General features: G+C 57.3%; 221 protein-coding genes, 3 tRNA genes, 2 pseudogenes and 1 riboswitch (2 of these 227 running past the window's edge). Of the genes and pseudogenes, 121 read left to right on the forward strand and 105 right to left on the reverse strand.

The genetic code is table 11. The annotated features are described in order from the left end of the window. The 3 genes in view from der to GOV87_RS02840 are tightly spaced (at most 48 nt apart) and all read right to left on the reverse strand, a layout consistent with a single transcriptional unit that may run on beyond the window. Positions 1-647, reverse strand: partial view of a ribosome biogenesis GTPase Der gene (der, locus tag GOV87_RS02830; protein WP_171210761.1) — the start only. Its footprint begins 817 nt before the window's first position; 647 of the gene's 1,464 nt are visible here — the first part of the coding sequence; the start codon lies at positions 645-647; its stop codon lies off the left edge, out of view. 48 nt (positions 648-695) lie between these two features. Then, complete coding sequence (locus GOV87_RS02835; RefSeq protein ID WP_171210762.1) at positions 696-2,018, reverse strand: PQQ-like beta-propeller repeat protein; 1,323 nt, start codon at positions 2,016-2,018, stop codon at positions 696-698. Positions 2,019-2,059: 41 nt separating this feature from the next. Beyond that, complete coding sequence (locus GOV87_RS02840; protein WP_171210763.1) at positions 2,060-2,731, reverse strand: hypothetical protein; 672 nt, start codon at positions 2,729-2,731, stop codon at positions 2,060-2,062. A 225-nt stretch (positions 2,732-2,956) separates the two neighbouring features. On the opposite strand from GOV87_RS02840, the gene GOV87_RS02845 reads away from it, so the two are divergent. Then, positions 2,957-4,189, forward strand: a complete 1,233-nt coding sequence (locus tag GOV87_RS02845; RefSeq protein ID WP_171122126.1) for an efflux RND transporter periplasmic adaptor subunit — start codon at positions 2,957-2,959, stop codon at positions 4,187-4,189. Further along, positions 4,186-7,974, forward strand: a complete 3,789-nt coding sequence (locus GOV87_RS02850) for an efflux RND transporter permease subunit (protein WP_171210764.1) — start codon at positions 4,186-4,188, stop codon at positions 7,972-7,974. The genes GOV87_RS02845 and GOV87_RS02850 overlap by 4 nt, the downstream gene beginning before the upstream one ends. Before the next feature lie 57 nt (positions 7,975-8,031). Here GOV87_RS02850 and GOV87_RS02855 read toward each other — a convergent pair whose 3' ends face one another. Next, positions 8,032-9,837: an ABC transporter ATP-binding protein/permease gene (locus GOV87_RS02855; protein WP_171210765.1), complete on the reverse strand. Its 1,806-nt coding sequence runs from the start codon at positions 9,835-9,837 to the stop codon at positions 8,032-8,034. A 78-nt stretch (positions 9,838-9,915) separates the two neighbouring features. Then, on the reverse strand, positions 9,916-11,304 hold the full coding sequence (locus tag GOV87_RS02860; RefSeq protein ID WP_254447301.1) for a LysM peptidoglycan-binding domain-containing protein: 1,389 nt from the start codon (positions 11,302-11,304) through the stop codon (positions 9,916-9,918). 123 nt (positions 11,305-11,427) lie between these two features. Here GOV87_RS02860 and GOV87_RS02865 point away from each other — a divergent pair, with 123 nt between their 5' ends. Further along, positions 11,428-11,991, forward strand: coding sequence for a TIGR00730 family Rossman fold protein (locus GOV87_RS02865; protein WP_171210766.1), 564 nt, complete (start codon positions 11,428-11,430; stop codon positions 11,989-11,991). 35 nt (positions 11,992-12,026) lie between these two features. On the opposite strand, the gene GOV87_RS02870 is transcribed toward GOV87_RS02865, so the two are convergent. From GOV87_RS02870 to GOV87_RS02880, 3 genes are all read right to left on the reverse strand, one after another. Continuing rightward, positions 12,027-12,479: a host attachment family protein gene (locus tag GOV87_RS02870; RefSeq protein ID WP_171210767.1), complete on the reverse strand. Its 453-nt coding sequence runs from the start codon at positions 12,477-12,479 to the stop codon at positions 12,027-12,029. 212 nt (positions 12,480-12,691) lie between these two features. Then, positions 12,692-13,573, reverse strand: coding sequence for a metallophosphoesterase (locus GOV87_RS02875; RefSeq protein WP_171210768.1), 882 nt, complete (start codon positions 13,571-13,573; stop codon positions 12,692-12,694). Between the two features lie 3 nt (positions 13,574-13,576). Next, on the reverse strand, positions 13,577-14,176 hold the full coding sequence (locus GOV87_RS02880) for a superoxide dismutase (RefSeq protein WP_171122120.1): 600 nt from the start codon (positions 14,174-14,176) through the stop codon (positions 13,577-13,579). A 99-nt stretch (positions 14,177-14,275) separates the two neighbouring features. Between GOV87_RS02880 and GOV87_RS02885 the strand changes: the two genes are divergently transcribed. Next, on the forward strand, positions 14,276-15,043 hold the full coding sequence (locus tag GOV87_RS02885; RefSeq protein WP_171210769.1) for an FkbM family methyltransferase: 768 nt from the start codon (positions 14,276-14,278) through the stop codon (positions 15,041-15,043). Between the two features lie 102 nt (positions 15,044-15,145). Here GOV87_RS02885 and GOV87_RS02890 read toward each other — a convergent pair whose 3' ends face one another. From GOV87_RS02890 to GOV87_RS02905, 4 genes are all read right to left on the reverse strand, one after another. After that, positions 15,146-15,712 carry a sarcosine oxidase subunit gamma gene (locus GOV87_RS02890; protein WP_171210770.1) on the reverse strand — a complete coding sequence of 189 codons (567 nt, stop codon included), beginning with the start codon at positions 15,710-15,712 and terminating at the stop codon, positions 15,146-15,148. Continuing rightward, positions 15,705-18,719, reverse strand: coding sequence for a sarcosine oxidase subunit alpha family protein (locus GOV87_RS02895; RefSeq protein ID WP_171210771.1), 3,015 nt, complete (start codon positions 18,717-18,719; stop codon positions 15,705-15,707). The genes GOV87_RS02890 and GOV87_RS02895 overlap by 8 nt, the downstream gene beginning before the upstream one ends. Before the next feature lie 43 nt (positions 18,720-18,762). Further along, a complete protein-coding gene (locus tag GOV87_RS02900; protein ID WP_171122116.1) occupies positions 18,763-19,092 on the reverse strand; it encodes a sarcosine oxidase subunit delta in 330 nt (109 codons plus the stop codon). A 76-nt stretch (positions 19,093-19,168) separates the two neighbouring features. Further along, entirely contained in the window at positions 19,169-20,413 is a 1,245-nt protein-coding gene (locus GOV87_RS02905) for a sarcosine oxidase subunit beta family protein (protein WP_171126488.1), read from the reverse strand. Between the two features lie 196 nt (positions 20,414-20,609). Here GOV87_RS02905 and ccmI point away from each other — a divergent pair, with 196 nt between their 5' ends. From ccmI to GOV87_RS02920, 3 genes are read left to right on the forward strand one after another with little or no spacing between them, the layout of a single operon-like run. Next, positions 20,610-21,839, forward strand: a complete 1,230-nt coding sequence (ccmI, locus tag GOV87_RS02910) for a c-type cytochrome biogenesis protein CcmI (RefSeq protein WP_171210772.1) — start codon at positions 20,610-20,612, stop codon at positions 21,837-21,839. Beyond that, the gene (ruvX, locus tag GOV87_RS02915) at positions 21,836-22,300 is read left to right on the forward strand and encodes a Holliday junction resolvase RuvX (RefSeq protein ID WP_171122113.1); all 465 of its coding nucleotides are present in this window, start codon (positions 21,836-21,838) and stop codon (positions 22,298-22,300) included. Before ccmI ends, ruvX begins: the two co-directional genes overlap by 4 nt. Positions 22,301-22,315: 15 nt before the next feature. Continuing rightward, positions 22,316-22,549 (forward strand): DUF1289 domain-containing protein, encoded by a 234-nt coding sequence (locus GOV87_RS02920; protein WP_171126486.1) that lies wholly within the window; start codon positions 22,316-22,318, stop codon positions 22,547-22,549. 254 nt (positions 22,550-22,803) lie between these two features. Here GOV87_RS02920 and GOV87_RS02925 read toward each other — a convergent pair whose 3' ends face one another. The 5 genes from GOV87_RS02925 to GOV87_RS02945 all read right to left on the reverse strand — a co-directional run bounded on the left by GOV87_RS02925 (position 22,804) and on the right by GOV87_RS02945 (position 26,995). Beyond that, entirely contained in the window at positions 22,804-23,532 is a 729-nt protein-coding gene (locus tag GOV87_RS02925; protein ID WP_171210773.1) for an STAS/SEC14 domain-containing protein, read from the reverse strand. 34 nt (positions 23,533-23,566) lie between these two features. Next, complete coding sequence (locus GOV87_RS02930) at positions 23,567-24,349, reverse strand: hypothetical protein (protein WP_171126485.1); 783 nt, start codon at positions 24,347-24,349, stop codon at positions 23,567-23,569. Further along, positions 24,346-25,170, reverse strand: a complete 825-nt coding sequence (locus GOV87_RS02935) for a sulfite exporter TauE/SafE family protein (protein ID WP_171210774.1) — start codon at positions 25,168-25,170, stop codon at positions 24,346-24,348. The genes GOV87_RS02930 and GOV87_RS02935 overlap by 4 nt, the downstream gene beginning before the upstream one ends. Before the next feature lie 31 nt (positions 25,171-25,201). Beyond that, positions 25,202-26,236 carry a tRNA dihydrouridine(20/20a) synthase DusA gene (gene dusA, locus GOV87_RS02940; protein WP_171210775.1) on the reverse strand — a complete coding sequence of 345 codons (1,035 nt, stop codon included), beginning with the start codon at positions 26,234-26,236 and terminating at the stop codon, positions 25,202-25,204. Positions 26,237-26,392: 156 nt separating this feature from the next. Next, the gene (locus tag GOV87_RS02945) at positions 26,393-26,995 is read right to left on the reverse strand and encodes a TetR/AcrR family transcriptional regulator (protein WP_171210776.1); all 603 of its coding nucleotides are present in this window, start codon (positions 26,993-26,995) and stop codon (positions 26,393-26,395) included. A 141-nt stretch (positions 26,996-27,136) separates the two neighbouring features. On the opposite strand from GOV87_RS02945, the gene GOV87_RS02950 reads away from it, so the two are divergent. The 7 genes from GOV87_RS02950 to GOV87_RS02980 all read left to right on the forward strand — a co-directional run bounded on the left by GOV87_RS02950 (position 27,137) and on the right by GOV87_RS02980 (position 35,952). Further along, entirely contained in the window at positions 27,137-27,601 is a 465-nt protein-coding gene (locus GOV87_RS02950; protein ID WP_171122106.1) for a (2Fe-2S)-binding protein, read from the forward strand. A gap of 3 nt (positions 27,602-27,604) precedes the next feature. Then, positions 27,605-29,791, forward strand: a complete 2,187-nt coding sequence (locus tag GOV87_RS02955) for a xanthine dehydrogenase family protein molybdopterin-binding subunit (protein ID WP_171210777.1) — start codon at positions 27,605-27,607, stop codon at positions 29,789-29,791. Positions 29,792-29,901: 110 nt separating this feature from the next. Beyond that, a complete protein-coding gene (locus GOV87_RS02960) occupies positions 29,902-31,221 on the forward strand; it encodes a glutamine synthetase family protein (RefSeq protein ID WP_171211047.1) in 1,320 nt (439 codons plus the stop codon). Positions 31,222-31,280: 59 nt separating this feature from the next. Then, on the forward strand, positions 31,281-31,961 hold the full coding sequence (locus tag GOV87_RS02965; RefSeq protein ID WP_171210778.1) for a type 1 glutamine amidotransferase: 681 nt from the start codon (positions 31,281-31,283) through the stop codon (positions 31,959-31,961). After that, complete coding sequence (locus GOV87_RS02970) at positions 31,961-33,319, forward strand: glutamine synthetase family protein (protein ID WP_171126479.1); 1,359 nt, start codon at positions 31,961-31,963, stop codon at positions 33,317-33,319. Before GOV87_RS02965 ends, GOV87_RS02970 begins: the two co-directional genes overlap by 1 nt. A 9-nt stretch (positions 33,320-33,328) precedes the next feature. Further along, a complete protein-coding gene (locus GOV87_RS02975) occupies positions 33,329-34,633 on the forward strand; it encodes an FAD-binding oxidoreductase (protein ID WP_171210779.1) in 1,305 nt (434 codons plus the stop codon). 104 nt (positions 34,634-34,737) lie between these two features. After that, complete coding sequence (locus GOV87_RS02980) at positions 34,738-35,952, forward strand: DegT/DnrJ/EryC1/StrS aminotransferase family protein (protein WP_171210780.1); 1,215 nt, start codon at positions 34,738-34,740, stop codon at positions 35,950-35,952. Positions 35,953-36,014: 62 nt separating this feature from the next. Here GOV87_RS02980 and phaR read toward each other — a convergent pair whose 3' ends face one another. The 3 genes from phaR to GOV87_RS02995 all read right to left on the reverse strand — a co-directional run bounded on the left by phaR (position 36,015) and on the right by GOV87_RS02995 (position 39,085). After that, positions 36,015-36,569: a polyhydroxyalkanoate synthesis repressor PhaR gene (gene phaR, locus GOV87_RS02985; protein ID WP_171122100.1), complete on the reverse strand. Its 555-nt coding sequence runs from the start codon at positions 36,567-36,569 to the stop codon at positions 36,015-36,017. A 136-nt stretch (positions 36,570-36,705) separates the two neighbouring features. Beyond that, the gene (locus tag GOV87_RS02990; protein ID WP_171122099.1) at positions 36,706-37,152 is read right to left on the reverse strand and encodes a phasin family protein; all 447 of its coding nucleotides are present in this window, start codon (positions 37,150-37,152) and stop codon (positions 36,706-36,708) included. Between the two features lie 130 nt (positions 37,153-37,282). Further along, entirely contained in the window at positions 37,283-39,085 is a 1,803-nt protein-coding gene (locus tag GOV87_RS02995; RefSeq protein WP_171210781.1) for an alpha/beta hydrolase, read from the reverse strand. A 110-nt stretch (positions 39,086-39,195) separates the two neighbouring features. Here GOV87_RS02995 and phaZ point away from each other — a divergent pair, with 110 nt between their 5' ends. After that, positions 39,196-40,467 carry a polyhydroxyalkanoate depolymerase gene (phaZ, locus tag GOV87_RS03000; RefSeq protein ID WP_171122097.1) on the forward strand — a complete coding sequence of 424 codons (1,272 nt, stop codon included), beginning with the start codon at positions 39,196-39,198 and terminating at the stop codon, positions 40,465-40,467. Positions 40,468-40,472: 5 nt separating this feature from the next. Further along, a complete protein-coding gene (locus GOV87_RS03005) occupies positions 40,473-41,057 on the forward strand; it encodes a DUF6151 family protein (protein ID WP_171210782.1) in 585 nt (194 codons plus the stop codon). Here the strand turns inward: GOV87_RS03005 and GOV87_RS03010 are convergent. The 4 genes from GOV87_RS03010 to GOV87_RS03025 all read right to left on the reverse strand — a co-directional run bounded on the left by GOV87_RS03010 (position 41,048) and on the right by GOV87_RS03025 (position 44,224). Beyond that, positions 41,048-41,764, reverse strand: coding sequence for an alpha/beta fold hydrolase (locus GOV87_RS03010; RefSeq protein WP_171210783.1), 717 nt, complete (start codon positions 41,762-41,764; stop codon positions 41,048-41,050). The genes GOV87_RS03005 and GOV87_RS03010 overlap by 10 nt on opposite strands. A gap of 81 nt (positions 41,765-41,845) precedes the next feature. Beyond that, positions 41,846-42,460 (reverse strand): hypothetical protein, encoded by a 615-nt coding sequence (locus tag GOV87_RS03015; RefSeq protein ID WP_171211048.1) that lies wholly within the window; start codon positions 42,458-42,460, stop codon positions 41,846-41,848. A gap of 34 nt (positions 42,461-42,494) precedes the next feature. Then, positions 42,495-43,478 carry a carboxylesterase gene (locus tag GOV87_RS03020; RefSeq protein WP_171210784.1) on the reverse strand — a complete coding sequence of 328 codons (984 nt, stop codon included), beginning with the start codon at positions 43,476-43,478 and terminating at the stop codon, positions 42,495-42,497. Beyond that, a complete protein-coding gene (locus GOV87_RS03025) occupies positions 43,475-44,224 on the reverse strand; it encodes a carboxylesterase (protein ID WP_171210785.1) in 750 nt (249 codons plus the stop codon). Before GOV87_RS03025 ends, GOV87_RS03020 begins: the two co-directional genes overlap by 4 nt. Before the next feature lie 472 nt (positions 44,225-44,696). Here GOV87_RS03025 and GOV87_RS03030 point away from each other — a divergent pair, with 472 nt between their 5' ends. The 5 genes from GOV87_RS03030 (at position 44,697) to GOV87_RS20620 (ending at position 48,341) form a co-directional block, all read left to right on the forward strand. Continuing rightward, entirely contained in the window at positions 44,697-45,998 is a 1,302-nt protein-coding gene (locus GOV87_RS03030) for a tyrosine-type recombinase/integrase (protein WP_171210786.1), read from the forward strand. Then, on the forward strand, positions 45,995-46,489 hold the full coding sequence (locus GOV87_RS03035; protein WP_171210787.1) for a hypothetical protein: 495 nt from the start codon (positions 45,995-45,997) through the stop codon (positions 46,487-46,489). The genes GOV87_RS03030 and GOV87_RS03035 overlap by 4 nt, the downstream gene beginning before the upstream one ends. Before the next feature lie 84 nt (positions 46,490-46,573). Next, positions 46,574-46,792, forward strand: coding sequence for a helix-turn-helix domain-containing protein (locus GOV87_RS03040; protein WP_170602299.1), 219 nt, complete (start codon positions 46,574-46,576; stop codon positions 46,790-46,792). Next, on the forward strand, positions 46,789-47,010 hold the full coding sequence (locus tag GOV87_RS03045) for a helix-turn-helix domain-containing protein (RefSeq protein WP_171177354.1): 222 nt from the start codon (positions 46,789-46,791) through the stop codon (positions 47,008-47,010). Before GOV87_RS03040 ends, GOV87_RS03045 begins: the two co-directional genes overlap by 4 nt. Positions 47,011-47,075: 65 nt before the next feature. Then, on the forward strand, positions 47,076-48,341 hold the full coding sequence (locus tag GOV87_RS20620) for a hypothetical protein (protein WP_371813454.1): 1,266 nt from the start codon (positions 47,076-47,078) through the stop codon (positions 48,339-48,341). A 35-nt stretch (positions 48,342-48,376) separates the two neighbouring features. Here GOV87_RS20620 and GOV87_RS20625 read toward each other — a convergent pair. Further along, a pseudogene (locus GOV87_RS20625) lies at positions 48,377-48,949 on the reverse strand (SOS response-associated peptidase); the annotation flags it as partial. A 351-nt stretch (positions 48,950-49,300) separates the two neighbouring features. Between GOV87_RS20625 and GOV87_RS03055 the strand changes: the two are divergent. The 7 genes from GOV87_RS03055 to GOV87_RS03085 all read left to right on the forward strand — a co-directional run bounded on the left by GOV87_RS03055 (position 49,301) and on the right by GOV87_RS03085 (position 55,014). Continuing rightward, a complete protein-coding gene (locus GOV87_RS03055; RefSeq protein ID WP_171210788.1) occupies positions 49,301-49,618 on the forward strand; it encodes a hypothetical protein in 318 nt (105 codons plus the stop codon). A 154-nt stretch (positions 49,619-49,772) separates the two neighbouring features. Next, the gene (locus GOV87_RS03060; RefSeq protein ID WP_171210789.1) at positions 49,773-50,153 is read left to right on the forward strand and encodes a hypothetical protein; all 381 of its coding nucleotides are present in this window, start codon (positions 49,773-49,775) and stop codon (positions 50,151-50,153) included. A gap of 178 nt (positions 50,154-50,331) precedes the next feature. After that, the gene (thrS, locus tag GOV87_RS03065) at positions 50,332-52,290 is read left to right on the forward strand and encodes a threonine--tRNA ligase (RefSeq protein WP_171210790.1); all 1,959 of its coding nucleotides are present in this window, start codon (positions 50,332-50,334) and stop codon (positions 52,288-52,290) included. A gap of 220 nt (positions 52,291-52,510) precedes the next feature. Next, a complete protein-coding gene (locus tag GOV87_RS03070; RefSeq protein ID WP_171122091.1) occupies positions 52,511-52,813 on the forward strand; it encodes a DUF2282 domain-containing protein in 303 nt (100 codons plus the stop codon). A 70-nt stretch (positions 52,814-52,883) separates the two neighbouring features. Continuing rightward, the gene (locus GOV87_RS03075) at positions 52,884-53,741 is read left to right on the forward strand and encodes a DUF692 family multinuclear iron-containing protein (RefSeq protein ID WP_171210791.1); all 858 of its coding nucleotides are present in this window, start codon (positions 52,884-52,886) and stop codon (positions 53,739-53,741) included. After that, on the forward strand, positions 53,738-54,499 hold the full coding sequence (locus GOV87_RS03080; protein WP_171210792.1) for a DNA-binding domain-containing protein: 762 nt from the start codon (positions 53,738-53,740) through the stop codon (positions 54,497-54,499). Before GOV87_RS03075 ends, GOV87_RS03080 begins: the two co-directional genes overlap by 4 nt. After that, on the forward strand, positions 54,496-55,014 hold the full coding sequence (locus GOV87_RS03085; protein ID WP_171122088.1) for a DoxX family membrane protein: 519 nt from the start codon (positions 54,496-54,498) through the stop codon (positions 55,012-55,014). Before GOV87_RS03080 ends, GOV87_RS03085 begins: the two co-directional genes overlap by 4 nt. Before the next feature lies 1 nt (position 55,015). Here GOV87_RS03085 and GOV87_RS03090 read toward each other — a convergent pair whose 3' ends face one another. Together GOV87_RS03090 and GOV87_RS03095 are read right to left on the reverse strand one after the other, a co-directional pair. After that, positions 55,016-55,384, reverse strand: coding sequence for a hypothetical protein (locus GOV87_RS03090; RefSeq protein WP_171122087.1), 369 nt, complete (start codon positions 55,382-55,384; stop codon positions 55,016-55,018). A 41-nt stretch (positions 55,385-55,425) separates the two neighbouring features. Next, positions 55,426-55,743 (reverse strand): ArsC/Spx/MgsR family protein, encoded by a 318-nt coding sequence (locus tag GOV87_RS03095; protein WP_171126603.1) that lies wholly within the window; start codon positions 55,741-55,743, stop codon positions 55,426-55,428. 215 nt (positions 55,744-55,958) lie between these two features. On the opposite strand from GOV87_RS03095, the gene GOV87_RS03100 reads away from it, so the two are divergent. Then, positions 55,959-56,165 (forward strand): cold-shock protein, encoded by a 207-nt coding sequence (locus tag GOV87_RS03100; protein WP_170382500.1) that lies wholly within the window; start codon positions 55,959-55,961, stop codon positions 56,163-56,165. A gap of 78 nt (positions 56,166-56,243) precedes the next feature. On the opposite strand, the gene GOV87_RS03105 is transcribed toward GOV87_RS03100, so the two are convergent. Then, positions 56,244-56,552 carry a hypothetical protein gene (locus GOV87_RS03105; protein ID WP_171210793.1) on the reverse strand — a complete coding sequence of 103 codons (309 nt, stop codon included), beginning with the start codon at positions 56,550-56,552 and terminating at the stop codon, positions 56,244-56,246. A 61-nt stretch (positions 56,553-56,613) separates the two neighbouring features. Beyond that, a complete protein-coding gene (thyX, locus tag GOV87_RS03110; protein WP_171210794.1) occupies positions 56,614-57,525 on the reverse strand; it encodes an FAD-dependent thymidylate synthase in 912 nt (303 codons plus the stop codon). Positions 57,526-57,700: 175 nt separating this feature from the next. On the opposite strand from thyX, the gene GOV87_RS03115 reads away from it, so the two are divergent. The 3 genes from GOV87_RS03115 to GOV87_RS03125 are packed head-to-tail and all read left to right on the forward strand — an operon-like array spanning position 57,701 to position 59,552. Further along, on the forward strand, positions 57,701-58,129 hold the full coding sequence (locus GOV87_RS03115; RefSeq protein WP_171126467.1) for a VOC family protein: 429 nt from the start codon (positions 57,701-57,703) through the stop codon (positions 58,127-58,129). Further along, a complete protein-coding gene (locus GOV87_RS03120; protein ID WP_171210795.1) occupies positions 58,126-58,833 on the forward strand; it encodes a DUF1194 domain-containing protein in 708 nt (235 codons plus the stop codon). Before GOV87_RS03115 ends, GOV87_RS03120 begins: the two co-directional genes overlap by 4 nt. Next, positions 58,830-59,552: a DUF1194 domain-containing protein gene (locus tag GOV87_RS03125; protein ID WP_171210796.1), complete on the forward strand. Its 723-nt coding sequence runs from the start codon at positions 58,830-58,832 to the stop codon at positions 59,550-59,552. The genes GOV87_RS03120 and GOV87_RS03125 overlap by 4 nt, the downstream gene beginning before the upstream one ends. Here the strand turns inward: GOV87_RS03125 and GOV87_RS03130 are convergent, their stop codons facing one another. The 3 genes from GOV87_RS03130 to GOV87_RS03140 all read right to left on the reverse strand — a co-directional run bounded on the left by GOV87_RS03130 (position 59,553) and on the right by GOV87_RS03140 (position 60,775). Next, the gene (locus GOV87_RS03130) at positions 59,553-60,050 is read right to left on the reverse strand and encodes a MarR family winged helix-turn-helix transcriptional regulator (RefSeq protein WP_171210797.1); all 498 of its coding nucleotides are present in this window, start codon (positions 60,048-60,050) and stop codon (positions 59,553-59,555) included. 78 nt (positions 60,051-60,128) lie between these two features. Continuing rightward, on the reverse strand, positions 60,129-60,386 hold the full coding sequence (locus GOV87_RS03135; protein WP_171210798.1) for a succinate dehydrogenase assembly factor 2: 258 nt from the start codon (positions 60,384-60,386) through the stop codon (positions 60,129-60,131). After that, positions 60,383-60,775: a helix-turn-helix domain-containing protein gene (locus GOV87_RS03140; protein WP_171210799.1), complete on the reverse strand. Its 393-nt coding sequence runs from the start codon at positions 60,773-60,775 to the stop codon at positions 60,383-60,385. The genes GOV87_RS03135 and GOV87_RS03140 overlap by 4 nt, the downstream gene beginning before the upstream one ends. A 91-nt stretch (positions 60,776-60,866) precedes the next feature. Here GOV87_RS03140 and GOV87_RS03145 point away from each other — a divergent pair, with 91 nt between their 5' ends. Both GOV87_RS03145 and GOV87_RS03150 read left to right on the forward strand, forming a co-directional pair. Beyond that, the gene (locus GOV87_RS03145) at positions 60,867-62,069 is read left to right on the forward strand and encodes a pyridoxal phosphate-dependent aminotransferase (RefSeq protein WP_171210800.1); all 1,203 of its coding nucleotides are present in this window, start codon (positions 60,867-60,869) and stop codon (positions 62,067-62,069) included. Between the two features lie 11 nt (positions 62,070-62,080). After that, complete coding sequence (locus tag GOV87_RS03150; protein ID WP_171210801.1) at positions 62,081-62,482, forward strand: hypothetical protein; 402 nt, start codon at positions 62,081-62,083, stop codon at positions 62,480-62,482. On the opposite strand, the gene GOV87_RS03155 is transcribed toward GOV87_RS03150, so the two are convergent. Both GOV87_RS03155 and ppk2 read right to left on the reverse strand, forming a co-directional pair. Beyond that, complete coding sequence (locus GOV87_RS03155) at positions 62,483-63,856, reverse strand: MATE family efflux transporter (protein ID WP_171122076.1); 1,374 nt, start codon at positions 63,854-63,856, stop codon at positions 62,483-62,485. Between the two features lie 104 nt (positions 63,857-63,960). Continuing rightward, positions 63,961-64,884 (reverse strand): polyphosphate kinase 2, encoded by a 924-nt coding sequence (gene ppk2, locus GOV87_RS03160; RefSeq protein WP_171210802.1) that lies wholly within the window; start codon positions 64,882-64,884, stop codon positions 63,961-63,963. Between the two features lie 126 nt (positions 64,885-65,010). On the opposite strand from ppk2, the gene GOV87_RS03165 reads away from it, so the two are divergent. Beyond that, positions 65,011-65,886, forward strand: coding sequence for an alpha/beta fold hydrolase (locus GOV87_RS03165; RefSeq protein ID WP_171210803.1), 876 nt, complete (start codon positions 65,011-65,013; stop codon positions 65,884-65,886). Positions 65,887-65,890: 4 nt separating this feature from the next. On the opposite strand, the gene GOV87_RS03170 is transcribed toward GOV87_RS03165, so the two are convergent. Next, positions 65,891-66,499 (reverse strand): carboxymuconolactone decarboxylase family protein, encoded by a 609-nt coding sequence (locus GOV87_RS03170; RefSeq protein ID WP_171210804.1) that lies wholly within the window; start codon positions 66,497-66,499, stop codon positions 65,891-65,893. 120 nt (positions 66,500-66,619) lie between these two features. Next, the gene (locus GOV87_RS03175; RefSeq protein WP_171210805.1) at positions 66,620-67,432 is read right to left on the reverse strand and encodes a class I SAM-dependent methyltransferase; all 813 of its coding nucleotides are present in this window, start codon (positions 67,430-67,432) and stop codon (positions 66,620-66,622) included. A 174-nt stretch (positions 67,433-67,606) separates the two neighbouring features. Here GOV87_RS03175 and parE point away from each other — a divergent pair, with 174 nt between their 5' ends. The 3 genes from parE (at position 67,607) to GOV87_RS03190 (ending at position 70,906) form a co-directional block, all read left to right on the forward strand. Continuing rightward, positions 67,607-69,565 (forward strand): DNA topoisomerase IV subunit B, encoded by a 1,959-nt coding sequence (gene parE / locus GOV87_RS03180; protein WP_171210806.1) that lies wholly within the window; start codon positions 67,607-67,609, stop codon positions 69,563-69,565. A 23-nt stretch (positions 69,566-69,588) separates the two neighbouring features. Further along, on the forward strand, positions 69,589-70,365 hold the full coding sequence (locus tag GOV87_RS03185; RefSeq protein WP_171210807.1) for a hypothetical protein: 777 nt from the start codon (positions 69,589-69,591) through the stop codon (positions 70,363-70,365). A gap of 259 nt (positions 70,366-70,624) precedes the next feature. Continuing rightward, positions 70,625-70,906, forward strand: a complete 282-nt coding sequence (locus tag GOV87_RS03190; RefSeq protein WP_171210808.1) for a hypothetical protein — start codon at positions 70,625-70,627, stop codon at positions 70,904-70,906. Here GOV87_RS03190 and GOV87_RS03195 read toward each other — a convergent pair. The 9 genes from GOV87_RS03195 to GOV87_RS03235 form a co-directional block, all read right to left on the reverse strand. Next, a complete protein-coding gene (locus tag GOV87_RS03195) occupies positions 70,896-71,675 on the reverse strand; it encodes an alpha/beta hydrolase (RefSeq protein WP_171210809.1) in 780 nt (259 codons plus the stop codon). The two genes, GOV87_RS03190 and GOV87_RS03195, sit on opposite strands and share 11 nt — an antisense overlap. A 58-nt stretch (positions 71,676-71,733) precedes the next feature. Continuing rightward, positions 71,734-72,879: an iron-containing alcohol dehydrogenase gene (locus GOV87_RS03200; RefSeq protein ID WP_171210810.1), complete on the reverse strand. Its 1,146-nt coding sequence runs from the start codon at positions 72,877-72,879 to the stop codon at positions 71,734-71,736. Beyond that, on the reverse strand, positions 72,876-74,258 hold the full coding sequence (locus GOV87_RS03205) for an aldehyde dehydrogenase family protein (RefSeq protein ID WP_171210811.1): 1,383 nt from the start codon (positions 74,256-74,258) through the stop codon (positions 72,876-72,878). The genes GOV87_RS03200 and GOV87_RS03205 overlap by 4 nt, the downstream gene beginning before the upstream one ends. Before the next feature lie 94 nt (positions 74,259-74,352). Then, positions 74,353-75,714, reverse strand: coding sequence for a glutamine synthetase family protein (locus GOV87_RS03210; protein ID WP_171210812.1), 1,362 nt, complete (start codon positions 75,712-75,714; stop codon positions 74,353-74,355). Positions 75,715-75,802: 88 nt separating this feature from the next. Then, positions 75,803-76,771 (reverse strand): Na/Pi symporter, encoded by a 969-nt coding sequence (locus GOV87_RS03215; RefSeq protein ID WP_171210813.1) that lies wholly within the window; start codon positions 76,769-76,771, stop codon positions 75,803-75,805. Between the two features lie 148 nt (positions 76,772-76,919). Next, a complete protein-coding gene (locus GOV87_RS03220; protein ID WP_171122063.1) occupies positions 76,920-77,954 on the reverse strand; it encodes a TRAP transporter substrate-binding protein in 1,035 nt (344 codons plus the stop codon). A 51-nt stretch (positions 77,955-78,005) separates the two neighbouring features. After that, complete coding sequence (locus tag GOV87_RS03225) at positions 78,006-79,325, reverse strand: TRAP transporter large permease subunit (RefSeq protein ID WP_171210814.1); 1,320 nt, start codon at positions 79,323-79,325, stop codon at positions 78,006-78,008. Further along, a complete protein-coding gene (locus tag GOV87_RS03230; protein WP_171122061.1) occupies positions 79,322-79,894 on the reverse strand; it encodes a TRAP transporter small permease subunit in 573 nt (190 codons plus the stop codon). Before GOV87_RS03230 ends, GOV87_RS03225 begins: the two co-directional genes overlap by 4 nt. A gap of 8 nt (positions 79,895-79,902) precedes the next feature. Then, positions 79,903-80,658 (reverse strand): N-formylglutamate amidohydrolase, encoded by a 756-nt coding sequence (locus GOV87_RS03235; protein ID WP_254447302.1) that lies wholly within the window; start codon positions 80,656-80,658, stop codon positions 79,903-79,905. A 155-nt stretch (positions 80,659-80,813) separates the two neighbouring features. On the opposite strand from GOV87_RS03235, the gene GOV87_RS03240 reads away from it, so the two are divergent. Together GOV87_RS03240 and GOV87_RS20630 are read left to right on the forward strand one after the other, a co-directional pair. Then, a complete protein-coding gene (locus GOV87_RS03240; RefSeq protein WP_171122060.1) occupies positions 80,814-81,683 on the forward strand; it encodes a MurR/RpiR family transcriptional regulator in 870 nt (289 codons plus the stop codon). A gap of 75 nt (positions 81,684-81,758) precedes the next feature. Further along, a pseudogene (locus GOV87_RS20630) lies at positions 81,759-82,514 on the forward strand (hypothetical protein); the annotation flags it as partial. A gap of 7 nt (positions 82,515-82,521) precedes the next feature. Here the strand turns inward: GOV87_RS20630 and GOV87_RS03250 are convergent. Continuing rightward, positions 82,522-83,196 carry a TIGR04283 family arsenosugar biosynthesis glycosyltransferase gene (locus GOV87_RS03250; RefSeq protein ID WP_171210815.1) on the reverse strand — a complete coding sequence of 225 codons (675 nt, stop codon included), beginning with the start codon at positions 83,194-83,196 and terminating at the stop codon, positions 82,522-82,524. Positions 83,197-83,268: 72 nt separating this feature from the next. Here GOV87_RS03250 and GOV87_RS03255 point away from each other — a divergent pair, with 72 nt between their 5' ends. Then, entirely contained in the window at positions 83,269-84,006 is a 738-nt protein-coding gene (locus GOV87_RS03255; protein ID WP_171210816.1) for a folate-binding protein YgfZ, read from the forward strand. Positions 84,007-84,111: 105 nt separating this feature from the next. Next, entirely contained in the window at positions 84,112-85,056 is a 945-nt protein-coding gene (locus tag GOV87_RS03260; RefSeq protein ID WP_171210817.1) for an ABC transporter transmembrane domain-containing protein, read from the forward strand. A gap of 58 nt (positions 85,057-85,114) precedes the next feature. On the opposite strand, the gene efp is transcribed toward GOV87_RS03260, so the two are convergent. Beyond that, on the reverse strand, positions 85,115-85,678 hold the full coding sequence (gene efp, locus GOV87_RS03265; protein ID WP_170325421.1) for an elongation factor P: 564 nt from the start codon (positions 85,676-85,678) through the stop codon (positions 85,115-85,117). A 218-nt stretch (positions 85,679-85,896) separates the two neighbouring features. Here efp and GOV87_RS03270 point away from each other — a divergent pair, with 218 nt between their 5' ends. After that, entirely contained in the window at positions 85,897-86,217 is a 321-nt protein-coding gene (locus GOV87_RS03270; protein ID WP_037310273.1) for a DUF6280 family protein, read from the forward strand. 74 nt (positions 86,218-86,291) lie between these two features. Here GOV87_RS03270 and GOV87_RS03275 read toward each other — a convergent pair whose 3' ends face one another. Continuing rightward, complete coding sequence (locus GOV87_RS03275) at positions 86,292-86,882, reverse strand: cobalamin biosynthesis protein CobQ (RefSeq protein ID WP_254447303.1); 591 nt, start codon at positions 86,880-86,882, stop codon at positions 86,292-86,294. A gap of 41 nt (positions 86,883-86,923) precedes the next feature. On the opposite strand from GOV87_RS03275, the gene GOV87_RS03280 reads away from it, so the two are divergent. After that, positions 86,924-88,381 (forward strand): cobyric acid synthase, encoded by a 1,458-nt coding sequence (locus GOV87_RS03280; protein ID WP_171210818.1) that lies wholly within the window; start codon positions 86,924-86,926, stop codon positions 88,379-88,381. 3 nt (positions 88,382-88,384) lie between these two features. Here GOV87_RS03280 and GOV87_RS03285 read toward each other — a convergent pair whose 3' ends face one another. The 4 genes from GOV87_RS03285 to GOV87_RS03300 form a co-directional block, all read right to left on the reverse strand. Next, positions 88,385-89,125 (reverse strand): hypothetical protein, encoded by a 741-nt coding sequence (locus tag GOV87_RS03285; RefSeq protein WP_171210819.1) that lies wholly within the window; start codon positions 89,123-89,125, stop codon positions 88,385-88,387. 75 nt (positions 89,126-89,200) lie between these two features. Continuing rightward, positions 89,201-90,619 (reverse strand): TolC family outer membrane protein, encoded by a 1,419-nt coding sequence (locus GOV87_RS03290; RefSeq protein WP_171122054.1) that lies wholly within the window; start codon positions 90,617-90,619, stop codon positions 89,201-89,203. Positions 90,620-90,714: 95 nt separating this feature from the next. Beyond that, the gene (locus tag GOV87_RS03295) at positions 90,715-91,368 is read right to left on the reverse strand and encodes a protein-L-isoaspartate O-methyltransferase (RefSeq protein WP_171210820.1); all 654 of its coding nucleotides are present in this window, start codon (positions 91,366-91,368) and stop codon (positions 90,715-90,717) included. 669 nt (positions 91,369-92,037) lie between these two features. Further along, positions 92,038-93,411 (reverse strand): IS630 family transposase, encoded by a 1,374-nt coding sequence (locus GOV87_RS03300; protein WP_171210821.1) that lies wholly within the window; start codon positions 93,409-93,411, stop codon positions 92,038-92,040. Between the two features lie 240 nt (positions 93,412-93,651). Here GOV87_RS03300 and GOV87_RS03305 point away from each other — a divergent pair. Continuing rightward, positions 93,652-93,725 (forward strand) — tRNA-Cys (locus tag GOV87_RS03305). Between the two features lie 81 nt (positions 93,726-93,806). Here GOV87_RS03305 and GOV87_RS03310 read toward each other — a convergent pair. Then, on the reverse strand, positions 93,807-94,649 hold the full coding sequence (locus GOV87_RS03310) for an AbiJ-NTD4 domain-containing protein (protein ID WP_171210822.1): 843 nt from the start codon (positions 94,647-94,649) through the stop codon (positions 93,807-93,809). Positions 94,650-95,166: 517 nt separating this feature from the next. On the opposite strand from GOV87_RS03310, the gene GOV87_RS03315 reads away from it, so the two are divergent. Continuing rightward, entirely contained in the window at positions 95,167-96,492 is a 1,326-nt protein-coding gene (locus GOV87_RS03315) for a site-specific integrase (RefSeq protein ID WP_254447304.1), read from the forward strand. Positions 96,493-96,673: 181 nt separating this feature from the next. On the opposite strand, the gene GOV87_RS03320 is transcribed toward GOV87_RS03315, so the two are convergent. Both GOV87_RS03320 and GOV87_RS03325 read right to left on the reverse strand, forming a co-directional pair. Then, the gene (locus GOV87_RS03320) at positions 96,674-97,954 is read right to left on the reverse strand and encodes a hypothetical protein (RefSeq protein ID WP_171210824.1); all 1,281 of its coding nucleotides are present in this window, start codon (positions 97,952-97,954) and stop codon (positions 96,674-96,676) included. Between the two features lie 507 nt (positions 97,955-98,461). After that, positions 98,462-101,923, reverse strand: a complete 3,462-nt coding sequence (locus tag GOV87_RS03325) for a class I SAM-dependent DNA methyltransferase (protein WP_171210825.1) — start codon at positions 101,921-101,923, stop codon at positions 98,462-98,464. A 339-nt stretch (positions 101,924-102,262) separates the two neighbouring features. Here GOV87_RS03325 and GOV87_RS03330 point away from each other — a divergent pair, with 339 nt between their 5' ends. The 4 genes from GOV87_RS03330 (at position 102,263) to GOV87_RS03345 (ending at position 105,624) form a co-directional block, all read left to right on the forward strand. Then, positions 102,263-102,727 (forward strand): hypothetical protein, encoded by a 465-nt coding sequence (locus tag GOV87_RS03330; protein ID WP_171210826.1) that lies wholly within the window; start codon positions 102,263-102,265, stop codon positions 102,725-102,727. Positions 102,728-102,751: 24 nt separating this feature from the next. Beyond that, complete coding sequence (locus tag GOV87_RS03335; RefSeq protein WP_171210827.1) at positions 102,752-103,579, forward strand: GIY-YIG nuclease family protein; 828 nt, start codon at positions 102,752-102,754, stop codon at positions 103,577-103,579. A gap of 93 nt (positions 103,580-103,672) precedes the next feature. After that, entirely contained in the window at positions 103,673-104,119 is a 447-nt protein-coding gene (locus GOV87_RS03340) for a hypothetical protein (protein WP_171210828.1), read from the forward strand. A gap of 413 nt (positions 104,120-104,532) precedes the next feature. Further along, the gene (locus GOV87_RS03345) at positions 104,533-105,624 is read left to right on the forward strand and encodes a hypothetical protein (RefSeq protein ID WP_171210829.1); all 1,092 of its coding nucleotides are present in this window, start codon (positions 104,533-104,535) and stop codon (positions 105,622-105,624) included. A 369-nt stretch (positions 105,625-105,993) separates the two neighbouring features. Here GOV87_RS03345 and GOV87_RS03350 read toward each other — a convergent pair whose 3' ends face one another. Next, complete coding sequence (locus tag GOV87_RS03350; protein ID WP_171210830.1) at positions 105,994-106,950, reverse strand: NAD(P)-dependent oxidoreductase; 957 nt, start codon at positions 106,948-106,950, stop codon at positions 105,994-105,996. 138 nt (positions 106,951-107,088) lie between these two features. Continuing rightward, positions 107,089-107,298, forward strand: a riboswitch (cobalamin riboswitch). Positions 107,299-107,382: 84 nt separating this feature from the next. Here GOV87_RS03350 and GOV87_RS03355 point away from each other — a divergent pair. From GOV87_RS03355 to cobJ, 7 genes are read left to right on the forward strand one after another with little or no spacing between them, the layout of a single operon-like run. Next, positions 107,383-107,772 carry a DUF1636 domain-containing protein gene (locus GOV87_RS03355; RefSeq protein ID WP_171210831.1) on the forward strand — a complete coding sequence of 130 codons (390 nt, stop codon included), beginning with the start codon at positions 107,383-107,385 and terminating at the stop codon, positions 107,770-107,772. Then, positions 107,769-108,824, forward strand: coding sequence for a cobalamin biosynthesis protein CobW (cobW, locus tag GOV87_RS03360; RefSeq protein ID WP_171125375.1), 1,056 nt, complete (start codon positions 107,769-107,771; stop codon positions 108,822-108,824). The genes GOV87_RS03355 and cobW overlap by 4 nt, the downstream gene beginning before the upstream one ends. A gap of 3 nt (positions 108,825-108,827) precedes the next feature. Beyond that, positions 108,828-112,121, forward strand: a complete 3,294-nt coding sequence (gene cobN, locus GOV87_RS03365; RefSeq protein WP_171210832.1) for a cobaltochelatase subunit CobN — start codon at positions 108,828-108,830, stop codon at positions 112,119-112,121. After that, entirely contained in the window at positions 112,118-113,239 is a 1,122-nt protein-coding gene (locus GOV87_RS03370; protein ID WP_171210833.1) for a cobalamin biosynthesis protein CobG, read from the forward strand. Before cobN ends, GOV87_RS03370 begins: the two co-directional genes overlap by 4 nt. Continuing rightward, positions 113,239-113,868 carry a precorrin-8X methylmutase gene (locus GOV87_RS03375; protein WP_171210834.1) on the forward strand — a complete coding sequence of 210 codons (630 nt, stop codon included), beginning with the start codon at positions 113,239-113,241 and terminating at the stop codon, positions 113,866-113,868. The genes GOV87_RS03370 and GOV87_RS03375 overlap by 1 nt, the downstream gene beginning before the upstream one ends. Next, complete coding sequence (locus tag GOV87_RS03380) at positions 113,865-114,593, forward strand: precorrin-2 C(20)-methyltransferase (RefSeq protein WP_171122036.1); 729 nt, start codon at positions 113,865-113,867, stop codon at positions 114,591-114,593. The genes GOV87_RS03375 and GOV87_RS03380 overlap by 4 nt, the downstream gene beginning before the upstream one ends. Beyond that, positions 114,590-115,366: a precorrin-3B C(17)-methyltransferase gene (cobJ, locus tag GOV87_RS03385; protein WP_171210835.1), complete on the forward strand. Its 777-nt coding sequence runs from the start codon at positions 114,590-114,592 to the stop codon at positions 115,364-115,366. Before GOV87_RS03380 ends, cobJ begins: the two co-directional genes overlap by 4 nt. On the opposite strand, the gene GOV87_RS03390 is transcribed toward cobJ, so the two are convergent. Then, entirely contained in the window at positions 115,357-116,088 is a 732-nt protein-coding gene (locus GOV87_RS03390) for a cobalt-precorrin-6A reductase (protein WP_171210836.1), read from the reverse strand. The genes cobJ and GOV87_RS03390 overlap by 10 nt on opposite strands. Here GOV87_RS03390 and cbiE point away from each other — a divergent pair. From cbiE to mdoH, 13 genes are all read left to right on the forward strand, one after another. Beyond that, complete coding sequence (cbiE, locus tag GOV87_RS03395; protein ID WP_171210837.1) at positions 116,087-117,286, forward strand: precorrin-6y C5,15-methyltransferase (decarboxylating) subunit CbiE; 1,200 nt, start codon at positions 116,087-116,089, stop codon at positions 117,284-117,286. The two genes, GOV87_RS03390 and cbiE, sit on opposite strands and share 2 nt — an antisense overlap. Continuing rightward, positions 117,283-117,651 carry a cobalamin biosynthesis protein gene (locus GOV87_RS03400; protein ID WP_171210838.1) on the forward strand — a complete coding sequence of 123 codons (369 nt, stop codon included), beginning with the start codon at positions 117,283-117,285 and terminating at the stop codon, positions 117,649-117,651. The genes cbiE and GOV87_RS03400 overlap by 4 nt, the downstream gene beginning before the upstream one ends. Then, positions 117,648-118,442, forward strand: a complete 795-nt coding sequence (gene cobM, locus GOV87_RS03405; RefSeq protein ID WP_171210839.1) for a precorrin-4 C(11)-methyltransferase — start codon at positions 117,648-117,650, stop codon at positions 118,440-118,442. The genes GOV87_RS03400 and cobM overlap by 4 nt, the downstream gene beginning before the upstream one ends. Beyond that, entirely contained in the window at positions 118,429-119,751 is a 1,323-nt protein-coding gene (locus tag GOV87_RS03410; RefSeq protein WP_171210840.1) for a cobyrinate a,c-diamide synthase, read from the forward strand. Before cobM ends, GOV87_RS03410 begins: the two co-directional genes overlap by 14 nt. After that, on the forward strand, positions 119,748-120,476 hold the full coding sequence (gene cobA, locus GOV87_RS03415) for a uroporphyrinogen-III C-methyltransferase (RefSeq protein WP_171210841.1): 729 nt from the start codon (positions 119,748-119,750) through the stop codon (positions 120,474-120,476). The genes GOV87_RS03410 and cobA overlap by 4 nt, the downstream gene beginning before the upstream one ends. Next, positions 120,469-121,218 carry a precorrin-6A synthase (deacetylating) gene (gene cobF / locus GOV87_RS03420; RefSeq protein WP_171210842.1) on the forward strand — a complete coding sequence of 250 codons (750 nt, stop codon included), beginning with the start codon at positions 120,469-120,471 and terminating at the stop codon, positions 121,216-121,218. Before cobA ends, cobF begins: the two co-directional genes overlap by 8 nt. Positions 121,219-121,360: 142 nt before the next feature. Continuing rightward, positions 121,361-121,819 (forward strand): DUF302 domain-containing protein, encoded by a 459-nt coding sequence (locus GOV87_RS03425; protein ID WP_171210843.1) that lies wholly within the window; start codon positions 121,361-121,363, stop codon positions 121,817-121,819. A 78-nt stretch (positions 121,820-121,897) separates the two neighbouring features. Next, complete coding sequence (locus GOV87_RS03430; RefSeq protein ID WP_171210844.1) at positions 121,898-123,517, forward strand: thiamine pyrophosphate-binding protein; 1,620 nt, start codon at positions 121,898-121,900, stop codon at positions 123,515-123,517. Then, positions 123,504-124,688 carry a CaiB/BaiF CoA-transferase family protein gene (locus GOV87_RS03435; RefSeq protein WP_171210845.1) on the forward strand — a complete coding sequence of 395 codons (1,185 nt, stop codon included), beginning with the start codon at positions 123,504-123,506 and terminating at the stop codon, positions 124,686-124,688. Before GOV87_RS03430 ends, GOV87_RS03435 begins: the two co-directional genes overlap by 14 nt. 182 nt (positions 124,689-124,870) lie before the next feature. Next, positions 124,871-126,241, forward strand: a complete 1,371-nt coding sequence (locus GOV87_RS03440; RefSeq protein ID WP_171122024.1) for a tetratricopeptide repeat protein — start codon at positions 124,871-124,873, stop codon at positions 126,239-126,241. Positions 126,242-126,275: 34 nt separating this feature from the next. After that, complete coding sequence (locus GOV87_RS03445) at positions 126,276-127,493, forward strand: OpgC family protein (protein WP_171210846.1); 1,218 nt, start codon at positions 126,276-126,278, stop codon at positions 127,491-127,493. Continuing rightward, positions 127,490-128,989, forward strand: a complete 1,500-nt coding sequence (locus GOV87_RS03450; RefSeq protein WP_171210847.1) for a glucan biosynthesis protein — start codon at positions 127,490-127,492, stop codon at positions 128,987-128,989. Before GOV87_RS03445 ends, GOV87_RS03450 begins: the two co-directional genes overlap by 4 nt. After that, positions 128,986-130,854 carry a glucans biosynthesis glucosyltransferase MdoH gene (mdoH, locus tag GOV87_RS03455; RefSeq protein ID WP_171210848.1) on the forward strand — a complete coding sequence of 623 codons (1,869 nt, stop codon included), beginning with the start codon at positions 128,986-128,988 and terminating at the stop codon, positions 130,852-130,854. Before GOV87_RS03450 ends, mdoH begins: the two co-directional genes overlap by 4 nt. 10 nt (positions 130,855-130,864) lie before the next feature. On the opposite strand, the gene GOV87_RS03460 is transcribed toward mdoH, so the two are convergent. Beyond that, complete coding sequence (locus tag GOV87_RS03460; protein ID WP_171210849.1) at positions 130,865-131,680, reverse strand: PHB depolymerase family esterase; 816 nt, start codon at positions 131,678-131,680, stop codon at positions 130,865-130,867. Between the two features lie 2 nt (positions 131,681-131,682). After that, positions 131,683-132,150: a rhodanese-like domain-containing protein gene (locus GOV87_RS03465; protein ID WP_171210850.1), complete on the reverse strand. Its 468-nt coding sequence runs from the start codon at positions 132,148-132,150 to the stop codon at positions 131,683-131,685. A 222-nt stretch (positions 132,151-132,372) separates the two neighbouring features. Between GOV87_RS03465 and GOV87_RS03470 the strand changes: the two genes are divergently transcribed. From GOV87_RS03470 to selD, 7 genes are read left to right on the forward strand one after another with little or no spacing between them, the layout of a single operon-like run. Continuing rightward, entirely contained in the window at positions 132,373-135,243 is a 2,871-nt protein-coding gene (locus tag GOV87_RS03470) for a monovalent cation/H+ antiporter subunit A (protein WP_171210851.1), read from the forward strand. After that, positions 135,243-135,602 carry a Na+/H+ antiporter subunit C gene (locus GOV87_RS03475; RefSeq protein ID WP_171122017.1) on the forward strand — a complete coding sequence of 120 codons (360 nt, stop codon included), beginning with the start codon at positions 135,243-135,245 and terminating at the stop codon, positions 135,600-135,602. Before GOV87_RS03470 ends, GOV87_RS03475 begins: the two co-directional genes overlap by 1 nt. Continuing rightward, positions 135,599-137,143 (forward strand): monovalent cation/H+ antiporter subunit D, encoded by a 1,545-nt coding sequence (locus GOV87_RS03480; RefSeq protein WP_171210852.1) that lies wholly within the window; start codon positions 135,599-135,601, stop codon positions 137,141-137,143. Before GOV87_RS03475 ends, GOV87_RS03480 begins: the two co-directional genes overlap by 4 nt. Then, on the forward strand, positions 137,140-137,640 hold the full coding sequence (locus GOV87_RS03485; protein ID WP_174834509.1) for a Na+/H+ antiporter subunit E: 501 nt from the start codon (positions 137,140-137,142) through the stop codon (positions 137,638-137,640). Before GOV87_RS03480 ends, GOV87_RS03485 begins: the two co-directional genes overlap by 4 nt. Beyond that, the gene (locus GOV87_RS03490) at positions 137,637-137,906 is read left to right on the forward strand and encodes a K+/H+ antiporter subunit F (protein ID WP_171122015.1); all 270 of its coding nucleotides are present in this window, start codon (positions 137,637-137,639) and stop codon (positions 137,904-137,906) included. The genes GOV87_RS03485 and GOV87_RS03490 overlap by 4 nt, the downstream gene beginning before the upstream one ends. Before the next feature lie 7 nt (positions 137,907-137,913). Continuing rightward, positions 137,914-138,300 carry a Na+/H+ antiporter subunit G gene (locus GOV87_RS03495; RefSeq protein WP_171122014.1) on the forward strand — a complete coding sequence of 129 codons (387 nt, stop codon included), beginning with the start codon at positions 137,914-137,916 and terminating at the stop codon, positions 138,298-138,300. 4 nt (positions 138,301-138,304) lie between these two features. After that, positions 138,305-140,464 (forward strand): selenide, water dikinase SelD, encoded by a 2,160-nt coding sequence (gene selD / locus GOV87_RS03500; RefSeq protein ID WP_171210853.1) that lies wholly within the window; start codon positions 138,305-138,307, stop codon positions 140,462-140,464. On the opposite strand, the gene mnmH is transcribed toward selD, so the two are convergent. Further along, the gene (gene mnmH / locus GOV87_RS03505; RefSeq protein ID WP_171210854.1) at positions 140,455-141,507 is read right to left on the reverse strand and encodes a tRNA 2-selenouridine(34) synthase MnmH; all 1,053 of its coding nucleotides are present in this window, start codon (positions 141,505-141,507) and stop codon (positions 140,455-140,457) included. The two genes, selD and mnmH, sit on opposite strands and share 10 nt — an antisense overlap. A 44-nt stretch (positions 141,508-141,551) precedes the next feature. Beyond that, the gene (locus GOV87_RS03510; RefSeq protein WP_171210855.1) at positions 141,552-142,217 is read right to left on the reverse strand and encodes an SOS response-associated peptidase; all 666 of its coding nucleotides are present in this window, start codon (positions 142,215-142,217) and stop codon (positions 141,552-141,554) included. A gap of 54 nt (positions 142,218-142,271) precedes the next feature. On the opposite strand from GOV87_RS03510, the gene GOV87_RS03515 reads away from it, so the two are divergent. Continuing rightward, positions 142,272-143,924 (forward strand): sulfotransferase, encoded by a 1,653-nt coding sequence (locus GOV87_RS03515; RefSeq protein WP_171210856.1) that lies wholly within the window; start codon positions 142,272-142,274, stop codon positions 143,922-143,924. A gap of 62 nt (positions 143,925-143,986) precedes the next feature. On the opposite strand, the gene GOV87_RS03520 is transcribed toward GOV87_RS03515, so the two are convergent. Further along, positions 143,987-145,570, reverse strand: coding sequence for a bifunctional UDP-sugar hydrolase/5'-nucleotidase (locus tag GOV87_RS03520; protein ID WP_171210857.1), 1,584 nt, complete (start codon positions 145,568-145,570; stop codon positions 143,987-143,989). Between the two features lie 108 nt (positions 145,571-145,678). Between GOV87_RS03520 and GOV87_RS03525 the strand changes: the two genes are divergently transcribed. The 4 genes from GOV87_RS03525 to arsC are packed head-to-tail and all read left to right on the forward strand — an operon-like array spanning position 145,679 to position 147,838. Further along, positions 145,679-146,017: a DUF952 domain-containing protein gene (locus GOV87_RS03525; protein WP_171125434.1), complete on the forward strand. Its 339-nt coding sequence runs from the start codon at positions 145,679-145,681 to the stop codon at positions 146,015-146,017. Continuing rightward, the gene (locus tag GOV87_RS03530; RefSeq protein ID WP_171210858.1) at positions 146,014-146,445 is read left to right on the forward strand and encodes a DUF1330 domain-containing protein; all 432 of its coding nucleotides are present in this window, start codon (positions 146,014-146,016) and stop codon (positions 146,443-146,445) included. The genes GOV87_RS03525 and GOV87_RS03530 overlap by 4 nt, the downstream gene beginning before the upstream one ends. Continuing rightward, a complete protein-coding gene (locus tag GOV87_RS03535) occupies positions 146,442-147,500 on the forward strand; it encodes a quinone-dependent dihydroorotate dehydrogenase (protein WP_171210859.1) in 1,059 nt (352 codons plus the stop codon). Before GOV87_RS03530 ends, GOV87_RS03535 begins: the two co-directional genes overlap by 4 nt. Continuing rightward, positions 147,497-147,838, forward strand: a complete 342-nt coding sequence (gene arsC, locus GOV87_RS03540) for an arsenate reductase (glutaredoxin) (RefSeq protein ID WP_171210860.1) — start codon at positions 147,497-147,499, stop codon at positions 147,836-147,838. The genes GOV87_RS03535 and arsC overlap by 4 nt, the downstream gene beginning before the upstream one ends. On the opposite strand, the gene GOV87_RS03545 is transcribed toward arsC, so the two are convergent. Genes GOV87_RS03545 through GOV87_RS03555 form a run of 3 tightly spaced genes read right to left on the reverse strand, consistent with a single transcriptional unit; the run spans position 147,835 to position 150,094 of the window. Next, positions 147,835-149,151, reverse strand: coding sequence for an MATE family efflux transporter (locus tag GOV87_RS03545; protein ID WP_171210861.1), 1,317 nt, complete (start codon positions 149,149-149,151; stop codon positions 147,835-147,837). The two genes, arsC and GOV87_RS03545, sit on opposite strands and share 4 nt — an antisense overlap. A 5-nt stretch (positions 149,152-149,156) precedes the next feature. Continuing rightward, entirely contained in the window at positions 149,157-149,675 is a 519-nt protein-coding gene (locus GOV87_RS03550; protein WP_171210862.1) for a PaaI family thioesterase, read from the reverse strand. Further along, entirely contained in the window at positions 149,675-150,094 is a 420-nt protein-coding gene (locus GOV87_RS03555) for a PaaI family thioesterase (RefSeq protein WP_171122002.1), read from the reverse strand. The genes GOV87_RS03550 and GOV87_RS03555 overlap by 1 nt, the downstream gene beginning before the upstream one ends. 113 nt (positions 150,095-150,207) lie before the next feature. Here GOV87_RS03555 and GOV87_RS03560 point away from each other — a divergent pair, with 113 nt between their 5' ends. The 8 genes from GOV87_RS03560 (at position 150,208) to GOV87_RS03595 (ending at position 158,079) form a co-directional block, all read left to right on the forward strand. Then, complete coding sequence (locus tag GOV87_RS03560; protein ID WP_171210863.1) at positions 150,208-150,576, forward strand: MerR family DNA-binding transcriptional regulator; 369 nt, start codon at positions 150,208-150,210, stop codon at positions 150,574-150,576. Positions 150,577-150,881: 305 nt separating this feature from the next. After that, complete coding sequence (locus GOV87_RS03565) at positions 150,882-151,283, forward strand: MerR family DNA-binding transcriptional regulator (protein WP_171125445.1); 402 nt, start codon at positions 150,882-150,884, stop codon at positions 151,281-151,283. A 51-nt stretch (positions 151,284-151,334) separates the two neighbouring features. Next, on the forward strand, positions 151,335-153,116 hold the full coding sequence (locus GOV87_RS03570; protein ID WP_171210864.1) for an acyl-CoA dehydrogenase C-terminal domain-containing protein: 1,782 nt from the start codon (positions 151,335-151,337) through the stop codon (positions 153,114-153,116). Positions 153,117-153,170: 54 nt separating this feature from the next. Then, positions 153,171-153,383 (forward strand): hypothetical protein, encoded by a 213-nt coding sequence (locus GOV87_RS03575; RefSeq protein ID WP_171121998.1) that lies wholly within the window; start codon positions 153,171-153,173, stop codon positions 153,381-153,383. 150 nt (positions 153,384-153,533) lie between these two features. Then, positions 153,534-154,172 carry a glutathione S-transferase family protein gene (locus GOV87_RS03580; protein ID WP_171210865.1) on the forward strand — a complete coding sequence of 213 codons (639 nt, stop codon included), beginning with the start codon at positions 153,534-153,536 and terminating at the stop codon, positions 154,170-154,172. A gap of 12 nt (positions 154,173-154,184) precedes the next feature. Next, a complete protein-coding gene (locus GOV87_RS03585; RefSeq protein ID WP_171121996.1) occupies positions 154,185-155,396 on the forward strand; it encodes an acetyl-CoA C-acetyltransferase in 1,212 nt (403 codons plus the stop codon). Beyond that, the gene (locus GOV87_RS03590; protein WP_171210866.1) at positions 155,396-155,881 is read left to right on the forward strand and encodes a cupin domain-containing protein; all 486 of its coding nucleotides are present in this window, start codon (positions 155,396-155,398) and stop codon (positions 155,879-155,881) included. The genes GOV87_RS03585 and GOV87_RS03590 overlap by 1 nt, the downstream gene beginning before the upstream one ends. Continuing rightward, on the forward strand, positions 155,878-158,079 hold the full coding sequence (locus GOV87_RS03595) for a 3-hydroxyacyl-CoA dehydrogenase NAD-binding domain-containing protein (RefSeq protein ID WP_171210867.1): 2,202 nt from the start codon (positions 155,878-155,880) through the stop codon (positions 158,077-158,079). The genes GOV87_RS03590 and GOV87_RS03595 overlap by 4 nt, the downstream gene beginning before the upstream one ends. A 114-nt stretch (positions 158,080-158,193) precedes the next feature. Here the strand turns inward: GOV87_RS03595 and GOV87_RS03600 are convergent, their stop codons facing one another. Both GOV87_RS03600 and GOV87_RS03605 read right to left on the reverse strand, forming a co-directional pair. Further along, on the reverse strand, positions 158,194-158,850 hold the full coding sequence (locus GOV87_RS03600; protein ID WP_171210868.1) for a sulfotransferase family 2 domain-containing protein: 657 nt from the start codon (positions 158,848-158,850) through the stop codon (positions 158,194-158,196). Beyond that, a complete protein-coding gene (locus GOV87_RS03605; protein WP_171121992.1) occupies positions 158,847-159,782 on the reverse strand; it encodes a DMT family transporter in 936 nt (311 codons plus the stop codon). The genes GOV87_RS03600 and GOV87_RS03605 overlap by 4 nt, the downstream gene beginning before the upstream one ends. A 149-nt stretch (positions 159,783-159,931) precedes the next feature. Between GOV87_RS03605 and GOV87_RS03610 the strand changes: the two genes are divergently transcribed. After that, the gene (locus tag GOV87_RS03610; protein ID WP_171210869.1) at positions 159,932-160,945 is read left to right on the forward strand and encodes a hypothetical protein; all 1,014 of its coding nucleotides are present in this window, start codon (positions 159,932-159,934) and stop codon (positions 160,943-160,945) included. A 5-nt stretch (positions 160,946-160,950) separates the two neighbouring features. On the opposite strand, the gene upp is transcribed toward GOV87_RS03610, so the two are convergent. From upp to GOV87_RS03645, 7 genes are all read right to left on the reverse strand, one after another. Beyond that, positions 160,951-161,583 carry a uracil phosphoribosyltransferase gene (gene upp / locus GOV87_RS03615; RefSeq protein ID WP_171125460.1) on the reverse strand — a complete coding sequence of 211 codons (633 nt, stop codon included), beginning with the start codon at positions 161,581-161,583 and terminating at the stop codon, positions 160,951-160,953. Continuing rightward, on the reverse strand, positions 161,580-162,566 hold the full coding sequence (locus tag GOV87_RS03620) for an adenosine deaminase (RefSeq protein ID WP_171121989.1): 987 nt from the start codon (positions 162,564-162,566) through the stop codon (positions 161,580-161,582). Before GOV87_RS03620 ends, upp begins: the two co-directional genes overlap by 4 nt. Beyond that, positions 162,563-163,774 (reverse strand): phosphopentomutase, encoded by a 1,212-nt coding sequence (locus tag GOV87_RS03625; protein ID WP_171210870.1) that lies wholly within the window; start codon positions 163,772-163,774, stop codon positions 162,563-162,565. Before GOV87_RS03625 ends, GOV87_RS03620 begins: the two co-directional genes overlap by 4 nt. After that, entirely contained in the window at positions 163,771-165,078 is a 1,308-nt protein-coding gene (locus GOV87_RS03630; protein WP_171211053.1) for a thymidine phosphorylase, read from the reverse strand. The genes GOV87_RS03625 and GOV87_RS03630 overlap by 4 nt, the downstream gene beginning before the upstream one ends. A gap of 4 nt (positions 165,079-165,082) precedes the next feature. Next, on the reverse strand, positions 165,083-165,475 hold the full coding sequence (locus tag GOV87_RS03635; RefSeq protein ID WP_171125465.1) for a cytidine deaminase: 393 nt from the start codon (positions 165,473-165,475) through the stop codon (positions 165,083-165,085). 102 nt (positions 165,476-165,577) lie between these two features. Further along, positions 165,578-166,675, reverse strand: coding sequence for a cupin domain-containing protein (locus tag GOV87_RS03640; RefSeq protein ID WP_171210871.1), 1,098 nt, complete (start codon positions 166,673-166,675; stop codon positions 165,578-165,580). Continuing rightward, positions 166,644-167,342, reverse strand: coding sequence for a hypothetical protein (locus GOV87_RS03645; RefSeq protein ID WP_171121985.1), 699 nt, complete (start codon positions 167,340-167,342; stop codon positions 166,644-166,646). The genes GOV87_RS03640 and GOV87_RS03645 overlap by 32 nt, the downstream gene beginning before the upstream one ends. 187 nt (positions 167,343-167,529) lie before the next feature. Here GOV87_RS03645 and GOV87_RS03650 point away from each other — a divergent pair, with 187 nt between their 5' ends. The 3 genes from GOV87_RS03650 to GOV87_RS03660 all read left to right on the forward strand — a co-directional run bounded on the left by GOV87_RS03650 (position 167,530) and on the right by GOV87_RS03660 (position 173,483). Beyond that, positions 167,530-169,803, forward strand: a complete 2,274-nt coding sequence (locus GOV87_RS03650; protein ID WP_171210872.1) for an NADP-dependent malic enzyme — start codon at positions 167,530-167,532, stop codon at positions 169,801-169,803. 255 nt (positions 169,804-170,058) lie between these two features. Beyond that, the gene (gene prpE, locus GOV87_RS03655) at positions 170,059-171,948 is read left to right on the forward strand and encodes a propionate-CoA ligase PrpE (protein WP_171121983.1); all 1,890 of its coding nucleotides are present in this window, start codon (positions 170,059-170,061) and stop codon (positions 171,946-171,948) included. A gap of 95 nt (positions 171,949-172,043) precedes the next feature. Further along, a complete protein-coding gene (locus tag GOV87_RS03660) occupies positions 172,044-173,483 on the forward strand; it encodes an amidase family protein (protein WP_171210873.1) in 1,440 nt (479 codons plus the stop codon). 258 nt (positions 173,484-173,741) lie between these two features. On the opposite strand, the gene GOV87_RS03665 is transcribed toward GOV87_RS03660, so the two are convergent. After that, positions 173,742-174,503, reverse strand: coding sequence for an NAD kinase (locus GOV87_RS03665; RefSeq protein WP_171210874.1), 762 nt, complete (start codon positions 174,501-174,503; stop codon positions 173,742-173,744). Between the two features lie 167 nt (positions 174,504-174,670). Here GOV87_RS03665 and glyA point away from each other — a divergent pair, with 167 nt between their 5' ends. Continuing rightward, positions 174,671-175,966, forward strand: coding sequence for a serine hydroxymethyltransferase (gene glyA / locus GOV87_RS03670; RefSeq protein ID WP_171121980.1), 1,296 nt, complete (start codon positions 174,671-174,673; stop codon positions 175,964-175,966). Between the two features lie 48 nt (positions 175,967-176,014). Here the strand turns inward: glyA and GOV87_RS03675 are convergent, their stop codons facing one another. Further along, positions 176,015-176,389: a hypothetical protein gene (locus GOV87_RS03675; protein WP_171210875.1), complete on the reverse strand. Its 375-nt coding sequence runs from the start codon at positions 176,387-176,389 to the stop codon at positions 176,015-176,017. Positions 176,390-176,438: 49 nt separating this feature from the next. Here GOV87_RS03675 and GOV87_RS03680 point away from each other — a divergent pair, with 49 nt between their 5' ends. Further along, complete coding sequence (locus tag GOV87_RS03680; protein ID WP_371813461.1) at positions 176,439-177,239, forward strand: alpha/beta fold hydrolase; 801 nt, start codon at positions 176,439-176,441, stop codon at positions 177,237-177,239. A 27-nt stretch (positions 177,240-177,266) separates the two neighbouring features. On the opposite strand, the gene GOV87_RS03685 is transcribed toward GOV87_RS03680, so the two are convergent. The 5 genes from GOV87_RS03685 to GOV87_RS03705 form a co-directional block, all read right to left on the reverse strand. Then, positions 177,267-177,644, reverse strand: coding sequence for a rhodanese-like domain-containing protein (locus GOV87_RS03685; RefSeq protein WP_171210876.1), 378 nt, complete (start codon positions 177,642-177,644; stop codon positions 177,267-177,269). An 80-nt stretch (positions 177,645-177,724) separates the two neighbouring features. Then, entirely contained in the window at positions 177,725-179,077 is a 1,353-nt protein-coding gene (locus GOV87_RS03690) for an HlyD family type I secretion periplasmic adaptor subunit (RefSeq protein ID WP_171121976.1), read from the reverse strand. After that, entirely contained in the window at positions 179,074-181,194 is a 2,121-nt protein-coding gene (locus GOV87_RS03695) for a type I secretion system permease/ATPase (protein ID WP_371813455.1), read from the reverse strand. The genes GOV87_RS03690 and GOV87_RS03695 overlap by 4 nt, the downstream gene beginning before the upstream one ends. Positions 181,195-181,345: 151 nt before the next feature. Continuing rightward, positions 181,346-183,283 (reverse strand): type I secretion protein, encoded by a 1,938-nt coding sequence (locus GOV87_RS03700; protein ID WP_171210878.1) that lies wholly within the window; start codon positions 183,281-183,283, stop codon positions 181,346-181,348. A gap of 142 nt (positions 183,284-183,425) precedes the next feature. After that, positions 183,426-185,807, reverse strand: a complete 2,382-nt coding sequence (locus GOV87_RS03705; protein ID WP_171210879.1) for a hypothetical protein — start codon at positions 185,805-185,807, stop codon at positions 183,426-183,428. Between the two features lie 606 nt (positions 185,808-186,413). On the opposite strand from GOV87_RS03705, the gene GOV87_RS03710 reads away from it, so the two are divergent. Then, positions 186,414-187,157, forward strand: coding sequence for a response regulator transcription factor (locus tag GOV87_RS03710; protein WP_254447305.1), 744 nt, complete (start codon positions 186,414-186,416; stop codon positions 187,155-187,157). Beyond that, positions 187,150-187,647 (forward strand): hypothetical protein, encoded by a 498-nt coding sequence (locus GOV87_RS03715; RefSeq protein ID WP_254445529.1) that lies wholly within the window; start codon positions 187,150-187,152, stop codon positions 187,645-187,647. Before GOV87_RS03710 ends, GOV87_RS03715 begins: the two co-directional genes overlap by 8 nt. 9 nt (positions 187,648-187,656) lie before the next feature. Here the strand turns inward: GOV87_RS03715 and GOV87_RS03720 are convergent. Then, positions 187,657-187,741: transfer RNA gene (locus GOV87_RS03720), tRNA-Leu, on the reverse strand. A 238-nt stretch (positions 187,742-187,979) separates the two neighbouring features. Between GOV87_RS03720 and GOV87_RS03725 the strand changes: the two genes are divergently transcribed. After that, positions 187,980-188,318: a hypothetical protein gene (locus GOV87_RS03725; protein WP_171121971.1), complete on the forward strand. Its 339-nt coding sequence runs from the start codon at positions 187,980-187,982 to the stop codon at positions 188,316-188,318. Beyond that, entirely contained in the window at positions 188,311-189,537 is a 1,227-nt protein-coding gene (locus tag GOV87_RS03730) for an HlyD family secretion protein (protein ID WP_171210880.1), read from the forward strand. The genes GOV87_RS03725 and GOV87_RS03730 overlap by 8 nt, the downstream gene beginning before the upstream one ends. Positions 189,538-189,652: 115 nt before the next feature. On the opposite strand, the gene GOV87_RS03735 is transcribed toward GOV87_RS03730, so the two are convergent. From GOV87_RS03735 to GOV87_RS03745, 3 genes are all read right to left on the reverse strand, one after another. After that, a complete protein-coding gene (locus GOV87_RS03735; RefSeq protein WP_171210881.1) occupies positions 189,653-191,083 on the reverse strand; it encodes an NAD-dependent succinate-semialdehyde dehydrogenase in 1,431 nt (476 codons plus the stop codon). 83 nt (positions 191,084-191,166) lie between these two features. Further along, a complete protein-coding gene (locus GOV87_RS03740) occupies positions 191,167-192,132 on the reverse strand; it encodes a LysR substrate-binding domain-containing protein (RefSeq protein ID WP_171121968.1) in 966 nt (321 codons plus the stop codon). Continuing rightward, positions 192,129-192,905 carry an aspartate dehydrogenase gene (locus GOV87_RS03745; protein ID WP_171210882.1) on the reverse strand — a complete coding sequence of 259 codons (777 nt, stop codon included), beginning with the start codon at positions 192,903-192,905 and terminating at the stop codon, positions 192,129-192,131. The genes GOV87_RS03740 and GOV87_RS03745 overlap by 4 nt, the downstream gene beginning before the upstream one ends. Positions 192,906-193,053: 148 nt before the next feature. Between GOV87_RS03745 and GOV87_RS03750 the strand changes: the two genes are divergently transcribed. The 5 genes from GOV87_RS03750 to GOV87_RS03770 all read left to right on the forward strand — a co-directional run bounded on the left by GOV87_RS03750 (position 193,054) and on the right by GOV87_RS03770 (position 197,494). Next, positions 193,054-194,007 carry a dihydrodipicolinate synthase family protein gene (locus GOV87_RS03750; protein WP_171210883.1) on the forward strand — a complete coding sequence of 318 codons (954 nt, stop codon included), beginning with the start codon at positions 193,054-193,056 and terminating at the stop codon, positions 194,005-194,007. Between the two features lie 97 nt (positions 194,008-194,104). Beyond that, positions 194,105-194,647 (forward strand): 3-hydroxyanthranilate 3,4-dioxygenase, encoded by a 543-nt coding sequence (locus tag GOV87_RS03755; RefSeq protein ID WP_171210884.1) that lies wholly within the window; start codon positions 194,105-194,107, stop codon positions 194,645-194,647. Positions 194,648-194,672: 25 nt separating this feature from the next. Further along, the gene (locus tag GOV87_RS03760) at positions 194,673-195,647 is read left to right on the forward strand and encodes a TRAP transporter substrate-binding protein (RefSeq protein WP_171210885.1); all 975 of its coding nucleotides are present in this window, start codon (positions 194,673-194,675) and stop codon (positions 195,645-195,647) included. A gap of 63 nt (positions 195,648-195,710) precedes the next feature. Then, entirely contained in the window at positions 195,711-196,235 is a 525-nt protein-coding gene (locus GOV87_RS03765; RefSeq protein ID WP_171121963.1) for a TRAP transporter small permease, read from the forward strand. Further along, the gene (locus GOV87_RS03770) at positions 196,232-197,494 is read left to right on the forward strand and encodes a TRAP transporter large permease (RefSeq protein ID WP_171121962.1); all 1,263 of its coding nucleotides are present in this window, start codon (positions 196,232-196,234) and stop codon (positions 197,492-197,494) included. Before GOV87_RS03765 ends, GOV87_RS03770 begins: the two co-directional genes overlap by 4 nt. Before the next feature lie 122 nt (positions 197,495-197,616). Here the strand turns inward: GOV87_RS03770 and GOV87_RS03775 are convergent, their stop codons facing one another. Beyond that, entirely contained in the window at positions 197,617-200,406 is a 2,790-nt protein-coding gene (locus tag GOV87_RS03775; RefSeq protein ID WP_171210886.1) for a bifunctional aconitate hydratase 2/2-methylisocitrate dehydratase, read from the reverse strand. Between the two features lie 573 nt (positions 200,407-200,979). On the opposite strand from GOV87_RS03775, the gene GOV87_RS03780 reads away from it, so the two are divergent. Next, positions 200,980-201,195 (forward strand): hypothetical protein, encoded by a 216-nt coding sequence (locus GOV87_RS03780; RefSeq protein WP_171210887.1) that lies wholly within the window; start codon positions 200,980-200,982, stop codon positions 201,193-201,195. Between the two features lie 439 nt (positions 201,196-201,634). On the opposite strand, the gene GOV87_RS03785 is transcribed toward GOV87_RS03780, so the two are convergent. After that, positions 201,635-201,710 (reverse strand) — tRNA-Thr (locus GOV87_RS03785). Positions 201,711-201,893: 183 nt separating this feature from the next. Between GOV87_RS03785 and GOV87_RS03790 the strand changes: the two genes are divergently transcribed. Then, entirely contained in the window at positions 201,894-202,769 is an 876-nt protein-coding gene (locus tag GOV87_RS03790; protein WP_171210888.1) for a hypothetical protein, read from the forward strand. Positions 202,770-202,924: 155 nt separating this feature from the next. Here the strand turns inward: GOV87_RS03790 and GOV87_RS03795 are convergent, their stop codons facing one another. Next, entirely contained in the window at positions 202,925-203,194 is a 270-nt protein-coding gene (locus tag GOV87_RS03795) for a DUF2312 domain-containing protein (RefSeq protein ID WP_171121949.1), read from the reverse strand. Between the two features lie 160 nt (positions 203,195-203,354). Between GOV87_RS03795 and GOV87_RS03800 the strand changes: the two genes are divergently transcribed. After that, positions 203,355-203,573 (forward strand): hypothetical protein, encoded by a 219-nt coding sequence (locus tag GOV87_RS03800; protein WP_171122335.1) that lies wholly within the window; start codon positions 203,355-203,357, stop codon positions 203,571-203,573. A 9-nt stretch (positions 203,574-203,582) separates the two neighbouring features. Here the strand turns inward: GOV87_RS03800 and GOV87_RS03805 are convergent, their stop codons facing one another. Further along, positions 203,583-203,798, reverse strand: coding sequence for a hypothetical protein (locus GOV87_RS03805; RefSeq protein ID WP_171121948.1), 216 nt, complete (start codon positions 203,796-203,798; stop codon positions 203,583-203,585). Positions 203,799-204,044: 246 nt separating this feature from the next. Here GOV87_RS03805 and GOV87_RS03810 point away from each other — a divergent pair, with 246 nt between their 5' ends. Genes GOV87_RS03810 through GOV87_RS03825 form a run of 4 tightly spaced genes read left to right on the forward strand, consistent with a single transcriptional unit; the run spans position 204,045 to position 206,233 of the window. Next, positions 204,045-204,908 (forward strand): MBL fold metallo-hydrolase, encoded by an 864-nt coding sequence (locus GOV87_RS03810; protein WP_171125503.1) that lies wholly within the window; start codon positions 204,045-204,047, stop codon positions 204,906-204,908. A gap of 30 nt (positions 204,909-204,938) precedes the next feature. Then, on the forward strand, positions 204,939-205,361 hold the full coding sequence (locus GOV87_RS03815; RefSeq protein WP_171121946.1) for a YeeE/YedE family protein: 423 nt from the start codon (positions 204,939-204,941) through the stop codon (positions 205,359-205,361). Next, positions 205,361-205,792: a DUF6691 family protein gene (locus GOV87_RS03820; protein ID WP_171121945.1), complete on the forward strand. Its 432-nt coding sequence runs from the start codon at positions 205,361-205,363 to the stop codon at positions 205,790-205,792. The genes GOV87_RS03815 and GOV87_RS03820 overlap by 1 nt, the downstream gene beginning before the upstream one ends. Positions 205,793-205,801: 9 nt before the next feature. After that, positions 205,802-206,233, forward strand: coding sequence for a TIGR01244 family sulfur transferase (locus tag GOV87_RS03825; RefSeq protein ID WP_171210889.1), 432 nt, complete (start codon positions 205,802-205,804; stop codon positions 206,231-206,233). Positions 206,234-206,243: 10 nt separating this feature from the next. Here GOV87_RS03825 and GOV87_RS03830 read toward each other — a convergent pair whose 3' ends face one another. The 5 genes from GOV87_RS03830 to GOV87_RS03850 all read right to left on the reverse strand — a co-directional run bounded on the left by GOV87_RS03830 (position 206,244) and on the right by GOV87_RS03850 (position 212,123). Further along, positions 206,244-207,317 carry a FliM/FliN family flagellar motor C-terminal domain-containing protein gene (locus GOV87_RS03830; protein WP_171210890.1) on the reverse strand — a complete coding sequence of 358 codons (1,074 nt, stop codon included), beginning with the start codon at positions 207,315-207,317 and terminating at the stop codon, positions 206,244-206,246. 77 nt (positions 207,318-207,394) lie between these two features. Continuing rightward, positions 207,395-210,073: an ATP-binding protein gene (locus tag GOV87_RS03835; RefSeq protein ID WP_171121942.1), complete on the reverse strand. Its 2,679-nt coding sequence runs from the start codon at positions 210,071-210,073 to the stop codon at positions 207,395-207,397. Further along, positions 210,061-210,372 (reverse strand): hypothetical protein, encoded by a 312-nt coding sequence (locus GOV87_RS03840; RefSeq protein WP_171121941.1) that lies wholly within the window; start codon positions 210,370-210,372, stop codon positions 210,061-210,063. Before GOV87_RS03840 ends, GOV87_RS03835 begins: the two co-directional genes overlap by 13 nt. Next, the gene (locus GOV87_RS03845; protein ID WP_171121940.1) at positions 210,369-210,749 is read right to left on the reverse strand and encodes a response regulator transcription factor; all 381 of its coding nucleotides are present in this window, start codon (positions 210,747-210,749) and stop codon (positions 210,369-210,371) included. Before GOV87_RS03845 ends, GOV87_RS03840 begins: the two co-directional genes overlap by 4 nt. A 78-nt stretch (positions 210,750-210,827) precedes the next feature. Next, a complete protein-coding gene (locus GOV87_RS03850; protein WP_171210891.1) occupies positions 210,828-212,123 on the reverse strand; it encodes a helix-turn-helix transcriptional regulator in 1,296 nt (431 codons plus the stop codon). Between the two features lie 215 nt (positions 212,124-212,338). On the opposite strand from GOV87_RS03850, the gene GOV87_RS03855 reads away from it, so the two are divergent. The 4 genes from GOV87_RS03855 to aat all read left to right on the forward strand — a co-directional run bounded on the left by GOV87_RS03855 (position 212,339) and on the right by aat (position 215,570). Then, positions 212,339-212,875 (forward strand): helix-turn-helix transcriptional regulator, encoded by a 537-nt coding sequence (locus GOV87_RS03855; protein ID WP_171121938.1) that lies wholly within the window; start codon positions 212,339-212,341, stop codon positions 212,873-212,875. 151 nt (positions 212,876-213,026) lie between these two features. Further along, on the forward strand, positions 213,027-213,530 hold the full coding sequence (gene accB, locus GOV87_RS03860) for an acetyl-CoA carboxylase biotin carboxyl carrier protein (protein WP_171210892.1): 504 nt from the start codon (positions 213,027-213,029) through the stop codon (positions 213,528-213,530). Positions 213,531-213,539: 9 nt separating this feature from the next. Further along, positions 213,540-214,889, forward strand: a complete 1,350-nt coding sequence (accC, locus tag GOV87_RS03865) for an acetyl-CoA carboxylase biotin carboxylase subunit (protein WP_171121936.1) — start codon at positions 213,540-213,542, stop codon at positions 214,887-214,889. A 48-nt stretch (positions 214,890-214,937) separates the two neighbouring features. Beyond that, positions 214,938-215,570 carry a leucyl/phenylalanyl-tRNA--protein transferase gene (aat, locus tag GOV87_RS03870; RefSeq protein ID WP_171125514.1) on the forward strand — a complete coding sequence of 211 codons (633 nt, stop codon included), beginning with the start codon at positions 214,938-214,940 and terminating at the stop codon, positions 215,568-215,570. On the opposite strand, the gene GOV87_RS03875 is transcribed toward aat, so the two are convergent. The 6 genes from GOV87_RS03875 to GOV87_RS03900 form a co-directional block, all read right to left on the reverse strand. After that, on the reverse strand, positions 215,525-215,893 hold the full coding sequence (locus GOV87_RS03875) for a DUF2155 domain-containing protein (RefSeq protein WP_171121934.1): 369 nt from the start codon (positions 215,891-215,893) through the stop codon (positions 215,525-215,527). The genes aat and GOV87_RS03875 overlap by 46 nt on opposite strands. Beyond that, the gene (gene mlaD / locus GOV87_RS03880) at positions 215,890-216,342 is read right to left on the reverse strand and encodes an outer membrane lipid asymmetry maintenance protein MlaD (protein ID WP_171121933.1); all 453 of its coding nucleotides are present in this window, start codon (positions 216,340-216,342) and stop codon (positions 215,890-215,892) included. Before mlaD ends, GOV87_RS03875 begins: the two co-directional genes overlap by 4 nt. A 12-nt stretch (positions 216,343-216,354) precedes the next feature. Further along, a complete protein-coding gene (locus tag GOV87_RS03885) occupies positions 216,355-216,738 on the reverse strand; it encodes an NADH:ubiquinone oxidoreductase subunit NDUFA12 (protein ID WP_171210893.1) in 384 nt (127 codons plus the stop codon). 79 nt (positions 216,739-216,817) lie between these two features. Further along, positions 216,818-217,192 carry a Rid family hydrolase gene (locus GOV87_RS03890; protein WP_171125515.1) on the reverse strand — a complete coding sequence of 125 codons (375 nt, stop codon included), beginning with the start codon at positions 217,190-217,192 and terminating at the stop codon, positions 216,818-216,820. 61 nt (positions 217,193-217,253) lie between these two features. Beyond that, positions 217,254-218,519 (reverse strand): ATP-dependent Clp protease ATP-binding subunit ClpX, encoded by a 1,266-nt coding sequence (gene clpX, locus GOV87_RS03895; protein WP_171121930.1) that lies wholly within the window; start codon positions 218,517-218,519, stop codon positions 217,254-217,256. A 125-nt stretch (positions 218,520-218,644) separates the two neighbouring features. Further along, on the reverse strand, positions 218,645-219,277 hold the full coding sequence (locus GOV87_RS03900) for an ATP-dependent Clp protease proteolytic subunit (protein ID WP_039970058.1): 633 nt from the start codon (positions 219,275-219,277) through the stop codon (positions 218,645-218,647). A gap of 338 nt (positions 219,278-219,615) precedes the next feature. Here GOV87_RS03900 and GOV87_RS03905 point away from each other — a divergent pair, with 338 nt between their 5' ends. Both GOV87_RS03905 and GOV87_RS03910 read left to right on the forward strand, forming a co-directional pair. Then, positions 219,616-219,957: a metalloregulator ArsR/SmtB family transcription factor gene (locus GOV87_RS03905; protein ID WP_171121929.1), complete on the forward strand. Its 342-nt coding sequence runs from the start codon at positions 219,616-219,618 to the stop codon at positions 219,955-219,957. Between the two features lie 280 nt (positions 219,958-220,237). After that, the gene (locus GOV87_RS03910) at positions 220,238-220,375 is read left to right on the forward strand and encodes an entericidin A/B family lipoprotein (protein WP_171125517.1); all 138 of its coding nucleotides are present in this window, start codon (positions 220,238-220,240) and stop codon (positions 220,373-220,375) included. A 1,112-nt stretch (positions 220,376-221,487) separates the two neighbouring features. Here GOV87_RS03910 and GOV87_RS03915 read toward each other — a convergent pair. The 4 genes from GOV87_RS03915 to GOV87_RS03930 all read right to left on the reverse strand — a co-directional run bounded on the left by GOV87_RS03915 (position 221,488) and on the right by GOV87_RS03930 (position 223,312). After that, entirely contained in the window at positions 221,488-221,937 is a 450-nt protein-coding gene (locus GOV87_RS03915; protein WP_171210894.1) for a hypothetical protein, read from the reverse strand. A gap of 182 nt (positions 221,938-222,119) precedes the next feature. Beyond that, the gene (locus GOV87_RS03920; protein WP_171125520.1) at positions 222,120-222,605 is read right to left on the reverse strand and encodes a hypothetical protein; all 486 of its coding nucleotides are present in this window, start codon (positions 222,603-222,605) and stop codon (positions 222,120-222,122) included. 118 nt (positions 222,606-222,723) lie between these two features. Continuing rightward, positions 222,724-222,903, reverse strand: coding sequence for a CTP synthetase (locus GOV87_RS03925; RefSeq protein WP_171210895.1), 180 nt, complete (start codon positions 222,901-222,903; stop codon positions 222,724-222,726). Between the two features lie 88 nt (positions 222,904-222,991). Next, entirely contained in the window at positions 222,992-223,312 is a 321-nt protein-coding gene (locus GOV87_RS03930) for a hypothetical protein (protein ID WP_171121924.1), read from the reverse strand. A 189-nt stretch (positions 223,313-223,501) separates the two neighbouring features. Here GOV87_RS03930 and GOV87_RS03935 point away from each other — a divergent pair, with 189 nt between their 5' ends. Continuing rightward, on the forward strand, positions 223,502-224,449 hold the full coding sequence (locus GOV87_RS03935) for an aldo/keto reductase (RefSeq protein ID WP_171121923.1): 948 nt from the start codon (positions 223,502-223,504) through the stop codon (positions 224,447-224,449). Between the two features lie 35 nt (positions 224,450-224,484). Here the strand turns inward: GOV87_RS03935 and lepA are convergent, their stop codons facing one another. Next, entirely contained in the window at positions 224,485-226,284 is a 1,800-nt protein-coding gene (gene lepA, locus GOV87_RS03940) for a translation elongation factor 4 (RefSeq protein ID WP_171210896.1), read from the reverse strand. Positions 226,285-226,539: 255 nt separating this feature from the next. Here lepA and GOV87_RS03945 point away from each other — a divergent pair, with 255 nt between their 5' ends. Further along, a complete protein-coding gene (locus GOV87_RS03945; protein WP_171121922.1) occupies positions 226,540-226,848 on the forward strand; it encodes a hypothetical protein in 309 nt (102 codons plus the stop codon). A gap of 66 nt (positions 226,849-226,914) precedes the next feature. Then, on the forward strand, positions 226,915-227,726 hold the 5' portion of the coding sequence (locus tag GOV87_RS03950; RefSeq protein ID WP_171210897.1) for a LysR family transcriptional regulator. Its footprint extends 130 nt past the window's final position; 812 of the gene's 942 nt are visible here — the first part of the coding sequence; the start codon lies at positions 226,915-226,917; its stop codon lies beyond the right edge, outside the window.

The raw sequence follows: 227,726 nt of genomic DNA on the forward strand, positions 1-227,726 counted from the left end.
TTGTTGATCAGCGTGGATTTCCCGGCATTCGGACGGCCCACAACGGCGACCTGCAACGGCTTGTCAGCGGTGATGAGCGGCGTTTCGCCCTCGCCATCCTCATCTAGTTCGATATCGGTTTCCGGCGCATCATCCTGCGCCTTTTCAGCCGCAGCGTCGGCCAGAGGCATCAATTGCGCATAAAGGTCTGTCATCCCCTCGCCATGCTCGCCGGACAAACGCACCGGTTCGCCAAGACCAAGGTTATAGGCCTCAAGCACACCTGCATCCGCTGCGCTGCCCTCTGCCTTGTTGGCCGCAAGGATAACGTGCTTGGAGCGCTTGCGTAGGATTTCGGCGAACATCTCATCCGTCGGCGTCAGCCCCACCCGCGCGTCGATCATGAATAGGCACACGTCGGCCATATCCACGGCGCGTTCTGTAAGGCGACGCATCCGGCCCTGCAGGCTATCGTCAGTCGCATCCTCAAGCCCAGCGGTGTCGATCACGGTGAACCGCAGATCGCCCAAGCGCCCTTCGCCTTCGCGCAGGTCACGCGTCACGCCGGGTTGGTCGTCGACCAAAGCAAGACGTTTACCCACAAGGCGGTTGAACAGGGTGGATTTGCCCACATTGGGGCGCCCCACAATGGCGAGGGTCAGCGACATGATACTCAACTTTCAAGACTCAGACGCGCCCTTTAGCGCATCTTTCGGTCAACGGAAAGCGTGTAGATCACCTTTGGTGGACACGACATAAAGCGTCTGCCCGGCAACAACCGGTGCCGTGGTCGCACCGCCGGGTACTTCGACGCGGTGCACAAGGGTGCCGTCAACCGGGCTGAAGAACCGAAGGTATCCATCATTGGATGCAATCACCAGACGCCCCCCAGCCATGATCGGCCCGTAATGCGCCACAATGGGGCCCCGGCGATTGGGCTTGTCCTTCACAAAGCCAGGCAAGTCCTGCGCCCAGACAACTTCACCCGTCGCAGCATCCAGACGAATTAGCTGACTGCGATCACTAATTTGGAAAAGGCTGTTTCCGGCGGGCCAAACCGTATCGACCGCACCCTCATCCGCCGTCCATTTCCGCTCGCCCGAGCTTGCATCAAAGGCCACGGTCCGGCCCGAGTGGTTCCCGATAAAGATCGTGTCACTAGACACCATCGGACCACCGGTCACGTCAATGATCTGAGCTGCGGCCCGACCCCGCCGTCCTCCGGCGACCGAGGCGTTCCACCGACGGATACCGCCCTTGCGGAAGGTTGCGGAAACATCTCCAGACCCGAACGCGAAGACCGCGAATTCGGACGCGATCACAGGCGCAGGCGCGCCCAGCACATTGCCGACGCTTGGCGTGCCTTGAATCTGCCACGCGATGCGGCCGTCTTTGGTATCAATGGCCCAACCGGTTTCATCACCGGCCACAAGATACAACAGGCCACCATTCACCATCGGAGCGCCGCTGCCAGTCGCATTCAGACGTTTTTGCCACCGGATTGCCCCTGATCTGGCATCCAGCGCGGTCAGCCGCCCAAATCCCGACGAGACATATAATACACCATCGGCATAAGCGATGCCGCCGCCAGTCGCGTCCGAGTCACCGTCCGAAGCAGGAATAAGATCCGTGCTCCAGACACGCTGACCCTGGGGCGAAACGGCGGAAACCGTCGCCCCGGAATCGAGCGTGTAAATCAATCCACCGGCAACGACCGGTTCCGCCGTGATCCGCTGCTTGCGCGAGTCACCTTTGCCGATCGTTGCGGACCAGACCCGCTGTGGCGTGGCCCGAAGTTGAGCGTTCGTCGTGCGAAACGCTGCCGTTCCCGGGCTTTGCGGCCAACTTGCATTCGCCTTCTGAGCCGGCAGGCTGATTGGTTTAGACCCGCGCGTCTCGACGGTTTCCGTATCCGCCGCAGGACGGATGTCTTCGCGCGGACCGGGCAGGATGACTTCGGGTTCCTCACAAGCCGCGAGAACGGTCAGGGATACAGCCGCAACCGACAATCCAACTCGGGAAAGAAGATTTGTTACCATGGTTTTCCGAACTCGCCTGCCATTATTCGTTACGCTGCGGATCATCCCTGCCGGGCTACCAACGGTTCGGGTTCACCCCCCAGTGCCACGATCAACTGGGCTGCGCGCTGCTGAAGGTCAACGCCAATCTCGGCATCCTGCCGTAGCGCCTGCAATCTTTCGATAGCGGCGTCGACATTGCCTTCGGATATGTCGATTAGGGCCAGTTGCTCTTCGGCCAACAACCTAAGTGGAGCGCCGGGTGCGGCCAAAGCCTCGAATTGCTGACGCCGGTCCGCTACTGGCAGGGTATCGCTTTTCAGAAGCAACGCCTTAAACGTCGCAATCGCGCGGTAGATTTCCGGCAGATCACCCTGAACCGCAATCGCATTCAGGCTGTTCACAGCCTCTTCCACCGAACCGGCCTCGGATTGGGACGCAGACAACAGCATATCTACTACCGCATCGCCACCCGGTGAAGCCGCCGCGACGCTTTCCAGACTACCGGCCCGTTCAGCCGAGTCATTCTGAGCTAGCGCCGAAAGAATCGCATCGCCCAGTTCTTCGGCCTGCGACGTTGCGCGTGCTTTGCGGATTTCATTGAATGCGGCGCCGCCAACAATCAGGACAACCGCCAGCACACCAACCCATCCCCACCGGCGCAGCAGCAGAAACAGACGGTCACGGCGCACCTCTTCGGTCACCTCATCAATAAAACTGTCGACGTCGCTCATCCCTGCGCTCCGGGCTAATTCAATTACGTATGGCGCAATGTCATACCCCGGCGACCTTGCCAAGCCAAGGGTGCGATTTTGGGCATTTAAGGCGGGTTGAACACCGCTTGCGGAAAAAAACAAACCGAACTATTCAGTTCAGTGTGGAAAAGATACATAATGCGCCCCACATTTAAAATTAGGCGCCGTAGAAATCCGGGCGAAGAATTTGGGGAGAAATTCTGAATGCGTTTGATTTCAATCGTAAATGCTTTGCTGGTGGTCGTTGCACTATTCCTGCTTGTTTTTGAACGCGATACCCTATTTGCGATTGCTGGCCGGGCCGAAGCCGAGGCAAGCCCGTCATCTGCGGATGAATCCGAAGGCTCCGCATCCGAGAATCGGAATGCTATCGGCGTGGTGGCCGTTCGCTCGGTAGCGCGCGAGATTGACAGCGCCGTGTTGCTGCGCGGCCAAACAAAAGCCAACCGACAGGTCGAAGTTCTGGCCGAAACGACCTCGACGGTCATTTCGGAACCAAAGCGCAAAGGAACGTTCGTAGAATCGGGCGACCTGCTGTGTGAACTGGATCCCGGCACCCGCCCCGCCAGCCTTGCTGAGGCGATGGCAGGCAAGCTTGAGGCCGAGAGCCGCATCCCCGAAGCTGAAGCGCGTCTTGAAGAAGCACATGCCTTGGTCGCCGAAGCTCAGATCAACCTAACGGCTGCGCAGAAACTTTCGGAAACCGGGTTCGGCTCGGAAACGCGCAGGATATCCAGCCAAGCCGCAATGCGAAGCGCCGAAGCAGGCGTAAAGACAGCCGAAGCTGGTCTAGAGGCGACGCGCGCAGGGATTGAAGCGGCAACAGCCGAGGTCGCCGCCGCAGAACGGGAAATTGACCGCCAGACCATCGAGGCCCCGTTCAAGGGTCTGCTGGAAAGCGACACGGCTGAGTTGGGCAGCCTGATGCAGCCCGGATCGCTTTGCGCAACCGTCATTCAGCTTGATCCGATCAAACTGGTAGGTTTTGTCCCCGAGGCCGAAGTTAACCGCGTCATCGTAGGCTCCGAGGCCTCGGCGCAACTGGTCACAGGCCTGCAGGTTGCGGGTCGCGTGACATTCCTGAGCCGGTCCGCCGACGAAACAACCCGGACCTTCGAAGTTGAGATCACTGTTCCGAACCCCGAACTTGCCATTCGGGACGGGCAAACCGCAGACATCCGCATTTCTGCCGAAGGTGCCAAGGCGCATCTGCTGCCGCAATCTGCCCTGACGCTCAATAAAGAAGGTCAGGTTGGCGTTCGAAGCGTCGGGCAAGGCGACGTTGCCGATTTCTTCCCTGTCGAGCTATTGCGTGACACGTCGGAAGGCGTATGGGTCGGCGGCCTTCCTGAAACCGTGGACATAATCGTCATCGGGCAGGAATTCGTGACAAGTGGCGTAAGCGTTAAGCCCACCTATCGGGACGCTGCAAAATGACCGGAATCGTCAGTTGGGCTGCTGGCCGGGCGCGAATGGTTCTGGCCTTTATCGCAATCTCGCTTGTTGTGGGCGGGTTTGCCTATGTCAATTTGCCCAAAGAGGGTGAGCCCGACATTGAAATCCCTGCCCTGTTTGTCTCGGTTCAATTCCCCGGCATTTCGGCTGAAGATTCCGAGAACCTGCTGGTCAAGCCGATGGAGACCGAGCTGGCCGATCTGGACGGCCTAAAGGAAATGACGTCTACCGCCTCGGAAGGTTATGCAGGGGTCGCGCTGGAATTCGATTTTGGCTGGGACAAAACCGCGATCATGGCCGACGTGCGCGACGCGATGAACAGCGCACAGGCTGAATTCCCCGAAGGCGCTGAGCAGTATTCACTGTTCGAGATCAACTTTTCGGAATTCCCGATCGTCATCGTCAACCTGACCGGGGCTGTGCCGGAACGCACAATGGCCCGCGTCGCCAAAGATTTGCAGGACGAGCTTGAATCGCTGGATTCGGTGCTTGAGGCAGGGATTGCAGGCAATCGTGACGAACTGCTTGAGGTTATCATCGACCCGCTCCGGCTCGAGGCGTACAACGTCACCGCAGCCGAGCTGATCAACGTCGTCCAAAACAACAACCAGCTTATCGCAGCGGGCGAAGTCGAGACTGAGCAAGGAACATTCTCGGTCAAGATCCCTTCGTCCTTCAAAACAGCACAAGACGTTTATGACCTGCCGGTCAAGGTCAATGGCGACCGGGTCGTCACGATGGGCGAGCTTGCGCAGATCAACTATACATTCGAAGATCGCGAAGGCACGGCACGTTTTAACGGCGAGCCCACAATTGCCCTGCAAGTGGTCAAGCGCAAAGGTTACAACCTGATCGACACGGTCGAGGCCGTCAAAACAACCATTGCCGCAGCGCAGGCCAAGTGGCCGCCCGAGATGCAGGCCGCCATCGAACTGGGCACGTCGAACGACCAAAGCCGCATCGTCGGTTCGATGGTCAGCCAGCTTGAGGGTTCGGTCCTGACAGCCATTGCGCTGGTGATGATCGTGGTTTTGGCGTCGCTGGGTACGCGCGCGGCGCTGCTGGTGGGCTTTGCCATTCCGACATCGTTCCTGCTGTGCTTTGCCTTCCTCGCCGTGATGGGCGTCAGTATTTCCAACATCGTGATGTTCGGCCTGATCCTGGCGGTGGGTATGCTAGTCGACGGGGCGATTGTTGTGGTGGAATACGCCGACAAGCGCATCAAGGAAGGTGTTGGCCCGATGCACGCCTATGTCGAGGCAGCGCAGCGGATGTTCTGGCCTATCGTGTCATCCACGGCGACTACGCTCTGCGCCTTTCTTCCCATGCTGTTCTGGCCCGGTGTTCCGGGTGAGTTCATGGGAATGCTGCCCGTCACGCTGATCTTTGTTCTGTCTGCTTCGTTGATCGTGGCTTTGATTTATCTGCCCGTAATGGGCGGTGTATCCGGACGGCTGAGCCGTTTCTTCGACCATTCTTCCGAATGGCTGAAAGCGCGTACCCCGTGGTGGTTGCGCGTCGTGATGGTCCCCCCGTCGCTTTATATGATCTTCCTGGGGGCCATGCAGGTTCTGAACCCGGCCTATCTGCTGCCTGCGGGAGCGCCGGGTGGAATGCTCTTTGGTGCGCTTCTGTTTATCCTTGGCGCGTTTGCAGGGTCCGTGACCCTGAGCGCGGCCAAGATCGAGCGTACCCCGGATCAGCATGTGCACACGGTCCGCGAACACACACCTTTTGGCCACGTCATCAACTTCCTCGTTGGCAATCCGATCATGCCGATCGTGTCTATCGTCGCCGTCGGATTTGCCGTTGTCACGGTCATGTCCATCTATGGCAGCAACAACCGCGGCGTAGAGTTTTTCGTCGAGAATGAGCCTGAGCAAGCAACGGCATATGTCAGGGCGCGTGGCAACATCTCTCTGGCGGAAAAAGACGAGATGGTGCTGGCGGCCGAAGAAATCATCAGCGCACACCCTGCGGTCATCAATGTCTTTTCCTTCGCGGGCGAAGGTGGCCTAAGCCAGAATAATGGCGGCGCACAAGCGCCCGCTGACACGGTTGGTCGCGTTCAGTTTGAAATCATTCCATGGGAAGATCGGCCGAACGTGTCCGAACCCATCCTAGGTGGGCTGGTCGATCGGCAAACTGTTGCGCCAGACTATGACGGCGATTTCGTGCTGGATCAACTAAACGCGGAACTTGCCGAGATTCCGGGCATCATTGTTGAGATTCTGCCGCTGTCCCAAGGTCCGGCCTCGGCCAAACCGGTACATCTGCGCATCAAGGGCGATGGCTGGGAAGAGCTGACCGCGGCAACTCTGGCTGCGCGCGACGTGTTTGATAACACACCCGGCCTGATCAAGATTGAAGACACGCTGCCCCTGCCCGGCATTGATTGGCAAATAGACGTCGATGTGGCCAAGGCAGGTCGTTTTGGTGCAGATGTCGCCACGGTCGGTGCCATGGTTCAGTTGGTGACCCGTGGGCTTTTGCTGGGTGAAATGCGTCCGGAAAACGTGGATGAAGAAATTGAAATCCGCGTCCGCCTACCCGACGAAGATCGCGTTCTTTCGACCCTCGATACCCTCAAGGTTCGAACGCCGGATGGCCTTGTACCCTTGTCGAACTTTGTCACCCGCAAGCCCGTTGCGAAACTGGCCCAGATCGACCGCGTGAATCAGCAGCGGTACTACGATGTCAAAGCCGACGTAGAACCCGGCCTGAGCAAGGTGACCATAGAAGCCTCTGATGGATCGCAAGAGCGTGTGGCCGTCGTCAGAGAGTTGATCGACGACGCAAGTCCCGAAGGCACGACTGTCACCGGACCCAACGGATCCGAATACGAGGTCGTAAAGACAACTGGTGCCTTGGATGCCGAACAGATACGGTCGCAGATCACCTCGGGCGACGCGCGCATCGCGCCAATCAATCCCAATGAACGGATCGCCGTCCTGACAGAATGGCTTGAGACCGATCCGCTTGGCAGCGCAGTAAGCTGGGAATGGACCGGCGATCAGGAAGATCAGGAAGAATCCGGTGCGTTCCTCATGAACGCTTTTGCCGGTGCCTTGGGTCTGATGTTTGTCATCCTGTTGGCGCAGTTCAACTCGTTCTACAATTCCGTTCTTGTCCTGTTGGCGGTTGTTCTTTCGACCACCGGGGTCCTGATCGGGATGTTGGTCATGCAACAGCCGTTTTCGATCATCATGACGGGGACGGGGATTGTGGCCCTCGCGGGAATTGTGGTGAACAACAATATTGTCCTGATTGACACCTATCAGGAATACAGCCGCTATATGCCGCGGATTGAGGCCATTGTGCGCACCGCCGAAGCCCGCATTCGCCCGGTTCTGCTGACCACCCTGACCACGATGGCAGGCCTGACACCGATGATGTTCGGCCTTTCGCTCGATTTCATCAACGGCGGCTATTCCATCAACAGCCCCACCGCCTTGTGGTGGAAACAGCTTGCAACGGCGGTGGTGTTCGGGCTCGGCATTGCGACCGTTCTGACCCTGATCGTGACGCCTTCTTTCCTGGCGCTGCGTGTGTGGGTTTCGACCTATACGATCTGGTTGGGCAAACTTCTGGCACGCGCAACGGCGGGTCGATCCAGTCAGGTCGCGCAGGATATGGCCATAGGAAAAGCGGCGCGTCAGGCGCAAGCCACCGAGGTAATCTGGACCGACGAACCATGGACGGCGGAACTCGAAACGGACCGCACACCGGATGCACCGCCGGGCTCTCCTCTCAAAGCAGCCGAATGAATCAGAAGGGGCCGGTCAAAAACCGGCCCCCTTTTCTTTACGCCCCGCACAAGAATACTACGCGGCTTCCAAGTCGTTTTGCTGCCGGTTCCACAATTGGGCATAGCGCCCGTTTTGCTCTAGCAACTCATCATGTGTGCCTTGTTCGATGATCTCACCACGTTCCAGAACGACGATACGATCCGCCTCGGCAATAGTGCTGAGCCGGTGGGCAATCGTAATGACGGTTCGCCCTTCACCCGCGCGCGCCAAGGCGTCCTTGATGTCCTTTTCAGTGTCTGTGTCTAGCGCCGATGTCGCCTCATCCAGCAAGAGGATCGGCGGGTTCTTGAGCAACGTCCGCGCGATCCCGACGCGTTGCTTTTCACCGCCTGACAGCTTCAAACCACGCTCACCAACCTTTGTGTCATAGCCTTCGGGTAAAGTAATGATGAAGTCATGGATCTGTGCCGCCTTGGCCGCCGCTTCCACGTCGTCTTGCGTGGCATTGTCACGTCCATAAGCAATATTATAACCGATGGTGTCATTAAACAGCACGGTATCCTGCGGCACGACGCCTATGGCCGCGTGCAAACTGTTTTGGGACACATCGCGCACATCCTGCCCATCAATCCTGAGCGTTCCGCCGGTTACGTCGTAGAACCGGAACAGCAAGCGGCCAATGGTGGACTTGCCAGAACCCGTCGCTCCGACAATCGCAACCGTTTGACCAGCCGGAACGGTCAGAGATACGCCTTTCAGGATTTCCCGATCCGCGTCGTAGCCAAAGCGGACATCCTCTAACGTCACCTCTCCACCTGAAACCACCAAATCCGGCGCGTCGAGTTTGTCCGTGACTTCGGCAGGTTGTTCCAGCAAGTCAAACATCTGGCCCATATCAACAAGGGCCTGACGGATTTCCCGGTAGACCGTACCCAGAAAGTTCAAAGGTACGGTAATCTGGATCATATAGGCGTTGACCATAACGAAATCACCAACGGTCAGGGTGCCATTTTGCACGCCGATTGCCGCCAGAACCATGACACCGATCAGGCCACAGGTGATCAAGAAAGACTGACCGAAATTCAGGAACGCCAGCGAATAAGCCGTCTTTAGCGCAGCGCCCGCATACGCCTTCATCGACACATCATAGCGCTCCGCTTCGCGCGTTTCCGCATTGAAATACTTGACCGTTTCAAAGTTCAGAAGGCTGTCGATGGCGCGTTGATTGGCCTCGGTATCCTGATCGTTCATCTCGCGGCGCAGCTTCACGCGCCATTCGGTGACCGCAAAGGTAAACCAGATATACAGGGCGATCGTGACGGCCACGACCACAAGATACCAGACATCGAACAGCCACATCAGGATGATAGCCACCAGCAACAGCTCAAGAATCAGAGGACCAATCGAAAACAGCAGAAACCGCAGCAGGAACTCAACGCCCTTTACACCCCGTTCGATAATACGGCTAAGGCCCCCGGTCCGGCGCGTGACGTGATAGCGCATAGAAAGCTGGTGAATATGCCTGAACGTCTCAAGGGCCAAGGCGCGCAGCGCGCGCTGACCAACAGGTGCAAAGGCCGCGTCGCGAAGCTGTTGAAAGCCCACAGTCATCATCCGGGCCACGCCATAGGCAACGGTCAGACCAACGGCACCCAACGCCAGCGGTGGCACCCCCTCACCCGCCAGACCATCGACCGCGCCTTTATAGAGAATCGGCGTATAGACCGCGATGAGCTTTGCCAGCACCAGCATTCCCATTGCCAGTACAACACGCCGCTTTACCCAGGGTTCATCCTCGGGCCAAAGATAGGGCGCGACTTTGCGGATCGTGCGCAAACCGGATCGTTGCTCGTCGATCTCGGACATATCATCAGAATGCATAGGGGCTGCTCGTCTCATCACGTACCAATACTGCGGTCAGAGATAGACCCCCGACCCAAGAGGGCCAGAGGTACAGGTTTATTCCGGAATGGTGAAGACTTGCCCAGGATAGATCAGATCCGGATCGCGGATCGAGTCCCGGTTAGCGTCGAACAGGCGCACAAACAGTATGCCGTCACCGTACCGCTCGCGTGAAATGGCCCAAAGGGTGTCGCCTTCTTGAACGGTCACCGACCGGATGGTGGCCTGTGTCGATTGCTCTGCGGAACTGTCTGGCGCATCACTTGCGCGCAAAACTTCTAGCGGTTCGCGTTTGAACGGAGTCTCTAGGCGGCTGACGACGGTCCCGTCCGAGCCAACTTCATCCACCCGCAGGGTGTAGACACCGGGATCAACCCCCTCAAGCTCGCTGCGCCACTTTCCGTCATCCGCAGGCGGCAAATCCGCGACAAGGCGGTTGTTCAAATACAGTCGCACAACAGACCCGTCCGGTACGCGGCCTGTCAGTTCAACCTCGCCTTCGTCTGAATACCCGATCGTATCCAGCGCGACCTGTTCGGCCTCTCCTGCCTGAGACGCCGGAGGCTGCACCAGCTCCACGCCATCTTCACCTGAACGTAAAACCGTAACCTGCTGGTTCTGAACAGCTTCAGGCGCAGCTTCAGCGGTTTGCGCGGTCTGCTCCGCCTGCGGCCCAGCGGTTTGTTCAGTCTGTGGCTTAGCGGTTTGCGCGGTCTGCTCTGTCTGCGGTTCGATGGAGGCTTCGGCTGTGTCGGTCGGCGCGGCTTCGTCGATTTCTGTGTTCGACTCTTGCGCAACGTCGGTCTGTGCCTCCCCACTCTCAGAGTTTTCCAGCGCCGGTGATTCGACTTGTGGTTCTGGCAATGCCGCGATGAGGTAGTCATCGGAGCGCAGTTGTTCTTCGCCCGCATCTGTTTCCAACGTCAGGCCACGCGCGGTGTTGGAAAACGGGATACTGACGAACTCTGCGAACTGTCCGCTGCCGTCCACCGTGAAACTGTGGACAGCCTCACCGTCCAGCAGAACGCGAATTACGGCACCCGGCTCGGCGTTTCCGGACAAGACCGCATTGCCGTCCGGCTCTACAAAAATCTGGTCCAGGGTTGGTGGCGTAGCTTCCGCCGCGACCTGCGGCTGCGCTTCGCCATCCGTTGCTTCGGGTTCGGCTTGGTTCGCGGTCTGTTCAGTCGTTTGTGGCTGATCGACGGACGGCTCTGCCGGCTGCGACTCGGTCGACGTTACCTCGGCTTCTGTCGGGGTTTCCTCTTCGGCAGCTTCGTCCGGTGCTTGTGCCGCCACTTCAGTTTCTGTCGTGACTTCCTCTGGGGCAGCGTCAAAGACACCCGACCAATACGCACCACCTGCGCCGACAAGAACCAGAATACCGACAATCACAACCCAGGTGTTCGGGCCCGGGCTTTCGTTTTCCGACTTCGCGTCCATCATTTTCCTTTCACTCCGCCGCGCAAATGGTTTCAGAGCAACGCATTCTGCCAGACGGTTGAGCCAATCTATCAATCTCGCTATCAGGGGTCAAAACCCCAGATACAACCCCGGAGAAGCCCTCTTATGTCCCAGAAATCCGTCTGTGTGTATTGCGGGTCACGCAATGGTGTGAACTCAGCCTATTCCGACGCCGCCCGCACATTCGGCCAGCTTCTTGCGAATGAAGGCTGGAGGCTGGTGTACGGTGCCGGGGATGTAGGTTTGATGGGCGAGGTTGCGCGTGCCGCACAAGCCGCCGGAGGGGATACGTTCGGCGTCATCCCCGTTCACCTGCTACAGCGCGAAGTTGGCAAAACCGACCTGACGCGTTTCGTGGTCACCGAAACGATGCACGAACGCAAGAAAGTCATGATCATGAACGCGGACGCCGTCGTGGTTCTACCCGGTGGTCCGGGCTCGCTGGACGAACTGTTCGAGGCGTTGACATGGCGGCAGTTGGGCCTGCATGACAAGCCCATTCTGGTCATGAACGTGGATGGATACTGGAACGCCTTGCACGACTTGGTACAGCAGGTCATCGGTCAGGGTTTCGCAGACAGCTCTCTGGCCGATTTCATCACATGGGTCGATAGCCCACACGCGGCGATGTCTGCCTTGCGGCCACTCCTGTCCGAACCCGGTGAGTAAACGGGCGGCGTCACCGCCCGCTATGGGATTGGGTCTTAAACCGCCTGTTTCAGACGGTTGGTCAAGACCTGTTCGACTTTGTGAAGTGGATGATTGGTAAGGGTCTTGTCGACTTCGGCGACGACCTTGTTCAGAACTTCGCTGTGAAGACGTCGACGCAGCAGGCCCAGCACGTGCGGGCTCGCAACCAGAACCAAACGCTTATACGCGCCCTTCAGCCCCTTGCGGTTCAGCAGGTTGGCCACATCCTGCACAAACAGGGATTTTGCATGGGTTTTCCACTTTGCCTCCTCGACTGCCGATTTTTGGTTCGGTCCGGTGTCAGGGCGGCGCCCTGCCCGATCAGTGGGACGGGCCACAGGCGCATCGTTTTCCTCAACCGAAACAACGACCAGATTGGGGTCGTCGGCGTCGGTGATATTCTCCATGAACAGCGCCTTTTCCCCGTCGGCAATGACAACCCAAGTTCCCTGTGAAAGTGCGACCATTGTGATCTCCTGCTATGGTTTTATGTGACCATCCCTCATCCGTCAGACACAGTTATACAGTGACGCGCCCAAGGTTTTTTGCGCGTTTCCAGTCTGTTATCCATTTGATTGGCGGCTCTCTCCCTCCGCTCACCTTACGTAAGCACTGTTGCCGTCCATACAATCCCATTCGCAGTCAAAAGCGAACCGAGCGGCAGGATTCCACCCATCGGTCAGGCGGACAGGTCTACGACCGTGATTTCAGGGGTCACACCAAAACGGACTGGCAGGATCGAACATCCAATGCCTCCGGACACAACCAAATCGCGCTGACCTTCGCGAACATGACCATAGGCAAAACGGTTGCCAAACCGCGACGGTACCATGGGTGACCACCCGAACAGGCGCACTTGCCCGCCATGTGTGTGGCCCGACACTGTCAGCGCGACCCTGTCCGGGACGTTCGGGAAAATGTCGGGCTCATGGGCCATCAATACGACCGGAGCTTCATCTGTTACTTGGGTCAATGTCGCGGGTAGATCATCCAACCCCCGATATCGCCCCCGCCCTGTAACAATGGCGAGCTGATCCTCAACCCCGGCTAGCCAGCACCTTGCGCCGTCCAGTTTCACCGCGTCATTCGACAGAACCCGGATGCCATTCTCGCGCAAGGCCTCAGCATAGATATTCGGCCCACCCCCACGCCGTTGCGCAGCCAGATCATCCCACCAATCGTGGTTGCCCAAAACGGCAAAGACGCCGTGTTTTGCCTCAAGCCCGGCCAGCACAGGTGCCAGATCGGCAATCGGAACCGGTTGGGAAACCATCCTGTGCCCGGCCGTATAATCGCCCAACAGCAGAATCAGATCCGGTGCCAGCGCATTCGTGCGCTTAACAACCTGTTCGATGCGTTTCAGCCCGACATGGGGTTCCCCGACGTGTAAATCCGCCAAAACCGCAATCCGAAGCGGAGGCGCAGCCCAGTCATCACGCCGAACCCGCCAGCGCTTTACACGCAACCGAAGCGCGGGTTCGATGAAAAACCCATAGGCCGCAACAAAAAGACCTGCCAGCGTCACCGCCAGCAGGCCCTTGATAAACCCTCGACGGGTCAAGGATCACATCCGCGAAGCGACGTTTTCCCAATTCACCAGATTGTCGAGGAAGTTCGACAGGTAAGCCGGACGCTTGTTGCGGAAGTCGATGTAGTAGGAATGCTCCCACACGTCGCAACCCAGCAGCGCGGTCTGACCAAAGCACAGCGGGTTCACGCCATTTTCGGTCTTGGTAACAGCCAGCGAGCCATCTGCGTTCTTGACCAGCCATGCCCAGCCCGAGCCGAACTGACCGGCACCAGCGGCGCTGAATTGCGACTTGAATTCGTCAACCGAGCCGAAGCTTTCGGTCAGAGCCTTCTCCAGCTCGCCGGGCATTGCGTTGCTGCCGGGGCCCATCATCTCCCAGAACTGGTTGTGGTTCCACAATTGGCTGATGTTGTTGAAGATGCCGTTCTGGGCGACAGCATTCGCGTCATAGGTGCCAACGATGATCTCTTCCAGCGTCTTGCCGTCCCACTCGGTCCCGGCGATCAGCTTGTTGCCGTTGTCGACATAGGCCTTGTGGTGCAGGTCGTGGTGATATTCCAATGTTTCCGCGGACATACCCTTGGCTGCCAGCGCGTCATGTGCATAAGGAAGATCAGGAAGTTCAAAAGCCATGTCGGCCCCCTGTTAAATGTAAGTTGCGGTTCCCAAGGTTAAATGCTTTGGCTACGCCGATAGGTCAAGGGCAGAGACAAGAAAACCCGGAGGTCCGCGATGCTGACGCAGGCGCGCAAGATGTTTTACCGCGCCCGCGGGTACTATGCGGGCAATCTGAACGGCGAGCGGTTCCGTCTGGACCCCTACCATTCGAAATTCTGGCGCAAGGCGTCCCAAGGCAATTGGGAGCCCGAGACCTTTGAGGTACTGGACAAATACCTGTCGCCCAACCGCGACTATCTGGATATCGGCGCATGGATTGGTCCCACTGTCCTCTATGCCGCACGCCGCGCCCGGCATGTCTGGTGTTTTGAACCCGACCCCGTCGCCTACCGTCATCTGGTCTGGAACCTGCATCTGAACGACATCCGAAACGTCTCGGCTTTCAGCATCGCCCTGTCGGATGGGTTCGGCGTGACGCGCATGGCGTCCGCCCATGGCGAGGCTGGCGATTCAACATCGTCCCTACTGCATGACGGCGGCCACGGAACGGATGCAATGACGATCGGCTGGGATCAATTCGCAACCGCGGTCGATCTGTCGGACGTTGCTTTGGTAAAAATGGATATCGAAGGTGCCGAATACCCGGTCCTGCCGTCTTTAACCCCGTGGTTACAGGCCACGAACCCCGCCCTGCTGCTGTCGACCCACGCGCCCTATCTCGACGCGGAAAACCGCGCACCCGCGATGAAACAACTGGCCGACACACTGGCCTTCTATGACCAGTGTCAGGATCCGTTCACCGGCGAAGCCGGGGCGTCGATCCTCACCGGAAACCGCGCCCTGACCCAGTTCCCCACTTTCCTGTTCAGCACAAAACCCTGACCAGAGATCCGCTCTTCATCTGGCTAAAAATATCCTGGGGGTGAGGCCGCAAGGCCGAGGGGGCAAAGCCCCCTCACCCAGCTCTCTAGACCGAAACCAGGTTCAGTAAACGCCTACCTCACTGCCCGGTTGGGCGGCAACTTTCAGCAGCTTGAAAACGTAATCCGCAGCCGAGCGGAAACAGACCACGCGGAAGGTTTCCGCGTCATCCATCCAGAACGCCCCTGCCACCTGCGCAAGACGTGAACGTCGGATTTGGCCGGGTTGGAAGGCCTCGGCTGACAACTCAACCGGGGCCAGTTTACCCAACACTTCGCGCGCATTTGCGCCCGAAATGCTGAACACCGCCCGCGCATCCGAGACATTCACCGCCAGCGAATGCTTGCTGCCCAGTGCTTTGGTCATCGCAGCCAGTTTTGTGTTAACCTCGGCATAAGGCACCAGCACCAGCAACTCATCCGGCGACATCCAGCAAACGCCAGTGTCCCCGTCGACGAACGCCTTGCGCTGGCCGGGTACTTTCTGTCCAGTGGCGTCCTTGACGGCCTTGACAAGCACCTTATCGGACAGATCGCCGCGCAGCGTTATCATCCCCTGGAGGCCGCATTCCGCGACCTTGGCGATGCCGTCATAGCTGGCGTGGTTCAATGCGCTGATGGGTTCAGACATTCTGCTTCTCCCCGTCTTTGTCGAAGAAGATCGGATCGACGATCTTGGCTTTATAGATTTTGCCGTCGGTTCCCGGAAACTCGACAATCTCGCCCATCCGGTCCGGGCCGAACTTGATCAGTCCCATCGCAATTCCTCGGTCCAGATTGGCCGAGTAATAGGTCGAGGTCACGCGTCCGATCATGTTGCGTTGACCGTTGGCATTGACGCCTTCGCCCACTGCGTAAGCACCGTCGGGAATGACAGAACCATCCACAGTCTCAAGCCCCACCAGTTTCCAACGCTCGGGATCGGCCATATGGGTCCGCGAATGGGCACGTTTTCCCAGATAGTCCTCTTTCTTTTTAGACAGCGCCCAGTGCAGCCCCAAATCTTGTGGAATAACGGTGCCGTCAGTTTCGTCCCCGATCATGATAAAGCCCTTCTCGGCGCGAAGGATGTGCAGACATTCGGTGCCATAGGGCATCACACCGAACTCTTTGCCTGCTTGCATCAAAGCATCCCAGAACGCCTGCCCTTGGCTCGCAGGAACTGCGATCTCATAGGACAGCTCGCCCGAGAACGAGATGCGATAGGCACGGCAATCGAATTCGCCGATCTTCCCGTCACGCCACTCCATGAACGGCAGCGTCTCTTTGCTGAGGTCCATGCCGCCCAGCTTTTCCAACACCTTGCGGGCATTGGGGCCAACCACGGCGACCTGAGCGTATTGCTCGGTCACGTTGGCGACATAGACTTTCCAGTCCCACCATTCGGTCTGCAGCCATTCTTCCATGTGGCCATGGATACGCTCGGCCCCGCCGGTGGTGGTGTGGCACAGCCACGTGTCCTCGTCGATACGCGCGACAACACCGTCGTCGATCAAGAAGCCGTTCTCGGAACACATCAGGCCATAGCGGCATTTGCCGACCTTCAGCGTAGACATCATGTTGGTGTACATCATGTCCAGGAACTTGCCCGCGTCAGGACCTTTGACGATCAGCTTGCCCAGAGTCGAAGCATCCAGCAGGCCGAGGTTTTCACGGGTGTTCTTCACCTCGCGGTTCACGGCGTCATGCACAGATTCACCGGGACGGACATAGGCATAGGTCCGGCGCCAATGGCCGACCGGCTCCCAATCGGCACCGTTTTTGTCGTGCCAGTTGTGCATCGGGGTTTGGCGGATCGGCTGGAATACCTCACCGCGTGCCTCGCCACCGATCGACGCCAAAGAGATAGGCGTATAGGGTGGGCGGAACGTGGTGGTGCCGACCTTCGGAATTTCCGAATCCAGCGCATCAGCAAGGATCGCCAAGCCGTTGATGTTGCTCAACTTACCTTGGTCGGTCGCCATGCCCAGTGTGGTATAACGCTTGGTGTGTTCAACGCTTTCGTAACCTTCGCGCGCCGCCAGTTGAACGTCGGATACTTTGACGTCGTTCTGGAAATCCAGCCACGACTTCATCCGCAGCCCGATCTCGGCGTTGGCAGGCATCAGCCAGACGGCGGCCATCGGAGCTTCGGCCGTAGTCTCACCCACCGGTGCCTTGGTGCGTTTCGCTGTGAAACCAGCCGCCTTGGCTGCTGCCTTGCCCGCCGCATCTGCGTCGGTCAGAACGTCGCCCAGCGCCAGCGGGCCGTTGGACGACCCCGCCGCCAGCACGAACCCTTCCCCATCGGCCCCTAGCGGGGGGCGCGACGGATCGGGGCGGAAATGCGCGTTAGCATCATCCCAGAACAGCTTGCCGCCGCAATGCGACCACATATGCACGACCGGAGACCAGCCGCCCGACATGGCGATCGCGTCGCATTCAACCTCTTCGCGCGCGCCGCCGATGCCTTCCTGGTTACAGATGGCAACTTTCTTGACACGCTTGCCGCCCTTGACCTTGGCAATCGCCTTGCCGGGGTCGACACGGATACCCAGTTCGCGCGCCTCATCCGCCAGCGGACCAGCCGTGTCGCGCGCATCGACCACGCGCAGCACGTCTACACCGGCCTTCTTCAAGGCGATGGCTGTGCGATAAGCGTCATCATTATTGGTGGCGACAATCACACGCTCACCCGGGGTCACGCCCCAGTTCACAACATAGTCGCGCATGGCCGAGGCCAACATGACACCCGGCACGTCGTTGCCCGCGAAGGACAGCGGACGCTCGATCGCGCCGGTGGCTGTTACGATCTGTTTCGCGCGAATGCGCCACAGGCGGTGGCGCGGACCTTGGGTGTCCGGCTTGTGGTCCGTCAGACGCTCATAGCCCAGCGCATACCCATGGTCGTAGACACCCGCACCCATGCAGCGGTTGCGCAGGATGACGTTGTCCATTGTTTCTAGCTCGGAAACCAATTGTTCCACGAACTTATCCACAGGAGCGCCATCAATGGTGCCGCCATCAACCGGAGCGCGGCCACCCCAATGGGCGGTCTGTTCAATCAGCATGACTTTGGCCCCGGATTGAGCCGCGGCTTTGGCCGCCTGCAGACCGGCCACACCACCGCCGATCACCAGAACATCGGTGAAATGATAGAAATGCTCATAGGTGTCCGCATCGCGGCTGTCCTTGTCGGGAGCTTTGCCCAATCCGGCAGACTGACGGATGAACGGCTCGTAGACGTGTTTCCAGAACGGCTTCGGATGGATGAACATCTTGTAGTAGAAACCCGCCGGCAGGAAGCGCGACAGGTGAGTGTTGATCGACCCGATGTCGAACTCGAGGTTCGGCCAGTGGTTCTGCGACACGGATGTCAGACCGTCGAACAGCTCGGTCGTGGTGGCGCGCTGGTTCGGCTCGAACCGATTACCCTGCCCCAAACCGACCAGAGAGTTGGGTTCCTCGGCACCGCTGGCAACAACGCCGCGCGGACGGTGATATTTGAACGACCGGCCCATCATCATCTGATCATTTGCCAACAGGGCGGAGGCAAGAGTATCGCCTTCATAGCCCTGCATCGAGGTGCCGTTGAAGGTGAATGTAACCTGTTTCGACCGGTCGATCAGCCGGCCTTGATTTGCGAGACGGGTGCTCATGTTGCGGACCTTTCGCAGGCGGAGTTATTGTTGGCTGGGCGGATCATTCAAACTCTCTCCAGGTCCAGCCGGGACGCTTGGCGGTGATGGCATCCTTGATCTCTTGCGGCGGTTCAGACACCTGCGCCGAATAGGTGCCGAACACCTCAAGCGTGTTTGTGCAGCGCGCCGCGTGGAACCATTTGCCACAGCCATTTGCATGGCGCCAGCGTTCCAAGTGAACGCCCTTGGGGTTTTCACGCATGAACAGGTAGTCGTGGAAATCATCATCCGAAGAGCCGGGGCCAAAGCGCTTTAGGTGCGCTTCGCCGCCAGCCGCCAGTTCGGTTTCTTCGGCATCGACGCCGCAATAGGGGCAATTCAGGATCAGCATGTGTTCATCCTTTTGTCGGTCGGTCGGCACATGGGCCGACCTGTATTCTGTGTTGTGGTCACCTCGGACAATGCCCTTAGTGTGCCACCCCGGCGGCAACGCTTTCGTCGATAAAGCGGCCCTCTTTGAAACGATCCAGCGTGAAGGCTTCGGTCAGCGGCGAATGGCCCGTGGCCATCAGCTGAGCCATACCCCAGCCCGAGCCCGGAATGGCCTTGAAGCCGCCGGTGCCCCAGCCCGCGTTGATGAAGCAGCCTTGCAGAGGCGTCTTGGACAGGATTGGCGAGCGGTCGCCGGTCATGTCCACGATCCCGCCCCACTGGCGCAGCATCTTAAGGCGCGAGATCATCGGGAAAGTTTCGACCAACGCCCGCACGGTTTCCTCGATATGGTGGAACGAACCGCGCTGAGTGAAGTTATTATAGGCGTCGGTGCCGCCACCGATCACCATCTCACCCTTGTCGGATTGCGACATATAGCCGTGAACGGTGTTGGCCATCACGACCACATCCATGCAGGGTTTAATCGGCTCGGACACCAGCGCTTGCAGCGCCACGGCCTCAAGCGGCAGCCGGAAACCGGCCATCTCAGCCAGTTGACCGGAATGTCCCGCGACCACGATGCCCAGTTTTTCACAGTCGATCGCACCCTTGGTGGTGTCGACGCCAATAACGCGACCGTTGTCCTGACGTACGCCAGTGACTTCGCATTGCTGGATGATGTCCATGCCCATGGCCGAACACGCGCGGGCATAGCCCCAGGCCACCGCATCGTGACGCGCGGTGCCACCGCGTTCCTGCCACAGACCGCCCAGAACCGGATAACGCGGGCCGTCCAGATTGATGATCGGGACCAACTGTTTGACGCGCTCAGGCCCAATCCACTCAGTTTTTACGCCTTGCAGAGCATTTGCGTGCGCCGTGCGTTGATAACCGCGAATTTCGTGCTGAGTCTGCGCCAGCATGATCACGCCGCGTGGGCTGAACATAACGTTATAGTTCAGGTCCTGACTCAGGTCCTCATACAAGCCGCGCGCCTTTTCATACAGCGCCGCCGAAGGATCTTGCAGATAGTTCGACCGGATAATGGTTGTGTTCCGGCCGGTATTGCCACCGCCCAGCCAGCCCTTTTCGATCACGGCTACATTCTGGATGCCGTAGTTCTTGCCCAGGTAATACGCGGTAGCCAGACCATGACCACCAGCGCCAACGATAATGACGTCGTATTTCTTCTTGGGCTCGGGCGAACGCCACGCGCGTTCCCATCCGGTGTGATAGCGCAACGCTTCGCGCGCCACAGCAAAGGCTGAATAGTGTTTCATAAGCGAATCCATCCGGTTCGGTGATTGGCCAAAGATATGCCGTGTAACTACAATAGTCCCCTGCCACGCAACGCCGTAATATCGCACTATTGCGACATAGCCCCAATTATTGCGACATGAAGTCGGTTAGCGGCCATTTGTCCCTTTTTTCTGGCGGTGCAGAGGTCTAAGTCAGAGCAGCCATCTTGGAGATACAATGACCTTCTGGGCCCTTATAATTCTGACAGCTTTGCTGATCACGTTGTTTCTTGGCTACTCGATGCTGCGTGGACAAAAAACGCGCGAGCCGGCCGCGGCATACGACCTGCGCGTTTATCGCGAACAGCTTGCCAGCGTTGATCGCGATCTTGCCAGAGGAGTAATCGCTCAGGCCGATGCCGAACGCGTCCGCACGGAAATTTCGCGACGCATTTTGGCAGCCGACGCACAGATGCAGAAACAAACGACGCAAAGCGGCGCACCCCGCTGGGCCACGGGTGTTGCGATTGTCGTGGTGGCAGCCGTGCTGGTTGGCGGCGGCGCGTGGATGTATCGACAGACAGGGGCCGCCGGACTGCCAGACCAGCCCTTGGCGCAACGCATAGAAAGAGCCGAGGTTTTGCGCGCAGAACGTCCCAGCCAATCTGAGTTCGAAGCGGATTTGCCATCTGCGCCCCGGCCACAGTTGGACGAAAGCTATGCCACCTTGTTGCAACAATTGCGCGACACCGTGGCGGAACGGCCCGATGACCTGCAGGGTCATGTTCTTTTGGCGCAGCACGAGTCGAATGCAGGTAACTTTTCTGCGGCCTACAAGGCGCAGGAGCGCGTCATTGAGCTGTCTGGTTCGACAGCGTCGGCAGACGCCTATTCACACCTGGCCGAAATGATGATTCTGGCCGCAAATGGATATGTCTCGCCCGAGGCGGAAGAGGCGCTGAGACAAGCCCTGTCCCGCGATCCCCGGCACGGCCCGGCGCAGTATTATTTGGGGCAAATGATGGCACAGCTAGGGCGTCCAGATATCGCTTACCGCATATGGGTGGACACCCTGCGGGATTCCCCAGCAGGGGCACCTTGGGTCGATGCCATTCGCGCGCAACTGGATGATCTGGCGTTTCGGGCAGGTGTCTTCAATCCTCCGGACATCCCTTCTGCTTCAACGCCTTCAGGCCCCAGTCAGGATGACATCGACGCCGCGGCAGAACTGTCCGCCGAAGAACGTCAGGAGATGATCCGCCGGATGATCAACCAATTGTCGGATCGACTGGCAACCGAGGGCGGCGCGCCCGAAGAATGGGCGCGATTGATCAATGCCCTCGGCGTAGTCGGAGATCGGGACCGCGCGGTAGCCATCTATGAAGAGTCTCTGTCCGTTTTCGCAGGTAACGAAGGCGCGCTGCAAACCCTTTCTGCCGCTGCTCAACGAGCCGGAATTTTGCAATGATCCACGACGCATTCGAAGACTTTGCTGCATCGCTGCCCCCCATGACCGCCCTGATGGGGCTTGATCTGGGGGAAAAGACCATCGGTGTCGCGGTGTCCGACCGAATGCGCGGTGTTGCCAGCCCCCTGGAAACCGTGCGGCGCAAGAAATTCACGCTGGATTCAGCCCGGCTTCTGGAACTCATCGCAGACCGCGAAATTGGTGGACTTTTGTTGGGGCTGCCCAAGAACATGGACGGTTCGGAAGGTCCGCGTTGCCAATCTACACGTGCATTTGCGCGAAACATGGCGCGTTTGACGGATATTCCCATCGGGTTCTGGGACGAACGCCTCAGCACAGTTGCGGCAGAAAAAGCACTGTTAGAGGCGGATACGACACGAAAACGTCGCGGACAGGTTATTGATCACGTCGCTGCTGGTTATATCTTGCAAGGAGCGCTGGACAGGCTGCGCTTTCTTTAGGATCGGAATACGCCAATGACGAACATGGTTTGGAAAAGGAATGAGGTCGAAAGCCCTTGTATCCAGATCTGCGTCGTGCACCCGACCGAGCGTATCTGTACCGGATGCTACCGCACCATCGACGAAATCTCGCGCTGGTCCAAAATGGACAGCTCGGAACGCGCCGAGATCATGGAGGCCCTGCCCTCCCGCAAGCCTCAACTTGCCAAACGCCGCGGCGGTCGCTCGGCCCGATTAAACAAATCCTGAAACTGCCCGCTTGGTCTGGCTGAGCCTGCGCTGCCGCGGGTCGGCCTGAACTTCGAGGGGGTAAAGTCCAGCGACGTGTGTCGAGTGTGTGGCAACCCGCGGCAGCGCTCTTCAGCTTTGGTGTTTTCCCGCAGTGGTATCACGGCAAAACACCAGCAACATAGGCCGTTGTTGACTCATCAATCAACAAAAATAAGGACACAAAACGTCTTACTGAACGTCAAAAGACATCGCGGTTTGAACTGGTTGACCCGTTACCCAGCCGACAGCCAGGATTTGGCGTTTTGATACTCTTCCGACGGGAAAAACTGCGTCCTTGCCCCCAGAATATGACTGACGACTCTTTGCGCCAGATGCTGCCAGGCTTTGTCGCCAACAATAGCGGCCCGGTCGAGCATACCAACGTGCCCGCGCGCAAGACGGAAATGTGCCGCTAACGCGGTTAATCCCTGCCACCCGTCAAATTCCCGCAGGTCGATCAGCAAACGGAAACCGTCTTTGGCGCTGAGCAAACCGTCCAGGTTCGCCTCGGCCTTCTGATATTCCTCTGGATCCAGCTTGCCCAACAGACTGATCTGCACGCAGGGACCGCCCAAATCGGTCACGTGGATCGAGCCGAGCGACTCGCGCATCCAACGTCTGGCAGATTCGATCTCGGAAAGCTCGAACACCTGCATCGGGCACGGCATGATCGGGGCAGCAAACCGAACGCTCGTCTGCACCCAACCCTGATCGGCCACTACCGCAATACGGTCAAACCCGCGCCAATGACTTAGTCCCAGCTTGGTGTCCGACCAGGCGGCTCCGATATCGTATCCCTTGAATTCCGGCTGAACCACGGCCATCAGACGAACCGTGTCATGCTCGGCCAAGGCTGCTTCGATAGCTGGAATAAGCGTGTTATTGTAATCGCTGCTGGTGACTTCGCCCGACAATTCAACTTCGATCAAGGCACCATCTGAATTCGTATGGACCGTCATCATCGAAAAACCTCCTAACCTGAACAATGGCCGGAGGTTACGGGGATTCTATCCAAGCGGCTACACCATCGGTGAATTCGGGGCGAAAATAGGCGATCATCCGTCCATCCGGGCCTGCCGAAGCACTGTCAGGCCATGGCGCCACGCCGTGCAGACAGTGACGATGCAGCAGATAAGCCTCGCCCGGCTTGGCAGGCAGTTCGATACGGGGGCACATCTCGAACACCTCGCGGCGGGCGGCCTGGTAGATGTCAGTGATATCGACTTCGTGCATTGTTTCTTTTGGCGTGTCTTGCAACGCCTTGGCGAACGCGGGCCCCAGAATTCTATGGCTGCCTTCCCACAGAACCATGGGCGACGCGTTATCACTGACCTCGGTCAGGGGAATGCCAAGAATCCAGGCATGTGGCTCATCCACACGCCGCCGACGATCGGGGCCCGTTGGACGCAACCCATCCACATGCGCGGCATCGCGATTCAACCTGTACCGACCAGCCGCGTCGCTTTCACCGCGCCGTGGGCGCGGGTAGCCGGGATAAATGACCGAAACCTGTCCCTTGTGCAGTGGCAAGTCGCCGTAATGTTCACGGGTGAAATCCATGGCAGTCCCGGACAGATCCCCGGACTGACCGACCCTGCCCTGTTCGTCATTTTCCAGCGCATCCACACCGATGAACCACGTGCCTTCGCAATCCAGCCACTTGGCATGGGCGGGGTCCGAAATCGCAGCGCGCGCAGCGAGAAGGGCATGCGTCGCCCAATCCGCAAGGGCTGGATCAAAGGGGAATTTCACCCACCCCGATTGCCAAAAATCACTCACAGCCCCAGTGCTTTGCGCAGCATATTCAGGGCGACAAGCGTCAGGAACACAGCGAATACTCGTTTCAGAGGTTTCGGGTCCATCGCGTGCGCCAGTTTCACCCCCCAAGGAGCCGTGATCATCGTCATAGCGACTACAATCGCAAAGGCCACAAGATTGACCGCACCGATCGTCAGCGGGGGCCGATGCTCGGGCGCGATGTCAAGAAACAGAAACCCAAGAACAGACGGAACCGCGATGATCACACCAAACCCGGCTGCCGTTGCCACGGCGCGGTGAATGGGCGTGTTGAACAGGCTCATCAGCGGAACGCCAAAACTGCCCCCACCGATCCCCATCAATACAGACAGAAACCCAACGCTGGGCGACAGAACGGCCCGGCGGACACCTTTGGGCATGGCATCGCCCAAACGCCAATCAGACTTACCCAGCCCCAGATAGGCGCCAATGACCATCCCAAGAACACCGAACAAAGCCTGAAGCGCTTCGGTCCGCAGCGCGGACGCCACCATCACGCCAATAACGGCACCCACGGCGATCCCCGGCCCCCAGCCGCGCAGGATATCCCAGTCCACGGCACCTTTCTTGTTATGTGCCAGAACCGAGCGGATCGAGGTCACGATGATCGTCGCCAACGAGGTCGCCAGACACAATTGCATCAACTGCGGCCCACCATACCCGAGCGTTTGAAAAGCATAGAAAAAGGCCGGAACCAGAACGATGCCGCCCCCCACGCCAAGCAATCCGGCCAGCACACCGGCCAGCGCCCCGATCACAAGCAAAAGGCCCAACATCTGGGCCAGCAACATCGTCTCGGGCATTCTTCCCCCATACCGGCCTAATCGCCGTATCCTAGTTCACCACCGCCTCGGCCAAAGGCGCAACGCGCTCGAGCGCCTGCAACATAACCTCGGACCCAGCCCCCTCATGCACCGCGCCTTCGGACAAAGTTCGCCGCCAAGCCCGTGCGCCGGGACGCCCGGCGAACAGGCCCAGCATATGACGCGTGATTTGGTGCAAACGGCCACCTTCGGCAAGGTGCCGTTCAACATAGGGCACCATTTTTTGAACGACATCAACCGGATCAGCCACTTGGCCCGACCCAAAGATTAGATGATCTGCCCCGGCCAGAATCTCGGTAGGCTGGTGATACGCCGCCCGTCCGATCATGACCCCATCCAGCCCAGCATCCAGATGGGCCTGCGCTTTCTCCAGCGTGGCAATCCCACCGTTGATCGAGATGTGAAGCGCGTTGAAATCCGCCTTCATTCGGTGGACGAGATCATAGTCCAGCGGTGGAATATCCCTGTTTTCCTTAGGGCTAAGCCCCTGCAACCACGCCTTTCGCGCGTGGATCGTCACGCGTTTGCACCCTGCATCACGGATGGCGGTCAGAAATTCGGGCAGGACCTCTTCCGGGTTTTGTTCATCGACCCCGATCCGACACTTGACAGTGACTTCGACATCAACCGCTTCTTGCATCGCGGCCACGCATTCCGCAACTCGAGCCGGATCTTTCATCAGCACGGCACCGAACGTGCCGGACTGCACCCGATCCGAGGGGCAGCCGCAATTCAGGTTGATTTCATCATACCCGGCCTCAGCGCCCAAACGTGCGGCCTGTGCCAGTTCCTGAGGGTCAGACCCACCGAGTTGCAGCGCAACGGGATGCTCTTGTGGGTTGTAGTCCAGTAAATGCAACGCCCCACCACGCACCAACGCGGGGGCGGTGACCATCTCTGTGTACAACAAGGTCTGAGAACTGAGCATCCGATGCAGGTAACGGCAATGCCGATCGGTCCAGTCCATCATGGGTGCAATGGATAGGCGTGCAGCGTGCCAAATCTCAGCTTGCGATGGCTTTTGGGTCTTTGTTACGTCCGACATCTTTCCCGACTTTCGCCACGAACCTGAACAAGACGATCCGTTTCCAAGGTTGCCGTCTACCACTGTTTCGGGATCAAACGCCACACGGAATGACAAAAGTCGGGCAAAAGCTCAGCACGCTCTCCGGCGGGGCCGCCGGTTGAGACATCGAAACTGTCAAACCCCGTAACGGCTAAGGATCATGTCAACGCTGCTGTTGATGGTGGCCTCCATCTCGTCCTTGCTCAGAACGTCACCGGAAAAAATAATCGGCCAAAACGCCTTGGCTTTGATGAGGCCGATAAACTCCTGCCCTGCGGCCTGAGGGTCCTCGATCCGCAATTGCCCGTCATCTGCGGCGTCTTTCAGCATGGCGGCGAAAATCGCGGTCTTGTCCAGCTTGCCCTGTGCCGCGGCCGCCAAATCAGGGTTGCGCAAGGTTTCGCTGATCACCATCCGCGACATGGCCATGACCTCGGGCAACATCAGAATGCGCCCTTCGGCCCATGCCAGCTCAGTCAATTGCTCTCGGATATCGCGGCCTTTCTGATAGCGAACATCCTGCACTCCGGCGAACCTGTTGGATAGCTCTAACACGATGGAGCGAAACAGGTTTTCCTTGCTTTCGAAGTACTTGTACAACGTGCGCTTAGAGACTTCGGCCCGCAGGGAAATACGATCCATGCTGGCCGCCGCAAATCCCTTGTCCTGAAACTCGCAAACCGCTGCTTCGATGATCTGAGCATGTTTGGCCGCATTCGGCGCGCTGACGTCATTCATATTTCATAGCTATAGTCCCATTGACAGATCGAGGTCAAACTCTACGTAAACTGGTGGGTTTACAGAGTAGAATTTGTCGCATACGGTAAACCCGCCAGTTTACCGACTCGGGTAACCAGCCCAACATGGAGAATCCCCCTCATGTCATTGACCTTGAAATTGAACGGCCAGACCCACACGGTCGACGCCGAACCCGGCACGCCCCTTCTGTGGGTGATCCGGGATGAGCTTAAGCTGACCGGAACCAAATTCGGCTGCGGCGTTGCGTCGTGCGGCGCCTGCACCGTGCATCTGAATGGCGAGCCTGTGCGTTCTTGCCAGACATATATCGAAGACGTCGAAGATGCCGAGATCACCACGATTGAAGCCGTGGGCGACGACAAGATCGGCGCGGCCGTCCAGCAGGCCTGGGTCGAACTGGATGTGGTCCAGTGTGGCTATTGCCAGTCAGGTCAGGTGATGTCCGCAGTCGGGCTGCTGTCCGAGAACTCCAAGCCGTCGGTCGAAGAGATCGACGAATACATGTCCGGCAACGCCTGCCGTTGCGCCACCTATCAACGTATCCGCGCCGGAATCCAGCGCGCGTCCGAGATTCTGGAGGCCTGATCAATGACCATCAACACCTCACGCCGTGGATTTCTGAAAGGCGCCGCTGCGGCCGGTGCCGTGCTGCTGGTCGGCGCACGCCCCGATGGCGCGCTGGCGGCAGCCTCGTCCGAAACCACGCAGTTTAACCCGTTCGTAAAGATCGACGCCGATGGCACTGTAACCGCCATCGTCAAACACTTTGAAAAGGGTCAGGGCCCGGCCACCGGCCTGCCGACGCTGATCGCCGAGGAAATCGGCTTGACCATGGATCAGATCGAATACGAATTCGCGCCCTCTGATCCCAACGTCTATAACAACCTGCTGTTCGGTCCGTTCCAGGGCACAGGCGGATCGACCGCGATGGCGAATTCCTGGCTGCAATACCGTCAGGCCGGTGCCGCCGCGCGCGAGATGCTGATCAATGCCGCCGCCCAAAGTTGGGGCGTGGACGCATCGGGCATCACCATCGAGGAAGGCATCGTAAAGGCCGGTGACAAATCCGCACCGATTGCAGAGTTCGTTGCTGCGGCGTCGCAGCTTGAGGCCCCTGCCGAGCCGCGCCTTAAAGATCCGTCCGAATTCCGCCTGATTGGCAACGAATCCGTGCGCCGTAAGGACTCGGCCATCAAGGGCAATGGTCAGGCCATGTATGCGATGGATGTGCATCTGCCCAACCAGATGGTCGCGATGATCAAGCGCCCCGAATCCAAGGGCGGTATCGCCAAAGGCTTTGACGACAACGCGTCAAAAGAGGTCAAAGGCTATATCAATGCCGCCATCTTGCCCAATCAAGCGGGTGTTGCGGTCTATGCCGAAGACACATGGGCTGCCATTCAAGCGCGCGACGCGCTTGAGGTCGAATGGGACATGTCAGGCGGTGAGACCCGCGACTCGGATCAGATCAAGGCCGAGATCATGGCCGCACTGGATTCTGAGCCCACGTACAACGTGAACAAGGCAGACGTGGCGGCGGTTTCGGCGGCCATCGACGGGGCGGATAAGGTGGTCGAAAAGACCTTCTACTTCCCGCTGCTGGCCCACGCCCCGATGGAGCCCTTGAACTGCACCATCGAACAAACTGCCGAGGGCGATATTGTCCTGCATGACGGTGCACAGATGCCGACGGGCCCGCATATGGCCTATCAGCAGATCTTTCAGCTGCCGCCCGAGAAGATCCACATCAAGACCATGCTGGCCGGAGGCTCGTTCGGTCGCCGCGCCACGCCCGATGCGGATTATCAGGTCGAAGCGGCGCTGGCCTTTGTGGTCACCGATCGCTCGCGCCCGGTGAAACTGGTCTGGACGCGCGAGGATGACATCCGCAGCGGTTATTATCGCCCTGCCTTTGGGCACAAAGTGCGTGTCGGCCTGGATTCGGACGGCAACATCGTCGGATGGCAGCACCAGATCGCCGGACAATCGGTCATCAAGGGCACGCCGTTCGAACCCGCTCTGGTGCATGACGGCATCGACCACAGCTCGGTGGAAGGGGTCGCAGACAGCCCGTATGCCATCCCCGGCATGGCGCTTGGCCTGACCGACACGCCCAAAGCGACCACGGTTCTGTGGTGGCGCTCGGTCGGGCATACCCATACGGCCTACACGATGGAAACCATGATGGACCTCGTGGCCGAAGCCGCCGGTCGTGATCCGGTCGAGTTCCGACTGGCCCACCTGTCCGACAGCGCCAACCCCGACCAGCAGCGCAAAGCTGCCGTTCTGAAACTTGCCGTGGAAAAGGCGGGCTGGGGCAATGCGCCTGCGGGGCACTCGCAAGGGATCGCGGTCCATAAATCTTTTGGGTCTTATGCGGCCGAAGTCGTCGAAATCTCGGGCGACCCCGAAAGCGGCATCAAGATCGAAAAGGTCACCTGCGCCGTCGATTGCGGCATTGCCGTGAACCCCGATGTGGTCAAGGCACAGATGGAAGGCGGCATCGGCTATGGTATCGGCCATGTGATGCGCGACCAGATCACGCTGACCAGCGGAGCGGTCGATCAGTCCAACTTCCCGGATTACGAACCGCTGCGCATCGGCGACATCGCTGCCATCGACGTACACATCGTACCCTCGGCGGAGGCACCGACGGGTGTCGGTGAGCCCGGAACGCCTCCTTCGGCACCGGCGCTGGCCAATGCCATCCACGCGATGACGGGTACTCTTGTGGCCTCGCATCCGATGGCCGAAAACGGCATCAACTTCGTTTGACGCCAAACCCCGCGCCTTCTCCTCTCGGCGCGGGGTTAATTTGATCAAATTTCGTGACAAGACGCTTTGCGTCGACTACACCTCGGGAAACCAGAGTGATGGAGACCCCGATGGACCTGAGCGCCTTGCACAGTTTTCGCGTTGCAGCCTGTGACCTTAACGGTCAACTGCGGGGCAAACGCGTGCCTCCCTCTTACGCCGACAAACTGGAAAAGGGTTCGGTTCGGATGCCGTTTTCGGCGCTAAACGTGGACCTGTGGGGTGCGGATATTGACGGTAGCCCGCTGGTTTTTGAGTCCGGTGATGCCGATGGCGTGCTGCTGCCGACCGAGCGCGGCCCCGTTCCGATGCCTTGGCTGGATGTAGACACCGCACTGGTACCCATGTGTCTGTATGATGACCACGGCACACCCTTTGCTGGGGATCCCCGTCACGCGCTGACCGCGGTACTGGACCGATACGCCCAGCGCGGGTGGTCGGTGATCGCGGCGACCGAGTTGGAGTTCACGCTGCTGGATTCGTCCGGCGCGCAACCGCAGCCGCCGCTGAACCCATTGACAGGGCGCAGGCTGGTGGATGAGGCGGTGCTGTCCATGGCCGAGATGGACGCGTTCGATGCGTTTTTCACCGACCTCTATGATGGTTGCGCCGCGATGGGCATCCCCGCCCAGACCGCCATATCCGAAAGCGGTATTGGACAGTTCGAAATCAACCTGAACCATCAGGACGCAATGCGCTGCGCTGATGATACGTTGCTTTTCAAGGTGTTGGCACGCGGGCTAGCGCGCAAACACGGGTTCACCGCGACGTTCATGTCCAAACCCTATGCTGACGATGCAGGCAATGGGATGCACGTGCATTTCTCGGTCGTCGATCAGGCCGGCCAGAACGTCTTTGACAATGGCGGCCCCGAGGGGACAGATACGTTGCGCCACGCCATCGCGGGATGTCTGGCGGCGATGCCCGGCAGCACGTTGATCTTTGCGCCGCACGGCAATTCTTATACCCGACTTGTGCCCGGCGCCCACGCGCCCACTGGTGCAAGCTGGGCCTACGAGAACCGCACCGCCGCCCTGCGCATTCCCGGCGGCGCACCCGCTGCCCGCCGAATTGAGCATCGCGTCGCGGGTGGCGATATCAATCCCTACCTGATGCTGGCCGCCGTTTTGGGGGCAGCAATGAACGGGATCGATGATGGAACCGAGCCGCCAGCGCCGATCACCGGCAACGCCTACGACATTGACGGCCTGCCGCAACTGGCCAGCGATTGGGAGGCCGCCGTCGCCGTCTTTGAATCCGATCCACATGTCGCGCGCATCTTCCCTGCCGATCTGATCCGCTTTCTGGCGATGACCAAACGGCAGGAAATCCGCCGCTTTGCCGAGCGCCCGCCCGAGGACCACTGGCTAAGTTATGTCGAAGCCGTCTGACCCCTCTTGCCCGGCCCGGCGCGGTCGGCTAGAATAAATTTGATCAAATTTGGTGACCCATGAAAATCGGCATCCTTGTAACCGGCCACCCCCCCGATGAGCTGCGTTCAGAATTCGGCACATATGACGGCATGTTCCGTACCCTGCTGGGTGGCAACGGCTTTACGTTTGAAACCTTCAACGTGGTGGACGGGCAGTTCCCCGACAGCACCGATGCAGCCAATGGCTGGGTCATCACCGGCTCGCGTCATGGCGCGTACGAGGACCATGCGTGGATACCGCCGCTGGAAGAATTGATCCGCGCGATCCGCGACAAGGGCCAGCCACTGATCGGGGTCTGCTTTGGCCACCAGATCATTGCGCAAGCCTTGGGCGGCAAGGTTGAAAAGTTCACAGGTGGCTGGGCGGTAGGACGCACCGACTATGACCTGGATGGGCAGACCGTTACGCTGAACGCGTGGCATCAGGATCAGGTGGTTGCCCTGCCCGACGGCGCTCGCGTGACCGGCACCAACGACTTCTGCCAGAACGCCATGGTCGCTTATGGTGATTCAATTTGGACCGTTCAGGCCCATCCGGAATACGGCGACGGGTTTATCAAGGGTTTGATGGACACGCGTGGTAAAGGTCTTGTGCCAGATGAGTTAATGCAGGCCGCGACCAACCGCCTGCCCGCTAATGACGACAACCCCAAGATCGGGCAATTCATGGCGGAGTTTTTGAAGAAAGAGAGGGCCTGATGGCCGACTGGAAAGATCAACTACCGCAGGCAGCACAGTCCTATATCGAAGGTCAGCGTTTGGACGAGGTTGAATGCATCATCTCGGATTTGCCCGGTATTGCGCGGGGCAAAGCGGTGCCAGCCTCGAAATTCGCCAAGCAAACCTATTTCCACCTGCCCGACAGCATTTTCTACCAGACCATCACCGGCGACTGGGGTGAGGCCGCGGGCGAGGACGGCTTTATCGAGCGGGACATGATCCTGAAACCCGATTTCTCGACCGCATCGGCCGCGCCGTGGACTGGCGACTGGACGTTGCAAGTGATTCACGACGCCTATGACCGCGATGATAACCCGATCCCGTTCAGCCCGCGCAACGTGCTGAAACGCGTGGTGCAGATGTATCACGACAAGGGCTGGAAACCGGTCGTTGCGCCCGAGATGGAGTTCTTTCTGGTCGCCCCCAACGTGGACCCCGCGCAAGGCATCAAGCCAATGATGGGGCGTTCGGGCCGTCCGGCGGCGGCGCGTCAGGCATACTCGATGACTGCCGTAGACGAATTTGGCCCGGTGATCGACGACATCTATGATTTCGCCGAACACCAAGGGTTCGAGATTGACGGCATCACGCAGGAAGGCGGCGCTGGGCAGTTGGAAATCAACCTGCGCCACGGCAACCCGGTCAAGCTGGCGGATGAGGTATTTTACTTCAAACGCCTGATCCGCGAGGCCGCGCTGCGCCATAACTGCTTTGCCACGTTCATGGCGAAACCGATCGTGGATGAGCCGGGCTCGGCCATGCATATCCACCACTCGATCATCGACATGGAAACCGGGCAGAACATCTTTTCCGGCCCGCAAGGGGGTGAGACGGACGCGTTTTACCACTTCATCGCCGGGTTGCAGAACCACCTTCCCTCGGGGCTGGCGGTGATGGCGCCCTATGTGAATTCATACCGCCGTTACGTGAAAGACCATGCGGCTCCGATCAATCTGGAATGGGCGCGCGACAACCGTACCACCGGCATCCGCGTGCCGCTGTCCGGCCCCGAAGCGCGCCGGGTCGAAAACCGCATCGCCGGGATGGACTGCAACCCCTATCTGGGCATCGCCCTGTCTTTGGCCTGCGGCTATCTGGGACTGGTTCAACAGGAACGCCCACGCCGTCAGTTCTATGGCGACGCTTACGAAGGCGAAGGCGATATCCCGCAGGTCATGGGCAATGCGCTGGACCTGTTTGATGAGGCGACCGCCTTGCACGAGGTTCTGGGCCCCGAGTTTGCCCGCGTCTATGGCATCGTCAAACGCGCCGAGTATGAAGAATTCCTGCAGGTTATCTCTCCGTGGGAGCGTGAGCATCTGCTGCTGAATGTCTGAGGCATTGCGATGAACCTGCTCTATTCCAACGACCGCAAGGCCGAATACCCGGCCAGTTGGTACGCGGCCACGGCCAATCCGATCGACCGTTTTCCTGTTCTGGCGGGCGACGAAAAGGCGGATGTCTGCGTGGTCGGCGGCGGATACACGGGTTTGTCCGCTGCGCTGCATCTGGCCGAAGCCGGATTCAGCGTGACCCTGCTTGAGGCGCATCGCGTGGGCTTCGGCGCGTCGGGTCGCAATGGCGGTCAATTGGGCAGCGCGCAGCGGATGGATCAGGAAGACCTTGAGCGGCTGGTGGGCGATGACGATGCGTTGAAGCTGTGGGATCTGGCCGAAGACGCGAAGGCGCTGGTCAAATCCCTGATCGCCAAGCACCAGATCGACTGTGACCTGAAACCGGGCGTTGCCGTTCTGGGCCTCAGCACCGGCGAACAGCAGGAATTACACGACCATGCGGCACATCTGGCCGAGCGTTATGGCTATGACCAGATGGAGTTGCTGGACGAAGGCGCGGGCCATGGCCTATGCCCCTCGCCTGCCTATCGCGGAGGCTATCTGGATATGGGGGCCGCCCATCTGCACCCGCTGAACTATGCTTTAGGTCTGGCGCAGGCCGCAGCCAAAGCGGGCGTGCGGATTTATGAAAGCACCGAGGTGACGGGGATCGAGGAAGCCACGCCCGCCATCGTCCATACTGCGCAGGGAAAAGTCACCGCGGATCACGTCATTCTGGCCTGCAACGGATACTTGGGCGGCCTGAACGGCAAGGTCGCCGCGCGGGTCATGCCGATCAACAATTTCATCGCTGCGACTGAACCATTGGGCACTGACACCGCTCGTGTGCTGACGCGCGACGTCGCTGTGGCCGATACGAAATTCGTGGTGAACTACTTCCGCCTTAGCGCCGATAACCGGCTGCTGTTTGGCGGCGGCGAGAGCTATGGTTATCGCTTCCCTGCGGACATCGCCGCCAAAGTGCGCAAACCGATGGTCGAGATTTTTCCGCATCTGCGCGATGTGAAGATCGACTATGCCTGGGGTGGTACGCTAGCGATCACCATGCGGCGGATGCCCTATCTGACGCGGGTTGCGCCCAATATCCTGTCAGCTTCGGGCTACTCTGGTCACGGCGTTGGAACTGCGACCCATGCAGGGCAATTGATGGCGCTGGCCATTCAAGGGCAGGCCGAAGGGTTCGACACGATGACCCGCGTCCCAACCCTACCCTTCCCAGGGGGCGCCGCCCTACGCAGCCCCTTGCTGGTGCTGGCGATGACATGGTTTGCGCTTCGGGACCGACTGGGCCTTTGATTTACGACAGATTGGTGAAATTTCGCCGTAAAGGCGAATGAAGACTTGGATTGACCGAGGATTAGCTTTATCTTTCCCAAAGATAGAATTCGGGAAAACCAAATATGACGCTTCCTCCAAACGTTCATGACGCCGAACCCATCCCCGCAGCCGCCCGCGAAGCCATCGACGCCTTGATGCAGTCGGGCGACCTGTTCCGCTATACCGCGCCGCAAGACGCGCCGGTTGCTTTGCTTGAGGCTGAATTCGCCGAGTTGCTAGGTACCAAATACGCGCTGGCGGTTTCGTCCTGCTCGGCTGCGCTGTTCCTGTCGCTCAAAGCCTTGGGCCTGCCGCGCGACGCACGTGTCCTGATCCCCGGCTTTACCTTTGCGGCTGTTCCGTCCTCGGTCGTTCACGCAGATTGCATTCCGGTACTGTGCGAAGTTGCCGACAATTACCGCATAGACATGGCAGACTTTGCCACCAAACTGGACGATGTTCAGGCCGTGATCATCAGCCACATGCGCGGACACACGTCCGACATGGACGCGATCATGGCGCTGTGTGACGCTCGCGACATTCCCGTAATCGAGGATGCAGCCCATTCGCTGGGCACCACGTGGCACGGGCGCAATATTGGCACGATCGGTAAGGTCGGCTGTTTCTCGTTCCAGTCCTACAAGATGATCAACGCGGGCGAAGGCGGCATTCTGATCACCGATGACGCGGATTTGGTGGCGCGCGCCGTCATCATGTCGGGCGCTTATGAGCATAACTGGAAAAAACACAAAGGCCCTCATGGAGACAACTCGCCCGAGTTGGAGCAGGCCTTTGCTCGCTGGCAGAACCAGCTACCGCTGTATAATCTGCGGATGAGCAACCTCAGCGCCGCCGTGATCCGACCACAGATCCCTGAACTGGCGCGTCGCGTGCGCGACGGTCTGTCCAATCACGACTATGTCGCGGATCGCCTGAACACGTCGCCGAATATCGACGTGCCCGCCCCGCTGTCGCCCGAACGCCGGGCCCCGGACTCGATCCAGTTCAACTTGGTCGACCTCAGCGATGATGACATCCGCGCTTTTGCGGCGGCATCAGAGGCGCGCGGGGTCAAAGTCCAGGTTTTTGGTCTGAGCGAAGACAATGCCCGCGCCTTTTGGAACTGGCAATTCCTGCCTGAGCAGGTCGAATTGCCGCAAACCCGCGCAATGTTGATGAAGGCTTGCGACGTTCGCTTGCCTGTGCGCCTGACCCGCGAAGAATTGGACGTAATTGCCGATATTCTGCTGGCATCCGTCGGCGAGGTTAACGCACCTGCGATGGCCTTCGGCACCTGAACCACAGCCCATCACAAAAAAGCCCGCCAAAAGGCGGGCTTTATTCGTTTTGGAAGGCTGGATCAGTTCAGCTTGGACAATTTCTGCTGCAATTCGGCAAGCTGCTTTTTGATATCGTCCAGATCCTCTTTCGGCTCTGACTTACCCTCGTCTTCCTTGTCCGGACCGGACCAACCGCCGGACAAACCACCGGTCATCGCTTTAAGAAATGCCTGTTGCTGCGCCTGCATTGCCTCGAACCCCGGCATCTGAGACATGGGGTTCATTGCGCTCATGTTTTCCATCATCTTGCTTTGGCTTTCGCGCAGCATCTCGAACGAGCTTTGCAGGAACTGAGGCATCATACCCCCGCCCGGCAACATGTAACTGCGCACAAGATCATTCAGCACATTCACAGGCAGCACATTCTCGCCCCGGCTTTCATGTTCAGCAATGATTTGAAGCAGATATTGCCGTGTCAGATCATCCCCGGTTTTCAGGTCGATAATCTGCACTTCCCGCCCGTCACGAATAAATGCCGCGATATCCTCGAGCGTGACGTAATCGCTGGTCTCGGTGTTATACAGCCGACGACTGGCATATCGTTTGATTAGTAACGGTTTTTCCTGGTCTGCCACCGGTTTCCCTCCCCAAGGATGATGCGTTGCAGCAGAGGTTATGCGACTGCAGCACAAAAAGAAAGGGCAGGTCTTTCGACCTGCCCTGCGCGATTGCACCGGTTGGGAGGAATGGGTGCGCCTCGCGGCATTCTCTTTACTTGGCAGCAGTTGCTTTCTTGGCAGCGGCTGTCACGTCGTTGGTTGCTTTCTTGACAGCAGCAGTTGCGTCTTCCGCAGCTTCTTTGCCAGCAGCCATCAGCAGCTCAACAGTTTCGGTCTGAACTTTTTTCGCGATTTCGGCGAAGGCCGCCAGATTTTCTGCAGCAACTTCAGCCGACGCGCTTGCGAAATCAGTCGCAGCTTTTGCGTATTCAGCAGGTTCTGCTTTTGCTTTCGACATCTCGGTCAGTTTGGCCAGAGTGTCTTTGGTCCATTTGTTCGAGATTTCAGCCGACTTTTCAGCGGCGTCCAGCGCAACACCCGACAGCTTTTCGTTCAGGCTTGCGGTCGACTTGAAGGCACCTTCCAGAGCGGTGGTGTCAACAGGGAACGCGCCCATCATGTCTTTCAAGGTCGCGGTAAAGTCTTGAGTCTTTGCCATTGTCCTAATCCTTTTGCCGAACCGGGCCCACCCCGGTTTTCATCAGCTTGAGGACAATATGGTTGCTGCATCGCAGCATTGCAAGAAATTTATTGCTGCGTCGCAGCAAAAAATAAAAACTCACACAAAATCAATTCGTTGACTTAACCAAAACATACGTTCCGGGCGCGGGCGCCAGTGGCGGATGATCCGAATCGCCCGGTGTACGGGCCTGAACCTGTTTGCCTGACCGCTTTTTTAGCCAGGCCTCCCAGCGGGGCCACCACGATCCCTGATGGTACTCGGCCTCTTTCATCCAAGTCTCGGCATCCGCTTTCAAATTAGTGTTGGTGTAATGGCCATATTTCTTTTTGCTGGGCGGGTTCACGATCCCCGCGATATGGCCGGATTCTGACACAATGAACGTCTTTGACTTCGATCCCATCTGCTGCACGCCGCGATAGCAATCCTTCCATGCTGCAATGTGGTCCGTTTCGCAGGTGATGGCCATCAACGGAACGTCGACATCACGGACATGCAGTTTATGCCCCAGCAACTCGAACCCGTCGTTGACGAAGTCGTTGCTCTGGCACAAGCCGCGCAGATACTCCACAGCCATGCGACCGGGCAAATTCGCACCATCTCCGTTCCAGAACAGCAGGTCGAATGCGGGTGGTGTCTCGCCCATCATATAGCTGCGGATCGCAGGACCATAGATCAGATCATTCGAGCGCAGGAACGACATCGTTCGTCCAACCAGCCAGGCTTTCAGAATTCCATCCTTGGAAATCTGATCTTCGATTCCGTCCACGAAGTCGTTTTGCAAGAAGGGCGTGAACTCTCCTTGATCGCCGAAATCCGTGAGGGCGGTAAAAAACGTGGCCGACTTGATCGACTTGTCCCCCCGCTGCTTGAGAAGGGACAGGGTCAGGCTAAGCGTGGTTCCCGCGATACAGTAACCTACAGCGTTCACCTGCTTGACCTTGCAGATCGACTTGACCTGTTCGATCGCGGTCAGGAACCCTTCTTCGACGTAATCCCCCATACCAATATCAGCGTGGGATTCATTTGCATTCACCCAGCTTACGACAAACAAGGTATATCCCTGCTCGGTCACCCATTTGATCAGACTGTTCTGCGCCTTGAGATCCAGAATGTAGAACTTGTTGATCCAGGGCGGGAACAGAACAAGCGGCGTTTCGCAAACTGTCTCGGTTGCAGGCTTGTATTGGATCAATTCCATTAGCCGGTTGCGATACACAACCTCACCCGGCGTTGTGGCGATGTTGCCACCCACTTCAAAGGCGCTCTCATCCGCCAGCCTGACAACCATTTCACCATCATTGGCTTCAAGATCGGCAACCAGGTTTTCCAGCCCCTTGATCAGCGATTGCCCCTCGGTTTCGACCGCCTTCTTTAAAGCGTCCGGATTGGTTGCCAGAAAATTGGTCGGAGACATCATGTCGATGATCTGTTGCGAGAAGTACCGCAGGCGCTTTTTGTCCTTGTCGTCCATATCTTCAACCGACGCGACGGCCTGTGTGATGACCTCGGCATTGGTTTGATACTGCTGGCGGATAAAGCGGAAATAGGGATTTACTTCCCACATAGGATTGCTGAAGCGCTTGTCTTTAGGGGCGGTATCGCTGTCATCAACTTCGCCCGTCGTCATGGCCTTCTGCGCTTCAGCAAAGTTTAGAACGGATTTTCCCCAGAATTCGATCTGATGTTCCATCAGCTTGGCGGGATTTTGCCATGCCTCGGAAAAATACGCTGTTGCTGCTCGTGCAAAAAGCTCTTGATTCGGACCGTCCAGCGCGGGGTTGTGGCCCTTTTTTCCGGCCAACACTTCCACCAGACGTTTTGAAAGCTCTTCGACTTTGTTCATATTTTCTTTAAGCCGTTCAAGGTGTTCCTCGGTTAGCTCCGGACTCTGGTCTTGACTTGTTGTCATTTTAACAATTCCCCCCTAACCTCGCTGCTATGCAGAATAACGTCGCAAATGCCATGGGCAAAGCGGCGAATGGTCCGAACTTTCAGACTGATACCCAGGAGACCCATTTTATGCGCTACATGATGACCTACGACTTGATGGAAACCATGCGCAACACCAACCAGTGGATGGGTGCAACCGCCAGTGCGATGGCCTCTTACCCACTGTTTTCGATGGTTCCCAATCCAGTGTTCAGCATGATGGCGGCCTGGGGCGAGGTGACAGAACGCACCTTTCAGCGCATGATTGCCAAACCCGACTGGGGCATTCGCACCTATACCTGCGAGGACGGCCGGGACCATATTGTCGATATCGTCCCCGTGTTGGAGCGTCCGTTCGGCGACCTGATCCACGTCCGCGTGAATGGGCGCGAAGAACAAGCGCGCAAGGTTCTGGTGGTCGCTCCCATGTCCGGCCACTATGCAACGCTGCTGCGCTCGACAGTCAAAAGCCTGTTGGTCAATTGCGAAGTCTACGTCACCGACTGGCATAATGCGCGCGATATCCCCGTGTCCGAAGGAAAGTTCGATGTAGAGGACTATACCCTCTATCTTGTCGATTTCATGAAAGAACTGGGACCAGAGACTCATGTTGTTGCAGTTTGCCAACCCGCCCCGCTGACATTGGCCGCAACCGCGTATCTGGCCGAGGTAGAGCCCAAAGCGCAGCCCAGTACGCTGACGCTGATCGGCGGACCTGTTGACCCGGACGCAACACCCACTGACGTAACCGATTTTGGCCGCCGCGTGACAATGGGCCAGCTGGAAGAAACCATGATTCAGCGCGTCGGCTTCAAGTACAAAGGCGTTGGTCGCATGGTTTATCCCGGCCTGCTGCAACTGGCGTCATTCATGTCCATGAACGCGGATCGCCATTCCAAGGCGTTTTCGGACCAGATTCAGCGCGTCATGCGCGGTGAGGCGTCGGATCATGACGCACATAACCGGTTCTATGATGAGTATCTGGCGGTGATGGACATGACCGCGGAATTCTATCTGTCAACGGTCGAACGTGTCTTTAAAAACCGCGAAATTGCGCGGAACGAGTTTGTCGTTGCAGGCCACAAGGTCGATATCGGGAAAATCACCGACGTCGCCGTGAAAACAGTCGAGGGGGCAAATGACGATATCTCTGCCCCCGGTCAATGTATCGCGGCGCTTGACCTGTGCACCGGGCTGCCAGATTCGAAAAAGGCAAGCCATGTTGAACCCGGCGCGGGACATTACGGTATCTTTGCTGGCCGCAGTTGGCGCGACAACATCCGCCCGCTGGTCATCGACTTCATGAACGCCAACACGCGTAAACCGCGCCGTCGGGCGGCGAACAAGAACAAAGTCGCCTAATCACCATGCCAAATTCCACGGCGAAGGATTTCGCTTTTTCCTGCAATTGTGGCGCGCTTCACGGCGCGATCACCGCTGCGGGGGCGAAATCTGGAACGCATACTGTGTGTTTCTGCCATGACTGCCGCGCCGCTCAGCTGTATTTCGGACAACCCGACCCTGCCCCCGGCCCTGTCGAGGTGCTGCAGATGCTGCCAGAAGAAATCAGGATCGACGGCGGGGCCGAACACTTGGCGCTGATGCAACTCAGCCCAAAGGGTATGCTGCGCTGGTACGCAAGTTGCTGTAACGCACCACTTGCGGTAACGACCCGAACGCCGAAATTCCCCTTTGCGGGGTTCATCGTGAAACGAATTGCAGACCCAAGCGGTTTGGGTCCCATCACGACCCGAGGGTTTGTTCCGCAACCCGACGGCAAACAATCCCATGAAAAGCTGGGTCCAGCCGTCAAAGGATTGATTTCGCGCGTGCTCAAGTCGCGGATTTCCGGAAGTTGGAAGAACTCCGTCTTCTTCGACCCAAAGACCAGACAGCCCGTGGCAACGCCTGTAATCCTTAGCCAATCTGAACGGGCAGCGTTTTACAAATAGGGCAGCCGAACCGGGGTGTTCAGCCAGGATTCAAGTGCCGTGTTCACGGCTGCAGGGGCCTCGAGCGGGGGCAAATGCCCAGCTTCGTCGATGACTTTCAACTCGGCATTTGGGATCATTTCCGCCATGAACGTATGACGGCGAACGGGCGTAAGCTGATCGTGCGCCCCGCATAATACCAGCGTTGGCACATTTATATGCCTCAACGCGCCTTGCTGATCAGGGCGCCGTTGCAGGGCGCGCATCTGGCGTTCGAAGACGTCCGCCCCCATTTCCCTTGCCATCGCCATGACTTCTTTCAAGACGGGAACGCGCCCCAGACCCGGTGCCAAAGTCTCGGAACCAATCAACCTGTTCATGACATCCTCAAGCCGCCCCGACCTTGCGCCTACGATAAGTTCTTCCCGGTCCGCAGCGATCTGAGGTGTATCGGCCTGCGCGTCTGTCGACATCAGGCACAAGCGGGACACGCGCTGAGGTGCACGCCGAACGATCTCCAACGCGACAACGCCGCCCATGCTGAACCCACCCAGGGCAAAACGATGCGGTAGTTGGTCCAGCAAGCCAGAGGCGATCTCTTCGATGCGGTCACCCGTCGTAACCGGGGCAACCGTCACCGCGCGCTGGTAAGACAGGTAGAGTATCTGAGCTCCGAACAACCGCGCGTCGCACATGAACCCGGGCAGAAAAACCAACGGTTCGATCACGCAGGGCCTCCTTAAATTCGACCACCTTGGCGTTACTTTTCCGCAGGATGTGAGGTTTTTCTAATGTCGGCAAGAAAAAACTCAGGGATAGTCTATTCCCCGGAACTTCGGAAAATCCGCATAACGCGCCTTCCGGGTGCTTAGATTTTCAGTCGGCTTGGCACCTGCGCGCAACAAGGTGCCGCGCGGCACGATATAGCTGTCGATCCGGCGAAGGGGTATCGGCCTCCAGACCAGATTGAACGCGCACAGCTTGGGGAAAAACCAGATTTCGGAGTAATCCAGATGGTCATGCATCCACCACGAAAGATCGCGCCAGTCGCGTCCGGTTTCGTATTGATCCGCAAACCATGGGATCACGACCGAGGCCCCGGCGATCCTCTCATCCCCTTCCCCACGATCCCAGATATGGCATTCCAGAGGATTGTCATTTCGGGCACAGTTCAGACGGTTTTCATTTCCGAACCGATTCAAGGAAGGTGAGCGATAACCAGACCGCACCGCGACCCGGCCAAAGGTTTCCTCCAGCGGATCCAGAAGGGTTGAGCACAGGGCACGACCCGTCTGGATCGCCAAATCGGGATTGTCGGGAATGTTCTGTATTTCGTGAAAGTTGCCAATCTCGGAATACAGAAAATCGCGCATGAAAAAATGACGAGACAGACGCACCCTGCCAAGGGTTTCAAGGCTCCACATGCTGGCTGGTTTACGCATCAAAGCCCCCCATGCGTTACCTGATCCCCAATGTTTCTAGCCAGTTCAAGATACCAGCTACAGTCGTATCCGTTTGCCCCGGTGACATCAGCCTCCCGGCGACAACATGCGAGGCGGGGTCATCACCGGGGCCCATTGTCACCAATTCTGTCGTTGATGGCGCGCCCCACGCCGCCGCAACCTCATGCGTGATATCTGGCCGTACAACTTGATCATCATCTGAATACCAAAACAACGCCGGGACCTTTGCGCCAGAGAAATCAAGCCTATTCACCACATCCACCAACACCGTCATTGGCACGACCGCTTCCCAAGGATAGGTCGTTGACCAATACAGGTTCTTCTCCGGATCCGGGCCAGAGACGTCCCGTGTATCTCCCATCAGAACAGGCAGCCAATCCCGCGCCCAAGGTAATCCGGGTATCCAGGCACCAGGTGTGTTCACTCCGAAATTGGGCGAGACAAAGACAATACCCGCCAGATCCCGGCTCAGGTCTTCGTCTACGGCAGCGGCTGCCGCCAGCATTCCGCCTGTCGACGTCGAAATCACGACAACCTGATCGCCCACCGCACGCGCCGCAGCCAGCCCCTCGGCCAGATCCTGCATCCAGCCCGAGGCCGTTCCATCCGCCATTGCCTCGCTGCTACGCCCGTGCCCCTGCAGCCGCGTATAGACCAGATTTGCCCCCAGCGCGTCAGCGACCATATCGGGCACCGGGCGAATTTCCTCGGATGACGCGGAGAATCCGTGCAGATAGAGAACAGAAACCGGAGTTCTGCGCTCTTTGAAACCGTCCTGCCAGATCACGCGTTTCTCAACACCAGGGACGATATCGTCAAACGCCGACTCGACGCTTTCGAAATAGACTTGGACGCCCTCGCCAAATTTCCGAGGATCAAACTTAGGATGAAGGTCTACGTCTTCGCGTGGGCCAAACCAGTAAATCAAACCCCCAACAGCGATAAGAGCCAAACACAGACGACCTATTAGCCGCATCATGACGCATTCATCACATCTAGAACGGCCTGCTCGATCAGCCCAAGACACGGCCCGTCCGAAAACCGGTGATCCGCATCTTTGACAAGCAGCAACCTCATGTCGGGTCCAGACGCATGTTCTAGCAGTCTGACCGCAGTTGCCGTTGAAACCGCAGTATCCTCGGTGCCCTGCAAAAAGCGCACCGGAAATGGCAGCTCCAACGGGCTACGCAGGACAAGTCGGGCACGGCCATCTTCGATCATCCGTTTCGTAATGATGTAGGGCTCCATATAGTCCGACGGCAGCTCAACACGCCCCACCTCCTCCAGCGCCTGTTTCTGAGCATCCGTGAACGAGGCCCAGTATCCATCCTCGGTAAAATCCGGCGCGGCCGCGATCGTGACCAAGCCTGCAATCCGATCCGGCATCATCTTGGCCAGCAACAAGGCCTGCCATCCGCCCATCGAAGACCCAACGACAATCAAAGGCCCCTCAGTTAACTCGGCAACCGCAGCCGCTGTATCCTCATGCCAATCCCCGATGCACCCCTCTTCGAAAGCGCCCCCGCTTTCACCGTGCCCGGAATAGTCGAACCGCAAAAACGCCTGCCCGCGCTCCTTCGCCCAGGCCTCAAGATGCACCGCCTTGGTGCCCTCCATGTCAGACTTGAGACCGCCCAGAAAAACCACCGTCGGCCCCGCCCCCTCGCTTTTGTGATACGCCAACCGCCGCCCCTGCGCGGTGTCCAGAAATTCAGCCACAGCCATAAAACCCTCTTTGCTTTGCCCACATCATGCACGTCCCAACCCCAACCGCAATTCCCCGATCCGCCCTTCATCTGGCTAAAAATATCCCGGGGTGCCGCCATTGGTGCGCCATTGGTTCAAACGCCAATGGCGGCGCGGCAGCACCCCTCGCTCCCGCCCTTGACACACGCCCCCCACCTGCCAAAGCAGCCAAACGCAAATAACCCGCAACCGGGCGTTCTCATACCCCACGCCAGCGAACCCCCTGCAAATTCATGGAAAAATACCTAAAAAACAGGAATTTGCTTGTATCACCAAACCGTTTCACTGCCCCTGTCAGACCCACTCAACCCGCGTGGATATCATGCCACAACAGTGACGCATCAGTGACGAAGGGCTGGTAGCGGTGCGATGGCGTTGCTAAATCCAAGGTGTCGGGGGGTGCGCCAACACCCGCCCGACTGACACGACCGAACTGCATAAGGACCCGGCCATGACAAAGAACACATCTGACTTTCTGACCTCAGTTGCAAGTCTCGTGGATCAGGACGACCGCGACCCCCGCGAGGTTGTTGCTGACCTGATGCAGGCTGCACTCGACACGGGCATCCGCAAGGAACTGCGCGCCAGTGTTGCGTTTGCCCTCGAACAGGCGAACGGAACCGCTGCCAAGGAATTGACTGATCTGGCCTGCCGCCGCCTGAAACCCGGTCGGCGTCTCTCGGACCCGCAATATGCGGGCCTTACGCTTGTAGCTACCACGCGGGGCAAGCGTTGGATTTACCGCACCCAGAAAGGCAAGCGGCAGCGACAAATCACCCTCGGGCACTACCCCGCCATGAGCCTTGCCGAGGCACGAGAGGCGTGGGCGCAGCCCGTCACCAAGGTCGCCGACAAGCGGTCTGAAACGACGCTGGACGAACTGACCGAGGCTTACATCACAGCCATGCAGACGCGCGGCACAAAGTCGTGGCGGCGGTCAGAGAACATCCTCACCAAGAACGTTCTGCCCAACCACGGCGGCATGCGCCTCGGCGCGCTGGACGTGGAGGCCCTGAACGCGACGTTTACCCACCTGATAGATGACAAGCCCGGTGCGGCGCACAACATCCGCATGGCGATGGCAAGCATGTTCAAGTGGGCCAGCGAGAAGAAAATGATGCCCGCAGGCGTACCGGTCCCGCAGTTGGATAAGACCCCGAAATCACAGATCAAGGACTACCGCCCGTCCATGTCCGAACTGCGCACGATGGTCCGGGGCCTTGAAGAACTGCAAGACATCGACCGGGACATCATGCGCCTGCAACTGCTGACGGGCACCCGCATCAGCGAGGCGCTGGGCGCTGAGTGGTCGGAGATTGACCTTGAACATGGACGCTGGACCATTCCCGCCCAGCGCATGAAAGCCAAGAAAGAACATCTGGTCATGCTCTCGGCGCAGGCGGTCGAGTTGCTGCGCAACCAACCCACGCGAGAGGGTCGTGTGTTCGGTCGTCGTGGCCGCAAGACTGTCTCGTTGAATTGGGCGCGGCAGCGCGACGAGTTGAGCCTGCCCACCGACTACACCAGCCACGCCAACCGTAAGGCGCTGCTTAGTTGGGTTGCCGAAAACGGTGGCGGCAAGGACATCCGCGACCGCCTGTCCGCACATAGCCCTGACACCAGCGAGGCGGACGCGCATTATCAGCTATCCGAGTTGAACCAGCCCGCCGCCGAATGGTGGCAGAAATGGGCGGACTTCCTCGACGGTCTCACCGCTGAGAGCGTGGTGCAGTTGTCGGAGGGACGGGCATGACCAACCCGAAACCCAACCCGTTCGCCGACGCCCAGCGCGTCGATACCTCGGCCACGATCATGCGCCGCCTGAAAGTGAGCCGCGAAGAAGCCGAGCGGCTGGCGGCGCTGCCACCGGGTAAAGTGATTGCGCTGGACTTCATCAAATTGCGCCTGCTGAACCTAGACGGGCCTGACCCCCGAGAGGATCACATAAAGGCAGAATCGGCTTACACGGCAGTGCAAAGCGTCCTGAGCGAGCGCAACAGCGCGCGCGGTAAGAACGCCCGCCCCGGTCGTCGTCCTCACCATGACGAGGTGATTAGGCGAGCGATGGCGATAGTTGAACGCAGCCCAAACATGGCAGGTTCGGCGAAACACCTCGCGGAACAGGTTTATGATGAGATGTCGTTAGAACGGACTGCGGATGAGGTGGCGAAACTACCTTCCGAGGGCAGCATAGCCCGCTGGATACGAGCGGAATTCAAGAAAAATGGACCGCTAAAAAGATAGTTTGCGCGTAACTGAGTTACGAATTCGTCCATCTGGAACACCCCCTGTTAGCCAAGTGTCACGACCTAATTAATGGAGTGACACATGGCTAGAGAGCCTGACCTGACTATCGCCGAGGCATGCACTGAGATGAACGTCTCGCGTAATGCGGTCGGCAAGCTGATAGCGTCCGGGCAATTGTCTACTTACTTCGTAGGCAAGCAAGAGCGCATCACTCGAACCTCACTAGATGAGTACAAGGCGAACAACGCCTACGTGCCCGACCCTGCCCTTTTGGCTAAGGTGGCAGGAGACGCAGCATGAGCGCCCCGGTCCCTACCCCAAATCAATCCTCGGACCTGTCCGTTAAGGAAACCTGTCGCGAGTTGCAGGTGTCGTCCTCGACCGTCTGGCGCTGGCTCAGTAGCGGCGAGTTGACCGGCTACTCGAACGGGCGCGTCACGCGCATCGACCGCGCCAGCATCGACGCCTTCAAGGAACGGAACCGCATCCAGCCAAAGGAGCGAGACGATGCCGCGTGATCTGGACCTGGCGCTCCTGAACCAGCGAGCGTGAGGGAAATAAGTGCTGTTTCGGAGGGGCATCAGTGACGCGAACAGTGACCGCCTCTGCCCGAGCCGCCGAAACACGCAGGAAAACGATGAATTGCCCGCAACACAAGTTCTGTGGGCACAAGATGAAGGAAAACGGTGAAATGGCGCGTAATCGGAGCACCCCGCCGCTCAGCTACACGCGGATTGAACTGACCAACCCCGAGACGGTTGGCAAGCACTACCGCTGGGGCGCTGACGACGAACTGGTCAAGGAAACCGTTGGTTGGCTCAACGCGGGGCGGGCTTTCGTGGACCAGGCCATCAACATGGCGGATTTCGCAACGGTGCTGAACACGGAGCTACGCGCTGGGCAGGACGTGCTGACCTACGGCGTCCCAACAGTCGACATGCCCGACGATGGTGTACCGCTGGTCACTAAGGGGCGGGTGACACCCGGCACCATCGCCCGCAGCGAAGACTATTTCGCCTGGCCCAAGGGTCCAGCCATCCTTGCCGCCGACTACGACCCACGATCCGACCACGCCGCGCTGAGCCGTGACGAGTTGTGGCGACAGGTTGTGACCGCTGCGCCGGGATATGCCGACCATGACGTGTTGTGGGGCTGCTCATCGTCCTCCTTCATCTTTGACGCCGATTTCGGTGACGAGGTGGTCGGACTGAAAGGACAACGCGTTTACATGGGCGTTGAGGACGGCACGGACATACCCCGCGCCGCCGCTGTTCTGCTCAAGCGCCTCTGGCTGAACGGGTTCGGCTACATCCTCATCTCAGCCAGTGGCACGCAACTGATCCGCGCCACGCTTGATCCGTGCATGTACCAGCCCTCACGACTGGACTACGCCAGTGGGGCAGTATGTGGCGAGGGTTTGGAGCAACGCCGCCCTGACGCCTTCCTGATCAGCGAAGGTTTGGCCCTAGCCGATACGCGACGGGTTTTTCCTGACCTGACATCCGATGAGGAGCGTGAATATGCGGAGCGTGTTGCGCGCGAAATGGCGCGGACGCGGAATGCCGCACTCGCCCAGCGCGGGGCCTGGGCAGACGAACGGCTTGAGGTGGAGGCGCGCACGGCGCTGGGCGTCGCGGCTACGCCACGGGCCATCGCCGCGCACGTGACCGACGCCACGCAGCGCGGACGGCGCAAGGAACTGCTGGATATGCTTGAGACGGAACACACGGTCCTTGAGTCGGATTTCGTGCTGCACCTGTCCAACGGGCAACTCGTGACCGTAGGCAGACTAGTGTCAGACTTTTCTCCTACGCCCGATCTGACGATACCCATCTCATCTGAGGCATAGGGCTTTAGCAGTTCAAAGGCCTCCGCGGCGCTGCCACCTAACCAGGCCTCATAATCACTTGGACAGAGTATGACTGGCATTCTCTGCGGATGTATCGGACGCACAATGTCATTCGCTGAGGTGGTTATTACTGTGTACGCAGGAACCTCTTCTGGGCCCTCTTTGCCTTCGTATCGCGACACTTGCCACATCCCGGCAAACGCAAACGGCGGGCGAGCCCCGGATCCTTTGAGCGCGAACCAGTGGTATGTCGCTGGATTGCGCCCTTGCGCCTCGCAAAACGAGCTTGCAGGTACGAGACAACGGCGCTCTACGAAACTGTTCTTCCACAGCCCGCTCTTCAGGACCTTGTCGTCACGCGCATTGTTCCAGGCATGAGGTTGCAAGATGGCGCCAGTCTTTTTTGATTTCTTGGTCGTTCGAAACCCCCAGGACAGAGACACGAGTTCACGCGCGCCGTCTTGGTCCTTCCTGACGATGGGCGCCATGTTCTTTGGGTAGATTGCTGGAAGCGGTTCCGCGTTTCCGAGCCTGTCTTTTTCTACGGCGACGTCGAATAGCTGCCGCATCGCATCTGCCGGTGTCGTATTCGAATAGAGGTTACACATTAATCTGCCTCACTTACCTTAGCGTTTACGAAAAAAAGTGGCGAACAACAGTTCAGCCCACGATGGCGGAAGCCACGGCTTCGCTAATCCTGAATGCATTTGTACAGTATCCCTAGGACATTTGAGAGAGAGACATAAATGCGGGCACCTGAACGACCTTGCCTGGTGCGTCTATCGAATGCGCAAATGATCGCAATTTGGCATCCATTATGCTATATAAAATAGATACTTATCTCTTGGCGCCTTCACTTTCTGAGAACAGAGGAGTCCACTGTGCCAACACCTCTCTTTAAGCCTGGTCATTCCGGTAATCCGGGTGGGCGACCCAAGCTGGACCCCGAGACAAGAAAGTTGATCCAGTCGAACGGCGAGATCGCTGTGAAACGCATGAATGATCTTTTGTCGATGGACGAACTCTTCAATCGCATAGATGGGAACGGCGAATTTGTATCGGGAAAACTCTCTGGCAAAGAACAAATCGCTTTGTTGGCCCTAGCTCAGGACCGAGCCTTCGGACGCGCTGATGGCGTTAGCATCACGCACACCCACAGCGGAACTGTAGGCATGAGCGTCAATCCAACACAGCGGCTCAAAGACATCAGCGACCGCCTTCCAGAGAGATTGGCTCAACAGAAGGTGATTGAGTCAAAACTGGATGACGACGAATAGTCTCCAACCATCACGTAGCTACTGCCGGGTTTAGAGGTTTGGGTTTGTGCCTACAAGCCATGCGCCCGCGCACGTAAGCCGCCTCGAGTTGACGACCCTATATTGTATTTGATATCGAAGGCGCCCTTTTCCAAAAAATTAGGAGGACCTGCATATGTGGGTAGCATTCTCGACGCCCGAGGGTTCGGGCTTTTTCTCTGCCGTTGCAAAGGATGAGTACGGCAAAACCAGCGGGCCGAACATCGGTTCTCGCGTCTGTCTGCGGTTCCGCCGCGCTCAGGACGCCGAACTTCTGCGCGATTATGGTATGGACGGCGAGGTGATCGAAACACCGGACGGCGACTATCGTTTCCGGGCGTTCATCCCACGCAACCACCTCGTGACCGTGCTGATGAACTTGGGCAATCACATGTCCTACCCCAATTTCAAGAACAGTATTCCCGAGGATGACATACTACTAGCAAACGCCTGCCACGAGGCATGGGCAGTGTTCGGCGACTTACAGGAGGGCGGGCCATACGGTGCAGGACAGTGATTGCACCGCCCTGACAATCGCTATATGAGACGCCTCGTGGCTTTATTGTCGCCAAAAGCCACAAAACAGTGACGAGTGACGCCGAAACGTCCAGAAAAATTGCTGTTTTCAGAACCTTAAATGGCGATACCCGCAACCGGGCGTTCAGTGGGCGCCAAACCGACGAGGAGAGCCAACCATGGCCCTGGATTCAAAATCCGTCTCTCTCACTTTTCCCGATGGCAATGCACGTTCCTATGACGCAGGCGTAACGCCCGCGCAGGTGGCTGCCGATATCTCGACCTCGCTGGCCAAAAAAGCGATCTCTGCCACGGTCGACGGCAAGCATTGGGATCTGCAATGGCCCATCGAAGCAGATGCCCAAATCGCCATCCATACCATGAAGGATGAAGATCAGGCCAATGAACTGATCCGCCACGATCTGGCGCATGTCATGGCCCGCGCCGTGCAGGAAATCTGGCCCGCCACCAAAGTCACCATCGGCCCCGTGATCGACAATGGCTGGTACTATGACTTTGACCGCGAGGAACCCTTCACGCCCGAAGATCTCGGCCTCATCGAGAAAAAGATGAAAGAGATCATCAACAAGCGCGACCCCGTCACCACCGAGGTCTGGGACCGCGACCGCGCGATCGAATTCTACAAAGCCAATAACGAGCCCTATAAGGTCGAGCTGATCGAAGCCATTCCGGGCGATGAACCGCTGCGGATGTACTGGCACGGCCACTGGCAAGACCTGTGCCGCGGTCCGCACCTGCAGCACACCGGCCAACTGCCCGGCGATGCGTTCAAGCTGATGTCCATCGCGGGCGCCTATTGGCGTGGTGACAGCGACCGCGCGATGTTGCAGCGGATCTATGGCGTGGCTTTCACCGGCAAGGAAAAGCTGAAAGCCCACCTGCATATGCTGGAAGAGGCTGCCAAGCGCGACCACCGCAAGCTGGGCCGCGAGATGAACCTGTTCCACATGCAGGAGGAGGCCCCCGGTCAGATCTTCTGGCATCCGAACGGTTGGAAAATCTACACCACCCTTCAGGACTACATGCGCCGAATGCAGGAGCGTGACGGCTATGTCGAGGTCAACACCCCGCAAGTTGTCGACCGCAAATTGTGGGAGGCCTCGGGTCACTGGGACAAATATCAGGAAAACATGTTCATCGTCGAAGTGGACGAAGAGCATGCCCGCGAAAAGGCGATCAACGCGCTGAAGCCGATGAACTGCCCCTGCCACGTGCAGGTGTTCAATCAGGGCCTGAAGTCCTATCGCGACCTGCCTCTGCGTATGGCCGAGTTCGGATCTTGCGCGCGTTACGAACCCTCGGGGGCGCTGCACGGTATCATGCGGGTGCGGGGGTTCACGCAGGACGATGGCCATATCTTCTGCGCCGAGGATCAGATTGAATCCGAAACCGCCAAGTTCATCGCGTTCCTGTCCAAGGTCTATGCCGATCTAGGCTTCCACGACTGGACGATCAAACTGTCCACCCGCCCCGAAAAGCGGATCGGGTCCGATGAAAGCTGGGATCTGGTTGAAAAGGCCCTTGGGGATGCCTGTAAGGCCGCCGGGTACGACTATGAGGTTCTCGAAGGCGAAGGGGCGTTCTACGGACCCAAGCTGGAATTCACTCTGACCGATGCAATTGGCCGGACATGGCAGTGCGGAACTCTGCAGGTTGACCCCAATCTGCCCGAGCGTCTGGACGCCAGCTTTATTGGCGCAGATGGCGCGAAACACCGCCCCTTCATGCTACACCGGGCGACTCTGGGCTCGTTCGAACGCTTCATCGGCATCCTGATCGAGGAACACGCTGGCAAACTGCCTTTCTGGCTGGCCCCGCGTCAGGTTGTCGTCGCCTCGATCACCTCCGAGGCCGATGACTATGTCTCCGAAGTGGTGGAAACGCTCAAAGCGGCAGGCGTGCGGGCCGAAGCGGACATTCGCAATGAAAAGATCAACTACAAAGTCCGCGAGCATTCTGTCGGTAAAGTGCCGGTGATTTTGGCCGTCGGTCACCGCGAAGTCGAAGACCGTACCGTCAGCGTGCGCCGTCTGGGTGAAAAACAAACTCAGGTTCAATCCCTCGAGACTGTAACAATTGAGCTGTCAAAGGCGGCAACTCCGCCTGATCTGCTGTAACATTCAGCATCAATTTGACTGCGATCCGGCCCCAAGACGGGGCCGGATTGAAATATTTTCCATTTTCGAATTCAAAAACAATGTGTTACCCTTCAAGAGGGCATGACCTTGCCTGACGGGGTTGTGAGACACGGGCTCGTGAATTTAACTGAGCCCTCAAAGCCACTACCTTTGTCATTGTCAAACACAGACATACGCAGTCATCAAAAGGATTTCCGAGATGTCGAACACCGCTAAATCCCTCGTTATCGCAAGTGCCGTTGCTGCAGCAGTATCTGGCATGGCCACCACCGCGACCGCGCAAGCCAAGGAAAAGTGCTATGGCGTATCGCTAGCAGGTGAAAACGATTGCGCCGCGGGCCCCGGCACCACCTGCGCCGGTACATCGACCGTAGATTATCAGGGCAACGCCTGGACCCTTGTCGATGCGGGCACCTGCGCCGATATCGAACTGCCGAAATCGGCAGATGGTTCGGACCGCAAAGGCTCGCTGGAGCCGCTGGAACGCGACCTGCCGGCATAAGCCTAAGCCTTGAAGAATTTGGGGGCGGGCCATAACGCCCGCCTCTTTTTCGTGACCGGGGAATATTCTCATGCTGGACAATGCAATCCGATCGAACAGACTGCCTTCGGCACCGGGCGTCGGCTACAAGCCCCAGCACTTTGCCGAGATCCTCGAGCACGCGAACCCGGTTGCCTGGCTTGAGATTCATGCCGAGAACTATATGGGGGACGGCGGCAGGCCGCTTGCGCAGCTTCGTCACCTTTCAGAACAATTCCCCATTTCAGTTCACGGCGTTGGCATGTCCATCGGAGGAGAGGCTCCGCTGGATTCCGATCATCTGTCCCGCCTGAAGCAACTTGTCGGCTGGCTCAACCCCGCAAGTTTCTCGGAACATCTGGCTTGGTCGACCCATGACAGCCATTTCCTGAACGACTTGCTGCCCCTGCCCTATACCGACGCCACCCTTGCCCGGATTTGCGGGCATATTGATCAGGTGCAAGACGTTGTTGGCCGTCAGATGCTGCTTGAAAACCCCTCCAGCTACCTCGCCTTCGAAGAAAGCACCTGGTCCGAGCCCGAGTTTTTGTCCGAGATCACCCGGCGCACCGGATGCGGTTTGTTGCTGGATGTGAACAACGTATTTGTCTCGGCCACCAATCTGGATTTCTCTCCGCAGGGCTACATAGATGCCTATCCGCTGGACAAGGTCGGAGAGATTCATTTGGGCGGCCATGACGAAGACGAAGATGACCACGGCCACCCCTTGCTGATCGACAGCCACGGGCGCGAAGTCGTTGACCCTGTTTGGGCGCTATTGGACTATGTACTCGAAAAATCAGGCCCAAAGCCGGTTTTGATTGAATGGGACACAGACGTACCGGACTGGCCTGTCTTGAGGGCCGAGGCTGAACGGGCGCAGACGGCGTTGGACCGCATTCCGGCATGAGTGTATCTCAGACCGCATTCCATACTGCATTGCTGGATCCCTCCCAAGCGGTTCCCGACGGGTTGGTGGATTCATCCGATCAACCTGCTGGTCGTCGTTTCAGCGTTTATCGCAATAACGTGGCCGTTTCGTTGACCGAAGCGATGCATCAGGCCTTCCCGGTGATCACCAAGCTGCTCGGTACACAGAACATGGATGGGCTGTCCGGGATATTTCTGCGCAAGCACCCTCCGACGACCCCGCTGATGATGTTCTATGGCGAGGAGTTTCCCCAGTTTCTGACCGGGATGGAGCAGTTGGCGCATCTTGGATACCTCGCGGATGTTGCCTGTTTGGAATTGGCGCTGCGCCGCTCTTACCACGCCGCTGACAGCACGGCAGTCGACGCCGAGGCTCTGGCCGTTTCTCCCGAAGAAGTCATGCAGGCGAAACTGGAATTCGCTCCGTCGATGCAAATTATCCGGTCCGAATGGCCGATATTCTCGATCTGGCGCTTTAATACGCAAGACGATGCACCAAAGCCTCAGGCCATCGGTGAAGATGTATTGGTCACCCGACCCGAATACGATCCCGCTCCGCACTTGCTGCCCGCAGGCGGCGCGGATTGGATCGCAGATATGATGACCGGTTTGACCATTGGTCAGGCGTTTGAAAACACATCTGCGATGACCCCCGAGTTTGATCTCGGGAACACTCTGGCGCTACTGCTGCAAGGTGGCGCCATTACTTCTGTGACTATCGAAAGGCTGGCACAATGACTGCCCTGATCTCTCTTCACAACAACGTTCTGGGACGGCTGGACAGCTCAGCCAACTGGCTGACCCCGACGCTTGCACGGTTGGTTTTTGTTGCTGTTTTGTTTGTTTACTATTGGAACTCTGCGACGCTGAAAATAGATGGATCTATTTTCTCGGCCTCTGCCGGTGCGTTCGGTCAGATATTCCCCAAGGCGGCTGAGGCTGTTTTGTACGACGTCACCCAGATGACCTTCTTTCAACGCATAGTGATCTTTCTGGGTACGGTTGCCGAGTTTGTTCTGCCGGTCTTGTTGCTGGTTGGACTGCTGACTCGGGTCGCGGCGCTGGCCATGATCGGGTTTGTGTGGGTGCAAACCATTGTCGATGTCACCGGCCACGGTGTGAAACTGGGTGGTCTGTTCGACAACGCCATCACACTGATGGATCAGCGCGTCATGTGGACGTTCCTGTTCCTGGTGATCGTCATCAACGGCGCAGGTCCGATCTCGCTTGATCGTCTGCTGCGCCTGAAGTGACCTAGAAATGCGCCTTGGGCTCGTCCGGTTTACCCGCGGCCAGCCCAAGGAGGCCCGCCACTGCAGCAAATGCCACAGGGAACATTGTAAACGCATTGAACCCAAACGCGTAATACATCCCAGCCGCGGAAATCAGCAGTAAGACCCCACCGAACAATGCCCGCGCATGAGCCATGGCCCCACCCGCGATTGCCAGCAGGGGCGCAATGATGGACATGGTTTGAATAAGCTGGGCGTTGTCCACTTGCTCGGCCAGCCCTTCGACTTCGCCGAACCGGTCAATCAGCTCTACATAGCCGTAGCCAAAAAAGCCGACAATCATACCGATCAGTCCGGCAATCACACCCAAAATCATCGCTGCGTTACGCATTTCTTGTCCTCATTCTTGCGTCAAAGCAGATAGGTACGCTTTCAGGAAACGCCAAGTGCTGTCTTGGTTTCCGGGGTCCAACCCAAAAAAAGCGCGCCATCCCGTTCAATCAGCGGTCGTTTCATCAGGGTCGGATGATCCTGTATCAGCTCCAAGGGAGGTCGCGCGCGCTGCTCTTCATCCAGACCACGCCATGTGGTTGACCGTGTATTAAGCAAACCACCGCCGAAAATATCGAACGCCTCAGACAGTACAGATTCAGGCACGCCTTGGCTGCGAACATCAAAAAATTCGGCAGAAGGAAGTGATTTCAAAGCCTTACGGCAAGTATCACATGTCTTTAGACCAAAAAGGCGCATTTTTAGGCAACTCCTGATTTTGAGCCAATTTTTAGCATTTTCGCCTGCTTCTTTCGGTAATTCTTGATTTTTTACTTCACCGTGCAATGTTGAAAAAGACGAAATGCGCAATCCGGGCCGTGGCGTGTGGGCGAGGCGGTGATGTGTTGCGGTGGCGTCAATCACTACCCCCACCAATTTGTGGGACAACGTGTAAGTAGAAGGAGACACGGGAAATGCCAACTGGCACCGTGAAATGGTTTAATACCACTAAAGGCTATGGGTTTATTGCCCCTGATGAGGGCGGCAAGGACGTATTTGTTCATATCTCGGCCGTAGAACGGTCCGGTCTGACCGGGCTCGCTGACAATCAGAAAATCTCGTACGAGCTGCAAGACGGACGTGATGGCCGCCAAATGGCTGCTGATTTGAAGCCGCTTTAATTTCCCCGTTACTGCGGGAACTAAAAACAGGCCAACGGCTAATTTTCAGCCGTTGTCCGCCGCTAAAGGTGTGCGACCTTACCCTCGGGCCGGTTTATCTTCGGCACGGGTATGCCAGTATTGTCCCATTGCCACAATGCATGACGTGCCCGTCGAATACGTGACGACCATGGTCCAGTCACCTGATTTACTGGTCCAGACCTCCATCAACTGTTCGGGTCCACGCAGGCCGGTTGCGTGCCGCTTGGCCCCGAACTGACGAAGAAGCTTGTCATGCATTTTCGGGGTCGGTTCGCAGATCACTTCGGCTATTGGCGACTTGGCAGAAACCGGAGTCGCCAACAACAAACCAACGCATACGTATCTAAGAGGTGTCACAAATGTCATGCACCGATCGTAACAGTTTCATGACAAAATGTATAGACAACCGATATGCCTTATCCGGGCATCATCCTTTCTGGATGACACCCTGAAACTCGCGCCATTCCCGCGCGGTCATCCCTGAATTCTCCTGTGTCACAGCCTCGCCCGACAGCGTTCTGCGCAGGCAATCGACCATCTGCGCAGACAGGTTCACCGCGCCCAGCCGATAGTCTTCGAACGCACGATAGGCAAACGGAACCCAGTCGGCGACGATCTTGCACATGGTGTCGGCATAAACACGGATTTCATACTGAGCATGCGGGTCAGCGCGCAAACGCAGGAAGTGGAACAGATTGTGCAGGTCCACCTTCCAATACCATTGCGTATAAATATTTGCTGGCAAGTTCATCCGCGCCAATTCGCGCGCCAATCCTTGCTGGCCATCCTGACTGATCATCGCCTCGTAGTTGTCGTAACAGCGGGCACTATCTGCCTTGAGCATTTCCAGAACGCGCGCGGCCTCTTCCCCCTGCAGGGCGTCACCTCGGCCCTGGTTGTTGATCTCGGACTGCGCCGCGACGTGGTCGGGCGCGGGGATGTAGAACTCACGATCAAGGATCGAGTAACGGGCCGAGTATTCGTTCACATTTGCTGTCCGGTGCCGAATCCACTGACGCGCGACAAAGACGGGCAGTTTGACGTGCAGCTTGATCTCGCACATCTCGAACGGGGTCGAATGCCAATGCCGCATCAAATAGCGTATCAGGCCTTCGTCGTTCTGAACGGACTTGGTGCCCTTGCCATAGGAAACGCGGGCGGCCTGACAAATGGCGGCGTCATCGCCCATATAGTCGATCACGCGCACAAAACCGTGGTCCAGGACCTGATGCGCGGTGTAAAGGTGATCCTCCATTCCCGCTGCCACAACGCGGCGTGTTGGATGCGATTGCGCCCGTTGCGCTTCGATCTCGGCCAGTTGGTCGGTGGACAGCGGCATGAATATTCCTTTCCAGCAATGAGTCGCCCACCACTATATCTCGACAACTCCACGACCGGAACCGCGATATGTGCGCCCTGCACAGCAAATTTTAAAATGTGCCCCGGCGGCCTCTCGACACGCTTGGTCTGCGCGCTAATCTGCAGGCTATCACCGAAATAGAAAGGAAGCCGCAATGGGGCTCACATACCTCCACACCATGGTGCGTGTTAAAGATCTGGAGAAATCCATGGCGTTTTATGAGCTGCTTGGCCTGAAAGAGACACGCCGTTACGAAAGTGAAGAGGGGCGTTTTTCCTTGATCTTCATGGCGCCTCCGGGACAGGAGGACCGGCCGATCGAGCTGACTTACAATTGGGATGGCGATGATGCGCTGCCCAGTGACAGCCGGCATTTCGGGCACCTCGCCTATGGAGTGGACAACATCTATGACATGTGCCAGCAGTTGCAGGACAATGGCGTGGTTATAAACCGCCCACCACGTGACGGCAGAATGGCTTTCGTGCGGTCACCTGACAATATTTCTGTCGAACTGCTCCAGAACGGTGAAGCTTTGGCCCCGGCAGAGCCCTGGGTCAGCATGGACAGCACTGGCCACTGGTGATCCGCTGGCTTGCAACACTGGGTCTGGCCTTTATGGCCGGCCCCCCCCTGAAGGCCGAGACCTGCCGCCTCGCCCTTGCGCTGGCTATGGATATCTCTACCTCGGTCGATGCGACCGAGGATATCTTGCAGCGGCAGGGTTTAGCCGCTGCTCTTATCGCGCCCGAGGTCACGCAGGCGTTTTTCTCGTCGCCCATGCCCGTTGCCCTGGCCGTTTACGAATGGAGCGGCCGCGACACACAACACGTCATTCTGGACTGGACGATGATCCGAACGCAGGCTGATCTTCTGACCGCAGCCGCGACAGTTCAAGGTTCGGTCAGAACCGACAGTGGTTCAGCCACCGCCATGGGATACGCGCTGGCATTCGGGGCGACGTTGATGCAACAGGCTCCGGCGTGCCTGTTCCAAACCATCGACCTGTCTGGTGATGGGTCTAACAACGATGGGTACGGGCCAGATTCCGCGTACAGGCACTTCCCGTTTGAAAACACGGTGGTCAACGGTCTGGTCATCAATGCCGCGGATTTTGAGGGAGAGTTGTTTCTCATCCCGTTTTTCGAAAACAACGTCCTGCATGGCCCCGGCGCGTTTCTGGAAGTCGCGCAGGGGTTCGAGGACTTTGAGCGCGCAATGCGCCGCAAGCTGGAACGCGAACTTAAGGGGCTGCAAATCGGCGCCCTTCAAGATGCCGACCCCGAATGATACGCCCGATCGCGATTGCGGCTTCTTTTCTGGGCAGCCCGGCGGCGTGTGACTGCAGACAGGCGCTGGCCCTGGGTCTGGACGTATCGGGGTCTGTCGATCAGGCGGAATACCGGTTGCAACTGGACGGTGTCGCTGCTGCGTTGCAAAGCCCGGAAGTCCAACAGTTGATCCTGTCCGAAGGGTTAGCTCCGGTGCGAATGGCGATCTTCGAATGGAGTGAAACTCATCACCAGCGTATCCTTGTGAACTGGACCGATATCCGAGTTCGCCAAGACCTTGCGCGGATTGAAGCCAAATTAAGCTCGGTGACCCGCAGCAATGCGCCGCAGGGCACGGCGCTTGGATCGGCGATGCGGTTCGGGGCCGATCTATTGGCGCAACAGTCCGAATGCTGGAAACGAACACTTGATCTGTCCGGGGATGGCAAACGCAACCTTGGTCCCCATCCACAAGAGGTCAAGATCGAGCTGTCTCGAAGTGGGATCACCATCAATGGGCTGGTCATCGGTGTCGACGACGCCGATCAATCCGATCAGCGCACGGTTCAGGTAAGTGAACTGACGGCCTATTTCACCACCTCGGTCATAATGGGCCCCGATGCTTTTGTGGAAGTCGCGTTGGGGTTTGCCGACTACAAAGCTGCGATGACTCGCAAACTGATCCGAGAGCTGGAGGGCCTGTCCGTGTCCGAGGTCGGCCGGACCGCCCGCCCCTAGCTAGTAAATATAGCGGATCTGATCCGTCCAATACCGCTCCACCCGGCGCAGTGACCCCGTGACATCCTCGATCCCTTCGAATTCCAGCACCCCGCGGGATTGCAGACCTTCGGCATGACGAGAAAACAATTCGGATACGATGTCACGGATCTGTCGCCCTTGTGGGGTTAGTCGGACCCGAACGGAACGGCGATCAATCTCGCACCGTTGATGGTGCATATACCCCATTTCCACCAGTTTTTTCAGGTTATAGCTGACGTTGCTGCCCTGATAGTAGCCGCGACTTTTCAATTCACCAGCCGTAACCTCGTGATCGCCTATATTGAACAGAAGCAACGCCTGCACAGCGTTGATTTCCAATACGCCGACGCGTTCAAACTCATCCTTGATGACATCCAGAAGCAGACGGTGCAGTCGCTCGACCAAGGCGAGCGCCTCAAGGTAACTGGTCATGAAACCCTTGGCCGCCGGCGCGGAGACCTGCATTTCCATACTCATCCGATCCTCCGATTCAATCGCGCTGTTTCACGCAGCATGAATCGAAAAACCGAAAAATCAGTTAAGTCCGGTTTCTCGTTATTTTTGAAACGTTTGAGCGATATCCGAAATTAAATCGGAATATTTCGCAGGCGGCGCGACCTGACCTGTCACCCACTGATAGAGGTCCTGATCATTTTCGTGCAGTAGCGCGTCATAGTTATCCAACCCGCCCCCATCCATTCCAGCTAGGTTCCGATCCGCATATGCCGACAAAATCAAGTCCATTTCCTTGATCCCCCGACGCATAGATCGCATTTTCAGGCGTTTGATCCTGACGTCCCGGGTTTCGGTCATTTGCTTTGCTCCAGCATCAGTCGGACGCGCTTTTCCAGACGCGCTGCGCGCTCGGAACTGGCGCGCATTTCACCCCTGATCGAGCGTAGTTCAGCAACGACCTCGGCCAGTTCGGGCGTGCTTTCGTCGGCTTCGACAGGCGCATCCATCCCCTCGCCTTCGCCCGTCAACAACCACATAATCGAGACATTGACCATACCAGCCAGCATCGACAGACGGTTGGCCCGAGGCTCGGACAGGTCATTTTCCCACGCCGCGATCGTGGCCTTCTTTACCCCCAATCGGCGCGCCAATTGAGACTGTGTCATTCCACCGGCTTCCCGCGCGCCAGCCAACCGATCCCCGAATGTTGCAGCGTCCGGCCCATACCAGTCGTTTTCATCGTTCATTCGGGTCTCCAATTCTATAGGTCATATTGCTTGATCGTCATTCGGGCGCACCCTATGACAGACAAGTTGATCATTCAAACAGAGGGCCCCAATGAGTTTCCTGTCTGCGACACTGTCACGCGTAAAACCGTCGCCTACAATCGCAATGACGGCCAAAGCCGCCGAATTGAAGGCCGCCGGACGTGACGTTATCGGTCTAAGCGCCGGGGAACCGGACTTTGACACCCCTCAGAATATCAAGGACGCCGCGGTCGCCGCCATCGCCGCGGGCAAGACGAAATACACAGCACCCGACGGCATCCCCGAACTCAAAGAGGCCGCTTGCGTCAAGATGAAGCGCGATCACGGGCTGGAATATACCCCTGCGCAGATTTCAGTTGGCACCGGGGGCAAGCAGACGCTTTTTAACGCGCTGATGGCCACGATAAACGAAGGCGATGAGGTCATTATCCCCGCCCCCTATTGGGTTAGCTACCCTGACATGGTGTTGCTGGCGGGCGGTACTCCGGTGATCGTGGAAACAACGCTTGAAAACAGCTTCAAGCTGACTCCAGACCAGCTTGAGGCCGCGATCACGCCTAAGACCAAGTGGTTCATCTTTAACTCTCCGTCCAATCCCACCGGCGCAGGGTATAGCCGCGCGGAACTGAAGGCGTTGACGGAAGTTCTTATGCGTCACCCGCATGTGTGGATCATGTCGGATGATATGTATGAACACTTGGCCTATGACGGGTTCGAGTTCTGCACCCCGGCAGAGGTTGAACCTGGGCTGTACGAACGCACACTGACCTGCAACGGCGTGTCCAAGGCCTATGCCATGACCGGGTGGCGGATCGGATACGCGGCGGGACCGGTGGAATTGATTGCGGCGATGCGCAAAATCCAATCTCAGTCGACGTCGAACCCCTGTTCCGTCAGCCAATGGGCAGCGGTCGAGGCTTTGAATGGAACACAGGCGTTTCTGGCCCCGAACAACGTGACGTTCAAACGTCGCCGCGATCTGGTGGTGCAGATGCTGAACGATATTGACGGCATAACCTGCCCCACGCCCGAGGGCGCATTCTATGTCTATCCATCCATTGCGGGGCTAATCGGCAAGACATCACCTGCGGGCACTGTGATCGAAAACGACGAGGCGTTCGCAACCGCCCTGCTGCAAGAGGCGGATGTGGCCGTCGTGTTCGGCGCAGCCTTTGGTCTGTCGCCGAATTTCCGCGTCAGCTATGCAACGTCGGACGAGGCGCTAACCGAAGCTTGCACACGCATACAACGCTTTTGCGCGTCCCTGACCTGATCGGAGGTTTCATGACAGCAATGTTGCCTGAATACTATTTCCGTGTTCGAGAAAACGGTGCAGTGGTTTTCAAGATCGACACTGAAAACCGCCAGCGCCGGATCGAGATGGATCAGATTGCTGTCATCAACATCCGCAACGGTGAGGTCAAACCACATGGCCAACGCTCGCTGTCCGAGACGGATCGGACTGAAATCGAGCGGTGGATGGACGAGCGCAAAGAGCTGTTGGCCCGCCGGGATATCGACGACATTCACCGGGCGGTCGACTACCTGAATCTGACCGCGCAATGGGCGCAATCCAAGGCAACCGACGAACAGCTTGAAGACGTTACGGACCGGTTGCTGCTGGCGATGCACGATCTGCGGTCGGTGCTGGTGCGCAAGAAAGCTGATCGCTTGGACAAAAGCTGATCAGGCCGAATTGCTGGCGGCCATCGGAACCCCGCGAACGGACCGTAGCCAGAACCGGGCCATCAGAAGAACGGCCGCGCAGGCCAGTCCCAGAACGAGACCGAGCCAGACGCCGATGCCGTCCATCCCGCGGACAAAGCCAAAGTAATACGAGGCCGGGATTCCAATCACCCAATAGCTAAGCCCCGCCATCACCATCGGTATCTTGGCGTCCTGCAACCCTCGCAACAGGCCCAGAGCGATAACCTGCGCTCCGTCCACCAGTTGAAACAGTGCCGCCATCGCCAGAAGCCCGGTGCCGATCAGCAGGATTTGCGAGCGCTGCGGATCATCGGGTTCCATGAACAGCGAAATCAACGGTTCGGCGCAGGTCAGGAACAGGATCACCGTCAGGATCGACATCACTAAGGACATCCCCGTCACCGCGATCGCCCCTTTTTCAAGATGCGCCCGATCTTTGCGCCCCAGCGCATTACCCGCGCGGATCGTGGCCGCATTGGACAGGCCCAGATGCACCATGAACGTGGCCGATGCGAGGTTCAGTGCAATCCCATGGGCCGCCAACGGCACCTGCCCCAGCCAGCCCATCATGATCGCTGACATTGCAAACAGGCTGACCTCGGCCAATGTGGTCAAGCCGATGGGCACGCCCAAACGCAGCACGCTGAAGAAGAATTCCCAATCCGGCCGCCAAAAGCGTTGAAACAGGCTGTGTTCAGGCAAAACGCGCACTGCATAGATTACGACGAATACCAATGAAACGATCTGTGTCACGACCGAGGCAATAGCCGCACCAATAACGCCAAGCTCTGGCGCGCCCCAGTTTCCAAAGATCAGCGCATAGTTGGTGAACCCGTTGACCACGGCGGCTGTGACGGTGATCCACAACACGATCTGAGTGCGTTCGAGCGCCGCCAGATAGGATTTCAACACCATTACTATAAGCGCCGGAAATAACCCCCAGCCTGCAACCCGCAGGTATTCGGATGCGGTTTTGGCCACCTCCGGCTCCTGATCCAATGCAATCAAGATCGGGTACGACCACCACAAAAGCGGCATCATCAACGCCGCATAGATCAGCGACAGCCACAGCCCCATGCGGGTCGAGCGACGAATGCTCGTCTCGTCCTCTTCGGCGGCGGCGGTGGCTACGATGGGCATGACGGCCCACCCAAACCCAGCACCAAACAGAAACAACACAAAGTAATAGCTGCTGGCCAGCGTGACTGCGGCCAGCGCCTCGACCCCATACCATCCCAGCATGATGGTATCGGTCAGACCGATGGCAAACTGCGCCAGATGCCCGCCGATCAACGGCAGGCCCAGTACGGCAATAGCCCGGAAATGGCCGCGATATGTCATCACCTTGTTCATTGCCCCAGCCTTATGCCCGGCCAGAGGCCGGGACAAGACCAGAACAGTGAAATTTCACAGTGAGACTATGAAACCCAAGACAAAATCCACGCCCCGGACACCCCCTATCGCGCGTCAGGGTGCAGCGAGTTACCCAGAATATGCTCGGACCGATGGATCACGTGATGTGCCTGTCCGACAATCAGCGGATCGGGTTCACCCACGATGTCATGGTCCTTATCCGGATAATCCAGCGTCGACAGGAAGTGACGCATCGTATTGAGGCGCGCGCGCTTCTTGTCGTTCGACTTGATGATGGTCCACGGGGCGTCGGCTGTGTCTGTATAGAAGAACATCGCCTCTTTCGCTTCGGTGTAGTCCTCCCACTTGTCCAGGCTGGCCTTGTCGATGGGAGACAGCTTCCACTGCTTCAACGGATCAGTCTCGCGGCTTTTGAACCGGCGCTGCTGTTCGGTTTGCGTGACCGAGAACCAGTATTTGTAAAGCTGAATGCCGGAACGAACCAACATACGCTCTAGCTCTGGGGTTTGCCGCATGAACTCAAGGTATTCATTCGGAGAGCAGAACCCCATGACCCGCTCGACACCCGCACGGTTGTACCAGGAGCGGTCGTAGAAAACCATTTCCCCAACCGTTGGCAATTCCTGCACGTAACGCTGGTAATACCATTGGCCTTTTTCTTCCCATGTCGGCTTGTTCAAGGCCACAACGCGGGCTTGCCGTGGGTTCAGATGCTCCATGAACCTTTTGATGGTCCCCCCCTTGCCTGCGGCATCGCGCCCCTCAAACAGCAACACGAACCGCTGACCGGTCTCCTGCGCCCATAGCTGGACTTTCAGCAATTCGGCCTGCAACTGGGCCTTTTGTTCTTCGTACGTTTTACGGGCCAACTTGCGGTCATAAGGATATTTGCCGCTTTCGAAAGCATGGCGAATCTTGTCCGGGCTTGGCTGGCGTTCTGTGTCGGCCAAAGGTGGTACGATTTGAACCCGACCGTTTTTCTGTTCGATCTGCGCCGCTGTTTCCATTCAGTCTCTCCTTGCTACACTGTCCGACAAGGCATCTAGCAGAATGTGAAAAAACGCGCTTTGATTGGTGTCAAACTGCTACATCTTTCTTGTCGCGTTTACGTAAACACTCCAAGGGGTTCCGCTATGGAAAACAGGTTTATCGAGCTTAATGGTCAGAGTTTTTATCTGCGCAGTTGGGGCGACCCTTCGCTGCCGGTGATGCTGATGCTGCACGGCTTCCCTGAATATGGCGGTGCGTGGGGCGATCTGGCCCCGCACCTGTCAGAACACTTCCATTGCATCGCCCCCGATCAGCGCGGCTTTGGTCAAAGTTGGGCCCCAGCGGGAACTGATCACTATGCCCTGTCCAAACTGGTTTCCGACATGGCAGCCCTCATCGAGGATGCCGGTGCACCCGTTTGCGTTCTGGGTCACGACTGGGGCGCGGCAGTGGCCTACGGGCTAGCCATGTTCCGGCCGGAACTGGTCAGCAAGCTGATTATCGCAAACGGGGTTCATCCGGTTCCGTTTCAACGTGCCCTTGCGGAAGGAGGCGCACAGTCAAAAGCATCCCAATACATCAACGACCTGCGCGACCCAAACGCGGCCCAGCGGTTCTCGGCCGATGATTTTTCCCTATTGGAACGCTTTTTCCGGCGCGGCATGGGGGTTGACTGGCTATCTGACGAACAAATGCAGGACTACCGCACCGAATGGGCGCGCCCCGGGCGGCTTGATGCGATGCTGAATTGGTACCGGGCGTCACCTCTGATCGTTGCCGACCCGGATAAGCCCCTGACTGACCTGCCGGACTTGCCCTTGGATCGGCTGATGATCAAATGTCCGCACCTGTTGCTTTGGGGACCCGAAGACACCGCGCTGCTGCCCGAGTCGACTGCCGGGCTGGAGGACTTTGCCCCGGACCTGACCAGGATCGACATTCCCGGCGCTGATCATTGGCTGCACCATCAGCGCCCCGAGGTTTTGGCGCAGGAAATCAAGAACTGGATGGCGTCTTGACCGCCTAGCGATGCCCCCAATCGGCCGGGTCGTCCGAGTTGTTCGGCGATAGCCCAAGAACATCACCATCCGTCGAACAGCCAAGCCCCAGAACCGTCCGGTTGGCATAGGAGAAATACGCACAGACCTGATTGATCTCGAGGATCTCGCCGTCATCCCACCCGGCCTTCCGCAACGCCTCGACATCGGCCGCAACCATGTCTGACGGGGCTTCTGTCAATTTGCGCGCATACATCATCGCGGCGATTTGTGCCGCGTCCAGTGGGGCGGATTGGGGGGAACCTGCCTCGATTGCGGAGCGAATGGCATTGCCGCGATCGGGGTCGTTCAACAGGCGTTGCAATCCGCTGAAATGATGTTCAACGCAATAGGCGCAGCGATTCAAGGAACTTACCCAAACACCCAGCACCTCAAGAAACCATTTCGGGATCGTATTGGCAGAATGGTGCAGGACATTCTTATAAAGCGCCATGTGGCCTTCCATCGAATGCGGCCGCAAGGAATGCACCATCATAATATTATCCACATTATTTCCGGGGCCGGTCACACGGTCGTACAGTTTTTTCAACCTGCCCGATGCCTGATCGAACGGAACTGTCTTGATCCAACTCATTCGGTTTCCTTGCTTTTTTCACACAAAACGAGCGCACCTTAGACGCCCGCGACAAGATCTACGAGAGCCCATGGCGCGGCAGTTTTCTGTTTATCACCCCAGATACGGTGCTAAGGTTTTTCAGCCCAAGCGACAAACAAACATTGTGGCCGACAAAGGCATCGTCATGCCATCTGGGCCAAAGCGATTTTCCAATGCGGTCGCAAATTCCCCCGCGACGTCCTCGGGGTCGACACCGCCGCGTTCATTGATTTCGTCAATCAGCGGATTCCCAAAAACCAACGATCTGGAGAGCGCCTCCAGATCCTGAATCTTCTTTTGAATTTTAATGGTTTCATGCGTTACGTTGCTCCACCCGGCGGAAGACAGATCGCCGAGAACGGTGGCAGGATCGCCATAGTGAAAAGGAACTTTGTAGAACCCAGGCGGGTCGTCAGGAAAAACCTTCTGCATAAGCTCGTGTGCCATCTGCGAAAATGGGTTCTCTGACATTGGGCTCCAGACATTGAAGACATATCTGCCGCCCGGCCGCAAAACGCGCGCTGCTTCTCGATATGATGCGATTTTGTCGGGAAAGAACATTACGCCGAACTGACAGACCATTAAGTCAAATTCCGGCCCGTCAAACGGAAGCTCCATCGCATTGGCAACCGCAAACTGAATGTTCTCGTCACCGGAAAACTTGGCCTTCGCCACTTCCAGCATCGGCGCGTTCAGGTCGGTCACCAACAGACTTGCCTCTGCCGGTAACTTGTCCCGCAAGACTCTGCTGACTATTCCGGTACCCGCCGCCAGTTCAATCACCGAACTCGCGGGCTCATCGCAGCACTTTTCAGAAATGAGTGCCGCGTAGTCGACAAAGATATTTGGCCCCAGACCCTTGTCGTAATGTGTTGGTATATCTCCAACGAAACTGGCCGAGTTCGTGGTCATTTCAAATTCCCCCAATTAATTGATAATGCCAAGTGTCCCAATCTTATGCGAAAACGGGCTAGCGCGCGAATGGCGGCCTGGGTTTGGCAAAATCCCACAACACTTCGCGTCCCTCTTCCCCCGGACCACATCACCTGCCATAATGGGCAAAACCCAAAAACAAGAGCAGCACCGATGCCCGACGATCTGTTGACGCCCAGCGCGACCGCTACATATGACGCCTCTTCGATCGAGGTTCTTGAAGGTCTGGAACCCGTTCGCAAACGCCCCGGCATGTATATCGGCGGCACGGATGAGCGCGCTTTGCACCACATGGTCGCGGAAATCCTCGACAACTCGATGGATGAGGCGGTCGCCGGTCACGCCAACCGGATCGAGGTTGAGCTGCACGAAGATTATGCGCTGACCGTGCGCGACAACGGACGCGGCATCCCGATTGATCCGCACCCCAAATTCCCTGACAAATCCGCGCTTGAGGTCATCCTGTGCACCCTACATGCGGGCGGTAAGTTCTCGGGCAAGGCCTACCAGACCTCGGGCGGTCTGCACGGTGTCGGTGCTTCGGTGGTGAATGCGTTGTCGGATTCTATGGTTGTGCAGGTGGCCCGCGACAAGACGCTGTTCGAACAGCGGTTCTCGCGCGGTATCCCTTTGGGTCCAGTGGAAAAGGTCGGCGCAGCCCCCAACCGGCGCGGAACCACGGTCACCTTCCATGCGGATGCCGAAATCTTTGGCCACCACAAATTCAAACCGGCACGACTGTTCAAGTCCATCCGCTCTAAGGCCTACTTATTCTCGGGCGTCGAAATCCGCTGGAAATCGCATATCGACGACGGCGAGACCCCGACCGAGGCGACGTTCCACTTCCCCGGCGGCCTGTCCGATTACCTCAAGGAGACGATGAACGGCTCGTCCACCTATGCCGAGCAGCCCTTTGCGGGCACCGTGGACTTCACCGAGAAATTCGGCACACCGGGCAAGGTCGAATGGGCGATTAACTGGACGCCCTCGCGCGACGGGTTCATCCAATCCTACTGTAACACCGTCCCCACCCCCGAAGGCGGCACCCATGTGGCGGGATTCTGGGCCGCGATCCTCAAGGGGATCAAGGCCTATGGCGAGTTGATCAACAACAAGAAAGCCGCGCAGATCACCCGTGATGACCTGATCACCGGCGGCTGCGCGCTGGTGTCGTGCTTTATCCGCGAGCCGGAATTTGTGGGCCAGACCAAAGACCGCCTTGCCACGGTCGAGGCGCAGCGACTGGTCGAAAATTCGGTCCGCGACCATTTCGATAACTGGCTGGCGGCGGATACGAAATCCGCCGGCGCGATACTCGACTTTGTGATACTCCGAGCCGAGGAACGTCTGCGCCGACGGGCCGAGAAAGAGACACAACGCAAGTCCGCCACTAAAAAACTTCGTCTTCCCGGCAAGTTGGTGGACTGCTCTAGTTCAACACGCGACGGCACCGAATTATTCATCGTCGAAGGAGATTCTGCGGGCGGCTCCGCAAAAATGGGCCGCGACCGCAAAACACAGGCCCTTTTGCCCCTGCGCGGTAAGATCCTGAACGTGCTGGGTGCGGCCAGTTCCAAGCTGGGCACCAATGCCGAGATCAACGACCTGACCCAAGCGCTGGGCGTGGGGCTTGGCACCAAGTTCAACGTCGACGACCTGCGCTATGACAAGATCATCATCATGACCGACGCGGATGTGGACGGAGCGCATATCGCCTCGCTGCTGATGACGTTCTTCTTCACCCAGATGCGCCCGATGATCGACGCAGGGCATTTGTATCTCGCCTGCCCGCCCCTCTACCGCCTGACCCAGGGCGCCAAACGCGTTTATTGTCTGGACGAGGCCGAGCGGGACGAGTGGCTTGAGAAAGGTCTTGGCGGCAAAGGCAAGATCGACGTCTCACGCTTCAAAGGTCTGGGCGAAATGGACGCCAAGGACCTGAAAGAGACCACGATGGACCCGGCCTCGCGCAAACTGATCCGCGTCACGATTGACGAGGACGAACCCGGCGAAACCGGCGATCTGGTCGAGCGCCTGATGGGTAAGAAGCCCGAACTGCGGTTCCAGTACATTCAGGAGAACGCGCGGTTTGTGGAGGAGTTGGATGTTTGAGATAAGGAAAATTTATGTACGTCATGTACGCCGACGAAGCTGATCAAGACGGCAGCAAAGAATTTCTAATTTACGCCAGTGTATTTTTTCCATCTGATCAACTGTTGAAAATCCATAAGGGCATGATTGCCATACGTCGGAAGTATGGTTTCAGGCCAAACGACAAACTAAAATTCTCCCCCGGCGGGGTGTCCAAGGATGTCACTCGGCAAGCACACACTGATGCTAAGAACGCTGTTTTGAAACTAGCTGCGAAGCATCAGTGCAAAGCTTGCTGCTACATTACTCCACATGCAATTGCCAAAGGTCAACCTCACGACAATCGCCTAAAGTTTGGAATAAACACGCTCTTAATGAAATTTGATCAGTTCCTGCGCGAGAACGGAAACGCCCCCGGTATGGTCAAGTTCGATCGCACTACTGACTTCAAGCAAGAGCAGTATTTCAAGGAAATTTTCGAAACCGGCATCGTTTTTCAAAAGAGTCAAAAAACCCACCAACTCGGTAACATCGTGTCAATAGACAACACTCTAAACGGCACCTCTCACCTTGCTTCCCTAACTGACATCGTAGTTGGATCATTTAGATTTATAATAAATGAACCGAACAAAGATCTTGTTGGCGTTAAGTTTTTGCAATCATTAAGTAAAATTCTTTGGGGAATAAAAGATGAAAAAGGTGTACTGTTAGTTCGAGAACGTGGTTTTTGTATTAGGCCAAAAAACATTACGGTTCCCGACTATGAGGCAGACATTAATGCGTTAACAGCACGTTTGAACGAATATGCGTCCAAAAAATAACCCGCCATCGCGCCCTCCCGTGTGTGGGTGCGGTACGCGTCCGCTCTCGGGCGCGGGTCGGGCGCGTGCTTGATATTTCGCACTAAGCATTAGCTGGATGGAACGCAACAACCACACAAGCAGCCTGCAAACACCCCCCTTGCCTAACCCGTTGATCCCGTTCACACTTACTCTCAACCCGTCATTCAAGAACGACATTTGAGGTTCTCGAGCGTCCAAGACCCAATGAGACCAAGTGATTTTCGAACGGGAGGACGACATGAAGACAGTAACCCTCGGGCTGGCGCTGGCATTGCTGGCCAGCCAAGCAACCGCACAGCAGACGCTCAGCACCGCATCGCCAATTCCGGAAGGGGCCGAGACCCGGTTCTGCTACTATGCGGGCATGGCTTATTCGATGGACGCGTTCGTGGTCATTTTCGGCGACAACACCGTGACCGACACGATCAGCACGCGCGAAGAACACCTGCTGCGCTGCGTCAAGAACGACGACGGCTCGCTCAGTTGGAAACCCCAGAGCAGCTTCCAGATCAGCCGGTGACACCCGACGTCTGATCCAGCCAGTCCGCAATCTGTCCGGCCGGGCCCTCCCAGCCGGGTTCCATGAACAGGAAATGCGCGTGGTTTTCCACGGGCAGAAAGGTCGCGCGGTCTCCGTACAGATTGGCCAGCGCGCGGCAGGTGTTGGGGTTCACGGCCCGGTCCTCGGTGCCGGATACGATCAGGACGGGGCAGTCGACCTTGTCCCTGTCCACCTTCATCGCGTGGTGGTCGCCGAACATCCAGAAGAACATCTCGAACATCACCCGCCCGCTTTCCGGGCCGAGCTGGTCGAACACCGCGTGCTGCTGCGCCTTGGGCAGTTTGTTCAGCGCAAAGGGGGCCATCAGATCGAAATCGACGCGCATGGGCTGTTTCCAGAACGCCCCGCCCTCCATCAGCGCACGCGGTACAGCGCGTTCGTCATCGGTTTCGGGCAACGTCCCCCAGGCCGCGTTCGGGTTGATCAGGACAATGGCGCTGGCCAGCCCACGAGACGCCACCTGCTGCGCCACAACCCCCGCGATGGCATGGCCCAGCAGCACAGGCTTGCTGTCCAGCCCCTTCACGAATGCAGCGATGTCATCGGCGTAATCCATGACGCTGGTGTCGGTCAGGCCGGGATCAGGCTCGGTCTTGGGATCGCCGCCATGATAGCGCAGCGCGGGGGTGTGAACCGTCCAGCCGCGCGCGCGGAAGAAGCCCGCGTAATCCTGCATACACCACGGCCCGGCAAAGGCCCCGTGGATCAGAACTATCTCTTTGGTCATGAAAATCTCCCTCACCTGCGCGCAGTATGCGAGGTGAGGGAGCAGGTCTGCAACCCTGTTACAGCGCCGCTTTGAACAGCGCAGTCAGGTTGTCTTCGGTCAGTTCAATCGGGTTGCCGCCGCAGGACGGGTCGATGATCGCGCCTTTGACCAGTTCGGGGACCCGTGCTTCGGTCACGCCCAGATCGGACAGTTTGCGCGGGATGGCGAAGCTGTCGTTGAACTCCTGCACAAAGGCGCGGAAGCCGTCAAAGCCGCCCTCAATGCCCAGATAGGCCGCCGCTTGTTGGAACCGGTCGGCGATGGCGGGGGCGTTAAAGTCCAGAACGGCCGGCATACAAACGGCGTTCGTGGTGCCGTGATGGGTGTTGAACACCGCGCCAATCGGGTGGCTCATCGCGTGTATCGCGCCAAGGCCCTTTTGAAACGCCGTCGCGCCCATTGCCGCCGCGCTCATCATCTGGGCGCGGGCTTCGATGTCGGTGCCATCGGCATAGGCGCGCGGCAGGTAGTCCTTAACCAGCCGCATCCCCTCCAGCGCGATGCCTTGGGACATGGGGTGGTAATGCGGGCTCGAGAACGCCTCGACACAATGGGCGAATGCATCCAGACCGGTGCCTGCGGTGATGAACTTGGGCATACCCACGGTCAGCTCGGGGTCGCAGATCACGACCGTCGGCAGCACTTTCGGGTGGAAGATGATCTTTTTGACATGTGTTTCCGAATTGGTGATGACGCTTGCGCGCCCCACCTCGGACCCCGTCCCAGCCGTGGTCGGCACGGCGATGATCGGCGCGATGGCATCGGCATCAGCACGGGTCCACCAGTCGCCTATATCCTCATAATCCCACACCGGACGAGTCTGGCCGCATATGAACGCAACCATTTTGCCCAGATCCAGCCCCGAGCCGCCGCCAAATGCGATCACCCCGTCATGGCCGCCCGCATTGTAGGCGGCAACCCCGGCTGCGAGGTTCTTTTCATTGGGGTTCGGGTCCACATCGCTGAACAGGCCACGGCCCAGTCCGGCAGCCTCAAGGATATCCAGCGTCGCCATTGTGATTGGCAGATCGGCCAACCCCTTGTCGGTCACCAACAGAGGGCGTTTCATCCCGGCAACCGCGCAAGCTTCGGGCAATTCCTTGATCCGGCCAGCGCCGAACTTGATCGCGGTCGGGTAGGACCAGTTTCCAACAAGGCTCATGATGTCACCTTTTTCAGATGGTAGGATTTGGGACGTGTGAGGTTGTGATAGCCGATGACCGACAATCCGCCTCCGCGCCCGGTATTCTTGCAGCCGGTCCAGCACAGGCCCGGGTCCAGATAATCGGCCCGGTTCATGAACACGGTGCCGGTTTCGATCTGGTCCCCCACCCGCGCAGCACGATCCACATCGCGGGTCCAGAGGCTGGCGGTCAGGCCAAACTCGCTGTCATTCATCAGCGCGATGGCTTCTTCGTCGGACGAGACTTTCATGATGCCCACCACCGGGCCAAAGCTTTCGTCCCGCATCACACGCATATCATGGGTGACATTGGTCAGGATCTGCGGGGTCAGATAGGCCCCACCATCATCCTCGGCGAAGGTCTCGATATGGGCCACCGCACCCGCCGCGACCGCTTCGGCAATCTGCGCGCGCACCTCGTCGGCAAAGCGGACATTGGCCATCGGGCCAATGGTCGTCTCGGCATCCAGCGGATTGCCCAGCTTATAGCCCTTCACAACCTCAACCGCCTTAGCAACAAACGCATCGTAAAGGCTCTCATGCACATAAATCCGTTCAATCCCACAACAGCACTGGCCCGAGTTGAACATCGCCCCGTCGATCAACGTATCGACCGCTGCATCCAGATCGGCATCCTCCATGACATAACCCGGATCTTTGCCGCCCAGTTCTGTGCCGACGCCGGTAAAGGTGCCCGCCGCAGCCCGCTCCATCGCCTGTCCGCCGCCGACCGAACCGGTAAAGTTCACAAAATCAAACGCCCTGCCCGCGATCAGATCATTGGTCACGTCGTGGCTGAGGAACACGTTCTGAAACACATCCTGCGGCACGCCCGCTGCATGAAATGCCTGCGTCATCCGCTTACCCACCAACAAAGTCTGCGTGGCATGTTTCAACACCACCGCATTGCCCGCAATCAACGCAGGCGCGACCGTGTTGATCGCCGTCATGTAAGGATAGTTCCAGGGCGCCACCACAAACACGACCCCATGCGGAATACGCTTGATGTAGCGCTTAAAGGTCTCATCCTCACCCACCGCGATATCAGCCAAAGAAACCTCGGCAATCTCGGCCATATGGCTGGCACGCTCATTGAACCCACCAAACTCACCGCCATAGCGCACGGGGCGACCCATCATATGCGCAAGCTCAGGCACGATCTCATCATTCATCGCACCCACAGCAGCCACGCCTGCCATCACAAGGCGGGTCCGCTCCTGCAACGGACGTGCCGCCCAATCCGCCTGTGCCGCCCGCGCCAGCGCAGCAGCCTCAAACGCCGCCTCAGCCGACAGCACTTCACGCTCTGCATAAACCGATCCATCAATCGGCGAGACACATTTCAACATCTGCCCCATCTTCACTCCATTTCCGAAAGAAGCAGGATCCCCTGCTTCATCTGGCCAAAAAATATCCCGGGGGTCTGGGGGCAGAGCCCCCAGCCAACCCGTCTCAAGCCCGCTCAAACCCGCGCGCGATTTCCCAATCGGTCACCACACGCTCGAATTCTTCAACCTCAACCTCTGCCGCACGGGAATAATGATCGACCACCTCGTCGCCCATGGCAGCCCGCAACATGGCTGACCCATACAACGCATCCCGCGCCGCACGCAGATTGCCGGGGATCATACCCGTTTCGCCCTGATAGACGTCTCCCTGCGTCGGAGGCTGCAACTCCAGCCCCTCTTCAATCCCGGCAATCCCAGCGGCCAGCATCCCCGCCATCGCCAGATAGGGGTTCATGTCCGAGCCAGGAATCCGACACTCTACCCGCACCGCCCTGGTGCCATCGCCGCACAGACGGAACCCCGCCGTGCGATTGTCCACCGACCAGATGATCCGCGTCGGCGCAAAGGTGCCCTTCATGAACCGCTTGTAGCTATTGATATAAGGGGCCATGAAATACGTGTAATCGGCGGCGTATTTCAGCAAACCCGCCATGTAGATCTTCATGACATCAGACATCCCGAGCGGATCTTTTTCGTCGAAAAAGATTGGCACCCCATCCGCCCAAAGCGACTGATGCACATGGGACGAACTGCCCACTTTCTCATGATGCCATTTGGGCAGGAACGTCGCCGCATGACCATGCTGCCATGCAATCTCTTTCACCGCGTTCTTAGCAATCGAGTGATACTCGGCCGTGTCCATCGCAGGTGCGTATTTGATGTTCAGCTCTTCCTGACCGGTCTCGGCCTCACCTTTCGAGTTCTCAACCGGAATTCCCGCATTCCAAAGATGATTGCGGATCGGGCGCATCACATGCTCTTCCTTGGTGGTCTGCAGGATGTGATAGTCTTCGTTATAGCCCGAGATCGGCTCCAGATCGCGGAAGCCTTCCTTGCGGATCTGGTCAAAGCTCTTCTCAAACAGAAAGAACTCCAACTCGGTGGCGCACATTGCGTCATAGCCCATAGCCTTCAGCCGGTTCACCTGCTTTTTCAGAATGGACCGAGGCGCATGGGGTACTTCCTCATGCGTGTGGTGATCCAGCACATCGCACATCACCATAGCGGTGCCCTCAAGCCACGGCACCGGGCGCAGAGTGCTCAGGTCGGGCTTCATCACGTAATCGCCATAGCCGCGTTCCCAACTTGTGGCGGCATAGCCATCGGGGGTCGCCATCTCGAGGTCTGTCGCCAGCAGGTAGTTGCAACAATGGGTCTCTTCCCACGCACCAGCCACGAAATGGCCCGCGTGAAACCGTTTGCCCATCAGACGGCCCTGCATGTCGACCATGCAGACCAGTACGGTATCAACCTCACCGGCTTCGACCTTGGCTTTCAGATCGTCCAAACGTGCGTCATTGCCCATCCCGTTCATCCTTTGTTATTTTCTGAGGCTATCGCCCCAAACTCTGTCCCGCGGCCCTAGTCTTCGACCGCTTCGTTTTCCATTTCCATCACCAATCGTGTCTCCAGCACCTGCCCGCTTTGATAGAGGATTGGATAAGCAACAGCGTCATCGGGCGTTCCAACCAATTTACGAACCCTGTGGCCAGCACGAATATGGCAAAATTGAACCCGATATGGGCCAGGATCAACGACTGCCCTGCCCCGGCCACCATAAGCGCCTGATGCGCGCCGGTCACGTTGACCGCGATCAGCATCACCAGCGCCGCACTGCCGCGCAGCAGCAAGTTGGCCAGTGGAATGCGCCTCGCTGAAATTGGCAGGTCACGCGTCAGCCAGATCGGAATGAAGGCCGAGCCCAGATTGGCTCCAAGCACCAGCGAAAGACCAGCCGCAAAGGGGATTGCTCCGACCTGAACCAGTGTTACGCACATCAGGATCGTCGCCACGGAACTGTGCATTACAAAGGCCAAAACAGCGCCCACGATGAAGGCGCTGAAATAGTCGCTTTCCAGATAGCCCGCGATCGCGGGCAAAAAGGCGCTTTCGCGGATCGGATCAACCGCATCCCGCAGGAACTGCAATGAGACCAGAATGAACGCAATGCCAAGAACAATGCGCCCGATCAGCCGCACATTGGCGCGATCGGATTTGAGGTAAAGCCAGCCACCAAGCGCCAGCAAAACGGGTTGCAGCCAGCCAAGATCGTAAGACAAAACCTGAATGACCAGCGCAGCCCCCAGATCCGCACCCAGCACCCCGGCCAATGCGATGCCAAAGCTGACCATGCCAGCCGCCGCAAAACCGGTCAGCAATACCGTCACCGCGGCCGAGCTTTGCAGGATCGTGGCCAGAACCATACCGGCCCCACCTGCAACAAATACGTTTGAATGGCGCGTCAACAGCGACTGAAACAACGCACCAAAGCGCCGTTCGATGCCCGTGCGGACCAGCCGCACCGCAAAAAGCAACAACATGGTTGCCGCAAAAATCTCGATCAGGAACCCGGCGATTGCCATTTGCCTATACCCCTCGGACTCGGTTCACGCCAAAGCGTGACCGGAGCGTTCTTGTCTGTTTCGGAGGCAAGCCTAGCATTGGGGACAGGGGTTCCAGTGGTTCAATACCGGCACGCGACCGAGGCCGCGCGCCGTAGTCGCTTGGATTTTAGCCGTAACGATAAGGCCGCCCGGCCTTGAGCATGTCGGCGTTATACTGCTTGAAGATCTCGACGACCTTCGCCTTGGTCTCGGACTCGGCTGCGATTTCATCCCAGAAGGCAACGGCCGCTTCTTCAACCGTCGCCCATTCTTCATCCGGGATCGAGGTCAGCTGCATCTTATCGCCGTTGACGCGCAGGCTGGCCTCGCCACCCCAATACCACCACTGACGGTAGTAGTGCGACTGGTCACAGCAGACGCGGAACAAGGTCTGCAGGTCTTCGGGCAGCTCGTTCCAGCGATCCATATTTGCAAAGAACGATCCCGCCCATGCGCCCGAGATGTTGTTGGTCAGGAAGTAATTGGTCACATCCGCCCAACCGACAGTGTAATCCTCGGTGATGCCGGACCATGCGATGCCGTCCAACTCGCCGGTCTGCACGGCGACTTCGATGTCTTCCCAAGGCAGGGTCACCGGCACGACACCAAACTGGCTTAGGAAGCGGCCCGCTGTCGGGAAGGTAAAGACGCGCTTGCCTTGTAGGTCGGCCAGGCTGTTAATCGGGTCTTTGGTGGCAAAGTGGCAGGGGTCCCATGCACCGGCGCTGATATGCTTGACGCCGACCTTGGAATATTCCTCGTCCCAGATCTCGTTCAGGCCGTACTGGTTGAACAGCACCGGCACGTCCAGCGAATAGCGCGACGCAAACGGGAAATAGCCGCCGAACACGGTGACTTCGGTGGGCGACGCCATCGAGTCATCGTCGGACTGAACCGCATCAATCGTGCCCTTCTGCATGGCGCGGAACAACTCTCCGGTCGGGACAAGCTGATCGGCATAGAACAGCTCGATCTGCATCCGGTCGCCAGCGATCTTGTTGAACATCTCGATCGCGGGGTCGATCACATGGGCGGCAAGCGCAGGACCGGCATAAGTCTGCATCCGCCAGGTGATCGTACTCTGCGCCAGTGCAGGCGCAGCCAGAGGTGCGGCGGCAACACCTACCCCGGCTGTTTTCAGAAACTTACGTCTTGTTGTCATGTCATTTCCTCTCTGCTGTAGTTTTTCGTGCCGCTTAGACGGGCATTCTTGTTAATTTCCATAAACATAGCCGGGCAACCACAGGGCGATTTCCGGGAAAATCATGATGATCGTCAGCGCCAGCACCATCACCGCGACAAACGGAAAGATCGAGCGGTAGATGTCGCGCAGCGTGATCTCAGGCGGGGCCATGGCCCGCATCAAGAACAGGTTATAACCGAATGGCGGCGTCATATAGGCGATCTGGGTGGTGATCGTATAAAGCACCCCATACCAGATCAGATCAAAACCCAACGCCCCCACCAGCGGCACATAGAGCGGCGCCACGATCACCAGCATCGCCGTGTCGTCCAGAAACGTGCCCATGACGATAAAGCTGAGCTGCATCAGGATCAGGATCATCCACGGCGACAGCCCCAGTTGATCGGTGAACAGATTGTCGATGGCTTTCACCGCGCCCAGCCCATCGAACACCGCGCCAAAGCCAAGGGCGGCGAGGATGATCCACATGAACATGCATGAGATTGCCAGCGTTTGCTTGGTGCAATCCTCGAAAATCTTCCATGTCATGCGCCGTTTGACAACCGAAACGACCAGAGCAGTCAGCGCCCCGATGGCCGAGCTTTCAACAAGCGAAGTCCAGCCGTTCACAAACGGTACCATCATGGCGGCAAAGATGATCAGCGGTAGCGCGCCCGCGCCCAGCAGCCGGATTTTCTCGTCCCGCGGCACCTCATGCGCGTCTTTCATTGCGGGGCCAAGTTCGGGCTGAATACGGCATCGGATCCAGATATAGAGGATGAACAAGCTTGCCATCAGCAGGCCCGGCACGATCCCGGCCAGCCATAACTGCCCCACCGGTTGCCGCGCGATCATCGCATAAAGCACCAGCACAACCGAGGGCGGCACCAGAATGCCCAGACTGGACCCGGCTTGAATAACACCCGTCACCATCGTCTTGTCATAGCCCCGCCGCAGCAGTTCCGGCAGCGCAATGGTTGCGCCAATGGCCATCCCCGCGACGCTGAGACCGTTCATGGCCGAAACCAGAACCATCAGGCCAATCGTGCCGATCGCCAACCCACCATTCACCGGCCCCATCCACACATGGAACATCCGATACAGGTCATCGGCCAGACGGCTTTCCGACAACACATAGCCCATGAAAATGAACATCGGCAGGGTTAGCAGCGGATACCATTTCATCAGCTTCATAGCGGCCGAGAATGTTATGTCCTGCCCGCCCGTTCCCCACAGGGCGAGCGCAGCGACAGTAGCGATCGCGCCGATCGCGCCAAAGACGCGCTGACCTGTGAACAGCATCAGCATCATCGACGCGAACATGAAAATGGCAATGTATTCCTGGCTCATGCCCGACGAACCCCGATTTCCTGCCCGTTGATCCGGGCTATGTCTTTGAAGAATTCCGATATCGCCTGTAGCAGCATCAGGAAGAAGCCGAACACCATGATCGCCTTGACGGGCCAGATATAAGGCCGCCACGCGGTCGAGGATCGTTCGAGGCGCCCGATCTCTTCGCTGCCGGTCAGCAGGCCGGTGAAGTACGAGATCGGCGAATCCCCCCAATAGCCAAGGCTATAGGCGGTTGATCCCAGCCCGCCGTAAAACAGCACGCCCAGATACAAGATCAGCAGCAAAACGGTGAAGGCGTCGAACCACGCTTTTTTCGTGTGGCTCCAATTGTGATAGAACAGGTCCATCCGCACGTTCGACCCCAGTTGAATCGAATATGGCCCGCCCATGATGTAATAGGTCACCATCGCGAACTGCGCCATTTCCAGCGTCCACAGCGACGGCAGGAAAAACGTCTTCGAGATCGAAGACCACAGCAGGATTCCCATCATCACGAACAGGCCCCACATCATCACCCGCCCGATCCTATAATTGATCGCATCGACGACGCGGACATATGAGCTCATGACCCGGATCACATCGCCACCTTCTTTTTGATGCCCGACAAGACACTTGCAATCCACGGAACCAGCGCGTCAGCCACAGCCGATTGCTGTTCAGGCGTTTCGATCAGGTCGTTGCGGATTTCGATCATTACGTTCAGCAACCCGCGCGGCGCGGCCTGCGCGTCCAGTGTATGCGCAACACCATCGACGGCCGAATAGGGCTCGTTCAAACGGGTGACGTATGGGTTCTGGGCTGGCTGTTGGGCCATCATTGAGGTCGCGAACCGGTCATCCTCTCCGTGCAGGATACCCAGTTCCACCTTACGCTTTTTGCCAAGATAAATGGGCGTGAAGCTGTGAACAGTGACCATCAACTCTAGCGAGCGCCGATACTGGTCCAACACATCCGACAGGGATGCACGAAACGGCTCATAAACCCCCTCGATACGCGCTTTACGCTCTTGCGAAGACAGGTTCGCATTGGCCGGAATGTCCCAGTTCTCACTTCTTACCGGCATGGCCCCGGCGGCTTCGGGCGGGCGATTGCAGTCGTAAACCAGACGCGACACACCGCCATAAACCAAGGGGGCCGACATGCGCACTGCCATTTGCTTTGCCACAGCCAATGCGCCGGGATCCCAGGCGATATGGCTTTGCAACGCATCTGTCTCCAATCCCATGTCCCCAAGACATACAGGGATTCGATTGGACGCGTGCTCACAAACCAGCGCCATCGAAGGCGCATCGTCTGCCAAATCCGTGTGAACGACTTTTCCAAAGTCCAATTCTAAGCCCTGCGATTCCATGCGTGATCGTTGTGGAAAAATTTCCACACTCGGCAATCTCCTGTCAATAATTTTCCTGTATAAATTTTTCCACGCTTGATCTTGATGAAAAATTGTTCACATTATGCGCCTGTCGCATACAGGAGGATCGTTCAGTGCGGGTGACGGACAGGCTGCTGGCCCATCGGGACAAGATGACCCCTTCTGAACGGCAACTCGTCAGTGTTCTGCTGGATGATTACCCGATGGCCGGGCTGGGCAGCATCACCGAATTGGCCAGCACCGCCTCGGTCTCGACCACCACGGTCGCGCGGATGCTGCAAAAAACCGGGTTTGACGGCTACCCTCAGTTTCAGGCCGCCCTGCGCGGCGAGGTGAAAGAGATGATCTCGGGGCCCGTCGCCAAGCGCGACGTCTGGCAGAATGACCTGCCCGAAGAACACATCCTGAATCGCTATTCCCAGCAATCCCTTGCCAACCAGAAGCGCACGATAGACGAAGTTGATCCCGGCGAATTCGATAGCTTTTGCAACCTGTTATCGGACCCGGATCGGCGGATTTTCATCACCGGGGGGCGAATAACGGGCACCTTGGCGCAGTACCTCTATCTGCACTTGCAAATGATCCGGCCCGACGTCCGGTTGCTGCCCGTTGCGGCCTCGTGGACGCATGATCTGCTGGATGTTCGAAAAAATGACGTTCTGGTTGCGCTGGACGTGCGCAGGTACGAGAACGCGACCATGTTGATCGGACAGCTTTGCCAGGAACGCGAGGCCGAGATTGTGCTGTTCACCGACCAGTGGCGCTCGCCTATTCACCGGCTCGCCAGGCACACGTTTGCGGCCCGGATTGCCGTGCCTTCGGCCTGGGACTCGATGGCTTCGATCCTTGCGTTGATGGAATGCGCCATCGCTGAAGTGCAGGAGCGGCTTTGGGATTCGGTCAAGGAACGCACTGACGAATTGGAGCAAGCCTTTGACCGCACCAAACTATTTCGGAAGTTTGGCCAAAGCTCTGGCTCTTGATTTCTGATCCGACAAAAAGAACAACAGCCCGTGAAGAGTGTTGCCACGTCGTGAACGCGTCGTCACTTTGTATGCATGACGTTTATTGCCGACAATCAACTGCCCCTGTTAATCCTGTTCTTTCTGATTGGATCGGTTGGAACCGGGTTTCTGTTCCGTAAACCTGCTGGCCACCGTGCGTGGAAACTGGCTGATCTCGTTTGGGTTGTTCTGGGCGGAATCGGTGCCTTGGTTGCTGTTCTTGCGGGGTTGTACACCTCAGACAGTTCGCGGCTGGACCGGCAGATTGACGTGGCTTATGCCGCAACGCTTGCGTTCGACCGGGATGCCGCACGGTTCCGGCTGCGCTTTTGCGACCCCGCCTATGACAAAGATATCGGGGTTTTGTGCGACAAGGTGGAGTTCCTGTCGGCGTCCACCGCCAGTAATTCCGAGCTTCCGTTGTTTATCGCCGTCACCAACGAGGTCGCGCCGCTTCAGGGTCTGCATTTCCTGTTCGGACAAAGCGCAAAGGCCGAGCAGGACGATATGCGGGCAATGGCCTCAAAGGTTGAATCCTTCGACTTAGATCAGTTTCTGGTTTTCACGTCACTCGACGAAGAAACGCAGGCTGCAATCGACAACATGCGCCGAAAAGTTCCGGCAATCGCCGGGGACTATGTCATTCTTGCCCAGAGTTATGACGATCTGATCGCGCAGGTTGGGAAGCTAAAGGACGAATGGGAATACCTGCAGGCCAATGCACATATTCTGGTGCTCCAGATCGTCGCCCTCTGTCTGGTTAGTTTCGCGGCCCCGTTTCGGCTGGGTAAGTCGATCGTTGAACTGCGCACAAGCCTCAGCGCCGGTATGTCTGAGCCAGCCGTTCGGGATCACCACCCAGAAAATACCGCGTCAGTGTCCACAAGTTCCGCGCACCCCGACGGGCCCACCCCACCCTCTGATACCGATCCGCACTTGTGAAGGCACGAACAGGTAACAGGGTTATACCCCGCAGCCGACGCGCCAGCGCAACATCCTCCATTAATGGCTGGTCCGGGTATCCCCCTGCATCCATGTAAGCCTTGCGCTTGATCAAAAGCCCCTGATCGCCATACGGCAACCGAAACAGGCGGCTGCGCAAATTGGCCCAACCCGCAACCCACGCAGGCGCAAACCCCGCAGCGCGGAAAGCAAGACGAAAGGCAGCCGGGCCGCCGGTCCGCAAGTGATCACCCACGGCCTTGCTCCACCCTTCTTGCAAGACGGTATCCGCGTGCAAAACCAATAACCATTCAGCCTTGGCCAATGCGCATCCGCGCTGCAGTTGTCCCCCGCGTGACGCAGCACCGGTCACAATCTCGGCCCCGGCGTCATCGGCAATTTCCAACGTAGAATCGGTAGAGCCACCATCAGAGACAATCAGTTCCCGGATTAGTCCGGTATGCAGCCCCTCCATCAAAGCCTGCAGCGTTTCAGGAAGGCTGTCCGCCGCATTCAGCGTAGGGATGACGATGCTGATCGGCGCTGGCATGATTGAAACCCTCTGGTCTTGTCGGCGTGAACTCCTATATCACGTGGCTCAGGGAAAAGACGAGGACGTAACATGCCCAATCGCCGTATCCTGCGCTTTGGCGGCGCGGACACTGACAGTTTCCTGCAAGGACTGGTGACAAATGACATCGCCGGGATGGAACACGGGATCGTCTACGCCGCGCTGCTGACACCTCAGGGCAAGTATCTGGCAGATTTCTTTCTGCTGCGGGACGGAGAGACCGTTCTTCTGGACGTGGCAGAGGAACTGGCTGACGGTCTCGTCAAGCGATTGAACATGTACAAGCTGCGGGCCGATGTCACGATCGAAGATAGCGGCCTGAACCTTCAACGCGGCACGGGCCCTGCCCCCCAAGGCGCGCTGTCGGATCCCCGTCATCCCGAAATGGGCTGGCGCATCTACTCGGAAAGCGCCGAGGGCGACGACGGCACCGATTGGGACGCGATCCGCGTGCGTCACTGCATTCCCGAGACTGCAATCGAACTGACACCTGACAGCTATATCCTTGAATCCGGTTTCGAGGTCTTGAACGGTGTCGACTTCAAAAAGGGCTGCTATGTCGGGCAGGAAGTCACCGCGCGTATGAAACACAAGACCGAGTTGCGCAAGGGTCTGCGCAGCGTCCGGGTCGGCGGCGCGGCCCCGGTCGGGGCGGAAATTCTGTCCGATGGGAAACCCGCAGGCACGCTGTTTACCCAGTCTGATGGTCGGGGCATCGCATATCTTAGACTGGACCGCGCCAAAGGCGATTTAACCGCTGACGGGGTCCCTATCACCGTTGAGATTTGATTGTTGCCAATCCAGCACGGCGTAACCCACGGTTTTTGAGGTATAGTTTGAACACGCCCAAAGGCGCTGCCACACTGTGCGCAGGTTCAAGAACCGGAAAAACAAATGTTCAAACTATACAGAGCGATCTGGCGTGCCAGTGCCGGGCGTCAGATCATCCTTATTATTTTATCCATAGCCATCGCGGGTCTGGCTGCTGTGCCGCTGGAGTTTCAGCGCGACATCATCAACCACCTGACCGAGGATAACGTCGACACGGATCACCTGATCTATCTCGGAGGCGGCATGATGTCCGTTATCCTGCTGAGTCTTGCTCTGAAATGGTTGCTGGGCTTTCGGGCTGGCACATTGGGCGAAGACATGATCCGCATGATCCGGCAACGGCTGCTATTGCGTTCATCGGATCTGGGTGAAACCGGCGGGACCGTTCGCAAGGGAACAATGACCACCGCAATCTCGGCCGAAGCCGAAGAGCTGGGCAAGTTTGCGGGCGGGGCGTTTTCGGATCCGGTGGTACAAGTGGGAACTCTGATCAGTGTGATCGGGTATATTTCATCGACGCAGCCGGGACTTGGCCTGATTGCATTTTCGATGATTGTGCCGCAGATCGTCATCGTTCTGATCTCGCAGCGCAAAGTAAACACCTTTGTGGCCGAGCGCGTCCATATCCTGCGCAGCGCGACCGACAAGCTGACGGTCGAAGATATCGACGCCGTCGCACGAGACATCGAAGCGCAGTTCGACGAAATCTTTGAGACACGGCGACGTATGTTTTTGTGGAAACTGTCCGCCAAGTTCCTGCTTAGCGTCATCAACGGCGCGGGCACCGTCGGCGTTCTGATGCTGGGCGGTTATCTCGTTTTACAGGGCAAAACGGATGTGGGCACTGTGGTCGCCGCTACCAGCGGCTTAAGCCGCATCCAAGGACCAACCGCCTTTCTGATCGCGTTCTACCGGCAAGTCAGCGCCAATCGCATCAAGTACGAGTTGATGCTGGAATTGTTCGGCCCCAATCCTGAACAATATCGGAACCCAAGAAGGTTAAGATAAAAAAAGACCGCGCGGCCCCAGCCGTCGCGGTCTTTTTCATTTCCATCAAGGCAACCGTTTAGGCGCGCTCGGAATATTCCATGGTTTCGGTGTTCACGACGATCATCTCATCCTGTCCGATGAACGGCGGCACCATGACCTTAACACCATTGTCCAGAATTGCCGGTTTGAACGAATTCGCAGCGGTCTGACCTTTGACGACCGGCTCGGTCTCGACGATCTTGCAGGTCACTTTCTGGGGCAACGTGGCGTTTAGCGCCTCGGATTCGTAGAACTCGACCACGATGGTCATGCCGTCCTGCAGAAACGGGCGGCGCTCGCCCAGCAGTTCGGCGGGCAGTTCGATCTGTTCGTAGGTCTCAGAGTCCATGAACACCAGCATACCGTCAGATTCGTATAGGAACTGCTGGTCCTTCTGCTCTAGCCGTACACGTTCAACTTTATCCGCCGAACGGAACCGTTCGTTCAATTTTGACCCATTCCGTAGGTTGCGCAATTCGACTTGCGCAAAAGCACCGCCTTTTCCGGGCTTTACATGATCGACTTTTACGGCTGCCCACAGACCGTCATTATGCTCAAGCACATTGCCGGGGCGAATTTCGTTCCCATTTATCTTGGGCATGACATAAATCCTTCACAAACGGTTGATGCGTAAGTTGCGCTCCCTATATCTGGCGTGGCTGCACCTGGCAAGACAACGAGACCTTGTGCTGCAGCTGCAGCAAGCCATGCAAATGACGCAACGCAACTATGCATATTAGGTGTATCCGAATCGCACTTAATCGGTCATAAGGACCGTCACGCCGAAAATGCAAGAGCAAGAACAACAAGGAAGACGAGATGAGAGATTTCGTTGACGGCACCGCCTTTAACAATGAGCAAGGCAACCGTGCTCGTAAACTTTTCGCAGCCGTTGTGTTGGCTGCACTGGATGACGCAATCGCCGACGATAAAAAGTACGGCAATGGCCCCGAACAGATCGCTCGGTGGGCCCGCTCGCGCGATGGTCGCGAGGTCCTGTCTTGTGCAGGGATTGACCCGAACGAACGCGTTGTCAGCGGACTGATGGAGTTCGTTGGTCGTGGTGTACGCACCTCGGTCGCCCTGTCACGTGAAGAGAGCGAGCGTCGCAACGCCGCACAACAGGCAGAAGCAGCCTGATCAAAACTTCTGGTCGAATGAAAAAGCGCGCTCCTGCCACTGGAGCGCGCTTTTCGTTTGCCCCAAGCGTTGCGTCAGAAAAACAGCAACCACTGTCGCGCAACCCAAACCTCGGCGCACAGCATCATGGCAAAGAACACCCTCGCCGACCATGCCATGCCCCGCCGCCACAGTAACAGATAAGACGCCGCGCACACTGTCAGTGACACAGGTGCCACCCAATAGGCGTGGTGTGCGCTGTCCCAATAACTGACTGGGCTGTCAAAGACCCACGAGCTGAACGGCCAGAACTGGGGCCGCCCGTCCCCGGCATGCAATAGAAAGTCCAGTAACAAATGCAGCAAGCCAGCCGACGCGCCAACGATTAGCGGCCTGATGCGGAGCCAGACCCCAGCCAATAGCGCCAGTCCCCAAACAACAAATGAGTTGTCGATGGCGAATACGGTCTGCCATTCCGTGGAATAATAAAGCTGACCGAAAACCACCTGCTCAGGAATCCCCAAAACGAACAAAGACACCCCGGCCATCAGGTAAAGCGACACGTCCGGCAGCGCAGAGCCTAGCAAAGCAGCCCACAAAATCCGCCCACGAGGAGGATTGGCAAAGGCAGCAGCCCCGATCAAAAGATGTGCAGGTGTGTTCATCCGGGGCTTTTCCTCAGCCATCAAATCGGGTCATGTGCCCTTCAGGTTATAGGAGACTCGACATGGTTCGCGCCATCATGATTCAGGGCACCGGCAGCAATGTCGGCAAGTCGGTTCTGGTGGCAGGATTGGCCCGAGCCTTTACGCGGCGCGGCCTGCGTGTCGCACCGTTCAAGCCGCAAAACATGTCAAACAATGCCGCCGTCACCGAAAACGGGGGCGAGATCGGGCGGGCGCAGGCATTGCAGGCCCGCGCCGCCAAACGACCAACGCATACCGACATGAACCCGATTCTGCTGAAACCTGAAACGGATACCGGCGCTCAGGTCATCATACAGGGCCAACGCGCCGGGACGATGAAAGCCGGAGATTACCGCAAGGACAAATCCAAGCTGCTGAGTGCTGCCTTGGAAAGCTTTGACAGGTTGTGCGACGACGCCGATCTGGTCCTGATAGAAGGCGCCGGAAGCCCGGCTGAAACCAACCTGCGCAAAGGCGATATTGCCAACATGGGCTTCGCCTGCGCCACCGGGGTTCCGGTGGTTCTGGTCGGCGACATCCATCGCGGAGGCGTGATAGCCCAGATCGTCGGAACACAGGCCGTGCTTGACGCAGGCGATCTGGCCATGATCCGGGGCTTCGCGGTCAACCGTTTCAAGGGCGATGTTTCGCTGTTTGACGAAGGACGAGATGACATAGCAGCGCGAACCGGATGGCCTTGTCTGGGCGTCGTTCCTTGGTTCCACGATGCGTGGCGTCTTCCAGCCGAAGACATGATGGACATCCGCTCGCATAGCGGTGGGGCCTGTAAAGTCGTGGTCCCGCAACTGGAGAGGATGGCGAATTTCGACGATCTCGACCCCCTGTCCGCCGAACCGGGCATCACTGTAGAGATCGTGCCTGCTGGTCGCGCTCTGCCTGGTGATGCTGATCTGGTGTTGTTGCCGGGCAGCAAATCGACCATGGGCGATCTGGCCTATTTCCGCGCGCAGGGCTGGGATGTGGATCTGTATGCACATGTTCGTCGGGGCGGCCATGTCTTAGGCTTGTGTGGCGGGTATCAAATGCTGGGCAAGACAATCGCAGACCCGGACGGGGTGGATGGTCGCCCGGGGACTGTCGAAGGCTTAGGCCTTTTGGATGTCGACACGGTGATGTCGAGACAAAAGACGCTCACTCTGCGCAACGCCCGAACTGTCCCGGGTGGCGAGCCGGTACAGGGTTATGAAATTCACATGGGTAAAACAGAGGGGGCCGATTGCCGACGCGCTTGGCTGGAAGTCGACGGGCGGCCAGAAGGCGCCACTGACAAGTCCGGCCGCATTCGTGGCAGCTATTTGCACGGCATCTTCTCTTCTGACGCATTTCGCGCCAGCTACTTGTCACAGCTCGGCGCAGCATCGGATTTGGGCTATGAAGATGGGGTTGAGGACACACTCGACGCGTTGGCGGACCATCTTGAAACGCATATGAACCTGGATCAACTGCTGGACCTTGCAGAGAGTCCTACACACGGATAACGGTCAATCCGGCTTGTGTTCGGCAAGCGCCCGATAAATCTCGCGCCGGACCATTTTGCGGACGTTGCGCGTAATCCGCTCACCCAGAACGCCTTGCAGTTCCTCACGCACAACCTGCGCTATCAGGTCACGTAACGCGGCCTCATCAAGGGCGGTTACGTCCCTAGGCTGTTCAGTGGATGATACAGCGGCAGCGGTCACTTCGGGATCGCGAATGAACATTGCCTTCGTTTCGGAAACCTGTGGTTCGGCCTCGGGCGCAGAGTCATCATTGTCGGCGCGGACATCTTCCTTGGCGCTGCTTGCTTCCTCATCCGCGCTCCATTCCAGCGACGTCGTGCGCGTGCCGGAATACTCGTCCTCGCTATCGCCGTCCGGTTCCCACTGATCTTCGGTGCGGGCAATTGCGGCTTCCAGCGCCTCAATCTTCGCGCTCAAACTATCCGCTGGGTCAGTGCTTTGGTGTTCTTCGGCGACAGGTTCGTCACGCTTAACAATGTCGCTGGCACGCAGGACCATTGGCTTGATGGACGCATCCGCGGTGTATTCCGCCTTGGGTTCCGCCTCGTCTTCGTCCTCCGCTGCTTCGCTTACGCGCAAAGCATCCGTTAGGACCAAGCGACCCGGCTTTCTGGACATGGCTGTTGGAACAAGGTCCGGGATCTTGCGGCCTTCTTCACCGACCAGCCGTTTGATAGAGGACAAAACGTCCTCTACGCTCCCATTTACCACCTTGTCCGTCATCTTTTCACTACCACTCTGTCCTCAGAATCGAGTGTAGCCAAACACTTCGGACCTCACAACCGTCAGCTTGGACCCTCAGTCGCGACGCAACGCTTTCAGCACGCGATCCAAATCCTTGCTCTGCTTGCTGACTTGCGCCGGTGCGCGCTTGACCAAGTTGTAGTACAGCGTCGGGTCGTAGATTTGCACGGCCAATCCCAGCCGCTCGGCCGTTAGCAGACCTTGGGCCTGCAGCAAATCATAGGCCGCACGTGATCGCTCTGTGCGTGATCCAACCTCGGTTAACTGCGCGTTCAGCAAGTCCTGCTGAGCGTTCAGAACGTCCAGCGTGGTCCGAGCGCCCAATGTCGCCTCTTCCCGGATACCGTCAAACGCGACCTGCGAGGCGCGAACCTGTTCCGTCGACGCCCTCAGACTTGCGGTTGCGGCCTGAAAACGCGCATAGGCATCTGCCACGCCCTGCGTGATGTCTTTTTGCACGTTCAACAGGTTTGCGCGCGAGGCGTCGCGGGTCGCCATAGACCGACGCACGTTTGCCGCCAGACGGCCACCAGCATAGATCGGCTGGTTGAAGTTCAGCGAAATCGACGCGTCTTCGAGGTTGTCATCATTGTCATAGCTTTCGCGAATACCCGCATCCGCGTTCAGGCTCACGTTCGGGCCAAGGTTGGCACGCTGCTGCTGCACGGCCAGATCAAATGCCCGCACCTCGTGCTGCGCGGCCAGAATTGCGGGGTGGTTCCGCTGAGCGAAGGCGATCGCTTCAGATTCCGAACCAGAAAGGTTCGGCAGGCTGGGTTGGCCCGCAGTCGCACCCGGCGCCTTGCCCACGGCGTTCACATATTCCGCCTGCGCGCGGCTCAGGTTACCGCGAGCAATGGCAAGTTCCGCCTGAGCACTGGCAAGCTGCGCTTCAGACAAAGCAACGTCGGTTCGTGTGACTTCGCCCACGTCGAAACGATCCTGAGAAGCCCGGAGTTCCTCGGCGGACACATCAACATCGTTGAGCTGAATCTGAACGGTTTCTTCTTGAAGAACGACTTCCAGATACGCATTCACGGCGCGGAACAGGACAAGCTGTTCAATATCAATCAGGTTCTGACGGGTGGACAGAACGATTTCCTGTGCAGACTGTTTGCCCAGAACCGAGAAGCCGCCATCATAAATCAATTGGCTCAGCGTCAGTCCGGTGAAAAAGGACGATGGTTCGTTCCTGACTACGACGTCATCTGTGGTGGAACGCGTGTAATCCTGACTGACCTGCACCGTCCAGTTGATGATCGGCCGCAGCGCAGACAGGGCAATTGCCACATCTTCGTCCGCTGCACGCAGCAGCGCGCGGTTCTGTTCCAGCAATCCGCTTGTGTTATATGCACCAATGAAGGCGTCGGTCAGATTATCTGCCCAAACCGCCCGTCCCGGAACAACGCTGAGTGCGATACCAGCCGTAAGCGCCAAGGCCTTGACCAGCTTACCTCCCGACTTAGAACTCATAACGAAATCCTCTCAAATCAAAATTACGCAGCCCTAGGCGCAGTTTGCGCCTTTGTTTTCAACTAATCAAGGCAGCAGAATAATCTGCCGTAGAATTATAGCGAAAATGCACGATCCGCGGAAAATGCCTGCAATACCGGCGCATTGGCATTAAAAGCATGGCGCCAGGTCACCCGACCTCCGGATTTATGGCCGATGCGGACCGTTCCCAGCTCACCTTCCATGAAAAGGCAAGCAATCCGGCCGTGTTCTTTGAGCTGATCAATAATGGCGTCTGGCACCTGCTCGACCCCGCCCTGGATCATGACCACGTCGTAAGGCCCATGCTCGGTCGCACCTTGCGCCAGCGGTCCGATATGCACGATGGCGTTGTCTGCGTCCGCCTCCATTAGGACAGTCTGAGACTCGGCCGCAAGGTCCTCGTCTTCCTCGACACCGACAACCAATTGCGCCATGCGCGCCGCAACTGCTGTCGAATATCCCATTGCCGAGCCGACATCCAAAACAATTTCATCATTAGAAATGTTCAGCGAATCCAGTATCTTAGCCAGAGTCCTGGGCTCTAGCATACAGCGCCCCGCACCCATATCTATCAATCCTTCGACATAAGCCGCCTCGCGCTGGGAATCCGGCACGAAGTTCTCTCGTCTCACGTTCAACATCGCGTCGATAATGGGAAACTTGGTCACATCAGAGGGTCGAATCTGTGTATCAACCATCGTGCGGCGGCGGGCTGCGAAGTCTGTCATTGGATCGCTCGTATCTTTCCCTTGGATGATGCGCTTGTGCCATATCAAGGAGGAACCAGCAACGGCCAGCGCAGAGAACTTTTGCCGCAGAACCAATATTTCCCGCGCACCTACAACCAACCAGAGCGTTCTGCATGAATTTTTGAGGCACCCCTCTGGACGCCCCAGACGAAAGCTGTTAAAACGCCCCCCACACCACAGCAAGTATTTGATTTTACTTGAAAAGGCGAGTTGGCGGAGTGGTGACGCAGCGGATTGCAAATCTGTTCAGCCATGCACCAAATTGCGCACAATGTAATGTTTTCAACAGGCTAACCTGAATGCAATGTGCGAAATTTAACAATCTACCCATAACATAACTCTAAAATCCCCGAAATCTTTGGGCAAATCTTTGGGCAAGTCTTTTTGTTTAAAGTCAATGTGTTATAGAAAGTTTGTTGCCACGTCTTTCAGCTTTCGTTACGCGACAACATCGTCCAATTGTTGCCTGAAACTTTCGTGCTTTTGTTCAGCGGCGCACGCCTCAGCAACTCTCAACAAATGGGCTATCGCTACACCGATCACGACCTGTGACGATCAGGATTTCGCCCCAAAAGCCGAAACGGTAAATGGTCAGTCGTACGGACGAAGCGAACCTTGCTCAAATGCAAGTTATGGCTGAATTGGCCGCTAGCGATACCTCGAGTCCTTGCAGTTATTGCTCTCGGAGAACGTGGTGATCGACCGTTCTTGTCCCCAAATCTTCTTTCCTGCTTTCCGTGGGTTCGCCCTGAAATACTCATTCCGATCTTGAAAATACTGGTCGATAGCTGCTGTCGCCTCTTCCGTGGACGAGTAGTTACTGTTGTGTATCACGGCTCGCGACATTCCACTGAAGATCGCTTCAATGACGTTGAGAAACTGTGCTCCGGCTGGAAGGGGTGCGAGTTCTACAATCGGGCCGTCTGACTGAGAGCGCTCCGAGTTCACTTCCTGAATTCTTTCGCAGAGCCTTTTGGAAACGTGCCAAGAAGCTGCATCCCATGACATGTAGAACCGATCAAGGTGTTGGTAATTGGCGAGCAGCACGTCGAGCAACTTGATCATTTCGTCGGTGTTCTTCTTCTTTGAATAGAAATGGGTCACTTGATTTGTGGAGAGTTCAAGCGCTGCCGTCATTATCAGAACACCCTTGGATTTCTGGAACTGAGGGACTGTGTACAACGTGCCCGGAGCAACGAGCTTCTTCCCTTCGCGTTGTTTGATCGCGAATGGCCCATACTCGTCGATTGAGAAGAAACCTTCTCGATCTCCAAGCCCGCCAAGGATCTCTTGAATTCTTGCAAGCTTCGGGCGGTAGTCGGGGTCCTTACTGGTGAGCACCTTTCGCGCTTTCTTCCAGCGGTAGCCAGCATCCTTGATTATGTGTTTGATGGCGTGCCGCCCGATCCTGAACCCCGATTGCTCGATTGCAGCTTGCAGATCAACTAGCCTCCACGTTGTGCGGTTGAAGCCATATTCGGATGGAGGTGAATGCAACACCTTGAAGACCTGCTCTTTAAAGTCCTCTCTGTCCCTGACTTTGCAGTATTCCGACGCCCTTACATAGTCTCCTAGACTGCCATTTTCTCTCAGCAAACGACACCATCGGTAGTAGGATGACTTCGCCACACCTATACCACGAAGAGCACGCAGCTTTGGCACACTAGCAGATTCCACCATTTCAACCGCTTTCAGCTTCTCGGGTACCGCCATTCGTCCTGCAAACTGAGCTTGGTCAGATCGAAACTTTTGGAATGAAATCGCAAGTTCAGTAATAGTCTGGCTTTCTGCAGGAGAACCAGTAGCCGTTTTGCTCTTGCGTCGTTTCTTGCTTTTTGGCCTCTTCAGACCCAACTTTCCGTAGCGAATGAAGCGCTTCTTCCATTCGTAGAATAAGCTAGCGGATATCCCTTTCTGACGACAAAGCTCGGCAATCGAAGTTGACCGAGCAAGTCCCGCAAGTACAACACCGGCTTTGAATTCTGCGGAATGTACGACTCTCGTTTTCTTAACGGTCTCCATGTCCAACTCCATTATTAGGGCACGAAGACCATAGCCCGGCAATCCACCCTCAACGAAGAATGCTGCGCGTTGCATCAGTGCGGTTTAGCGCTCAGAACAGGCTTTGAAGTGCCTGCTCTGAAGATCGATGAACCGTGGTTTGCATTGTTGTTAGCAAAAATTGAGGGAACTTTTTTACTCGCAAAATTGACGCGATCCCCTCTTGCAATTCGGGATTCCCGTCGGCATAAGGCGCGTCACGGCGTCATGGCAGAGTGGTGATGCACTGGATTGCAAATCCAGGAACCCCGGTTCGATTCCGGGTGACGCCTCCAAGATTTTCCAGTTCACAAAATCAATCTGTTTTTGGTTTCGTTCGCCCCACCGGGCTCTTACTTGCGGCCAAAAAGCGTAAATTACACGTTCTTGGCTATCAAATACGAAACAAACGACGCACATGCTCCCAACATGAACAATGCGTCAGTTTCATCGACGGTTTCATCGTTTCCAAAGACGTTGGCATGTCGGACGCCAGTGTTCTTATCACTCGTATATCCGTACAAAGCACCAAATGCTTTCTTCAAGCCACCGTGTAGCTTTCCATCTTTTTCAAGCGCGCTCAATGCCGCACCCAAAGTGCCTTCGGGTGCAAGATTTACCGCCACAGCTTCTACAGCGTGAATGCTATCCCGCACACTCCCGACCCAGTCCCCATCCGTCAGCTTTTTTGCGGCAGCAACTAAATGTTGCCTTGCGCCCAGATTGCTAGATTCCTCTGCGTATTCGATCGCTTGAATCACCGCTTCGGCTTGCTCGCCTGTACCTACAGCAATAACTAGATTGTCTTTTAAACGGTATGCGGTACGAGCCTCCACAAATGCTTGAGCCAAGTCATTTTTCAGAGTCGTACTGCACCCAATATGGTTGGCAAAAAACTCAATTAGGTTGAACAACTGATCAAATCTGGCTTTAGCAACAAAGTTCTCTAATGACCTGTTCAATTGAAAAGGCGCATTTTCAAATGAACTTACCGATCTTCCTAAGAACTTGACGTGAAAATCTTGAGCAACCCGCTTCCACTCGCCATCGAAGTAGCTGTTCATAGTTCCCATACGTTCGACACGATCAATTTCCTGATCCAGTGCGTAGTGGACCAAACGACGAAATTGACCAGACACCTGCTCAAGCTTCAATTGTTCTGGCATAGGCTCCAAACCATTTCGTTGAGAAAAGTTGAGATGGTTTGATCCGTCCGTCATAGAATGGCCTTTCTTACAAATTCCACTGCTTTAACAGCAGCTTATGACACTTAGGAAAGTTTTGGGCAACTCTTTGGGCAAAGCCACGTTAAACGAGGTACTTTTTTGTTTATTTTTGTGCCTTTAGGTTGATTTGTGTCACGTTTTGCAAATCCGTGTACACCGGTTCGATTCCGGTACTCGCCTCCATTTTATTCTAAATCATTGACTTAGCCCTGTGGTGCTCGGGTGTGACACAAAGTGGGACACACCTACAATGAAATTGTCATCCTATCTAACCCTCTCAAGACATGGCGTTTATTACTTCCGCTGGCCTATCCCTCCCTCTTACCAGCAGAAGCGAACATCTGTAAGAATATCGCTGCGTACAAGCTGCCCGCATAGGGCTGGCGCTCTGGCCCAATTTCTAGCATCTTGCGGTCGATTAATACCGGATCAAAAGAACGTGCCCCGCCTAAGACAAGACCAAATCCGATCAATGGTGCATCGGTATTTCAAGACTTCGCTGGATAAGTATTTGGAACGGCTGAACGACAAAGGCTTTCCAGAGGGAGCAGTCAGTGCGATGCAGCAAGAGATTGAAATCCATGAAAACGCAGCTGAGGGCGAGGACCTGCTGTCGGACCTCCTTTTCGACAGCGAAGCGTTTTGCAAATCCTCTGACATAAGCATACAGGACTGGGACGACAACGCGATGGACCTTCGCCGGGAGTGGCGAAAGGGGCGCAGAGATATGCTCAGGCGCGTTCTCGAAGCCGTAGAGCGCCTTGAACACTATTCTTATGACGATGCCCCCGAAGTAACAGTCTCGCCACCTGCAAAGGTTCTCCCTGCCTCTTCACCAATAGGCGCGGCAATAGATGACTTCATCAAGGAACATTCGCGTCAGTGGGCTGCAAAAACAGTTAGCCAGAACAGCGCGTACCTGAAAATTCTTGTTGAGTACTTTGGACCAGACAGGTTGCTGAGCACGATAACGAAGCAAGATGCGAACGAGGTCAAAAAGGTTCTGCAAGCCTTACCATCCAGCCGGAACACCAAGCCCGCCCTGAAAAACATGCCTTTAGTGGAAGTTATTGAGCTGCCGGGTCAGAAGAAAATCGCTCCCAAAACGATCAATAGCCACATACAGATGTTCAAGGCATTTTTCGATTGGGCTGAGCGGCACGGTTATTCCCCGCACAGTCTGTTCGACGGCATGAAAGTGGCTAAGGACAAAAATAGTAAGAGCCAGCGCAAACCCTTTTCTGCTGAGCAAACCCGGCTTTTGTACACCGAACTCACCACAAATCCGTCCGGACTAGTGCGTAAGGACAGTCACAAGTGGGGGATGCTGCTTGGTGTATTTACGGGAGCCCGGCTGAATGAAATATGCCAACTCGACATTAGGGATGTGCAGCAGGAATGCGGCACGTGGTTCCTCAACATCACAGACGAAGGTGACGACGACAACAAGAGCGTGAAATCCACAGCGGCGCGACGGAAGGTGCCGGTTCACCCAGAATTGATCCGCCTTGGTTTCCTCGACTTCGTGGACAGTCGCCGACAAAACAACCGCTTGTTCCCCGACTACAGCTACAGCGCAAATGGCGGCTATGGCCGCAACTTAGGACGCTGGTGTAACGAGAGTTTCCTGCCTAAGCTGGGCCTCAAGGAGCCCGGATTGGTATTTCACAGCCTGCGGCATACGGTTGTGACACGGCTTGGTCAGGCAAACGTGGCGGAACCAATCATCCAGTGCATTGTGGGACACGCACGCTCTGGTGTCACACAGGAAGTGTATCTGAGGGAAGGCTACACACTCAACCAGCTTGGAGAAGCTATTGGGCGTTTAAAGGTTTGATCATTTCCGGCGCTCCTTATCGTTACTAGTAATGAGGGAGCGCCCCCTGGGGGCGTGACCGAACAGGTTTAATATTCAGATATTCTTATCAGCCCATTGAATAGCCGAAAAAACGATCCCCTCCGCATTCGATTTACTGCATCAAGATAGACGTGATTTTAAGTGTACTGAATACATTTTATTAAACACACTTAGTAGACCTGAAGTCGGACAGTCTCTCTTCAAAGCTTTTTAGGTGCAGTAGATCACCGATGTCTAAATCAATAGGTGTTCTACTCCCTTCAACTGTTTCACCGACACCTACCTCCACTCCGACGTTTCCGTCTACACCAAACTCTGCACGGAATGCCTCGTTCATTGCGTTGGCCAAGTCCTGCTCCAAATCATGGTGGACGACGAAGCTGTCGTGGACGGGAAGGCAAGCGTAGCCCATAGCTGCAAATTTCAACATGACTGCTTCTGCTAAATCACTGTCTTTACGCTGCAACTTAAGTCCCACCCCTGAGCCAAAGTGCTGAGAGAACTCCGGGTATCGCGCCACTATGTACTGCTTGAACTCTGGCCAATCTCTACCGGTCAAGACGGGTGTGTAACCCTCAATCTCACTTACACGATTTACCTTGTCGGCGTTCAAAAGCGCATTGAAAGTGCGCTTAACAAGTCGACGTTCCGCCTTGTCGCCCGATTTAGATATACACCTGGCATAGGGGTCTTCAGGCACGTCCATGCCCGCTTCGGCGTACAGCATTGCAGCGTGTAACCCTGAATAGTCAACCTCAACTGTGCGCTTTCCGTCTATAAGGATGTGTGGCCTCAACCTACTTGGGCAACTGATCCACCATGCACCATAAAAGCGCCCGCCTTGTTGCCAATCGCTATTGTTGAAAACGCGGTACACGGTGCGTGACGCAAAGTCGAAGGACTGTGTTGCCTCCTCGTCTCGTGTTCCTCTGATGTGCACCACCTCTTCAGCAAGTTGTTCATCGCTAAGCGCCAAGTCTGCCCAATGGCTAGCGAGCATATCATTGATGATGCGAAGACGTTCTCGCGCGGCTGTAGCAAAGGCATTGTCTCCATACTCGACAAGGGCTTTATCGCTATCCTTCAAACGTATGCCTTCCGCGTTGTGGTTCCTTTGTAGATCCACGATGGTGGCCCCTGTCTGCTTAAGGCCACTTAGTAGTTCTGGTGTCGGCATATACCGTGCCGTTCGACTATTTTTGCCAGCTGGATCGTGCCAATACGCTGTGCTTTGCAACACCAACCCAGCCTTTTGCAATGCTTCTATCGCGTCAGTGAACGTACGCGCCGAGATGAAACTGGCACCGTATCGGGACTTGCTTAGACCCTGCAGGTAGGTCGTGCCCGTACCAATGCCCACTTCAAGTGTCGGGTCACTAAGATGTGCTCTAAACAAGTCAAGCAAGATGGACTTGAGGCAGGCCTCATAGCGTGATTGCACCTCGCGCCTTCGTTTACGCTGGCCTTCGGCTCTCACGGAGAGTTCTTTGCATATAGTGTCGAGATAAGTGCTAAGTGTTGGGCTATATGTCACCCACTGCGGATCAAACGGTCGTGCGTTCAAGGTTGTATCTATCTTCTTTGTGGTTGTGGATCTTTGTAAGTGTAGTCTGCAGTTATACGCTCGAACTCAAAGATGCCCGTGGGAGTGCCGATGTTCACCATGCGGTTGTACTTTGAAAGTCAAATAATGAATTGATCGGGCTTGAACTACTGCATGAAGCGGTAGATCACTCCTACCTCCAACGGAATAGTTCCTTGTTTCTTATCGGGAACGGCGACCAACATTGCTTTTTGATTATGTCTCTGTTCGCAGACAGCTTGCTTAGGTCTCCTATCTCAGGCCAGCGTATCGCTGCACGGCCCTTTTTCAAAGCCTCAGACCCATGGTATTCCGGCGTGCGATTGCTCCAAACTTAGGTCATGGCACGGGTCTTCTTGAGCAAGGTTATATCGAATAGGTGCCACGATCTGTCTGTACGGCCTGCCCTAGTGCCGCGAGGCTCTCTAAGAGCGGCTGAACTGTGCTTGTTCGAGCCCGAGAGAACTTACGAGCTATTTGCTCCGGCGTAGCCTCTCCAGAGGCCTCCAACGCAGCCCTGACAGCGGCAATCTGGTCTGGCAATGACTTCGGCCATGCCGTTTTAGCGGCGCTCTGGGCGGCACCAATTGCCATCTCAGTTTGCGATCCTTTGGTCTCGGATATTCTACCCTCAGGGTTTTGATACTCAGGGCGCAACCAACGAATGCAACCGGCAGCTTCCTCTGCGACACGTTCCTTATTGAGATCCACCAGGCGCATCAGGACTTCTTCGTCCAGAAGGTCCACAGGCCATCCATAGGCATCTGCCACGGCGACGTCGATCCGATCATGAATGTCGCGCAGAACGGCAATCAAACTTTGGTCGTAAATCTCTCTATCCTCGCCGTTGATCACCTTACCAGCACGCAGCATTTCCAAAACGTTGTACATTTTGGTCAGGGTAAGCTTTGGGTGCTGTCTTTGCTGACGTTTGCGGTGCTCATCCAACTCCTCGCCCAATGCGCGAAGGTGGGTACGTTGCGCGTCGGAGAGTTCAGGGAATGGGAAAACGTTAAAACACTGAGCGTGATTGTAATTGGCATCGTTCCCAACACCGAGCCATCCACCTGCCGCGATGGCCCAAATAACATGAAATCGAGACGAAAGTACGGCTAGGTAACCTGCATCATCTGAGCCGATGGCGATAAGCTTAGCGTCAGGCAAAATATCACTGTCGAGGAACCCAAAAACCCGGTGTTTGGCCGTTCGACAGGTCGCAATATATCTCGCGAGGCCTTTGAACATCGGCCGCATGGTAACGTTCGGCTCCGAGTATATCCACCATCTTTCACGCCTAGAACGCCTTGTAACGTTGTCGCGTATCGGTTTAACCGTATCTAGAACACGTTGGTACAAGGCCGGACTTAGCGACATGGCTTTTTCTTTATCCAAGCCAGTGAAGTCGATTATGTAACGGGGTTGTTTGAAGTGGACAAATTCTCGCCCGTTCAAGTATCGCCTTACCAAGCCCAAATTTTTTTCATTGGAAAACTTAGTGGTTGCTTCTTCTGGCGTAAGATAAAAACCGTCGCCTCCTGGAATTACACCTTGGTAGGCGATGCGTGAATTTGCCTCAAGAGCCGTCGCGCCCGCCACATTTGCACCAATTTGAAGGTTAGCAAACAACTTGCCCGTCTTGCGCTCGAACGTTACTTTCCGCCCTTCCGCCTCAGACTGTTCTTTGCCTTCTGTTACTACAGTGGACAACTGACCGGAACGATTGCCTGCGGCTGCCACAGTCATACTGATCCGTACATCAGCATCGCCTTTTCCGCTGTCGACCCAAGGGTGGTCAGGAATGGCGAAGACCAACGACAGAGGTTTTTTAGGGTCGCTTAGATGGGGCTCCAGCACCCTCCGGTTAAAGGTTTGGCGCAAGGAGTTGGTGGTGATTAGACCGAAGCGCCGCGTGCCGGTGGCCCTTTGGCGTTTCCAGTTTCGTGCCTTTAGCGCAGCTTTCTCCCACCAAAACATAACCAGATCGGCGCTTTGAGGTACCTTAGGGTAGGCTTGCCACAGCGCCTCTACATATCCGTCGCCAAGCGCCTCGCGCATCCTCTTGTTACCAATAAAGGGCGGATTGCCTACGATGAACTCGGCTTCGGGCCACTCAGCGGCACTGGCGCGCTCGTAGTCATAAAGCTGCACTCTAAATGATGGGTCAGGCACTTCATCACCGGTCACGGGGTGGCGCATAGTTGTCATTCCGTCCCAGCGGGTCACTGGCTGGCCATCATCATCCATGCGCGGCTTGCGTTCGTCCCAGTCGAGAACTGCATCGCGGTTCTCGATATTCTTGAAGTCACGCAAAACAGGCTCGGACGGGGCGGCTTTGCCGTAGGTACGGAAGTGCCACTGTAAATAGCCGATCCACAGCACCAGTTCGGCCACAGCTGCTGCCCAAGGGTTCAGTTCGATACCTAGGAATTGGTGCGGATCGACGGTCATGCCTGACAAGCCCAAAGACGTTTGATCCTCTCCCAGTTCTTCCAAAAGGGCAGTGACTTCGCCTTCAAGTCGTTTCATCAACTCCATAGACACATATAAGAAATTGCCAGACCCGCAGGCCGGGTCCAGCACACGCATCTCGCAAAGTTTTCGATGGAACTCGTGCACGAGTTTGCGAGCTGCCTTTTCCTTTCCGTCCGACATTAGGCGCTGTACAGCGGTTTGAACGTCCTTCCAGTCTTCTCTGAGCGGCTCCATGATTGTTGGGGTAACCAATCGTTCCACATAGGATCGTGGCGTGTAGTGCGCGCCCAACTTGTGCCTTTGCTTGGCGTCCAATGCGCGTTCCAATAGCGTGCCGAAGATAGCTGGCTCCACCTGCCGCCAATCCGCTTCCGCAGCCTCAATCAGTAAAGATAATTGCGCATCGTCGAGAGGCAAAGCTGTAGCATCGGCGAATAGACCACCATTGAAACGCTTGAGGTCCTTCATAAGAACTTGAGAGAAGCCCCCAGTATTCATGGTCTCCCAAAGCCCCTGCAATGCGGGCGCGGCGTGCTCCGGGTGGCTTTTGAGCCGCATCAGTAACTCAGTGAAACTGCCTTGATCTATTAGCTCCACATCCTCAGCAAACATTGAAAATAGGCAGCGCATAAGAAATCTGGCGACAACTTCGTTGTCGTGGCCTTGGTTGCGGAGCGACACACCAAGTTGAGCTAGATGATCCGCGATCTCACGAGTGACCTTGGCAGAGATTAGCGCGGGGTCCAACGACTTGGGGTCTTCCCAGATCGTCTTGAGCCGATCACGCACGTCAGGGTCATGCAGATCATCAATGTGGATCCGGTAACGGTTTTTATCAGGGTATTGTGTATAGCCCTGCCCTTGCCCAGAGAAGTCAGCGTATACCTCGATCACATGCCCGATATCTACAATCAACAAAAACGGCGGCCAGCCGTCTTCGCGCGCCACAGCACGGGCATAACCGTCTGCTTGATTGCGTGCTTTTAGCATGGTGTCATCCCACTTGCGGCTGCCGCGAATGCCGTGACCTTGGCGTGACACTTTTTGGGTATTATCCACCAATGATCTTAGTTGGCTAGGGTCAGATACCGCGACCTCGGCACCTTGCTTGGCCTCAAGAATGAAACAACCCTTGCGGTAGAGGTCTATATAGCCTCGGGAGTTGGTACCAGTATGCACGAATGTAACTGGCCGCTCGAACCTATAGTCATCGTTTTGATGATCAGAAGTTGCCACTTTGGGCGCATCTACGCCAAGAATTTGGGTCAGTTCTGCCGCAAATCTTTGAAAGTTCGCCCGCTCGCTTCCGCCACTGTCTTTCCATCGCTCGATAAACGCTTCAACATTTTCTTTCATGGCGCGACTATGCTGCGATGACAGCGAGTTGCCTAGTAGTGAATAGAAATTTTGACACATTTTTTCGAGGTGGTATCTACACTTGCTCTGCCATCAAAGGCCCCCATACCCCTACCACTGTGCGACCGCCACTTGAGCAACCCTCGGGAATTATTGAACCCATTTAGAGTGAAGAAGCGCCTTAGCAGTCACAATGCTGAATACATCCCTCGTGAGCGTCGCAGCCTTTCAAACAGTTATCAAAGTATTTCAACTCGAGGCTTTCACGAGTGAAACCTCTTGACCTTTCACAGCATGAAAGATAGCGTACCTTTCACACCATGAAACCTGGAGAAGCCAATGACTACCCTTGAGCATTTCAAAGACGTAGCTGCCAAATACTTACAGGACAAAACCATCTCCAACGCGATGGCACTTGGAAAAGAGATGTTGGAATACAGGCGTCTCGCAGTTGCGAAGGCAGGCGGCAACCTACCCGAAGCAGACCTTACAGAGCAAAAGTTTCTGAGTTGGTTTGACATAAGTGCTGCGACTGCGAGAAGGCTGAAATTGTTGGCAATTTGGGAGAAGGAAGTTCTCAAGAAAAAGCCTGAAAGCCTCACTCAAGCATACAAAATAGCGGAAGAACTCAACAAAGCCGCGCTTCAAAAAGAGAACTCAGAGGTAAACCGAGGTGGACGGCCCCGCAAAACAGACGCTGATCGAGCTTCTGAATTGTTGTTGTTAGCGGCTGAACACTGGAAGGCGACAAATCGGCCTCAAAGTGAGTTCTTGGACAGAGCCAAACAAGCGATCCAATCTTAAACGCAAAGCAAGAGAAGCAGAACGATGGCAAGCAGTTCGTTTTACAGCCTTTGGAAGCGTCAAGTCTTCGTTCGCCATTGGCATGACGACATCCAAGACCTTCTGGAAAAACATGGATTTGGATCCGGTATATATCTCATAGGATGTGCCGGGGAGATTGTTTACATCGGTCAGTCTTGGGACCTTTCAAGGCGCACAATTGAAAGTCTTGGAAACCACTATCACAAAGTATCAGACACTTCTCTTCCGTGGTCTTTGGCAATTGCGCCATGCGCTCCCTCAGAAATGGATGAGAGGGAAAGTACGGCAATCCGAGCCTTTGCCCCAAAGTTCAACACCTCGATACTTAGTGTCGCCAAAAGCCTCTTGAGAATGCCAAAAATTTCTGATGTTGCGCCTGTTTTTTACGATCAAGACAAACCTTGCGGAGCGTTTGACGCTGAAAACATGAAGCGTCAGATGGCAAATGCGGCGACAATGCCTAGCCCTCCTTGGGCCAAGAAGAGAGTACGGAAAAAAGTAAAGAGACCAAATTACGCAAAGCTAGAGATACCTATCGAACCAGTGATGCGGTCTAAAGAGGAAACGTCGTATTTGTTAAGGACATTTGGCGTGTCATTGGAAGAACCTCTGCGCTTTGCTATCAACCTGTGTGATGACGGCTCGGTTGTCACAAGAGAGGGTGAATATTTGGGTCGTTGGGAGATGGACGAGCATGTCCACCCAGTATTTTTTCCGGATGGCTTTAAAGAACCTTTGTTTCGCGATCCTTTTGTAGGGTTTCTCTGCAAGAACATCGAAGATTGGTACGCAGCTAAAAGCCAGAGCAATAATTCAAAAAGCCTCGTGTGAAGAACTCAGCTGTTGATACAAACCGAGGTTGAAACGACAATCATTCAGTAAAAGACAACTGCAAGCTGTAGGACAACGAAGTGCAGGACGGAAATGGCGATATACAATCCTGACTACGATAAAAATCGGGGGAGAGAACCTGAATGGGCGCTGATCGTCACCCGCTTGCATACAGAGGGTGACAACAAGAAAAGGGCTTTCCCTTACTGGAGCCAAGATGATGCAAAGGCCGTGGTTTCATGGGTTGAAAGAGTATGGGGCGGAAGCACTTCCATTATACCAATAAAAGGCACCCCTAGTGACTACAATAGTTCTAAAGATACATTTCCGAGAGAGAAGCTCATTTGGTTGTTGGTGTTGGGCTCGGGAGACGAATGCGTCGGGTTTCCGCAATCGAGTAGAGTATTGGCCATGGATAAAGCTAAAGCTTTAAAAGATACGGGTATTAACCGAGCTGAGGTAATTCGCCTACACCAGGAGCCTTACGGAACTGCAATCGCCAGCGTTAAAAAATTTACTACACAGGGGGTGCCACCCTGATTTCTTCACTCAAATCCCTCGGAAACTAAGATGCCTATATACGCGACGATGAGGGCACGGTTGACAGAAACAGCAATCCTTATCAAAAAATGTGACACAAAGTGAGACACACCAGCCAACCTCACACTCGATAACTCTGGTTATTCAATGGCTTAGAAAAATGGTAGCGGGTCCGGTACTCGCCTCCAGAAAACGTCAAATTCATTGACATAAAACAGCCCGTCAAGAAAAATTTTCATAATCTTTTCAGATTCTTAACTTAAGTATTCGAGCAACTTACTGGCGGCAAAACCCAAAATCCCGCAATATTTCCCGCAACACTGTATTCTAGCCACTTTCCTTCCACTTTACGTTGCGCGCCATTCCTCTTTTCTTCATGCCCATTGCATCCATCTGTTTCTATCGGGACCGAAATGAATACTGACAAGCTTAGTGAAATCGTCGACAAAATTTTGAGAGTGGAAAGCCAAGTAGCGACCCAGAGCTGCTTTCAAGAACTTGACGGAGCACTGAACAACCTAGTGAACCAACCACAGAACGCGGAGCACCAGCGCGCAGTATCAGAGAAACTGACCGCTCTGCGCCAATCACTCGAAGAATTCGTTTCAGAGTTCACTCCGCAAGACTATGATCGCGTTCTAGAAATTTCGTTCGACACTTTCGACCAAGAACTGGCTGACGAGATATCCAGAAAAATTCAAGAAAATGCGATGACGCCAAGTGTTGCTCGAGAATTCGTCCAAAAGCTATCGTCTGATCGCACTCAAACCTTTCAGCAACTCAATCAGTTTGCCTCAAATCTCAAGTTTTTCGGTTTCGGTTATCCAACTCCGACGGAAGGAACGACCGAAGTAGGCTTCCAGATACCGCGCGCAATCTTCGAAAATGAGTTCGAAAGTATGCTGGGCGAGCTTAAAGACATCCGAAATATGGTTCGCTTCTTTTCTGTTACTGCTACAGGCCAATATCAAAAAGCTTCTGTCGGCAGCATTTCGACTACAGACCCACTGTTTTTCCTTATCATGGCAAAGGAAATAGCTCTCATGTTCGGGGGCGTCGTAACTTGGGGAATCGGCGTCTGGTATTCTGTCGAGCAAATCAGAAAAACTCGAGCTGAAACCGCGCAGATCGAGGCCTTTACGCCAAAGGAGATCGAGGAGTTTTTCGACAAAAAGATTGAAAAAACCATCAAACTAGAAGTCGAGAAGAAGGTGGCATCTCTTCTTAAGGAGGGTAAAGCTACCAAAGCTCAACAGGGAGAGTTAAAAGGGCAACTGACTTGGGCACTTAACTCTCTGTTGGCGAAAATGGAGCGGGGCCTGACTATCGAACTGAGGATAGCGCCACCCAGCGAAACAGAGGAAGATGACGCGGACGAAACCGTTGATGAGAGTGAAGCCGAAATCTACGATCAACTGTTGGAAACGCAAAACCAGTTGATCTTCCCAGAGCCTAGTGATGACCCAATTCTCGGGATACCAAAGCTAAAAGATGATGAAGGTTAAGGCGATTTGGTTGTGAGAGAGTTCGCAACCAAATCCCGCAACAAATCCCGCAACATTTCTTGGTTACGAAGAATGCGAGGCTCGCTTAAGCATCTGTTTTTATTATCAATTAGTTCAGATTGGGTTCGATTTTAAAACAGGTACTCGCCTCCATTTTATTCTAAATCATCGACTTAGCTCTGTGGTGCTCGAGTTAAGCACTTAGGCAATAGCGCCCTCCCTGCGCCTAAGCCCATCAAGAAATGGCATTTTTGTTCCCGTAGGCCTTACCCTGCTTCTGTTGCTAGAAAAGCGATCCTGCCCACAGGAGGACCGCTGCGCGCCCGGTGGACAAGCGCGCGGCGGCAAGGTGACGGAATTCATGAATAACTAAACGGCGTTGCGACCCTGAGGGACGACCTCGTACCCTGGCTCTTCGGGTTCATCGTCTTCCATCTCGGGTGGAAACCCTGGGGCGCTGACATCCAGCCCCGTCGCATCCTCCAGGCGCCGGATAATGTTCGGCGAAAGCTCCCGCTCTCCGTAACGTGCGATGGCGTCGTCAAAAATGCGGATCATCAGCGGGTTCATTTCAAGCGGAACACCGGCGCGGTCTGCCACCTCCTGAAACAGGCCGATGTCCTTTTTCACAAGGTCCATTGTGAATGAGATATCCCGCGATCCGTTCAAAATGACCTGGCTTTCTGTCTCATGGACAAAGGATGTACCCGAAGAGATCTTGATGGCCTCATACGTGGTATTCAGGTCCATACCGGCCGCCTTGGCGGTGACCAATGCTTCGGCGCAAGTGATCAGATTCGCCGTGGCCAGATAGTTTGTCAGGACCTTCAGTACCGAGGCCGAGCCGAGATCACCGGTGTGCAGGATGCGCCGGCCCATTGTCGTCAGAAATGGCAGGATACGCTCAAAGGTATCCCGGTCACAGCCCGCAAAGATCGAGATGTTGCCCGTCGCAGCGCGGTGGCACCCGCCCGACACAGGGCAATCCACCGCTGCGCCGCCGCGTTCGATTACAAGGGCACCCAGCCGTTTGACCTCGGCCTCGTCGGTGGTGGACATCTCCATCCAGATCTTGCCGGTACGGACATTGGGCAGCATCTCTTGCATCACCGCATACGACGCGGCGGGTGATGGCAGGCAGGTAATGACCGCATCGCTGTCGCGCATCAACTGCGCAGGGCTTTCGGCGGCCTTTGCACCCTGCGCAACAAATTCAGCCACCAGATCGGGATTAAGATCATGCACGGTCAGGTCGATCCCGTTGCGAAGCAAGGATCCCGATAGTTTTCCACCCACATTGCCCAGCCCGATAAAGCCTACCTTCATGCGACATACCTCTCTTGTTTAGGACATGGCAGCATGACGCTTGCCCCCAAGTCATGCCGCCCAGCGACGCTGTCAGGTCGCTTTTTCACTCTGGTAGCGCAGATATCTGCGAGTCGCTTGACAATCCCCTGCCGGGTGCCGCATGTCCGATCCGTTGGTGTCCATCTGAGGATGGATGAAAAGGGAATGTGTCAGCGGGTCTTCCGTGAAACACAGCCGCCCCCGCGACCGTGACCGGAGAGGGTGCCCAAAGCCACTGGCCAAAAAGGTCGGGAAGGCGGGACATCTGACAGGGCTATGCCCCGATATCCGCAAGCCGGGAGACCTGCCAACGCCCGAAGATGTAACCGGACGGGGTGTTCCGGTGTCGGGTCCATGTCGCAACGCGTGGCCCGCATGAGACCCCGTCCCCCACAAAGAGGATTTGGGGGGATGAGAGACGTGACCGATACTGCACCAGTCGAGCTGCTGGTCTGCACCACCTGTCGCCGAGGACTGCCCGTCGAGGACGACGCGCAGCGGCCCGGCGCATTGCTGCACAAAGCCCTTGAACAGGCCACGCTGCCAGAGGGCGTTATCCTGAAAGCCGTAGAATGCCTGTCGAATTGTGATCAGGGCTGTTCCATCGTTCTACGCGGTGGGCCCGAACGCTGGACGTTCGTGTATGAGCACCTGAATGAAAGCGACCATGTCGAAACCATCGTCGAAGGTGCGACCAAGTACCTTGCGACCGAAGACGGCTTAGTCAAATGGCGCGAACGCCCCGAACATTTCCGCAAAAACTGCGCGGCCCGCATTCCCCCGATTGGAGCCCAGAAATGAGCAACTTGGAAAAACTCCCCGTCACCGTGATCACCGGCTTTTTGGGCTCGGGCAAAACAACTTTGGTTAAGCACCTGATGCAGAACCCGCAGGGCAAACGTCTGGCCGTGGTGGTCAATGAGTTCGGCGATGTTGGCGTCGATGGCGACATCCTGAAATCCTGCTCGATCCCGGATTGCCCGGCAGAGAACATCATGGAACTGGCGAACGGCTGCATCTGCTGCACCGTGGCCGACGACTTCATCCCGACCATCGAAGCTCTGATGGCGCTGGAGCCGCGTCCCGATCACATCCTGATCGAAACCTCTGGCCTCGCCCTGCCCAAGCCGCTGCTGAAGGCGTTCGACTGGCCCGATATCCGTTCGAAAATCACCGTCGATGGCGTGATCGCGCTGGCCGATGCCGAGGCTGTGGCTGCCGGTCGCTTTGCGCCGAATGTCGAGGCCGTGGACGCTCAGCGTCTGGCCGATGACTCGATTGACCATGAAACGCCCCTATCCGAGGTGTTTGAGGATCAGATTTCCTGCGCCGATATCATCCTGCTGACCAAGCCGGATCTGGCCGGTCCCGAAGGCGTCGCCAAAGCGCGCGAGATCATCGCCGCCGAGTCCCCTCGCCCGCTGCCTGTGGTTGAGGTTGCCGAAGGTGCCGTGGACGTCCGTGTTGTGTTAGGACTTGAAGCGGCTGCCGAGGATGACATGGATGCGCGCCCCAGCCATCATGACGGTCACGACGACCACGAACATGACGATTTCGAAAGCATCATCGTCGAACTGCCCGAACAGGCCGACCCGGCCGATCTGGTGGCCAAAATCGAACGTCTGGCGTCTGAACTGAACATCCTGCGCGTCAAAGGCTATGCCGCCGTTCAAGGCAAACCGATGCGCCTGCTGGTGCAGGCCGTGGGCGCGCGCGTGCGTCATCAGTATGATCGCCTTTGGGAACCGGATGAGGCGCGCCGCTCGCGGTTGGTCGTCATCGCCGAGCATGACGATATAAAGGAAGCGGAAATCCGTGATATCCTTGTGGGTGTGAAAGAGGCCGCCGAGTAAATCATGCACGTCGTCTTCCGCGAAAGCCACGGGCTCGAGGAATCCGAGACCCCGACCGATCTGGGCCAGAGCCCGGCGGATTTGGTGGTGCTTTCTTTTTCCGACAGTGACCTAGGCGCATTCGCGGCGGGCTGGCATCGCGGTGGCGGGCCCGAGGGGCGGATGCCGACCCTGCGGCTGGCCAATCTGACGGCGCTGAAACATCCTCTGTCCGTTGACACCTATGTGGAGCAGACTTTGGAGGGTGCCAAGGGTATCCTGATCCGCCTGATTGGCGGGGTGCCCTATTGGGCCTATGGCTTGCAACAGGTTCTGGCGCTGGCGCAGGCCAAAGGAATTGCTGTGGCCGTGCTGCCCGCCGATGGGCGCGAGGATACGCGGCTGGATGACTATTCCACCCTGCCCGTGTCAACCCTGCAGCGCTTGGCACATCTGTGCGACACGGGGGGCGAGGTCGCAGCACAAGCCGCTTTGGCGCAGATGGCGCTGGCAGCGGGGTTGTATGCGGGTCCGGTGATGGGGGCCAAGACCATCCCCGACTGCGGTGTTTGGTGCCCGGATCGCGGCGTGATCCCGGCAGAACAGGCGTTTTCCGGCCATGCGAAACGCGTTGTGGTCAGTTTCTACCGCGCCTATCTCACATCCGCAGACACCGCCCCCGTGGCGGCCCTGATCCGCAGCCTGCGTGCGCGCGGGTTTCAGGCTGTGGGCCTGTTCGCCCCCTCGTTGAAAGCCCCCGCCGCCGCCGACTGGCTGCGCGACACCATCGTATCGCTTTCTCCGTCGGCGATCCTCAACGCCACGTCTTTCTCGGGAAAGGGCGCCTCTGGTACCTCGCCCTTGGACGCAGCGAATGTCCCCGTGTTTCAGGTCGCGCTGGCCACCTCACGCCGCAAAGCCTGGGCCGAGGCGGAACGAGGTCTGTCCCCCGCCGACCTTGCCATGCATGTCGTTCTGCCCGAGGTGGACGGGCGGATCAACGCAGGCATCGCCTCGTTCAAGGAACCGGGCAAGCGTGATCCGCATCTGGAATATTCCCGCTTTGCCCACCGGGCCGAGGAGGAACGGATCGAAGCTATCCTTGACCGCGTCACCGGCTGGCTGAATCTGCAGGACAAACCCAAATCCGATCGGTTGCCTGCGCTGGTGTTGTCCACCTATCCCGGCAAGGACTGGCAGATGGCCCATGCGGTTGGTCTGGACGCGCTGGCCTCGGCCGAGGCGATGCTGCGTGACCTTCGGGCCGAGGGCTACGATACCGCGCCCGCCGAACCAATTGCCGATACGCTTCTGGACGCGCGCATTTCATGGCCACTGACTGAGTATCAAACCGCACTGGCGGACCTGCCCGAACAACTGCGCACCGACCTGCAAACGGTCTGGGGCGCACCCGAGGATGATCCCGCCTGCACTGACGGCGCATTCCACTTCACCGCCCTGCGCCGGGGCAAAGCTCTGGTCGCGCTGCAACCCGAACGCGGCACGCCTGAATTGCGCGATGACGATTATCATGATCTCTCGCGCACCCCGCGCCACAGCTATGTTGCGTTTTACCTGTGGCTCCGCAAAAGCCTTGGCGCCGATGCGCTGATCCATATCGGTGCGCATGGCACATTGGAATGGTTGCCGGGTAAATCCGTCGCCCTGTCCGCTGCTTGCTGGCCCGAAGCACTGATCCGCGATCTGCCCGTGATCTACCCCTTCATCGTCAACGACCCCGGCGAGGCCGCGCAGGCCAAACGCCGGATCGGCGCGGTTACGCTGGGCCACATCCCACCCGCGCTGAAGGAAAGCGGCACGCCGGATCGGATGGTGCGGCTGGAATCCCTGTTGGACGAATTCTCGAACGCCGACGGTCTGGACCCCAAGCGCCGTGACCGGCTGCAAGAGGATATCCGGGATGAGGCGCAGGCCATCGGGTTGGAAAGCGATCTAGGGTTGGATCAGGCCACCTGCACCGCCGAGGCGATCACCCGCATCGACCGCTTTGTCTGCGACATCAAGGAAAGCCAGTTTGGCGACGGTCTGCACATCTTTGGCCGCGTGCCAGAAATCACTGGCAGTTTCGATCCCGCGCCCTCGGCCCAATCTGAACGAAGCGCTCTGATCGACGCGCTGGCCGGAAAGCGGATCGAAGCTGGGCCGTCCGGTTCGCCTTATCGCGGGCGCTCGGACGTGCTGCCTACGGGCCGTAACCTCTATACCACCGACCCGCGTTCGGTCCCGACCCGCGCGGCTTATGCGCAGGGCGTCAAACTGGCCGAGGAGCTTGTGCGGCGACATTTGCAAGAGGAAGGCGATTACCCAAAAGGCCTAATCGTTGACCTTTGGGGGTCAGCCACCATGCGCACGGCGGGTGAGGAATTCGCCATGGCGCTGCATCTGCTGGGCGTCAAACCGGTCTGGGACAAGGGGTCTGAGCGGGTTTCGGGGATTGAGGTTCTGCCGATCACCGACCTCAGCCGTCCGCGTCTGGATGTGACGCTGCGGGTCTCGGGCCTGTTCCGCGACGTATTCCCGACGCTTTCGGCGCTCTACGGCCAGGCGATCCGGGCGTTGTCGGCGCGGGACGAGGCCGCTGACTGGAACCCTTATGCCGGTCACGAACCCGCCGCCCGCGTCTATGGCCCCGCGCCTGGCAGCTATGGCGTGAACATGACGCAATTGTCGGAAATCTACACCGACGAAGCGCGCGCGCAGGCGGGCGAGGCATGGCTGGACGCCAGTTCCTACGCGCTGGAAGGCGAGCATATTGCGCAAGACAAGGACGGCATCACCCAGCGCGTCGCCAAAGCTGACAGCTTTGTTCACCTACAGGACCTGACGGAAACCGACCTGCTGCTGGCCAATGACTACGCCACGCACGAGGCCGGGTTCGCCGCCGCCAAGAAGATTACCGGCGGCGCGGCGCAGCTCTATCATCTGGACAATACCAACCCCGACACCCCGCGCGCCCGCACCCTGCCCGAGGAAATCAGCCGCGTCGTCCATGCCCGAGCCGCCAATCCGGGCTGGATCGCCGGGATGCAACGCCACGGATTCCGTGGCGCAGCCGAGATCGCAGCGACACTGGATCACATGGCCTCATTCGCGCATCTATCGGGCACCGTCGCACCGCATCTGTTCGACCTCTACCACGATGCCACGCTGGGCAATGCAGACGTCGACGCCTTTCTGGCCGAGGCCAACCCCAAGGCGCATCAGGCCATGCAGGACCGGTTCCGCGCCTTAATGGAGGCCGGGCTTTGGAACACGCGGCGAAACTCGATCCGCGCCGATCTGGAGGGGCTGCGATGAGCGCGCCCATCGTCCAGGGCTGGTGCCCCGGCGCGCATCGACCGATGATGTCGGGCGATGGGCTGGTGGTGCGAGTGCGGCCTCGGCTGGCCCGTCTGGATGCCACGCAGGCCATGGGCCTGTGTGATCTGGCCGAGCGTTTCGGCAATGGCACCATCGACCTGACCAACCGCGCCAACCTGCAACTGCGGGGCGTGGCCGAGGCGGATCATCAATCCCTGCTGGCCGAACTGGCCGCGCTGAACCTGCTGGACGCCGAGCCAGGGATCGAGGTGCGCCGCAACATTCTGGTCTCGCCCCTGTATCAAGCTGGCGACATGACCGCCCGGCTGACACAGGAACTGATTGACCGGTTGGCGGAGTTGCCCGCCCTGCCCGCCAAATTCGGCTTTGCCATCGACACCGGACCTGAGCGCCTGCTGGCAGGTGATTCCGCTGATATCCGGTTGGAAATCGGTCCGGAAGGCATGATCCTGCGCGCCGATGGGGCCGAGACCGGGCGTCTGATCCAAGACTCCGAAGCCATCGACCATCTGATCGCCCTAGCCGCATGGTTCTCCCAAACCTACGCGCCCGAAAGCAGGCGCATGGCCCGCGTGGTCTCGAACTTGCCGCCGGAGTGGCAAGGGTCAACACCGGGCCCAGTGGGCACCCCGCTGCAACCCGGGCCCTGCGATCAGGGGACGCTCTATGGTGCAGCCTTTGGGCAACTGCCTGCACGCGCCCTGAAACACCTGATCGCGCACAGCGGGGCCCAAGCTCTGCGTGTCACCCCATGGCGTCTGGTCCTGCTGGAAGGCGGGGCGGCGATACCCGCTCCAGCCTTTGTCACGGACGGCACCGATCCGTTGATGACCACCGACGCGTGCCCCGGCGCGCCATTCTGCCCGCAAGCGCAAGTGGAAACCCGTGATATCGCCCGCGCTTTGGCAGCGCGCGTACCGGGCAACCTGCATGTCTCGGGCTGTTCCAAGGGATGCGCGCGGATGGGCCCTGCCGATGTGACTCTGATCGGGAATGCTGGGCGTTTTGATCTTGTAAATCGAGGCCGAGCGGGGGATGAGCCCTGCCAGACCGGCCTGACCGTAGAAACACTGATGAATATGGACTTCACCTGATGCCTTACACTTACGAAACCGATGGCGCGGCGATCTACAAGGAAAGCTTTGCCACCATCCGGTCCGAGGCCGATCTTGCACGTTTTGACAGCGATGAAGAGCAGGTCGCCGTCCGCATGATCCACGCAGCAGGCATGGTGGGGCTGGAAGAGTTCGTGCATTTCTCGCCCGGTTTTGTCGCCACCGCACGCGTAGCACTGGAGGCTGGCGCACCGATCCTGTGTGACGCGCGCATGGTCAGCGAAGGTGTGACCCGGTTCCGCCTGCCTGCCGACAACGAGGTGATCTGCACCCTGCATGACGAACGTGTGCGCCCGCTGGCCGCCGAGATGAGCAACACACGATCCGCCGCCGCGCTGGAGCTGTGGCGCCCGCATTTGGAAGGCGCTCTGGTCGCCATTGGCAACGCACCCACCGCGCTGTTCCACCTGCTGAACATGCTAGAAGACCCCGATTGTCCTCGCCCAGCCGCTATCATTGGCTGTCCCGTGGGCTTTGTCGGTGCGGTTGAATCCAAGAACGCCCTGTGGGAGGCGCAACCCGTCCCCTCGTGCATCGTTAAGGGGCGTCTGGGCGGCAGCGCCATCACCGTCGCCGCCGTTAACGCCATCGCGAGCCGCGCCGAATGACAGCGGGCAAAATATACGGCGTTGGCCTTGGCCCCGGCGACCCGGACCTGATGAGCGTCCGGGCCGACCGCCTGCTGCGCAACGCGCGACATGTGGCGTTTTTCCGCAAGCCCGGTCGCAGCGGGCAGGCACGCAAGATCGTCAACGGGATGATCCCAGAAAACGCCGTGGAATTTCCGATGGAATACCCGGTAACGACCGAAATCCCCTTAAGTGATCCGCGCTATAACGAAATGCTGTCGGCCTTCTATGAAGGCTGCGCCGCGCATTTGAAATCCTTGACGGAACAAGGCGAGGATGTCGTGGTTCTGTGTGAAGGAGATCCTTTTTTCTATGGATCTTTCATGCATCTTTACAACCGCTTGCGAACCAAAGCTGACGTGGAAGTCGTGCCCGCAATTACCGGAATGTCCGGCGCGTGGACGGCCACGGGTGACCCGATCACATGGGGCGACGACGTATTGACCGTGTTGGTTGGCACGCTGCCCGAAGACGATCTGGCGCAGCGCATGGCGCATACCGATGCTTTGGTGGTCATGAAGATCGGTCGCAACATTGACAAGGTGAAGCGGGCGCTCAGGACGGCAGGAATGTATGACAGGGCTTGGATCGTCGAATTTGCGCAGATGCCCAACCAGAAAGTGATGAAATTGTCCGAAGCTGAGGACAAGGTCACGCCTTACTTCTCGATCATCATTGTACACGGACAGGGGCGGCGACCATGAGCGGCTGGGTCAAAATTGCTGGACTCGGCCCCGGCAACGAAGGACTTGTGACACCCGAAGTTACGGCTGCACTGGATGAGGCGACGGATGTTGTCGGCTACATCCCCTATGTCGCGCGCGTCGCCGAACGCGCCGGCCTGACCCTGCACGCCAGTGACAACCGGGTCGAGATCGACCGCTCGCAGCATGCGTTGCAATTGGCAGCGGAAGGTAAGCGCGTGGTCGTGGTATCCTCGGGCGATCCCGGCGTTTTCGCGATGGCAGCCGCAGTGTTTGAAGCGTTGGAGAATGGGCCGGAGGAATGGCGCAATCTCCAGATAGACGTTCTACCCGGGATCACAGCGATGCTAGCGGCTGCGGCGCGGGCGGGCGCACCGCTGGGTCATGACTTTTGCACGATCAACCTGAGCGACAACCTAAAACCGTGGTGGCTGATTGAAAAACGTCTGCGTCTGGCTGCACAGGCGGATTTCTCGATGGCGTTTTACAATCCACGCTCAAAGTCTCGTCCCGAAGGCTTTGTAAAAACGCTGAAAATTCTGCGTGACGAATGCGAACCCAAACGGTTAATTCTGTTTGCCCGCGCCGTATCCCGCGCAGATGAGGCGATCCGAGTTTCGACTTTGGCCGAAGCAACGCCGGACATGGCCGATATGCAAACCGTCGTTCTGGTCGGTTCCTCGCGAACACGCCTGATCGAGCGGGACGGAACACCCATCATCTACACGCCGCGCTTTACCCCGGACGAGGATCAGGCCGAGGGTCAGGAATGATCCAACCAGTCCAGAACCTGAGCAACGCTCGTCAGTTCTGTTCTTTGCGGCAGGACCGGCCGGCCGATCATCAAGACCGGCAAACCCAAAGATCGGGCCGCGTCCAGTTTGGCGCGTGCCCCGGTTCCGCCAGCATTCTTAGAGACAACCATCTCAATCCCGTGCCTCTGCATCAGCGCGCGGTCGTCCGCTTCGTCGAAAGGCCCGCGATCCACGACAATCTCGCAGTTCGGCAGGGGCAGCGCGCCGGGCGCGTCCACCAGCCGCAACAGATAATGATGCTGGGGCTGTGCGGCAAAGTCCTTAAGGTGCATACGTCCAACCGCCAGGAAAATGCGGCGAGGGTCGCCAGACAACGCCGCAACCGCCGCCGCAATGTCCGGAACGTGGCGCCAATCGTCACCGGCTTGGGCTGCCCAGGGGGGACGGGTCAGCGCAGCGAGCTTAGTTTGTGCAACCGTGCTGGCCTCAATCGCGTTTCGGCTCATCTGGGTGGCAAACGGGTGGGTTGCATCGACAATGTGGGTTATTTCGTTGTCATGAATGTAAGCAACCAGCCCATCAACGCCGCCAAAACCGCCAACCCGCACCGGCAAGGGTTGCGGACGCGGCTTGTCCACGCGGCCAGCATAGGAATAGATCGCGGGCATCCCCAGATCCGCTGTGGCTTGAGCCAATGCATTCGCTTCGGTTGTACCACCAAGAATCAGGAGGTTAGGCATGTCTGATACTCCGTGGTTGACCGTTTTGGGCTTGGGTGAAGATGGACTGGATGGCCTTTCGCCTGCAATCCGTCAAGTGCTGGAACAGGCCGAAGTTATCATGGGCCCACCACGCCATCTTGCATTGATACCCCAAGGCAAGGCCGAACGGATCGAATGGCCTGTCCCATTTTCCGACGGCCTGCCTATCCTGAGCGGTTTGAGGGGGCGCAAGACCGTGGTTTTGGCCTCGGGCGATCCCTTCTGGTTCGGCGCAGGCTCGGTGATTGCCCGCAATTTTGAGGCCGGTGAGTGGACGGCTCTGCCCGGGCGATCGACGTTTTCACTGGCCGCCGCGCGCTTGGGTTGGCCGCTGGAAGGGACTCTGACCTTCGGCTTGCACGCCGCGCCCCTGACGCGATTGCGCCCCCATTTGGCAGCGGGGCTTCGTGCGATACTTCTGCTGCGCAACGGGGCTGCGGTCGCAGAGCTGGCGCAGTATCTGACCGAAACCGGATTTGCCGACACCCAGTTTCACGTGATGGAGGCTTTGGGTGGCCCCCGAGAGCGATCCCACAGCTTGACTCTGACCGAAGCCTTGCAAGGCGGTTTCGACCACCCCGTTTGCGTTGCACTGGACGTGGCGGGACAAGGCAGCGCCTTTCCCAAAGCCTCTGGCAAACCCGATGAGATTTTTGAAACCGACGGCCAAATTACAAAACGGCCCATTCGCGCATTGACCCTGTCTGCCCTCGCCCCTCAGAGAGGGGAGCACCTTTGGGATATCGGAGGCGGCACAGGCTCGATCGGTATCGAATGGCTGATGTGTGATCCGACGCTAAGCGCCACCACCATCGAACCGCGCAAGGACCGCGCCGACCGCATTCGGCGCAACGCGGACGCGTTGGGGCAAGACCGGCTGGAGGTAGTGCATGGCACTGCACCTGAAGCCTTGGCCGCGCTTCCAAAGCCCGACGCTGTTTTCATCGGTGGCGGCCTGAGCACCGCCCTTCTGGAATGGATCAGTGAAACACTGCCGGCAGGGACGCGGTTGGTGGCAAACGCCGTGACATTGGAAAGCGAGGCAATGCTGACCCAATGGCACGAGAAGCTGGGCGGTGAGTTGTTGCGGATTGAATTGGCGCAGGCTTCGGCTTTGGGCCCTCGCCGCGGGTGGAAGTCATCCTACCCGGTCGTCCAGTGGAGCGTGACGCTATGATTGTCGCGGGCCTTGGTTTTTCGTCATCTGCGACGGTTGAAAGCCTGCGGGCTGCCTATGAAGCGGCAACGATAGGTCACGACGTTTCAGCCTTGGCGACGGCCAGCGACAAAAAGGGGCATCCGGCCTTAGCGGCCTTTGCGGACGCACTGGCCCTGCCCTTGCGCTATGTGGCGGCCGGTGAACTGGCCGGACAACGCACCCTGACATGCTCGAACCGCAGCCGTGCCACATATGGCACTGGCAGCGTATCCGAAGCATCCGCCCTTGCGGCCGCCGGGCCTCAGGCCCGGTTGCTTTCCCCCAGACACATATCGGACGACCGGCTAGCGACCTGCGCCATAGCCATCGGAGGAAAATCATGACCGTTCATTTCATCGGTGCTGGACCCGGTGCCGCCGACCTGCTGACCCTGCGCGGACGCGATATCATCGCGTCCTGCCCTGTGTGCCTGTACGCGGGCTCGCTGGTGCCCGAGGAAATCCTTGGCCACTGCCCCGAAGGGGCGCAGATCATCAATACTGCCCCCATGGATCTGGATCAGATCATGACCGAGATCGAGGCGGCGCATAAAGCGGGCCACGACGTTGCGCGCCTGCATTCCGGCGACCTGTCGGTCTGGTCGGCCATGGGCGAGCAAATTCGCAGGCTGAAAGAGATGGGGATCCCCGTCAGCGTCACGCCGGGCGTGCCCTCGTTCGCGGCGGCAGCGGCAGCGCTGGGGACCGAACTGACGCTGCCCGGGCTTGCACAATCAGTGGTTCTGACCCGGACACCGGGCCGTGCGTCCTCGATGCCCGAAGGCGAGACTCTGGAAAACTTTGCCCGCACAGGCGCAACGCTGGCCATTCACCTGTCGATCGGCAATCTGGACAAGGTGATCGCCGACCTGACCCCGGCCTACGGTGCAGATTGCCCCGTCGCCGTTGTTTATCGCGCAAGCTGGCCGGATGAACGCATCATCCGCGCGACGCTGGAAACGCTGAAAGATGCGCTGGACGAAAGTATCTCGCGCACGGCGCTGATCATGGTTGGCCCCGCATTGGCGGGCGAAGGGTTTGACGAAAGCTGCCTGTATTCAAAGGATTACGACCGCCGCTATCGCCCGCAAAGCGCGGATAGCCCGTGGTCAAGCTGGAGCCATGGCGATGACTAACCCTCCGGGCCTGTTGATCTCCGCACCGTCTTCGGGGACTGGGAAAACGACAGTCATGCTGGGGCTTCTAAGGGCGCTGGCCGAAGATGGGCTGACGGTGCAGCCGTTCAAAAGCGGGCCGGATTATATCGACCCGGCCTTCCACAGGGCGGCTGCCGGGCGCGCCTCGTTCAATCTTGATAGCTGGGCGATGGGAGAGCCGCTTTTGACCGCGATTTCCGCGCAAGCTGAGGGCGCGGATATCGTCGTCGCCGAGGGGTCGATGGGCCTGTTCGACGGTGTCGCCAAACCCGGTGAGCTTGGGCATGGCTCAAGCGCGGAAACCGCGCAGCGGATGGGTTGGCCCGTCGTGTTGGTGCTGGATGTCGGAGGGCAGGCTCAATCAGCCGCTGCAACCGCGCTGGGATTTCGGATGTATAATCCCGATCTTCCCTTTGCAGGCGTAATCCTGAACCGATGCGCCAGCCCACGTCACGAACGTTTGACGCGGCTGGGCATGGAGCGCGCCGGATTGCCTGTTCTGGGCGTTTTGCCGCGCCGGGGCGACCTGACGCTTCCTGAACGGCATCTGGGCCTAATTCAGGCTGTTGAACATCCTGACCTTGAAAGCGCAATCGTCGGATATGCCGCGTTCCTTCGGGAACACGTGGATCTTGAGGCCATCAAGAATGCGGCTTCCTCAGGCCCCAAGAGGCCATCGTCATCCGCGCTGCCGCGGCCTCCTGCGCAGCGGATCGCGCTGGCACGGGACGCGGCGTTTTCTTTTACCTATCCGCACTTGCTGGAAGGGTGGCGCGCCGCCGGGGCGGAAGTTCTGCCCTTTTCACCACTTGCGGACGAACCGCCCGCACCTGACGCGGATCTGGTTTGGTTGCCAGGCGGTTATCCCGAGCTTCACGCGGGCACATTGGCCGCTGCTACAACATTTCTATCCGGCCTGCGTAAACATGCGGAAACCAAGCCCGTTCACGGTGAATGCGGAGGTTACATGACCTTGGGACAAGCCCTTGTCGACAAGGATGGCACCCGGCATCAGATGGCAGGGTTGCTGGGACTGGTCACGTCCTATGAGAAACGCAAGTTCAACCTTGGGTACCGCCGGGCAGAACTGTTGGCCCCAATGCCCGGCTATGACGCCAAGACACCGCTGAGGGGGCATGAGTTCCATTATTCATCCATTCTCGAGCAGCCAGATGCGCCATTGGCACGCGTATTCGACGCTGAAGGGGCTGAAGGACCGCAAACCGGGTCGGTACGCGGCAACGTAACCGGCACGTTCTTTCACCTGATCGCGGAAGCCTCGGCATGAGCGGGTTTGTCTCATTCATAGGCTCGGGGCCCGGTGATCCGGAACTGTTGACGCTGAAGGCTGTGGACAGAATGCAAAAGGCTGACGCCGTGCTGTTTGACGATCTCAGCAGCGGTCCGATCCTGTCTCATGCGCGGGACGACGCCGATCTGGTGGGTGTCGGCAAACGGGCCGGACGCCCGTCGCCCAAACAGGATCACGTCAGCCGATTGCTGGTCGACTACGCAAATACCGGTGCGCGTGTGGTGCGATTGAAATCGGGCGATGGAGGCTTATTCGGACGGCTCGAGGAAGAGCTTGTCGCCCTGCGAGAAGCCGGCATCGAGTACGAAATCATACCCGGAATTCCATCGGCTGTTGCCGCTGCGGCGGCGGCCGGTATCCCTCTGACCCGGCGACTGACCGCCCGGCGTGTGCAATTTGTGACGGGCCACGATGTCAGCGGAAAACTTCCTGACAATCTGAATCTGCCCGCATTGGCCGACCCAGACGCAACCACTGTTGTTTTCATGGGCAAGCGAACTTTTCCCCTTCTGGTCAAAGCGTTGCACGATCATGGCTTACCATTGGAAACCCCTGCTTTGATGGCTGAATCCGTATCTACACCCGACCAAAAATTGCACCGATCATCGGTCGGCGCACTGTCCGAGAAGTTAGCGACAGAAATCGGCACAGCCCCAGCTCTGATCCTTTATGGTCCGTTGGCAGAGTTTGACGATGTTTGACCTGACCCTGATCGGCATCGGCTCGGGTAACCCGGACCACGTGACCTTTCAAGGCGCGCAGGCCATTCGGGCGGCTGACTTGATCCTGATTCCGAAAAAAGGCGAGAACAAAGCCGATCTTGCCGGGCTGCGCGAAGAAATCATCAATGCAGTAACGGACACACCGCCGCAAATCGCGTATTTTGACATCCCCAAACGCCGCTCGGAAGACGGGTATCTACAGGGCGTCGACGAGTGGCATGACGCTATCGCCCAGCGCTGGCGCGATGCGATTTCCGCCCATCCTGGCGCGCGCCACGTTGCGTTGCTGATCTGGGGTGACCCGTCATTATATGACAGCTCTCTCAGGATCGCGTCACGGCTGAACCCTTACCCCAAGACCCGTGTCATACCGGGCATTACTGCTTTGCAGGCCCTGACTGCGGCTCATGCCATCCCGATCAACCACCTTGGTGCGCCATATGTTGTCACAACCGGGCGGCGCATTCGGGATGAAGGATGGCCACAGGATGCGTCGACAGTCGCGGTTATGCTGGATGGGGAATGCTCATTCCAGCACCTGTCGATGGCGGATTATGACATCTGGTGGGGCGCTTACGTCGGCATGACCGAGGAAATCCTGATCAAAGGGGCTTTGGCAAAGGTCGCCCAGCAGATTGTGGACACACGCGCCACCGCCCGGGCGGATCACGGCTGGATCATGGACGTCTATTTGTTGAAAAAGCGCGAAGACCAAGGCTAGTCCCCAGTCTTGGTTCTTACCTACAATGCCGTGATCCTTTTGGTTCTGAACTGTTAATCTGTTTGGAATGCGCGCAGTATTGCGACCGAAGCCTGTTCTATTTCTTGCAAGACGCGTTCGGGTATTTCGTAGGAGACTTATTATGAAAGCTGCTTTGTTTGCGTTGGGGTTCTTGGCCTTGCCTGCCTGGGCAGACGACACGCCGTCAGGATGGGCCGTTTATCCAACGCAGAAATCCTACGAGGACCTGCTGACAGACACAAAAGCCGCCGTGAAGGAAAACGGGTTGATCGTGGTCACTCAGGCCGGGCCGACACAGGCTGCCGCAGCACGTGGGATCACCATTCCCGGCAACCGGGTCATTGGTGTCTTTAACAATGACTACGCGGTACGCGTTCTTGAAACGTCAGTGAACGCGATGATCGAGGCCCCGATCCGGTTCTATGTGACAGAAAGCCCCGATGGCACCGCCACTTTGTCCTACAAGACACCCAGCTTTGTTTTTTCACCCTATCTGCTGGAAGGCGGCGAACCGTTGCGAAACATCGCGGCTGATCTGGATACAAAGTTTCAGTCCATAGCCGAAACCGCAGTCAAATAGTCACACTGGCGTGATCCGCCTTGCGTCCGGGGCCGTCCTCCGCAATCTGCTTTGAAACATATTTTCGGAGCACGACTGATGCAGGACCTTTCGCCCCGCGCTGCGGACCTTCTGGCCGAACGTCTTTATGAGGCCGGGTGCCGCCACGCCTTTGGCATGCCGGGCGGCGAAGTCCTGACACTGGTGGATGCGCTGGAACAGGCCGGGATCACCTTTCACCTGACCAAACACGAAAACGCAGCAGGATTCATGGCTGAGGCTGTGCATCACCGCGACGGCGCGCCTGCAATTCTTGTCGCAACACTCGGCCCCGGAGCGATGAACGGGATCAATGTGGTTGCCAACGCCTTGCAGGACAGGGTGCCCATGATCGTTCTGACCGGGTGCGTCGACGCGGATGAGGCGCTGACCTATACCCATCAGGTCATGGATCACGCGCAGGTCTATCACTCGATCACCAAGGGGACCTTTACGCTCACCGCAAAGGGCGCGGATATCATTGCGGACAAGGCCGTCTCGCTGGCCAACCAGCCCCGCCCCGGTCCGGTGCATATTGATGTGCCCATCTCGGTCGCGGATACACGCGTATCGGGCGTAAAACGCCGCAGACTTACCAAACCCGGTGCGGTCGCGCCCGAAGGGAATTGCATTGAGAAAGCCCGCCGCTGGGTCACCGAGGCCGAACGCCCCATTGCCATTGTCGGGCTTGATGTTCTTTACGATGACTCGCGCAACGTCGTGCAGGCGTTTCTGGAACATTTCGACATTCCATTCGTCACCACCTACAAGGCCAAGGGCGTCGTCCCCGAAGATCACCCCCTGTGCTTGGGTGGCGCGGGTCTGTCACCGTTGGCCGACAAGTATCTGGTGCCGTTGGTTGAACAGGCTGATCTGGTTTTGTGTCTGGGCTATGACCCAATCGAAATGCGCCCCGGCTGGCGCGAGATTTGGGACCCAGATGAAAAGCGGGTCATTGATATCTCGGCCGTGGTTAATGACCACTACATGCATCAGGCCGGGTTGAATTTGGTGGCCGATACAGGCGCGACACTTGAAGCGATTGCCAAGGGCAACCCCGCCCGCAAAACCTGGCCCGGCGGTGAACCGGACAAGGTCAAGTCTGCATTGTTACAGGCCTTTCCGGTTGATGATGAGTGGGGACCGGCAGCCGTTATCGCTGAAACACGCGCTGCATTGCCACCGGAAACACTAGCCACGGCAGATAGCGGGGCCCATCGAATCCTTCTCAGCCAGATGTGGGAATGTTCCGAGGAACGCGGGTTGATCCAATCTTCGGCCCTTTGCACGATGGGGTGCGCCGTGCCGATGGCGATCGGTCTAAAACTGGCAGAGCCCGACCGCCCCGTGATCAGCTTTTCGGGGGACGCCGGATTCCTGATGGTCGCCGGAGAGCTTTCGACCGCCGCCGAAATGGGCGGTAACCCCATTTTTCTGGTCTTCGTGGACGCAAGCCTAGCCCTGATCGAGTTGAAACAGCGGCAACGTCAGATGGGAAACAAAGGTGTGGACTTCGACCGACACGATTTTGCGGCAATGGGCCGCGCATTTGGCGGCAGCGGCCACACGGTTCGCACACGTTCCGAATTGCGCGCAGCACTGGACGCGGCGATGAAATCTGACACATTCACTGTGATTGCCGCAGAAATTGACCGTGGAGGCTATGATGGCCGTATCTGAAGGCCCGCTGAAAGGCGTAAAGGTATTGGACCTGTCCCGCATCCTTGCGGGGCCGACTTGCACTCAGCTTCTGGGGGATCTGGGCGCCAACGTGATCAAGATCGAAAACCCAGCAACCAAGGGCGACGACACGCGCCAATGGGGGCCGCCCTATGTGGCGGACGCCGACGGAAACCCCTCGGACCTGAGCGCGTATTTCATGTCGGCCAACCGCAACAAGAAATCCGTCGCCATAGACATCGCTACAGCCGAGGGTCAGGCCGAGATCAAAAGACTGGCCTCATATGCGGATATCCTGATCGAGAACTTCAAACCCGGGGGGCTGGCAAAATACGGGTTGGATTACAAGGCGTTGTCCAAAGATCTTCCCGGCCTCGTCTATTGTTCCATTTCGGGTTATGGGCAGACGGGCCCCAATTCGTCAAAACCCGGCTATGACCTGATGGCGCAAGGCTACGGCGGCATCATGTCCCTGACAGGTGATCCCGAGGGCGCTCCGATGAAAGTGGGTGTGGGCATCGCGGATGTCATGTGCGGGATGTACGCAACTGTTGGCATTCTGGCCGCGCTGCGTCACCGAGACTTAACCGGAGAAGGCCAGCAGATCGACCTTGCGCTTGTGGATGCTCAGATTGCGTGGCTGATCAATGAAGGGGTCAACTACCTGACCTCTGGCGACGTTCCGCAGCGGCGCGGAAACGGCCACCCAAATATCGTGCCTTATGATGTCTATGAAACGTCAGACGGCCACGTCATTCTGGCAGTCGGGAATGACAGCCAGTTCAGGCGTTTCTGCGACTTTGTCGAGCGCCCCGAACTGGCCGATGACGCGCGGTTTGCCACGAACCCTTCGCGTCTTGAAAACCGGGATGCGCTGAACGCAATACTTCGCCCCGCCATTCGATCCCTTGATACTGAAACGGTGATATCCGAGCTTGAAAACCGCAAAGTGCCCGTCGGCCCCGTGCAGACAATGGATCAGGTTTTTGACACCGAACAGGTCGCGGCGCGGCAAATGCAGATTGCAATGCAGGCCGATCCAGCCGAAGTGAAACTGATCGGAAATCCGCTCAATTTCTCGCGCACGCCGATTACATATCGTGCCGCTCCCCCGGTCTTTGGGGCGGACACACAGGATGTTCTGAACGCTGAAAATCCGTTCAAAGATTGAAACAGAACGCCGAATTAGGCGGCATGTCGCTGAAACATGCCGTTGAATCGGCGGTTTTTTTCACGTTTTAGGCACACAGCCTTTCACCAATTCGAGAGGTTGGTCGATACTGATACGACGCCGCTAGAGTCTCTGGTAAGTCGAATAGAGCAACATATTCAAAACTGGATCGGACCACGAGCATGAAACAAGACGTTTTCGGACAGATGAACACTCTGAGCCACCCGACAAGCGTCGAAGCATGGAACGGGGTGCTGCTTGGATTCATGGCGCACGCGGCGGTCACCCCGCAGCACCTGGTCGCTGTCCTGGAACTTGAGCCCGACTTTGCGCTGGGTCACGCGGTCAAAGGCTTGTTCATGATCCTCTTGGGGCGGCGCGAGATGATGCCTGTTGCAACCGACGCGCTGGTCTCTGCAAAAGCCGCGATGGAGCGTCAGCCAGTCACAGACCGCGAACGTCTGTATGTTGATGCATTGGAGCTTTATCTGGCCGATCTGCCTTCGCAGGCCGTACAGAAGTTCGAAGAGGTCCTGCGCGCGCATCCGCAAGATACGCTTGCAATGAAGCTTAGCCATGCCACCCGGTTTATTTTGGGTGACTCCGCCGGGATGCGCCGATCCATCGAAAGGGTGATGCCCGCGTATGAACCTGATCACGCGGGGCGCGGCTATCTGCTGGGCTGCCACTCTTTCGCGCTGGAAGAAACGGGCGCCTATGAAAAAGCCGAGATCGCAGGTCGTCAGGCCTTGTGGATGGCCTCCGACGATGCATGGGGCCTGCACGCCGTCGCACATGTGCATGAGATGACAGGCAATGCACAACTGGGTCTGGACTGGTTGGCCGGGCGCGAGGACGCCTGGACCCATTGCAACAACTTCCGCTACCACGTCTGGTGGCACAAGGCGCTGATGCATCTGGATCTGGGTCAGGTCGATCAGGTGATGGAGTTGTATGACAACTATATCCGTCAGGACAAAACCGACGACTACCGCGACATCTCGAACGCCACCTCGCTGCTATCCCGGCTTGAGCTTGAGGGCGTCAATGTTGGCAACCGCTGGGAAGAACTGGCCGATCTCAGCGCCGCGCGCACCGAGGATGGCTGCCTGATCTTCGCCGATCTGCACTATTTGCTGGCCCTCACTGGCGACAAGCGCCCCGAGGCCACCGGCAAGATGCTGCAACGCATCCAGAAAGACGCCCAGCGCAATCAGGGTGACACCCCGATCCGCATGTCCGATCCGGGGATCGCGGCGGCCAAGGGGCTGGAAGCCTTCGGCGAGGGGCTTTATGGTCAAGCCTTTGATTTCCTGTCCAATGCACGTGACGGAATGCAATTGGCAGGTGGCAGTCACGCGCAACGTGATGTATTCGAGCGCATCACAATTGATTCCGGCCTGCGCGCCGGGCGTCTAGATGCAGTCGAGCGCATTCTGGATGACCGCCGCGCAAAACGGGCCGGTGGCGAGGACAATTACGCCCTTGCGCGCCGCGCATTGATCGACGCGGCCCGCGATGATCGGGATGCACAAAGCGTTCCGGCTGAATAACAAAAACAAAAGACCAAAGAAGGACAGAACACGTATGGCGACAGCATCGCCCGCTTCTGATTTTGCGCCTGTGGCGGCCCAAGCAGCCGCCCCTGCCCGCGTGCGCGACCCGCGCCTGGATTTCTATCGCGGCATCGCGATGTTTATCATCCTGATCGCCCATATCCCAAACGACCCCTGGGCCAAGTGGATTCCCGCGCGGTTCGGGTTCTCGGACGCAACCGAGATTTTTGTGTTCTGCTCGGGCATGGCCTCGGCCATCGCATTTGGCGGTGCTTTCTTGCGCAAAGGCTGGTGGATGGGCACGGCGCGTGTCGCCTTCCGCATCTGGCAGGTATACTGGGCGCATATCTGCCTGTTCTTCTTCGTGGCCATGTCGATGGCTGCACTGGATCAGACCGGGCTTTTCGAGAAAACCTACATCTCGTCCCTGAACCTGCAGCATTTCTTCAATGACCCGGCCCCACAAATGGTAGGGTTGTTCACGCTGACTTACGTGCCGAACTACTTTGACATTCTGCCGATGTATCTGGTGGTTCTGGCCCTTATGCCCGTGTTCATGGGCTTGTATCGGGTTGGATTTTGGGCCGTTGCCGCCACGTCCATAGCGATCTGGCTCATTGCACAGACGGGTGCGCTGGCCCTGCCCGCCGAACCGTGGTCGGAACGGGAGTGGTTTTTCAACCCCTTTGGATGGCAGTTGCTGTTCTTCACTGGCTTTGCCTTCATGAGAGGCTGGATTCCTGCCCCGCCTGTGTCGAAAACGTTGATCTGGGCAGCGGCGCTATTCCTGATCCTGTCAATGCCTTTCGGGTCCTGGAAAGTGTTTATGTGGATCAATGCGGCAGCCCCTGACCTTGCCGACGAAATCCGCAAAGTCTGGCCCGTCACCAAGGAATTCCGCGACAAAACGGAATTCGGCCTCTTCCGTTACATTCACTTCCTGTCGCTAGCCTATCTGGGCTGGGTCGTCGCCGGTGAGCATGGTCACCGCCTGATCGCGACCGGGCACGGAGCTGCCGCGCGGGTCTGGCAGTTCCTGTTGACCGTCATCACCAAAGTTGGGCAGCAGTCACTGGCTGTCTTCGTATTTTCAATGGCAGCAGCACGACTTATCGGCGTCGGACTGGACCTGAGTGGGCGGGATGTTGCCAGCGTGTTTGCCGCAAACATGATTGGCTTTGCCATGATCATCGGCGTCGCTTACACGGCCGCGTGGTTTAAGTCACAACCTTGGAAGTCGAAAAAATGAATTTCACACGTCGTGCATTTCTGGCCTCAACCTCGGCGCTTGCAATCGCCCCGGTGACCTTTGCGGTAGGTGGTGAAGTTCCATTTCAGCGCGAAGACGTGATCGCGCTTGCCCGTGATCTGGCCAGTCGGCCATTTGCGGAACGGGAAATGGTCCCGCAGGAATGGCAGGACCTGACCTATCAGCAATACCGCTCGATCCGGTTCCGTCTAGATCGCGCGCTGTGGTACGAAACCGAAACGCCGTTTAACGTCGATTTCTTCACACCCGGCCTTTACTTCCCCCGCACTGTCAAAGTGGCCACGGTCGAGGATGGCATGGCCACGCAGGTCGCTTTTGACCTGTCGATGTTCGACAAGTCCGAAGACGTGCCACAACTGCCCATCGACGATACGCTGGGCTTTTCTGGCCTGCGCCTGCGGACCGAAATGCACCGCCCCGGCGAGACAGACGAGTTCTGCGTCTGGCAAGGGGCCAGCTATTTTCGCGCCATTGGCCTGCACGAGGTTTACGGCCTGTCCGCGCGCGGACTTGCCCTGAAAACCGGCGACCCGGACGGCGAGGAATTTCCGGAATTCATCCGCTTTTGGCTGGAACGTCCCGAACCCGGCCAGCGCAACATGGTTGTGCACGCCCTGATGGACAGCCCCAGCGTAACCGGTGCTTATCGGTTCAACGTCACCGCCGGTGCGGATTGCGTGATGGATGTCGAAGCTACGCTGTTCCCGCGCGAGGACCTGACTCATGTAGGGATCGCACCGGGCACGTCGATGTTCCTGTTCGATCAAACCAACCACAGCCGCTTTGACGACTTCCGCCCTGCTGTCCATGACAGCGACGGGCTATTGATCCGCAACGGCGCCGGCGAGGTACTGTGGCGGCCATTGGCCAACCCTACCCGTTTGCAGATTTCCTCTTTCGTCGACATGAACCCGCGTGGTTTCGGCCTGATGCAGCGCAAGCGGGAATTCTCGGACTATGCCGATCTTGAAGCCAATTACCACAAACGCCCTAGCCTGTGGGTCGAACCGAATGGCGATTGGGGCAAAGGCACGGTAACGCTGGTGGAAATTCCGGCCGATCAAGAGATTTATGACAATATCGTAGCCTATTGGCGGCCGATGGAGCCATATGCGGCAGGCAGCCAGGTCGACATGTCCTATCGTCTGATCTGGGGCGAAGAACCACAGCGGACCCCAATGCCGCGCGTGATCAACACGGCGATGGGGGACAACACCTTTGGCGACGGACGTCTGGCTGTCATCGACTTTGAGCCAAGCGATCTGTTCGATGATCCCGAGGCGATGACCATCTTCGTAGACTCGCCCCATGCCGAAACCTCGGATGGTGTATTGCAGCGTAACCCCGATACGGGTGGGTTGCGGCTGGCATTCTCGTTCCAACCCGGTGAACGCAACCACGTCGAACTGCGTGCGCAATTGATGAAAGACAAACAACCGGCCTCAGAGGTCTGGCTGTACCGTTGGACCATATGAGCAGCGATTTGCATATCATGCCGCCTGAGACCCCTTTGGCGATGCCAGCGCAGAATTTCCGCGCAGGGTTCCGCGATGCACAAGTCCCGGGCGGCCAGCGTCCTTCGGCTGGCTTCTGGCGTGCGCTTGTGTTCTCGCCCGCAATGGTTGCGACGCTGTGCTTGTTATGGGTGATGGCGGACTGGTTTGCGGCCGAAGGAATCAATCTGGTAGAAGGTATCCTTCTAACCCTGATTTCCTTTAATTTCTTCTGGATCGCTTTCACGGTCTGCACTGTATTGCTGGGCATGGTGTCGCTGTCCCGGCAAGCACCGCCGCAACGGCAAGATCGCGCGCAGCCGCTGCGCGTTGCTCTGCTGATGCCTGTCTATAACGAGGTTCCGTGGAATGTTCTGGGGAATGCCCGGACGATGCTGGAAGACCTGCGCGCGCAAGGTGGTCAGCATCACTATGGCATGTTCATCTTGTCCGACACCCGCGATCCCGAAATTGCCGCGCAGGAACAAGCCAGTATCGAAGCGTTGCGCACCACGCTCGCGCCGGGGTTGGAACTCTATTACCGTCGGCGTGAACAGAACACGGACCGCAAGGTCGGAAACATTGCCGATTGGGTCAGTCGCTGGGGTGCTGATTGGGACGCGATGCTGGTGCTGGACGCAGACAGCCTGATGACGGGCCAGGCAATCCTGCGCCTGACCGACTCGTTGGCGCGCGACCCCGGCGCGGGCCTGATCCAGAGCTATCCTCAATTGATCGGCGCGCAGTCGGTTTTTGCCCGCATGCAGCAATTCGCCAATGGGGTTTACGGTATCGCCTTTGCCGAAGGGCTGGCCCGCTGGTGCGGGCAAGAGGGCAACTATTGGGGTCACAACGCCATTATCCGCACCAAGGCTTTTGCCAATTGTGCGGGTCTGCCAAAACTACGGACGCTCAGCGGTCAGGAAAAGCTGATCATGAGTCACGACTTCGTCGAGGCTGGGCTAATGCGCCGCGCCGGATGGGGCGTGCGGTTCCTGCCGCGCATCCGTGGATCTTACGAAGAAACCCCGCCAACCCTGATTGATCACGCATTACGGGACAGGCGCTGGTGCCAAGGCAACCTGCAGCACCTGAAACTGTTGGACTCTGCCGGGTTTCGGGCCGTATCGCGGTTCCACATGTTCCACGGTGCGGTTGGATACTTGATGTCACCGCTTTGGTTCGCCCTGCTGGTCATGTGGGCGCTTATCGGTCAGGGCGAAGACGCGTCGGTTCTGCATTATTTCAGCCCCGATAACCCTCTGTTCCCGCAGTGGCCTGAAATGTCGGAAACCCGTCACGTCCTGATCATCTTGGTCATGTACGCCATGCTGCTGGCCCCTAAAGTACTTGGCGTTCTGGCCCTGCCCCTAAGCGGCATGCGCTATGCCGAGTTTGGTGGCGGTTCCAAGTTCCTGACCTCGTTTCTGGCCGAGGTGGTCCTGTCCATCCTCTATGCTCCGATCCTTATGGTGCAGCAGATGATCGCCGTTTTCCGTACAGCGTTTGGTGTGCAAAAAGGCTGGTCCCCACAGGCGCGCGATGGCAGCAGCTATGGGTTGCGTACATTGATCCTGTGCCATGCGCTGGAAACCATCAGCGGCGTCGCCCTGAGTGTTGGCATTCTGTCGGGCCTCGTGTCGATCTGGCTGGCTCCAATTGCCATTAGCCTGGCGTTTGCCATTCCGTTATCGGCGCTCAGCGGTGTTTCATCTGCACCCGCGCGCCGTATGGTCGGGATGAAAGAAGATATTCAGGAACCCGCGATCACCAGATCGGCCCGCCGGCACCGGGATGAATTGAAGCGTCTGGTCGAGGGCAAGGGCGTCATGACGCCTGCCGAATAAGGCGCTTTGGTCAGCCCCCCGGCAGGCCTTCATACCAGTCAACCATCATATCGGACCACCCCTTGGGCACATTGTGACCCCCGGGGAAAAGCGCGAATTCCAACGCGCCGCCATCGGCGCAACCACTCCAGTGACGGCGCATGAATTGGCCGGTTGTGGAAAAGCCGGTTGGCTTGGTGTCTGCGCATTCATTGGCTACGCGCCATATTTCCAACCCGGCAAAAATGTCGCCCTGATGAAAGCGGCCTCCGCCAAGGATGCGGCCTTCCAGCGGGACTACATTGTCGGTCCAGCCATGCGTGTGAAACAGGCGCACCGCTCCCTCGCAGCTTTGGGGATGGGGCCGCCAAAACCCGCCGGATACCGGCACATAGGCCGAGAATGTCTCGGGCGCAGCGCATGCCAGATAGTAGACCATGAAGGCCCCGGCCGAAAACCCACCCAGAACTACGCGGTCGGCATCAACACCAAACCGGTCCGAGGCGTCCTGCACCACTTCGGTCAGGAATGCGGTTTCGTCCCTGCCTTCCCATCCGGGGAAAAAATTCCAGCTTTGGCGTCCGTTTCGCTCTGACCCTTCGGGGGCCATGACCGCATAGCCTCGGGCCAGCAGAGGGTCGACCATCCTGCGGTTTTTCAAAGTTCCCGTTGCGGTGCCGCCATAGCCGTGCAGAAAAACCACCAGCGGCGGGTTTTCGGCCTGTGGCAGTTCGATGTGGTACCCACCCGAGGCCGTTTCGCACATCCCGTCCTGATCAGCACAGGCGGCAAGGCCGGTCTGACCCGCAAGCGAAAGGCCAAGTGCCAATGTCACCGTTCGGATCATAGCTATTCCTTTTCGTAGTCAACCAAAGGCAGGCCCGTACGCAGCCAGCCCGGACCCGCAGCGGACCCAAGCATACCTTCGGGAACGTCGATAATGTTCTCAAACCCGGCCTCGCTTAGGCGGTTACTCAGCCGGGCTGACCGGACACCACGCGCGCAGATCAAAGCGATTGCCGTGGTCCTGTCGCCATCGGTCAATTGATCCAACACCTCGACAAAATCCTCCCGGCGCATGTCCAGCGTTGCCGCCCCTTCTCCGACGCCTGTCGCCGACCATTCCCGTGGCGTGCGGATATCAAGCAACAATATCTCACCTGATACAGCCTGTTGGTGCGCGTCCCGAACCCCAAGCTGCCCACCCGCGTAAACAGGAGGGATCAGCCGGTATTCGCGAACCGCCAACCCTGTTGCCACGACGCCGACCGTGCCAAGCACAACCCATCTGCGTGTTCTAGCTGTTTCACCTGCCACGTCGCATACTCCTAAACCGGCAAGACGGGTTTATCACAGTCCCAGTTTCAATTCCGCGCCGAAAATAGACGCGCCAATCAAGATCGCGTCATTTTCCCGCACAAAACTTCGCCCTGAATGCAGGGGTAGGACAAAGTGCAAAACTTGCAATAGCTGGACAGTCGGAAATATTTCCTTACAAAATCAGTACTAATTTTGACCGCCCAGTCCGGAGTATCGCACTTGTCCCTATTCCTCATCGCGGCCCTTCCCTTTCTCGGCGCTGTGTTTCCAGCCCTTCTTATCAGGGCGGGACGAAACGCAGCTGCATCCGCCGCGGGGCTGACCACGTTTCTGGCCTTGATGGGTTTGCTCATCCACATCCCGTCGGTCATGCGGGGGGATGTCGTGACCGCTCGGTTTGATTGGATTCCCAGCCTTGGGCTGAACGCCAATTTCATGCTGGACGGTCTTGGTTTTCTGTTTGCCCTGCTGATCCTGGGCATCGGTCTGCTGATCATTCTCTACGCCCGGTTCTACCTGTCACGCGAAGATCCGATGGGGCAGTTCTACACGTACCTGCTGCTGTTTCAGGGCGCGATGGTCGGTATCGTTTTGTCGGACAACATCCTTCTTCTACTTATTTTCTGGGAACTTACATCGCTGAGCTCATTCTTACTGATCGGCTATTGGAAACACCTTCCCGAAGGGCGCCAAGGGGCCAGAATGGCACTGGCGGTAACGGGGTCAGGCGGGCTCGCCATGATCGCGGGGATGCTGATCCTTGGCAATATCGTCGGCTCCTACGACCTGAGCGTCATTCTTCAGAACAAAGAACTGATCCAGTCGTCGCCGCACTATCTGCCTGCGCTGATCCTGATCCTGTTGGGGTGTTTCACCAAGTCGGCCCAATTCCCGTTTCACTTCTGGTTGCCCCATGCGATGGCTGCACCGACACCGGTTTCGGCTTACCTGCACTCTGCCACAATGGTGAAGGCCGGGCTTTTCCTGATGGCGCGAATGTGGCCGGTTCTGGCCGGAACAGATGCGTGGTTCTATATTGTCGCGACAACAGGGTTGGTCACGATGCTGATCGGTGCCTGCATCGCTCTGTTCAAAGATGACCTGAAGGCGCTGCTGGCGTTTTCAACGGTGTCACATCTGGGGCTGGTGACGATGTTGCTGGGCTTTGGCACCAAGTTCGCAGCCGTCGCAGCCGTGTTCCACATCATCAACCACGCGACCTTCAAGGCCGCGCTATTCATGACCGCAGGCATTGTCGATCACGAGACGGGAACCCGCGACATCAAGCGGCTTGGCGGTCTGCGAAAGCTTATGCCGATAACCTTCACCATCGGAGCGATTGCAGCACTGTCAATGGCAGGGCTACCGCCCCTGAACGGCTTCTTGTCCAAGGAGATGATGCTGGAAGAAACCGTTCACACCACTTGGTTGAACTCACACTACCTGGTGCCGGGTCTTGCTTTGCTGGCGGCGCTGTTTTCTGCCGCATATTCATTCCGCTTCGTCAGCCATGTGTTTCTTGGCCCACAGCGGAGCGATTACCCGGCCCATCCACATGATCCTCCGGTCGGGCTATGGCTGGCCCCGGCTTTCCTTGTGGTGCTTGTTGTGCTGATTGGCCTGTATTCTGCGGCCCTTGTAGGGCCACTGGTCGCCGTTGTATCCAGCGCAGTGATTGGCGGCGAGAAACTGCCCTACTACTCGCTGAAGCTGTGGCACGGCTTTACGCCTGCGCTTTACATGTCCGTTGTTGCAACGCTGGGCGGTCTGTTCCTGCTGGCCCTTCACCGCCGGGGCGAGCAGCTTTGGAACGCCCTTCCCCGCCCCGAGGCCAAAGCGATCTTTGACTATGTCATTGGCGCATTCACGGTGTTCAGCAGGTGGGTCACAGACGCGCTGCATAATGGTGTGATCAGCCGGTACGCCATAATCCTGATCGCCTTCACGCTCGGACTGGGATACTATGCGTATTCGACCGGGTCGCTGGGGGTCGCGACACGCGAAGCCCTGCCTGCGCCACTCATTCCGTTCATCGGTTGGATCTGTCTGGTGGGTGCAACGCTGGCGATTATGTGGTTCCACCGTAACCGGTTGCTGTCGCTGGTCCTGATCGGAGTCGTTGGACTGATCGTTTCAATGGCGTTCAACTACCTCTCGGCTCCGGATTTGGCCTTGACGCAGATCTCGGTCGAAGTGGTGACCATGATCCTTCTGCTGCTGTCGCTGAACTTTCTGCCTACGGATACACCATGGGACAGCAGCGCAACGCGGCGCTGGCGGGACGCGGCTATTTCAGTCGTCGCAGGGCTGGGTACTGGCGCGTTGATCTATGCGCTCATGCTGCGTGACTTTGCGTTTCCAACCATTTCCGAGTTCCACCTTGCCAACTCGTACAAAGGAGGCGGAGGCACCAACGTCGTCAACGTGATTCTGGTCGACTTCCGGGGTTTTGATACCTTTGGTGAAATCATTGTGCTGGGGATTGCTGCCCTGATCATCTTTGCGCTGACAGAATCCGTATTGGGGACGAATGTCCGCAGCTATCTGCTGAAACGCAAACCGCACTGGCCGCAATCGGGTGATTCACACCCTCTCATGATGGTGGTCGTGACGCGCATGATGATGCCAATTGCGTTGATGGTGGGGGCCTATATCTTTTTCCGCGGCCACAACCAGCCCGGAGGCGGCTTTATCGCCGGACTGATCGTCGCCATCGCCTACCTGATGCAATACATGGCCAGCGGATACACTTGGGCCATTGAACGGCAGCGGTTCTATTATCACGGCACAATCGGCTGGGGTGTCCTGATCGCAGCCGCAACGGGTCTGGGTGCGTGGTTCAACGAACGCCCCTTCCTGACCAGCGACTTCGGCTATCTGCACTGGCCACCGCTGGAAGAGTTCGAATGGGCCACGGCGATGCTGTTCGACACAGGCGTTTTCCTGGCGGTTCTGGGCGCCGTCATGCTGGCTTTGGACAGTCTGTCACGGTTTGCCTGGCAGCCCGGAATGGCGCAGGAATTCCCGATGGATATCAACCCGCTGCGGGATAATCCCCCGGAAGAAGAACAAGAAAAGGAGCAAGCCTGATGGAAGCGCTTGTCGCCTCAGCCGTTGGCATCATGACCGCCGCCGGGATTTTCCTGATCCTGCGCCGTAGAACCTTTCCGGTTATTCTGGGCCTGTCCTTGCTGACCTACGCCGTGAATGTATTCCTGTTCGCCACCGGACGGCTGGCGCTGAACGCTCCTGCTGTCCTGAACAAATACGAAGACGTTCCCTATACCGATCCGCTGCCACAGGCGCTGGTTCTGACGGCCATCGTGATCTCGTTCGGGATGACGGCGGTGATCGTCATGATCTCATTGTCGGCGTACCTGTCGTCCAGGGATGACCACATCGACATGACCGCGCAAGACAGCGTGGATGCGCCGGGAGAAGACGCATGAACCACTGGATCGTTGCGCCGGTCGTCCTTCCTGCGATCTTGGCCCCGTTTATTATCATGGTCCTGCGGTATCATCTGGACCTGCAACGCATCTTCTCGGTCGCCGGGGTTGTTGGTCTGCTGGGGATTGCCCTGACGATTACTGCACAGGCGGCGGGAGGCGACATTCAGGTTTATGAACTGGGCGACTGGCCCGCGCCGTTCGGTATTGTTCTGGTTCTGGACCGCCTGTCGGCCATGATGGTACTGCTGACCGCCCTGCTGGCGCTGCCGATTGTGCTGTATGCCGTCGCCTCGGGCTGGGACGACCGGGGCAAACATTTCCATGCCTTGTTCCACTTTCAATTGATGGGTGTGTGCGGCGCATTCCTGACTGGCGACGCCTTCAACCTGTTTGTTTTCTTCGAGGTTCTGCTGATCGCCTCTTACGGCCTGATGACCCATGGCGGCGGGGCGGTGCGTCTGAAGGCAGGCGTGCAATACGTCGCTTATAACCTGCTGGGATCAACCCTGTTCCTGTTCGCACTGGGAACGCTTTATGCTGTGACCGGTACGCTAAACATGGCGGACATGGCTGTACGCGTGGCCGAGCTACCGGCCGACGACACGGCCCTGCTGCGGGTCGGTGCGGTGCTGTTGCTGTTGGTGTTCTGTATCAAGGCCGCGGTATTGCCTCTGCATTTCTGGCTACCCGCCAGCTACGCAAACGCCCCTCTGCCTGTCGCAGCACTGTTTGCCATCATGACCAAGGTCGGGGCCTATTCGATCCTGCGGATGTACACGCTGGGCTTCGGCCCCGAGGTAGAAGCGACGCAAGGACTGGTAGGCGCATGGCTACAACCGGCTGCTCTGGTGACGCTTGCGGTGGGCACGATCGGCATCCTTGGCGCGCAGCATATCGCGCGGATGGTGGCCTTTTGCGCCATCGCGTCTATGGGAACGCTGCTGATTGCCATTTCACTGTTCACGGAAACCGCCACGACCGCCGCGCTGTACTATATCTACCATTCGACCCTAGCGACCGCCCTGCTGTTCCTGGTGGCTGATCTGGTGATGGAACGTCGCGGCGGAGCGATTGCCCCCACGCGCCCAATGCCGCAGAGCGGGTTGATTTCAGCCCTGTTCTTTGTCGGGGCCATCGCGTTGGCAGGGATGCCGCCGCTATCCGGCTTTGTCGGCAAATTGTTGGTTCTGGACGCCGCGCGGGATGCACGGGACGCAAACGCAATCTGGGCCGTAATCCTGATCGGCTCATTCGTCACGATTGTCGGGCTGGCGCGGGCCGGGTCGCTGATCTTTTGGAAAAGTCATGGCGCCCAGCACAACCCAGAAGCGGACCAAGAAAACGAAGACGGGGTTGACGCAGTTCCGGCGCCAGAACCGCAACCCGGTCTTGCCTTCACTGCCGTCTTTACGCTTGTTCTTGGCCTTGTCATGCTGACGCTATTCGCTGGTCCTGCATTGCAATACGCCAGCAGCACGGCCCAGCAGTTGTTTACCCCGGAAGACTATATCTCAGCCGTATTGGGAGGCGAAGAATGATAAGACTCCTGCACCGGATATTTCCGCACCCTCATCTGACGTTTCTTTTGACGGTTGTGTGGGTTCTGCTGGCGAACGAACCTTCGCTGAACTCGTTGGTCTTCGGCCTGATTTTAGGGATCATCATCCCATTCGTCACGCAACCCTACTGGCCGGATCGCCCAAAACTGCGGAATTGGCCCATGGTCGTAGAGTATATTCTGGTCGTACTTTGGGATATCGTCGTGGCCAATGTCACCGTCGCCCGGATCATCCTGTTCAAACGCGATGCAGACCGCCAACCCAATTGGATCAGCGTACCGCTGGAACTTCGCACGCCCGAGGCCATAACCGTTCTGGCCGGCACCATTACAATGACACCGGGCACGGTCAGCAGCGATCTGTCAGCGCAAGGTCATTGCCTTTTGGTTCATTGCCTGGACGCCCCCGACCCCGATGCGGTGCGGGATCAAATCAAGCAGCGCTATGAACGCCGGCTCAAGGAGATTTTCGAATGATCGACTACGCCATCTGGTTTGCCTTTGCGTGCTTCGGAACCGCCATCATGATGTGCCTTTGGCGGATCATCACAGCAGACGGCGTCGGCACCCGTGTGCTGGCGCTGGATACGATGGTGATCAACACCATCGCCCTTCTGATCCTGTATGGCTTATCCCTGGGGACCGAGATCTTTTTCGAATCCGCCATGATCATTGCCATGCTGGGCTTCGTCTCAACCGTGGCTTACGCGCGTTTCATGTTGCGCGGCAATATTATCGAGTGAGGGCGGCATGGCATTCATTTTCGAGTTTTTGATCGCGTTCTTTCTAGTCGTCTCGGGGATTTTCGGGTTCGTGGGCTCTTATGGGATGATCAAACTGAAAGACCCGATGTCGCGCCTTCACGCGCCGACCAAAGCGACCACTCTGGGGGTGGGCGGCGTTCTTGTGGCTTCAATCATCCATTCGGTTTTGATTGAAAATCATCTGTCCCTGCATGAGCTGCTGATCACGCTGTTCTTGTTCCTGACAGCCCCGATCACGGCCCTGTTCATTGCAAAGTGGCACATTCACCGCCATGAAAAACCCGAGAACCTGCCAGACGCGGGCGAGGACGGGCTTTGGGCCACCCACGCCGTCGAACAGGTCGAAGACGTACCGGACCATACGGCGAACTAGCGATATGAATACACCTCCGCTGCCCCTGACCCGCGATCTGGTTCTTATTGGCGGCGGTCACACCCACGCACTGCTGCTGCGGAAATGGGGGATGGACCCGCTGCCGGGCGCTCGGGTCACGGTGATCAACCCCGGCCCGACTGCACCGTATTCGGGCATGCTGCCGGGGTTTGTCGCCGGGCATTATGACAGGCACGAGCTGAATATCGATCTGGTCAAGCTGGCCCGGTTCGCAGGTGCGCGCATCGTTCTAGGGGCCGTGGATGGAATCGACCTGAATGACCGACATGTGCATGTGCCCGGACGCCCTCCGATCACGTTTGACGTGGCTTCGGTCAACGTAGGCATCACCTCGGACATGCCACGACTTGAGGGCTTCGCCGAACACGCGACCCCAGCCAAACCGCTGGGGCCATTTGCAGCCAAATGGGGCGATTTTGTCGACCAAAGCGGCCCTGCTGCGGTGGTCGTTATTGGCGGCGGTATTGCGGGCGTCGAATTGGTCATGGCAATGGCCCATGCCCTGAAGTCCAGAAACCGACCCGCGCAGGTCACGTTGATCGACAATGCCCAAGCCCTGACCGCAACGCAGGTCAAAGCCGCATCGACGATAAGGCGCTCGATGTCCGGCCTTGGCATTGAAGTCATCGAAGGCGCGACCATCACGCGGATTGCAAACGATCATGTGCTGCTTGAGGACGGGCGTCAGATTCCGGCGAACTTTGTAACCGGTGCCGCCGGTGCCCGCGCCCATGAGTGGATCGCGCAGACAGGGCTGGATTTGAAAGACGGCTTTATTCAGGTCGACGGGCACCTTCAATCCAGTGACCCGGCTGTCTTTGCCGCCGGGGATTGCGCGCATCTGACCGAAAGCCCAAGACCCAAGGCAGGCGTCTATGCAGTAAGAGAAGCCCCCATTCTGTTCAACAACTTGCGCGCAGCCCTTGGCGCGGGAAAACTGCGCCGGTATGTCCCGCAAAAGGACTACCTGAAACTGGTGTCTTTGGGCGGAAAGTCCGCGCTGGCCGAACGTCTGGGCACCTCGTTCAGTGGTGCGTTGATGTGGAAATGGAAGGACCACATCGACCAGACATTCATGAACAAATTCCGCAACCTGCCTCAGATGACACAACCTGCGCTGCCCCGCGACCACGCCGCTGGGATGGAAAGCGCGGTCGGTGACAAACCTATGTGCGGGGGGTGCGGCGCAAAGATCGGGAGGGGCGCGTTGCGGGACGCCCTGCGCAACCTGCCCAAACCCGACCGCGCAGATGTGACGCCGTTGCCCAATGACGACGCCGCCCTTCTGCTAACCGGAAACGCACGGCAGGTCATGACATCGGATCACCTTCGCGGTTTCACACTCGACCCGGTCCTGATGACTCGGATCGCCGCCGTGCACGCCCTTGGTGATATCTGGGCGATGGGAACTGCACCGCAAGCTGCAACGGCCACAATCATTTTGCCCCGGATGTCCCCGGACTTGCAGCACCGCACGATGGTCGAGGTCATGACGACGGCTAACGACGTTATCCGTTCAGCCGGAGCTGAAATTGTAGGTGGCCACAGTTCCATGGGGGACGAATTGACCATCGGCTTCACCTTGACCGGCCTGTGTGAGCGCGACCCGATCACGCTTGCCGGTGCACGCCCCGGTGATGCCCTGATCCTGACCAAACCATTGGGCAGCGGTATCCTGATGGCCGCTGAAATGGCTGGCGCGGCGGACGGAGCGTGGGTCTCAAAGGCATTTCAACAGATGGTCCAGCCGCAGGATGCAGCTTCGCGCATTCTGGCCGACGCCCATGCCATGACGGACGTAACCGGGTTTGGCCTCGCAGGGCATCTTTTGGGTATCTGCGAAGCTTCAGGCTGCGGGGCGACCCTTGATCCCGATGCAATACCGATCATGACCGGCGCACTTGAACTGAGCGAAGGCGGCGTCAGATCCACGCTGTTCAATGACAATCGCGCGCTGGCGCCCGAATTGCCCTCCGGCGGCAAGATCGACCTGCTGTTCGACCCGCAAACCGCCGGGGGCTTATTGGCTGCCGTTTCCCCGGATCACGCTCATCAAACCTGTACGACGCTACGTGAGGCGGGATACCCCGCAGTTTTTATTGGCCAAATGACCGACACACCCGGCCTGCGCCTTCAAAGCTGATCCAAAACCTGTTGGACCTGTGCCGCCGCACTGTCCAATCCCGCGTCGTCCAACCTAGGAACATCGACATGGGCGATGACCGGCGCTTTGCGCGCCCGGCTGGGCTTGGCATAAGCCGGGTCATAGTGCTGCTCCATCAAGGCTCGGGTCAGAGCCTTCTTGTCGCCTGCGTCGATCAACGACAACCACCCATCCACAATATCGTGGCCCCGGTGAAACCGGAGCGGAGACAGCCGATCCCGCAACCGGTCACTATCTGACAACACGTCGTCATAGGCCGACACCAGATAGGCCGAGCGTGCCTCAATCGGGGCAGCGATCTGAATACGGGGCGCGTTTCGAAGCGCGGACCAGATGGTTGGAGGCAAGATCAACGATCCGATTTTCGAAGACTCCGCTTCCACCACCACCGGACGGGCGGGATCCAGCAGGCACAAACTGGCTGCCAACGCGGATTCGAAGGCCTTCTGGCTGGGCTGTCCTCCGGGCATTTCACCCAGCAATGACCCCCGGTGATTTGCCAGCCCTTCAAGATCAAGCACCTGAACGCCACACGCGTCGAGCTTGGCCAGCAATTCGGTCTTTGCGGTACCCGTATACCCGTCCAGCGCAATCAATCGGTGGGGCAACGGGTCATCATACAGGTAATGGTTCACCAACCTGCGATAGGTGCGATAACCGCCCTCGACAACTTCGGCTCGCCAGCCGATTTGCTGCAGCATCCAGGTGAAGGACCCTGACCTCTGCCCGCCGCGCCAGCAATAAACCAAGGGCTTCCACCCTCCTACGTGGTGGGACAGGCTGCGTTCGATATGATTAGCCGCGTTCCGAAACACCAATGCCGCGCCCAGCTTTCGCGCCAGAAAGGGGCTTTGCTGAACGTATATCGTGCCGACCCTTGCGCGTTCTTCATTGTCCAACACCGGCAGGTTTATTGCACCGGGCAAATGATCTTCGGCAAATTCCGCAGGGCTGCGCACGTCGATCACCGTGTCAAATCCATGCGCATAGAGTTCGGGCAGGTTGGAAAATTTCAGAACCATGTCAGCGGTCTAACCCGCCCTGCCCGGTTTGGAAAGAACAGCGATCACGCATCGACAGGCTCAATAAGGTCAGGACCAGATGCCCGGTTGGAATTCACCACCGGATCCACCCGGTGAAAACTAAGAACACCTTCGGCCCCCGGTTGCATCAATCGCGCGGCCCCTTTTCCAGTTTCACCCAACCACAAGGGCCAGTTGTTTTGCTCAAGTATCAGGGGCATTCGGTGATGGATCGCGCTCAGGTGTTTGTTGGCAGGGGTTGTGACGATTGCGCAGGTCCCTTGCCGCGCGCCCTCGCCCCCCCAATCTTGCCAGACTCCAGCAAAGGCAATGGGCGCGCCATCATTACGTTGAATGTACCAAGGCAGCCGATCACCCTGGTCCGTCTTGGTCCATTCGTAAAACCCGGTGGCCACGATCAGGCACCGCCGCTCGCGGCAAGCTGCACGAAAGGCGGGCTTCTCGGCCAATGTTTCTGCCCGCGCGTTGATCAGCAAGGGACCCGCGGTTTCCGTCTTGTACCAATGCGGCAGAAACCCCCATCGCAGAGGGTCCAGCGTGCGGCCGGTTTCTCCGGCCCGTACCACATGCACCTGATTTGTCGGGCAAACATTAAAGTTGGGCACGGCAGGCAACGTATTAGCAGGCCGAGCTGCAAAAAGCTGCGCCATAGCGTCGTTGGGAAGAGTTATTGCAAACCGTCCGCACATGGGTAATGAACCATCAACAGTATTTCCTACAGGCACAGGTTCTCACGGGGTCATATGCAAAATCAAACAGCAAGTTCCCTGAAAAGTAAGGCGCTGTCGGCCCTGGACGCAGGCAAGCTGCAGCAAGCATTGAAAAAAGCACAGTTGGGCCTCAAGAAGTTCCCAAAAGACACGGATTTTCACGCCATTTCCGGCTTTGTCCTGACCGAGATGAAGCAGTATCGAAAGTCGATACCACATTTCGTCGAAGCCTCGCGGATGAAACCGGACGATCCGCAATTTGTCGAAAACCTTGCCAACGCGCTAATGCAAACCGGTCAAATTCCCAAGGCGCTGGAATTTGCTGAACAAAAGCTTGAGAAGTTCCCCAACAACAAGGAACTGACCCGCGTCATCGACGAAATCCAGCAAAAGGGCAGCAACTGGCGTCTGATCATCGACTATACTTCCAGAAAGCTGGCCTCGGACCCGGATAACCCCGGTCTTTTGTCGACGCGTGCACGGGCCTATGGGCGCATATCGTTTGTCGAAGACAGCGCGCGCGACATTACCCGGGCTTATGCGCTGGACCCTGAAAATCACAATGTTGCGTTTCAGATGGCCGTTAACCTGCATCAAAGCGGCGACAAGGTGGGGTCGAAGGAAATTATGCAGCGGATTCTGACCGAAGAGCCCGGGCATGTGGCGACGCTGTTCCAACTTTCAACCATGGCGAACGCGGAAACCGCGCCAGACCTGATGCCAGCGGTTGAAGCCGCCCGCAAATCAAATGAGCATGAACTTTCAGAGTTGGAATTCGCCAAGGCCGAGCTGATCTCAAAGACCGAAGGGGTGGGCGCCGCGCTTCCTCAATTTGCGCGGGCCAATGCAGTCCAGCATGAAGCAAACCCGTATGATTTCCAGGCAGAAGAAGAAAAGCTGACGCAGATCACGGACCTGTTCCCCATTGGGGTCGATCCGGTCATGGCTGACCTTTCGGAATCCCCCAAACCCATTTTCGTTCTGGGCCAGCCCCGCTCCGGCACCACGTTGATGGAAATGATGCTGAGTTCTGACCCCGAAATCGCGGGGTGCGGAGAGCTTACGATTACCGGCGACCTGTCTCAGGCCCATTTGAAAACCGGTAAACGGTTCGGCGAAAAAGAGGCGGCGGAATTTGCACGGGAATTCCGCAAGTTGATGCCTCCAATCCCCCACGACTCCGCCGCGTTTGTCGATAAGATGCCGCACAACTTTCAGCGCGCGGGTTTCCTTCTGTCGGCCTTCCCCAATGCCAAAGTCATCAACATGCTGCGCGATCCGCGCGACGTTGGTCTGTCCAAATGGATCAGAAGGTTCCCTGCTGGCGGGATGCGCTATGCCTCAAACCTTGAAGCAATTGCCCACACAGCGAACCTGTACCGTCGCTATATGACGCATTGGACCGCTGTGTTTGGCGACAGAATTCTGACAGTTCCTTACGAAAAGCTGGTCGCCGACCCCAAGACGTACAGCCAACAGGTTACCGAATTCTGTGACATCAAATGGTCCGAAACCATGATGCACCCGGAAAAGAACACCAAACAGGTCAGAACGGCCAGTATCGACCAAGTGCGCAAGAAAATCTCGACCAAGTCCATTGGCGGTTGGCGCGACGTTTCAGAGCATCTTCAACCGATGCTGCAAGGGTTCGATCCAGAGCTTTGGCCGGAATACGATTTCAGCTAACGGGTCCGAAACAAAAAGGCCGCATCGACTGATGCGGCCTAAATTTTGTTTTCTAAGTCGCGTTACTTCTGCTTGATACGACCATCCAGATACGGCGTGTAAGGCGCGTTTTCTGCAAGGTATTCCGCCGTCACATCAGCCAGATCCGGGCCAAAGTCGTAAGCGTTCTTGTCGTCACCTTCGAACATGCTGTACCCGTCTCCGCCATTGCGGACATAGTTGTTCGTGACAACCAAATAGGTCGCGGCGGGATCAATCGGCTTAAATCCGTCGCCATCGACCACCATGACTTCGGTGATGCGGCCTTCGTTCGGTGCCACTGACGGGTCCCATGTGAAGGTCATGCCCGCCACCTGAGGGAAGCGGCCCTTGACCTCTTCGACTTGGCTGACGCCGTTTTCCAAAGCATCAATCACGCCCTGGCCGCTGATCTCAAAGGTCGAAAGCGTGTTCTGGAACGGCAGAACCGTCAACACTTCGCCCATGGTCACATCGCCCGAGTCGATTGAGGCCCGTAGACCACCCGAATTGGCAATCGCGATTTGAGCGCCCTGATCCGCGACCCGCGCCAACATCGCGTCGGCGACAAGGTTGCCCATTTGGCATTCCTGAACGCGGCAAACATCGCGGTTTCCTTCAATCGCTTCAGCGGAACTGGCGACCACACGCTGTTTCATTTCCTCGATCGGGGCGCCCATCTCGGCAACACGCGCGGCGATATCGGGGTCCGGAGTTACCGAGGCATCCAGCAGGATTGGCTCACCTTCTGCAGATACAAGGTTTCCGTCATCATCAAAGGTCAGCGTAACCTCGCCGAGATACTTGGAATAGGCATAGGCCTGAACGACCGGAACGTCGCCGACCATCACGGGATAAGACCCAGCCGCGCCCTCTTGCGTGTTGGACAAAAGCGTATGGGAGTGCCCGCCCACGACTAGATCCAGCCCCGGAACTTTTTCGGCAATCTCGATATCCTTGGCCAAACCCACATGGGTCAGGGCGATGACGATATTCACACCCTCGGCCTTCAGCGCCTCGACATCGGCGGTCAGGCTTTCGATTTCGTCCTGAAACACGACGTCCTTGCCGGGGCTTGAGGTTTCCACCGTGTCCGTCGCCAGTGCTGAGACGATCCCGATCTTCTGGCCGCCCAGTTCAAGGACAACATGCCCATCAACGCGATCTTTCAGCTCCGCTGAAGACGACAGGTCCAGATTTCCCGAGATTACGGGAAAACTGACAACGTCAACAAATGCAGCCAGACCTTCGGGGCCGTCGTCAAATTCGTGGTTTCCAACCGCCATGACATCATAGCCGATTGCTTCCATGAACTCAGCTTCCGCAGCGCCCTTATAGGTCGTATAGAACAGCGAACCTTGGAAGGGGTCACCGGCATCAAGCAAAAGATAGTTTTCGCCGCTCAGCGCATCGCGACGGGCGTCCACGATCGTTTTCAACCGCGCAACGCCGCCAAAGCATTTGCCTTCTGCTTCATCCTCGGCATCGCAAGTTGAATCATATTTGTTGATGGACTCGATACGGCTGTGGATGTCGTTGGTGTGCAGGATCGTCAGCTTGTATTCGGCCAACGCCATGCCTGCGGTCAGGCCCAAAACAGCGGCCGAAGCCAGGAAACGGGTCAACATATTGAAACTCCCTATTGTTATTGGGCGTGATGGTGCGCTCTGCTGTTCAAAGAGTCAAAGGGGGAAATCCATCTTGATTCTAGCCGTCGCGCGGGGCATCACGAGCCCATGCTGATTTACAAGATTTTTCGGGCCGATGAATGGGCCGCGTTGCAGTCCAACGGCGAATCCGATGGTGCACCGATTGACGTTTCGGATGGGTATGTTCATTTCTCGACCGCGACGCAGGCTGCTGAAACCGCGGCCAAGCACTTTGCAGGTGTCACCGGGCTGACCTTGCTGGCCTGCGATGCGGACGCGATGGGAGACAGCCTGAAGTGGGAGGTGTCGCGGGGCGGCGCTTTGTTCCCCCACCTCTACCGCAAAATCCGCATGACGGACGTTGTCTGGTCGCGCCCCCTGCCGTTTGATGGACATGCGCACCAATTCCCCGAGGAGATGGAATGACAACCTATATCGACCCCGAGCGCGCGCAATTCGAGGCGTTCAAAACCCTCGACCGCGACCATCCGATCGAGATGCTGAATCTTGTGAAGTTCCGGGCCAAGGCGCAATACCCTGACGGGCATGATCTGGCGAAGGCTGACTTGACCGGTGCACAGGCATATCGAAACTACGGAACCGAAACCGCGCCGATCATCGCACGTTTGGGGGCATCCATACTGTGGCGCGGCGCGTTCCAGACAACCCTGATCGGCCCCAGCGACGAAAGTTGGGATGCCGTATTCATTGCCCGGTATCCTTCTGCACATGCCTTCCTTGAGATGGTTACGAACCCGGCCTATCAAAAGGCGGTTGTGCACCGCCAGGCAGCGGTTGAAACCTCGCGCCTGATCCGCTGCGCCCCGGTACAGGGCGGAGAGTCGTTTGGATGAAACTGACCGAGAAAATTGGCCTTGCCGCCCTTCACCGGATGGACCCGGAAGCCGCCCATGGACTGTCGATCAAAGCCCTGAAGGCTGGGCTGGCCCCGGCACCGGGACCGATTACGTCGCCAAGGCTGCGCACAACAATTGCAGGGCTTGACCTGCCGAACCCCGTTGGATTGGCCGCCGGTTTCGACAAGAACGGAGAGGTTCTTGCCCCGCTGTCCCGTGCTGGTTTCGGGTTTATCGAAGTCGGCGCAGTCACGCCGCGCCCCCAGCCCGGCAACCCGAAGCCGCGCCTGTTTCGCCTGACCGAAGACAGGGCAGCCATCAACCGGTTCGGCTTTAACAACGAAGGCATGGAGGTTATGGCAGGCCGTCTGGCGCAGCGCCCCAAGGAAGCTGTAATCGGCCTGAACCTTGGTGCGAACAAAGACAGCGACGACCGACCGGGCGATTTTGCCAAGGTACTGGCCCATTGCGCCCCGCATCTGGATTTTGCCACGGTGAACGTATCCTCCCCTAACACTGAAAAGCTTAGGGATTTGCAGGGTAAAGCTGCGCTGACTGCATTGTTAAGCGGCGTGATTGAAACCCGTGACGCGCTGGCACGTCCTTTGCCGATTTTCCTGAAGATTGCCCCGGACCTGACCGAAGACGAGCTTCTGGATATTGCCGACGTGGCCCGCGAAACAGGTGTAGACGCCGTAATCGCCACCAATACGACACTGTCGCGCGACGGCCTGAGCAGCCCCCATAAGTCAGAGGCTGGTGGTCTTTCCGGCGCGCCGCTGTTTGAAAAATCCACCCGCGTTCTGGCACAGTTGAGCAAGCTGACAGACGGGCAGGTTCCGTTGATCGGCGTCGGCGGCATCAGCTCGGCCGAGCAGGCCTATGCAAAGATTTGCGCCGGGGCGTCGGCCGTTCAGTTCTATACGGCCATGGTATTCGGCGGCATTTCCCTTGCCTCTGACATTGCGCAGGGGTTGGACAATCTATTGGCCCGCGATGGGTTTGAAGCTGTTGCGCAGGTCGTTGGCAGCAAACGAGAGGATTGGCTGTGATCGAATATTGGCACAACCCGCGCTGCTCCAAGTCCCGAGCCGGGCTTGCTCTGCTAGAGGAAAACGGCGCAAAGGTTGAAATCCGCAAGTATCTGGATGATGCGCCTTCGGCAGAAGACATCCGCGCCACCCTGCAAAGCTTAGGTATTCCTGCCATCGAAATGATGCGGACCGGCGAAAAGCGTTTCAAGGAACTGGGACTGTCCAAGACAACGCCCGAGGATGACTTGATTGCAGCGATGGCTGCCAATCCGATCTTGATCGAACGCCCTGTGGCGATATCAGGCGGCAAGGCGGTTATTGGTCGGCCTTCTGAAAATCTGCTGACCCTGCTCTAGGCGATCTGGGCTTCCAGTCTGGGGTATCGCCATCCCAAGGTGACGCCCCGGGCAATGTTCAGCACCATCAGGGCCGCCCATAACCCGTGATTGCCCAGCCACGGGACAAGAACAAACAGCGCCACGACATAGATCGCGACGGATTGGATCATCGCCTGCCGCATTGCACGAGTCCACGTGGCGCCGATGTAGATACCGTCGAACATCCAGCTTGCCACGCCGATCACTGGGGCCAATGCTGCCCAGGCCAGATACTCTCGTGCGGCAACCCGCACTTCAGCCGAGGTGGACATAACGTCGATCAACGCAGGTCCGGCCAAAAAGAACACTGCCCCCAGCACAAAGGCTCCGCCCACGCCCCAGAGCGACGCCATAACCGAGGCCTGCCGCACCTGATACCGATCCCTAGCGCCAACCGCCCCCCCGACAAGGGCCTCGGCAGAAAACGCGAACCCGTCCAGGGCAAACGCTGTGATTTCAAGAAATTGCAACAAGACCTGATTGGCGGCCAGGTTGACGTCGCCCAGATCTGATCCGACAAACAGAAAGGTCGTGAACGAGCCGGTCAAAAGGACCGAACGGATCATGATATCCCTGTTCACCTGCATCATGCGGCGCAGGCGGGCGGGATCGAATATTCGCGGCCAGTCGCGCCATTGATTGCCACCAAACGCGCTGCGGCACAGCCAGAGGCCCAAAGCCAGACCCGTCCATTCAGCGATCAATGTCGCAATCGCAACACCTTCGACGCCCCAGCCAAGTCCCAGCACAAACCAAAGGTCCAGCACGATATTCAAGCCGTTCATCCAGATCTGCAGGATGAACACCCCTTTTGTCCGTTCGATCGCGATCAGCCAGCCGGTCACCGCATAAAGCGCAATTGTCGCCGGAGCCCCCCAGATTCGAATTTCCAGATAGTCGCGCGTTAATGCCTCAACTTCGGGGCTGGCTGGCGACAGGGCAAACGCGCCCCAGAACACCCAGATTTGCGTCAGGACAAAAAACAGCCCCGCCGCACCGCCCAAAAGCAGCCCCCGCATCAAAAGAGCGCCAGTTTCGGCCGTGTCCCCTGCCCCGCGTGCCTGTGCTGCCAAACCTGTGGTTCCCATACGCAGGAACCCGAAAATCCAATAAATCGCGGACAGGATGACGGCGCCCATACCGACGGCCCCGATTGGCGCGGCCTGGCCCATTTGTCCGACAACACCAGTATCCACGGCCCCCAAAATGGGAACTGTGGCATTCGACAGCACAATCGGTACCGCAATCTTCAGCACCCGCTTATGCGTTATGGGTGCCGAAGCATCCTGCACAGCCGTCACTCTTTGGCGGTCGGTGGTTGTGGCATCAGGAAATGCCCTGTGGCCTGCGCATAGGGGCGCGCGTGATTGTCCTGCCACGCCTCAACCCGCACCGAAGCATATCGCCGCCCCGAACGGCTGACGAAGCCCCGCGCATATGCATCGCGTGGCAAGCCGGACCGCAGATAGTCAACAGTGAAATCCACGGTTTTGGGGAACCGCACCGTGCCATCCTTGAAGATATCTTCTGCATCCAGTTCACCGCTTTCGATCCGAGGAAAGAAAAACTCCCAACTCAGGGTGATTACTGCCGTCACTTCAAGAAAGGCCGCTGTGACCCCACCATGCAAAGCTGGCAGAAAAGGGTTTCCGATCAGCTTTTCGTCGAAGTTCAACACGCCGGTCAGTTCATCCCCGCGCCGGTCAAATCCGATATTGAGAAACCGGATATAGGGCACACCATCAACGATAGCGTTCAAAGCCGCATCGCGTCGTTGCTTTACGACTTGCATGGGCTCAGGACGAGTACGTGCCATTACAGCCCCTCCACGGTGAAAGACCCGGATGCCGTCGCCACAGGCAGATCCTGATCATCGTCCATTGCAGTTGCTCGGACAAAGGCGACGTTGCGGGTGATATGATAGCAGGTCGCGCGGGTCGTGATGCTCTGCCCCGGTGTCGCGGCGCGCATGTAGTCAATACGCAGGTCGATCGTGGCCGTTCCCCCGGGGGCGGCGGGGTGGCTCATGACAGCGGCCCCGCAACAGGTGTCCAAAACGGCAAAGACCGCCCCCCCGTGGATCACACCTGTCCGCGGATCGCCAACCAGTTGTTCGCTGTACGGCATGGTGATTTCAGCCTCGCCGCTATCGATTTTGGTCAGGTGCATTCCCAGCGCCTTGGCATGCGGAATCGCCTCGATGAACTGGCGCGCAATCGTCGCATTGTCGACCATGTACTTGTGTCCTCTTGGTTTCTCCCTTTATGAGCGAGGGGCAGGCAAAAGAGCAAGCCTGCCTGTTGCGCTTGCATGCGGCAGGCCATAGGTTGTCCCAGAGGAGATCAGGAATGTCCGACGATCGTTTGTCATTCAAAGAGATGTGCGCCGAGTTCGATGTAACCCCGCGTACCCTGCGCTACTATGAGTATATCGAGTTGCTGCAACCCGAACGGGAAGGCAGGTCGCGGTTCTATGGCCCTCGGGAATGTGCCCGGATGACGCTGATCATGCGGGGGCGGAAATACGGCTTTCCTTTGGAAGACATTCGCCAGTGGCTGTTGATCTACGAAAATCAGGGGAATCAGGCCCAAATGAAGGCCTTCGTTGAATTGGCCGACCAGCAGCTAATCGAACTGGAAAAGCAACGACAGCAACTGGATGAAGCGGTCGACGCGTTGCAGAGCATGCGTGATCAAACCGCCAGTTCGCTAGAATAATCAAGGGGCGGCAGGCGCTGCGCAAATTCCCCTCTTCACGTTGTCATCCTAAGCGACCGGCCATTTTCAAATTCGCCGGATCGCCGTGTCCTGCCGCCGCAAATCAGCACAACCTCATCTGTCAGGAATTGTGACGTCACGTTCGTTTGATCTTGGCGCCCAAGGCGCTTGACGTAAACGGATGTTACGTCAACCTATAAGTGACGTAGCGTTTGCATTACGTAAACTACACCTCCGTGTTGTAAGACGCGCATCGACTGCGCAACTAACTATTGAAAACGCCAGTGATCAAGAGTGCTGAACCCATGACCGAAGATCTGATGACCATTCGTGAAATGTGCGAGACGTATGACGTCACGCCACGCACATTGCGCTTTTACGAGGCAAAAGAACTTTTGTTTCCGATCCGTGAAGGGCAGAAACGCCTTTTCACCAAACGCGACCGGGCACGCCTGAAGCTTATCCTTCGCGGGAAACGCTTTGGGTTCAGCCTGGAGGAAATTCGGCAACTGCTGGATCTCTACCATGTCGGCGATCAGCAGATGACCCAGATGACCCGCACGCTTGAGATCGCGCGGGAACGTCTGGTGGATTTGGAATCCCGCCGGGACGAACTGGACCAGGCGATCAGCGAAATGAAAGAGCAGTTGCGCTGGGGCGAAAAAGTCATCGCCTCAATGAAGAACGAGAAAAACGCCGCCGAGTAACCCTGGCGGTCCCTAATCACCCGGACATCTGAATATTAAAGGGAGCTTCAAATGCCCGTCTATAACGCGCCCACCAAAGACATGCAGTTCATCCTGCACGAAGTGCTTAACATTTCGGGGTCGGACATCCCCGGATACAACGAACTGGACACCGAATTCACCGGTGCCGTGCTGGAAGAAGCAGGAAAGATTGCTTCGAACGTTCTGCATCCGCTGAACACCGTTGGCGACACCGAAGGCTGCCGCCTTGAAAACGGCATCGTTTACACACCGACCGGCTTCAAGGACGCGTTCGAGCAGATGAAAGAAGGTGGTTGGACCGGCCTAGATATGCCCGAGGAATTCGGCGGTCAGAACATGCCTTATGTGATGGGTACTGCCGTGGGCGAGATGTTCTCGGCCTCGAACCAGGCGTTCACCATGTATCAAGGTCTAACCCACGGTGCGGCTTCGGCCATTCTGGCGCACGGCACCGACGAACAGAAAGCCACCTATCTGCCCAACATGGTAAGCTGTGAATGGACCGGCACCATGAACCTGACGGAACCGCATTGCGGCACCGACCTGGGCCTGATGCGCACCAAGGCCGAGCCCCAAGATGACGGCTCATACAAGATTTCGGGTCAAAAGATTTTTATCTCGTCCGGCGATCACGACATGGCCGACAACATCATCCATCTGGTGCTGGCCAAGGTTCCCGGCGGCCCCGAGGGCATCAAGGGTGTCTCGCTGTTCATCGTGCCCAAGTTCATGGTGAACGAAGATGGCTCGCTGGGTGAACGCAACGGCGTTTCGGTCGGCAAGATCGAAGAGAAAATGGGCATCCACGGCAACTCGACCTGTGTGATGAACTATGACGAAGCCAAGGGCTTTTTGCTGGGCGACCTGAACAAAGGTATGCGCGCTATGTTCACCATGATGAACGAAGCGCGTCTGGGTGTGGGTATGCAGGGCCTGTCGCAGGCCGAGGCCGCGTATCAGAACGCTTTGGAATACGCCAAGGACCGCCTGCAGGGCCGTGACGTAACCGGCGTGAAAAACCCAGATGGTCCCGCAGACCCGCTGATCGTCCACCCCGACGTCCGCCGCAACTTGATGGATCAGAAAAGCTTCACCGAAGGCGCACGGGCATTCATCCTGTGGGGTGCCACGCTGATCGACCAGGCGCATCGCTCGGAAGACAAGGACGCGGACGGCCTGATCTCGCTGCTGACGCCGGTCATCAAGGGCTTCCTGACCGATCAGGGCTATGACATGACCGTTCAGGCCCAGCAGATTTACGGCGGCCACGGCTACATCGAAGAATGGGGCATGTCGCAATATACCCGCGACGCGCGGATCGCCATGATCTACGAAGGTGCAAACGGCGTTCAGGCACTTGACCTTGTGGGCCGCAAACTGGCCACCGATGGCGGCAAGCACGTCATGGCATTCTTCGAGATCGTCAAGAATTTCTGCAAGGAAAACGGCGGCCAGAACGAAGCCTTCGACAAAGCGTTCATTGAACCGCTCAAGGCGGCTTCAAAGGACTTGCAGGCCGCTGGCATGTATTTCATGCAGAACGGTGCCAAGAACCCCAACCACGCGCTGGCCGGGTCGAACGACTTCATGCACATGTTCGGCCATGTCTGCCTGGGCCTGATGTGGGCGCAAATGGCAAAAGCGTCTTATGCAGCCCTTGACGGCGCAGCCTCGGATACCGAGTTCTACGAGACTAAGATTGCCACCGGCCAGTTCTATATGGCGCGTCGCCTGCCGGCCACCGGCCTGCATCTGGCACGTATCCAGACCGGCGCCGACACAGTCATGGCACTGGAGGCGGCAAACTTCTGATCCTTACCTGGTTCCGGGGGCGGCCCCGGAGCCAGTTCCTCGGGAGGGAAAGACATGCCGAAACGATTTCGTTTAACCCGCCGGTTTCCGGTCGCAATGACCGAAGACGGATACCGCAAGCTTAGGGGGTTCGCCCGCGAAGCAGGCTTGGACGAAGGCGAAGCGCTGTCTTTCCTTTTTGAAAACTTCAACAGCGTCATTGATCAGGACAACCTGACCCACCGACTCCGGGTTTTCAATTCCGAGCTAGAGGCGCGCAAGCGTTGAACCAAAGGCAATCAGAACCCGGAAAGCCGCGTATTTTCAACAAGAAGAAACTTGCGCAATAGACCGCAACGTCATTCATGAATGACAGGTTCTTGCTGCTAAAGATACGCGTGAAAAACAGTCGATCAACGCCACGGGAGGGGCGCGACCATGACCATGAAACTATATTGCTTCGGCGCGAGCGGAAATTCCTACAAGGCGGCTCTGGCGCTTGAATTGTCCGGTCTGGATTGGGAGCCGATCGAGGTCGAATTCTTCAAGGGCGAGACACGGACCCCTGAATACCGCGACAACGTCAATGCGATGGGTGAAGCCCCGGTGTTGGTTGATGGTGATTTTCGCACCAGCCAGTCCGGCGCGATTCAGGCATATATCACTGAAAAAACCGGCAAATTCGGCGGCACAACGCATGAAGAGAAATACGAGGTTCTGCGTTGGGTTCTCTGGGACAACCATAAGTTCAGTTCGATGACGGGCTTGACACGCTTCCTGATGAACTTCCTGCCCGCTGAACACCGCAACGCGGACGTTATTGCATTCAATCAAGGGCGTCTGAAAGCGGCTTATCAAGTTCTTGACGCTCATCTGGATGGCCGCGACTGGATCGTTGGCAACGGCGTGACAAACGCCGATCTCAGTTGCTGCGGATATCTGTATTACCCCGAACCTTTCGGCTTTGACCGCGCCGAATGGCCCAATATCGACAAATGGCTGACGCGGCTGTCTGAACAGCCCGGTTGGCAACCACCCTATGACCTGATGCCCGGCCAAACACCGGATCGAGCTTAAGGAGAGCTACTGATGACCGAAGCATATATCTATGACGCCCTGCGCACCCCGCGTGGCAAGGGCCGTAAGGATGGCAGTCTGCACGAGGTGACCTCGGTGCGACTGTCCGCCGTGACCCTGAACGCGCTGAAAGAGCGTAACAACCTTGAAGGCCACGCCGTTGAGGACGTGATCTGGGGCAACGCCACTCAGGCAATGGAACAAGGCGGCTGTCTGGCCCGGACTGCGGTTCTGGCGTCGGACCTGGATGAAAGCATCCCCGGCCTGTCGATCAACCGTTTCTGCGCATCGGGCATGGAGGCCGTGAACCTGGCGGCAAACCAGGTCAAAGGCGGTGCTGGCGACGGCTACATCGCCGGTGGCGTGGAAATGATGGGCCGCGTGCCCATGGGTTCCGACGGGGCAGCGATTGCCATTGACCCGACCGTGGCGATGGACACCTATTTCGTGCCGCAGGGGATTTCCTCGGACATCATCGCAACTGAATACGGGTTCAGCCGTGAACAGGCCGACCAGTTGGCGATGGAATCGCAGCGCCGTGCGGCACAAGCCTGGGAAGAAAACCGGTTCGAGAAATCGGTGATCTCGGTCAAGGACCGCAACGGCCTGACCATTCTGGACCGCGACGAATACATGCGCCCCGGCACCGACATGCAGAGCTTGGGCAGCTTGAACCCCGCCTTCCAGATGATGGGCGAGCAGATGCCCGGATTCGACAAGGTGGCGCTGCTGAAATACCCGCATCTGGAAAAGATCAACCACATCCACCATGCGGGCAACAGCTCGGGCATTGTGGACGGGGCTGCGGCTGTTCTGATCGGCAACAAGGAATTCGGTGAAAAGCACGGACTGAAACCCCGCGCGCGCATCAAGGCCACCGCCAAGATTGGTCTGGACCCGACCATCATGCTGACCGGCCCCGTGCCGGTGACACAGAAAATTCTGGCTGACAGCGGCATGGCGATCTCGGACCTCGACCTGTTCGAGGTGAACGAAGCCTTTGCCTCGGTCGTGCTGCGCTTTCAGCAAGCGTTCGATGTCGACCCCGAACTGGTCAACGTCAACGGCGGCTCGATCGCTATGGGTCACCCGCTTGGCGCCACCGGTGCGATCATCATCGGCACCCTGCTGGACGAGTTGGAGCGACAGGACAAAGAGACTGGTCTGGCGACGCTGTGCGTGGCCTCGGGCATGGGTGCAGCCACCATCATCGAGCGGGTGTAATGCCCAAGCTGGATCTCTCACAGATCCCGTTTGTGGGGGGGTCGTCCTATCCCGGCAAACTGGCCGAGGCGACCGCAGGTCGTTTCGTTCAGCGGCTGGGGGATGCGGGCGGTCTGACCCAATACGGGGTCAACATCGTACGGTTGGAACGGGCGGGGATGTCCTCGTTGCGGCACTTCCACATGGAGCAGGACGAGTTTGCCATTGTGCTTTCCGGCACCTGCACCCTGATCGACGATGACGGTGAACATGAGATGCAGCCCGGTGACTGTGCAGCCTGGCCCGCAGGTGAGCCCAACGGCCACCACCTTGTGAACAAAACCGATGCGCCTGCGACCTTTCTGGTCGTGGGCACGCGGACCCCGACCGAGACCGCTTACTACAGCGACCTGGACATGATGGTGAAGGACGACGCAGATGGCGAATCCTTCACCCGGAAAGACGGCAGCCCCCTGACGGCTGACCAGATAGGAGACGACGGATGACCGAGTTTACCCTGACCAAAGACGCCGATGGCGTCGGTACAATCACCTGGGATGTTCCCGGCAAATCAATGAACGTGATGTCCTTTGACGGGCTGACACAACTGGATGCCTGCATTGATCAGGCGCTGGCTGACGATGAGGTCAAAGGCATAATCATCACTTCGGGCAAAGAGGGATCCTTTGCCGGTGGCATGGACCTGAACCTGCTGGCCGTGATGAAGGAACAGGCGGGTGATGACCCGGCCAAGGGCCTGTTCGAAGGCACGATGAACATGCACAAGCTGCTGCGTAAGATCGAGCTTGCCGGCATGGACCCCAAGACCAAAAAGGGCGGCAAGCCGATTGCGGCCGTTCTGCCCGGAACCGCCGCCGGTATTGGCATGGAACTTCCCCTGTCGACCCATCGCATCTTTGCCGGTGAAAGCCCCAAGGCCAAATACGGCCTGCCGGAAATTATGATCGGCATCTTCCCCGGCGCGGGCGGAACCACACGGATAGTCCGCAAGGTCGGCGCGATGGCCGCGGCTCCGCTGCTGCTGGAAGGCAAGATGTTGGACGCCAAGAAGGCCAAAAGCGCAGGCTATATCGACGAGATCGCAGCAGACCCGATGGCTGCAGCGAAAGAATGGGTTCTGAACGCCAAAGACGCCGATCTGGTCAAGCCGTGGGATGCCAAAGGTTATAAGATGCCCGGTGGCGCTCCGTTCAGCCCGGCTGGTTTCCCGAACTTCGTCGGTGCTGCCGCGATGGTGCATGGCAAGACGCAAGGCGCATTCCCTGCTGCCAAAGCCTTGTTGAGCGCGGTTTACGAAGGTGCGTTAGTTGATTTCGACACCGCGCTGAAGATCGAGGCCCGCTGGTTCACTACCGTACTGATGAACCCCTCTTCCGGCGCGATGATCCGCTCTTTGTTCCTGAACAAAGAGGCGCTGGACAAGGGTGCCGTGCGCCCCGCCGGTATCCCCGATCAGTCGGTCAAGAAGATCGGCGTTCTAGGTGCAGGCATGATGGGGGCCGGTATCGCCTTGGTATCTGCGCAAGCCGGGATGGAGGTTGTTCTGATCGACCGTGATCAGGCCGCCGCCGACAAGGGCAAGGCCTATACCGAAGCCTATCTGGACAAGGGCATGAAGCGCGGCAAAGTCACCGAGGACAAGAAAGTCGCCATGCTGGGCCAGATCACCGCGACCCCGGATCTGGATCAGCTGAAAGGCTGTGACCTGATCATCGAGGCCGTGTTTGAAGACCCCGCGGTCAAGGCCGACATGACCAAAAAGGTCGAGGCGATCATCCCCGAGGATTGCATCTTTGCGTCGAACACCTCGACCCTGCCGATCACCGATCTGGCCAAGGCAAGCGTGCGGCCCGAGCAGTTCATCGGCATCCACTTCTTCTCGCCGGTCGAGAAGATGTTCCTGGTCGAGATCATCAAAGGCAAGGAAACCGGGGATCGCGCAGTCGCCAAGGCGTTGGACTATGTGCGCCAAATCCGCAAGACGCCGATCGTGGTTAATGACGCGCGGTTCTTCTACTGCAACCGCTGTATCATCCCCTACCTGAACGAAGGTGCCCGCATGGTGACAGAGGGCGTCAGCCCCGTGTTGATCGACAACGCCGCACGCCAATTGGGCTTTCCTGTGGGGCCGATCACCCTCACTGATGAAACCTCGATTGATCTGGGGGCCAAGATTGCTCGCGCGACCAAGGCAGCGATGGGCAATGCCTACCCCGAAAGCCCGGCGGACGATCTGATGTTCTGGATGGAAGAACAGGGCCGTCTGGGGCGGAAGTCTAAATCCGGCTTCTTCGACTATGACGAAAAGGGCAAGCGCCTGGGTTATTGGAAAGGGATGCAAGACAAATACCCGCTGGCCGAGGATCAGCCCGACCTGATCGAGGTTCAAGAACGTCTGATGTTCGCCCAGGTTCTGGAAGCCGTCCGCGCGCTGGAGGAAGGCGTGGTAGAAGATATCCGCGAGGCCGATGTGGGTGCGATCCTGGCATGGGGCTTTGCACCTTGGTCCGGTGGCCCACTTAGCTGGGTAGATATCATTGGTGCCCCCTACGCCGCCGAGCGTTGCGACCAACTATCGGCTAAATATGGCGATCGCTTCGCCTGCCCGCCGCTGTTGCGTGAAATGGCTGAGAAGGGTCAGACCTTCTATGGCCGCTTCGACCCTGAAGCAAAAGCCGCCTAAATTAACAAAGCTGGCGCATGTCCTTATGCGCCAGCTTTTCCATTTTCTCGGAAGCCCGCGCAGACCACCCTGCATGGCTTCAAGTTTCGCCCCCAATTTTATTTGAATTCGTGATCAGTTCGGCGGGTCGAATTGATATCCGAACCTGTCGATATCTTCTGCGCAGGCACTGGCAATAGCGGAGGCTGTTCGGGCTAAGTAGTATTGCCTGTAGCCCTTGGAACGAACTGACGGATTCACACGCGGCAAATCGAACTGAAACCCAAGATGCGCAAACAATGGCGCTGCATCCTGTTCGAAATGTTCCAACCGAATATAGGCCCTGCAACACTCCTGCCCTTCTGCCGTGGTCATATATTGGCGTGCCGGGTAGTTTTGAAAGGACCGTAGTGTTGCCGGGTGCATAACGAAGTCTTCAAAAGACAGCGCCTTGGCCAGCGAGACTGCGGGATGATCAAAATCCTGATCCTGTAACCAGTGAAAATAGCTGACCATTCGGTCCCATGGGTTACGCACCAGCGTGAAGGTAAACATGTCCTTCAGGTCGTCGGCGGTCAGAACTCCGTCAATATCCGCAAGTGTCGAGTGTTTCCACAGCCGCCCGCGTGCGTTAAGCGACTTGGCCCGTTTGCGACGCCTATTGGCTTTGGGAGTGTCCCCCAACAGAATGTCGTCTTTCATCGCACGCTGTTCCAGCGCCAGCGCAAGCGATGTCCCCCCCGTTTTGGGAATGTGGACAAAGACATAGCGCCGCCCTCGCGAGATAATCACGCCGCCACCTTTCGCGCCACTTCCCGCGAGGCGCGCCACCCCAACAATGCCCCAGCCGTGGCGATCAGACCAATTCCCACCGTCTGCAACATTCCGATTGTTTGACCGAAGGCGACCCATGCAAAAAGCGGTCCAAAGACCATAACCGAGTATTCAAAGACCGCGACATACGAGGGTTCCCCGATCTGGTATGACTTGATCAACATAAAGACGGCAATCGTGGACCCTCCGGCCTGCAACAGAATCCAAGGCACGGCGGGCGTCATATTAGGCTCCCAGCCTCGGGTCGCGAAGCCCTGCGGCCCGGCGACAGACTCAAGTGGAAACACCGACAGGGCCACAAGCCCGATTGCCCCGGCCACACCCAAAGTGATGACCATGGCCGCCAAAAGCGAGACGGTGCTTTCCTCGGAACAATGGCTGCGTGTGATTATTGCGCTCAGGGCGTAGAACAACCCTCCTGCGACAGGCAGCAAGCTTAGCGTGTCAAACTCATACGGATTCGGCTGCAAGACACACAAGATACCGCAAAACCCAAGGATGACAGCAAATATGCGCCACGGTCCGATGGTCTGCTTCAGCCACAAGGCGGAAATCAAAAGCACGAAGATCGGCGAAGTGAACAATCCGGCCAGCGCCTGCGCAATCGGCATCAGCGCAAGGGAAGAAAAGTAAAACAACATGGCTAGGGTGATCAGAACACTACGCAAAACAACCGGCCCCAGCCGTTTCGGGCGCAGGCTGCCCAGGCCCAGCAGCGACAGCCCGACAATCAACGGTAGCATCAGCAAAGAACGGCTCAGGTGGAACTGCCACAATCCAATCGTTTCAGCCAACAGCACCACCACATTGTCGATCACTCCGATAATTGCCATGGCGCTGATCATCAGCACCGACGCGAGTATTGGTGATGTCTGCGTTTCTGACTGCATCTGCCGCCCTGACACTGATCCCGGACGCGAAATTTTTCCCGCGCGTCGTGATATCCAGCACAATTCCCGATTGACGTGCAACAGGTTTGCGCCATTGGATTTTAGCGTGCTAAACTAAGTTCAAATAATAACGAGCAGACCTCACCTTGATGACGGCCCTGAAACAGTACCAGCGGATCGAAGCCACCGGTCTGTGGCGCCCCTCGCCCGATGTGCAACGGCGCGAGGTCGTGGTTTCGATTGGCGAAGCGACTCTGACAATTTCGGATTTCAATGACCGCGCCCTGACACATTGGTCACTGGCAGCGCTCGAGCGTCAAAACCCCGGCAGCTATCCGGCCATTTTCAACCCCGATGGCGACCCGGAAGAAACGCTGGAACTGGCGGAATCCGAAACCACCATGATTGAGGCCATCGACCGCCTGCAACGCGCAATCGACCGTGCGCGACCACATCCGGGGCGGCTGCGATGGCTGAGCGTTGTGGGCGTTGTCGGGGCCGTTCTTGCGCTTTTGCTGCTATGGGTGCCGGCCGCCCTGCAAAACCACGTTGTGTCTGTCGTGCCGGAGATCAAAAGGCAGGACATAGGCGACGCCATCCTGAGCCGGATTGAAAGGGTGTCAGGCCGCGCGTGCGCCTCTGCGGACGCGCAGGAGGCACTGGATCATCTAGCGACGCGGACGGGGGTGCGCAGCGTCGTGATCCTTCCTGCGGGTGTGCAAAGTAGCCTTAGCCTACCCGGAGGGATCATCCTTCTGAACCGCTCATTGGTTGAAGACCACGAAGACCCCTCGGTCGCGGCAGGGTACATCATCGCCGAACGCGCGAGGGCGGCGGCTCAGGATCCTTTGGATGACCTTCTGGACCGAACCGGAGTGCGCTCGGCCTTTCGCCTTCTCACGACTGGAGAACTGACCCCCGATATCGTCGATACGTATACCGAGCAGGTCTTGTCCGAGCCGCGCCCTACCTTGCCGGACGACGACCTGTTTGAGCTTTTCGCGCAAGTCGCTCTTCCCTCGACACCATATGCCTATGCGATGGATGTGACGGGCGAAACCGTTCTGGGCCTGATCGAAGCTGACCCGATGGCAGGACGACCTTTGCAACAGGTGCTGCCGGACCGCGATTGGGTCCGGCTTCAGAACATCTGCGGAGAGTAGACCGCTTATTTGGTTCCGAACATCCGATCCCCGGCGTCGCCAAGGCCCGGCATGATGTAGCCTTTGGAGTTCAGTTCGCGGTCCAGCGAGGCAGTCACGATGTGCACATCGGGGTGCGCCTCTTTCATACGCGCGACGCCCTCAGGGGCAGCCAACAGGCACAAGAACCGGATATCGGTGGCACCAGCCTCTTTCAGCAGGTCGATCGCAGCAGCCGAGCTGTTGCCCGTGGCCAGCATCGGATCGACAGCGATGACAAGGCGGTCTTTCAAACCTTCGGGCGCTTTGAAATAGTACTGAACAGGTTTCAGCGTTTCTTCATCCCGGTACAACCCCACAAACCCCACACGGGCCGAGGGGACCAGTTCCAACACACCATCCAGCATCCCGTTGCCAGCCCGCAGAATGGACACAAGCGCCATTTTCTTACCTGCGAGAATCGGGGCGTCCATCTCCTCCATCGGGGTTTCTATGTGCCGGGTGGTCAGAGGCATTTCGCGCGTGATCTCATAGGCCAGCAGCAGCGTAATCTCGCGTAGCAACTGCCGAAAAACGGCGGTCGATGTGCCCTTGTCCCGCATGAGCGTCAGTTTGTGCTGAACCAGCGGGTGGTCGACGACGGTCAGGTGTTCGCTCATGATCTCTCCAGTCTTTTCTTGACCCGCTCACGGGTCTCTTCATCGCAAAAGGCCGCAGTCAGGGCCGTTTCATTCAGGGCTGCAAAATCGTCGGCTGTCCAGCCGAAAGCTTTGGCCAGCATCTCATATTCGCGTCGCATTGTGGTATGGAAAAACGGGGGATCGTCGGTTGAAACCGTGACTTTGACACCAGCGTCGCGCAGATTTGCTATCGGGTGGGCTGCAAACTCGGGGAAAAGCCCCAGAACCACGTTCGAGCCGGGGCAGACCTCAAGCGTTACCTCGCGATCCACCAGTTCGTGTACAAGATCCGGGTCTTCGGACGCGCGAACCCCATGGCCGACACGCTCAACGCCCAGCTCCCGGATGGCGTCCCTGACGCTTTCGGGGCCGCCAAATTCCCCCGCATGTGTGGTCAGGCGCAGCCCGGCCTCGCGCGCGCAGTCAAAGGCCCACTTGTAATCCCCCTGCGTGCCGACGGATTCGTTGCCGCCCATTCCAAAGCCGGTGATCCAGTGCCCCGCAGTTTCCGCAGCACACCGGGCGCTGACCTTGGCCTGCTCCGCCCCGAAATGGCGCACACAGGTGACAACACCGCGCAGAGTGATATCGTATTTTCGTTCGGCTTCATCAGCCGCGTCCTGAATGGCATTCAGATAGTCGCGCCAGGCGTGCAGGTCACCGCCGCCACAGAAATCCGGGCTTAGAAATGTTTCCGAATAGACGACCCCGTTCGCCGCGCTTTCCTCCAAGATCGCAAGCGTCAGCCGCCGAAAATCCTCGGGTGATTTCAGCACTTCGCAGGCGGCCTCATACACGCTGAGGAAATGCGCGAAGTCGCGGAAATCATAGCTGCCGTCCGGCTTGAAAATTCCACTTAGGTCGATGCGCTTTTCATGCGCCAGCTGGCGAATAAAGGCAGGCGGGGCCGCGCCTTCGTGATGCAGATGCAGTTCGATCTTTGGCAGGTCTGCTACAGTCATAGAAAACTCCGTCCCGGCCCTTGGGCCGGAATGTTCAAATGGGTCGCAATGCTTGCGGCGATATCAGCGAAATTGACGGCTCCGATTTCACCCGCGCCCAGTCCGGCGATCAGCACCGGCACTTGTTCACGTGTGTGGTCCGTTCCGATCCAGCTTGGATCATTTCCGTGATCCGCGGTCAACAGCATCATATCTCCGGGGCGCAGGCGTGAAAGAAGGGCGCCGATCTCACGATCAAACCATTCCAACGCACGGGCATAGCCGCTGACGTCCCGGCGGTGGCCAAAAAGGCTGTCGAACTCGACGAAATTGGCGAAGGTCAGACTTCCCTCTTTGGCCTCGTCCACCAGATCGGACAGGTGCCCCATCAGTTCCGCATCCGAGCCCTTGCGCAGCGTATCAATCCCCTGCATCGAGAAGATGTCGCCGATCTTGCCAACCGCATGAACCCGCCGCCCTGCGTCCTGCACCCAATTCGTCAGAACCGGCGCGGGCGGCAGGATGGCAAAGTCCTTGCGATTGGTTGTCCGCGTAAAGCCTGTGTCCGGTGAGCCGACGAAAGGACGGGCGATCACACGCCCAACTTTCATGTCGTGCAACCGAGGGGCAAGTGCGCGGCACATGTCCAACAGACGCTCAAGACCAAAACTTTCTTCATGGGCGGCGATCTGAAAGACGCTGTCTGCCGACGTATAGCAAATCGGCCAACCGGTTCGCATATGTTCGGCCCCCAATTCCGCGATGATCGCTGTGCCAGAGGCATGGCAATCGCCCAAAATCCCTTCTGTTCCAGCCGCTTGTGCAGCGGCACGGCTCAGATCATTGGGAAAGCTGGGAGTCGTGTCAGGAAAATAGTGCCAGTCCCACGGCACGGGCAGACCTGCCAATTCCCAATGCCCTGACGGTGTATCCTTGCCCCGCGAATGTTCACGCGCGCACCCCCAAAGACCGATTGGTTCGGCCTGCAATCCCGGCGTTTCATCGCCAGAGGCCAGCCGGGTGGCCGCCCCCAACCCCAAAGCGTCTAAATTTGGCACGCGCAGCGGACCAGACCGCCCCTCCTCGGCCCGCCCCTCGGCGCAGGCCTGCGCGATATGGGCCAGTGTGTTTGCCCCGGTATCCGGCATATCACCGTTAAAGAACCGATCCGCGTCCGGTGCCCCGCCAATGCCAACCGAATCCATGACGACCAGAAATGCACGGCTCATGCTGTGAGCCTTTCGTGCACGATGCCCGGAAGCGACGGGCTTTCAGGGCCAAGACTGATCGCGTGCAAGACGGATTGCGCGGCTTGACGCGCTGCATCCTCACGGGCGGCGTGGATCACGGCCAGGGGCGCGCCCTTGTCAATCTTGTCGCCCAACCGGACGATTTCGGAAATACCGACAGCCGGATCGATCACGTCATCCTCGACCTGTCGGCCACCGCCCAGCGCAACAACGGCAAAGCCCAGCGCCTCGCCATCCATCGCCGTCACATATCCGCTGGAAGGTGCTGGAACCTCGAGAATAACGCTGGCTTCGGGCAAGTAACGCGACCAGTTTTCAACAAAGTGCAGTGGCCCACCAACTGCAGCCGTCATGCGCCCGAACCGCTCTGCCGCGCGGCCATTGCGGATAACCTCAGAGACCTTGTCGCGCCCTTCATCCAGTGTTGAAACCATCCCGGCATCAACCAGCAGGACACCGCCCAACTCGGCCGAAATCTCGGCCAGAGGCGCATTCTGCCCACTGGTCAGAACCTTCATGACCTCACAGATTTCTAAGGCATTTCCCAATGCCGGGGCCAAGGGCTGGTTCATATCCGTAATCACGGCCGACGTCCGGCACCCAGCGGCATTGGCTGTCTCGGTCAATGCCGTGGCCAGATTGCGCGCGTCTTCATGCGTTTTCATGAACGCACCGCTGCCAACCTTGACGTCCAGTACCAGAGCATCCGGACTGGCCGCCAGTTTCTTGGACAGGATCGACGCTGTAATCAGATCAAGGCTTTCCACTGTCGCAGTAACATCACGGATTGCATAAAGCCGTTTGTCCGCCGGGGCGATCTGCCCCGTCGCGCCAACAATGGCCGCACCTTCATCGCGCAAAATCTGGGCCAGCCGATCCTGCCCGATTTGCGTTGAAACGCCGGGAATTGCTTCCAACTTATCCAGGGTTCCCCCGGTATGGCCCAGCCCCCGTCCCGAGATCATGGGAACATAAGCGCCCAACTCGGCCAGCGCCGGGGCCAGCACCAGACTGACGCTGTCGCCCACACCCCCGGTCGAGTGTTTGTCGATCACCGGTCCGTCGACATCCCATATCAGGACCTCGCCGCTGTCGCGCATTGCGACCGTCAGATCAGCCCGCCCCTGCGCACCCAGACCGCCCATGCAGACGGCCATGGCAAAGGCCCCGGCCTGCGCGTCACTAACCCCGCCATCCGCTAGACCCTGTGCAAACCAGTTCAGCTCGGCGGCCGTTGGAACCTCGGACCGGCGCAATTTTGCAATAATCGAGCGGGCATCCATGCGGTCAGACATCCTCCATGTGCGACGCGTCGAATGCGCCGGGCAACAGGTCACCGATCGTTGTCACCAACTCCGTGCCATCCACGCTGGCCAATGTCACCTTGACGTCGCGCTTGCCGAATTCCGCCAGCTTTTGCCTGCATCCCCCGCAAGGCGGTACAGGCTGAGGGGACGAGGCCACAACATACACTTCGGTCAAGTCCTGTTCGCCCGCGGCGACCATTGCAGCGATCGCTCCGGCTTCGGCACAGGTTCCTTCGGGGTAGGCCACGTTTTCGACATTGCACCCGGCATATACCTGACCCGAGGCCGACCGGATCGCCGCACCAACCTTGAATTTGGAGTAGGGCGCGTATGCGTTTTCCCGAACCGAAAGTGCTGTGTCTTTCAACGTCATGGCGATTCCCCAATTTTTGATCATCTGGTCAGAAACTAACACACTACCGGAAAGCACTCGGGGAATTGAAGCCCCAAGCGCAGATTTCCTGAACCAAATCGCTTAGTCCAGTATCGTGTTGAAGACACCCGGCAGCGTGACCTCCAATAGTTCGACGTCCTCTGACGGGTCGGCCAGTCGGGTAAGCATTCCGGGTGGGATGACAAAAGCATCCCCCTGCTCCAGCCGGTACGGATCGCGTCCTTCGCCCTCAAGGGTGACTTGGCCGTTCATGACAAATGTAAAGTGAATATCAGTATCGTGCGTTGCCCAAGCTGGTTCGCCCTGACCCTTGCGTACCACCTGCACCCCGGCCACTCCCTTGGTGTTTTCGGCAATCGTTGTGTCCCGGCAAACATAGCCCGGCAGCCGGAATGCCCCCCACTCCGCACCCGCGGCCTGGTTAAAGACGAACTTTTGGCCCTGCCATTCCCGATCGGGACGAAGGTGCGGAGTGGGAAGGGTCATGTCGTGATCAATCTCGGTGACATGCTCGGCTGGCACACCGATCTCGATTACCTGCACATTGTCCGACGCTTCGAGCACGCGATGACGGATTTCAGGCGGCTGGATAAAGCAATCGCCCGCCGTCAGGCGCATCTTGTCACCCTGATCCTCATAAACCACGTCCACCCAGCCGTGGATGCAGAAGATTAATTGGAACCCGACCTTGTGGAAATGCACCATGTCTGGCACCGGCCCACCATCCGGTATCCGGATATGGCTGGCGATGATCGACCCGCCCAAACGGTCAGGCACCAGATCGCGGTAATGCATCCCGGCACGTCCGATAATCCACGGCGCCTGATCTTTGAGCCGCCGCACCACAAATGAATGAACGGTATCCGGCATCACCATCGGAGGGTTGAGTTCATCAATCTCAACCCGCGTACCGTTCGGGGCGATCAAAGCGCGCTGACCATCCGCAAATCCGTCAGGATCGTCCGTCAGAATACGCAGAGTGCCGGGACTTTCCGGTGCATCTTTTTCAATCCGAAGTCGCAACCCATGACCCGAGAAAACTGCGACACGCGGATCGTCAGCAGGATAGATCATGTCCATCCGCATCCCTAGAACCTTGGTGAAAAAGGGGATATCGTCGCGCAATTCCTGCGTCGGCAGGCGAATCTCAGCGTGGATCTGGTTGGGGTTCTCGGTCATTTAAGGTCTCTTCGATTTCGGCTTTGGGCCATCCGATCAGAACAGCGGCCAGAATGCCAATCGAAAAGAACATCTCAAGCGTTTCTTCCAACACAAAGAACCGCACCATCATGACACCAGAAAAATCGTGCCGAAACATGTACGACACTTCTTCCAGCCCTTGCGCCAAAACCGCAAAGAGCCCCGCCACCACAAACATCACCATAAACGATGCCCGACCGCGCAGCGCGCGCCACCCGTTCGGAATGCCGTGCCGGATCAAACCGAATAGAACAATCAGCCCCAAAACCACGCGAACGGCCGTGATATCAAGTACGGCATCCAGCCCGTTCAAAATCTCGAACGGCAAACTGCCGACGGGGTAGATGTCGGACTCAAGCTCTCGTTCCGCCAAAAGCAGGCAGACAAGACCGATATACATGCGACTTAGGCCCGGGAAACGGTAGAACGCAGCCAATCCAGCAGCAAAAAGCCCCATTGCGGAAACGGTCTCGATCAAACCGCCTTCCTGATTCAGGGTCGATGTCTGCACGGGCCATATAATACCCACGAGCAAAATCACTGCGCCCAATGCGATCGCACCCCAAAACGCAATTCGCTTGGCACCGAAGAGCATCTTTTCTGACGGAAATACACTTTCCGCCTGAAATTCGTCTTTATAGCTCATGAATGACCTTCAGTGCCCCATACGTTCGCGATGTTTTCGCAGTGGCGGGAAATTAAACACTTTATGACAGATTTCAACCAAGCGCTCTCAACATGGTTACATCATTGTTGCAGATTGACGTAGCGTAGCCATTCCGAAAAAAATAGTTTAACCCTCAACTAAATTTCGGAAGGGAGATGAATCGCCGATGTCTGACTCACCTAGCCTGCGGCAGGCCGCGCTTGACTATCACGCCCATCCAAAGCCCGGAAAGCTTGAGATCAAGGCCACCAAGCCGATGGCGAACGGCCGCGACCTAGCCCGCGCCTACTCACCCGGTGTCGCCGAAGCCAGCCTTGAAATCAAAGCGGATGCCGCCAATGCAGAACTTTACACAGCGCGCGGTAACCTGGTGGCCGTCGTATCCAACGGCACCGCAGTATTGGGGCTGGGGAATATCGGTGCGCTTGCCTCGAAGCCCGTGATGGAAGGTAAGGCCGTCCTGTTCAAGAAATTTGCCGGGATTGACTGTTTCGACATCGAGGTGGACCAGCCCGACCCAGAAAAGCTGGCCGAAATCGTTTGCGCGCTAGAGCCGACATTTGGTGCGATCAATCTGGAAGACATCAAGGCACCGGACTGTTTCATCGTCGAAAAGCTGTGCCGGGAACGGCTGAATATCCCCGTGTTCCACGACGACCAGCACGGCACCGCGATCGTTGTTGGGGCCGCCGCCAAAAACGCTCTGCACGTGGCTGGTAAGAAATTCGAAGATATCAAGGTGGTTTCAACCGGTGGCGGTGCCGCCGGGATTGCCTGTCTCAGTATGCTGGTCAAGCTGGGCGTCAAGCGCGAGAATATCTGGCTGTGCGACATTCACGGGCTGGTCTACGAAGGCCGCGCCGAAGATATGAACCCGCATAAGGACCAGTTCGCGCAGAAATCCGACCTGCGAACGTTGGATGACGTAATCGGCGAGGCGGACCTGTTTCTGGGTCTCAGCGGACCAAACGTGCTGAAACCTGAAATGGTGGCAAAAATGGCCAGCCGTCCGATCATTTTCGCACTGGCCAACCCAACGCCCGAGATTCTGCCCGATGCAGCGCGCGAAGTTGTTCCCGACGCAATCATTGCCACCGGTCGCAGCGATTTCCCAAATCAGGTCAATAACGTCCTGTGCTTTCCGTTCATCTTCCGCGGCGCTCTGGACGTAGGGGCGACCGAGATCAACGATGAAATGCAGATCGCTTGTGTAGACGGGATTGCAGAGATGGCCCGCGCCACAACCAGCGCCGAAGCAGCCGCTGCATATAAGGGGGAACAGCTAACCTTTGGCCCCGACTATCTGATTCCCAAGCCATTTGACCCCCGGTTGGTGGGTGTTGTGTCCTCGTCAGTGGCCAAGGCAGCAATGGAAAGCGGGGTCGCCAAACGCCCCATCACAGACATCGAGGCATATAAAGAACGGCTGAATCAGACCGTCTTTAAATCCGCCCTCATCATGCGCCCCGTCTTCGAGGCCGCTGCCGCTGCGTCCCGCCGCATCGTGTTTGCCGAGGGCGAGGATGAACGTGTCCTGCGCGCAGCCCAAGCTATCCTTGAGGAAACCACAGAGACCCCGATCCTGATCGGACGTCCCGATGTGATCGACGCACGATGTGAACGTCTGGGCCTGACCGTGCGTCCCGGCGAGGACTTCCAGATTGTGAACCCGGAAAACGATCCTCGATACTATGACTACTGGAACTCGTACCATAATATCATGCAGCGTCGGGGCGTAACGCCAGACCTTGCCAAAGCGATCATGCGGACGAACAACACCGCGATTGCCGCCATCATGGTACAACGCGGCGAGGCTGACAGCATGATCTGCGGCACGTTCGGCGAATATCGCTGGCATCTGAATTATGTGCAGCAGGTTCTGGATGACGGCGACCTGCGGCCTCATGGGGCGCTTTCGCTGATGGTCCTCGAGGACGGCCCCCTGTTCATCGCCGATACGCATGTACGACAATTGCCAACGCCCGAAGAGCTGGCCGAAACGACCGTTGGCGCAGCCCGCCATGTGCGACGGTTCGGTCTGGAGCCCAAGATCGCATTCTGTTCGCAGTCACAGTTCGGCAATCAGGCGGAAGGATCCGGAAAACGCCTGCGCGCCGCGCTGGAGATGCTTGACTCGAAACCGCGTGATTTCACCTACGAAGGCGAGATGAACCTGGACTTGGCACTGGACCCAGAATTGCGTTCGCGGATTTTTCCGAATTCGCGCCTTCAAGGGGCAGCCAACGTTCTGATATTCGCCCATGCAGACGCGGCCAGCGGGGTCCGCAATATCCTTAAGATGAAGGCCGATGGGCTTGAGGTTGGCCCGATCCTGATGGGGATGGGCAACAAGGCACATATCGTGACACCCTCGATCACGGCGCGCGGGTTGCTGAACATGGCGGCCATCGCGGGCACTCCGGTCGCGCATTACGGATAGGACGGCGCCGGGCATCCTTTCAGATGCCCGGCCTGATTCTGCCGCTATTTGCACGCAATGGTTTGCAGATTTGCAAATGCGGCCTATATCCGCCCATAAACCCGCTTAATGCGGCGAATTTGCAAAAATTTGCAGTCAAAAAAGCGCTCATCTGCAAATGTTTTGCGGTAAAGTGACGCCCCGTCACAGCGGTTGCTTGTGTGTCGCCCCCTGCGCCCCTAACAACGGCACAGGGAATTTTCGGAGGAAACCACTGTGGCATATCAGGACGTTTACGATAGCTGGAAATCCGATCCAGAGGCCTTCTGGATGGAAGCCGCCAAAGGGATAGATTGGGTCCAGCCACCGACCAAAGCTCTGTTTGACGACAAGGCGCCTCTTTATGAGTGGTTTTCCGATGCCAAGGTAAATACCTGCTGGAATGCGGTGGACCGGCATGTCGAAAATGGCCGGGGCGAACAGACCGCGATCATCTACGACAGCCCGATCACCCACACCAAGCGTGAGATTTCCTATGTCGAACTCCGCAATCGCGTGGCAAACCTTGCGGGGGCTTTGCGCGCCAAGGGAATCGAAAAGGGCGACCGGGTTATCATCTATATGCCGATGATCCCCGAGGCGCTTGAGGCAATGCTGGCCTGCGCTCGCCTGGGTGCCGTGCATTCCGTGGTGTTTGGCGGGTTTGCAAGTAACGAACTGGCAGTACGGATCGACGACGCCAAGCCCAAGGCCATCATTGCGGCCTCATGCGGGATGGAGCCGGGGCGCGTCGTGCATTACAAACCCCTTCTGGACGGCGCCATTGATCTGGCCAGCCACAAACCTGACTTTTGCGTTATTTTTCAACGCGAACAGGAAGTCGCGCAACTGATTGAAGGGCGCGATTTCAACTGGCACGGATTTCAATACGGCGTTGAACCCGCGGAATGCGTTCCAGTAGACGGCAATGATCCCGCATATATTCTGTACACGTCAGGCACCACCGGATCCCCCAAGGGCGTCGTGCGTCCGACCGCCGGTCATCTGGTCGCGCTAAACTGGACGATGAAGAACATTTATGACGTCGATCCCGGCGATGTGTTCTGGGCAGCCTCTGACGTCGGTTGGGTCGTGGGACATTCCTATATCTGCTATGCGCCGCTGATCCACGGGAACACCACCATTGTATTCGAAGGCAAGCCGGTTGGCACCCCGGATGCTGGCACATTCTGGCGCGTGATAGCTGAACACAAGGTCAAAAGCTTCTTCACCGCCCCGACCGCCATCCGAGCAGTCAAGCGCGAGGACCCAAAGGGAGAGCTGATTTCGAAATACGACCTGTCCAGCCTACGCGCTTTGTTCCTTGCAGGTGAACGTGCGGACCCTGACACAATCGAATGGGCGCAGGAGGCTTTGAAAGTCCCGGTCATCGACCACTGGTGGCAAACCGAAACGGGGTGGACCATCGCTGGCAACCCTCTGGGGATTGAGGAACTGGCGATCAAGCTGGGATCTCCGGCAAAACCCATGCCGGGCTACGACGTTCAGATTCTGGATGAAGGCGGCCACCCGATGAAACCTGGTGAACTGGGTGCGATCACGGTCAAGCTTCCCCTCCCCCCCGGCACATTGCCGACGCTTTGGAACGCTGAGGAACGGTTCAAAAGCTCATACCTCAACCAGTTCCCCGGTTATTATGAGACCGGCGATGCGGGAATGATTGATGAGGAAGGATACCTCTACATCATGGCCCGTACCGATGACGTAATCAACGTCGCGGGGCACCGCCTGTCCACCGGCGGGATGGAAGAGGTTCTGGCCGCCCACCCCGATGTGGCCGAATGTGCAGTCATTGGCGTGACTGATCAGTTGAAAGGGCAAATGCCCGTGGGGTTCCTGTGCCTGAATGCCGGTTGCGACCGCGATCACGGTGAAGTCGTGCAAGACGTGGTCAAACTGGTCCGCGAAAAGATCGGCCCTGTCGCGGCGTTCAAACAAGCCGTGGTGGTAGATCGTCTGCCCAAGACCCGCTCGGGCAAGATCCTGCGCGGGACGATGGTGTCGATCGCGGACAGCAAAGATTACAAGATGCCCGCAACGATCGACGATCCCGCCATTCTGGATGAGATCACGGACGCGCTGAAATCAATCGGCTACGCCCAGTAACCGGACTGAGGGCGTCAGCGCGTCGCCCTCAGCCCCGGCTTTTTCTTGCAACCCATGACCGGGCCTCTACTGTCTGATCAAGACAGTGAGGCCCTATGACATCAAGCGACATCTGGCGTCTGAACGCCACCGATCTGACCGCCCTGACCCGCAACAAGGACATCAGCGCGGAAGACGCCGTGAAATCATCCCTGGACCGGATGCAACAGGTGAACCCCGACCTGAACGCCGTGGTCGAGGACCTGAGCGACGAGGCGCTGACCCGTGCCCGTAATCTGGACAAGGCCGTGGCCAATGGCGCAGAACCCGGGCCGCTGCATGGTGTCCCGGTGACGATCAAGATCAACGTCGATCAAAAGGGCCACGCAACCTCGAACGGGGTTGTCGCGCTGAAGGATGTGATCGCCCCCGCTGATGCACCGGTTGTTCGCAACCTTCAGAATGCAGGGGCCATCGTCATAGGGCGCACGAACACGCCTGAATTCTCATTCCGGGCGGATACGGATAACGAACTCCACGGGCGAACGAATAACCCATGGGGCCGCCACATTTCGCCCGGAGGGTCGTCCGGTGGCGCCGGGGCTGCAGTGATGGCAGGGATCGGCGCGCTGGCTCATGGCAATGACATCGGCGGCAGCCTGCGATTTCCAGCTGCTGCAAACGGCGCGGTGACGGTTAAACCGGGGCTCGAGCGTGTTCCTGCATGGAATCCCAGCCAAAAGACCGAACGGGGATTGCTGGCACAGTCGATGTCGGTGCAGGGGCTGATCACGCGCTCGGCGGCGGATCTGCATCTTTCGATGCCCAGCCTGATCGCACCTGACCCGCATGACCCCTTCCATGTACCGATGCCATGGCGCGGCCCTGCCGACGAAGGACCGATCAAAGTCGCGTTTACGAAGGACACATTCGGATACGCGCTGCACCCCGAAATCGACCGGGCACTGAACATTGCCCGAGACGCGCTGGTTGACGCAGGTTATCACGTCGAAGAAATCGCACCCCCGGATGTATTCGAATGCGGACGCGGCGGGTATCGCGCCCTGATGGGCGAAGTTCTGACCCTGTTGAAAAGCGATATTGAGGCGGCCGGGTCGCAGACCATTCGCGATATCTTCGAGGTCTATTTTCAGGAGTTCCCACCGATCACCGGAACAGACCTGATCGAGATGCTGGCCAAACGCAGCCACTACGCCCGTGAATGGTCGCTTTTCATGCAGAACTACCCGCTGGTGCTTTCTCCGTTTTTGCCCCAGCCGTTTTTCAAACCCGATCGCGACACGGAAGGCGCGGAAGGCGTGCATGAGGTTTTGGGCTGCGCCGTCTATTCCTATGCAATGAATTTCCTCGGCCTGCCTGCCGCCAGCGTTCCCGCGCTTTTGGCAAATCTTCCCCAAGGGCCGCAGCCTATTAACGTACAGATCGCTGCCCCTCGCTGGCGCGAAGACATGGCGGTGGATGCTGCCGCCGCGATCGAATCGCGTGTCGGTCAAATGTGCCTGCCACTTTGGGACAAGATGAGCGCATCCGCGTAAACAAGCGTTCAGAACAAAATAGACCCCGGGTTTTTGTGCCCGGGGTCCGCTTGCTAAAATATGCCCGGAGATCCGATAACGAGCGTAGCACCACCTACCCCCGCCAGCGCGAAAAATGCGCATTCAATTCGAAAACACCGTTGGCGGCCACTCACTCCCACCTTGGTGTGTTCTTCGGGCAAGTTCAGGTTAATCCAACATTAATCCAACTCCTGTGAACTGGTTCACACAAGTCAAAAAAAACGACTAACAGGAAGATTATGTGAATTGCTCTGAGATCAGGCGCTCTTCGAGGCCGTGACCGGGGTCGAACAGAATACGGTGCTGTATGGACGGCTCGGACCGTATTTCGACCCAGTCTATATCGGGGAAAGATACAGAATCCGCGTCCGCCATAACGGGTCGCTTGTCGGCATCCAGCACATCGAATCGCACCTTGGCTATCTTGGGCAGCAACGCCCCACGCCAGCGACGGGGCCTGAAGGCCGCGATCGCCGTCAAAGCCAAAACATCCGAGCCGATGGGCAAGATCGGACCGTGAGCAGAATAATTATACGCCGTTGACCCGGCAGGCGTTGACAGCAACGCCCCGTCGCAGACCAATTCATCCATACGAACGCGGCCATCCACACTGATCTTCAGCCGCGCGGCCTGAGGACCGGCCCGCAACAACGAGACCTCGTTAATCGCCAATGCCTCGTGCAATTTACCGGATTGGTCCATTGCGCGCATGGCCAACGGGTTGATGACCTCTTCTTCGGCGGCGGCAAGGCGATCCAGCAGATCGGTTTCGTGAAACTCGTTCATCAAAAAACCGATTGTTCCGCGGTTCATGCCGTAAACCGGGGTGTCAAGATGCTGCATATTGTGCAGCGTGTGCAGCATGAAGCCATCCCCGCCCAGCGCAACAACGACGTCGGCATCGCGCGGCGCGGTGTTTCCATACCGCTTGACCAGTTTGTCACGGGCGGATTGCGCCACCTTAACGTCGCTGGCGAGAAAGGCGATTCTCTGAATCATCTGTTGTGGTTTCCGGTCTTGCACATTTGGTTCCGAAACAAGCATACCTTTCCCCGATAGGCCAGACTTGACGCCGCAGCAGGCCAATTCGTCGCTTTAAGCCTTTTGCGCCAGATCGGTTTCCGATAGGAAATCTGCAAGAATTACCCCCAGAATGTGGAGCCCCCATGAACGCCAATCTTCGTGATACCGGATTTTTCACCCAGTCACTTGCGGACCGTGACCCCGAGTTGTTCGGCTCGATCACGTCCGAACTGGGCCGTCAGCGCGACGAGATCGAGCTGATCGCATCCGAAAACATTGTCTCTGCCGCCGTAATGGAAGCGCAGGGCTCGGTCATGACCAACAAATACGCCGAGGGCTATCCCGGGCGTCGTTACTATGGCGGCTGCCAATTCGTCGACATCGCCGAAAATCTGGCCATTGACCGCGCAAAGCAGCTTTTTGGCTGTGAGTTCGCAAACGTCCAACCCAATTCGGGCAGTCAAGCCAACCAAGGTGTGTTCCAGGCGCTGATCCAGCCCGGCGACACCATTCTGGGCATGAGCTTGGACGCAGGCGGTCACCTGACCCACGGCGCGCGCCCGAACCAGTCGGGCAAGTGGTTCAACGCCGTTCAGTACGGTGTGCGCCAGCAGGACAACATGCTGGACTACGATCAGGTCGAGGTGCTGGCGAAAGAGCATCAGCCCAAGCTGATCATCGCGGGCGGTTCTGCCATACCACGTCAGATCGACTTTGCCCGCATGCGCGAGATTGCGGATATGGTCGGCGCTTACCTGCATGTGGACATGGCCCACTTTGCCGGTCTGGTTGCGGCGGGTGAGCATCCCAGCCCCTTCCCGCACGCGCATGTGGCGACTACCACCACCCACAAAACTTTGCGCGGCCCGCGCGGCGGCATGATCCTGACCAATGACGAGGCGATCGCCAAGAAAGTGAACTCGGCCATCTTCCCCGGCATTCAGGGCGGACCGCTGATGCATGTCATCGCAGGCAAAGCCGTCGCGTTCGGAGAGGCCCTGCGCCCCGAGTTCAAGACCTACATCCAGAACGTGGTCAACAACGCGCAGGCGCTATCGGATCAACTGATCAAAGGCGGTCTGGATACCGTAACCCACGGCACCGATACCCACGTGGTACTGGTCGACCTGCGGCCAAAAGGTGTGAAGGGCAACGCGACAGAGAAAGCTCTGGGCCGGGCGCATATTACCTGCAACAAGAACGGCGTGCCGTTCGACCCCGAAAAGCCAACCATTACGTCGGGCATTCGCCTTGGCTCGCCCGCCGGAACTACCCGTGGCTTTGGCGAGGGCGAGTTCCGTCAGATCGCGGATTGGATCATCGAAGTGGTCGACGGTCTGGCCGCCAACGGCGAAGACGGCAACGGTGAGGTCGAAGCCAAGGTCAAGGCTGAAGTGGCCGAGCTTTGCGCTCGTTTCCCGATCTACCCGAACCTGTAATTCTGTTCTATTTCAAACAGTTAAACGGCGTCCATAGGGCGCCGTTTTTTAGATAAACCCTTGCCACCGCAGGAACACCAAGAGCAGGGCAGACAGGACAAGCAGGTTAAAGGCCAAGCTGCTCAGCATCCCCAGAAACCACCCCATGCGCCGGTCGGCAAGATTTATGCCCCCCAAATGTTTCTGCACCTCTTCCGATGCCCTGGCCAGTTTTGGTGTGTCCAACACCAGCCTCAACTTGGGATGAGCGGCCATTTGTTCAGCCTGGGCCAGTAACATGGCCTGCTTGAAAATCCGGCGGGGAAGCTGCCGCTTTGCTTTTTTGACAGACTCTGTCAGCGTCTTGCCATGGACACCCAACTTGTCGCGCAACAGTTGCACCGTTTGCGCGATCTGGGTTTGGATATCGACGGTCTTTTGCATACGCGTTTCTCCTGATGTGGCACTTTATCTGGGCTGCTTCCCTGCGACAATGGGGCTGGTCGTTTCAATTCGCGCCGGGTATCACACGGTCATGCTGAACACGATTGTACATGGCGAACCCACCGAAAACCCACCGCTGATTATCGCGCATGGGCTATATGGCTCGGCCCGGAATTGGGGCGTCATCGCCCGGCGCTTGTCCGATGAACGGCAGGTTGTTGCCGTAGACATGCGCAACCACGCGAACAGCATGTGGACAGACCATCATGACTATCCAGATTTGGCCCGCGACCTTGCTGAGGTGATCGCGCATTTTGGCGGCACCGCCGATGTTGTCGGGCATTCCATGGGGGGCAAGGCGGCCATGGCCTTGGCCCTTTTATACGGTGAAAGTGTGCGCAAACTGATGGTCGCAGACATTGCGCCTGTCACCTACACGCACAGCCAAATCCAATTCATCGAAGCAATGCGCGCAGTCGACTTGTCCAAGGTTGAACGACGCTCGGACGCGGAACAACAGTTGGCGCTACATGGCGTCGAAAAAGCCCTGCAGAGCTTTTTCACACAATCCTTGGATATCAAGGGACAACGCTGGCTTCTTAATCTGGATGTATTGGCGTCTGAGATGCCAAAGATCATGGGCTTTCCTGATCTGAACGCACATTGGGCAGGACCAGCCTTGTTTCTGTCCGGCGGCAGTTCGGATTATGTGCTTCCGGAGCATCGCGACAGAATTCGCGCGTTGTTTCCCGCTGCGCGCTTCGCCAAAATTCCCGGTGCGGGGCATTGGCTACACGCTGAAAAACCCCGCGAATTCGAAGCCGCAGTCAGGGCTTTTCTCAACGCTTAAGTCGCTGCGAGAATTGCGGCTTTGCGCTTAACTTTCAGAGGTTTCGCCGCCGGCGTTCACCCAATCATTCAACCCGCCAAGATTATAAACCTGATCATAGCCCATATCCTTTAGCAGCTTCCCGGCAAGGGCGGCGCGTCCGCCTGATGCGCAATACAGCACGATCTGGCGATCCTTTTTCAGCTCGGGGTCGTGCGACTGAAGCGCGTCATCGGCGCGAAATTCGAGCATCCCTCGAGGGATGTGGTGCGCGCCCTTGGCCCGACCCGTTTTGTGAACCTCGGCCGCATCACGGATGTCCAGCAAAAGGCCACCCTTGCCCAACACATCTTTCGCCTTTTCCATATCGATACGCTCGACGGCAGCGTTTGCAGCCTCCATCATTTCCTTGACGGTCACGGGCATGTCGCACCCTCCTGTTGGTTGTCACGGGATGCTAACATGCAAAAACTGGAAGGTGTAGGTTGATCGCCCTAGGCAGGCGATCAATGTTCCCGGAAAGCGCGCGACATGCTGTCTGTCACAGGCTTTGCTATATAGGCCGCAAAGGTGCGTTCTTCGGTCTGGATCATGATCTCGGCCGGCATTCCCGGCGTCGGAATAAAGCCGCGAACCCTTTCGATCTCATCCGGCTCAAGCGATATCCGCGCAAGATAAACCTCTTGCGGGGCGCCCGAGGAATCTTCGACAAGCGCATCTGCTGAAACATAAAAGACCTCACCACTTAGCACCGGGGTCGTGCGCTGGTTCAGCGCAACAAGGCGCACCGTTGCATCCTGACCGGTGATGACGCTGTCAATCTCAGTCCGGGGGATTTGCGCCTCGATGATCAACGGGGCATCTGCGGGCAGGATTTCAGCGATGGGCTCACCCGTTTCGATAACACCGCCGGGCGTGTGATAATGCAACCGAACAACCGTTCCCGTCACCGGGGCGCGGACAACGGCACGGTCCAGAACGCTGCGCGCCTGACGCGCCTTTTCGCGGACGCTTTCCAGATCACCTTCGATCACGCCAAGTTCGTCCAGCGCGGCTTCGCGATAGGCAGACCGCGTGCGTGTAATCTGTTCTTCATACTTGAGCAGCATCTGATTGATTTCAGCCGTTTCTGCGGCCAAACGCGCCTGCTGGCCATCGGCCTCGGCTTGAACCCTGCGGATCGTGTTCAGATCACCCTTTCGCACCAACCCCTTTTCGAACAGCGACTGCTTGGTTTCATATTCTTCCTGAAGGATTTCCGAGCGTCGCTTCATGCTTGCAAGCTGTGCTTCAAAGCCGCTGGATCGAATCTTCAGGGCTTCCATATTACGCTCCAGAAGGGCGATATCGTTCAGCAAAGTCTTGCGGGACACGTCAAAACTGATGCGTTGACCATCGAGGATCGTCATCACCTCGACATCATCCGTAGCGGCCAGCAACCCCTGCGAGAATTCCAGGCGGTCGCTTTCATTGTATTCGGCCTGCAAACGCTCAGTCATGGCCTGAAGGCGGATTTTCCGGATGAACAACTCGCGCTCATTGGCTTCGGCTGAGGTCTGATCAAGCGTCATCAGAACTTGGCCCGCCTTCACGGATTGGCCCTCGATCACTTTGATGTCCTCGATGATGCCGCCTTCAAGGTGCTGCACGATCTTGTTGCGACCCGTCGCGACAAAGCTGCCTTGCGCGATTACCGCGGCGGCCAGAGGAGCGCGGAAAGACCAGACGCCAAACCCACCAAAGCATAGGATCAGCATGACGAACCCAACCACAATCAATCGGTTGATGGATCGCGGAACCTCGGCATACCAGACGGTCGGGTCCTTGGGGTCGTTGTTGATTGCGACCAGATCGTTCATTGTCCATCCCCCTTCTGGCCAGCGATACCTTGCTGATTGCGTGGTCCGTTCAGTTGCTGCAGAACCTGTTCACGCTGCCCAAACAGAGCCACACGACCGTCGGTCAGCAGCATGATCTTGTCGACCGCGTTCAGCAGCGTTGGCTTTTGCGTGATGACCACAACGGTAATTTTGCTTTCTTTGGCTTGGGCAATCGCCCGGGCCAGCGCCTGATCTCCGGCGACATCCAGATTTGAATTTGGCTCATCCAGAACAACCATCCTTGGGTTGCCGAAAAAGGCCCGCGCCAAAGCGATGCGTTGTTTCTGGCCCCCTGACAATGGCGAGCCATCTGCGGAGACTACGGTCTCATACCCTTGCGGAAGGGTAGCGATCATGTTGTGCACATCCGCAAGAACCGCTGCGTCGTGGATTTGTTCATCCGTCGCGTCTTCGCGCATCCGTCCGATATTGTCCTTGATCGTGCCGGGGAACAACTGCACGTCCTGCGGCAGGTAACCGATGCTTTCACCAAATTGCCGCGGGTCCCAATTGCGAATGTCCATCAGGTCCAACCGTACGCTCCCCGACGTTGGCAGGATGGATCCGACCAGCGTCTTACCCAAGGTCGTCTTGCCAGCGCCGGAATTGCCGATGATCGCCAAGGTCTCACCCGGATTGAGTGAGAAGCTGATCCCGTTCAGAACAACCCTCTTGGTCCCGCCGGGCACGTAAAGCAAACGCTCAACATCCAAACGACCTTCGGGGCGCGGCAGGCGCAGTTTTTCGAACTGCAACGCCGAGTTGGACAGCAGATTGCTGATGCGGCCATACGCGCCCCGGGTCAACAGAAACGCATTCCAACCTTCGATCGAGCCTTCAATCGGGGCGAACGCACGCCCGGCAATGATCGACGCTGCGATAACCATGCCGCCCGTGATCTCACCCTGAAGGGCAAGAAACGCCCCCCACCCAAGGATTGCGATCTGCGTCAACAAGCGCACCGCGCGCGAGATAGCAGCGAAAATAACATTGCGGTCCTGTGCACGCACCTGCCACGTCAGCGACTGCGCCGTGTCGCGGCCCCAAATCCGAACGGCCTCGGGGATCATGGCCAGCGCATTGATGATCTGACTGTTGCGCGCCATCGAATCCAGATGCTGATTTGCCATCGACTGTGCCTTGTTCGCCTCGGCAAACGGTTTGGCGGTCATGCGTTGGTTTATCAGGGCAATCACCATCAACAGCAAAGCTGTCGCGATGACAATCGTGCCTAGCTGAGGATGCACGAGGAAAATCATCAGGATGAAAAGCGGGGCGAACGGCACATCCAAAAAGGAAATCAGCGTTCCTGACACAAGAAACCCTCTGACCTGCTGCAAGTCGCCCAACGTCTGATACTCGCGCCCGGTTCCATGCAGTGACGCATGGGCGGCCGCGCTCAGGATCGGTGCCCCAAGGCGCGCGTTAACCTCGACCGCCGTGCGCATCAGCATGAACCGACGCACAGCATCAAAGGCGGATTGAAAGATCACCGCCCCGGCGACAATCGCCGTCAGCATGATCAACGTATCTAAAGAACGGCTGGTCAACACCCGGTCACTGATCTGGAACAGATAGATCGGAATCGCCAGGATCAGGATATTCGTTGCGCAGGTCAGCACCAGAACAAAAGCCAAATTCCGCCATATCGCACGCAGGGACGTGCGCAGGGTGTTCTGGAAATCTTCAGGTGGGGTGCGCTTGTGAAAAGTCTGGGGTGGCCCTTTACCGTCGCCGCCGCCCTCTTTGCGCAGCGGCAGCGGCTCGTTTGCCTTGGCCTCGATAGTGGTACCTATGGCTTCACCGCTGTGCGAGCGCGACGAGGGGGGTTTTCGTGCGGTCGAATCCTTAGCGGTCTCAGGATCGGGGCCTTTGGCATCGGCCACCCCAGCACCACGGCCCTCTTGGTAATTGTCTTCATCGGGCTGTGGCTGAGCGCGCCGGGGGGAAGGTACAGCGCGCTCTGGAGGTTCCGTGTTCTTATTCGGTTCTGCAGATGCCCGTGCGGTTCGGGTCGCCTGCGATTCAACGGCCTTGGCCGGATTGGTCTTAGGAGATTTTAACCGCATCTCCTCGGTTAGGCGCAAACCGGCCATCTTCGCTGGCCTGTGCGCGGGTTCGTCAACAAGGGGTCTAACTCGGTCCGGACCGTTTCGACTGTCCAGCGGACTGGCAAACGGTGTGCGGCGCGACGAAAACAAAATCGACATACTAAAACTTTCGGGTCACTCGTAACTAATAAAGAGATTAGGCTAGCATGGACTGCATACCGTCATCCAAACTGGCCGCCTCGGAGGGTGTTAGTTTGTTGTGGCCCGGTGCAAGATCTGACTTTCCGGGTCCGTTTGTTTCCTCCATCAAAAACGCGATGGCTTCATTGGCGATCTCTTCGCCCAACTCTTCATCAGGTGAGTCGATCAGGCTGGCCTGATGCAGCAACACATCCGAGTACTCGCCCTCCGCCGCCATAACGACAGAGTCGACGCCAATCTTGGAAACGCTGGCTGCGTTCAACAGCGCGTTCCCGGCACCCAACGCCGATGCTTCAGCACCTTGGCCCGCTGTCAGATGGACGTCGTCCTGATCCTGCAGCAAGGTGACCTGTTCGATTACGTTCGCCTGGATCAGGTCCCCTTCAATCTTCAGAACGCGAAGCTGCTCCATCCCGGCAAAGGCTGGATCGTTCAACAGCGCGTCTTCAAGGGCGTCTGTGTTCACTTCCTCTATCGGCAAAACGCTGGCCAAGTTCGGAGTGATGTCTTCATGCGTATCTTCACCCGTACTGGTCAGAGACACCTGGTTCATGACAAGGTTCTCTTCGACCTCATCCTGAACGGGACCCGTTACGACATCGTCGTCAATCAAGACGATCGTTTGCTGAACGATGTCGACGGAAACCATATTCCCGCCAACCATGACTACGTCATAGAAGCTGCCCAACTGAACAATGTTGTTGGCGTTGAACATGTCGTTGTCACCCAGAACATACATACTGTTCGAAGCCGAAACTTCGGTCTGGATGTGATCAATGTCGGTGGCGTCAATCACTTGTTTGACAAAATTGGTGACGTACAGGTCTCCGCTTATCCAACTGATAACGACAAGCGGATCCTGTCCGGGTGGTGCTACGTTATCTTCAATCCAAGACGCCTCGCTGGCTTCGACTGCAATCTGGGACGACTGGATAACCTTGGTTTCGCTCTGCGCGCCCGGCTCTCCTTCGTCGATGTCTGAGACAATAGCGACCTGGCTGACCACGGTCAGATCGTAGGACGCCCCGCCCACAGCTATTATTGGTGCGTCGACCCAACCAACCGTGATGGACACTTCGTTGATTGCCAGATTGCCGCCCGCAATCACCGTGTGGCCTTCAGCAAATACGTCATCTTCGGACTGATCCCATTCTTTCGGATAGGGGTTCGGCTGCCCGCTCTCTTCGTCGTCCTCGGACTGATGATGCTGTGGCAAAAGCTCTATCCAATCGGGCAGTTCCTCTACCCGTTCGCCGTTGACGATGATACCCACCGCTTCTTCGCCGTGGAATTGATGGACTGTGGCACCATCGACCTGAACGGTCACGGTCGCCTTCATCTGTTCGGCCAACTGTTCCAGTTTTTCGACCGATTGGAAGTCCGCAATGTCAAAAGACGGGGATGAAATCACATGCAGCGACAGCGCAACATCCAGCGCCTCGTAACCCTCTTGCATCAAAACTTCGGCGTCGCGGAAATCACCCTGACCGATTGTGTCGTTGTCGCTCAGGTTAAGGGTCTGGAATGTGTATGTGACGGCTGACCCGATAAGTTCAGGCACCAGTTCTGGAATCACGATGGTCTGCTGAAATTCCGCCGTAAATAGTTGCCCTTCGGGGATAATCTCGTCCGGACCGGATACCGGATCAAGGAAAAGAGCCGGTTCAGAGATTGGACCACCAGAGGCCGGGGGGAACGGACCATCATTGTCCGGGGCCATGAATTTATAGGGAAGAGGACCGTATTTACCCGGATCAAGTTTCAGGTCGGCTCGCACATTAATGGATGTGGCCTCTGCCAGATCCTCTAATTCAATCTTGCGTCTGAGGGCGGTAAATTCCTCGTACTGTTCGCGCAGTCTGGCCTGCTCAGTCGTAAGCTCAAAGGTTCCAATAAAGTGGGCAATCGTTTCACTGATACTGTCGAGCGACATAACACTGTCCTTTCCCCGTCCCGGCGCAAAATTTCCGGTCTGGGTTAAGTTGGGCCGAGGCCACCGCAGAAGCGGCCTCGGCAGTTAGCTTGACCGGGTCGGAGAACGAACCGTCGCCCTCTGCCCCAAACCCAGAGGCGGGTTATACGTCGGTATCGTCGCTGGTGTAGGTCGAGTTCATCGAGCCACCAACCATTGTCGTGTCGACCGAGTTGCCGAGAACGTTGGCCCCCATAACGATCGTCTGGTTGAAGGCCGATGTATCTACAACAGCAGCCGCCGATGCGTAGGACTCACCGTGGACAATTCCGTCACCAGAATTGTTGGAACCCCAGGACCCGGCGTTGCCGCCATTACCACCCGCGCCCGAGTTGGCACCCGATGCGTCGCCACCGTTAACCGTTGCGCCGGTGATCGCACCATTTGTTGCCGAACCCATCGCGTCGCCGCTGGTTCCGCCGTAGCCGGCACCGGCACCGCCGCCGCCGCCAAAGCCCGAATTCGCCGAGCCGGTCGCGCTGCCTGCACCTGTCGAAGTGGCGTCATTGTCGGACATCGCGTCGCCGCCATATCCTGCAATCGCACTCGCCAGGCTGTCAGCGCTGCCATCGGTGTCTGCGACCGACCACAGACCAGAGTCGCCGCCCGCACCAGCAGTGTTCACAGCGTCTGCTGAACCTGTGCCGGATCCGTTGGACATTGCGTCCTGCTGGATCGCGCCGCCGCCACCGCCAAAGCCGTCGGCAGTTGCAGTACCGGTACCAGTGCCCGTGGCCGAGCCGCTTGTGCTGTTGCCGCCACCTGCACCACCGTCGCCGCTGGTGTTCTGTGGCATGCTGGCTGTGCCATTCACGTCACCCGGGGTCTGCGTGATATTCGGGCCAGTCGTGGCCTGATCACCGACACCCTGAGCACCGGACATAGCACCCGCAGTACCGCCAAGACCTGCACCACCGGTGCCGTCTCCGCCACCGCCAGTACCGCCGGTACCAGCACCGCCAACACCTTGAGCTCCACTACCGTTGCCGCCGGAACCAAATCCGCCGTCTCCTTCACCGCCAGTGCCGGGGTTACCGCCATTGACGTCACCGCTGCCGGTGTCAGCTTCGGCTTCACCCGCGTTCAGGCCAATCAGCCCGTTCTGCTGGTTCAGCGCAGCAAGCGCCGCGTCGACCTGGCCGGATGTTCCGCCAGTGCCAGCGCCGCCGGTGCCCGCACCGCCAGTGCCGGTCGCACCATTGCCGCTGCCGCCGGTACCGGTCGCACCAGTGCCAGTTCCACCCGTTCCGCCAGAACCGGTGCCATTGCCGCCATCAGCGTCAGCGTCGCTATCGGCAAGGCTTCCAGCCAGGCCAAGCCCCAGGTTACCAGCCGCTGCGTCGTTGGCTTCGGTGTCGCTGCTGCCAGCGTTTACCGCAACGCCATCGGTGTCAGCATCGCCGTCACCACCATTGGCGCCATTGGCGTCCGAGTCATTCCCGGCCAGACCGGCACCCATTGCCGAGGCACCAGTAGCATTGTTGCCGCCAAGCGACGCGCCATCGTTGTCGGCTTCGGACAGGCCCAGGCCCAAGCCCAGACCGATCGAGCCTGCGTTTCCGCCTTCTCCGGCTGTGCTGTCACCATCAGAGTCGGCGCTGCCGGTATTGTCGGCATCGGCGTCACTGTTGGCATTTCCGCCCGAACCCGCGGTGCTGCTTCCGTTCGAGTCAGCATTGGAATGTCCAACACCCAGACCGAAATTGGTTGCGCTTCCCGAGGAACCGCCTGCTCCGCCAGTGCCGGCACCATCTGCGTCACCGGTGTGACCGCCGAACGCCAATGCAGTACCACCATCGGTGTCCCCGTCTGCATAACCGCCGTGCGCAGTGCCGCCGCTTCCGGAGTTTCCTCCGTCCGACTGCGAGCCGATGCCTTCGTCAGCATTGGCCGTACCGCCACGCGCGTTGCCGTCCTGGTCAAAGCTACCGTTATTCTTAACTTCCGCCGCACCCAGGGTGTCGTCGTCGCTCAGGTTTAGGTACTGCTTATTGATGGCGGACATGTCGTTGCCTGCGCCATCCAGACTGATGTTCAGGTTCAGGTCATCGCCGGGATCATAATCCAGGTCGTTTCCAACGGTAATGACTTTGTCGATGCTTGAACCGCCAGAGACATCAACATCTACCAGATCATCGTCGCTGCCCAGCGGCTCGGCTTCGCCAAAGTCGATATGGACAGAGTTCGAGTTGTCGTTGTCGTTATCGCCGTTCTTCTGCTTCTGAGCCTGCGCTTGGCCCTGACCTTGATGTTGGTCCTGATCCTGATCGTTTTCGTTATCTACATCAGTTTCCACATCGGTTTTCTGGGCTTGCGCCTGCAGTTGATCTTGATCCTGATCATTATCAACCTTGGTTTTCTGCTCAGTCTGGTCCGCGCTGATTTCGACATCGTCGATGTTAATTTCATCTACCGGAGCAATGACTGGACCAACATTAATTTCTTCGACGTCGGCGCCGTGATTACCATTACGGTTTCTAGACATATCAACTTCCACTTATTAAGCGCACTGACCGTCATTCATCTACAAAACGGTTACGGGCGCGGTTGAAACAAGAGTTGCGCACAAAGAGAAACGCGAAACGCGCTTTCGTGCGGTATCGTCAGTGACTTGGTCTCCCACCCTCCTTTCTCGGCTTAGCCGAAATAGCCCTTGCGCAAAAAATCGCGAAAATGCGCGAATCGCGGGCACATTAGGAACAAGCACCTCTTCAATTGAGGCACTCACATCGTTGCAGGAGCAGCACAGCCTGAATAGCTAACCGTAAGCACTAGATCGCTTAGAATTATGATTTCATTGAATTAAAAAACCGATTCGGCCTGTTTGTCCGAATTGGCACCGCAAAAGACGGGGCGGAATCCCTTTAGGTGGGAAACCGTGCGATTCCCTCTACTTAAACGAGAAAGGCCAGCTTCCACCTAATCGAAAGTACTAGAACCTAAGCCCTTGGAATCACGTTTTATTGAAGAAACTTGCACTATTCACTGTAGTCTTGAGATCATGCGCGTTAATATTGTGTTAATTATACGCTTCAAGTTCTGTTTACTGTTTTGCCGCATTTCCGCGGTTTGGGTTATGTAGGGGGGAATAATGAGTATCCCGTTTCAGGATAGTTCTATCCAAGGTAATTTTACCGCCGAAGAATTCTCGATCAACTTTGTTGGCAAGGAACTGTTTTATTCGCGTCAAACCTTGCGCGAGGTTCAAAACGAATTCGGTGTCGCCACACACCGGATTGACAGCATCCAATCACTTCCGGTCTGTCCTTCATCCGGTTCCGGCCGGGTCATCATCGTCGACCAAATGTCACTTGATGATCTGATCGCGCGGCCCAAAGCCTATAAGGATTGTGTCGGCTCAGGCAGCGTTGCATTTGCATATCGCAAAGATGAGGCGGCCCGGTTTTTGTTCGAAAATTGGGATCGTAATACATATGGCGAAATTGGATACCTGCCGATGAACGTCTCGCCAGATGTTTGGAGGTCTATCCTACGTCTGTTGTTGCATGAAGAATTTTATATGCCCTGTTTTCTTGCTGACAGCGTTGCAGCCAATGACGGCCAACCCAAGCATGACCATCCCGCAATTTCGGCGGCAGCAGATCCTCATCCGATCTATTCCAAGCTGACACCGCGGGAAAAACAGGTGTTGCAATTGGTATCAAAAGGCCAGAGCAACAAGATCATTGCTTCCAATCTGGGAATTACCGAGCACACTGTTAAGCTGCATATACACAATGTCGTAGGCAAAATTGGTGTCAGCAACAGGACAGCCGCTGCACAATTCTTCTTTGAGGTCGCGCCCAACGAGGCGCATGAAATGGCCGTTGACTGACGACTTTGAAACCCGATTTGATCGACTGATCCTGTTGGTGGGTCGGCTGAATTACATGTGGACCAACACCGAAAGCCTGTTGATCCACTTGATCGCAGGCCTGAGCGAAACCAAGAAAGATGTCGCGGTGATTATCTTTCTGACGCTGAACACCACACGAGCGCGCCTTGATCTTGTGGAACGGCTTGCCAAGATGGAGGGCCGCCCACCGGAAATTCGCGACCCAATCCTTGTTCACACACAGCGATTAGCCAAACTGTCGGGAATTCGAAACAAATACAATCACTGCATTTATTCCTTTGACCCGGACAGCGGCAATCCAAAGACAATCCTGATGAGGATTTCCGACAGAAAAACAGACATCAAACTGGGGCGTGAAGACACAGTCGACGCCTCGGCCATGAAAGAGATTGAAGACATTGTTGATCAACTTTCCGAGTTGAACCGCGATATCTGGCGGCTGATCAGCCAGTTGGGCTTTCCAGTTTGAAGGTTTGAGTGGTGCGGATGGCGGGGATCGAACCCGCAAGCCCTAGGGCGAGGGATTTTAAGTCCCTTGCGTTTACCAGTTTCGCCACATCCGCAGGTCACCGATCCATCAGGCGCGGCGACTATCGGAACTCTTAATGCGAACCAAACTGATTGAAAAGTCGCTAAGTTGACGATCCCAAAAATGGTGCGGCCAAAACCGGACAGGACGCCACTTGCGGCAACCCCGCGCTGAAACGCGCCATAGATCGGAGCCGAAAACCACCCCAGTTTGATCTTTTTGAATTCAATCGTTTATCCTTGCACAGTATCATTATGAAACCGGAGGTTCCCGTGAACAGCTCTATTTCTGATGAGGCTTTGGCCCGGCTACCGTTTTGGGTAACCGCCCCGGGCGAAACGGATGGCTTTCTGATCGTTGTGGGCATTTCGCTTATTGTCGTCTTGCTGGGCTTTGGTGCGCTCTATTTCACGGTGCAGGCTATTCCAGATCGAATGGCGGCCGGTGCTCATAAGGTGCAAATGCAACTTGTCGGCGTGCTTGGCCTGATTTCGCTGTTCACCTTGAACAATGCGTTTTGGATTGCAGCCATCCTGATTGCAGCAGTGCCCCTGCACGAAATCCTTCCACTGGAAACCAAGACGGATTTGCCGGAGCACACTGATGCTTGAGCTTATTTTCTCGGCGCTGATCACGATTGTTCCCGACTATCTATACCGCCGGTACAAGCAGGGCAAACGGTGGGGCCACGAAATCACCCTGTTCAACGTCTGGTATGAACTGCGTTGGGGATTGACCGCATGTGCAATATTGGCCGTGACGCTGATCACCATCATTTTCTATTTCCACCCTTCAACGCGCAAAGTGACCGCGGTTTTTCGTACTGTGACCATCCTTTCTGACCGCGGGGGCCGCGTTGCCGAGGTCTATGTCACCAACAATGCAAGGGTGAAGGCAGGCGACGCGATTTTCACGCTGGATACCACCCGGCAGGAAGCGGCGGCAGAGACCGCGCAGCGTCGGATTGAAGAGATTGACGCCACATTGGGATTGATCGCGACAGAAGTCGCCACAGCCGAAGCCCGCGTCAAAGCCGCAGAGGTTGAGCTTAGTCAGGCTGAAAACGACCTACAGCGGCGTCTGTCACTGGCGGAACGAAACGACACCGTTGTCAGCGAACAAGAGCTGGAACGCCTGCAAACCGCCGTGTCCGGCGCAACTAGCCAACGCGCAGCCGCTATTTCTGCGCGCGACGGTGCCAAGTTGCGTCAGACAGCAGTTTTACCAGCGCAAAAGGAAAGTGCGCGCGCAGTCCTACAAGAAGCCGAGAATGAAATCGCAAAGTCCACGGTATTCGCCGAAGTGGATGGCACGGTGACCCAGTTTTTGCTGAAACCGGGCGACATAGTGAATCCGATCCTGCGTCCCGCTGGCATTTTGGTTCCCGAGATATCGGGGCAAGGCCGCTTTGTCGCGGCTTTTGGACAGATATCCGCGAGCGTTCTGAAACCCGGTATGCTTGTTGAAATCACCTGCGCATCCAAACCGCTGACCATTGTCCCCATGATTGTGGACGGGGTGCAAGATACCATAGCCGCAGGCCAGTTTCGGCCGGGGGACGCGCTGCTTGATTCCCAGGATCGCGCTCGTCCGGGAACGGTCACCGCTTTTCTGGCTCCGGTTTTTCCCAAGCATTCGGAAGGCATCCCCCCCGGAAGCGCCTGCATTGGCGTCGCTTATACAAGTCGCGCGAAGGAAATAGATGCGGGGAAGATCACGGGGCTGTCCGCCTTTTTTGCCAGAATTGTGGACGGGATGGGCATAGCGAATGCCATTGTCCTGCGTGCACAGGCGATACTGTTGCCCGTCAAGACGCTCGTTTTTTCTTGAAGCGCACGCAGCAACCGTTCTGAAACCCGGCGAGAGTGTTCCACCTCCGTTGCCGGGCCGGATGGCAACGCAACCGCCATAGCGATCGGATGCTAAGTGGTGATTAATCGGTCATTCAAACAATTCGGGCCGAGTGCCAGACGTTTTTGACCGTCATGTAATTCTCCAATCCTTCTGTCCCCCCTTCTCGGCCATAGCCGCTGGACTTGACGCCGCCAAAGGGTGTTTCGGGCATGGATGCTTCCAGCGTATTAATGGACAAGTTGCCGACCTCTACCTCATCCACCAGCCGATCAATATAGTCAGCGCGATTGGTAAATGCATAGCCGGCCAACCCATAAGGCACAGCGTTCGCTTGCTCGATAGCTTCGCCCAACGAAGCGACCGGGTTTATCACCGCGACCGGACCAAACGGCTCCTCCTGCATGATCCGAGCGGTGTCGGGTACGTTCATAAGAACAGTGGGTTCAAAGAAATACCCGGTGTTACCAAGTCGGGCACCCCCCGTTACCAAAGTCCCGCCTTTGGCCACCGCATCATCGACCAATTCCGCAAGTGCGGGGATACGCCGGGCATTGGCGGTCGGTCCCATTTCAACCCCATCCTGGCGGCCATCACCCACAACTGTGGCCTTGGCTCGCGTTGCAAATGCAGCGGCGTAGTCTTCAAAAATACTTTCATGCGCGAAGAAGCGCGTCGGCGACGTACAGACCTGCCCCGCGTTACGCATTTTCCGAACGGCACTGGAAACGGCGGCGGTGTGAACATCTGTATCTTCGCAAACAATAACCGGGGCGTGCCCGCCCAATTCCATCAGAACCCGCGTGTCGTTCTGTGCCGCCAAAGTCGTCAGATGTCGTCCGACCGTTGTTGATCCTGTAAAAGCCACCAGACGCACCGGGTCCTGCGGAATAAGGTGCCCTGAAATCTCGGCAGGCGTTCCAAAAACAAGATTCAGCACACCGGCGGGAAGGCCCGCATCCTCGAACGCACGAACGATATGCAAAGCCCCCGCCGGAGTTTCTTCGGCAGCCTTTAGAATGACCGAGCACCCAGAAGCCAACGCGCCTGCGATCTTTCGGGCGGGCTGGCTCATTGGGAAGTTCCACGGCGAAAACGCGGCGACAACTCCAACCGGCTGATGATGAACTGCGAACTTGTGGCCGGGGGCCGCTGGAATGATGCGCCCATAGGACCGCATGGCCTCCCCCGCATCCCATTCGAAGAATTCCGCCCCGCGTATGACTTCCAGCCGAGCCTGAGCCAACGGTTTGCCATGTTCCAGTGTTATCGACTGCGCAATGTCTTCCTGCCGATCCCGGATGAGCGCCGCTGCCCGCAGGATCGTGTCTGCGCGCTCTCGTGGTGACGTGTGGCTCCAAACCCGAAAGCCTTTGACCGCCGCATCCAGTGCATCATCCAGATCGCTGACAGAGGCGCGTGGCAGGCGGGCGATCTCTTCTTCTGTCGCGGGGTTCACGACCGGCATATCGGTTTCGGTGCTACGCCACTTCCCCCCGATAAAGAGCTTCAAATCTGGATACATGACGCAGAGGCCTCCGATTGTTCTGCCCGTTCAGATCAGGCATCCCGGGTGATCGCTTCAAGTGAATTGGGGGAATACTGATATCATTTTGACGAATACCTGAACCGATTGTCCTGCGCTGCCTGATGCAAAGCTGCCTTGAACGCACGACCGGCAGGTGACAGATCGTCATCTGCCCGCAGGGATATTCCAATTGGCCCATGGCCAAAGGGCACGGTCCAGTCCAACTGTGACAAATGCCCGTTCGAGAAATCCTGCGTTACCACCGCAGCAGGCATAAGCCCGATCAAATTACGCGATTGCAACAGTGCGCGATTGGCCAGGTAAGACACGCTTTCGACTGTAACAGGCGGGACATATTGCTGTTGACCGATAAAGAAATGATCAGCCTGTCGGCGCAAAGTGGTCTCCAACGGCGGCAAAATCCAGCCAAACGGTTTGGTTTGCGCGAAGGAAACATCTGACTTGCCCGCCAATGGGTGCTGAGGGCCGACCACTGCCAGAATATGATCCTGCAACAGCTTTTCCTGACGGATCTTGTCACGGTGCCGATGCGACGGCAGGCGCCCCACCACCATATCAATCTCACCGGACAACAACCCGGGCATCAGCACCTCATTGGTGCCTTCACTGATCTTGACGGCCACGTTTGGCCTGTCGGTCAGCAGGATTTCAATAGCGGCGGGCAACAGGCTTGTGGACGCCGCCAACAGCGTACCCACGACAACACGTCCAGAATTGCCTTCGTTCAGGTCATCCAATTCCTGAGCGGCATTTGAAACCTGCGTGAAGATCAGCTTGCCATGGCGGATCAATGTTTCGCCGAACACGGTCGGCACTACGCCGCGATTGGTCCGGTTGAACAGCTTGACCTCAAAATCCAGCTCAAGGTCCTGAATCATCTTCGTGGCAGCAGGTTGTGAAATCCCAAGCTCGCGGGCTGCATTTTGAATGTTCCCATGCGCGCCCACCGCCACCAGCAGGCGGAGTTGACGCAGTTTCAAGCGCGTTAGCGCACGGTCGACAATGCGTGAATGCCGCCCCGTCATAGCGTGATCCGTTGGGTTATCTGATCCAGCTTGGCAAGAATGCTCATCGCCGCCAGCGCCGACGAACGCGGATTGTCAGGCAAAGCATTGCCGTTGATCTGAAAATGGAAATTGCCGAAGTCACCTTCGGCCCTGATCTCGTGGACGTTTTGCGTGATTGATGGGTCAGCAATCAATTGAACGCGGGTGTCATCAAACCCAAGACCAGCCAGAGCCACCGCCGCAGCGACATTAGCATTTTTCGGATAAGACAAGGCCGCCGCGCGCGCGGTCCCTTCGAAATGGATAACGGCCCCATCGACGATGTCATCCAGATCCAACTTCTCTTCAGCGGCAGACCCCTTCCATCCCCCCGGCGGCTTGCGTCCGACATAAGTGACCGTCGACAATTTTCCCGCCCTCGCGGCGGCAAGACAATCCAATGCTCCGATTGCGCCACTTGCCAGATGCAGCTTCGCGTTCCCCTCTTTCGCGGAAAGGCTCAAAGCCTCAGATACTTTCGGGTCGGCAAGCGCACCCAAAGACACCGTGATCATGCTGACCCCACGGGCCAGTATTTGAGGCCCTAAACATGCCAACGCCTCGTGACCTGCGCAATCAATCACCAGATCAATGCCGGATGGCAGGTCGTTGACCGAGCCGATTTCCAACCCGGCGCCCTGCCTAACCCGATCGGGCCGCATCAGAACCGCGCCAAGGTGATGCTCGCGCGCAGCAAGGCCCGACGATACGTATTGCGCAATGGCGCCATTCCCGATCATTCCGATTTTCATGTGTCGAACGCTAGGACAGATCAGAGCAAAACTGAATTAGAAACCCACAGATATTCGTTTTTCTGATATCCAGTTGCCCGAGTTCGACTTGGAATGCCAATACTCAATACGGTTTTCTAACCCGAACCAGAGTGAAAGGCCCTGCCCCATGAAATACACAAAACAAGACGCCAAAGCTTATGCGCGCGAAAACATGACGGGCATCTGGGCGGCCGCTCTCAACCCGTTCCACGAGGATCTGTCGCTTGACGAGGCCGGGCTGCGGTCGAATATCCGTCATTGGATCGACGACCTTGGGATTCAGGGGCTGTTCATCGCCGGAAAGCAGGGCGAATTCTGGGCCATGACGTTGGAAGAGCGCAAACGGAACATGTCGATCGCGGTCGAAGAATGCGCAGGGAAGGCCGGAACAATCATGTCGATCTCGGATCAGAACATGGAAACCGCGCTTGAACTTGGCCGTCACGCGCAGGACTGCGGCGCCGATTATGTCGTCGTACATGCGCCAATGCTCAGTTTCTGTCAGGACCGGGGCGAGTTGCTGTATCAATACTACAAACGCTTCTGCGATGAGCTTGATATCGGCATTGCCATGTGGAGCCACCCCGACAGCGGTTATCTGATGCAACCCGAAGAATGCGCGCGTATTGCCGATCTGCCCAATATCGTTGCGATCAAATACTCGGTTCCGCGCGACATGTATGTCAGGCTGACCCATATGGTCGGAGACAAAATTCATGTCTCGACCTCTGCCGAACATGAATGGTTGGACAACATTCTTGAACTGGACTGGAAGCTGTACCTGTGCTCATCACCACCCTACCAGTTGCAGACCGCCAATGACCAACGGATGAATGAATACACGCAGCTGGCCTTCGAAGGGAAAGCGGATCAGGCACGGCGCGTGTTCGACAGCCTGAACCCCGTACGGGACGCGATCAAGCGGACCAAACCCGCAGATAAGCCAACCGCCTTCGGCAAGTACTGGCAGTACCTGCTGGGCCAAACCGGGGGCCATGTACGCCCGCCGATGCTAGAGCTCAGTCAGGCGGAAAAAGATATTATTCGCAAGGGGTTTGACGAATGCGGACTGAAACTGTGAAACTAGCGGTATAACTTAATCCGATACCTACATGCGGACAATTTCTTTGTGGTTATGAGGAATGTCGCCGAAGTTTTTTGCCAGACGGGAGAAAACAATGTCAAAGCTAAGAGCGTTCAACTTCAAGGCTTGGGTTGACGAACATCGTCATCTTCTGAAGCCACCGGTCGGTAACAAAATGGTATTCGAAGATGCCGACCTGATGGTCACCGTTGTCGGCGGCCCAAACAAACGCACCGATTACCACGACGACCCGGTCGAAGAGTTCTTTTACCAGCTTGAAGGGGACATGCTTCTCAAGCTGTTTGATGGCGAGGAATTCTATGACGTCCCCATCCGTGAAGGCGAGGTATTTCTTCTTCCGGCGCATGTCCGCCACTCTCCTCAGCGTCCGCAAGAAGGCTCGGTCGGCTTGGTCATCGAACCCAAGCGGCAGGAAGGCGAACTGGACGCAATCGAATGGTATTGTTTTGAATGTGGGACACGCGTGTACCGGGCTGAAATGCAGTTAAAGTCCATCGTTGACGACCTGCCTCCGGTGTACAAAAAATTCTATGCATCGGAAAAAGACCGCACTTGCCCGAATTGTAATGTCATACATCCGGGAAAAGAACCGCCCGAGGGCTGGGTGCAGTTGTAGAAACAAAAAAGTAACGGGGAAGAACATGAAACACTTTGGAAAAATAATTGCGGCCACTGCTTTGGCGACAGTCTCTGTTGTTGCGGCACAGGCCGAGGAATTCCGTCTGGGCCTGATCACGCCACCACCCCACATTTGGACCAAGGCCGCCGAAGCGTTTGGGGCCGAGCTGTCCGAAGCCAGCGATGGCGCGCACAGCGTATCCGTTTTCCCGGCGCGACAACTGGGCAACGAGGCCGAGATGTTGCAGCAGTTGCAGACAGGCGCGCTGGACATGGCCTTTATGACAGTGGCCGAAGTGTCAAACCGCGCGCCGGAACTGGGTGCTTTCTACGCCCCATACCTTGCTGACGACATCGGCCATGCCGGTCGTATCCTGAGGTCAGACACCGCAAAGACAATGCTGGAGCCGCTGCCCGGTCAGGTCGGCGTCGTTGGAGTCGGCTACGGTATGGCCGGACTGCGCCAGATCGTAAGCCGGGGCGAAGTTTCGTCAGCGGATGACCTTGCCGGTCTAAAACTGCGGATCACTCCTTTCACTCCGATCCTTGATTTCTACAACGCCGTTGGCGCGGCCCCGACTCCGATGCCCTTGCCTGCGGTTTACGACGCGTTGGCAAATGGTCAGGTCGACGCCATCGACATGGATGCCGAACTTATCTGGGTTCTGAAATACTATGACCATGCAGATACGATTGTTCAGTCCGACCACATGATGTTCCCAATGGTGGGGCTTGTCTCGGCCAAAGTCTGGGCGGGGTTGTCCGAGGAAGACCGGGCACTGATTGGTGAGTTGATGGCCAAGCATGTGGACAGCACCATCGACAGCTATGTCTCGAACGAGGCCGGTTGGCTGGAGCAGATCGAAGGCACTGGAAAGTCCTATGTAAAGGTGGATGCCTCGTTCTTTGGCGATGCCATCGACGAATGGAATACGATCTGGTCAGAAAAGACCTCGTCGCTTGACGCCCTGCGCGCTACTGCGGCAGAAACCAAGTAAAGTTTGGTCGCAGACAGACATGGCGCGAGCCTGTGCTCGCGCCATTTGTCTTGGGGATAGGTCATGTTGTACCGCTTATCGGCATTCTGGGCCCGAGTGGAGCTCTGGTCGGCGGCGCTTTTGGCGCTTGTCGTAACGGTGCTGATCCTGCTGAACGTGGTCACGCGCAGCATGGGAAACGCGCTGTTCTGGGTCGACGAACTTGCGATTTATTCGATGGTTTGGATGACTTTTCTGGGGGCATCCGCCGCTTTGCACCACCGGGATGCCGTATCCATCACCATCGTCACGGATGCCGTGTCGATCCGCGTTAAACATCTTATCGACAAATGCGTTGACGTGATTGTCTTTGCTTTCGCGCTGGCGATGTTGTGGTTCTGCTGGCGATGGTTTCTGCCCTTGGACATTGTCCAAGCCGGATTCGATACAACCGCGTTTCAGGGCCAGACCTTCAACTTCATTTACGCCGAACCCACACTGACGCTGGGCCTGCCGAAATTCCTGTTTTGGCTGGTCATGTGGCTCTTTGCGCTTGGGGCCACATTGCATTCCGCAATGCACCTCTTTGGAACGAGGCCTGTTTCATGAGCCCTATTGTCTTTCTTGCGGCCCTGTTTATCTCGGTGCCCGTGGCAATCGTTCTGAGTGTGACCGCGATCTGGTACATCTGGGAAAGTGGGAACACGATCCTCTATGACAGCTTTGCCCAGAAGATGTTCGGCGGCCTGGAAAACTATGGCCTGTTGGCCATCCCGCTGTTCATGCTGACCGGCGAGCTTATGAACGAAGGAGGCATGACTCGCCGCCTGATTGCTCTGGCCCGCATTTTCGTGGGCGGTTTCCGGGGTGGTCTGGCCTATATCAACCTTTTGGCGAACATGTTCATGGCTGCGATTATCGGATCGGCCACAGCCCAGATCGCCGTCATGTCGCGCGCCATGGTCCCCGCCATGGAGGAGGAGGGATATGACAAGGGCTTTGCGACGGCCACCACCGCAGCGGGCGGGTTGTTGGCCCCGGTGATCCCACCGTCGATGATGTTCGTGGTTTTTGGGGTTCTGGCGCAAATTCCGATTGGTGAGATGTTCATCGCCGGAATCCTGCCCGGCCTGATCCTGGCGGCCAGCTTTGCGTTGGTGATCGCGTTGATCGGATGGCGGAGGCAATTTCCCAAAGGCAGTTGGATGAGCGCCAAGGAATCCGCACGCGCCCTAGCTGCCGCAGCACCGGCCCTGTTGATCCCTGTCGCCATCATTGGCGGCATCCTGTTCGGCATTGCCACGCCGACAGAGTCCGCCGCTGTCGCATCATTTGTAGCGTTTGTCGTCGGCTGGCTGATCTATGGTGAGCTTGACCCAAGACATCTTGGCGAAATGTTCCTGAGAACGGCCAAGAACGCCTCGATGATCCTGTTCATGATCGCGGCAGCCAGTGTTTTCGGCTGGGTGATCATTTACGAAGAGCTTCCACAAAAGCTGGCTGGTTTGATCACGACCATAACCTCTGATCCGTTTCTATTCCTGCTGATAGTCAACGCTGCGCTTCTGTTGGTGGGCATGATCATCGACGGCATAGCCGCGATTATCCTGATCACTCCGATCTTGCTGCCAATTGCCACGGGCTCATACGACATCAGCCCCTACCAGTTCGGCGTAGTCGTTTGCCTGAACCTTGTTCTTGGCCTACTGACACCGCCGGTCGGAATTGGCCTATATATCGCTTCTTCAATGAGCGGCGCCACACCCGGTTCGATCCTAAGATCGCTCTGGCCATTTCTAATGGCGATAACGGTTGTCCTTGTCCTGCTGAGTTATGCGCCGATTCTGTCGACCTACCTAATTCGCTAGGTCCACATTTCGCCCTTGCATGACCTGTGGCGATACCGGGTGCCGCAAAGTGTCGGCAGCGGCGCGACGGCCTGAGACAAGCTGATAGCTTGCCCATGCCCTTCGCGCCGCTGCCGTTATCGTTAGAAATGTACCGACAAGCCGCCGAGTGGTTTCTGAACCGGCGGCGCAAATTTTGTCAGGTCAATCCCTTCTACCGCCAGCTTGTATTCTTCAAGCGTCGGCGTGCGTCCCAAAATTGCGGACAGAACAACAACCGGTGTTGAACCCAAAAGCGATTCACCCTTCTTGGTCTCAGAATCGGCGACAACCCGGCCTTGGAACAAGCGTGTCGAGGTCGCCAGAACCGTATCCCCTTTTGCGGCCTTTTCCTGGTTCCCCATGCACAGGTTACAACCCGGACGTTCGAGATAGAGAATATTCTCGTATTCCGTTCTTGCCGTGACCTTGGGGGCAGCGTCGTCAAACTCAAATCCGCAGTATTTCTGCAGGATTTCCCAATCCCCTTCCTCTTTCAACTCATCAATGATGTTGTAGGTCGGGGCAGCAACAACCAACGGTGCCTTGAACGCAACCTCACCATGGGCCGCCTCAAGGTTGCGGAGCATCTGCGCGACGATCTTAATGTCGCCCTTGTGGACCATGCACGATCCGACAAAACCCAGATCGACCTTCTTTTCCGCCCCGTAGTAAGAGATCGGCCGGATCGTATCATGGGTATAACGCTTTGATACGTCGATGTTATTGACATCTGGGTCAGCGATCATCGGCTCGACGATTTCGTCCAGATCAACGACAACTTCGGCGAAGTACTTGGCGTTATCGTCCGGCGTCAACGCAGGCTTCTCGCCAGACTTGATCTGGGCGATCCGCACCTCGGCAATGTCGATCAGTTTCTGAAGCATTCCGTTCTCATGCTCCATTCCCTTGTCGATCATGATCTGAATACGGTGCTTTGCCAGTTCAAGCGATTGGATCAGCGTGTCATCGTTCGAAATGCAGATCGACGCCTTTGCCTTCATCTCGGCCGTCCAGTCCGTGAATGTGAACGCTTGGTCTGCCAAAAGCGTTCCGATATGGACCTCGATGATGCGCCCCTGGAACACGTTGTCACCATGCTGCGCCAGCATCTGTGCCTGCGTTGCATGGACCACGTCGCGGAAATCCATGTGATCAGCCATCTTGCCCTTGAAGGTCACCTTCACCGATTCCGGGATCGGCATCGAGGCTTCACCGGTCGCAAGCGCCAGCGCCACAGTGCCTGAGTCTGCACCAAATGCCACGCCCTTGGACATACGCGTGTGGCTGTCCCCGCCAATGATGATCGCCCAGTCGTCGACGGTGATGTCGTTCAGGACCTTGTGAATCACGTCGGTCATCGCGTGATAGACACCCTTGGGATCGCGACCGGTCACAAGACCAAACTTGTTCATGAACGCCATCAATTTTGGTGTGTTGGCCTGCGCCTTGGCATCCCAGACAGACGCTGTGTGACACCCGGACTGATACGCACCGTCGACGGCCGGCGACAGCACGGTTGCCGCCATTGCCTCTAGCTCCTGTGCCGTCATCGGGCCGGTGGTGTCCTGCGATCCAACGATGTTGACCCGCACGCGCACGTCGGACCCTGCATGCAGCACCTTGTCCGGTGCGACACCCAGCGCGTTGGCGTTAAAGATCTTCTCAACCGCTGTCAGCCCTTGATCGTCGTTGCTGATTTCCTTCGACGGGGCAAAGACCCGCGGGGCTTCGATCCCCAGGGTTTCTGCAGCAAATGTCTGCAGCTTCTTACCGAAGACGATGGCGTAAGAGCCGCCTGCCTTCATGAACTCCATCTTCTGCGGTGTGAACGACCCCTCCATATCGACCAGCTCTTCGCCTTCAACACTGAAGAGTTTTTTCTTTTTCGTGTCGATCTTGAGTACGGTGCCAGTCTCGACCGAATATTTCTGCTCAAGAACAGGATTGCCGTCGTTGTTCAGGATCGGTTGACCGTCTTCACCGATTTTCTTGCCCCAGTTCTTGAGGTCGACACCAATACCGCCGGTCACGCCAACGGTTGTCAAGAAGATCGGGGAAATCCCATTGGTGCCCGCCACAACGGGCGCCACGTTTATGAACGGAACATAAGGCGAAGCCTGCTTGCCAGTCCAAAGCGCCACGTTGTTGACGCCAGACATACGCGACGAGCCAACACCCATTGTGCCCTTCTCGGCAACAAGCATCACACGTGCATTCGGATGCTTCAGTTTGAGTGCTTCGATCTCTTTCTGCGCCTCTTCCGAGATCAGGCATTTGCCGTGCAATTCGCGGTCAGCCCGAGAATGCGCCTGATTGCCGGGGCTGAGAAGGTCAGTCGAGATATCGCCTTCGGCTGCAACATAAGTAACAACCTCGATCTCTTCGTCGATGTCAGGCAGAGTCGTGAAAAACTCAGCCTTGACATAGCTATCCAACAAGTCCGCAGCGACTGCGTTGCCTGCCTCGTAAGCTGCTTTGATACGGTCCGTATCGGCCTCGTAGAGGAAGACTTGGGTTTTCAGAACGTCAGCCGCTTGGCTTGCAATGCCCTCGTCAGCGCCCAGCGCTAGATCAAGCAGCACCTCAACCGACGGCCCGCCTTTCATATGGCTCAGAAGCTCAAAGGCAAAGGCGGGCGTGATTTCGTCCACGGTCGCTTCACCCAAGATGATCGCCTTCAGAAAACGGGCTTTCTCACCTGCCGCGCTGGTGGTTCCGGGAAGTGTGTTGTAGATAAAGAACTGCAGGCAATCCGCGCGATGCCCGCTGGCCGAATCCTGGATATGGGCGATCACCTCATTGAGAAGCGCACCATCGTCAATCGGTTTAGGGTTAAGGCCCTGTTCTTTCCGGTTTTCGATTTCAGCGAGGTATTCGTCGTATAGGCTCATGATCATTTCCACATCGGGCAAGGGGCTGGAGGGCAGCTAAATTAAGGGAAGACTCGATTTGGCATACAATGGTATACACATCGACGGAATTCAAGGGCCCCGCTTGCGACATTCTGCCCACAACCGTTAGTCACAACGCTTCTGACACGGAATTCCAGCCGCATAAACCGGGCAAGTCTTTTGTATACAGGGGATAGTGGTGCCCGCACACGGACTCGAACCGCGGACCTACTGATTACAAAGTAGATACCGGGGCGCCGCCAGAGCCAGATTATTTAACAAAATCAATTACGTACAGTACCTACGAAATTAGCGCCATTTCGTAAGTATTTAAAAACATTGATGCATAAAAACAGTCACACTGTTTTGGCCCCAATCCAAAGGAGACCACATGGAAGCAGTCGCAAAAAAAGGTGGACGGGATTCGAAAGCTGTAACCTACTTCTCGCAGATAACCAGTCCCCTTAAGCTGAAGTGGGACTCTAACGTCTTCAACGATGACTAAGTAACTTACATTGCGTTTGACGAGAGCATTGCGTTTAACGAGAGCATTGCGTTTAACTAGAGGTAACTATGGACAACTTTACGATCACTTGGAATAATCGGGAACTCGCTGATACTTCAGGGATAGTAACTGAAGTATTCCTCAGGGATAATCATATAGAGTTGACTGTTGGTGTGATCTTCAAGGAATACACTGACGCTGCCTTCCAACCGCAGATTCAGGAAATCCCCTTCAAGCGTTTGATCATCCCGTGGAACGAAGTTTCCTACCTCAGTACATCTTAAACTCCCAAGCCCAGAAGCTCATAAATCGTTATGATTCCTTGGGTGACCGTTACGTTTCATAACTCTTTGCTGAGACTCTGAGACATACCGAAGATTTCATACAAAACCTCTGCGCTAACATCATAGAAGCTCAGGCAGATCAACTTACGGAATTACTAAATGGAAGATAGACCGATGCTGCCTGTTAGAAGGGCTACAATGTAGAGGAATGGATATTAAGAAACTGTCCGGTCTGCTCGGTCACAGTTCGGTAAGGATGACAGAGAAATATGCTCACCTGAAGAATGACAAGATGGCTGATGAAGCAAGGAGACTTTTGAATGGGTGACATTGAAAGAATCTGGAATCTCCCGCAAAAACGGTCACGTAAAGTAAGTACTATACCTCAACAGAACCAAAGGTAACTATAGCAAAGTGTTGTAAATAAAGAGATTTTTTGTGGTGCCCCCACACGGACTCGAACCGCGGACCTACTGATTACAAATCAGTTGCTCTACCAGCTGAGCTATAGGGGCACTGGACGTCGATTACTGCCTCTGGTTCTGGACTGCAAGACTCATTTTTTTCTTTTGTCGATGATTTTTGAATCCCAACGTCAGGCGCCCCTGCCGCGCCACATCAGTGCACTGGTTTGACTGTCAGCTACACAGCCTGTAACCCGGCGGACGAGGCAGAAGAAGCAGGGGCAAAAAGCGAATATGCAGGTTGCTATCCACGCAGGAGCCGCATTCACCGGCGAAGGCAGATTGTTAAAAGCTCTAAGAGCCCACAAATCTGTGCTGACCGAGCATGGTGTCGCCGCTTTTGGCCCGCGCCAATACAAACAAGCCTTCAAGCCGACCTTCGCAACATCCGAGCCGCAGTTCCTGACTCCAGAAGAAACCAGTCAGGTTCGCGCCGGCCTGACATCAGACCCGAGCATTCGCCGGGCTGTGTTCCAAAGCAATGCACTGATTGCAGACTCAAAAGCGGCTATTCAGGACGGGCAATTCTACCCACGCGCCGGAAAGCTAATGTCCGTTTTGGATCAAGCGCTCGAAGACATTCGGATCGACTTCTTCTTTGCCTTAAGAAACCCAGGCACGTTTATTCCTAAACTACTAATGTCTCTGCCGGACGAAGACAGGGAAAATATCATCCGCAATACAGACCTGAGCTGCCTGAATTGGATCGGAATGGTCGACGACATCCGCGACATGGCTCCGGGCGTAAACGTCACCTTGTGGAGCAATGAGGAATCGCCTCTGATTTGGGGTGACATTTTGCGAAAAATGTGCGGCCTGCCAGAGGATGTGACCCTAGAAAAAGAGTACAACTTTCTGCTTTCCCTTCTGGATGAAGCGGGAAAAGAAAAGGCAAATGCGCTTTTGAATGCCAGACCTGACGGGGAACAAACGGGCATACGCTATGCTCTGGCGGACATCTTGGAAGATCACGCCCAACCGGAGCTTGTAGAGGAAGAACTCGAACTTCCGGGCTGGAGCACAGACATCGTGGATGCGTTTTCCGAGCTTTATGAACAGGATCTTGAAAGGCTGGAATCAATGCCAGAGGTCCAGTTGTTAAGGCCCTGAGCCCAGAAAAATTGACCCGCCCAAGCGCTGCGACCTGCGATCAATCAGCCTTTCTTGACCCGAGATAGAAAATCCACCAGTCGCGGTTCGGCTGCCCACCCGGATCGCGGTGTCCTAGAAGGCAAAGCCTGAACGACACCGCAAATTCGAAACCGTCAGCTCATACCCAACGCTTCTTTGTACATCTCCAAAACCGCCTCTTCTTCTGCGATATCGTCTTTGTCGCGTTTGCGAAGAGCAACCACCTTGCGCATGACCTTGGTGTCGTAGCCGCGTGCCTTGGCTTCGGCCATGACTTCTTTCTGCTGCTCTGCGATATCTTTCTTCTCGGCGTCCAGACGTTCAAACCGTTCGATAAACTGACGCAGCTCTCCGGCGGTAACGCGATAGTTGGCGGCGGCCTGATCTTCGGTCATGTCTTCCATTTATTCTCTCCCAGAGGCTGAAGTCTGCTGCCGCAAGTCGGCACTAAGCCGGATACATGGCCGCAGCACCCGCCGCAAGCGCACAATCGGGCATCGGACTTGTGCGATGCACAGGTATCCGATAAGCGCAAAGAAACTCTTTGGCCTGATGCGGAAAACCATGTTCGAAATCATCACCTGGGGCGGAGCCGCCCTGTCGCTTGCCGGACTGTTGGGACTCGTCTGGTGCATCCTGCACGTGATGAAAGCGCGCAAATCCGGCCTGTCCGACGACGAACTGCGAGCAACAGTTCAGGGAGTATTGCCTTGGAACCTGGCCTCACTCTTTCTGTCCGTGATCGGGCTGATGCTAGTTATTTTGGGTATCTCGTTCAGTTAATCCCATAGCCTATACAGGCAGATTATCGAACTGAGCCTCCATCGCGTCCTCGCACAAGGCTGCATCCAGACGACGCAGGCGCGAGGGGATATGCACACCCTGCTGACGCATCCGTTCAATTACCCTTGTCACGCTTGGCTGAAGCGCCAGGCGGGTTTCAAGACACGCACCCTGCAACTTTTCTTCAAGCTGCTCGGCTTCGGAATATAAATTAATTGTAGACATCTCCATCCTCCCAAATGGTGCGTTATCTACCCACATATAGGTAACCGTTTTAAGACCTGCTGACCTTAACCCGAGGACACGCGAAAACCCGCCTGTCTGAAATACGGTTTCGGCAGTCACCTGCGGAATGGTTAAATTCTAGGCCGATCTGAATTACCCTGCCTTGACAAACATCAATTCACGGATTCTTTATCACTATACATTCCGAAATTGATATACGAATAAAGCAGTCTGACGGAGGGCAAAATGACACCAAAGGTGAAAGCGTTTTTTGACACCGATACATTTACCGTGTCCTACCTTGTGCAGGAACCCGAGGGGACGGCCTGCGCAATTATCGACAGTGTCCTGGACTTTGACCATGCATCCGGCCGAACAGACACCAGTTCAGCAGACAAGATAATCGAGCATGTTCAGGCTAACAGTTTGAAAGTCGAATGGATTCTGGAAAGTCATGTCCATGCCGATCACCTGTCAGCAGCCCCCTACCTGCAACAGAAACTGGGCGGTAAAATCGGGATCGGAGATCAAATCGTCACCATTCAGGAGACATTTGGAAAAATCTTCAATGAAGGGACCGAGTTCCAACGCGATGGCAGTCAGTTTGACGCCTTGTTCCGCGAGGGCGACAGCTTTCACGTGGGCCAAATGCGGGGTGATGTTCTGCATACGCCCGGCCACACCCCGGCCTGTTTGACCTATGTCATCGGAGATGCGGCCTTTGTGGGGGACACGTTGTTCATGCCTGATTTCGGGACGGCACGATGCGATTTTCCGGGCGGGTCATCGGAAATGTTGTTTGCGTCGATCCAGAAAATCCTTTCGCTGCCTGATCAGACACGCATCTTCGTCGGGCACGATTACAAGGCACCGGGCCGCGACGAGTATGCGTGGGAAACAACAGTCGGAGAGCAGAAGGCGCTCAATGTTCATATCGGCCAGGGACGCTCGGTCGAGGAGTTCGTCAAAATGCGCGATGCACGGGATGCGACGCTTGGCATGCCTCGTCTGATCCTGCCTTCTCTTCAGGTCAACATGCGCGCGGGGCAGATGCCTCCTGCCGACGAAGAAGGCGATGTTTTCCTAAAGATTCCAGTGAATAAACTGTGAAGCCAACCAATACGTGGAGAAAAAAGAACCATGCAACTGGAATGGATTTGGGGGTTGGCCGGGGGCCTGTTGATCGGTCTGGGTGCCGCCGTTTATCTACTCGGGAATGGCCGGATCATGGGGGCCAGCGGCATCTTGGGCGGCTTGGTCGACAATAGTGATCGCACCTTGGAACGCCTGGTTTTTGTTGCAGGGCTTGTAGGAATGCCCTTGCTTCTTCGCCCGTTGATGTCACCCACACCGCAGACCCATCTGACCGGCAATATTGCTGTCATCATTTTCGCGGGACTGCTGGTTGGGATCGGCACCCGGATCGCCAATGGATGCACGTCGGGACATGGGGTCTGCGGGATATCGCGTTTCTCGCTGCGCGGAATTGTGGCGACGGTTATCTACATCGCTGCTGGCGCGATCACACTCGCGGTTCTGCGCCACATGTGGGGGGTGATCTGATGCGGTTGCTGATCTCTTTGATCGCCGGATGCCTGTTTGGCGCAGGTCTGCTGATCTCGGGCATGACGGACACCACCAAGGTTCAGGGGTGGCTGGACGTGTTCGGGAACTGGGACCCGACACTGGCCTTCGTGATGGGTGGGGCAATTATCCCAATGCTGTTTGCCTGGCGGATGACAGAACATCGTCGCCCCTTGGTCGGGGGAACCTTTCCGACCATGTCTCCGCCCGAGTTGGACCGGCGACTTGTCGTAGGCTCCGTTTTATTTGGCATGGGGTGGGGATTGTCCGGGCTGTGTCCGGGGCCTGCCATTGCCTCGGTGACCTATGGCGGCGTTGGCGGGCTAGTGTTTCTGGCCGCAATGATCGCAGGAATGTACGCAGCGCCGACTGTGGGGGCGCAACTGGACAGAACTGCAAACGCAGCCTAATCAATTGGGATGGAGATTCGCCGCATTACACCCCGCTACGCCGTCTCGCCGCAAATTACGGTCGAGGATGTTTCAGCCATAGCCGAAGCCGGATTCGTCAAGGTTATTTGCAACCGGCCAAACACAGAAGTTCCGTCAGACATGCAGTCAGACGCCATTGGCGAGGCCGTCCGTGCCGCGGGTTTGGATTATGAGGTTCTGGAACTGACGCATCAGACCATGACACCCGAAAACGTCGCCCGTCAGCGCGAGTTGGCCGAAAGTTGCAGCGGACCGGTGCTGGCGTATTGCGCATCAGGCACGCGGTGTTCGGTTATCTGGGCCCTTGGCCAATGCGACCGGATGAGCACGGACGATATTCTGGACGCAACAACCAAGGCAGGCTACGCGCTGGAAACCCTTCGTCCCACGCTTGATCAGATTCGCAACGCGGCTGGGTAAGCCCTATGGATCAGGTCACCTGACCTGCGTCATCGTTCAGGCCAGCCAGCTTCGAAATTTCAGCGGCGATCTGATCTGAGTCGCCGAACTGCAACGTGCTGTCGATGGTGTCGATCGCATGTGTGTCTGTGTGAATGGGTTCTACGGACAGCTCTGTCGATGGTTGAATTGCCGACGTTCGTGCCTCAAGGAAATCCTGAGTCTCGGCCTGTGACGGCACATCCTGCGGCTCGTATTCGTTCAGGCGAATTGCCCGCATTCCACCGGATTGCCCCAAACGCCCAACTGCTGTCCGAGTCCGGTCGATCGTTAGCAACTGTGCACGGTCAAGACGTGCTCCGGTCAAAGGCAATACATCCCCCGCTGCAAGAGCCGAAAAAGAAGCCAAGGGTAAAGCCATTTGGCAAATCACAGTATTTAAGTCTGCGCGCAGCACGCCCGATGCCTGTTCGATATGCGGCCCCGAATCTCCACTAGGTTCGGCATCTGCTGGACCCTCCTCTTCGGGAAGAAGAACCGAAATCCGGCCCTGTCGCAAACCGCCGCCCAGCTCGACCGTTAGATCATATGAAACATACGCATCCTGCGTCATAGCCAATGACAGCGCCCGAAGATCAGGCAGCCGCAACTTGTACTGATACCCTGTTAGGCTTGCCTGTTCACTGACGGTTTCCACCAACCGTGCCGCGCGGGTGCATGCGTCTTCGATCATGGGCGCAACCATCGCGGCATCCGTATCGGTAAAGGCCCGTGGCGTTGGTGTCGTTGACGTCACCTCACCAATAGTCTGCACTTGAACGATGGCCGAAACAGTTTCCAAATCCATACAGACCGCTGCCGAAAGCCCGTCGTTGTTCAGAAGATGCAGCAACAACCAATTGTCACCGGCAAACCCCGCAAGCCCGTCGGCTGATCGAATTGCCCGTCTTGCCGCGATGACCGACAACGGCAATTGCACACGATCCGCAGCGGTACGGGCAAGTGCCAACCGCAAAGCGCGAAGAATGGAATTCGTCTGACCGCCGCGTTCATCCTGGCTTGCAGATACTTTTTTTGCCAAAGCTGTGGTGACCGGTTGTGTCATGCCTGGAGCCGTCAATCGTAAATGTGCCTATGTTCAGGTCTACTCCGGCAAAGGTTACGAATGCCTTTACGCCCGTCTTATTGGGCTGCTTGTCTATAAGCCAGTGGCACCTGTACGCGGAAGGCTGCTCCGCCCTGCCCTGGCAAATAGCTGATATCGCCCCCAAGACGCTGCATGATCTCGCGGCAGATCGCCAAACCCAAACCGGCCCCGCCTGCCTTGTCACCGCCTACACGCGCGAATTTTTCGAACACCATGGACCGCGCCTCGGCTGGAATACCGCTGCCGTTATCCGCAAAATCTATAACGACTTGGCCGCCTACATCATGCGCTGAAATGGTCAGGACCGGGTCAACCGCATCGCAGTATTTCTGCGCGTTGGAAATCAAGTTGATGAAGACTTGCCCCAAACGATCCAGATCGGTGTGAAGCGGAATGCGTTCGGACGCCTTCGAGCGCCGAACAGTGAGGGTTTTGCTGGTGCCCGCCAACGCGCTCGATACCGCCCGATCCAGAACCGAGCGCAGGGTATCGCCTCCCATATTCAGGCTGACCTGTCCGCTTTCCAAAACGCTCAAGTCCAGCAGGTCATCCAGCAATCGCGTCAGCCGCAGCGCCTCGTCGTGGATGATTGCGGCATAGCGCGTCTGTTCTTCATCAGTTAAACCGTCTGTGTCCCGCATGATCTCGGAAAACGCCCGGATCGAGGTCATCGGTGTACGCAGTTCATGACTGACCTGACTAAGGAAGTTGTCTTTCTGCTGCGATATTTGGGTCAACTTGGTATTCGCTTCGCGCAGTTGCCGGGCTGTGCGGCTAAGTTCGGCAGATTTCACTTCTAGCTGGCTGGAGTATTCCAGCAATTGCGCGGATTCGTCGGCCACGGCCAAAAGGTCCTCGACCGACACCGAAGACCCGCCGACAATCTGGCCGATCATGGCGTGCGCCGTCGCGGCCCCGACCGAGCCGCTCAATTCCCGTTCAAGCCGTTCCAGAAAGGCGGGGGTTGGTTCGGGCAGACTGGATCGTCCGCCTTGTTGTTCAGCTTCGGCCTGAAAGAACTCCTGCGCGGGACCGGCCCCCAGTATGCGCTGGGTCATGATCATCAGGTCCTCGCTTTGCGCAACAGACCCGGTCCACCCACGCGGGGCGACGGAATGGTCAAAGACATTGACGAACTGCGCCCCCTGCAAGCGTTCCAGCGGGCTGGGAAAACTCAGCAGCGACGCCACGCAGAAAGCCACGGTATTCAAAGACAGCGACCACATGACCGTGTGGACCATGGGGTCCATCCCTTCGATCCCGAACAATGCCTGCGGCCGCAGCCAGCCGATCCCGAACGGGCCGTCCTGCAGAACCGAGCTGGACATCAGCGCGCCACCCATTCCGGGCAGAAGCAGCGTATAGATCCACAGAAGGAACCCCACTGACAACCCGACAAGTGCCCCTGTCCGCGTCGCCCCGCGCCAGAACAATCCGCCGACCAGAGCAGGCAGAATCTGAGAAATACCGGCGAAGGCCACAAGCCCGATTGAGGCAAGCGCAGCGCCGCCACCAGATAACCGGTAATAAAAAAAGCCCAACGCCATGATCGCTGCGATTGAGACACGGCGTGCAACCAACACAACGTGTCGAACATCGCCCGACAAGGACCCGGACCCTTCCTGAGTGCTTAGCCAGATTGGCATCACAAGATGGTTCGAAACCATGGTGGACAAAGCCATAGCCGTAACGATCACCATCGACGTTGCAGACGAGAAGCCCCCAATGAAGGACAACATGGCCAGCCACTCATTGCCCTGTGACAGGGGCACAGTCAGAACAAACAGGTCTGGGTTCGACCCCTCTGGCAACAGGTCCAGACCCACCACGGCGATTGGCACCACAAACAGGCTCATCAAAAGCAGGTATAACGGAAACGCCCAGGCCGCTGTTCTCAGGTGTCCTTCATCCGCGTTTTCAACCACCATCACCTGAAACATGCGCGGCAAGCAGACAAACGCCGCAGCAGACAAGAAGATGAACGTCGTCCAGCGACCAGCGTCCACATTCCACTGACCGATCTCTGATGCGTCTATGCGGTCCATCATCGGCCCAACGCCGCCTGCAATTCCCCAAACGACGAAGATGCCAACCGCCAGCAAAGCGAACAGTTTAACCACGGATTCCAATGCGATAGCGGTCACAACACCATGGTGGCGCTCGTTCGCGTCCAGGTTTCGTGTCCCGAACAGGATGGCGAACACCGCCAGCCCTGCAGCCACCCAAAACACGCTTGACCCCTCGCGGTAAAGGCCAGACGGGTCAGCCTCTGCAAAGATCGAGAACGATAAGGTGATAGACTGCAGTTGCAGCGCGATATACGGCGTTCCGCCCAGAACCGCCAGAATGGTCACACAGATTGCCAGCGTATTCGATTTTCCGTAGCGCGACGAAATCAGGTCCGCGATCGAGGTTACCCTTTGGCTGCGCCCAACCCTGACCAGTTTCCTGAGACCCCACCACCAACTGATCATGACCAGCGTGGGGCCCAGATAGATCGTCACGAACTCCAGCCCCGAACGGGCGGCATTTCCAACTGCGCCGTAGAATGTCCAGGCGGTGCAATAGATCGACAGCGACAGAGTATAAAACAACGGGGATCGCAGCCACGCCCCACGTCCGGCAGCAGCCATTCGGTCAGCGGCAAAGGCCACGCCGAACAAAAGAACCACATAGCCCAGACAGACGAGGATCAGAAGGTTCAGCGTTGCCATCGATCCGTGTCCGGGTCGGTGTCATCCCGCGCCGCCGTGCGACGGGCGGCAAAGCCAAAGATCAGGCTAATCAGTATCAATAGCCCCCAGCAGGTGAAGATATAGAGGATGGCCGACGATAAAGTGACTGCCCCGGTTTCCCCCGGTTCAGGCCAGAGCAACGGAATCGCGATCAATGCAGCCCCGAGAATTGGCAACAGCCGTGCAGCGTCTGTCAACCGACGCCGACGATAGCTTTGGCGTTCAAGAAACAGCGAAGGCCGAACACCCTGAGGCTGCCGATCTTCGCTATTGCTCATGATTGCGTGGCCTGCGCGTGCAGATCGCGCACTGCGGTCAGGACCTCGGCATTGGAAAACGGCTTGGTCATAAAGCGGCTGACACCCGCGCTTTCGGCCATTTCGCGATCACGAAGCTGGCCGCGTGCCGTCAACATCAAGACCGGCAGACCCCGAAGGTCATCCAACTCGCGCAGATCGCGCAGGATATCCATGCCGCTTTTGCCCGGCAGCATAACATCCAGAATGACTAGATCAGGATTTGCGCCCTGAATGACCTCGACAGCGTCCGTTCCTTCGGCGTGCGTTTCAACCTGCCAACCCTCACGCGTCAGCAGGAACCGAATGGCCTCGGCGATGTTCGGCTCATCCTCAATTAGCAGAACCTTACGGCTCATATGTTTCATTCCTCCCCGTGACAGGATACCCATCCGCAGTCCTGTCTGTATCAGCTTACGCTGTCTGTCAGGAAAGTGTCAAAAACCTTCGCTCAGAATCGACGGCTCTCGGCGCGACTCGCAGTCGGCATTTGGGCAAACCCTGCAACTTGGCCCGACCCTGGCAACCGGCTGGCCACCCTGCCCGCCTTCTTCGACGGACCGAACCAACATGACCGAGCGATAAACAGGTGCGTCGTCATATCCGGACATCGCTTGTGGCCATGCATAGGCATAGCAATCAAACTCAGCCGCCGACCGGCCAAGCTGTACGATACGTTTGCGAATTGGCACCAAAGGCCGGTTCAACGCCTGAAACAATGGCCACAGCGGGCACGCCTCGCCAAAGCGCGGCATCGCAAAGCCCGGCACCGACTTGGCAAACAAGATACTTCCCGATGCATCGCACACAACCAGTCCCGTAGGTCGCGAAAGCACCCCGTCTGGCAGTGCCGCCAAACGGCGCAGGACCGTCGCGATGTCCACCGAAAACTGTGCAGCCAGCTTGATCGGGTCCGGTTCTGTGCCAGCCAGCGCAGTTTTCACCGCCTCCAGTGGCATGGCCTTGGCGTCGTTTGCATAGACATCCAAAAGACCGCGAGCGACGGTCTTCGCTGCCGCCGAGTCAATCTCGCTCAGGTCTATCGCAGAGCTGTCTTCGCTGCCCTCCATCTCAGGAAAATGATGTCCGCGCTGTTCAAAGAACGCCTCGGCATCTTCAAGCGGAACGCCGCGACGGTCGTCCGCCGCGTCAGAATCATCCAGATAAGCAACCAAGGATTTCGAACTGTCGGCAAGGCGTTCAGCATCCTGATGCAGGTTTCGATGAAAGCGATCCTGCCACTCGGGTTCGATTTCCTGTGTTTCCGCCAGAATCGCTGCGGTCGAACGAATCGCGGCGGCGGTGGACAGAACCTCATGCATCGAAGCGGCAAGATGTGGATCATGGGTCAAGCGGTCGGATAGGGTTTCAACCGTTCGCTCAAGCGAGACAACGCGCCTGTGCATCTGCGCCAGCACAGCAGCCCACCCCGGGAAACGTCCTGCAAACTCTTCCAGACTGTCGACTTCGGCCTGTTGCCCCACCGCGTCCGCCGCTGCCTCGCGCAGGGCGGATATCAGCGTTGCCTCTAGCCCCTGTGTCAGCAGCGAAGGTTCGACGGCCAAAGCCGCGGCAATATCCACAAGCAGCTTGCCACCAATCCTGCGGCGATTGTGTTCAATCAGGTTCAGATAGGAGGCTGAGATCCCGACCCGACGCGCCAGTTCTGCCTGCCGCAGTCCTGCAATTTGCCGCCTCTCTCGAATACGGCTGCCTGTCAACGTGTCGCGCATGTTCTCGCCCCTCCCCAAGCGGAGCCAACCTTTGTAAACGTTCAGTTTTTCTAAACTCTCAAGGTTTTTCTATCTTTTAGGAGTTCATTTTCAAACCGAGTTTACACCCTTAACAAACGGATTGCACGATCATCAGACCAGTGTTGACGCCTTTCAACACCACATTCTCGGCCGCACCCCTTCTATTTCCAGACAATACACTGCACGATACCGAAATGAGTGACGCCGCCTTCGAATATGCTCCTATCGGATTGGTCGAGTTGGAAAACCGTATCATCCGACGCTGCAATCTGCAGTTCGCACGGACCTTCGGAGGGGACGAGGCCGACTATCGCAACATGCCTTTGCTACATCTTTACCCCTCGGTCGCAGATTGGGAGCGTATCGGTGCCCGTAGTCTACAGGTCATGCGCGACACCGGATATTACACGGACGAGCGCGTCATGCGGCGGCGAAATGGGGATTTGTTCTGGTGCCGCGCACGCGGTCGGTCCTTGACCCCCGATGACCCTTTCCGCCACGGCATCTGGAGCTTTTCCGACATCTCGGAGGAACGCCCGCTGGTCGAGCTAACCGCGCGGGAACGCGAAGTGGCGATTTTGTCGTGCAGGGGCCTGTCCGCCAAGGAAATCGGCGTCGAACTGGGCCTGAGCTACCGCACCATCGAAGCTTATCGCGCCCGGCTGCTTGAGAAATTCGGCGCGCGAAAACTACCGGAATTGGTTGCAAAACTTTCCGGAATGCCGCTGTAACCTCTTCCCCCCCTCGAAAACTTGGTTAAAACCCCCATCTGACAGGCCGAGACGCGCTTTTCATGGCAAGACTCATGGCTTATAACGCTGCGTAATCAGACCAAAGCCCGCAAGACACAGACGGGCCAAAGGGGAACCGTCGAGGACACTCATGACAGACACCAAACACGAAGCGGATGTGGCATTCATCAAGGCATTGGCTGAACTGCTGCGCGAGAACGACCTGACCGAATTGCAGGTCAAACGCGAATATGGCGAGGAAGACAGCCTGAATGTACGCGTCAGCCGCTTGTCCCAAACCGCCGCCGTAGCTCCGGTTCAGGTAGCAGTTCCGGCTGCGGCCCCTGCAGCACCCGCTGCGGCTCCGGCACCGGCTGCTGCTGCCGAAGCACCGACCACTGTCGAAGACCCAGCCAGCCACCCCGGTGCAGTGACCTCTCCCATGGTGGGAACCGTCTACATGCAGCCCGAACCCGGCGCGCCTGCGTTCATCTCGGTCGGCGCATCCGTGTCCGAAGGCGACACGCTGCTGATCGTCGAAGCGATGAAAACCATGAACCACATCCACGCGCCCAAATCGGGCACCATCAAGCGCATTCTGGTGGGTGACGGCGACGCTGTGGAATTCGGCACACCCCTGGTCATTGTTGAGTAAGGCAGGCCCATGTTCGACAAGATCCTGATTGCCAACCGAGGCGAGATCGCCCTGCGCGTCATCCGCGCCGCGCGCGAGATGGGGATAAAGACGGTTGCCGTCCATTCCACCGCCGACAGCGACGCAATGCACGTCCGCATGGCAGACGAGTCTGTCTGCATCGGCCCCCCGCCCAGCCCGCAAAGCTATCTGTCCGTGCCAGCCATCATCTCGGCCTGTGAAATCACAGGCGCGCAGGCGATCCACCCCGGCTATGGCTTTCTGTCCGAAAACGCTGAGTTCGTGCAGATCGTCGAAGATCACGACATCACCTTTATCGGCCCCACCGCCGAACATATCCGCGTGATGGGTGACAAGATTACCGCCAAGGACACGATGAAAGCCCTTGGCGTGCCATGCGTACCCGGTTCCGACGGCGGCGTTCCGACTTTGGAAGACGCCAAGCGCATTGGTGAGGAATTCGGCTATCCCGTCATCATCAAAGCAACCGCCGGTGGCGGCGGACGCGGCATGAAGGTTGCGCAGACCGCGGATGAGATGGAAAGCGCGTTCATGACCGCACGCGCCGAAGGCAAAGCCGCCTTTGGCAATGACGAGGTCTATATCGAGAAATACCTGACCACACCGCGCCATATCGAGATTCAGGTCTTTGGCGACGGCAAAGGCAAGGCTGTCCATTTGGGCGAACGTGACTGCTCGCTTCAGCGCCGCCATCAGAAGGTGTTTGAAGAGGCCCCCGGCCCCAGCATCACCCCCGAAGAACGTGCCAAGATTGGTAAAATCTGCGCCGACGCTGTGGCGAAGATCAATTATATCGGCGCGGGCACAATCGAATTTCTGTATGAGAATGGCGAGTTCTATTTCATCGAAATGAACACCCGCTTGCAGGTGGAACACCCGGTGACCGAGGGCATTTTCGGCGTCGATTTGGTGCGCGAACAAATCCGTGTGGCAGCAGGCGAGGACATGTCGTTCGGTCAGGACGATCTGGAAATCAACGGCCACGCCATCGAGGTTCGGATCAACGCGGAAAAGCTGCCCAACTTCTCGCCCTGCCCCGGAAAGATCAGCGCCTATCACGCGCCCGGCGGTCTGGGTGTGCGGATGGATTCGGCGCTCTATGACGGATACTCGATCCCGCCCTATTACGACTCGCTGATTGCCAAGCTGATCGTGCAAGGCCGCGACCGGGCCGAGGCGTTGGCGCGTCTGGACCGAGCCCTGGGTGAATTGATCGTGGATGGAATCGACACCACGGTGCCGCTGTTCCATGCTCTGCTCCAAGAAGCCGACATTCACAGCGGCGACTACAACATTCACTGGCTGGAGCATTGGCTTGCGGAGAACATGGCCGAGTAACACCACCACTTCGAAGGGCTTCGGCCCTTCGAACGTCGGACTGTCTGTATGAGCCTTTCTCCCGAACTCCTACTGCATGGGTATTCCATCGGTATTTTCCCGATGGCCGAACACCGCGACGACCCGGATTTGTTCTGGGTCGACCCAAAGTTTCGGGGCGTTATCCCTCTGAACGGGTTCCACATATCCCGCAGCCTTGCGCGGCGAATCCGAAACTGCGGTTTCTCAGTTACGATCAATCAGAACTTCTCTGGCGTCGTCGACGGCTGCGCCGATCGCGCAGACACCTGGATCAACGCAGAGCTGAGAAATCTGTATCAACGCCTGCACCAATCCGGCCATGCCCATTCATTAGAAATCTGGGATGGGCAGGCACTGGTCGGCGGCGTCTACGGAGTATCCTTGGGTGCTGCGTTCTTCGGAGAAAGCATGTTTTCACGGCGAACGGATGCCTCAAAAATTGCGTTGGCCTATCTGGTTGATCGGCTAAGCCGCACCGGATTTCAGTTATTTGACACGCAATTTCTGACCGCTCATCTGGCGTCATTAGGCGCGATCGAAGTTCCGCGCGCTCAGTACAGACAGGCTTTGGAAGACGCGATCGAGGCCAGCGCAGACTTCACCGCAGAATTGGATCAGTTGCCGGACGGTGTCATACAGCGGATTACCCAGACATCGTAACGTGAATGATCCAGCGCGTTCAGCGCCGGGGATGTGGCGATCATCCATCCATCAAACAATTGATCTGTCTTGCCTTTTTCCCAAATCGTGAGATAGGCAAAGGCGTCCCCGGTCGGATTATCAGCCGGATAACGGCAATCGCCCAAAGCCACATCCAATCCAAAAATCGCCTCGGTCTGACCGCTTTGCAATTCGACGTCAACGGTGTGGCCGTTCACCTTGTCCAAACCACGCAGCATCGCGCCCGGGCCGGATTGAACCTTTTGCTGGGCCGCTGCGCCGGTGGATGCAAGCAGCGCTGCTATCAGAAACAGGCGCTTCATTCGCCACCATCCCCAGCCACAAATTTGACCAGCAGCGAAATCAGACTGACCGCACCCTGCGTATCCTCAACCTGATCACCAGGTTCGAAAAAGAAGGGCGATCCACCGGGCATCACTTCGACAAAGTTTCCGCCCAGCAATCCTTCGGATGAGATGACGATCGCGCTGTCGTCGGGCACCAATATTCCATCAGAAATCGAAAACGTTGTATCCGCGCGATACGTGTCGGGGTTCAGCGCAACGCCTGTCACGGTCCCGATCTTGACACCAGCAAGACGAACGTCAGTGCCAACGCCAACACCTTCCAGCGATCTGAATGATGCGCCCAATTCATATCCCGGTCCGCTTTGCGACAGGCCAGTCGATTGGCTGGCATAAACGCCAAATGCCACAGCACAGGCCAACACGGCCCCGCCCACCAGGACTTCGGTTACATTATAGCTCGACATTGCTCGCCTCGCTTATTCTGGGGTCCAAGCCTCGTAGTCCGAACGTTTGACCGGATTGGGTCGGCGCAACGAACCTGCAGGAGCATAGGCCAAAGCCGTACCTGTTAAATTTTCCTGATGTGGTTTTTCCCAGGTTTTATGCTGCAACGGCTTGTCTGTCGGCGGCTCGTCCCAAGTCCGATGCAACCATCCATGCCAGTCAGGGTCGATCCGGCTGGCCTCGGCCTCACCATTAAAAATAACCCAGCGCTTGCTGTCGTCGGCATTGCGATAGAAAACATTACCTTCGTTATCTTCGCCAACCTTGGTTCCCTTACGCGCCGTGTAGAGCTGCGTATTCAGAGTGGCCCCATTCCACCAGGTTACGGCTCGCAAAAGATTATTCAGGATTCCCATCGTCTGCCTCCGGTATTTCTGCTCCTGCAGATATGGACCAAAGGCTCGCCAAGGTCCAGTGTCACTAAGACCGCAGCCCCTATTCCGGCAAAACTGCGGTCACTTCGATTTCAATGCGATCTTCAGGCGTGATGAGATTGCATTCGGTAACTGTTGCCGCTGGCGGGTTGGCTCCGAATGCCTCAACCAACAAAGGCCAACACAGTTCAAACTCACTCATGTCCGGCAAGTAATAGTTTACACGGACCACATGCGCGAAATCCGTCCCAGCCTCAGCCAGTGCTTTTCCAATTGCATCAAGAGAGGACCTGCACTGACCAACAATATCTTTGGGAATGTCGTCGCCCTGAGCGCAGGTTCCGGCAACAAAGACAAATCCATTCGCCACCACGGCGCGGCAATATCCGACTTTGGCCTCAAATTCCCCGCCTGAAGAAATACGTCTAATTGCCATAGTGCCCTCAAAAGAAAACGGCGCGGAGGAACCGCGCCGAATACGTCAGGAGGCTTTGAACTTACCCGGCCGAAGCAGACTCAGCCGCATCGGCATAGATGATCAGCGGTTGCGAGTCCGAAGACACCGCTTCTTCGTTCACAACAACCTCGGTCACGTTTTTCAGACCCGGAAGTTCGAACATCGTGTCCAGCAGGATATCTTCCAGAATTGAGCGCAGACCACGCGCACCTGTCTTACGCTCAATCGCTTTCTTGGCGATCGCTTTCAGCGCGTCATCGGTGAAGGCCAGCTCGGCGTCTTCAAGTTCGAACAGACGCTGGTATTGCTTGACCAGAGCGTTCTTGGGCTTGGTCAGGATCGTCACCAGCGCATCTTCGTCCAGGTCTTCCAGCGTTGCCAGAACCGGCAGACGGCCAACAAATTCTGGGATCAAGCCAAATTTCAGCAGATCTTCGGGCTCCAGATCCTTGAAGATTTCACCGACGCCACGCTCATCATTGTCGCGAACGTCAGCGCCAAAGCCCATCGCCGAGCCCTTGCCGCGCTGTGCGATGATCTTGTCCAGACCGGCAAACGCACCGCCGCAGATGAACAGGATATTCGTGGTGTCCACCTGCAGGAACTCCTGCTGCGGATGCTTGCGACCGCCCTGTGGCGGTACGCTGGCCACGGTGCCTTCCATCAGTTTCAGCAGCGCCTGCTGCACACCCTCGCCCGATACGTCACGGGTGATCGAGGGGTTCTCGGATTTGCGCGTGATCTTGTCGACCTCGTCAATATAGACAATGCCGCGCTGCGCGCGCTCGACGTTGTACTCCGACGCCTGCAGCAGCTTGAGGATGATATTCTCGACGTCCTCACCCACATAACCGGCTTCGGTCAGCGTGGTTGCATCCGCCATGGTGAACGGCACGTCCAGAATCCGCGCTAAGGTCTGCGCCAGCAGCGTCTTGCCGCAACCGGTCGGACCTATCAGCAGGATGTTGGACTTGGCCAACTCGATGTCGCCGCCAGCTTTCTGGGCGTGGTTCAGGCGTTTGTAGTGGTTATGAACCGCCACCGACAGAACCCGCTTGGCCGTCGCCTGGCCGATCACGTAATCGTCCAGAACCTCGCAAATGTCCTTGGGCGTCGGTACCCCATCCGTGGATTTCAGACCGCTGGCCTTGGTTTCCTCGCGGATGATGTCCATGCACAGCTCGACGCATTCATCACAGATGAAAACTGTGGGGCCGGCAATCAGCTTGCGCACCTCATGCTGGCTCTTGCCGCAGAAGCTACAGTAGAGCGTGTTCTTGCCGTCACCGCCTGAATTCGTCGCCATGTTCTACCTTTCGGGCTTCGTCCCTGCGACCCGCTTTGGGCCGCTCTTGCCTGCAGCTTAGGCCACCGCCGGGGCCGCTACAATGTCAAAAATGTACCCCGCGCCCTTAACGCGGGGACTATTTTTTAGGCCTCATCGCCATCCATTTTGGCGCGATTTTCGACGATTTCGTCGATATGACCCCAATCTTTCGCCTCTTCCGGGCTCATGAAGTTGTCGCGATCCAAGGCTTTTTCAACCGCCTTTTTCGTCTGCCCGGTGTGGCGCACGTATATATCATACAGGCGATCCTTGAGTTTTTGCGTCTCGGCCGCGTGAATCATGATATCACTCGCCTGACCCTGATAACCGCCACTGGGCTGGTGAACCATGATCCGGCTGTTTGGTAGTGAAAAGCGCATCCCCTTCTCGCCACCAGCCAACAAAACAGACCCCATCGAGGCCGCCTGACCGATCACCAAAGTCGAACATTTCGGCTTGATATACTGCATTGTGTCGTAAATCGACAATCCGCTGGTCACAACACCGCCAGGTGAGTTGATGTAGATCGAGATTTCCTTGTTCGGGTTTTCAGCCTCAAGATGCAACAATTGCGCCACGACCAGATGGCTCATCCCGTCGTGGATCGGGCCATTGATGAAAATGATCCGCTCTTTCAGAAGGCGCGAGAAAATGTCATACGCGCGTTCGCCACGGCTGGTCTGCTCAACAACCATCGGGACGAGCGTATTCATATAGGTATCAACGGGATCGAACATTAGGAACCTGCCTGTCTTGCTATGGATCGGGATACTACCCGAAGAAACATTACCCGAGTCTTAGTGTCGGCACCGGGGGGCTGCAAGGGGGGCTGAATACTTATGCCGTGAACGCGGCGTTTCCCCCACCAAGCGCACTTCGCAACTGTCCGGTTCCCAGGCATGACCTGAACCTTGAAAGCTGCGACCCGTCATGCGGGCAGGCTGAGTTTTTCTCATCACGTCATTTTGATTCTTACATATAGAAATTCGTCGCCAAAATAGATAAAGCGTCCGCTCTTGGCGGCGATATGGAATCCGCCAACCACGCACATGCTCGGCCCAAAAGGAAAACGCATATGGCACTATCAGAGCTTTCACAGGATTCATTTTCTGAAAACCTCGAGCGCGTTGCAGGAAACGCCGCACGCGCATCCAACTTTCTGAAGGCGATCAGCCATGAAGGGCGGCTTTTGATCCTGTGTCATCTGGTGTCGGGTGAAAAATCGGTTACGCAACTAGAGGAACTGCTATCCGCCCGCCAAGCGGCGGTCTCGCAGCAATTGTCGCGCCTGCGCCTTGAAGGGTTGGTAACGCCCCGCCGCGAAGGGAAAGCTATTTTCTACCGTTTGGCAGATGACCGTCCCCGCCGCATGTTGGAAGTTGTCTACGAGATTTTCTGCCGCGAAGAGACTGCCTGACGCAGTCGCACGCCCCGGGCGTTTTGATACATCCATTCAACCGGCGCAAGAATCTCGACCTCTGTTAATCGGCAGTTCGAACGCGGTTCATGGGTTGCTGGGTTTCCTTTTGACCAGCACCTCTGACCCGCTTCGGGGACCGCCTGTTTCGACATGCCGAATTCTCGACTACCCGCCCGTTTCGCGTCGGCTTGAGCGGCTCATCAACCGTCAGCAAAACGCTGGTTTCAACATTGGAAAACTGCTACGCACGTCGACATAAACACCTATGGAGAAAGCAATGATCCGCACAATTCTGCTTGGATTGACCTTGTTTGCACTGACTGCCTGCGAAACGGCAAAAGGCGTTGGACGCGATATTGAAAAAGCGGGCGATGCGATTTCGGATACGGCCAGCGACGTACAGCAAGCCCTTTGACCGCAACCCTTATGTTGCGCAAAGGCGACACGCACCCCCTACATATGGTTGATCGTCTGAGCCTTCCGCGTTATCGTTGCCTTACAGGTGCATAGACGCGGCATTGCATTTCTGACACGACTTCGGGGTTCTTGCACAATAGCAAGAACCCCGATCCCATCATAAAGGGGGATAGAGTGGCAGCCTGTAAAATCCCGGGAACCGGCAAAAGGAAAAGGCGTCAGGTGCGCAGACGCGGTCTTTGCATGTGCCCGAACGGACACCCCTGACGCCTTGCCGGGTCGACACGCCCGAGGGACGCCCCGATCCAGTTGTCACAACCCAGTCAAGAGCCGCGACTGCTGCTTGGCGCCTGCGGACGCCTTACAGCACGCATTGACCTTCTGAGAAGTTGATCAAACGATCCGAGCCTCGGCTCAACTCGATCAATCACCTACCGGTAAGCCTCTGTGAACGCTGGTATATCCTAAGATTTATCACCTTTCACTCAGACCCCTTGGCCTTTGCGTCCCGCCGTGGCCCCTAAGAACCGCTGCGGTAAGGCGACTGTTACATTCAGACCGTAACCCGACAAGAAAATAGCACTGCAGCATGAAAATTAGCCGTGGATAACGTGTTGATATCCGCAGGGAGCGTTTTGTGGACAACTCCAGAAAACGCGCCCAGACGTAGGTTTGATCAAGGAAAAGTCCAGACTTTAGGAAGCGCCCGAATTTGCGGCTGTTTCTGCATGTGCAAACATCTGGAAACGTGAAAGTGGAGCGGGAAGTTCAACTTTCGGACGCGCGATCCGTCGAATCGACACCTGCGGATTCGCCTCAAATGGGGAGCCACACAAAAGGCACCGGGGCCGGGCGACACTTCTGCAACCGTCTGCGATGCTGCGCTGAAGCTCACCAGATCCGATTAACCCAAACCAAGAAACGCCGCATTCCAGCATGGATTGAACCGAACCCTGCCGCTGACGGTGGAATTGCCGCCCGACCCGTCTCCTCCCTGTGGAGACATTGGTTCCATTTTTGAGAAGCGTCCGGCCCGGTCGGAGTTACTTATTACGTACTGCAAACAATCGCAGCCAGTACCCCCTACAGCCCAACCGGGCCGGAAACGCTTCAGTTCACCTGACGTTCCAGAACGGTGCTGTAGGTCGTTCCGTTTCTCAGGCTACGGAAATCCGCAAAGATCTTTCCGTCTTCATACCGGGCGTCAATCAGCGCATTTGCACCAATCACCATGGGTGAGGTTTCGACAATCCCGATCTTGCCGGATCCATCCAGGCTTATTGTCCCGGTGGCCTCGTTCTGGTTCCAGTCCGTGTCACCGTCCCGGCGCCACAGGCTCGGCCCCCAAAAGACGTTGTCTTCCTGCACCTGAACATCCAGCATCCATTCGGCCTTGTTGAACCGCGGCTCAGTCCCGCGCTGCATATGCGTGGGTTGTACGGTCGTATAAGTCCCTACCCATGTGCCGCGCAGATCGGGCGTGGTATCGGCCATCGCAGCCGTTCCAAGGGTGAGTGTCGTGGCCAAAGCGGCTGCTCCGGCAGTCATATATCTGGTCATGGGCTCTCCTCCCAAAGATCTGGCCGTTTCCGGCTTGCTGAACAGATTGGATGAGAGAGGGCCGGTTGCAACTAACCTAAGGGAAACTTCATAAAGGGTTTAGGTGACGCTTACCTGCCACGCAGCGCAAAGGGCGCTCTTACCAAAGCGCCCTTTCCTAAGCACCTGTTAACAATAGTGATTCAGTTCAGCTCAAAGCTACCCGAAATCGTATTGACGAATTTCTGCGTGTCCGGATCGGTAAATGACGAGAACGTGCCGCCCCCCGTGGCGTTGGCCCAACCGCCCGTGCCGCCGGATACCGACCAGTCGCCGGTCAATGCGCCGTCCGAACCGATCCCCGTGGCGGTCCAGCTCATCACTGCCTTGTCGCCGGAGGTTGTGTCAAAGACGCAATTGCCCGCGCCCGACACCTCGGCCCCATTGATCAGCATCGAACCAAAACACGACCCCGTCGCCCCTTCCAACGGGTGACCGGCGGAAACTTCGAAGCTGTCATAGTCGGTCTGAGATTTGATCACCGCATGCCCGTCCGAGATGCCGAAGACCTGGTTCGAACTGACGCCCGACCCCTTGCCGGCGGCGTCATAACTTTCGGCCATAGCAAATGTGCTGGACAGGCCGATGGCTAGGGCTGTGATTGCGGTCGCTGTTAAGAACTTGTGCATAATAACCTCTCATTTCTGAGGGTCTTGCGTTGCAAGCATATATTCAAAAAGGCCGCCTGAACGCGGTCCCCCTGGGGCGGAGGATAACACATTCCGATCTTTGCGTCTAAACCGGGCCTTAGCCTTCCAGCTTGCGCGACACCATGTACGAGACAGGGAACGCCGCAACAAAGCCCGCAACCGCAGCGATCAACATGGCCGTCCACGAGGCAAAGCCCAAAACCAAAACCGCAATCACGGCGGACCCGGCAAGGGTGGAGCCAAGGAAGATGTGAAGGATCAGCGTCAGCGGTGACATGGGGGCCTCGTGTGTTCTGTGTGTATTGGTGGAGACTAGAACTGAGGCTGCGGGTGGTCCTTGATCTGGGTCAGGATGCGCAACCCGATCAGGCCCATGCTAGTACCGTTCCAACCAAGACAAGGCCGATCCCCGCAACCTCGCGGTGCGAAAAATTCTCGCCGAACAGAAAGTAGGATGCGATGGCGATCAGAATAACCTCGCCCCCGAGAATGCCGGTATAGATAATACCCAACCGCTCCTCGCGCAGGGCGGCAAGCTCTAGCGTTGCGGCGGCCAGCAGGGTTGCCACGATTAACAGGCTGAGGCCGATCCCGGGGATTTTCCACCAGAACTTCATCGCGATCATGGCTGCGGAATAGAGTCCTGCTGATCCGAATGCGATGAGAGGGACGAGCGATGTTGACATAGAGGCCTCCTCCTGAGGTTGCCATTAGGTCAATTATTGCAGATTGGAGGTTTTGCGGCTGTGAGATTGGTCACAGTTTCGACTCGCACACTCGGTTCTCCTCGTGTGTGTATTGAGATCCCAATCTTGCAGTGAATGGCTGATCCGTAAAAATTTACACATTCAAATGTGACGTGGAGAATGGAAACAATGACATCTTTTTACGAAATCGGTAGAACCGGAGTACGAATTCCACGAATTGGTTTTGGATCAACCGGAATCGGCAGCATTCCTCAGATTTACGGTTATGAAGTTGATGAGAACAGGGCGCGAGAAACCTTGCGCACAATATTTGCACGCCCCGACGGGTTTATCGACACCGCTCGCGGCTATGCCATGGGCCGCAGTGAGGAACGCATTGGGAGCGTAATACGCGAACTCGGCGGCCTGCCAGAGGGTCGCGTACTATCTACAAAAATCGACCGTAACATGGAGACAAACGTGTTTGACGCTGCCCAAGCAAGGCGGTCCCTCGAACAAAGCCTGAAGGCGCTTGGCGTAGACAGCGTCGATATCCTTCACTTGCATGATCCAGAATACGCTGAGGACGTGTCGGAGATCACCCGCAGCGGAGGGGCGCTGGACGAATTGTTCAAAATCAAAGAGGAGGGCCTCGCAACGGCCGTCGGTTTGGCCGGCGGGCGGCTGGACGTCTTGGTGCCTATGCTACGCGACTGGGACTTCGACGTGGTAATGACGCACAATCGGCACACGCTTGTAAACGTGAATGCATCGCCCTTAATCGAACTAGCCGCCTCTAAGGGCATCACTGTGTTAAATGCCGCGCCCTACGCGGGAGGAATTCTGGCAAGAGGCAGCGCAGTCCACAGCTTCTACGTTTATCAAACAGCAACAGAAGAAACGCTCGCCCCAGTGCGCGCTGTCGAGGATATCTGTGCACGCCATGACGTTCCCATGGGCGCGCTGGCGCTACAGTTTTCACTGCAAGACGAAAACATTGCCTCTACAGTGTGCGGGGTGACTTGGCCGCAGCACGTGAACCAGACATTTGAATGGGCGGATTGGGACATTCCAGAGACAGCCTGGACCGAACTCGCTGACCTAGGGAAATCGGACGCCGATCCAGAAACCTCATAGAAGCGGTCAATCCGAAGTCGAAAAAATGGACAGCCTTAGCTGTCCATTTTGAGTGCCGAAATAAACGCCTCCTGCGGGATATCGACCTTCCCGAACTGGCGCATCTTTTTCTTACCGGCCTTCTGCTTGTCCAGCAGTTTGCGTTTCCGCGTGGCGTCGCCGCCGTAACACTTCGCGGTCACGTCTTTGCGCAGGGCCGAGAGGGTCTCGCGGGCGATGACCTTGCCTCCGATGGCGGCCTGAATCGGGATTTTGAACATGTGGCGCGGGATCAGATCCTTGAGCTTTTCGCACATCGCCCGGCCCCGCATCTCGGCCCGGTCGCGGTGAACCATGGTCGACAACGCGTCGACAGGTTCGTCATTCACCAGCACCGACATTTTGACCAGATTATCCTCGGTATAGCCGGTCATCTGGTAGTCGAACGAAGCGTATCCTTTTGTTACCGATTTCAGGCGATCATAGAAGTCGAACACAACTTCGTTGAGGGGCAGGTCATACACAACCATCGCGCGTGACCCGGCATAGGTCAGGTCCAACTGAATGCCGCGACGGTCCTGACACAGTTTCAGCACGTCGCCCAGGTATTCGTCGGGAACCAGAATGGTCGCCTTGATGCGCGGTTCCTCGATATGGTCGACCTTGGACGGATCGGGCATGTCGGCGGGGTTGTGCAGCTCGATCATTTCGCCGTCTTTCATGTAGACGTGATAGATCACCGACGGTGCGGTGGTGATGAGCTCGATATCATATTCGCGTTCGATCCGGTCGCGGATGACCTCAAGATGCAGAAGGCCGAGGAAGCCGCAGCGGAAGCCAAAGCCCAGCGCAGCCGAGGTTTCCATTTCGAACGAGAACGACGCGTCGTTCAGCGCCAGCTTGTCGATAGCATCGCGCAGGTCTTCGAATTCCGCCGAGTCCACGGGGAAGAGGCCACAGAACACCACCGGTTGCGCGGGTTTGAAACCGTCCAGCGCGTCCTCGGTCCCGTTGCGGTCATTGGTGATTGTGTCACCGACGCGGGTGTCGCGGACCTGTTTGATGGACGCGGTGAGAAAGCCGATCTCACCGGGGCCGAGGCTTTCGACCATCTCCATCTCAGGCCGGAAGACGCCAACACGGTCCACATGGTGCAGTGTGCCGTTCGACATGAACTTGACCCGCATTCCCTTTTTCAGCGTGCCGTCCATGATGCGGACCAGAACGATGACGCCCAGATAGGCGTCGTACCACGAATCCACCAGCATCGCCTTAAGCGGCGCGTCCAGATTGCCCTGCGGTGCGGGTAGTTGCTGCACGATGGCCTCAAGCGTTTCGTGGATGCCCTGCCCCGTCTTGGCCGAAACCTGGATTGCGTCGGTCGCGTCAATGCCGATCACATCCTCGATCTGTTCGGCCACGCGGTCGCAATCGGAGGCGGGCAGGTCGATCTTGTTCAGCACCGGCACGATCTCATGATCAGCGTCGATGGCCTGATACACATTCGCCAGCGTCTGTGCCTCGACCCCTTGGGTCGAGTCCACAACCAGCAGCGAGCCTTCGACCGCACGCATGGACCGGCTGACCTCATAGGCAAAGTCCACGTGGCCGGGTGTGTCGATCAGGTTCAGCACGTATTGCTCGCCATTGTCGGCGGTATAGTCGATGCGCACCGTGTTGGCCTTGATGGTGATGCCACGTTCCCGCTCGATATCCATGCTGTCAAGCAGCTGTTCTTTCATGTCGCGGTCCTTGACTGTTCCGGTCTCTTGGATGAGCCGGTCAGCAAGGGTGGATTTGCCATGGTCGATATGCGCGACGATGGAGAAATTGCGGATATGAGCGAGGTCTGTCATAGCGTCGGGATATGGTTCGAAAATGGGCGCTGGTCAAGGTGGGACAAAGCCGCCTGCGATCCTTATTTCCTTGGAATAACCCGTCGGGTCGCGCGCAGCCACCTGTGGCCCTAATTTGGCCATTCTTTTCGCCATAATAAAAGAAATCACATTTCTGCATCGTGAGATTGATCCCGAATCCACTTTGATTCATACTCACGCGCATACCGAGAGGGGCGCAAGACCCCTCCGGGCAGGCAAAAACGAGGCTCGAGTATGAAACAGTTCCTCTTGATCGCGATATGCGCCGCGTCGCTGATGGCGGTGGCTCCGGTGGCAGATGCGGCTCAGATCAAACAGGCATGTCTGGCGTCCGACCGTTCGGCTGCCACACGAGACCGGTGCAGTTGCATTCAGCGCGTGGCCAATCAAGCCCTTACACGCAGCGACCAGAAAACTGTCGCCAAATGGTTCACCGACCCACACCAAGCGCAAGAGCTAAAGATGTCTCAGACTGCGCGGGACGATGCCCTGTGGGACAGGTATCGGGCCTTTGGCCAGATGGCTCAGGCGATTTGCAGCTAAGCCAGCCCTACGCCTTGACCTGACACGCCCTGCGCCCCAGAAAAGGCGCATCGAAAGGTGTACTCTATGGTTATGAAAGGGCTTACCCTGCGCGGCCTCGAAGTGTTCGAAGCGCTGGCGCGGACAGGTTCGGTAGCTCAGGCTGCCGAGATTACAGGCCTCAGCCAGCCATCGGTCTCGCAACAATTGCGCAATCTGGAAAATGCATTAGGCACCGAACTGGTCGACCATGGACGTCGCCCTATGCGGCTGACGCAGGCCGGGCGCAGTTTCCTGACCCGAACCGAGGCTATTCTGGCCGAACTCCAGATGGCCCAGAGCGAACTGACAGTGATGGACCTTGGCCATCTGACCACGTTGTCCATCGGGTTGATCGACGACTTCGACAACGACCTGACGCCGCGGTTGGCAACGTTACTGGCCGACAGTCTGACCCGGTCAAAGTTCAAACTGATCACGCTGCCCAGCCTTGACCTGTTTGCGGACCTCGAGGCCCAGCGCCTGCACATGGCCGTATCCGCACATTCCGGTGAGGTGCTTGAAGGCGTTGTGGAATACCCGTTGGTTCAGGACCCATTTATTCTTGTGACCCCCAAAGGGGCCTCAAACGCGATGCAGGACCTGCCCTTTTTGCGCTATGCGCGGGAACAGTTGATAAGCCGTCAGATCGAAGCGCACATGTCCCGACAGCAGCTTGAATTTGAGGAACGGTTTGAAATCGGATCTCACCTTGCACTGATGGCGATGGTTGCGCGCGGATTGGGCTGGGCGATAACGACCCCGCTGGGGTACATGCGTGCGGCACGTTTCCACGACGGGCTCGAAGCACATCCGGCCCCGTTCGGGGAATACGCGCGCATGATCTCGCTGTTCACCCG

Source organism: Ruegeria sp. HKCCA5426 (genome assembly GCF_013034585.1).
Taxonomy (GTDB): Bacteria; Pseudomonadota; Alphaproteobacteria; order Rhodobacterales; family Rhodobacteraceae; genus Ruegeria.

Excerpts from the sequence above, each read along its gene's own strand:
- GOV87_RS03820 (WP_171121945.1), top strand. The coding sequence starts at position 205,361 with ATGCGGTTGCTGATCTCTTTGATCGCCGGATGCCTGTTTGGCGCAGGT.
- GOV87_RS03795 (WP_171121949.1), bottom strand. The coding sequence starts at position 203,194 with ATGGAAGACATGACCGAAGATCAGGCCGCCGCCAACTATCGCGTTACC.
- GOV87_RS03740 (WP_171121968.1), bottom strand. The coding sequence starts at position 192,132 with ATGACGGGGCGGCATTCACGCATTGTCGACCGTGCGCTAACGCGCTTG.
- GOV87_RS03485 (WP_174834509.1), top strand. The coding sequence starts at position 137,140 with ATGATAAGACTCCTGCACCGGATATTTCCGCACCCTCATCTGACGTTT.
- cobM (WP_171210839.1), top strand. The coding sequence starts at position 117,648 with ATGACCGTTCATTTCATCGGTGCTGGACCCGGTGCCGCCGACCTGCTG.
- GOV87_RS03660 (WP_171210873.1), top strand. The coding sequence starts at position 172,044 with ATGACATCAAGCGACATCTGGCGTCTGAACGCCACCGATCTGACCGCC.
- GOV87_RS02840 (WP_171210763.1), bottom strand. The coding sequence starts at position 2,731 with ATGAGCGACGTCGACAGTTTTATTGATGAGGTGACCGAAGAGGTGCGC.
- GOV87_RS02845 (WP_171122126.1), top strand. The coding sequence starts at position 2,957 with ATGCGTTTGATTTCAATCGTAAATGCTTTGCTGGTGGTCGTTGCACTA.
- GOV87_RS02980 (WP_171210780.1), top strand. The coding sequence starts at position 34,738 with ATGACGCTTCCTCCAAACGTTCATGACGCCGAACCCATCCCCGCAGCC.
- GOV87_RS03035 (WP_171210787.1), top strand. The coding sequence starts at position 45,995 with ATGACCAACCCGAAACCCAACCCGTTCGCCGACGCCCAGCGCGTCGAT.
- GOV87_RS03005 (WP_171210782.1), top strand. The coding sequence starts at position 40,473 with ATGCCAAATTCCACGGCGAAGGATTTCGCTTTTTCCTGCAATTGTGGC.
- GOV87_RS03200 (WP_171210810.1), bottom strand. The coding sequence starts at position 72,879 with ATGAGCCTTGTTGGAAACTGGTCCTACCCGACCGCGATCAAGTTCGGC.
- GOV87_RS03665 (WP_171210874.1), bottom strand. The coding sequence starts at position 174,503 with ATGATTCAGAGAATCGCCTTTCTCGCCAGCGACGTTAAGGTGGCGCAA.
- GOV87_RS03495 (WP_171122014.1), top strand. The coding sequence starts at position 137,914 with ATGGCATTCATTTTCGAGTTTTTGATCGCGTTCTTTCTAGTCGTCTCG.
- GOV87_RS03675 (WP_171210875.1), bottom strand. The coding sequence starts at position 176,389 with ATGCAAAAGACCGTCGATATCCAAACCCAGATCGCGCAAACGGTGCAA.
- GOV87_RS03825 (WP_171210889.1), top strand. The coding sequence starts at position 205,802 with ATGGAGATTCGCCGCATTACACCCCGCTACGCCGTCTCGCCGCAAATT.
- GOV87_RS02920 (WP_171126486.1), top strand. The coding sequence starts at position 22,316 with ATGACGAACATGGTTTGGAAAAGGAATGAGGTCGAAAGCCCTTGTATC.
- GOV87_RS03390 (WP_171210836.1), bottom strand. The coding sequence starts at position 116,088 with ATGCCTAACCTCCTGATTCTTGGTGGTACAACCGAAGCGAATGCATTG.
- GOV87_RS02835 (WP_171210762.1), bottom strand. The coding sequence starts at position 2,018 with ATGGTAACAAATCTTCTTTCCCGAGTTGGATTGTCGGTTGCGGCTGTA.
- GOV87_RS03040 (WP_170602299.1), top strand. The coding sequence starts at position 46,574 with ATGGCTAGAGAGCCTGACCTGACTATCGCCGAGGCATGCACTGAGATG.
- GOV87_RS03155 (WP_171122076.1), bottom strand. The coding sequence starts at position 63,856 with ATGAACAAGGTGATGACATATCGCGGCCATTTCCGGGCTATTGCCGTA.
- GOV87_RS03090 (WP_171122087.1), bottom strand. The coding sequence starts at position 55,384 with ATGCGTAACGCAGCGATGATTTTGGGTGTGATTGCCGGACTGATCGGT.
- GOV87_RS02950 (WP_171122106.1), top strand. The coding sequence starts at position 27,137 with ATGTCATTGACCTTGAAATTGAACGGCCAGACCCACACGGTCGACGCC.
- GOV87_RS03460 (WP_171210849.1), bottom strand. The coding sequence starts at position 131,680 with ATGATCCGAACGGTGACATTGGCACTTGGCCTTTCGCTTGCGGGTCAG.
- GOV87_RS02975 (WP_171210779.1), top strand. The coding sequence starts at position 33,329 with ATGAACCTGCTCTATTCCAACGACCGCAAGGCCGAATACCCGGCCAGT.
- GOV87_RS03535 (WP_171210859.1), top strand. The coding sequence starts at position 146,442 with ATGAAACTGACCGAGAAAATTGGCCTTGCCGCCCTTCACCGGATGGAC.
- GOV87_RS02960 (WP_171211047.1), top strand. The coding sequence starts at position 29,902 with ATGGACCTGAGCGCCTTGCACAGTTTTCGCGTTGCAGCCTGTGACCTT.
- GOV87_RS02855 (WP_171210765.1), bottom strand. The coding sequence starts at position 9,837 with ATGCATTCTGATGATATGTCCGAGATCGACGAGCAACGATCCGGTTTG.
- GOV87_RS03290 (WP_171122054.1), bottom strand. The coding sequence starts at position 90,619 with ATGAGTTCTAAGTCGGGAGGTAAGCTGGTCAAGGCCTTGGCGCTTACG.
- cobJ (WP_171210835.1), top strand. The coding sequence starts at position 114,590 with ATGAGCGGCTGGGTCAAAATTGCTGGACTCGGCCCCGGCAACGAAGGA.
- upp (WP_171125460.1), bottom strand. The coding sequence starts at position 161,583 with ATGAGCGAACACCTGACCGTCGTCGACCACCCGCTGGTTCAGCACAAA.
- GOV87_RS03900 (WP_039970058.1), bottom strand. The coding sequence starts at position 219,277 with ATGTTCGATCCCGTTGATACCTATATGAATACGCTCGTCCCGATGGTT.
- GOV87_RS03195 (WP_171210809.1), bottom strand. The coding sequence starts at position 71,675 with ATGACCAAAGAGATAGTTCTGATCCACGGGGCCTTTGCCGGGCCGTGG.
- GOV87_RS03300 (WP_171210821.1), bottom strand. The coding sequence starts at position 93,411 with ATGGAGACCGTTAAGAAAACGAGAGTCGTACATTCCGCAGAATTCAAA.
- GOV87_RS03585 (WP_171121996.1), top strand. The coding sequence starts at position 154,185 with ATGACCGAAGCATATATCTATGACGCCCTGCGCACCCCGCGTGGCAAG.
- GOV87_RS03400 (WP_171210838.1), top strand. The coding sequence starts at position 117,283 with ATGATTGTCGCGGGCCTTGGTTTTTCGTCATCTGCGACGGTTGAAAGC.
- GOV87_RS03755 (WP_171210884.1), top strand. The coding sequence starts at position 194,105 with ATGTCAAAGCTAAGAGCGTTCAACTTCAAGGCTTGGGTTGACGAACAT.
- GOV87_RS03575 (WP_171121998.1), top strand. The coding sequence starts at position 153,171 with ATGCCGAAACGATTTCGTTTAACCCGCCGGTTTCCGGTCGCAATGACC.
- ppk2 (WP_171210802.1), bottom strand. The coding sequence starts at position 64,884 with ATGGAAACAGCGGCGCAGATCGAACAGAAAAACGGTCGGGTTCAAATC.
- GOV87_RS03255 (WP_171210816.1), top strand. The coding sequence starts at position 83,269 with ATGCCCAATCGCCGTATCCTGCGCTTTGGCGGCGCGGACACTGACAGT.
- GOV87_RS03745 (WP_171210882.1), bottom strand. The coding sequence starts at position 192,905 with ATGAAAATCGGAATGATCGGGAATGGCGCCATTGCGCAATACGTATCG.
- GOV87_RS03140 (WP_171210799.1), bottom strand. The coding sequence starts at position 60,775 with ATGAACGATGAAAACGACTGGTATGGGCCGGACGCTGCAACATTCGGG.
- GOV87_RS03310 (WP_171210822.1), bottom strand. The coding sequence starts at position 94,649 with ATGACGGACGGATCAAACCATCTCAACTTTTCTCAACGAAATGGTTTG.
- GOV87_RS03770 (WP_171121962.1), top strand. The coding sequence starts at position 196,232 with ATGAGCCCTATTGTCTTTCTTGCGGCCCTGTTTATCTCGGTGCCCGTG.
- mnmH (WP_171210854.1), bottom strand. The coding sequence starts at position 141,507 with ATGGTTCTGAAATTTTCCAACCTGCCCGAACTCTATGCGCATGGATTT.
- GOV87_RS03810 (WP_171125503.1), top strand. The coding sequence starts at position 204,045 with ATGACACCAAAGGTGAAAGCGTTTTTTGACACCGATACATTTACCGTG.
- GOV87_RS03690 (WP_171121976.1), bottom strand. The coding sequence starts at position 179,077 with ATGAACGATCTGGTCGCAATCAACAACGACCCCAAGGACCCGACCGTC.
- GOV87_RS03850 (WP_171210891.1), bottom strand. The coding sequence starts at position 212,123 with ATGCGCGACACGTTGACAGGCAGCCGTATTCGAGAGAGGCGGCAAATT.
- GOV87_RS03520 (WP_171210857.1), bottom strand. The coding sequence starts at position 145,570 with ATGTTGACCCGTTTCCTGGCTTCGGCCGCTGTTTTGGGCCTGACCGCA.
- GOV87_RS03085 (WP_171122088.1), top strand. The coding sequence starts at position 54,496 with ATGACTGCCCTGATCTCTCTTCACAACAACGTTCTGGGACGGCTGGAC.
- cobW (WP_171125375.1), top strand. The coding sequence starts at position 107,769 with ATGAGCAACTTGGAAAAACTCCCCGTCACCGTGATCACCGGCTTTTTG.
- GOV87_RS03525 (WP_171125434.1), top strand. The coding sequence starts at position 145,679 with ATGCTGATTTACAAGATTTTTCGGGCCGATGAATGGGCCGCGTTGCAG.
- efp (WP_170325421.1), bottom strand. The coding sequence starts at position 85,678 with ATGCCCAAGATAAATGGGAACGAAATTCGCCCCGGCAATGTGCTTGAG.
- accB (WP_171210892.1), top strand. The coding sequence starts at position 213,027 with ATGACAGACACCAAACACGAAGCGGATGTGGCATTCATCAAGGCATTG.
- GOV87_RS03625 (WP_171210870.1), bottom strand. The coding sequence starts at position 163,774 with ATGAGCCGTGCATTTCTGGTCGTCATGGATTCGGTTGGCATTGGCGGG.
- GOV87_RS02970 (WP_171126479.1), top strand. The coding sequence starts at position 31,961 with ATGGCCGACTGGAAAGATCAACTACCGCAGGCAGCACAGTCCTATATC.
- GOV87_RS03610 (WP_171210869.1), top strand. The coding sequence starts at position 159,932 with ATGACGGCCCTGAAACAGTACCAGCGGATCGAAGCCACCGGTCTGTGG.
- GOV87_RS03735 (WP_171210881.1), bottom strand. The coding sequence starts at position 191,083 with ATGTATCCAGATTTGAAGCTCTTTATCGGGGGGAAGTGGCGTAGCACC.
- GOV87_RS03570 (WP_171210864.1), top strand. The coding sequence starts at position 151,335 with ATGCCCGTCTATAACGCGCCCACCAAAGACATGCAGTTCATCCTGCAC.
- GOV87_RS03030 (WP_171210786.1), top strand. The coding sequence starts at position 44,697 with ATGACAAAGAACACATCTGACTTTCTGACCTCAGTTGCAAGTCTCGTG.
- GOV87_RS03845 (WP_171121940.1), bottom strand. The coding sequence starts at position 210,749 with ATGAGCCGTAAGGTTCTGCTAATTGAGGATGAGCCGAACATCGCCGAG.
- GOV87_RS03045 (WP_171177354.1), top strand. The coding sequence starts at position 46,789 with ATGAGCGCCCCGGTCCCTACCCCAAATCAATCCTCGGACCTGTCCGTT.
- GOV87_RS03835 (WP_171121942.1), bottom strand. The coding sequence starts at position 210,073 with ATGGCAACGCTGAACCTTCTGATCCTCGTCTGTCTGGGCTATGTGGTT.
- GOV87_RS02905 (WP_171126488.1), bottom strand. The coding sequence starts at position 20,413 with ATGAAACACTATTCAGCCTTTGCTGTGGCGCGCGAAGCGTTGCGCTAT.
- GOV87_RS03560 (WP_171210863.1), top strand. The coding sequence starts at position 150,208 with ATGTCCGACGATCGTTTGTCATTCAAAGAGATGTGCGCCGAGTTCGAT.
- GOV87_RS03680 (WP_371813461.1), top strand. The coding sequence starts at position 176,439 with ATGGGGCTGGTCGTTTCAATTCGCGCCGGGTATCACACGGTCATGCTG.
- GOV87_RS03550 (WP_171210862.1), bottom strand. The coding sequence starts at position 149,675 with ATGGCACGTACTCGTCCTGAGCCCATGCAAGTCGTAAAGCAACGACGC.
- GOV87_RS02870 (WP_171210767.1), bottom strand. The coding sequence starts at position 12,479 with ATGGTCGCACTTTCACAGGGAACTTGGGTTGTCATTGCCGACGGGGAA.
- GOV87_RS03215 (WP_171210813.1), bottom strand. The coding sequence starts at position 76,771 with ATGGCAATCGCCGGGTTCCTGATCGAGATTTTTGCGGCAACCATGTTG.
- GOV87_RS03070 (WP_171122091.1), top strand. The coding sequence starts at position 52,511 with ATGTCGAACACCGCTAAATCCCTCGTTATCGCAAGTGCCGTTGCTGCA.
- GOV87_RS03480 (WP_171210852.1), top strand. The coding sequence starts at position 135,599 with ATGAACCACTGGATCGTTGCGCCGGTCGTCCTTCCTGCGATCTTGGCC.
- GOV87_RS03350 (WP_171210830.1), bottom strand. The coding sequence starts at position 106,950 with ATGAAGGTAGGCTTTATCGGGCTGGGCAATGTGGGTGGAAAACTATCG.
- GOV87_RS03875 (WP_171121934.1), bottom strand. The coding sequence starts at position 215,893 with ATGAAGCGCCTGTTTCTGATAGCAGCGCTGCTTGCATCCACCGGCGCA.
- GOV87_RS03375 (WP_171210834.1), top strand. The coding sequence starts at position 113,239 with ATGCCTTACACTTACGAAACCGATGGCGCGGCGATCTACAAGGAAAGC.
- GOV87_RS03225 (WP_171210814.1), bottom strand. The coding sequence starts at position 79,325 with ATGAGCCAGGAATACATTGCCATTTTCATGTTCGCGTCGATGATGCTG.
- GOV87_RS03475 (WP_171122017.1), top strand. The coding sequence starts at position 135,243 with ATGGAAGCGCTTGTCGCCTCAGCCGTTGGCATCATGACCGCCGCCGGG.
- GOV87_RS02955 (WP_171210777.1), top strand. The coding sequence starts at position 27,605 with ATGACCATCAACACCTCACGCCGTGGATTTCTGAAAGGCGCCGCTGCG.
- GOV87_RS02945 (WP_171210776.1), bottom strand. The coding sequence starts at position 26,995 with ATGAATGACGTCAGCGCGCCGAATGCGGCCAAACATGCTCAGATCATC.
- GOV87_RS02860 (WP_254447301.1), bottom strand. The coding sequence starts at position 11,304 with ATGATGGACGCGAAGTCGGAAAACGAAAGCCCGGGCCCGAACACCTGG.
- GOV87_RS03780 (WP_171210887.1), top strand. The coding sequence starts at position 200,980 with ATGGACAACTTTACGATCACTTGGAATAATCGGGAACTCGCTGATACT.
- GOV87_RS03515 (WP_171210856.1), top strand. The coding sequence starts at position 142,272 with ATGCAAAATCAAACAGCAAGTTCCCTGAAAAGTAAGGCGCTGTCGGCC.
- GOV87_RS03020 (WP_171210784.1), bottom strand. The coding sequence starts at position 43,478 with ATGATGCGGCTAATAGGTCGTCTGTGTTTGGCTCTTATCGCTGTTGGG.
- GOV87_RS03325 (WP_171210825.1), bottom strand. The coding sequence starts at position 101,923 with ATGAAAGAAAATGTTGAAGCGTTTATCGAGCGATGGAAAGACAGTGGC.
- GOV87_RS03115 (WP_171126467.1), top strand. The coding sequence starts at position 57,701 with ATGGGGCTCACATACCTCCACACCATGGTGCGTGTTAAAGATCTGGAG.
- ruvX (WP_171122113.1), top strand. The coding sequence starts at position 21,836 with ATGATCCACGACGCATTCGAAGACTTTGCTGCATCGCTGCCCCCCATG.
- GOV87_RS03380 (WP_171122036.1), top strand. The coding sequence starts at position 113,865 with ATGACAGCGGGCAAAATATACGGCGTTGGCCTTGGCCCCGGCGACCCG.
- GOV87_RS02895 (WP_171210771.1), bottom strand. The coding sequence starts at position 18,719 with ATGAGCACCCGTCTCGCAAATCAAGGCCGGCTGATCGACCGGTCGAAA.
- GOV87_RS03945 (WP_171121922.1), top strand. The coding sequence starts at position 226,540 with ATGAAACAGTTCCTCTTGATCGCGATATGCGCCGCGTCGCTGATGGCG.
- GOV87_RS03135 (WP_171210798.1), bottom strand. The coding sequence starts at position 60,386 with ATGACCGAAACCCGGGACGTCAGGATCAAACGCCTGAAAATGCGATCT.
- GOV87_RS03410 (WP_171210840.1), top strand. The coding sequence starts at position 118,429 with ATGGCGATGACTAACCCTCCGGGCCTGTTGATCTCCGCACCGTCTTCG.
- GOV87_RS03645 (WP_171121985.1), bottom strand. The coding sequence starts at position 167,342 with ATGAGCTATAAAGACGAATTTCAGGCGGAAAGTGTATTTCCGTCAGAA.
- GOV87_RS03170 (WP_171210804.1), bottom strand. The coding sequence starts at position 66,499 with ATGAGTTGGATCAAGACAGTTCCGTTCGATCAGGCATCGGGCAGGTTG.
- GOV87_RS03885 (WP_171210893.1), bottom strand. The coding sequence starts at position 216,738 with ATGGGAATCCTGAATAATCTTTTGCGAGCCGTAACCTGGTGGAATGGG.
- GOV87_RS03790 (WP_171210888.1), top strand. The coding sequence starts at position 201,894 with ATGCAGGTTGCTATCCACGCAGGAGCCGCATTCACCGGCGAAGGCAGA.
- GOV87_RS03935 (WP_171121923.1), top strand. The coding sequence starts at position 223,502 with ATGACATCTTTTTACGAAATCGGTAGAACCGGAGTACGAATTCCACGA.
- GOV87_RS03025 (WP_171210785.1), bottom strand. The coding sequence starts at position 44,224 with ATGGCTGTGGCTGAATTTCTGGACACCGCGCAGGGGCGGCGGTTGGCG.
- cbiE (WP_171210837.1), top strand. The coding sequence starts at position 116,087 with ATGTCTGATACTCCGTGGTTGACCGTTTTGGGCTTGGGTGAAGATGGA.
- GOV87_RS03370 (WP_171210833.1), top strand. The coding sequence starts at position 112,118 with ATGAGCGCGCCCATCGTCCAGGGCTGGTGCCCCGGCGCGCATCGACCG.
- GOV87_RS03175 (WP_171210805.1), bottom strand. The coding sequence starts at position 67,432 with ATGACCACGAACTCGGCCAGTTTCGTTGGAGATATACCAACACATTAC.
- GOV87_RS03705 (WP_171210879.1), bottom strand. The coding sequence starts at position 185,807 with ATGTCTAGAAACCGTAATGGTAATCACGGCGCCGACGTCGAAGAAATT.
- GOV87_RS03905 (WP_171121929.1), top strand. The coding sequence starts at position 219,616 with ATGGCACTATCAGAGCTTTCACAGGATTCATTTTCTGAAAACCTCGAG.
- GOV87_RS03695 (WP_371813455.1), bottom strand. The coding sequence starts at position 181,194 with ATGGCCGGTTTGCGCCTAACCGAGGAGATGCGGTTAAAATCTCCTAAG.
- cobF (WP_171210842.1), top strand. The coding sequence starts at position 120,469 with ATGTTTGACCTGACCCTGATCGGCATCGGCTCGGGTAACCCGGACCAC.
- phaZ (WP_171122097.1), top strand. The coding sequence starts at position 39,196 with ATGCGCTACATGATGACCTACGACTTGATGGAAACCATGCGCAACACC.
- GOV87_RS03205 (WP_171210811.1), bottom strand. The coding sequence starts at position 74,258 with ATGGGGCAGATGTTGAAATGTGTCTCGCCGATTGATGGATCGGTTTAT.
- GOV87_RS03190 (WP_171210808.1), top strand. The coding sequence starts at position 70,625 with ATGAAGACAGTAACCCTCGGGCTGGCGCTGGCATTGCTGGCCAGCCAA.
- GOV87_RS03060 (WP_171210789.1), top strand. The coding sequence starts at position 49,773 with ATGTGGGTAGCATTCTCGACGCCCGAGGGTTCGGGCTTTTTCTCTGCC.
- GOV87_RS02890 (WP_171210770.1), bottom strand. The coding sequence starts at position 15,712 with ATGTCTGAACCCATCAGCGCATTGAACCACGCCAGCTATGACGGCATC.
- aat (WP_171125514.1), top strand. The coding sequence starts at position 214,938 with ATGAGCCTTTCTCCCGAACTCCTACTGCATGGGTATTCCATCGGTATT.
- GOV87_RS03075 (WP_171210791.1), top strand. The coding sequence starts at position 52,884 with ATGCTGGACAATGCAATCCGATCGAACAGACTGCCTTCGGCACCGGGC.
- GOV87_RS03100 (WP_170382500.1), top strand. The coding sequence starts at position 55,959 with ATGCCAACTGGCACCGTGAAATGGTTTAATACCACTAAAGGCTATGGG.
- GOV87_RS02885 (WP_171210769.1), top strand. The coding sequence starts at position 14,276 with ATGCTGACGCAGGCGCGCAAGATGTTTTACCGCGCCCGCGGGTACTAT.
- clpX (WP_171121930.1), bottom strand. The coding sequence starts at position 218,519 with ATGGCGACGAATTCAGGCGGTGACGGCAAGAACACGCTCTACTGTAGC.
- GOV87_RS03630 (WP_171211053.1), bottom strand. The coding sequence starts at position 165,078 with ATGGATGCCCGCTCGATTATTGCAAAATTGCGCCGGTCCGAGGTTCCA.
- GOV87_RS02850 (WP_171210764.1), top strand. The coding sequence starts at position 4,186 with ATGACCGGAATCGTCAGTTGGGCTGCTGGCCGGGCGCGAATGGTTCTG.
- GOV87_RS03220 (WP_171122063.1), bottom strand. The coding sequence starts at position 77,954 with ATGACAACAAGACGTAAGTTTCTGAAAACAGCCGGGGTAGGTGTTGCC.
- GOV87_RS03920 (WP_171125520.1), bottom strand. The coding sequence starts at position 222,605 with ATGCACAAGTTCTTAACAGCGACCGCAATCACAGCCCTAGCCATCGGC.
- GOV87_RS03925 (WP_171210895.1), bottom strand. The coding sequence starts at position 222,903 with ATGTCACCGCTGACGCTGATCCTTCACATCTTCCTTGGCTCCACCCTT.
- GOV87_RS03335 (WP_171210827.1), top strand. The coding sequence starts at position 102,752 with ATGGCAAGCAGTTCGTTTTACAGCCTTTGGAAGCGTCAAGTCTTCGTT.
- GOV87_RS03210 (WP_171210812.1), bottom strand. The coding sequence starts at position 75,714 with ATGGGCAATGACGCACGTTTGGACGATCTGAAAGCCAAGGTCGAAGCC.
- GOV87_RS03280 (WP_171210818.1), top strand. The coding sequence starts at position 86,924 with ATGGTTCGCGCCATCATGATTCAGGGCACCGGCAGCAATGTCGGCAAG.
- selD (WP_171210853.1), top strand. The coding sequence starts at position 138,305 with ATGAATACACCTCCGCTGCCCCTGACCCGCGATCTGGTTCTTATTGGC.
- GOV87_RS03145 (WP_171210800.1), top strand. The coding sequence starts at position 60,867 with ATGAGTTTCCTGTCTGCGACACTGTCACGCGTAAAACCGTCGCCTACA.
- GOV87_RS02995 (WP_171210781.1), bottom strand. The coding sequence starts at position 39,085 with ATGACAACAAGTCAAGACCAGAGTCCGGAGCTAACCGAGGAACACCTT.
- GOV87_RS03700 (WP_171210878.1), bottom strand. The coding sequence starts at position 183,283 with ATGTCGCTCGACAGTATCAGTGAAACGATTGCCCACTTTATTGGAACC.
- GOV87_RS03080 (WP_171210792.1), top strand. The coding sequence starts at position 53,738 with ATGAGTGTATCTCAGACCGCATTCCATACTGCATTGCTGGATCCCTCC.
- GOV87_RS03555 (WP_171122002.1), bottom strand. The coding sequence starts at position 150,094 with ATGGTCGACAATGCGACGATTGCGCGCCAGTTCATCGAGGCGATTCCG.
- GOV87_RS03445 (WP_171210846.1), top strand. The coding sequence starts at position 126,276 with ATGGCGACAGCATCGCCCGCTTCTGATTTTGCGCCTGTGGCGGCCCAA.
- GOV87_RS03605 (WP_171121992.1), bottom strand. The coding sequence starts at position 159,782 with ATGCAGTCAGAAACGCAGACATCACCAATACTCGCGTCGGTGCTGATG.
- parE (WP_171210806.1), top strand. The coding sequence starts at position 67,607 with ATGCCCGACGATCTGTTGACGCCCAGCGCGACCGCTACATATGACGCC.
- GOV87_RS03855 (WP_171121938.1), top strand. The coding sequence starts at position 212,339 with ATGAGTGACGCCGCCTTCGAATATGCTCCTATCGGATTGGTCGAGTTG.
- GOV87_RS03710 (WP_254447305.1), top strand. The coding sequence starts at position 186,414 with ATGAGTATCCCGTTTCAGGATAGTTCTATCCAAGGTAATTTTACCGCC.
- GOV87_RS03185 (WP_171210807.1), top strand. The coding sequence starts at position 69,589 with ATGTACGCCGACGAAGCTGATCAAGACGGCAGCAAAGAATTTCTAATT.
- GOV87_RS02925 (WP_171210773.1), bottom strand. The coding sequence starts at position 23,532 with ATGATGACGGTCCATACGAATTCAGATGGTGCCTTGATCGAAGTTGAA.
- GOV87_RS03270 (WP_037310273.1), top strand. The coding sequence starts at position 85,897 with ATGAGAGATTTCGTTGACGGCACCGCCTTTAACAATGAGCAAGGCAAC.
- GOV87_RS03130 (WP_171210797.1), bottom strand. The coding sequence starts at position 60,050 with ATGAGTATGGAAATGCAGGTCTCCGCGCCGGCGGCCAAGGGTTTCATG.
- GOV87_RS03150 (WP_171210801.1), top strand. The coding sequence starts at position 62,081 with ATGACAGCAATGTTGCCTGAATACTATTTCCGTGTTCGAGAAAACGGT.
- GOV87_RS03730 (WP_171210880.1), top strand. The coding sequence starts at position 188,311 with ATGCTTGAGCTTATTTTCTCGGCGCTGATCACGATTGTTCCCGACTAT.
- GOV87_RS03910 (WP_171125517.1), top strand. The coding sequence starts at position 220,238 with ATGATCCGCACAATTCTGCTTGGATTGACCTTGTTTGCACTGACTGCC.
- GOV87_RS03620 (WP_171121989.1), bottom strand. The coding sequence starts at position 162,566 with ATGACTGTAGCAGACCTGCCAAAGATCGAACTGCATCTGCATCACGAA.
- GOV87_RS03095 (WP_171126603.1), bottom strand. The coding sequence starts at position 55,743 with ATGCGCCTTTTTGGTCTAAAGACATGTGATACTTGCCGTAAGGCTTTG.
- GOV87_RS03250 (WP_171210815.1), bottom strand. The coding sequence starts at position 83,196 with ATGCCAGCGCCGATCAGCATCGTCATCCCTACGCTGAATGCGGCGGAC.
- GOV87_RS03425 (WP_171210843.1), top strand. The coding sequence starts at position 121,361 with ATGAAAGCTGCTTTGTTTGCGTTGGGGTTCTTGGCCTTGCCTGCCTGG.
- GOV87_RS03565 (WP_171125445.1), top strand. The coding sequence starts at position 150,882 with ATGACCGAAGATCTGATGACCATTCGTGAAATGTGCGAGACGTATGAC.
- mdoH (WP_171210848.1), top strand. The coding sequence starts at position 128,986 with ATGAGCAGCGATTTGCATATCATGCCGCCTGAGACCCCTTTGGCGATG.
- GOV87_RS03775 (WP_171210886.1), bottom strand. The coding sequence starts at position 200,406 with ATGAGCCTATACGACGAATACCTCGCTGAAATCGAAAACCGGAAAGAA.
- GOV87_RS03230 (WP_171122061.1), bottom strand. The coding sequence starts at position 79,894 with ATGAGCTCATATGTCCGCGTCGTCGATGCGATCAATTATAGGATCGGG.
- GOV87_RS03450 (WP_171210847.1), top strand. The coding sequence starts at position 127,490 with ATGAATTTCACACGTCGTGCATTTCTGGCCTCAACCTCGGCGCTTGCA.
- GOV87_RS03260 (WP_171210817.1), top strand. The coding sequence starts at position 84,112 with ATGTTCAAACTATACAGAGCGATCTGGCGTGCCAGTGCCGGGCGTCAG.
- GOV87_RS03595 (WP_171210867.1), top strand. The coding sequence starts at position 155,878 with ATGACCGAGTTTACCCTGACCAAAGACGCCGATGGCGTCGGTACAATC.
- GOV87_RS03015 (WP_171211048.1), bottom strand. The coding sequence starts at position 42,460 with ATGTGGAGCCTTGAAACCCTTGGCAGGGTGCGTCTGTCTCGTCATTTT.
- GOV87_RS02935 (WP_171210774.1), bottom strand. The coding sequence starts at position 25,170 with ATGCCCGAGACGATGTTGCTGGCCCAGATGTTGGGCCTTTTGCTTGTG.
- GOV87_RS03765 (WP_171121963.1), top strand. The coding sequence starts at position 195,711 with ATGTTGTACCGCTTATCGGCATTCTGGGCCCGAGTGGAGCTCTGGTCG.
- GOV87_RS03490 (WP_171122015.1), top strand. The coding sequence starts at position 137,637 with ATGATCGACTACGCCATCTGGTTTGCCTTTGCGTGCTTCGGAACCGCC.
- GOV87_RS03435 (WP_171210845.1), top strand. The coding sequence starts at position 123,504 with ATGGCCGTATCTGAAGGCCCGCTGAAAGGCGTAAAGGTATTGGACCTG.
- GOV87_RS02990 (WP_171122099.1), bottom strand. The coding sequence starts at position 37,152 with ATGGCAAAGACTCAAGACTTTACCGCGACCTTGAAAGACATGATGGGC.
- dusA (WP_171210775.1), bottom strand. The coding sequence starts at position 26,236 with ATGTCGGACGTAACAAAGACCCAAAAGCCATCGCAAGCTGAGATTTGG.
- accC (WP_171121936.1), top strand. The coding sequence starts at position 213,540 with ATGTTCGACAAGATCCTGATTGCCAACCGAGGCGAGATCGCCCTGCGC.
- GOV87_RS02900 (WP_171122116.1), bottom strand. The coding sequence starts at position 19,092 with ATGCTGATCCTGAATTGCCCCTATTGCGGCGTCGATGCCGAAGAAACC.
- GOV87_RS03430 (WP_171210844.1), top strand. The coding sequence starts at position 121,898 with ATGCAGGACCTTTCGCCCCGCGCTGCGGACCTTCTGGCCGAACGTCTT.
- GOV87_RS03330 (WP_171210826.1), top strand. The coding sequence starts at position 102,263 with ATGACTACCCTTGAGCATTTCAAAGACGTAGCTGCCAAATACTTACAG.
- thyX (WP_171210794.1), bottom strand. The coding sequence starts at position 57,525 with ATGCCGCTGTCCACCGACCAACTGGCCGAGATCGAAGCGCAACGGGCG.
- GOV87_RS02965 (WP_171210778.1), top strand. The coding sequence starts at position 31,281 with ATGAAAATCGGCATCCTTGTAACCGGCCACCCCCCCGATGAGCTGCGT.
- GOV87_RS03590 (WP_171210866.1), top strand. The coding sequence starts at position 155,396 with ATGCCCAAGCTGGATCTCTCACAGATCCCGTTTGTGGGGGGGTCGTCC.
- GOV87_RS03750 (WP_171210883.1), top strand. The coding sequence starts at position 193,054 with ATGAAATACACAAAACAAGACGCCAAAGCTTATGCGCGCGAAAACATG.
- GOV87_RS03635 (WP_171125465.1), bottom strand. The coding sequence starts at position 165,475 with ATGACGTTGAAAGACACAGCACTTTCGGTTCGGGAAAACGCATACGCG.
- cobA (WP_171210841.1), top strand. The coding sequence starts at position 119,748 with ATGAGCGGGTTTGTCTCATTCATAGGCTCGGGGCCCGGTGATCCGGAA.
- GOV87_RS03800 (WP_171122335.1), top strand. The coding sequence starts at position 203,355 with ATGTTCGAAATCATCACCTGGGGCGGAGCCGCCCTGTCGCTTGCCGGA.
- GOV87_RS03890 (WP_171125515.1), bottom strand. The coding sequence starts at position 217,192 with ATGGCAATTAGACGTATTTCTTCAGGCGGGGAATTTGAGGCCAAAGTC.
- GOV87_RS03125 (WP_171210796.1), top strand. The coding sequence starts at position 58,830 with ATGATACGCCCGATCGCGATTGCGGCTTCTTTTCTGGGCAGCCCGGCG.
- GOV87_RS03530 (WP_171210858.1), top strand. The coding sequence starts at position 146,014 with ATGACAACCTATATCGACCCCGAGCGCGCGCAATTCGAGGCGTTCAAA.
- GOV87_RS03815 (WP_171121946.1), top strand. The coding sequence starts at position 204,939 with ATGCAACTGGAATGGATTTGGGGGTTGGCCGGGGGCCTGTTGATCGGT.
- lepA (WP_171210896.1), bottom strand. The coding sequence starts at position 226,284 with ATGACAGACCTCGCTCATATCCGCAATTTCTCCATCGTCGCGCATATC.
- GOV87_RS03685 (WP_171210876.1), bottom strand. The coding sequence starts at position 177,644 with ATGCCCGTGACCGTCAAGGAAATGATGGAGGCTGCAAACGCTGCCGTC.
- ccmI (WP_171210772.1), top strand. The coding sequence starts at position 20,610 with ATGACCTTCTGGGCCCTTATAATTCTGACAGCTTTGCTGATCACGTTG.
- GOV87_RS03650 (WP_171210872.1), top strand. The coding sequence starts at position 167,530 with ATGTCTGACTCACCTAGCCTGCGGCAGGCCGCGCTTGACTATCACGCC.
- GOV87_RS03580 (WP_171210865.1), top strand. The coding sequence starts at position 153,534 with ATGACCATGAAACTATATTGCTTCGGCGCGAGCGGAAATTCCTACAAG.
- GOV87_RS03165 (WP_171210803.1), top strand. The coding sequence starts at position 65,011 with ATGGAAAACAGGTTTATCGAGCTTAATGGTCAGAGTTTTTATCTGCGC.
- GOV87_RS03295 (WP_171210820.1), bottom strand. The coding sequence starts at position 91,368 with ATGACAGACTTCGCAGCCCGCCGCCGCACGATGGTTGATACACAGATT.
- GOV87_RS03830 (WP_171210890.1), bottom strand. The coding sequence starts at position 207,317 with ATGACACAACCGGTCACCACAGCTTTGGCAAAAAAAGTATCTGCAAGC.
- GOV87_RS03840 (WP_171121941.1), bottom strand. The coding sequence starts at position 210,372 with ATGAGCAATAGCGAAGATCGGCAGCCTCAGGGTGTTCGGCCTTCGCTG.
- GOV87_RS03345 (WP_171210829.1), top strand. The coding sequence starts at position 104,533 with ATGAATACTGACAAGCTTAGTGAAATCGTCGACAAAATTTTGAGAGTG.
- GOV87_RS03355 (WP_171210831.1), top strand. The coding sequence starts at position 107,383 with ATGAGAGACGTGACCGATACTGCACCAGTCGAGCTGCTGGTCTGCACC.
- glyA (WP_171121980.1), top strand. The coding sequence starts at position 174,671 with ATGAACGCCAATCTTCGTGATACCGGATTTTTCACCCAGTCACTTGCG.
- GOV87_RS03510 (WP_171210855.1), bottom strand. The coding sequence starts at position 142,217 with ATGTGCGGACGGTTTGCAATAACTCTTCCCAACGACGCTATGGCGCAG.
- GOV87_RS03760 (WP_171210885.1), top strand. The coding sequence starts at position 194,673 with ATGAAACACTTTGGAAAAATAATTGCGGCCACTGCTTTGGCGACAGTC.
- cobN (WP_171210832.1), top strand. The coding sequence starts at position 108,828 with ATGCACGTCGTCTTCCGCGAAAGCCACGGGCTCGAGGAATCCGAGACC.
- GOV87_RS03640 (WP_171210871.1), bottom strand. The coding sequence starts at position 166,675 with ATGACCGAGAACCCCAACCAGATCCACGCTGAGATTCGCCTGCCGACG.
- GOV87_RS02880 (WP_171122120.1), bottom strand. The coding sequence starts at position 14,176 with ATGGCTTTTGAACTTCCTGATCTTCCTTATGCACATGACGCGCTGGCA.
- GOV87_RS03915 (WP_171210894.1), bottom strand. The coding sequence starts at position 221,937 with ATGACCAGATATATGACTGCCGGAGCAGCCGCTTTGGCCACGACACTC.
- GOV87_RS03340 (WP_171210828.1), top strand. The coding sequence starts at position 103,673 with ATGGCGATATACAATCCTGACTACGATAAAAATCGGGGGAGAGAACCT.
- mlaD (WP_171121933.1), bottom strand. The coding sequence starts at position 216,342 with ATGTCGAGCTATAATGTAACCGAAGTCCTGGTGGGCGGGGCCGTGTTG.
- GOV87_RS03105 (WP_171210793.1), bottom strand. The coding sequence starts at position 56,552 with ATGACATTTGTGACACCTCTTAGATACGTATGCGTTGGTTTGTTGTTG.
- GOV87_RS03275 (WP_254447303.1), bottom strand. The coding sequence starts at position 86,882 with ATGGCTGAGGAAAAGCCCCGGATGAACACACCTGCACATCTTTTGATC.
- GOV87_RS03805 (WP_171121948.1), bottom strand. The coding sequence starts at position 203,798 with ATGTCTACAATTAATTTATATTCCGAAGCCGAGCAGCTTGAAGAAAAG.
- thrS (WP_171210790.1), top strand. The coding sequence starts at position 50,332 with ATGGCCCTGGATTCAAAATCCGTCTCTCTCACTTTTCCCGATGGCAAT.
- GOV87_RS03930 (WP_171121924.1), bottom strand. The coding sequence starts at position 223,312 with ATGTCAACATCGCTCGTCCCTCTCATCGCATTCGGATCAGCAGGACTC.
- GOV87_RS02865 (WP_171210766.1), top strand. The coding sequence starts at position 11,428 with ATGTCCCAGAAATCCGTCTGTGTGTATTGCGGGTCACGCAATGGTGTG.
- GOV87_RS03440 (WP_171122024.1), top strand. The coding sequence starts at position 124,871 with ATGAAACAAGACGTTTTCGGACAGATGAACACTCTGAGCCACCCGACA.
- GOV87_RS03285 (WP_171210819.1), bottom strand. The coding sequence starts at position 89,125 with ATGACGGACAAGGTGGTAAATGGGAGCGTAGAGGACGTTTTGTCCTCT.